This is a genomic window from Acinetobacter sp. 802_lipA (assembly GCF_058242885.1).
On sequence record NZ_JBZAYP010000001.1, the window covers coordinates 2,304,223 to 2,534,908 of the forward strand.

Sequence of the window (230,686 nt, forward strand, 5' to 3'; positions counted from 1 at the left end):
TGCTGGAATTTACTAGACAGTTGGCAATGCAACATCAGTCTCTGGCACAATCAAACCAGCAATTAGATGCCAAAGTTCAGCATCTTGAAGTATCCAATCTGCAATTAGATGCTCAAGTTCAACATCTTTCCATTCTCACGCAAAAATACGAGCATGAGCTCGCACTATTTAAACAGCACAAATTTGGCAGTAAAAACGAACATCTCACCGCAAAACAAATCCATCTGTGGGATGAAGCGGTCGAAGAAGATATTGCCGCTGTTGATCTGGAACTGGAACGGCTGAATGCAGATAAAACTGATGCAGCGACACACAAAGCCACAGTCAACAAACCTAAACGTCGACTGCTGCCCGATCATCTACACACCATCCGTATCGAGCATGAACCAACATCAACCCAATGTGCTTGTGGCTGCACCTTGCGTCGTATCGGCGAAGATATCAGTGAAAAACTACATTTCAGACCGGCACAGTTCTATAAGGAACAGCATGTGCGTGGCAAATGGGTCTGTGATCAGTGTGACACCCTGACTCAGCAAGCGATGCCCGCCTATGTGATTGATAAAGGCATTGCCAGTCCTGAACTGCTTAGCCATGTGTTGGTCTCGAAATACGCAGATCATTTACCGCTGTACCGTCAACGTCTGATCTATCAGCGGGCGGGAATCGAGCTTTCTAGATCAACTTTATCTGACTGGATAGGTCGCTGCGGTGTAGAACTGGAACCTCTGGCCAATGCTTTAAAAGAGGTGGTGCTGCAACAGCGGGTGATCCATGCCGATGAAACGCCGGTCACCATCATGCGGATGAGTGATGATGAGAAAAAACCGAAGAAAGGTTATGTCTGGGCCTATGCCACCACACAGTACAATCCAGTTCAAGCGGTGATCTATGACTTTCAGGATAGTCGTGCAGGCCAGCATGCTGAAGCGTTCCTGAAAGACTGGCAGGGCCATCTGGTCTGTGATGATTACAGTGGTTATAAAGCACGCTTTAAATCAGGCCAAGTCATTGAGGTGGGCTGCATGGCGCATGCTCGTCGTAAATTCCATGAACTGCATGTGACCAAGAAAAGTCAGGTCGCTGAACAGGCATTAGTGCTGATTCAGAAACTGTATGCCATAGAAGCAGAACTCAGGAGAAAGACCGATGGTACAGCAGAACAGCGCCGCGAATACCGACAACAGCATAGTCAACCGGTGATGCAACAACTGTATGAATGGCTCAACCAGCATCAACTGACGGTGCCATCGAGTTCTCCAACCGCCAAGGCCATCAATTACACTCTGAAGCGTTGGCCAGCTTTAAGCCGCTATCTGGATGATGGCAATCTACCGATTTGCAATAATTGGGTGGAAAACCAGGTGCGGCCTTGGGCGTTGGGACGTAAGAACTGGTTATTTGCAGGTTCGCTGCGTAGTGGTCAGCGAGCGGCAAACATCATGACTTTAATCCAGTCAGCAAAGCTGAATGGGCTGGATCCGTATGCCTATTTAAGTGATGTGCTGAAAAGATTGCCGACCCATAAAGTGACCCAAATAGAAGAATTGCTACCACACCGCTGGAAATCCAACTCAAATTAAAAAATAGACATGGGGTTCAGCGGACGCTTACAAAAATAAGAAGAAGTAACCAGATGAAAAGAGCAGAAAATAAGCTATCTATAAGGGCATAAATGGTAAAATGGTAAAAAAGCCAGCATTTGCTGGTTTTTTATGTCTTATTTACAAGAAGTTATAGAGCACCTTTTAAGTTTTCTTAATGTTCACTAAACTATTTGATTGGCATGCTTTCTATAGTGGCAATAAATTTATTCTCTAAACAAAAGTAAGAATATTGTGGAATTATTCAGTAATTAAGCAATTATTTGGAGAAAATAGCTATTCCTGAGATGAAAATAAATATATTACAACTCATAGTTTATTAGGGGCATTAATGTGTTTTAGATTAGTTAAGTTACGCACTAAAATAAGAACTTTACCGCAAATCTACCAAGCGTGTGTCTTGTAATTAAATCAACGTATGCAGCGAATGGTTTATAGCTTGCTGCCCAGCGTTGATGAAATCGTTTAATTGCACACAGAAAACCTTATTAAAAGAACATGAATCATGAATTTCGCAGTTTAGGTATCTAGCTGTCGACGTGCATGTTTTAATGCCGTTCGTAAACCCTCTTCAAGGGTTGGGTGATAAAATGGTTTTTCTAAAATTTCATCGACAGTGAGCTGTTCTGCAATCATCCATGCCAGTAAATGGGCCAAATGTTCAGTAGACTCTGTGAGTAATTCAGCACCCAGTAGTTTTCGGCTGCTTTTATCCACATAAATCTCAATGGCCCCATGGTTCTTACCCAGAACCAATGCACGTCCTTGTTTAGCATAAGATACTTCGCCTATGACAAAATCGATAGGTGCACTTTGTAGTTGCTTAAAGTTTTGTCCAACCATTGCCATTTCTGGGCTACTAAACACGATACCTAAAGGCGTTAGGGTCTTACATGATTCTATAGTGGGAAAGTTCAATGCATTTTTGACCGAAACTTTACCTTCGTGAGCGGCTTCATGTTGTAATGGAGTATCAGTATGTGCATCGCCAATGATAAAAATCGGATAGTCGGCGAGTTGTTTGGTCTCAGGATCAACAGGTAAATGTTTTAAGTCCGTGAATGAGGTATCGATATTTTCGAGTTTAAGGGTATTTAAAAGACTACTTCGTCCTGTGGCAACCAGTAAGTAATCAACGTTGAGTGTTTTAGGCTGACCATTTTCAATAAAACTAATTTCAACTTGATCGTTTATATACTTAATTTTAGTGGGTAAAACTTCGAACTTGATCTCAAGTTCAGTGCTAATTTCTGTTTGTGCCAACTGCTGCAATTTCGGGCTGGTCAGAACGCCGACTTTACGACTACGTGCAAAGACTGTGGTATTGACGCCAAGTCGTTGCATGGCTTGCGCAAGTTCAATCGCGATGACTCCGCTCCCAATCACCGCTAAAGATTTGGGTAAAGCATTGAGTTCAAAGATTTGATCGGAGGTGATGAGACGATCACCAAGTTCATCCTTCCATGCTGGGTCAAAGCTAGGTGTGGAGCCTACAGCTAAAATAAAGCTTTTGGCTTGGTAGTGTTGCCCATTAACTTCGACCGTTTTTGAATCGACAAAGCGAGCACGGCCCTGAATTTTATGAGACTCAGGCCAGCTCTCTACGGTTTTAAGGGTGTTGTGGGTAAAGCGATCACGGAGTTTTTGTACGTGTTGCATGACCTGACTATTGTCTATTTTTGACTCTACTTGCAATCCGACACGATCTGCATGTTGAATATCATGCATACGATTTGCTGTAGAAATCAGGACTTTTGAGGGCATACAGCCGACACGTGCACAAGTGGTGTCCCATGGCCCATCATTAATGATTAATAGATTTTGTGTGGACTTCACGGCTTGTTGGTAGGCTGCGATACCCGCAGTTCCAGCCCCAATAATAATCAGATCATACATAAGCAAACGTTTATCTAAGCGAGACATACTCTATAGTTAACATATTCAGGGCTGTAGATGATTATATTTTGTAAAAAAAAACGGCACTAGATGCCGTCTTTACTTTCATTTGACTTATAAGCCAGTACCAACGCTTACCCCAACGGTAGGACGTACATTCATTGAACTACATGCTGTCATTAAGGTACAGCAGAGTAAAAGCAGCAACAGTTTATTCATGGAGTAATCCTCGTTGTTTTGCCTGATTGAACAGCAGACTAGAGCGAGCACCACTCTTACAGACCATTAAAATAGGCTTGGGCAATTCATTATAATATTTAGCAAATTCGACCACGTCTGTTTCAGAAATTTTACTGCTGGTAACCGGTTGGTAAATTACGCTGACTTTGGACTGTTCCGCAATATTACGCAGTTGATCAACGCGAACGGTATTACCTTGTTCTTGATCTGGTCGATTGACTATGACCGACTTAAAACCTTGTTTTATCAACCGTTGAAACTTGTCTTGGGTCATTTCCCCTGAAATACTGAGCTGTGGGCTGAGTGCTTGACTCAGGTTATTCGTTGCCGCCCACAATACACTGTTCGTTAAAATCAGAGCAGTGCAGATGACACTTTTAAACAACCGTTTAGTCATCTAACAGGTCCATTTGCTTCGCTAGTTGGTATAAGTTGTTTGAGCGATTGCCTGTACGGCAGAACATTAAAACAGGTTTTGGTAGCTCATTGAAATGATTGGCAAAAGTTCGTACATCCACTTCTGTGATTTGCCCTGCAACCACAGGTTGATAGACATAATCTAGGCCTGCAACACGTGCTGCTTCTTCAATTTGAGCGCTGGTTGGTTGTTCTGAACCACCTTCCATATCTGGGCGGTTATTGATCACAGATTTAAACCCTTTTTCAACCACTTGAACCAAATGTTCTGGGCCAATTTGACCTGCAAAGCCTACATTTTCGCTCATGCTGTCACTCCAAAATTAAACTAATCGAGATATGCTTTATGATAGCATTAAGCTGAAAGCTCAGCCTATGCTGTTGAAATATTTATAAGCGATTACAACCATAAAATAACGCAATGGAGCAGGTATGCACGCCTATACCGTTGAACCGCTATATGTCAAAAGTGGCCAAGAGGTCATTGCTGCGGATTTTTATCGTCCGAAAACCGAAGAGAAACCAGCAGTGATTGTGATGGCCCATGGTTTGGCTGGGCTTCGCCAATTCAAACTGATCCAATTTGCACAACGTTTTGCACAAGCGGGTTATGCAGTCGTATTATTTGACTACCGTTATTGGGGCGGGAGTACTGGACGTCCACGAGAGTTGGTCTCGATTAAGAAGCAGCTTGAAGATTGGCGGACCATGATTAACCACCTCAAAGAACGTAAGTCGATCGATAGTCGACGGATCGTGCTGTGGGGGACGGCGCTCAGTGGCGGTTATGTGCTCGATATTGCAGCAGAATTCAAGAATGTACAGGCAGTGATGGCGCAAGTACCCTTTGTAGATGGGGCAGCAAGTGCTAAGTTATATCCTTTGCAACAGTTCCCTAAAGCCTTAAAACTATCGAGCCAAGATTATATGGGTGGAAAAGTGGGGATATCTCCGACCACTTTACCTGTGGTTGATCCACGAGAGTTATGTTTTTTACCGACGCAAGATGCGTATTTGGGTTATCGTTCGATTATTAATCCTGATTATTATTGGAGTGGTGAGATACCTGCCCGATTATTTTTTAATTTAATTCGTTATCGTCCGATTCAAAATGTCAGACAAATTAATATTCCTGTACTTTTCATTGCCGCCAAGCATGATAGTTTAATTCCGATTGAATCCAGTCGTGAAGCCGCGACCAATATTGCCCCTTTTGTTCAATATCATGAATGGGAGATGCAGCATTTTGATATTTATCATGCCAGTTGGTTTGAAAAAGCCATTTCGACCCAATTAGAATTCTTACATCAACATATTGGAGTCAACTAAATGATTATCGTCTGTCCTACTTGTTTGGCCAAAAATCGTGTGCCTGAAGAGAAATTGAGTGCCAATCCGAGCTGTGGCCAATGCCACGCAGCGCTGTTACCTGCGGCGCCGATTGAATTGAATGAGCAGAATTTTAGCCAGTACATTAGCCATAGCGATTTGCCAGTGTTTATTGATTTATGGGCAGAGTGGTGTGGTCCATGTAAAATGATGGCTCCGCACTTTGCTGAAGTGGCCAAGCAAAATCCGCAGGTTATTTTTGCTAAAATAAATACCGAAGAGTCTCCGCGATTGAGCAGTGCATTTAATGTACGCAGCATTCCGACCTTGGTTTTAATGAATAAAACCACGGAAATTGCTAGAATAAGCGGTGCGCTCCGTGCGCCACAATTGCAACAATGGTTAGATCAACAGTTGCAAGCCCAGTCATAACGAAAATTGGAGTCAACGTGTCAGAGATTCATGTGAAACCAGAAGGGATGTTGTCTCTTCAGACAATTGCAATGCCAGCCGATACCAACTGGAGTGGAGATGTTTTTGGTGGTTGGATTGTGTCACAAATGGATTTGGCGGGTGCAATTCACGCAGAGCGCTTTAGTAAGGGACGCTGTGCAACGATTTCAATTAATCAGATGACGTTCTTAGTTCCAGTGAAAGTTGGCGATGTCATCAGTTGTTATACCAAACTGTTAAAAGTGGGCAATACATCTATTCAGATGGAAATTGAAGTGTGGGATAGCCATGACAGTTCACGTCCGCCTGTACGTGTGACTGAAGGCGTGTTTACCTTTGTTGCGGTTGATGTCAAAGGCAATAAACGTCAAATTCCAGCGGATGTTAAAGAAAAATTCCTTGCAAGCCAATCCAACTAAAGCTTGAGTTGGTCTGCAAAAAAAGCCAGTGTAATCACTGGCTTTTTTTATTGCTATTCCATGCAGTCCGATGGATTAAAACATAGTATTGCGGTTGGCGGACTCCGCGGGAATGCTTTGTACCACATCCCAATGTTCTACAATTTTGCCTTGTTCGACGCGGAAAATATCAACAACGGCCTCACCACGATCTTGTGCATTTTGAGTGGAATGTACATGGAGCACCACCAAATCACCTTCGGCTACGACACGCTTGATGGTGTTTTTTGCATCAGGATGTTCTTTAAAGTACTGGGTGAAGTAGTTTACAAAAGGTGCTTTGCCGTCTGCAACATAGGGATTATGTTGAATGTATTGTATACCAATATAGCGGTCAGAATAGGTTTGAACCTGATGCTTGCTAAAAACGCCTTCATAAAAGTCCACCACAATTTTTTTATTCTGTTCGGTCAGGGCAGAGGTAGAATGGTGACTCGGCGTTGTTGAAACCGATGTGTTGGCGGGATTGTGCTGTTGGCAGGCCACCAGCCCTAAAGAAAATAAGGCAGTCGCTAAAATTAGTCTTTTTTCATCAAGTCAGCTCAAATATTCATGTTATGTAGCATGATTTTGAGCCGAGTCGAAGTAAAGATATAGTAAATTTTAGTCGCAGCTTTAGCGTATTGTTGTAAATTTTATACTTACCAAACAGTAAGTTATATTTACATTTTTACTTTTTTAATGATGCTTTGTCGAGCCACGCCCATAACATTTCACATTGAACGGGTGCTTCACCCGATTCATCCATTACTGTCACAGAAACTAAAGTTTCACCTTTAGCGGTGGTTTGCATCAGCTGCTGTTGTTCTGGTGTTAAGGTGGCTGTCGCTGTCATGGCACCTTTACTCGGACGTTTAAAGTCAACGTGCATGCTTTTAATCAGAACGATGCAATGATCAGGTACATTCATTCCTGTTACAAAACCCGTTGCCGTTTCAGCAATTAAGGCCATGGCACAGGCATGCAGTTGACCAATATGGTTTTGCATGGCACGGTGATTTTCGATTTTGACTACGACTTCGCTGTGACTGACTTGCAAATAACGAATATTGGCACTGCCGACCATGGGAACTATGCGACCAAAAGCTTGACTCCATAATCGCGTACGCAATGCTTTCGGCAAGCGTGACGTGGTTTTTACAAGTTTTGATAAGCGATTGGCCTTTGGCATAGTTACCTCAAATGATCAAACAAGAGTATTAGTCTTTAAAGTTATTGAATTGTAAAGGCAGACCAAATTGTTGTTCTTTTAAAAAGGTCATTACTTGCTGTAATGTATCGCGCTTTTTATCAGTCACACGAATTTTGTCGCCTTGAATTGAAGATTGCACTTTAATGCCGCTTTCTTTAATGGCCTTGTTAATTTTTTTTGCGGTATCTGAGTCAAGTCCGTCTTTTAATTTCACCACTTGAAGTACATTTTTACCTGAAGCAGTCATTTTTTGTGGATCAAGCGCTTGAATATCGACTTTACGCTTAAAGAAATGGTTCTCTAACATGGTATACACTTGTTCACACTGGAAATCACTTTCAGTTGAGATTTTGATTTCTTTGTTTTTTTCATTGAGTTCAATTGAAACGTCCTGACCACGGAAGTCGAAACGAGTTGCGATTTCCTTTTGGGTGTTCTGAACGGCATGATTTACTTCAAAAATTTCTAATTCTGAAACAATATCAAAAGATGGCATGGATTAAACCTTTACAAATGGAAAGAATATCTGAGATGCTAGGGATGTTTTCTTCATTTGCCAAGTGTTGTTTACATCAAAGGAGTGCGCAATGATCCGTAAACAAGAAATTACAACATTTGAGTTCCCAGAGGATGCGATCATCTGGGATGTACGCGATTCAAGTGCTTATGCTGAAGCACACGTGAAAGGGGCGATTAATCAGCCAATCACAGAACTTTCAGCACAAAGCCTTACTCAAGTGTCGACGGATCAACCGATTTACATTTTATGTGGTGGCGGTAGTAAAGCGCCACGTGCTGCAGAGTTACTCGAAGGTTTTGACAGTGCGCGTGAGTATGTGATTTTAATGGGTGGTACCCGTGCTGCTCGTGATGCTGGTTTAACCTTAGAACAAAGTAATTAAGCAGAAGCAAAAAAAGCGCCGTAAGGCGCTTTTTTAATGTCTTGGAAATGTGATTTTTTCTCTATAACGCCATTCGCTGCTCTTGAGTCATAAGCAGAACTAAGACTGCGCTTTAAAATAAGGCTTTTTGGTTTTGAGCTTTTTCTGGAATCGGGTCGGACTAAACTTTTGTAGCAGTGACTCAGGAACGGGGCAGGCTTCTTTCAGTATCTGCGCCACTAAAATTTCACTACATAAAGGTGCAAACAAAAAGCCTTTAGAACCCAAGCCAGCAAAGCTATAAATTTCAGTCTGTTCAGACATTTTTCCAAGGACTGGAAAATAGTCCAAACTTTGCGCGCGAACGGATGCACGGCCTTGCCAAGTCGCCACATCTGGAAGCGATTGTGCATAATGTGGAAAGACACTGTGGATAAGCTGGTAGTTATGCACATGGTCTTCAAGCAAAACATCGCTGTCATCTCGATTTGGATAGAAGGATGCACCTAAGATGAGTTGTTGAGCGTCCAGCTGCATACAATAGCCGCCATAGCTATAAGCTTGATTGAGGGTTAAAGGTTGTGCGGTGTTCTCCACCCAACTGACTTGTCCGCGAATGGGCTTCAGCACAGGGTACTGCTCAAAGAAAGCAGCCGTGTGGCGTGCACAACAGACAATCACGTGATCAAACTGACCTAAAGATTGGGCTTGTTCATTGAAAAGTTCATTGTGCTCTGGATGGATTTGAGTAATGTTGGCTTGTACGAACTGAATCAGCGGATGCGCTAAGATTTGATCTCTGAGTTGATGTGGTGAGACAGCGCCAGCTTCAGTTAGATTCAGACTGGGATATTCAGTGATTAACGCAGAATCAGTAGCGGTTTCGGCTATCAGAAGACCCGTAGGGTATTGTTGTTCGAGATCGAGTAAGTCTTCGGCTTTTTTCAGCGCCAGTTGATGTACTTGAATGGGGCGAAAAGCCTGAAACTTGGGATAGTGCTGTAAAGCATGTTGCCAAGCCAAGGTCATTAAATGTTCATGACTTTGTTCAATCGGACAAAGTTTGGGGTTGAGTAAGGCCAGTGGATTGCCTGAACCTCCTGCAAGTGGCTCAGATTGGTCGTAGAGCGTGACTTCATGCCCGCGCTCAGCAAAGGCCCATGCACTACTTAAACCTGCAATCCCTGCGCCAATGATAGCAATTTGGCGTTGTTTAAAAGCGTGTAGTACTTGATCAGGTTGATTTTGATTCAATACTGATTGGGTATCTACAGCGTCTGATGTGTTTTCAGGCTCAGCAGCTAACCAGATGGCTTTGAGCATTTCGCGTTTATGCTTATAGCCACGCGGACGTGAAATAGAAATACCATGCTGTGTTAAACCACGTTTGAGCACGCCTGCGACACTAAATGAAGAAAATGTAGTTCCAATACCAGATAGGCGAACGATGTGATTCAGTACTTGCTCTTCCCATATGTCTGGGTTACAGGCAGGCGCGAAACCATCGAGGAACCATGCGTTAACGCGACTGGTTTTTGCCATACTGGGGAAAACATCGTGAGCATCGCCTAACCAAAGGTCAAGGCTGAAACGTTCCTCAGGGAAGCTCAGGCGATGACAACCTGCAATCGGGTGCGGGTACTGTGCGATCAGTTGATCGGCGATCGGTTTGAGTTCAGGCCAGACATTGAGTGCACGTATCAGATCAGTTTTAGACAGCGGAAATTTTTCAACTGAAATGGCATGAAGGTGGCTGTGGTTATTTGGGCGAACCTGTTGCCAAAGTTGCCAAAGCGCCAAGATGTTGAGCCCTGTGCCAAAACCTGTTTCACCAACACTAAAATATTCAAAGGGCTGAAGATTGGACAGACGCTCAGATAAATCATTACCATTTAAAAACACATGGCGAGTTTCGAGTAGACCATTGTCCTTGGAAAAATAGACATCGCCAAATTGTTTTGAGACTGGCACATCTATGCCATCAATCTGTTGCCATTCTAAATCGGCAGTTTGAATTGCACGCGACACAACCACAGCACCCTATTGTTTTCAATAGGGCTTAGCTTACCACTGACGACGACGTTTGGTATAAACGTAACTGGCAATTAAGAAGCCCAGTAATACACCAACAGCGATGGTTGCTGCGCCGTAGAGGAACATTTGCGCACTGCGTTCGCTTTGTAAGACTTGAACTTGTACACCGAGGCTATCATTTTTAAGTTGTAGCTCTTGGTTTTGCGCCAAAGCATCGAGATTGGCTTTTTCCAATTGTGCAAGACGTGAAGCTTGGTCTTTGACTAATGCTTTGACCTTGGCATCTTGCAATGCTTTGTTCTTAGCCAGTTGTTCAGCGGTGAGTGGTTTGGCTTCTTGCGGTTGACCTGTTGGGCTAACTGTGGCCACCGCAGGAATGATTTTCGGTTGAGTTGTACTACCTTGCACTTGAACAGGTGCGGCAGTCGTTGCTGGTACAGCAGAGGCTACACTCGGGGCAGGAGCAGTTTCAACGGCCCACGCCATAGAAGAAAGAAGAGATAAGCCCAATAAGCTTGTGACAACAACGCGCATGACCTTATCCTTGAGGGAATGCTTTATTAAATGGTTTAACATCAATCTGACGATAAACCCCTGCTTTTAAGAATGGCTCTTCCTGTAACCAGACATCGAGTGCTTCACGTGATTCAAAGTCAACAATGATTGTACTACCGTAAAAACCTGCTTGCGGATTGCTTGGATCTTTCGGCATCGCTCCTGCAACAATTAAACGACCTTCATCATTGAGCTTTTGTAAACGAGCAAGATGTTCTGGACGTGTAGCAAGACGTTTTTCGACTGTACCTTCTTGATCGGTACATGTGACGACGAATAGCGGCATAAGAGTTCTCGATGTATGTTCTGGCTAAATTACTCTTCAGAAGATTTAAAGTATTTACGCAATACAATAAACTGAATAATGATAAAGGAAAACATCACGATCATGTCACCAAAAGCTGTGAATTCTCCCCAATATTTTCCGTCCATAAATAAAAATGCGAAAAATACGTGTAAAAAAGACATGAGGGCAAACATAGCAGCCCATGCAAAGTTTAAATTTATCCAACCTGCGTCGGTTAAATTGAAGATTGGGCCGAACAAGCGTTTGATCAGCGGTTTACGTTCTTTGCCAAAATAAGGAGAAAGTAAGAAAGCACCTGAGAAAATAATGTTCAGTAAGGCTGCTTTGAGTTTGATGTAAAAGTCATCCGACAGCATTAAGGTGACACCGCCGAAAATAACCGTCATAAACAACACAATCCATTGTTGTTTGTCTAAACGGAACTTTTGCATGAAGAACAGTGCGCCGTAAACCACCAGCATCGAAATAATCAAACCTGTGGTCGCTACAAGAATATTATTATTATCGACACCCCCAGCAGAACCAATCAATTGGAGCAATGGGTGATCAGTATTTTTAGGGTCTACAGTTTTATATAAATAAAAGAAAATTATCAGCGGCACAAAGTCTAAAAGTGCTTTCATGTTAGAGTATCTAAATCTGTTCAAATAAATAGCTAGTATAAGTGATGGAAGGCGTAGATTTACATACTCACAGCAATATTTCTGATGGTACTTTCACACCGAAGCAATTGGTTGATGCTGCCGCGGAAAAAGGCATCCACACCTTGGCTTTGACAGACCATGACACCATGGATGGTCTTGCGCTGGCAGAGTTGGCTGCAAAGTCGCATGCGATGCGTATTATTTCGGGTGTAGAAATTTCGAGCCAGTGGTCGAGACCCTCAACCCAGAAAAACTATGGTGTGCATGTGGTTGCATTGAATATGCAAGACTTAGAACCACTGCAAAAATGCCTTGAACAGCAAAAACAAATCCGTGCGCGACGTGCTAAGCAAATCTGTGATTTGTTGATTCCATTGATTGGTGAAGATATTTATCTCGATGTTTTAGCGAAAGTTGAACAGATGCCTGACCGTGTGACTCGAACGCATATTGCCAAGACTTTGGTTGAAAAAAAGTATGTGAGTCGTGCGCAACAAGCGTTTGATAAATATATTAAGGAAGGTAAGAAAGCCTACGTGAAATTTGATGGGCTGGGCTTAGAAGAAACCATTCAAGTGATTCATGCCAGTGGTGGTTTTGCCGTATTGGCGCATCCGACACGGTATGACTTATCTGCTACGAACATTCGTTATCTGATTGAAATATTTGCGCAGTTTGGTGGGGATGCGGTTGAATTGCCGCCCAATGTTGAACCAACATCTACCCGTCAAATGGTGGACCGGATGATTGCCGAGCATGGTTTAAAAGTATCGGTCGGGAGTGACTTTCATGGTGACAATATGCCGTGGATTAAGTTGGGCAATATTCCCAGAGTTAAAGACGGGCAAGTGGGAATTTGGGAAAGTTTTGTCTAAAGATTTTTGACCATTCCCACCTTCTCCAAGAGCTATCTAGCCTAAGAGAAGGTCAGCGTGAGTTCGATTAGAGTAGATTATTGTCTTGTGCTTGAATGGGTGGTGGGGTCGGTTTACCTAAAGTCCCAAGCAGTTCAATTTCGATGGTACGCACCATCGAGTCCAGCGGCAAGTCATTACTTTGCGTTCCGAAAGGCTCTTCAATTTCCGAACTCAAAGCATCGAGTCCTAAGAAAGTATAGGCCAATACACCAACCAATAGTGGGGTGAAAATACCCAAGGTTGAACCCAAGCTAAACGGTAAAATGAGACAGAAAAAATACACTGTACGATTGAGTAATACCGAGTAGGCAAAAGGTAGTGGTGTTGTCGCAATACGGTCACAACCGGTTTGCACTACACTCAAGTCAGCAACGTGCTGATTCAGCTGCGCATAGACAATATCACTAACCTGAGTTCGATATAAAAAAAGAGTAGAAAAAAAGCCCTGTTTTTGTAACATATTGGTTCTCAAGACAAAATGTTATAAAACAAGGCTTCTCAATGGATCATATTACCGAATTATTTTGTATTTTGGATGATTTCTGCAAAAAATTTAATGAATCTTTAGAGAAAGCTTTAATTTCTAATCAAAAAACCAGGTTGAAAAAGTCAGCTTTAAGCTTGTCTGAAGCAATGACCATTGTCATTTTATTTCATCAATCCGGTTTTAGATTCTTCAAATATTTTTATTGCCAAATGATCGTTCCATTCTGGAAATCTGCTTTTCCTAAACTGCTTAGCTACAACCGATTTATTGAAATCATGCCCCGTTGTTTGCAAGCTCTGAGTAGTTTCTTCCATCAGGTGAAAGGAAAAGATACGGGAATCAGTATCATTGACTCCACTAAATTGGTAGTTTGCCATAATCTTCGGATTAAAAGGCATCGTGTATTTAAAGGCTTGGCCGGTCGTGGAAAAAGTAGTACGGGTTGGTTTTATGGTTTTAAATTACATCTCGTTATCAATAATTTAGGTGAAATTATTAATCTCAAGCTGACATCGGGAAATGTTCATGATGTTGCTATATTAGAATCTTTAACTCAAGAATTAAAAGGGATCCTACTCGGAGACAAAGGCTATTTGAGCAAAGCAAAAGCCGAAGCTTTAGCAGCAAGAGGACTGAAAATATTGACCCCATCACGTCGGAATATGAAAAATAAACCCATCCAAACTGAAGAAGAAAAACAATTACTTTGCAGAAGAGGATTGATCGAAACAGTGAATGATCAATTAAAAAATTTACATCAACTTGAACATTCACGTCATCGTTCGGTAAATAACTTCATGGTGAATATCATGGCTGCTGTAGTGGCTTATTGTTTGAACCCCAATAAGCCAACTTTCCAAAATATGCTAAAAGGTTAAGTGGATTTCATCGAACTCAGGTTCACTAATTTCACCTTCTTTTAATGCCTGCATCAACTCCCACTGAATCAGACTGAGCGTATACTGCGGGGCATTGGCTTGTTGATACAGCTGAGTCAGTGCATTTTGACTTAAGCCACTGGTTTCTACCAGTTCTGTTGGATTGGCCGTTTGATGGCGTAAACGGTCGCGTAAGACATTGGCAAATACAATGACATGTTGAATTACACGTTCACGACGACCTTGGGTTAAGATACGACAGTCACGGTCAAAGTGACGCGAGTTGGCAATTAAAATGCCCCATAACTTCCGCGCTTCCCACCAACGGTCATAGCAGGCACTATTTTTAAAGCCGAGGAAAATAGAAAGTACCACCCCAATGAGGGTGAAGCCGACCAAGGGCAGTTCAGGGAAGTGGAAATAGCCGACATAGGACAAAATGCCAATAATGGCAGAGACCAACATGACCACACCCAAAGGGGGTAAAACTTTGGGAAGAATGGTGCCACGCCATGAAAAAAGCACCTTAAAAATACTGGGCTGATCACGCACAATCATGTGATTAGAATTCTTTTAAAATTTTGCTTGATCTTCATATTTGTCGCGGTATTTGTCAATCATTTGTCTGCATATTTAAACGGATTGGATCAGGCCGTGTTCAGCAAAAGAAAAAGCACCTTCGGGCGATAAGATGAAATGATCAATCAGTTGAATATCCACGAGCTGACTGGCTTGAAGAATACGCTCTGTCAGTTCGATGTCCGCCGCGGAGGGATGAGCTTTCCCAAGTGGATGGTTATGGGCAATCACCATGAAAGTGGCGTGTTGAGCAATACAGTAACGGAGCAATAGATTGATCGATATTTCACAAGAATTGACTGCACCAAAGAACAATTTTTTAAAGTTTATTTTTCTTAAATGTGCATCCAAGCAAAGCACTGCAAAGACCTCTTGGTTTTCGCCTGAAAACTCATACTGTAAAAAATTGAGCAGTTGAGCTGAATGATTGAGCTCCAACTTGTGTTGCTTGAGCTGCTGGCTACTGTAGCGTCGCCCCAGTTCTTTGACGGCCATTAATTGTGAATACTTGGTCGGGCCAATGCCGTGAAATTGGCTGAGCTCGGGCAGTTCAGCGTCGAAAACCGCATTCAGACTACCAAAATGTTGCAACAAAAGACGTGCCAATTCGACCGCAGAATGTTGCGTTGAACCCGAACGGATGAAAATGGCCAACAGTTCTGCATCGGAGAGGCTGGCTGGCCCTTGTTGTAATAAGCGTTCACGTGGCCGTTCTTGTTCAGGCCATTTTTTTATGGATAAGTGCATTATTTTATACTTTTTTCTTTGTACACGAAAAAAAATATAACTCATTAAAATAATGGCATAATACTTGTTTTCTGACGACGAATATGATGGCACATTTCAATGAGCTATATCTCATCTTAAACAAATATCTAAAGTGGAACAAGTCACATGTAAAATGTTTTACACTGATTATGCTTGCATTAATTGTAAAACAGACATGTAATCTTTCTTCTGCATCTAAAGCCTTACCCATCAAGTGCTTACCACAATCATTTTATCGACGTATACAACGCTTCTTTGCAGGTCAGTATTTCGATTATCGTCAAATTTCTCAGTTAATTTTCAATATATTTTCATTCGATAAAGTCCAATTAACTTTGGATAGAACTAATTGGAAATGGGGAAAACGAGATATCAATATCTTGATGTTAGCCATCGTCTATCGTGGAATAGCCATACCTATTGTTTGGACATTGCTCAATAAACGTGGAAATTCAGATACAAAAGAGCGTATTGCTTTGATTCAACGCTTTATCTCTATTTTTGGTAAAGACCGTATTGTGAATGTGTTCGCAGACAGAGAATTTATCGGTGAGAAATGGTTTACATGGTTAATTGAAAATGACATTAACTTCTGTATACGTGTTAAAAAAACTTTATTGTGACCAATCACTTAGCCAAGAATCATAAAATTAGTGATTTATTTCGTCATCTTCAAGTTGGTCAAACTGAATGTCGTAAACGACGTATTTGGGTTGGTCGAGTGAAACTGTATATTAGTGCGCTACGATTAGAAGATGGAGAACTTTTACTTGTTGTTTCTCCTATGTTTAATGCTTCTGCTATTCGTGATTATGCATTACGCTGGGAAATCGAAACGTTATTTAGTTGTCTCAAAGGACGTGGATTCAATCTTGAAAATACTCGTTTAACAGACCCTAGACGAGTCAAGAAATTGATAGCAGTGCTAGCTATCGGTTTCTGTTGGTGCTATTTAACAGGTGAATGGCAACATGATCGAAAAAAAGCAATAAAAATAAAGAAGCATGGACGACTTTCAGTAAGTTTATTTCGCTACGGTTTGGACTATGTTCAAATGGCTATTCTACGTTTGATTGGTTTTGGAAAAAAAGAGGAATTTAAGAAAGTGCTCGAAATTTTAAGAAAGAAAAAGCCTGATAGGACAAGGGCTATATGAAATTTGTCGTGTACAGAGTACTTTTTTATTCTTAATTTGAGAAACAGGGCTCAATCGATGATTGGGTACGGGACTATTTAATGCTATTGTGAGCGCCACTGCAACAGAAAGGTAGCCTGTTCGTGAGCTTTGATCTCAGTGTAATTCCAAATAAAAATATCCTTTTAGCTGTTACGGGTGGTATTGCTGCCTATAAAAGTGCCATTTTGGTTCGCCGTTTAAAAGATGCGGGTTTTCAAGTCCGTGTGGTGATGACCGAAGGTGCACAGGCTTTTATTACGCCGCTAACTTTTCAAGCTTTGTCGGGCAACCCCGTCCATACAGAACTTCTCGACCCTGAAGCTGAAGCGGGCATGGGCCATATTGAGCTGGCACGTTGGGCAGACTTACTCTTGGTTGCGCCTGCCAGTTGCAACACCATTGCAAAGTTTGCTGTGGGTTTAGCCGATGATCTGCTTTCTACTTTATATTTAGCCACCAAAGCCCCTGTATGGGTCGCACCAGCCATGAACCAACAAATGTGGGCAGCAAAAGCAACGCAGCGTAATTTAGCGACTTTGGTGGAAGATGGCGTGCATGTGATCATGCCAGATGCGGGTGCGCAAGCTTGTGGTGATGTCGGTTTAGGTCGTATGCCTGAGCCTGAGGATTTGGCACATCAAGTGACAGAATACTTCCATAAAGCGCAGCGTGCCATGGCTGAAAAATTTGGGATGTTGGCGGGTAAAAAAGTCACCATTACTGCTGGGCCAACGCGTGAAGCGATTGATCCTGTGCGTTATATTTCCAACCACAGTACCGGAAAAATGGGTTTTGCCATTGCTGCTGCATGTTATGCGGCAGGAGCCAAAGTGACTTTAATTGCAGGTCCTGTCAGCTTAGACACACCGAACGGTGTACGCCGAATCAATGTTTCATCTGCCATGAAAATGCTGGATACCAGCATGCAAATGTTAGATGAAGGCTGTGATGTGTTTATCGCGACAGCCGCTGTTGCTGATTATCGTGTCGCAGAAGTTGCAGAGCATAAGATTAAGAAAGCAGGGGACGAGCTCAATGTTTCCTTAATCAAAAACCCTGATATTGTGGCGACCATTGCACAGCAAGATAAACGCCCATTCATGGTGGGTTTTGCAGCAGAAACACGCAATGTCGAGGAATATGCCGCAGGTAAATTGGTGGCGAAAAAGCTCGATATGATTGCCTGTAATGATGTGTCACGTCCTGATATTGGTTTTGCTTCTGATGAAAATGCGATGACGGTCTTTTTTGCAGAAAGCTATAAAATGGAAAAGCGCGATTTGGAAAAAGCGTCGAAACAAGAAATTGCTTTGCAGTTGGTTGAAGCGATTCATGATGCTTTACATCGAGACCTTGAAAGTGATGATGATTTTTAATTTACATCGGTCTTAATTTTTGCGATATTCAATGCAGCCTTAGGCTGCATTTTTTTGCAAACTCATAGGAATAAGAATGAAAACATTATTAAAGGTTGTGCTGTTGAGCAGTGGTTTATGTTTGGCAGGACTTGCACAAGCGTCGGAAGTGCTAGAAGGTGCGATGAAATCTTTGGCGAAAAACTCAAAAGCTTTTACTCAAGCCAAGACTGCCACAGAGGCGAATACCGCATTAACTGAAATGCAAAAAGCCGCGGCAACTGCCAAGCAAAACAAGCCTGACAGTTTGGTGAAACAACCCAAAGACAGTGTTAAAGTGAAACAATATGAACAAAAGTTTGATGCATTAACCCAAGAAATTGAACATGCTCAACATTTGGTACAAGCAGGGAAACTTGCGGAAGCTAAACAAAGTTCAGCCAAGTTTGAGGCCATTAAGCAGCAAGGCCATAAAGCATTTAAATAATTCAGTACATTGACATCCTCCGCGACCTAAAGGCATAGGTATCTACACATCTTGATGTACCTAATGCAATTGTTGCGATTTCATTCAGTTCATCTATTGAATATTCTGAGAGCAGTTGAAGAGTGTTCAGTAAAATCGAAAGTCCTGCCAATATTGCAGGTGCACTTTCCAACTTACCTCTCTTCTGCTGTCGGCCTGAAAGACGGGCCAGAAATATACGAATTTTCTGATTTTGTTCATCTTCAGAACGCTGTATTCGCCAAGTCAGTACACACACCATACTGCTGATCAGGAGCCGTCTTAAAATCGCTGCAGGTGTGGTCTGAAGCCATGATTCAACGTCATGGCCTGCCTGCTTCAGAAGCTTGAAATAGCACTCAATTGTCCAGCGCCAGTAATACCAGGTGGTTAATTCTACCGCATCAATCTCTGAAGAAACATTGCTGATCAGCGACCATCTCGCGACTGTTTTACCTTGAGCATCTTTCACCACAGCAACAATTAATCTGGCTGTAACTGCCTTGCCTGGCTGGGGAGCAACCCGTTGGCCTAAATCATCTTTTCTCTTCGGTTTTGCTGCACGCGTTATCCGAATATCGGTTTCTCCAACATGCAGCATATGCCTGTTTCCTTTATAAGCAATCGGCTTAACTTGCTGAGTTACTACTTTTTCTGCGACTTCTGCAACTTTGTAGGTTTCCCCTTGATGCTCAATCCGATGGCTTTCTTTGGCCCGAATCAACCATTTGAAACCATGGCTGCTGATTTCCCTCAAGTGGGCAATCGAGTCTCCTTCACGGTCAATGATATGGACTTTTGTTTTCTCAATCGGATACTGTTCAATCGTTTTGATTTGTTCTGCGAGTGAGTCCAAATGGGACTTGCGCTCGCTGTATTGTTCACTGAATGTGGAATAACAGCCGGATGCATCTGTTAGCGTCTGAGCTAATGGCGCAATTGGGAGCCCTGATGACGCATCGACAAGTAAACTGCTTTGCAATTCATAGCCTGAATTCGCCTCTGTTCTTTGAAGACGCCGAACCTTATGACTGTGCTTCACATACTGCAGTTGAGACCAGTCATGAACGATTAATGCATACTGATGCGGTGATGTCTTGATCTGTTCGCATGCAAGAAGCTTAATCGGCTGGTTTAATTGACTAAAAGAGATTTTATTATTATTCAGGAATCGCCAAACAGCCTGTGTAGTTGAGAAACTCGACTTTTGGGTAGAGGCCAGGTCTTTGATTGCGGGAGCAAGTGAAGCAAGAGGATTCATATTGAGTTTTACAAGGCTGTTATAACGTTTGACAAGACGCTGATCCAGACCAGAGATGTTAAATTGAAGAGCATGCTCTTCAATTTAACGCAAAGCTCGGAAATTGTGTAGATACCTATGACCTAAAGGCCGGGGATTCCTACTGCTAGACGCTCATGTCCGAGCGCAAGAATATTCAGTGCGGAATTTATATCCCTATCATGGAATGTACCGCATTCCATGCACTGCCATTCTCTTATTCCAAGTCCCGTTCTACCTTTCGGACTACTACAGCGGGAGCCACAGCTCGAACAAGTTTGGGTGGTATAGGCTTCATTGACTTCTTTATACCATACACTTGCGTTCTCGCATTTATACTTGAGCATGGTTCTAAGTGTTGTCCAACTTGCATCTAATACAGACTTCGCTAGTTTAGTCCGTGCTAATGCCTTTGCATTCACATTACCAACGAAGATGGCTGCATGTTTATTCACCAATTTATGACTGAATTGATGTGTAAGCGTCCGCTGAACACATCTTATGAATTCGTCCTATAAGCCTTAATTTAGTCCTCACTTAAAAACAAGTGGGAACTTAAATTTATGACTACAAATAATCAGACATCCATCGCATCTCTTACGATAATACGAAGAACATATAGTGCTGAATTTAAACAGCAGATCGTTCAGGCGTGTAAAGCATCGGAGGTTTCAATTGCTTCGGTCGCTTTGCAACATGGATTGAATACAAATCTTGTATCCAAATGGATTCGCTTAATTGATGCTAAGCCAGGGAATGATCGCTCACCCCTACCGAATAAACCTGCATTTATTGCCTTATCTTGCTCCGCACCATTAGATCCTATTTCTACTGGCATGTTAACGGTTCAAATTACTTTACCCCACTCAAAAGCAGAAATTGGCTTGAAATGGCAAGTATCAGAAATATCTGCTTTAGCAGAATTACTCAAGGCACTTACAACATGATCCGTATCGATGAAATCTGGTTGTCTACTCAGCCCATGGACATGCGTGCAGGTATGGATACGGCCATGGCTCAGGTGGTGAGAGCCTTTGGCTACATTAAACCGCATTGTGCTTACCTGTTCTGTAATAAACGTGGCCATCGCATGAAAGTGCTGGTACATGATGGACTGGGGATCTGGCTGTGTTCTCGGCGGTTGGAACAGGGCAAATTTCACTGGGCTAAAGTTCATCAGGGTGAAACCCTGGCACTCAGTCCAGAACAGTTACAGGCACTGATCCAGGGTTTGCCTTGGCAGCGCATTGGACGACAGCAATTGGTCACAATGCTCTAAACTAGCTTGGTCCATTCTGCTATTCTCCAAACGTTCTATTTCATTCTTCTCATGACCTCAGGCATACTGCGGTCATGAATACACTGCCTGATTTAAGCCAACTGACCCATGAACAACTGCTGGAATTTACTAGACAGTTGGCAATGCAACATCAGTCTCTGGCACAATCAAATCAAGAATTAGAAAAATCAAACCAGCAATTGGATGCCAAAGTTCAACATCTTTCCATTCTCACGCAAAAATACGAGCATGAGCTCGCACTATTTAAACAGCACAAATTTGGCAGTAAAAACGAACATCTCACCGCAAAACAAATCCATCTGTGGGATGAAGCGGTCGAAGAAGATATTGCCGCTGTTGATCTGGAACTGGAACGGCTGAATGCAGATAAAACTGATGCAGCGACACACAAAGCCACAGTCAACAAACCTAAACGTCGACTGCTGCCCGATCATCTACACACCATCCGTATCGAGCATGAACCAACATCAACCCAATGTGCTTGTGGCTGCACCTTGCGTCGTATCGGCGAAGATATCAGTGAAAAACTACATTTCAGACCGGCACAGTTCTATAAGGAACAGCATGTGCGTGGCAAATGGGTCTGTGATCAGTGTGACACCCTGACTCAGCAAGCGATGCCCGCCTATGTGATTGATAAAGGTATTGCCAGTCCTGAACTGCTTAGCCATGTGTTGGTCTCGAAATACGCAGATCATTTACCGCTGTACCGTCAACGTCTGATCTATCAGCGGGCGGGAATCGAGCTTTCTAGATCAACTTTATCTGACTGGATAGGTCGCTGCGGTGTAGAACTGGAACCTCTGGCCAATGCTTTAAAAGAGGTGGTGCTGCAACAGCGGGTGATCCATGCTGATGAAACGCCGGTCACCATCATGCGGATGAGTGATGATGAGAAAAAACCGAAGAAAGGTTATGTCTGGGCCTATGCAACAACCCAATATAATCCAATTCAAGCCGTGATTTATGACTTTCAGGATAGTCGTTCAGGCCAGCATGCTGAAGCGTTCCTGAAAGACTGGCAGGGCCATCTGGTCTGTGATGATTACAGTGGTTATAAAGCACGCTTTAAATCAGGCCAAGTCATTGAGGTGGGCTGCATGGCGCATGCTCGTCGTAAATTCCATGAACTGCATGTGACCAAGAAAAGTCAGGTCGCTGAACAGGCCTTAGTGCTGATTCAGAAACTGTATGCCATAGAAGCAGAACTCAGGAGAAAGACCGATGGTACAGCAGAACAGCGCCGCGAATACCGACAACAGCATAGTCAACCGGTGATGCAACAACTGTATGAATGGCTCAACCAGCATCAACTGACGGTGCCATCGAGTTCTCCAACCGCCAAGGCCATCAATTACACTCTGAAGCGTTGGCCAGCTTTAAGCCGCTATCTGGATGATGGCAATCTACCGATTTGCAATAATTGGGTGGAAGTGCGACACGAAGTCGCTTAATGAAGTTGTTCCCCCCTGCGGGAACCACCCGTGTCACCGGGTGAATCTAGAAGGCTGAATAAAGAGCGCCTTCGACAATGTAACGAGGCACCGCAAGGTGCGGGGTATCAATCGTGAGAGGCGTACCCTTCTGGCAGCCATAGCCGGACAAGGGCTAGATAATCGGTATGGTGAACACATGTGAATCTGCGTAACGATCGTTAAGTTGAACGAGCGGAAATGGCTGATACGCTCGAACCAAAACGGTAATGGAGGTGGGAATTGCGTCTTTCGACTACGCATTCGTGACCCATACGCCTCCCGGTCGATAGCAGGCACCTAAGCCGATGTACTTCAGTAAGCGGAACGTGGAAATCCCGTATTACTCCCATTGGGAAAGCAGTTTGCAAAAACTGCCCATGGTGATGCGGGCGAAGGAACGAGGAAAAAGCGAATGCCAGTCTGTAATGGGTTGGATAGAGGTTGAAACATTACCCCACGCGAAAGCGGGCTGACGTCCTTATGGTCTCTCATCACAAGAGAGTGTGTAGAACCCTTTTAATGGAGGGAGAGCAAATGAATGCAGCAGTATCAGCGTGTGCACCTTCCAGCACATCGTGGGACAGCATCGATTGGATTGCTGTACAGCGTCATGTCAGAGGGCTGCAAGCGCGTATTGTGAAGGCGGTACAAGACGGCAGGCATAACAAGGCGAAAGCTTTGCAATGGCTGCTGACTCACTCGTTTAGTGGCAAAGCATTGGCCGTCAAACGAGTGTCTGAAAACAAAGGCAAAAACACGGCTGGGGTCGACAAGGTGACTTGGAATACACCCAAGGCCAAGACCGGTGCGATGATGTCGTTGAAGAGGCGAGGTTACACGCCCCTTCCGCTTCGGAGAGTCCTTATTCCGAAGAAAAATGGCAAGATGAGACCTCTCGGGATACCCACGATGAAATGCCGGGCCATGCAGGCGCTCCATCTGCTGGCTTTGGAACCCATCGCGGAGACCATCGCTGATCGGAACTCTTATGGGTTCAGACCGCAACGCTCAACCGCGGATGCTGCAGCACAGTGCTTTGGTGTGCTGTCAAGAAAAGTAAGTGCGGAGTGGGTGCTAGAGGGTGACATTCAAGGCTGTTTCGACAATATCAGCCATGACTGGATGATCGCCAACCTCCCAATGGACAAGGTGATTCTACGGAAATGGCTCAAAGCCGGTTACGTCTACCAAAGCAAGCTGTTTCCCAGTCTTTCCGGAACACCGCAAGGAGGTATTATCTCCCCGGTGCTGGCCAACATGACCTTGGACGGACTGGAAACGATGCTGGCGAAGAGGTTCTCTAACGCCAAATGGACAGGCAAAAAGCTGCAACTGGTACGGTATGCGGATGATTTCATCATCACGGGGTATTCTAAAGAGTGGCTCGAAAATGAAGTTCGTCCTGCCGTGGTTGAATTTCTGGCGCAGCGCGGTCTCGTGCTCTCTCAGGAAAAGACCAAAATCACGCACATAGGGAACGGGTTCGATTTTCTTGGCTGGAACGTACGTAAGTACAACGGCAAGCTACTGATCAAGCCGTCAAAGGCAAACATCAGCGCTCATCTTGACAAGCTGCGAGCATTAATCAATGCAAACAAAGCGACACGACAGGCCACTTTGATCGGTTTGCTCAACCCGATTCTAAGGGGTTGGGCCAACTATCATAGTCATGTCGTTGCCAAGAAGGTTTTCAACCAGGTAGACAACGCAGTGTGGGAAATGCTCTGGCGATGGGCTGTACGTCGCCACCCTCGCAAGACACTCCGATGGGTCAAAGATCGGTATTTCAAAGTACAAGGAGCGCGTCGATGGGTGTTCTCATGTGATGAACAGTCCGCCGATGGTCGGAAGCGACAATACACATTAGTGTCTGCCTCGGACACGCCAATTGTGCGACATATCAAGATCAAGGCTGCTGCTAACCCTCATGACCCCGCATGGGATGAGTACTTCGAATCCCGATGGGGTAAAAGAATGCTGGTCTCCGCAAAGGGGCGAGCCAAGCTGTATCGGGTGTGGCTAAAACAAGGTGGTCGCTGCTGCGCCTGTCTTAAACCAGTCACCAAAGATACACCATGGCACAGCCGTCATATTGTGAAGCTAAGTCATGGTGGAACGGATGCAGTTGCTAATCTTGAGATTTACCATCTGTATTGTCCGAGGAGTGTTCAGTTTGCCAATGTCAACGATGTATAACCGGGTGCCGAATGGCGCCTTAGCAGAGGCTTGAGCCGTGTGCTGGGAAACTCGCATGCACGGTTCTTAGGGGGTTGGACGTAGGTAACTGCGTCTGACTACCCGACAACCAGGTGCGGCCTTGGGCGTTGGGACGTAAGAACTGGTTATTTGCAGGTTCGCTGCGTAGTGGTCAGCGAGCGGCAAACATCATGACTTTAATCCAGTCAGCAAAGCTGAATGGGCTGGATCCGTATGCCTATTTAAGTGATGTGCTGAAAAGATTGCCGACCCATAAAGTGACCCAAATAGAAGAATTGCTACCACACCGCTGGAAATCCAACTCAAATTAAAAAATAGACATGGGGTTCAGCGGACGCTTACATTGATGTAGCGTATTTTGACGTATGTTTCTAATATTGGCATGAATCGCTTTAACACGCTTTTTATTTCTAGCACGTTGAGCAATGCCAAGTTTTTGTTCGTATTGCCGATAGATTTGAGGGGCTTTGAGCTTTACGCCATCTGAACAGGTTGCAAGGTCTTTTAAGCCCAAATCTATACCGATTGAGGTATTACCCTTTGATTTAACTTGTTTTGTCTTATCAACAACTAAACAAACATACCAACGTCCACGACTGTCTTCTACAAATGAGCCTGTTTTGACGTTGTATTTTGATAGTCCATAGCTATCCCATAGCTTGAATTGATGCTTGCCATACTGAACGTAGCCATCAGCATATTTGATTGCAACCTTTTTGAACGGTATCCAACCCAAAGAACGTCTTGCAGACTTCTTATTACTCACCCGCCATTTTAGCTTTGCTTTTTTAAACTGCTTTCTTCGAGTAACCAATTCTTCTGTTATCGCTTGAACAGTTTGACTATGCAGATTGCATTCTTTAGATGTGCCTTTCGTGTATTTAGCAATATCGTAAGCTGAAAGAAATTCACCTTTTCTTTTTAGATGTTTAAATCCTAAATCATTCACATAATTCCAAACAAAATTTACTTCCGATGCGAGTTGGTCTAGTACCTTGTAATGTTTGTCTTTTATGCGTAATTTAAGTGTTTTCATGATTAAAATATATTTGGTCTATGAGCAATAGTCAAGAGATTAGAACAGGTCGCCACTGTGTTTTTAATATGCATGTACATTTAGTCTTTGTGGCTAAATACCGTAGAGATGTTTTTACCAAAGCAATGCTTGAAACAATGCGTGAAGTGTTTGAGCGTGTTTGTTTAGACTTTGAAGCCGAGTTGGTAGAGTTTGATGGTGAACACGATCATGTTCATTTGCTTGTGAATTATCGACCTAAAATAGCAATTTCTAGCTTAGTGAATAGTTTAAAGGGTGCTTCAAGTCGCATTGTAAGAACCAAACACCCTGAAATTAAAAACAAGCTATGGGGCAGTGCTTTGTGGTCGCCTAGTTACTTCGCTGCTTCATGTGGCGGTGCGCCAATTGGAATTATTAAACAATACGCCAATCTCAACTTTGAATAAGGCTTTCCAGTTGTAAAGGTGGATTTCCTAATCGTGTATTTAAAATTACTGCAATGGTATGTGAAAGAATCTTACGCGTAATTCTATGCGTTAAATGCCATAAATCTTTAGCTCTTACTTTTTGAATGTGAAATCGTTCAGTTAATTGACCTATAACAGTCTCAATTTTTCTACGAGCATTCATGAGCCTCGCCATAGCTTCCTTAGACCTGCTATCAGTCATGTTCTTTCTATAAGGTGTTTGTAAATCAATATCTTGGTACTTAAAATAGTGTTTTAATTCAGGTCTTAAGTATCCTTTATCACCACCAAGTAATCCCTGAATATCTTGAGTAATTTCTGGTGCAACATCACGTTCATCACAATGAGCTGGAGCAAAAGTATAGCCTGTAATCATTCCTGAAAAGTTAATAACGATATGTCCTTTGAAACCATAATATTTTTCTTGTTTAGCCGCACAATAACTAAAACCTGCAGATTCTTTGAAGTTTTTATGTTTTTTTGCTCTAGCATAACGACAAACAGGTATAGGAAAGCCATCGATAAAATGAATATTATCTAAACCGAAAACAGATTTTAGTTGTGACATAATCTGTTGATTTACATGCCATAATTTTGCACAATGTTTGCAAAAATTAGGATAGGAACCTAATTTTGGAAACCATTCAAACCAATTGTGTTTAAAGTAGAACCAGATATTTTTATCAGAATCTAAGCCAAGAAACTCTCCCACAATTTGTATAGTAAGAATTTCAATATCACTTAAAGCGGGTGGAAATCCTCTACTTCTTAAAGGTTGAATGACAATCGCTGAGTAAAATTGCTCTATGATTAAAAATACAGAAATGATAAATTCGTAAATGGACATAACTTGCTTTGCTTTTCTTAGTCGAAAATTAAATTGGGTTATGTCCTTTTTATTTCAAAGACTTAAAAAGTTGAGATTCGCGTAAACAATATATTCAACAACAGCAAACACCGCATTAATGGCTTACGCCACTCGCTTATATCCTCGGGCTAAACCAATAGGTATCTACACAATTTCCGAGCTTTGCGTTAAATTGAAGAGCATGCTCTTCAATTTAACATCTCTGGTCTGGATCAGCGTCTTGTCAAACGTTATAACAGCCTTGTAAAACTCAATATGAATCCTCTTGCTTCACTTGCTCCCGCAATCAAAGACCTGGCCTCTACCCAAAAGTCGAGTTTCTCAACTACACAGGCTGTTTGGCGATTCCTGAATAATAATAAAATCTCTTTTAGTCAATTAAACCAGCCGATTAAGCTTCTTGCATGCGAACAGATCAAGACATCACCGCATCAGTATGCATTAATCGTTCATGACTGGTCTCAACTGCAGTATGTGAAGCACAGTCATAAGGTTCGGCGTCTTCAAAGAACAGAGGCGAATTCAGGCTATGAATTGCAAAGCAGTTTACTTGTCGATGCGTCATCAGGGCTCCCAATTGCGCCATTAGCTCAGACGCTAACAGATGCATCCGGCTGTTATTCCACATTCAGTGAACAATACAGCGAGCGCAAGTCCCATTTGGACTCACTCGCAGAACAAATCAAAACGATTGAACAGTATCCGATTGAGAAAACAAAAGTCCATATCATTGACCGTGAAGGAGACTCGATTGCCCACTTGAGGGAAATCAGCAGCCATGGTTTCAAATGGTTGATTCGGGCCAAAGAAAGCCATCGGATTGAGCATCAAGGGGAAACCTACAAAGTTGCAGAAGTCGCAGAAAAAGTAGTAACTCAGCAAGTTAAGCCGATTGCTTATAAAGGAAACAGGCATATGCTGCATGTTGGAGAAACCGATATTCGGATAACGCGTGCAGCAAAACCGAAGAGAAAAGATGATTTAGGCCAACGGGTTGCTCCCCAGCCAGGCAAGGCAGTTACAGCCAGATTAATTGTTGCTGTGGTGAAAGATGCTCAAGGTAAAACAGTCGCGAGATGGTCGCTGATCAGCAATGTTTCTTCAGAGATTGATGCGGTAGAATTAACCACCTGGTATTACTGGCGCTGGACAATTGAGTGCTATTTCAAGCTTCTGAAGCAGGCAGGCCATGACGTTGAATCATGGCTTCAGACCACACCTGCAGCGATTTTAAGACGGCTCCTGATCAGCAGTATGGTGTGTGTACTGACTTGGCGAATACAGCGTTCTGAAGATGAACAAAATCAGAAAATTCGTATATTTCTGGCCCGTCTTTCAGGCCGACAGCAGAAGAGAGGTAAGTTGGAAAGTGCACCTGCAATATTGGCAGGACTTTCGATTTTACTGAACACTCTTCAACTGCTCTCAGAATATTCAATAGATGAACTGAATGAAATCGCAACAATTGCATTAGGTACATCAAGATGTGTAGATACCTATGGGCTAAACCCCGAGGTTTTACGCTCCAATGGATAAAAAAGACCGCAAAAGCGGTCTTTTTTTGTTTGAAGGGCTTAAAGTTTTAAGCTTGACCTTCAACAGCTGCTGCTTGAGCACGCTGCATATTTGCTTCGAACTCAGCATCAAAGTTAATTGGTGTAAGTAACAATTGTGGGAAACTGCCTTTAGTCACCATATCATTCACCGCTTCACGAAGGAACGGGAACAAGATGTTCGGGCAATATGCACCTAAGATGTACGGAAGACGTTCTTCTTCAACACCATCTACAAGGAAAATACCTGCTTGAGTAACATCGACAATAAACGCCGTGTCACCTGCATTGTTTGCTTGTACAACCACTTTAAGTGAAACTTCGTAGTGAGTTGGATCAACTTTTTCAGCAGAAGATGACAAGTTAATGTTTAACTCTGGTTGCCATTCTTTGGTAAAAACTTGCGCCCCAGGAACTTCAAAAGAAATATCTTTTGTGTAAATACGTTCTAAAGCAAGTTGTGGTTGAGCTTCACTCATTTTCTAATCCTTAATATGCTGAGCTAATTATGCCAATAGTTGGTCGAGTTTGCCTTCACGCTCTAAAGCATAAAGCTGATCAAAACCACCAATAAATTGGTCATCAATAAAAATTTGTGGAACCGTACGGTGATTGGTGCGTTGCATCAATTCAATGCGGACTTCTGGCGCTTCTTTAGATAAATTAATTTCTTTATATTCAACGCCTTTACGCTCAAGGAGCTGCTTTGCGCGAACGCAATATGGACATACAGTCGTTGAGTAAATAGTGACTTGAGCCATGAGTTTCTCCTTGTGCGAATTATTTAGCTTTAACCAGTGGTAAGCCTTGAGCCTTCCAGTTGCTAATCCCGCCATCTAAACGATAGCTGTCAGTATGTGCAACTTGTTGTAAAGCAGTACCTGCCACTTGGCCTAAGTTACAGATGAACACGAGTGGACGATCTGCAGCTTTTAACTCTTCAGCATGTTTTGTAATTTGGCTGTAGGGAATGTTGCGACTTCCACTAATATGACCTTCACGGAAATCTTTGGCATCACGTAAGTCAATCAACATGGCATTTTTAGCTTTCACTAAAATACCTAAAGATTGTGGTGAAATTTTGCGACCATTGCGTTGTCCTTCAAGTACGAAAAACAAAACAACCAATACCGCAAGTGTTCCAAATAAGAAGGGGTGATTCCCCATAAACTCGAACCAACGTTCCACAAGTCACCTAAATTACAATTCAAAAATTGCTAGAGAGTATAGCTCATAAAATATGGTGATCAAAATCACCGCTTCAAGGGCTAAGGTTGAATAAAAATTAATTTTTTTGCTGAGCTTCAGCAATTTCATCAATCAGACGTAAATAGCTGTCTAAACGGCGCGTTAAAATTTCACCATTTGCCGCAGCTAAGCGTAAAGCGCATTGTTTTTCATGTTTATGGGTACAGTTACGGAACTGACAGTAGCCCAATAAGTTTTCAATTTCAGGAAAGCCACGTTGCACTTTGTCGGTATCTAAATGCCATAAACCAAACTCACGAATTCCCGGTGAGTCAATCAGCGAGGCGCCTTCGCCAAAACCAATCAAACGGGTAGAGGTCGTGGTGTGCTGCCCTAAGGCTGAGTTTTCAGAAATCACATTGGTTTTCTGTGCAGCGTCTGGCACGATGGCATTAATCAGTGTGCTTTTACCTACCCCAGACTGGCCAACTAAAGCCACGGTTTCATTTTTTAAACGCTGGGTCAGTGCGGTTAAATCACCATCGGCTTGGGTTTGCATCACTTCATAGCCTAAGGTTTGATATTCCGCAATCAACGCTAAAATCGGGTCATTGTCTTTGAGCAAATCGGTTTTGTTCAGTACCAAAAGTGCTGGAATGTTGGCATCGGCACAGGCCACCAAATAACGGTCAATCAGACCTGGTGCAGGCTCAGGCAGTGGCGCAAACACAATCACAATCAGGCTGATATTGGCAGCGACAGGTTTTACTTTATGGTAACGGTCTGGACGAGTCAGTAGCGACTGACGTGGCTGTATGGCATTGATGATCCCGAGCCCCGTATTTGGGTCGGCTTGCCATTTGACACGATCACCTGTGACCAGTAGTTCGAGGTTGGTGCGTGTATGACAGCGCCAAATGCTGCCGAGTTCAATTGGTTTCCAAAACGGTTCAGGTTCACCTGCTTGTACCGTCGGTTTGATGGGATGTGGATCTGGAGTCGTAAGGGCTTGCACTTCAAGCTGACGGCCGTAGTGTTGTACCACCAAGCCTTCTAAATCATTTGAAGTGTCGATATCTTCTTGACGTGTTTGCTGTTGTTTCTGAATGCGACGTTGTTGCTGTTCAGTTAAACGACGTTTACGAATTAAAGCCATTCATATCCTAAAAAACCATGAATTCAAGATGGCAAAAATAGCACGAAGCAGGGTATCAGTTACAGCATCGAAGCAATTAATTTGCTACTATCATCGTTTTTAAGCCGAATAAGATTGCACATTTATGAGCAGCACCGCTGATACGCGTTTGATTTGGATTGACCTTGAAATGACAGGTCTCGATACGGATAATGACCAAATTATTGAAGTTGCTACAATTGTGACGGATGATAACTTAAATATTTTAGCTGAAGGGCCTGTGCTTGCTGTTCATCAGCCAGACCGTGTGCTAAATGCAATGGATGAGTGGAACACCCGCCAACATGGTCAATCTGGCTTAATTGAACGTGTACGTCGTAGTAAATTGACTGCGCAAGATGCAGAGCAGCAAACTTTAGAATTTCTAAAGAAATGGGTCAATCCAAAAAGCTCACCAATGTGTGGCAATTCAATCTGCCAAGACCGCCGTTTTTTACACCGTTTAATGCCTGAAATGGAACAATATTTCCACTACCGTAATTTAGACGTGTCTTCGGTAAAAGAGTTGGCTAAACGCTGGCGTCCAGAAATTATGAGTGGCTTGAAAAAGAATGCTTCACACTTAGCGATGGATGACATTCGTGATTCGATTGCGGAACTGAAGTATTATCGTGAATACTTTTTTATTATGAATAAATAAGTAGTAAAGAAAGAGGCGCTAGCCTCTTTTTTATTGAAATCGAATAGAATAGAGCTGAGGGTGTTTGTGTGGAAAAAAGAAACACTTTTTTGCTATACAAGTTTAAAACAAGCTTTATGATAAAGTAAATTAATTAAATTATAACAAAGAGTTGAGTTATGCAAAGTAATAACCCTATTTTGAACCGCGTGGAAACACATGCGGACTATAGTCAACCAATGACTGTTCAAGGTGCTATTCAGAAGTCTGTATTACTTACAGTGATTGCAGCTGTGGTCGGTATGGCACTGTTTTTATACTGTTTCATGACCTTAAATATTTCGCTGGCCTATGCTGCAACCTTAGTCGGTGCGATTGGTGGTCTAATTTTAGGCCTGATTGCAACTTTTAAACCAAATACCGCACGTACCCTTGCCATTCCATATGCCTTGTTTGAAGGTGCTTTTTTAGGTGGGGTGTCGGTTATTTTTCAATCGAAATATCCGGGTGTACCTTTACAAGCGCTGTTGGCAACTTTTGTCACCACTTTAGTGATGTTTGGTTTGTATCGTTTTCAAATTATTCGTGCCACTGAAAAATTCAAATCGGTAGTGATGTCAGCATCGATTGCCATCGCGATTGTGTTTGTGGTGCAGATGGTTATGCGTTTGGCTTTTGGTTCAAGCATTCCATTTTTATTTGAAAACAACTTATTAGGTCTAGGTTTTTCCGCTTTTGTTGCAGTGATTGCATCACTGAACTTAATTCTAGATTTTGATTTGATTGAAAGTGCTGCGGCACAACACGCTCCGAAAGCGATGGAGTGGCTGTGTGGTATTGCGCTACTAGCAACTTTGGTGTGGATGTACTATTCATTCCTACGTCTACTCAATATGCTGCGTGGCGACGACTAATCTCGTTAGTTTTAACAAATACGCCCCTTCATTGGGGCGTATTTGTTATTGAATGTTGATGAATTGAAAAAAGGCGCATTATGCAATTTCGGTTTCAACTTAAACTTGGCATTATGCAGATAAATTATTTTGAGTGAGAGTCACATGGCACAAGGACTATTGGCTGGAAAGCGTTTTTTAGTAGCGGGTATTGCAAGTAAATTATCAATCGCATTTGGTATTGCTCAAGCACTTCACCGTGAAGGTGCGGAACTTGCGTTTACCTATCCAAATGAAAAACTGAAAAAACGTGTAGATGAATTTGCAGCACAATTTGGTTCAACGATTGTTCTACCATGTGATGTGGCTGTCGATGCTGAAATTGAACAGACTTTTGTTGAGTTGGCAAAACACTGGGATGGTTTAGACGGTGTAGTACATTCGATTGGTTTTGCGCCTGCGCATACTTTAGATGGTGACTTTACCGATGTTACGGATCGTGATGGCTTTAAAGTAGCACATGACATCAGTGCATATAGCTTTATTGCTATGGCGCGTGCTGCGAAGCCATTACTTTTAGTTCGTCAAGGTTGCTTGTTGACCTTGACTTACCAAGGTTCTGAGCGTGTGATGCCAAACTACAATGTAATGGGTATGGCAAAGGCATCATTAGAAGCAGGCGTACGTTATTTGGCGTCAAGTTTAGGTGCAGAAGGGATTCGTGTGAATGCGATTTCAGCAGGCCCAATCCGTACTTTGGCGGCATCAGGTATTAAATCGTTCCGTAAAATGCTAGACGTCAACGAAAAAATTTCCCCACTTAAACGTAATGTGACCATTGAAGATGTCGGTAATGCTGCATTATTTCTTTGCTCACCTTGGGCAAATGGTATTACGGGTGAAATCATGTATGTTGATGCAGGTTTCAATACTGTAGGCATGAGCCCAGACTTGATGCTCGATGACTAATCGCTTAGTTAAAATGTAAAAAAACGGCACATCATGTGCCGTTTTTTATTCTACTTTTTATTGAGGGAGCTGTTGAATCGGGCTACCGCCCAGTGCTTGCATCAAGGTCACGTAAGCGTTGTATTGGCTTTGTTTGGTATTGACCAAGGTTAAGCGCGCAGTGCGCGTGGTTTCTTGTTGATCCAACAAGGTTTTTAAAGCAACAGCACCATAGCGATAGCGGACTTGGGTCAAACGTTCCACTTTCTCCGCAAGTTCTAAATTCCGCTGTTGCAATTGCACTTGTTGACTCAACTCAGTTCGTGCAGACAGGGCATTTTCTACATCGGCAAAGGCTTGGTACAAAGTCTGACGATATTGCACGATGGCTTTTTCATAGTCCAATTGACTAACCTCAAGTTCCCGTTTCATGTCGTTATATTGCAAGAACGGCAGACTTAAACTCGCACCTAAGGTTAGGGCAGGGTTTTTGAGTAATTGCGTTAGCGAGGTACTGCTTGAACCAAGATTCCCAGTCAAACTGATCGAAGGATAATAGCTCGCCGTGGTGGCATCTTTGGTGGCTAAACTCTCTCGTAAACGTAGCTCAGCCGCTTTTAAGTCTGGACGGCGCGACAAAATGTCGGCTGGTAAGCCCGCTGCGATACTTGGTAAAGCTAAGCGTGGTAAACGCTTTGGTTCATCAATATTCAACTGCTGTACAGGCATATGCAGTAACACGGCAATTGCGGTACGGGTCTCGACCAGACTTTGCTGAATTTGACTCAGACTGGCTTTTTGACTTTGTACTGACTGTTCAGCTTGAGTTAAGTCCAGTCTTGATACAGCACCAGCTTGATACTGAACTTTAACCAAGTCATAGAGTTTTTGTGAGGTTGCAAGGCTTTGCTCGGCCGTTGTACGACTTTCATTATAATAGGCCAACTGCCAATATAGCTTCGCCGTGGTGCCAATTAAGCTTTGAGCAGTCGCTTGTAAATCTTGCTCAGTTGCCAGTGCTTCCCATCGCTTTGCTTCAGTTTGACGGGCCAATTTACCAAATAAATCGACTTCATAACTTAAGCCAGCACCCAAAGACAGACCACTTGAGCTGTCATTGCCTGAGTTCAAGTCAAACTGATGACCTGTAGACACCGTAGAGTTCACTCGTGGCTTTTGCTGATTTTCAGCCAGTTCTGCTTGTAAGCGTGCTTGTTTTAAGGTCATCCCTGCAACGGCCAAATCGGCATTTTTTGCGAGCACAGCATCGACCAGTTGATTGAGTTGTGCATCGCCAAATAGCGTCCACCATTGATCTGCATACAAGGCTTGTTGACGTTGTTGCGATGTTGCTTTGTCGTATTGAAACTGAGATGGCGTCTGTACCGCTGGCGCTTGATAAGGTGTTTTAACCACAGCTGCACAGCCAACCAACGTGCTACCAAGCAGCATCGCGGTACAAAGGCGCGTTAATAAAAAAGGCATATTTTTTTCCTTATTCTCTGGCAAGTGCTGCAACAGGGTCGAGTTTGGCTGCATTTTTTGCAGGCAAGAAACCAAACACCACACCAATTAAAGTCGAGCATACAAATGCGGCGATAATAGACGTGGTTGAGTAAGCAACCCCGAAATTGCCCCCAGCAAATTTTTGAATGATTTGTCCTAAGCCAAGTGAGAGCAACACGCCTAAAACCCCACCAATCAGGCAGACTAAAATGGCTTCAATCAGGAACTGCTGCAAAATATCACTTTGACGCGCACCCACTGCCATCCGAACCCCAATTTCTTGCGTCCGTTCGGTCACTGAAACCAACATAATATTCATTACACCGATACCACCTACCACCAAAGAAATCACGGCAATTGCGGAAACCAGCAGAGTCATGGTACTGGTGGTCTTTTCAATGGTTTGGCGAATACTGTCGCTGTTCATGGTGAACACATCTTGTTGACCATGACGCAAGGTGAGTAAGTTCACAATTGCGTTTTCAGCCGCGCTGGTGGAGTACTTATCGTTGATTTGCACCACGATATTACGCACATTACTTTGACCGAGCATACGACTCATGACCGTGGTGTAGGGCATATAGACATTCAAAGTATCATCGGAACCCATAGCACTGGTTTGTGGTTCGACGACACCAATAATGCGTGCAGGAACACTGCCCAAAAGTACAACTTGCCCAATTGGACTGCTACCATCACTAAAAAACTGTTTTTGTGTATTGGTGTCAATGACCACGTCTTGGGTGCGGTCACGGACGCTCCGCTGGTCAAAGGTTTGTCCATTTTTGAAGGTCAGGCCTTTCACTGTGAAATAATCACCGCCGACACCATTAATGGTGGCATTGGCTTCACTCTGTTGATAGCGAATGGTTTTGGATGAACTCACCATTGGACTAACCGCACTCACATACGGTTGGGTGGCGAGCGCTTCAGCATCGGCAGGAACAAGAGTTTTAAAGTTGGCCATTTTGGAGTTATCACCAAAACCGCGACCTTGGAACACCGTAATCGTGTTAGTTCCTAAACTACTGATGTTACTTAAAATCTGTTGTTGTGATCCATTTCCCAAAGCTACCACCGTCACGACGGAGGCAATCCCGATAATAATGCCGAGCATGGTCAAAAAGGTTCGCATGCGGTGTGCATTCATGGACAAAAGTGCCATACGGAAGGCTTCACCTAAACGGTCGAGCAGAGAACGCCATGCAGAGACACTTTTATTTTTTTCTTGCTGGGCAGAAATCGCAGTTTCTGCATCAGGGTCGCTGTGTAGTTCAGTGTCATGCTCAGGTTGATTGACACGGTCTGCAATGATTTGCCCATCGCTGATCTCGATAATCCGCGAGGCATTTTTCGCCACTTGCATATCGTGGGTGACCAAAATAATGGTATGGCCTGCGGCATTTAACTCACGCAAAATCCGCATCACTTCCACGCCACTATGCGAGTCTAGGGCACCTGTCGGTTCGTCAGCGAGAATGACATCACCGCCGTTCATCAACGCACGTGCAATCGAGACACGTTGTTGCTGTCCCCCAGAAAGTTGACTTGGTCGGTTTTGAGTTTTATTGCCCAGCCCTAATTCTGTCAGTAAAGCAGTGGCACGTTGTTTACGTGCATACGGTGTTGCCCCTGCATAAACCGCAGGGACTTCAACATTACCTTCTGCGGTTAAGTCGCCTAAAAGGTGGTAACGCTGGAAAATAAAACCAAAATACTCACGACGTAATTCGGCCAATTGATCCGGTTCGAGTTTACCCGTTTCGCGACCATTAACCTGATAACTTCCTGAGGTTGGGCGGTCGAGACAACCCAAAATATTCATCAGGGTGGATTTACCTGAACCCGACTGGCCGACAATGGCAACCAATTCACCTTCGTAAATGGTCAGGTCAATGCCTTTGAGAATTTGGACAGTACTTTCGCCAGCTGGAAACTCTCGCACCAAATTGCTGACTTCAAGTAAGGCTTTTTTGGTCATGCTTACATTCCCATTGGTGGACTGTTACGACGGCGGTTGCTGCTATTGGCAGAAGCGGCAGTATTCTCCGAACTGTCTGCAATCACCACTTGATCGCCTTCTTTTAAGCCTGCCAGCACTTGTGCATTGACGCGGTTATTGATACCCACCAAAATTTGTTTGGGTTGAGCTGAGCCATCCGCTTGTAAGACACGGACTACGCTCAGCGTAGCTTTACCTTCTTTGACCAATTGTTGTTGCGCTGCATTTAAATTCAGACGTTCAAGTCGCGGACCTTGAGGTCGGTCTGAGTCCGATTTGCTTTGTGTCGATGACGCTGCTTGCGTATTTGAACCGCTGTTCCGCTTTGCATTTGCAGGACGAGTTGAAATTGCAGAAGAAGGGACTAATAACGCATTTTTTGCAGAATCGAGCACGATGTAGACTTGTGCAGTCATATCAATACGTAGCTTGCCATCATGGTTGGGTACATCAAATAGAGCATTGTAGTAAATTGCGGTGCTGGTTGATGTGCTGGTGGTACTTTCATCGGTAATCGAGTCTGGCGCGGGCTCAACTTGACGTAGGTTAGCATAACGCTTGCTGTCATCACCTAAAGTGGTGAAATACACCTGTTGGCCTTTTTCAACTTTCATGATGTCCGCTTCACTGACCTGCGCCTTAATGGTCATATTTTGTAATTTTGCAATTTTAACAATAGTCGGCGCACTTTGATTGGCGTTTACAGTTTGACCTTCCTCAGTCACGATCGCCACCACGGTACCATCAGTCGGTGCCACAATGCGGGTATATCCGATATTGGTTTGCGCGGTCGACTTAGTCACCTTTGCAGATTCAATCTGTGCATCAATCGCTTTAATTTGTGCTTGTGCTGTTTTATAGCTGGCCTCAGCCGATTCTAATTCTGCTTTTGATGTGGCATCTTGCGCATACATTTGCTGTTGACGCTTATATGCCAGTTGCGCCTCATTAAGACTGGCTTCCTGTTGTAGACGCTGCGCTTGCAAATTTTTAATATTGGCTTCTGCTGTTTTAAAGCTGTTTTCTTGAGTGGTTGAATCAATCTGCGCAATCAATTGACCTTGTTTAACTTCATCGCCCAGTTGCACATACATTTTCTGTACTTGACCTGAGACCTGTGCGCCGACACTCACCAGTTTGGTTGCATCTAAAGTACCTGTCGCCAATACCGTATTTTCAAGATCACCACGAGTGACGGATTCGCTAATATACTGTGGTTGTTCTTGTTTTGGTTTGAAATATGTCCACGCGACATAAGCAAGTACGGCAACACAGAGTACCGCGATAACCATTTTGACAGCTTTTATTTTTTGCATTGGAATCAGGGAGTAAACAGAATTGCAGATAGTATAAAAGCGAAATACGGATAAATCGTGAATTTTTTGAACAAATAGAAATGATTATTATTTTTAAAAGACTCGTTGCGGTAATTTAAGCGGGAAAGAGTGACTTTCCACACAGCGTTGCAATGGCTTGCATCACGACATGTTCAGCATTTTCATGCCCCAAACCTTTAATCGAAGCATCAATGCGAAGCAGGAGACTGGGCCACGTTAAAAAGCACTGCGGGTTCAGTCGACGTAAGGCGTGTTGATAGACGCTGACTTTATTCTTCCAAATCCCCAGTTGTAGTGCATTTTGCGGTTGCTCAAACAGTTGCATGAGTAAACGCATTTCTTTACTGATACTCCACAAAATCAGACTAAGGGGTTCACCTGAGGCAATCAGGTATTGGTAAATTTTAATCGATTGCGCCAGATTGCCTTCGAGCAGAGCATCACTCAAATCGAAAGTACTATAGCGGGACTGGTCTTGTAAGCAGGCATGTAAATGATCAATCTGAATCAGCTCAACCTCGGCAAAGGTGTCGCTGACACGCATTAAGCTATTTTTAGCTGCGAGTAAGTTGTGTTCATGGTGTTGTTCTAACCATTGCCATGCATCCTGACTCAGTTTAACCCCAAGCTTATCTGCTTCAATGCTTAAAATCTGCTGACGGTCACGCGGATAATTTGCGGTCAGGGCAACATGCACGCCATTGGCTTCAACCGTTTGGAAAAAGCCCGTTTTTAGGCTGGCGCTGTCCTGTTTTGGCATCACCACCAAAAGCAAGTTCTGTTCATTGTTTTGGATATAGCTTTTTAGCAACTTTAAAGCGTTAGCATCGGGCTTAATATTGCCATGAACTTCAATGGCAAGCTGACTTGAAAATAAGGACAAACTATAGAGTGCATTAAAGACATTTTTCCAGTCATTGACATTGCTAATGTCATGCCGTTGTCGTTCAATTTCTTGCTTTTGCCAACTTGCTCGAAACGCATCCAGTAAATTTTGCTCAAGCAATGGTTCTTGACCTTGCATAATCCACACACCGCGAGCTTCATCGACACGTTTTAAGGCTTGCAAATAGTCAAGTTTCATTGTTAATAAACCTTACTGCTGTGCAGGTGGTAGACGGTTCGATGAAATCTGACGCACAATTTGCTGCGCGACATCATCCACGATGACTTGATTCAAATAGTTTTTCTCTTGGTCATCGGTGTTAACGGTTTCAACGTTGTATTGATAACTACGCGTTGCAACTACGGTCCGTGGTTCAGTGATTGGACGGCCTTGCGCATCTTCAATACGGAAGGTGACATTGAGGCGTAATAATACTTCAATCAGTTTACCGTTCAACTCTAAACGCTGCGGTTTATAATCTAGCACGCGAAGCACATAGGCATCTGAACCACTGCTCAGCTGTACACCCGACGCACCTAAATAAATGGCCAATTTTTCATGCAATTCATCGGTGTTCTTCGGAAGCACCAAATTCATTTTTGAATAAGCAATCGGTGTTGCGCTTGGATTGATGCCTTTCAAGTGAAAGCCACACCCGACCAAGCCCGCACTTAGGCCACAAGTTAAAACAATAGCTGCCAAACGTTTGCCTAAATGCATGTGTTGTCCTCTGTTTGCTCTTTTTTATAAAAGAAAAATAATATGCCGTGATTGTATGTGCAAAGCCCGTTGACTGGCAACGGGCTTTGTTTGGGTTTTGTTTATCATTTTCAGTTCCTTCTCCCTTAGGGAGAAGGTTAGGATGAGGGGAGTTTACCTCTCCCTAGCCCTCACTTGCAGAATTGTTTAAAGCAGTGCTTAAACAATTCTTCAGGAGAGGGAACCTAAGAAGGAGTTTTAAAGCTTTTTAAACCACCAAATTCACTAATTTATTTGGCACCACAATTTCTTTCTTGGTTGGACCTGTCAAGAATTGTTGAACTTCTGGCAAGGCTTTAGCCAATGCAAGCAATTCATCTTTCGATGTATCGACAGACACTTCTAATTTGCCACGCAGTTTACCATTCACTTGAACCACAATCGTTTGCGTATTACGTGTGAGTGCAGATTCGTCTACAGTCGGGAACAACACGCTGGTTAAGTCCAGTCCGAATTCAGCCAATAAAGTCTGGCTTAAATGTGGTGCAAATGGTGCAAGTAAAGTTAAAAGCGTTGTAATCGATTCACGAGCAACCGCAACATCATTATCATTTTTCGCTTCAAATTTATTGTTCGCATTTAATAGTTCCATCATCGCTGCAATAGCCGTGTTAAAGGCATGGCGGCGTTCGATGTCATCACCCACTTTTTGAATGGTTTCATGCGTTTTACGACGTAAGTCTTGTGCTTCTGTAGACAGTTGAGCAGTATCAATTGCAAAGGCTGCATTACCTTTTTCAAGGAAGCTGGCAACCAAACGCCATACACGTTTCAAGAAACGGTTTGCGCCTTCCACACCTGCATCAGACCATTCGAGTGATTGATCTGGTGGAGCTGCAAACATCATGAACACACGTGCCGTATCTGCACCGTACTGATTAATAATAGCTTGTGGGTCGATACCGTTATTTTTCGATTTCGACATTTTCTCTTGGCCACCAACAATTACGTCCTGACCATCACCTTGGTATTTCGCAGACAGAATACGCCCTTTTTCATCACGTTCGAGGTCGATATCTGCAGGGTTAAACCAAGTTTTCTTGCCTGATTCAGCTTCACGGTAATAAGTGTCTGCCAAAACCATACCTTGAGTTAATAGATTGGTAAATGGTTCATTACCTTGTACTACACCTTCATCACGCATCAATTTGTGGAAGAAGCGTGCATAAAGTAAGTGCAGAATCGCGTGTTCAACACCACCGATGTATTGATTTACTGGAAGCCATGTTTGAGCAGCTTCAGGTTTAACTAAACCATCAGTAAAATCAGGAGATGCATAACGTGCATAGTACCAAGATGACTCTACAAAGGTATCTAAAGTATCAGTTTCACGACGCGCATCACCACCACAGCTTGGGCAAGTGGTTTGATAAAACTCAGGCATCTTGTTCAATGGGTTCCCCGAGCCATCAGGTACGACATCAGTCGGTAAGACCACTGGAAGTTGCTCTTCAGGTACAGGAACCTGACCACATTTTTCACAGTTGATCATTGGAATTGGGCAACCCCAATAACGCTGACGCGATACACCCCAGTCACGTAAACGGAACTGAACTTTGGTGCTTGCAAGAGTTGTTGGTTCTAATTTCGCAAGGAACGCATCATAAGCTGCTTGAAAGTCTAAACCGTCGAATTCAGCAGAATTGACCAATTTACCCTCTTTAGAGCCGTACCATTCTTGCCATTGTGCAGCATCAAAGTCTGCATCGTCTGCACCTTGAGCATCAATCACTTGTTTAATGGTTAAGCCATATTTATTGGCAAATTCAAAATCACGTTCGTCGTGTGCAGGTACAGCCATCACTGCGCCAGAGCCATAAGACATCAACACGTAGTTGGCAATCCAAACAGGAACTGCTTCGCCAGTGACAGGATGCTTTACAGACAGACCTGTTGCCATGCCTTTCTTTTCAGCAGTGGCAAGGTCAGCTTCAGCCACAGAACCCATACGGCATTCTTCAATAAATGCTTTAAGTTCAGCATTATTTTCCGCAGCTTTCAGCGCCATTGGATGTTCTGCTGCAACAGCAACATAAGTCACACCCATTAAGGTGTCAGCACGTGTTGTAAATACTGTTAAGCCATCTGCATATACGTCAGGATTTGCAGAAGGGAAGGTAATATCCATCCCTTGTGAACGACCAATCCAGTTGCGTTGCATGGTCAAGACTTGCTGTGGCCAACCGTCTTTTAATGTGTCTAAATCGTCTAATAATTCTTGTGCATAGTCGGTGATGCGGAAGTAGTACATTGGAATATCACGTTTTTCAACCAATGCACCTGAACGCCAGCCACGACCATTTTCAACTTGTTCATTGGCCAGTACCGTCTGATCCACAGGATCCCAGTTTACTGTTGAAAGTTTGCGGTAAATAAGGCCTTTTTTATAAAGTTGCACGAACAACCACTGTTCCCAGCGGTAGTACTCAGGGGTACACGTTGCAAATTCACGATCCCAATCGACGGATAGACCTAATTTTTTTAATTGGTCACGCATATATGCGATGTTTTCAAAGGTCCATTTCGCAGGTGCAACTTGGTGTGCAATCGCAGCGTTTTCAGCAGGTAAACCAAAAGCATCCCAACCCATAGGTTGCAGGACAGTTTCCCCTTTGAGACGGTGGAAACGGCTGATGACATCACCAATAGTGTAGTTACGCACATGACCCATATGCAGTTTGCCACTTGGATAAGGGAACATCGAGAGAATATAACGACGTGGACCTTCTACAGAGTCGGCAACTTTAAAGGCTTTACGAGCTTCCCAGTCTTGTTGGACGGTAGGTTCAATCGCGCTCGCTTGATATTCAGGGTCAATGTGAGTAGTCATATACGTATGTAGAACAATGGTTAAAAAGTTTGTTGCACAGCATAGCGCAAAATGCACCTAAAAGTGAATTTTGCGCTATGTTTTGTGCAGGAAATTAAACAAGCTGAAAATAAATCTGGAACCGTACGGAATGATTAAACCGCAGGGCGGACTTGTTGGCCTTGTTGAAGTGCTTCATTCGCTTCACGTCGTTGATTTTCTAACTCAACCGCTGGTGCTGCTGGGGCAGTATTCGGTACAGCATTGAGCGGAGCTGGTACGGTATTCGGCATATTGGCAGCTGGCGGTGCTTCCGATGACGCAGCTTGTGGTGAATTTTTCCAACCATAGGTGTCGACTTTGCCTTTTTTCTTTGCTGTTTTGGGCGGAGGTGTCGTGGTGTAATGTGTCGAGCCATGGCTATCAACCCACTTATAATACGTCTTGGCAAAGCTTTGTGTACTGCCTATTGCAAGCCCCATCCCCACCAAACATGCTGCCATTTTTGCAAACTGAATACTCATCTACCATTGTCCTTTTTATATCCGGAGTCATTGGTTTCTATCGGGTTTATCGTTGTCGTTATTTTATGCCAATTTTAGAACAATAAGCATTGTTTGATGCATTTTTTCATCTGTGTTTTTGAAATATTTTGCAGGTCAAATCCTCAGTTTAATGCGTGAAATATGCGTTATGGCACAGTATGAAAATAAGAAGGTTATGCTAAAACCTGATGAACAAATGCTGAACTATAGTCAAACCGCTTAATTACCCATACACTCGTTAAAGAAACGACTAAAAAGCTTATCTATTGAGTTAACCAACCATTTTTTCCTTTTTGCTTTCACCCATGCCCACATTTTTTCAATAGGATTAAGGTCAGGACTATAAGGTGGTAACCAAAGTATTTGATGCCCATGTTGGGCTAATAGATCTTGTATATCTTGTCGTTTATGGAAGGCTGCATTGTCCATGACAATTACACTATTCGAGGGTAATTCTGGTAATAAAAACTTATCTACCCAAAAATGAAATACATCCGAATTTACTTTGCTATCAAATAAACCCACTGCAAATAATTTACCCTCATGGATTGCTCCTATTGCATTGGTTTGATTTTTTAATTGCCAATTATATGTTCCATAACAAGGAGTTCCCTGTTTTGAATAACCATGAGGTCTATGTTCATGAGATTTAAATCCACTTTCATCAAGATAGATAATCGGGTGTTGATACCTTAATCGGTTTAAATCTTTTAAATACTGTTCTCTGAGTTCTGTTTTTGCTTTCGGGTGCCGTAAGGTCTTTTTTTAACTGTGATATTTAGACGCTTGAGCGCATCACCAATTGTAGAAGTACCACAACCAAAACGAGCAGCGCGTTCATATTGATAATCATCAGGATATTGCTCAACATCTGCACGTAAGGCATCATCATCAACTTTAGATGGTTTTCTTGGTCGAGTTCTTTTTATTTCGATTCGCTTTTTCCATTCGACAATTGTATTTTTATTAATTTCGAAGTGCTGAGCAACCGCTCGGATAGATTGACCTTCTTCAAGCTTGGCTAATATTTTTTTTCTAAAATGTATTGGATAACTCATATCAGTATTGTATTGGTTTTTTGACGTGTTGACTATATATTTAAAACTGAAAAAATCTGAGATAGATGTTGGATTTAAATTTGGGTGAATATCTTATTAAACTTATTTATGGGTTTTATTATGTTTTTTTATTAATAAATTCAGTGAAATAGAAATCTATTTGTTTTTGCACTAAAAAACCAAGAAAAAGCAGCTCAGTTTTGTTTGTCCGTGATGAATAAAAAATAAACGCTCTGTAAATAAACAAAAAAAAGCTAATTTTTAAACTTGACTTTAGTCACGAAACTCCTAAAAATGCTGTCTTTAGTTTTATATGCCTTTACTCGATCACCCTTCGATAAAGTGTCATTTCATGCAATGGACACGCTTTCTAGCCGAGACCGTGAACAAAGTAAAAAAATGTGTTTATCCCAACACGTTTTAGATCTCATATTGCTCAAACAGCATACAGATCAGAATTTTTTCCTATTGCTATGAAAACTAAGAAATATGTGTGCTATAACAGTGCAGACAATCAATGAATGAAACACTGCTGGTGCCTTCCACCATTGCAGTGATAAAGATTAGGGTGAATCACGTTGGAACTTTTATCTGGTGGTGAAATGCTCGTTCGCGCATTGGCGGACGAAGGCGTTGAACATGTATTTGGATATCCAGGCGGCGCAGTTTTACATATCTACGACGCGTTCTTTCAACAAGACAAAATCAATCATTACCTCGTGCGCCATGAACAAGCTGCCGGTCATATGGCAGATGCTTATTCACGCGTAACAGGTAAGACGGGTGTGGTCCTCGTGACTTCAGGTCCGGGTGCAACCAATACTGTGACGCCAATTGCAACGGCTTATATGGACTCAATCCCAATGGTGATTTTGTCTGGTCAGGTTGCGTCACATTTAATTGGTGAAGATGCATTCCAAGAAACAGATATGGTCGGTATTTCTCGTCCGATCGTAAAACATAGTTTCCAAGTGCGCCATGCCAGCGAAATTCCTTCGATTATTAAGAAGGCATTTTATATTGCAGCCTCTGGTCGTCCAGGTCCAGTTGTGGTCGATATTCCAAAAGATGCAACCAATCCTGCTGAGAAATTTGCTTACGAATACCCAGAAAAAGTGAAGATGCGTTCGTATCAACCGCCGCATCGTGGTCACTCAGGTCAAATTCGTAAAGCGATTGAAGAGTTGATTCACGCTAAACGTCCTGTGATTTATACTGGCGGTGGCGTGGTACAAGGTAATGCTTCTGCACAGTTAACTGAATTGGCACATATTTTGGGCTTCCCAGTCACCAATACCTTGATGGGGCTTGGTGCCTTTCCTGGCAATGATCCGCAGTTTATTGGCATGTTGGGTATGCATGGTACTTATGAAGCCAATATGACCATGCACAATGCTGATGTGATTTTGTGTATCGGCGCGCGTTTCGATGACCGTGTAACCAATAACCCAGCAAAATTCTGTCCAAATGCCAAAGTGATTCATATTGATATCGACCCTGCGACGATTTCAAAAACCATCATGGCGCATATCCCGATCGTGGGTGCGGTAGAACCTGTCCTTCAAGAAATGTTGACACAGCTCAAGCAGATGAATGTGTCTAAACCAAATCCTGAAGATATCGCTGCTTGGTGGGCGCAAATCAATGAATGGCGTAAAGTTCATGGTATGCGTTATGAGTCTGGTGCAAACGGCGTAATGAAACCACAACAAGTGGTGGAAGCGTTGGATAAAATCACCAATGGTGATGCGATCATTACTTCTGACGTAGGTCAGCATCAAATGTTTGGTGCGAACTATTACAAGTATAAACGTCCACGCCAATGGATTAACTCAGGTGGCCTAGGCACCATGGGTGTTGGTTTACCCTATGCGATGGCGGCGAAATTGGCTTTCCCTGACCAACAAGTGGTGTGTATCACGGGTGAAGCATCGATTCAGATGTGTATCCAAGAGCTTTCGACCTGTAAGCAATATGGCCTAAACGTAAAAATCCTCTGCTTGAATAACCAAGCTTTAGGGATGGTGAAGCAGTGGCAAGATATGAACTATGAAGGACGTCACTCAAGTTCTTATATCGATTCATTACCTGACTTCCCTAAATTAATGGAAGCATATGGTCATGTTGGCATTCAAATTGACCATGCGGATGAGCTAGAGTCGAAGCTTGCTGAAGCAATGGCGATCAACGATAAATGCGTATTTATTAATGTGATGGTTGACCGTACAGAGCATGTTTATCCAATGCTTATTGCAGGTCAGTCAATGCAAGATATGTGGTTAGGTAAAGGGGAGCGCACGTCATGAGACACATTATCTCTGTACTTGTAGAAAACGAAGCTGGTGCGCTTTCTCGGTTGGTGGGTTTATTTTCTCAACGTGGTTATAACATTGAGACTTTAAATGTTGCACCAACCGAAGATCCGACCTTATCTCGTTTGACATTAACGACTTATGGCGATGACCATAAAATTGAACAAATCACCAAACAGCTCAACAAATTGGTTGAAGTGGTGAAAGTGGTTGACCTGTCTGAAGGTGCCCACATTGAGCGTGAGTTAATGTTGATTAAAGTCAAATCACTTGGCTCAGCACGTGCTGAAATTAAACGTACTGCGGACATTTTCCGTGCGCAAATTGTTGATGTTACCCCAACGACCTACACCATTCAAATCGCGGGTACGACTGAAAAAATTGATGGTTTTATTGATGCGTTAGCAGAAAACACCATCCTAGAAGTTGTACGCTCAGGTGTTTCAGGCATCGCGCGTGGCGAAAAAGTTTTAACCATTTAATTCATTAACACGATTCAACCTCCTTTTGAGAAAGAGGAGGATTTCATCAAACAATAAACCCCTTGATGGAATTACAGAATACCAAGCATTTTAGCGGAGACAGCAATGCAAATTTTTTACGATAAAGACTGCGACTTATCTATCATCCAATCTAAGAAAGTAGCGATCATTGGTTACGGTTCACAAGGTCACGCACACGCGCTTAACCTTAAAGATTCTGGTGTAGACGTAACTGTAGGTCTACGCGCTGGTTCTACTTCTTGGAAAAAAGCTGAAAATTCAGGTCTTAAAGTTGCTGAAGTTCCTGCTGCAGTTGCTCAAGCTGACGTAGTCATGATCTTGACTCCAGATGAGTTCCAATCACAACTTTATCGTGACGTGATTGAGCCAAACATCAAAGAAGGTGCAACGTTAGCATTTGCTCACGGTTTCTCTGTTCTTTATAACCAAGTGGTTCCACGTGCTGATCTTGACGTAATCATGGTTGCACCAAAAGCCCCAGGTCATACAGTACGTTCTGAATACCAGCGTGGTTCGGGTGTTCCTGATTTAATCGCGATTCATCAAGATGCGTCTGGTAATGCACGTAACCTAGCACTTTCTTATGCTTCTGGTGTAGGTGGTGGTCGTACAGGTATTATCGAGACTTCATTCCGTGAAGAAACTGAAACTGACTTATTTGGTGAGCAAGCAGTTCTTTGTGGTGGTGCAGTAGAACTTGTGAAAATGGGCTTCGAAACTTTGGTAGAAGCAGGATATGCACCTGAAATGGCTTACTTCGAATGCTTACACGAACTTAAGCTAATCGTTGATTTGATGTTTGAAGGCGGTATCGCGGACATGAACTACTCAGTGTCTAACAACGCTGAATATGGCGAATATGTAACTGGCGTTGAAGTAATCAATGAACAGTCTCGTGAAGCGATGCGCAATGCACTTAAACGTATCCAATCTGGTGAATACGCGAAGATGTTCATTAACGAAGGTGCGTTGAACTACCCATCAATGACTGCTCGTCGTCGTCAAAACGCAGCGCATGGCATTGAAGTAACAGGTGGTAAGTTGCGTGCGATGATGCCTTGGATTCAAGCAAACAAGATCGTAGATAAAGAGAAGAACTAAGGTTCTGTACCTTATAAAAAAAGGAAAGCATTGCTTTCCTTTTTTTATTCCTTATATTCAGAACGTAGACAAAGATAAGAACAATGATTTTATATAACTATGTCAGTGTTGGAGCTGGTTTGAAAAATTTAGAAACTGGTGCTTTAGGCTTCATTCATTTAGATAGAGGATTATAATGATCTATTTGAGCTAATCGCATTGGGCTATATGCAAAGTGTATGTCGTATCTTTCACGATATAGATTTCCATTGAAAGCAATGGGTCGGCCTCTGTTTCGTGCTTAATTTGAAAAATTTATTAAGAAATAGATATTGGGTTGATTAAAAATGAATAGGGTGATCTATTTGAAATAAAGGGTTGTAAAGTTAGTTTCATCATTCAATCATCAAACTGTCAAAAAGTTTAACTAAACTTGGAGGAAAATAAGAAAAGTTTGGAATAGCATGATCGGTTCAATGACAACAAAATTATTCAAACAGCACAACTTCCCAGAACCTCAGCGGTTTTATCTCAAGCAACAACATCAGCATAATATTCAGCAAGAACTCTCTATCCTTCAAGAAACACTCAAGCCCAAGTTAAAAATAACCATCGTGACAGAAACATGGTCACCAGAAATCAATGGTGTTGCGAACTCTTTATTACAACTGTGTAAAGGTTTGCAGAAACTGGGGCATCGTATTCAGCTCATCCGCCCAATACAAAAAACCATATGTACCGACTTTCAGGCAGAACAGGAGTGTTTGGTCTGGGCAAAGAGCATTCCTAAATATGCCAACATGCAATTTGGTATGCCACAGTATGTGAAAGTCAGCAAAGCGATTGAACGCTTCGCGCCAGATGTGGTCCATATTGTGACGGAAGGTCCTCTAGGGCTGACCGCACTGTATGCTGCTCAAGCGCATCAGATTCCAGTATCAAGTGGATTTCATTCAACTTTTCATGACTTTAGTCGCTTCTTTGATTTGGCTTTACTGGTTAAACCGATTGAAAGTTATCTTCGCTGGTTTCATAACCATACGGTACTCACCTGTGTGCCGAGTCAAACGACGTTAAATCAACTCCAGGCCTTTGGTGTGACTTGTCCTTTGGTTGAGGTTGGACGAGGAGTCGATACAACTCGCTTCCATCCAGAGTATCGCTCAGAACAATTGCGTCAGCGTTGGCAAGCAGATGCCAATACTTCTGTGTTGCTATATGTGGGACGTTTATCTCCGGAAAAAGAAGTAGATGTGCTCATTCAAAGTTACTTGAATATCAAGAAGCAGCAATCACGCAAGTTGAAAATGGTGATTGTGGGAGATGGGCCAGATCGCAAGCGCTTAACTGAGATGGCAAATGGCTCAGATGTTATTTTTACGGGAAGCTTAACAGGGCAGTCACTCGCTCAAGTCTACGCCAGTGCAGATGCTTTTGTTTTTGCTAGTCAAATAGAGACTTTTGGTAATGTGGTACTCGAAGCCATGGCTAGTTGCTTACCTGTGGTGGCCTATAACTATGCCAGTCCGCAGCGTTATATCAAGCAAGGTATAACAGGGTGGTTGAGTCCTTTTGGACAAGTGGCACACTTTATGCAAACTATTATTCAGTTGCCAGAGCAAAAGGTGCTTAGATGTATGGGAACTCAAGCGCGTCAAGACATTGAAAGTGTGGGCTGGCAATATCCTGTAAAACAGTTTGAGCAAGCCTTATATCACGCGGCAAATATTAAGGCAGCACCTTAACCAATAGCTGTTTTAAAAGTGTCAGTGATAAAGATGAGTTGGGTAATTTCGATGGATTTTAACTTAAATCATCAAACTGTCAAAAATACCCTTTAATATGAGCTTAACGAGAAGCGATTTTGATGAATTAAATCGTCATATAACAATGATTTTCCAGCTGAACTTTCAACATTGTTGTTAAGGAGAAGTGGTATGAATCTTAAAACTGCAAAAATAAGAATATTAGATTTAGATTTAAAAGGCTGTGTTTATCTCAATCATTTTTCCCATTCGCATACTGTAGCCAATTTTTTTAAGCGGATCAGTCGATTGGGAGATGGCATCTTTTGGTATACGATGTTGGCTTTAACTTGGTTGTTGCAAGGATTGGTCTACAGTTTACAAATCGTGTATTTGGTTCTTGGTTCATTGTGCGGGACCTTAATTTATAAAGTCCTAAAAATCAAAACTATTCGTCCAAGACCCTATCAAGTACATCAGGTGATTCGAATGGGTGAGCGACCGCTTGACCATTTTAGTTTTCCTTCAGGTCATACTTTACATGCGGTGATGGTCAGTACGTTATTGGGCTTTGTACAGCCAATTTTATTGGTGCTCATGTTGCCTTTTACTATTTTGGTTGCCGCGTCACGCATGATTTTAGGGCTGCATTATCCAAGTGATGTGTTGGTGGGAGCGGCTATAGGTGCGGTGGTAGCTGTTACTTTAATTTGTAGTGCACCATTTTTAAATATCGCGTTGTAAAAAAAGCCCAGTTTTATCTCAAACAAACTAGCGCTTAAATTTCAGAGTTTGCTACAGTACAGCATCTTCTACATTGTGATGAGACTCCACCATGGGCTTACGTTGGTCAGACACTATTGATATTGCTATTGAGTTGTATGAAGCTCATCCAGATGTCGATCCGCAGTGGATTCGCTTTACAGACTTACATGCTTGGGTGTGTGCCTTACCAGACTTTAGTGATGATCCGACCAAGTCGACTGAAGGTTTGCTTGAAGCAATTCAAATGGCATGGATTGACGAAGCACGATAATCCTTGCATCGAAAAAAGCAACTTTTTACAGAGTAAAAGCAGAAAATTGTGCATTATGTCGGTATAATGCGCCAAAATTTTCATGTCTACATTGACTTAAGGAGCCAATCATGGCTATTGAACGTACTTTATCTATCGTAAAACCAGATGCAGTTGCTAAAAACCACATCGGTGACATTTTTGCTCGTTTTGAAAAAGCTGGTCTTCAAATCGTTGCAACTAAAATGAAACACTTGACTCAAACTGAAGCTGAAGGTTTCTACGCAGAGCACAAAGAACGTGGTTTCTTTGCTGACCTAGTTGCGTTCATGACTTCTGGTCCAGTTGTTGTTTCAGTTCTTGAAGGCGAAAACGCAGTTCTTGCTCACCGCGAAATCCTTGGCGCAACTAACCCTAAAGAAGCTGCTCCAGGTACTATCCGCGCTGACTTCGCTGTAAGCATCGACGAAAATGCTGCTCACGGTTCTGACTCTGTAGCATCTGCTGATCGTGAAGTTAACTACTTCTTCGCTCAAACTGAGATTGCTCCACGTACTCGTTAATTCGAAGTATTCAAACCAGATAAGTGTTATTATACTTATCTGGTTTTTTTATTCCCTGAATAAATTTCTGCTCGTTTATTGAGCTTCTCCTTTCATCGTTAGACATGGTTTAGGTAATACACATGAGTACTGAAGTGGTCGCTGTCTCTACAGTTTCGGCTGAACAGCAACAATCTCCATCCGCTCCTGCACAGCAAAATTCTGTTGCGAAAGTGAACTTACTTGGCATGTCACGTCCGCAGCTTGAAAAATTCTTCGAAGATATGGGAGAAAAAAAGTTTCGCGCAGGACAGGTGATGAAATGGATTCACCAGTTTTTTGTGACTGATTTTGCAGAGATGACCAATATCTCAGGCAAGTTACGTGAAAAACTTGAAAAACTTTGTGAAATTAAAGCGCCAGAAGTGGTGCATAAAAATTATTCTAAAGATGGTACGCGTAAGTGGGTGTTTCGTGTTGGTGAGGGCGAAGGTTCTTTGGTTGAAACCGTATTGATTCCTGCTGAACATCGCAGTGGTTTGCGCCGTACTTTATGTATTTCATCTCAAGTAGGCTGTGCACTGGATTGTTCATTTTGTTCAACCGGTAAACAAGGCTTTCAGCGTGACTTAAACCCAGATGAAATTATTGGTCAGCTATGGGTTGCAAACTATTCTTATATGGAAGATGTGCCTGTGGCTGAGCGTGAGCGCTCGGTGACCAACGTCGTAATGATGGGGATGGGCGAGCCATTACTGAACTATGATGCCGTTTTGAGCTCAATGCGTATTATGCTAGATGATTTTGCTTATGGCATGTCTAAGCGCCGTGTGACCTTATCGACTTCAGGTGTGGTGCCGAAAATTGATCAATTGGCACAAGATATTGATGTTGCATTGGCAATCTCCCTACACGCGCCAAATGACGAACTACGGAATGAATTGGTTCCAATCAATAAAAAATATCCATTGGCACAGCTGATTGCAGCATGTCAGCGTTATATCGCTAAAGACGGTAATGAAAGTGCACGTAAGCATGTCACGATTGAATATGTGATGTTGGATGGGGTGAATGATCATCCTGAGCATGCGCAGCAGATGATTAAACTGTTGAAGAACTTACCAAGTAAAATTAATTTAATTCCGTTTAATCCATTTCCACATGCGCCTTATGGTCGTTCAAGTCGCAACCGCATTATTTCTTTCCAAAAAACTTTGTCTGATGCTGGATTTGTGTGTACGATTCGTCAAACGCGTGGTGATGATATTGATGCTGCCTGCGGACAATTGGTTGGACAAGTGGCTGATCGAACACGTCGTGCTGAGCAGTGGAAAAAGAAAGTAGCAGAGAAAAACGAGATTCTACGTTCACAAGGATAATATAAAGGGATGCCAATTGAAAAAACCCGTTTCTAAACTTTACCTTGCGCTGACACTGGGTGTGTCAGTGTGGTACTTGGTGGGTTGCCAAACCGTGAATACGAAAGGTGATCCAAGTAAAGCAGTACAAGTTAGAACGCAATTGGCGGCTGAATATATTAAGTCGAATGATTACGATGCTGCGAAACGCACATTGGATCAGGCATTAGACATCGACTCTCGTGATGCATCTGCAAATATGATGATGGGCGTATTGTTACAGCGTGAAGGCAGTCCGCAAAATGTGGAAAAGGCAGAGCGTTATTTTAAGCATGCAATTGCGGCTGAGCCAAAAAATGCACAGGCTCGTAACAACTACGGTACGTATTTATATCAAATTGGGCGTTATAATGACGCGATTGATCAACTTCAAGTTGCAGGTTCAACTTTAGGGTATGATCAACGTTATCGAGCATTGGAAAATTTAGGTCGTGCGTATATACAAGTAGGTCGAGTGGCGGAAGCAGAAGCTGCTTTTAAACAAGCCCTACAGGTAAACTCAGGTGCCTATCTTGCCATGATCGAAATGGCGGAAATTTCATATTTACGTCAGCAAAATGCTGAAGCTACGCAGTACTATGAACAGTTTGTGCGAGCGGTTGGCGAGAAAAACTTAGATGCACGTGCGCTTTGGATTGGGATCCGAATTGCGCGAGCAAATCATGACACGATGGGTTCGCAAGTACTGGTCAACCAGCTACGTGCATTGTATCCAGACAGTCAAGAATACAAACGTTATTTGCAATTACAGTACACTACTGAGGCCGTATGGAAGTAAATCCTAATTCACCACAATCGAATGGTTCTAGCAATGCTTTAGGAAATATCCAACGTCCGGGTGATTATCTTCGTCAAATTCGTATTACACAAAAACGTGAATTAAGCGATGTTGCCAAAGAGTTGAATATTCCACTCAAGACTTTAACTGCGCTTGAGCAGGACGAATATACGGTGCTTCCAGAAGCGACCTTCATTAAGGGTTACTATCGTACTTATGCGAAGTTCCTAAAAGTGGATGCTACTACGATTATTCAGCGTTTTGATGACATCTATGCCAATGATACGGGGCTCTTGCCAAATCACGCATTGAATAATTCACCGATTAAAATCATGGGTAAATTACCCGGTTCTAACCGTGACCGTAACCGTAAATGGTTAAAACGTGGACTGATTGCGATTGTTGTAATTGCGATTTTAGCAGCGTTGTTCGGCATGATTCAGAATTGGTCAGGCAGTACAGATGAGACTGCGACTCCGCAGACAGAATCTGATGTACAAATCATCAATATGAATGGGGCTGCTGCAACCACAGGGGATCAGTTGAAACTTGAGTTCAATCGTCCTACGTCTGTACATATTGTCGATTCAACTGGGAAAGTACTGGCAACAGGACGTCAAGCCTCTACACTTGAGCTTGCTGGCGAGACACCTTTTCAGATTCGTATCGATGATGCTGCTGCTGTGTCACTCAGCTTAAATAATGAAAGTATTTCATTGTCACCATATACCGTCGGTGGAAAAGCAGATTTCCGCTTGTCACGTTAATGGGATCAAGGAAAAGCAATGATTGTAAATCCAATTAAACGCAAGCCTACTCGTAAGATTCGTGTAGGTTCAGTCTATGTCGGTGGCGATGCACCCATCAGCATTCAAAGTATGACCAATACTGAAACTTGTGATGTGGAAGCAACGCTAGCGCAAATTCAGCGCTGTGCAGATGTAGGTGCGGACATCATGCGTGTTTCTGTACCGACGATGGAAGCAGCAGAGGCTTTTGGTGAAATTCGTAAGCGTTCATCGGTGCCGTTGGTTGCAGATATTCATTTTGATTACAAGATTGCACTGCGTGTTGCGGACTTGGGTGCGGACTGTTTACGGATTAACCCCGGGAACATTGGCTCTGAAGCAAAAATTCGTGAAGTGGTGGCCGCAGCGCGCCATAACGATATTTCTATGCGTATTGGAGTGAATGCAGGTTCACTGGAAAAAGATATTCAAAAGAAATATGGTGAGCCAACAGGTCAGGCTTTGCTTGAGTCGGCGATGCGCCATATTGATATTCTAGATCGTTTAGATTTTCACGAATTCAAAGTTTCAGTGAAAGCATCCAATGTGTTTTTAACCATGGATGCTTATCGCCTACTTTCACAGCAAATTGATAATCCGTTACACCTGGGTGTGACGGAAGCTGGAATTTACCGTACGGGTTCAGTGAAGTCTGCGATTGCATTGGGCGGTTTGTTGTTGGATGGCATTGGTGACACCATGCGTATTTCCTTGGCAGCGGAACCTGAAGAAGAGATTAAGATTGGTTTTGATATTTTAAAATCACTCAGTCTTCGCTCAAATGGCATTAACTTCATTGCTTGTCCAAGCTGTTCACGTCAAGAGTTTAACGTGATTTCAGTGATGCAAGCCTTAGAAGAGCGTTTAGAAGATATTCGTACCCCAATGGATGTGTCGGTGATTGGGTGTAAAGTGAATGGTCCGGGTGAAGCCAAAGAAGCCGATATTGGTGTAGTTGGTGCAAGTCCACGCTCACTGGTGTATCGTAATGGTGAAAAGAGCCATTTAATTGACACAAATCAGTTGGTTGACGAAATCGAAACGATGGTTCGTCAGCGTGTTTCAGAGCTTGAAGAAGCTAAATCTAAAGAGATCATCCGTAGTTCATCATGAGTTCAATTGTCGCAATCAAAGGTTTTAATGACATTCTTCCTACACAAACACCAGCGTGGAGACGTCTTGAACAGCATCTCGCATCATTGATGGATGCGTATGGCTACCAGCAAATTCGTTTGCCTATTGTTGAACAAACCAATTTGTTCAAACGTTCAATTGGTGATGCAACGGATATCGTTGAAAAAGAAATGTACACCTTCTTGGACAAAGGTAATCCGCCTGAGTCTTTGACTTTACGTCCTGAAGGGACAGCAGGCTGTGTACGTGCCATGCTGGAGCATAACTTGCTTCGCGGTGCAACGCCTCGTGTCTGGTATATCGGGCCGATGTTCCGTTATGAAAAGCCGCAAAAGGGTCGTTACCGTCAGTTCCACCAATTTGGCGTGGAAACCTTTGGTGTGGCAACCCCAGATATGGATGCTGAGCTGATTTTGATGACGGCACGTCTGTGGAAACGCATGGGTGTAGCAGATAAAGTTCAACTTGAGTTGAATACTCTCGGTGAGTCTGATGAGCGTGCAGCTTACCGTGCGGCATTGGTGGAGTTCTTAGAATCACATAAAAATGATTTGGATGAAGATTCACAGCGTCGTTTAACCACCAACCCACTACGTATCCTTGACTCTAAAGATGCAAAAACCCAAGCCATTTTAGAAAATGCGCCGAAGTTGCATGACTTTATGGAGGAAGAGACGCTACAGCACTTTGCAACCTTGCAGCAGTATTTAACCGATGCAGGTGTGAGCTTCGTGATTAATCAAAAACTGGTGCGTGGCTTAGATTATTACAACAAAACAGTTTTTGAATGGACCACCACGCATTTGGGTTCACAAGGCACAGTCTGTGCGGGCGGTCGTTACGATGGCTTAGTGGGTCAGCTTAAAGGCAAGGCAGATCAGTCTGTACCTGCAGTTGGTTTTGCGATGGGCATGGAACGTCTATTGTTATTGCTTGAACAAGTCGAAGACGCCACACCAGTGCGTGACTGCGAAATGTTTTTGTTGGCAGATCCTGTTTCTCAAGGCAAAGCTTTGGTACTTGCAGAACAGATTCGTAACCAGTTAGATGCTGCATCAAGCACGCTTCGTTTGAAAGTTGGTTCACATGGTTCAATGAAGTCGCAAATGAAAAAAGCGGATCAGTCTGGTGCATTGTTTGCCCTCATTTTGGGTGAGCGTGAGGTAGAAGCTGCGCAGTTTGCCGTAAAAGAGTTGGCAACAGCTGAACAAACTTTGGTTGCGGTGGATGACATCGTGCCATTTATGATTGAAAAATTTTCTTCAAAATAAGCCAAAATATAAGGAAAGGGTAGTCACATGAGCGCATTAAGTGATGATGAGCAACTTGATAGTTTAAAGTCTTTCACTAAGAAATATGGTTCAGCCATTATTAGTGGGATTTTAATTGCGCTGATTGCCTTTTTTGGATGGCAATACTGGCAGAAGAAAACTTTGGCCGAGAACCAAATGAACACGGCTAAAGTTCAGCAATTGATGGATGAAGCACGTGCAACGCAAGGTGATGCATTTACAGCCTTGTCTGCAACTGCGGACAAAATTGTGAAAGAAGCACCAGATTCGGCGCAAGCCATTCAAACGCAATTGTTAATGGCAAAATTGGCCTATGACAAAGCGGATTATGCCAGTGCTGAAAAAGCGTTGAAGAAAGTTGAAAACTCGAAAGTGGATGACGACGGCTTAGTGCAAATTGTGAAATTGCGTTTAGCGTATGCACAATTGGCGCAAAAGAAGTTTGATGATGCGATTAAAAACCTCGCATTGGTAAAAGATCCTGCTTTTAAAGCGACAGCCGATGAAGCTTTGGGCGATGTCTATGTGGCTAAAAATGACATCGAAAATGCGAAAAAAGCCTACCAAAGTGCATGGGATCAGTTGGTTGAACGTAAACAAGAACGCCAAATTTTACAAATTAAACTCGAAAGTGTTGGTATTTTAGTTGATGATCCTGAAATCGAACGTCCACTTATAGAAACAGCAGCGGAAGAAACTGAATGAATAGAAAATACAAAATTTCGTGCGCATTAACAGTATTAACTTTAGCACTTGCGGGTTGTGCAAGTAGCGGAAAAGTAGAAGAAGTTAAGCCGAATCCACTTCCAAAACTGACGCAGGCGAAAACTCTGACTCCTGTATTTTCTCAAAGTGTGTCTTCAACTTCGACTGCTGATCCTTTACGTTTACGCTTAGATGCAGACAACGGTGTAGTTTTTGCACTTGACCCTAAAGGTCTAGTGACGGCATATCAAGGTAAACAAAAACTATGGCAGAAAGAAGTATCTAAAGCAGGCTTGAGTTCAGGTGTTGAGGCTGCCGATGGTCATGTCATTGTAGGTAACGCCAAAGGTCAGTTGTTTGCTTTAGATCAAGCAACTGGTGAGCAAAAATGGACAGCACAATTAACGGGTGCACTTCTTGCGCCATCGTTGATTCAAGCTGGTCGTGTTATTTCTGTAAGTAATGATGGCACTGTTTTTGCGCATGATTTGGTAACAGGTCAGCAAGTGTGGACCTATAACTTACCGAATGTACAACTTAGCTTACGTGGTAATGCAGCGCCTGTTCCTGTCGATGCGCGTACAGTGCTGATTTCTTCAGCTAATGCCTATGTTTATGCTTTAGATGTGCTCACAGGTGTGCCACGTATGCAGCGCCGTGTGGCTGTGTCGGATGGTCGTTCCGATATTCAACGTTTGAATGATGTTGATGGTGATCCTGTAGTAGCAGGCCAGTACTTGATTACGACCAGCTATCAAGGTCAAGTGACCATGACAGATTTGGCTTCACAGCAGGTGGTGTGGAGTGAAGACTCAAGCAGTACGCAGCGCCCTGAAGTGGTGGGTAATGGTGTATTTGTGGCGCAAACTGACGGCAAGTTAGTGGCTTATGAAATTAGCACGGGTCAAAAGCTTTGGGAAAATGACAGCCTGCTGAACCGCCAATTGAGTAATCCTGTGATGTTGGGCCAAGACTTGATTGTCGGTGATCTAGATGGCGTATTGCACATGCTGAACCCTGCGACAGGTGAATTGATCGGTCGTGCGAAGACGTCTGGTGAAGTACGTACTTTACGTGTGATTGATGATCAACTCTATGTTGCAACACGAAAGGGTGCATTAAGCATTTGGCAGAATCGTTAATTCTGTTCGACTTATGTTAAACTAGTCGAAATTCGTATTTTTTAAAATTCCTCGGGGTGTTTGCTTAGTCAAAACCCCGAGTTTTTATTCAGGTTTTTCACCTAATTTTTCTTCCAGTTTCTGATGTTCAGACCAGTCTCACTGGCTGATCTTGAATAAAGGTTAATCTATGAAACCCGTAATTGCGCTCATTGGTCGTCCGAACGTCGGAAAATCAACGCTATTTAACCAGATCACCAAAAGCCGAGACGCGCTTGTTGCTGACTTTGCCGGTCTGACTCGTGACCGTAAATATGGTGATGCTGTATTTCAAAATAAGTCTTTCATTGTGGTTGATACTGGTGGTATTGGCGAAAATGAAGGCGGTATCGACTCTTACATGGCAGAACAGTCTAAAACTGCCATCAATGAAGCCGATATTATTGTATTTGTCGTCGATGCACGCGCAGGCCTACTCGCATCGGATGAGCAAATTGCGCGTGAGCTGCGTACACTCGGTAAGAAAGTTTACCTTGTGGCGAACAAAGTTGATGGTGTACATGCCGAAGCTGCACTTGTTGAATTCTACAAGTTGGGTATGGGCGAACCCATGCAAGTGGCTGCGAGCCATGGTCGCGGTGTACAGCAAATGCTTGAAGATGTGCTTTCAAGTGTGCCTGAAGATGAAGATGCAGATGAGCACGACAAGAACACAGGCTTACGTTTAGCGATTATTGGTCGTCCAAACGTCGGTAAATCGACGCTAGTGAACCGTTTGTTGGGTGAAGAGCGTGTAGTTGCATTTGACCAACCGGGGACAACCCGCGACTCGATCTATATCCCGTATGAACGTGATGGCCGTCATTACACCTTAATCGATACTGCAGGTGTGCGTCGTAAAGGTAAAGTCGATGAAATGATTGAGAAGTTCTCAATTGTGAAAACGCTACAGGCCATTAAAGATGCCCATGTCATTGTGGTTGTTCTTGATGCACGTGAAGGTGTGGTTGAGCAAGATCTACATTTGATTGGTTACGCGCTTGAAGCGGGCCGTGCGATGGTGATCGCGATTAACAAATGGGACAATATGTCTGAGTATGATCGCAAACAATGTAAGTTGGATGTTGATCGTCGCTTTGACTTTATTCCTTGGGCGAAAGTGCATTTGATTTCTGCATTGCATGGTACGGGTGTGGGGGATCTATATCCATCGATTCACCGTGCTTATGATTCGTCACATTTGAAAGTTTCACCTGCAAAAATCACACAAATTTTAAGTGATGCTACGGATGCGCACCAACCGCCAATGGTCGGTGGTCGCCGTATTAAAATGCGTTATGCCCATATGGGTGGACAAAATCCACCTACGATTGTGGTGCATGGTAACAAAGTTGATAAAACGCCTGCGGATTATCGTCGTTATTTAGAAAACGTATTCCGTAAAGTGTACAAACTTGAAGGTACGCCAGTACGTATTGAGTTTAAAACCTCTGAAAACCCATTTGAAGGACGTAAATCACAGGTGGATGAACGTACAGCAGCGCGTAAGCGTCGTTATGTTCAGAAATTTAAGAAAGCTGAGAAGAAATTCAAACGCTAATCAGGCATTAAGGTTTTGATGCTGAAAAGCCCAAAGTGATCTTTGGGCTTTTTTATTTTATGATGAATGAAACTATGATAGGAAGGCAAAGTGGCAAGGACAATACGTGTTGAGCTGAAAAAGATTGAGGACATTGTGCTGGTGGATCACAACCTGTCACGTGTTGAGCAAATTGCACAGCGAAAACAAGCCATTTATCAATATCGCAATCAATGCTTATCCGAACAACGGCATATGATTGTGGATGATCACTCCATTGCGTTGAGTGAGACAGGTAAACCTTATTTGCTTGATCAGCCTTCCTTTCATTTTAATCATAGTCACAGCCAAGATTACTATGCTTTAGCTACCACTGAGTGGATGCAAGATTTAGGCGTGGACGTGGAAGAATTAAGCCGAAAAGTACGCTTTGAGGCTTTGGCTAAACATGCTTTTCACGTAGAGGAACTTCGCGTGTGGCACGAGTTTGATCAGGACAAAGCATACTGGTTTAAGGTCTGGACCACCAAAGAAGCGGTGCTTAAAGCCTCGGGTTTAGGCATTCGTTTAAACTTAAATGAACTGAACACTCAAGCACATCCAACGCATAATGGCGGCATGTGTAGTCATCCGCTGATTGGGAGTTTTGCCTATCAAAATTTTGAGTTGGGAGATGTGATGTTGACCGTGGCTTGGCGGGCAGAACAGTCCTGCCGTGGCTATGCGTTGCCTCAGATTGAGCTGGTACAACACCTTCTCACCGACATAAAAAAGCCTCTCGATTGAGAGGCTTTCTTTTTCACACTATGGTGTGCATTTATGGAATTTCATTTTCTTCTTCAAACTCAGGCTTCACTTGAACAATGAAGTCTTGACGGTTTAAGCCACGCCATAAAGCAAAAGCTGTACCGATGTAGATTGAAGAGTAGGTACCCACAAAGACGCCCACAAACATTGCAACGGAGAACCATTTAAGGCCATCACCACCGAGGATCATCATCGAGATCACCACCAACAATAAAGTCATTGAGGTGTGAATGGTACGACGTAGGGTCTCAGTTAAAGCGATGTTGACGATCTCTAAAGGCGAAGCGCCACGAATCTTACGGAAGTTTTCACGAATACGATCCGAAACGACAATGTTGTCATTCAATGAGAAACCAATCAGAGCCAGAATTGCAGCCAATACAGTTAAGTCAAATGGCCACTGCATCATGGCAAAAATACCGATGGTGACCACCACGTCATGGAACAAAGACAGTACAGCACCCATCGCCAGTTTGAATTCAAAGCGAATCGTTACGTAGACCAACATCAGCAGTAACGCTAAAGCCACAGCACCCGCTGAGCGAATGTAGAGTTCATTCCCGACTTGTCCACCCACCACATCAACTTTGTTAACTGAAGCAGAGTTACCCGGTAGCTGTACAGCTTGGGTAATGGTTTTGGTTAAGTCTTCTGCGGCTGTGTCTTCTTGTACAGGCATACGCACAATCAAATCACGATCTGAACCAATGGTTTGTACCACAGGGTCATGAAAGCCAGCTTTGGTCAGTGCAGCAGAGACATCGGCCGACTTCACGGGTTTGCTATAGTTCAATTCGGCAGAAATACCACCAGTAAAGTCCAAACCTAAGTTAAGACCCTTGGTGAAAATAAAGAATAGGCTGCCAATGGTTAAGACAATAGAAAGAATGGCTGCAGGCAGCGCAATCTTCATAAAATCAATTACACGTTCATCATCTGGACGGCCGTATTTTTTTGAATCTTGTTGAGTCACATCAGTCATCATCGATCTCCTTATATGCTCAACTTTTTCAAGTTACGTTTTTTGCCATAAATGAGCTGTACAATCGCACGTGTTACTGTAATAGCAGTAAACATAGAGCAGATAATACCGATCATTAAGGTCACAGCGAAGCCTTTAATTGGACCTGTACCGATAGCAAATAGGATAAACGCAACCAAGAATGTGGTTAAGTTTGAGTCGAAAATGGTGTTATAAGCACGGTCATAACCCGCCACAATGGCTTGTTTGGGTGATGCTCCCCACTTCATTTCTTCACGTATTCGCTCACAGATCAAGACGTTGGCATCGACCGCCATACCAATGGTAATCACGATACCCGCAATACCCGGCAGGGTGAGGGAAGCACCAATCCATGACATGACGGTTAGAATCATGGCTAAGTTGAAGACCAAGGCAAAGTTAGCAATTAAGCCAAAGAGACGGAAGAAGACTACCATCCAAATTGCGACTAGTAAGAAGCCGATTTGAGTTGATAGCACACCTTTATCAATGTTTTCTTGACCGAGGCTTGGACCCACTACACGTTCTTCAACAAAGTACATTGGCGCAGCAAGTGCACCAGCACGTAGCATTAGTGCAAGTTCAGACGCTTCTTGAGGTGAATCTAGACCCGTGATACGGAATTGAGAGCCGAGGACTGCTTGAATGGTTGCAGCGTTAATCACGACAGACTCTGCATAGGGTGTACGGACTTCAGTTTGCGCACCAGTGGTAGGATCGGTGATATAGCTAATACGTTGTTTATTTTCAATGAACAACACAGCCATACGCTTACCCACCGCATTCCGGGTTGCATCGGCCATCAGTTTGCCACCTGCTGTGTCTAATGTAATGTTTACCTCAGCACCGCCAGTGTCTTGGCTAAAGCCACTTGATGCGTTTTGAACACGTTCACCCGTTAAAATACGGTTACGGTTTAAAAGTAATTCACGTCCGCTGTCTAAAGACTGATAGGCAAAAAGTTCGGTTCCTGGTGGAAGCGGTTGACCATTGCTCTTGCCCGTATAAGGGTCAATCACTTGGTCATTTTGGTCAGAGACCAAACGGAACTCTAGGTTTGCTGTACGACCCAAGACACGTTTTGCTTCAGCAGTGTCCTGAACACCTGGGAGCTCAACCACGATGCGGTTACTACCTTGTGTTTGTACCAAGGCTTCTGCCACACCTAACTCGTTAATACGGTTACGTAAAGTGGTTAAGTTTTGGTTCACGGCATAAGATTGAATTTCTTGGCGGCGAACATCGGTATAGGTTAAGCGTAAGGTTGAACCTGTCGCAGTTGCGACCGCTTGCTGATTAAACTCATTACCATTGCTACGTAAGTAGTCTTGAGCCGCAGTACGATCATCATTGTTGGCGAACTGAACGGTAATGGTGTTGTTGTTTAATGCAAGGCTGTTAAATTTAATTTTGTTGTCACGGAACTGACGACGTAAATCTGTCGCAGAGGTTTCCATGCGCTGAGCAATCGCTTTATCCATATCCACTTCTAATAAGAAGTGAACACCACCACGTAAGTCCAGACCGAGCTTCATTGGTTTTGCACCAATTTTTTGTAGCCACTCTGGCGTGGTTGGTGCCAAGTTCAACGCGACAACATAGTCATCACCAAGGCCACGACGTAACGCTTCTTTGGCTTTTAATTGTGCTTCGCTAGAGTCAAGACGTAACAGTGCAGCATTATTGCTAAAACTGTTGTCATGGCTTGAAATGCTTTCAGATTTTAAAATCTGCTCTGCTTTTTGTACGATGCTTTGGTCAATTTGGGTACCAGCTTTGGCACCAGAAATTTGAACCGCAGGCTCATCCGGATACAAACTAGGCAGGGCATATAATGTACTGATCGTCAAAACCACGAGAATCAGTAGATATTTCCATGCTGGGTAACGCATTTGTTTTCTTCTTAAAATGAAAAAAGTCGTGCGGATGCACGACTAATTTTTTTGATTAAAGGTTATTTAATGTGCCTTCAGGAAGAACTGAAATCACACTTGCGCGTTGGATTTTTACGTCTACACCACGGCTCAGTTCAACCACTGCAAAGTCACCTTCGAGTTTAGTGATTTTACCCATGAGGCCACCAGCAAAAACAACTTCACTGCCTACACCAAGACTTTCAACCAAAGAGCGGTGCTCTTTGGCACGTTTAGCTTGAGGGCGCCAAATTAAGAAGTAGAAGATTGCAATAAAAACAGCAATCATCAATAAGTTTGCGACCATACTTGGTTGTTGTGCAGCTTCACCCGCTGCGTGAGCTGTAGAAATAAAAAGGCTCATTTCAAATTCCTAAACTAAAAAAACGGTGACCAACGAATTGATCATAAATAGACTTGTTCTGCAATTTACCTTGTCTTTTTACCAAGCGCAAATGCTCACAACAATTAATCTTGGGGGCAAGGTGGAACTTCTAAACCACGACGTGCATAAAAATCTTCAACAAAGGCATCAAAGCGATCATTATCCAATGCATCACGAATGTCTTGAGTGAAGCGTTGGTAGTAACGTAAGTTGTGAATAGTACCGAGCATTGAACCCAGCATTTCACCACATTTTTCCAAATGGAATAAATAAGCGCGAGTAAAGTTGGTACAGGTATAACAGTCGCAGTGTGGATCAAGCGGACTTTGATCATGACGGTATTTGCTGTTACGGATACGTACTAAACCATCGGTCACAAAATAATGTCCATTTCGGGCATTACGTGTAGGCATGACACAGTCAAACATGTCGACGCCACGGCGGATGCCTTCTACGATGTCCTCAGGTTTACCCACGCCCATCAGGTAGCGCGGTTTGTCTGCTGGCATTTTTTCTGGAAGATAATCCAGCACTTTAATCATTTCTTCTTTCGGTTCGCCGACGGACAGACCACCAATGGCATAACCGTCAAAACCAACTTCAAGCAAGCCTTTTAAAGACTCATCACGTAAGTCTTCATACATACCACCTTGAATAATGCCGAATAGCGCATTTTTATTTTCAAGCACATCATGATGCTGAGTCTTACAACGCTTTGCCCAACGCAATGACAATTGTAGAGACTTTTGCGCTTCTTCATGCGTTGCAGGATAAGGCGTACATTCGTCAAAAATCATCACGATGTCAGAGTTCAATGTATGTTGGATGTCCATTGAGATTTCAGGAGACAAAAATACTTTAGAACCGTCAATTGGAGAGCGGAACGTTACGCCATCTTCTTTAATTTTACGCATCGCGCCCAAACTGAAGACTTGGAAGCCGCCTGAATCGGTTAGAATGGGTTTATCCCACTTCATGAATTTATGCAGACCGCCGTGCTCTTTAATCACTTCAAGGCCAGGGCGTAGGTAAAGATGGAAGGTGTTGCCTAAAATAATTTGCGCTTTGATGTCTTCAATATCACGCGGGAGCATGCCTTTCACCGTACCATAAGTACCGACAGGCATGAACACAGGGGTTTCAACCACACCATGCTCTAAAGTTAAACGACCACGACGGGCGCGACCCGACTGACCTAATTTTTCAAACTTCATAAAATATCCTGAACAAGAGCAAAGCACTGCTCTGCTTGCAGTGCAAGAGCGAAAAAACAGTTCGCCGCTAAAAGGAGGCTATTTTCCTTGATTATGCAAATAAACACCAGTGTTGTAACACTTTTAACGCAAAGCTTTTCTGTACGAAATTGTGTGCGGTGACAACGGTTTTGATTTGAGTATGTTGGGGAGAGTGGGAGATGAATTGCCGTGGCATAGCAAGCGATAGCTGCCAGAAGTGAAGTAAATGTAGATATTAAAAAAGGCAATCAAAATGAGTGCCTTGGATGTGTTCTTTGTGTTAGCGCGATCTTTTTAGTTGAAATTGGGACGGTAATCAAAATTTTGCAGCGCAGCAGCGTCACGGAATGGACGCACAGCTTTTTTACCGACAGTCATGGTGTTTACAATGTTGTTGGGAAAGATTTGAATGTGGTTGTTAAACAGTTCGACATTGCGGTTAAAGATGCTGATCGCAGCACCGACATTTTCGTTTTGCTCATGAACTACTCGCAGCTAAAGCAACGAGTTTCTGAAAGCAACTTAAGCTGCAATCATCTCTTTTGACGTTTCATCGGCAATGCGAGAAAGAGTTTTAACACTCTTTTTCGTCTTACGACTACCTCCACGCCCACTAGAGGAAGACATTAAGCCTTTCTCCAACACCGTTCCAGTGTCTAAAATTAATTTTATTGCTCGGCTTTTTATCACTTTGGATGCGTTTTTATCCGCATTATCAGTGTGACCACAACTCACGCATTTAAACTTTTCTTGAGTTTTGCGATTGTCGGGATGAGTGTGACCGCATGAAGCACACTCCTGACTTGTGTAAGCTGCCTGAACCTTAAATACAGCTTTTCCTAAACGAATGGCTTTGTATTTAACATATGCCTCAAGCATATACCAACCAACATTTAGAATTGCTTTATTTAAACCTGCTTTTGCCTTTGCCTTGTTGGGGATAAATCGACCTAATTCATCCTTTTTAGGGTTTGGCTTTTTCGTCATTTTTTGAGTATTTAACTTCTCAAAAATGAATACTTTATTTCGCTCATTGCTTACTAGGCTATGGCTAGTCTTGTGATTGAAATCCTTTCGGATATTGGCTTTCTTAGCGTGATGGATCGCAATACGGTGCTTGGTTTTAGCTCTACGGTTTGACCCTTTTTGCTGTTTGGCTAACTTGCGCTGTAATCGTTTAATGTAGCGCTCAGCTTTGGTTAGATGGTTCTTTTGTTCCCTGGTAAAATCAAATTCTTGCGCTGGTGTACAAACAGGGATTGCCACGCCACGATCAATACCAACAACGTGCTTATTTAGTTCATTGGCATCAGTATCACTTAATAATGCTAATTGCTTTTCCAGGTACTTATCTTCATTGAATTTTTTGCCATCAAAATCCTCCATCTCAATTCCATCTTCATAGCAGAATGAAACAAAGTATTGACCACGCTCTTTACGGATATAAAGAGATTTTGGCTCATTAAAATCGGCATGTTTATTGAAGCTCAGATAGCCAATATTGTATTTACGACCACCAATTTGAAGTCGTGTTTTACCAAATTGATCTTTCTCGAAAGAGAACAGGTCACGAGTCAGGTAGATGCTACCTTTATCGGTTTTGGCTTTGCGCTTTGGTCGGCCACAAATCCCCTTGGTTGATTTTTTGAGGGTGTTGTACCAATTCACAGTCGAGTTCTTGAGAATGGTACTTGGACATTTATCAAGCCATGGGGTCAGTTCTTCTGACTTAAACTGAGCGTATTTCTGATCTTGAGTATCAAAATACTGCTTAAACGGTGTGAACTTACGAGCAAAACCTCGGAAATACTTATCCTCATCACATTTAGCATTCCAAGCAAATCTCGCACAGCCCATCCATTGGCTCAGAATTAACTTCTGTTCCTCCGTTGGGTATGCTCGAAATTTAATGCCTGAAATCATTACTAAGTGAAGTGTTCTTGCTATTTATATGCTGGAATTTTATACTATCTTTTATCTTAAGTAAATCTAGTATGTGATAAAAATGTATGAGTGGAGAACAGGTAGAAGCTGTATTTTTAAGAATTATGTTCATCTAGTATTTGTAACTAAATACCGTAGAGATGTGCTAACCCAAGAAATGTTAGATTCATTAAAAGAAATAATGAAGGAAACCTGCGAACAAATGGATTGTGAGTTGATGGAGTTTAATGGCGAGGATGACCATGTTCACATGATGGTTAATGTTCACCCTAAAATTGCTATCTCTAATCTAGCTGGAAAACTAAAAGGGAAAAGTTCTTATTTGCTACGAAAAAGCTTTTGGGACTCAATTAAAACAAAGCTATGGGGTAATCATTTTTGGTCGCCTAGTTACTGTGTAGTTTCGTGTGGTGGTGCAAGCCTTGAAACGGTTAAACAGTACATTGAAAACCAAAGACAACCACCATCTGAAATAGCAGTTAAACGCTCAAAAAACCTGAGTGCTAAAAGTGGCTTGACTCGCCCCTAAAGAAGCGAGAATGCGCCACTAAACTTGTTCAAATTTAAGGGTAATCGGTGCTTTCCATGGATGCAACCGATCCAAGATTTCTTGGGCAGTGTCCGCACTCCGAGCAATGCCCCAAAGCTTGTCGATATTATCAAACACGACCTGATTCTTTTTACGTCGAATATGAATAGAATGTTTGATCGTATCGAGAGGCATGTGAGGTTCTTATTTGGGTTGAAGTTGGTCAACTAACATGGCATCGCCATAACTAAAGAAGCGGTACTGGTTTGCAACTGCATGTTGATAAGCCATCAAAATATTATCACGATTTGATAGCGCTGAAACCAACATCAAGAGAGTCGATTCAGGCAGATGGAAGTTGGTGATAAGACGATCCACCACTTTGAACTCATAACCTGGGTAGATAAAAATTTGGGTATCTCCAGTCCAAGCTTTGAGTTCACCATCATGTGCCTGCGCTGCACTTTCAACCGCACGTGTCGCTGTCGTTCCGACAGAAATGACTTTATTACCACGCGCTTTGGTTTGACGAATAAGCTCAACTGAATGCTCAGGAACATCACACCATTCACTGTGCATAATGTGATTGGCAATGTCATCGGTACGTACAGGCAGAAAGGTACCAGCACCCACGTGTAAAGTGACAAAGGTTTTCTGAATACCTTTGGCTTCAAGTTGATCCAACAGCTTTTGGTCGAAGTGTAAGCTTGCGGTAGGTGCAGCGACACTGGCTAACTTGGTTGGATCATTAAATACTGTTTGATAACGCTCGGTATCAATGGCTTCAGCTTCACGGTTGAAGTAGGGAGGGATCGGAAGTTGTCCGTATAATTCCAGCACCGTTAAAATTGGCTGGGAAAACTCCACAATAAATAAATTTTCATGACGACCTAGTATAGTGATTTTAACGGCATCTGGGCCAATAAAGAGCTCAGCGCCTGCTTTGGGTGTGTTACTAGCTTTGATGTGGCAGTGTGCAATAAATACATCTTGCATGCGTTCTACCAGAACCTCGACAGCTCCACCGCTGGCACGTTTGCCTTTGAGGCGTGCTTTCATCACTTTGGTGTCATTTAAGACCAGTAAATCACCTGCATTGAGCAAATCTAAAATGTCGGTGAATTGAAAGTCATGATGCTGACCTTGAGCATCGAGGTGTAACAGTCGAGAAGCACTACGCGTGTCTAAAGGGTAACGGGCAATGAGTTCATCAGGGAGGTCGAAATTAAAATCAGAAAGTTGCATGATCGGAAAGCAGCGTCAAAATAAGGGAGGTCAAAATTGCGCTTAGTATATGCGTTTTTGCAGAAAAACGCTGAAATTGCACAAATATAAAGCTAAAAAATCAAATATGACTTAAAAATAGCCAATCACTATCAACTTGCGTTGACAAGTTTTTCAAAAAGTTTAATATACGCATCAACACCTTCCCGAGGTGGTGAAATTGGTAGACGCGGCGGACTCAAAATCCGCTGTCAGAGATGACGTGTCGGTTCGAGTCCGACCCTCGGGACCAAGATATTAAAAAACCCAAGCATATTCAGTCTTGGGTTTTTTATTGCCTGAAATTTAAGATTTGAATCAAATCGCCATAAAACATTACAGATGACTTAAAGCAATTGAATGTTTGTTGCGGGTTTGCTTAATTATGTCCTCATATGATGGACTCACAATTTTGTTTTAATCCTTCTGATAAATAACGAGTTTTCTAAAAAGAGAAAGTAGTCACAATATAAAATTCTGAAATAATTAATTTTTTTTTAAATGCCACGCTTGTATTGTTGTATTTTTATATTGTTTTAATGTTGAAAATTTGCTAATAAATACAAGTAAATAATAGGTTTGTGCCGAAAATCACAAAAGATGAGGCAGAAATGGGTATTCAATTGCTAGATATCGGGTCTGATACAGAACAGTTAAGTGCTTGTCACTTATCTTTATTGTTGGGCGTGAACAGTAATGACAATAAAATTAAGAGCTTTCTCAAATTTGCGCGAAAAATTTTAGGTGCAGATGCCGCAATTTTAACGTTTAGCAATGAACCTTATAGTTGGTATGCGGGCAAACACGCATTCAATGCTTTTCAGTTACCCGCTGCAGCCAATTTTGCTACTCATTTTGAAGGGGAGATTGCGATTGATAGCCTGCATTCCCATTATCATCATCTTTCTCAGCAGGTGAGTGCTTTAGGGTTTAAACATCAGCGGATCATCGCATTGGATTTAAAGGTATCGGATAAATCTGTAGGGCAAGTGATTTTCTTTGATGAACAGTTGGACGCTTTTACGCAAGATGCTGTAGAAAATGTCTATGAACTGGCCTCTGGGTTTCTTAATCTGCTGCATTTACGCATGGAAAATGCGGAGCTCAAAGAGTTATATGAACAACAGGTGGCTATGAATGTCAGTAAAACCAAATTTTTCCAAATTATTGCACATGACTTAAGGGCGCCTTTTCATGGCTTAATTGGTTTCTCAGAAGTGTTGGCTGAAGAGCGCGAAAGTTTGGATGAGTCTGGTGTGCAAAGCATTGCAGATTATTTGCATGATACCGCGCAATCGACTTATAGCTTGTTAGAGAGCCTACTGAATTGGGCGATGGCAGAGGGCGGACGTTTTGTTTATCACCCCATCCATTACAAACTTAAGCACTCCTCTCAAATTGTTTTTGATGTGTTGCATGCGTTGGCTATCAATAAAAATATTCAACTGATTGACCGTGTCCCCGATGATTTAAAAATTTTTGCAGATATCAATATGGTGACCTCAGTGATCCAAAACTTGGTCTCAAATGCACTGAAATTTACCCATATGCATGGCGAAGGTGTTGTGACGATTGATGCCAAACAGCGTGATGATTTTATCGATATCTACATTCAAGATACAGGTTTAGGTATGACCTTAGGGCAAATTGAATCTTTGTTTGAACCGAAACTAACCGTTAGTTTTAAGGGGACAGCTGGGGAGAAAGGTACGGGGCTAGGTCTGGTGTTGTGTAAGCGTTTTGTTGATTTGAATAAAGGTGAAATTTCAGTCACATCGAAAGAAGGTGTAGGTTCAACTTTTATCGTCAGCCTGCCCCGTTCGAACAGCGCACATTAAGCATTGTCACTCGAGACATCCCAGCAAGAATTTAGTGAATAATCATACTTTTCTTATAAAATAATTCACCTAATCTCATGATCTGCTGTTATAAATAACCAAAACAATGCGAAAGAGTCGATCATGAATGCTGAGCAATTGCAAAAGACATTGCGCGCAAGTCAATATGCGGAACAAGTCCTATCTATACATCAGGTTTATCTTGAACAAGATTATGCAATTGATCAATTTTCTCAGCCATTGACCACCGAACAAATTTTCGATGTCGTTCAAAACACCTTAAAAGACATCAGTGATGAAATCACGTGGATGCGCACCATCCGAATTTTACGTGCGCGTTTAATGTTTCGCTGGATTTGGCAGGATGCCAATCAATTGATCGATGTGATGACGCTAACGCGTGAGTTATCTGATTTTGCCGATGCAGCCATTTGTGTGGCAAAAGCGTTTGCCTTAGCACCATTGGTGGCTAAACATGGTCAGCCTGTGGGTTATAACCATAAAATTCAAGATTTAATTGTGGTCGCGATGGGGAAGCTCGGTGCACAAGAGCTGAATCTGTCCAGTGATATTGACTTGATTTTTGCTTTTGATGAACAAGGTGAAACTGATGGTCGTAAATGCATAGATGTACAACAGTTTTGCATTTTGTGGGGTCAGAAACTCATTTACTTGTTGGACCATATCACGGCTGATGGTTTTGTCTTCCGTGTGGATATGCGCTTACGTCCTTGGGGTGATGGTTCTGCACTGGCGATTAGTCATGCGGCGCTGGAGAAGTATTTAAGCCAGCATGGTCGCGAGTGGGAGCGCTATGCGTGGATCAAGGCGCGGATTGTAACAGGGGGCAAAGAGGGGGATGAGTTGTTGGACATGACTCGTCCTTTCGTGTTCCGTAAGTATGTCGATTACACCGCTTTTGAAGCCATGCGCGAAATGAAAGCCATGATTGAGCGTGAAGTATTACGCCGCAATATCGAAGATGATATTAAGCTGGGTGCGGGCGGTATTCGTGAAGTCGAATTTATTGTGCAGGTTTTTCAGCTAATTTATGGTGGGGCAAAATTAGAATTACAAGACCGTCAATGTTTAGTGAGCTTACATCATTTGGGCGAAGTGGGTTTGCTGGATGGGCAAGCGGTCAGTGAGCTGGAAGATGCCTACTTATTTCTGCGCCGTGTAGAGCATGCCATTCAAGCTCTGAATGATCAACAAACCCAGTCTTTGCCAACGGAACCAGAACTTAGACAAAGGATGATTGACACCTTGGGTTTTGTAAGCTGGGATGCATTTATTGAACATTTAAATCAAAAGCGCGCCAAAGTCATTTACCAGTTTGAGCATTTAATTAAAGAAAAAGAGCATGACCCTTTCGTAGAAAGTTTTAGTCAGTTAGAAGCGCGGTTAAATGAAGTCTTAGATGCGAATGCAAAAAATCTCATTCATGAATTTTGGAATGGTCATGCGCTAAAAAAGCTGCCTGCAAAAGCGGTGCAGCGTTTAAAAATGTTTTGGCCGCATTTGATTGAAGCGATTTTACAGTCAGATAAGCCGGAAGCCGCGCTGCTACGCCTCATGCCTTTGGTCGAGTCTGTGATGCGACGCACCGTATATTTGGTGATGTTGATTGAGAGTAAAGGGGCTTTACAGCGCTTGGTGAAAATGGCAACCGTAAGTCCATGGATTTGTGAAGAATTGACCCATTATCCAGTACTCTTGGATGAATTTTTGTCCATGGACTTTGAGCTGCCGCGCCGTCAAGATTTGGAAGATTCACTGCGTCAACAGTTGCTTCGCATTGAGCTTGATGACGTTGAGGATTTGATGCGTGTGCTGCGCCTATTTAAAAAATCCAATGTTTTGGCAGTTGCGGCTAGTGATGTCTTGGCTGAAAGTCCGTTGATGAAAGTATCCGATGCCTTGACCGATATTGCAGAAGTTTCGGTCAGTACGACTTTAAATTTAGCCTATCAAATGACGGCAAAGAAACATGGTTATCCGCTCGATGTAGAAGGGCAGCGTTGTTCGATTGATCATTTGGCATTTGCTGTGGTGGGCTATGGAAAAGTTGGTGGGATTGAGTTGGGTTATGGCTCGGACTTAGATCTGGTCTTTATTCATTATATGGATGAGCAAGCCGATACCGATGGGCTGAAGTCGATCAGTGGATTTGAGTTTGCAATGCGTGTTGCGCAGAAATTTATGTCGTTGATGACCACGCAGACCCTCGATGGTCGGGTTTATGAAATCGATACGCGCTTACGCCCATCGGGTGAAGCTGGGGTCTTGGTCACCAGTTTAAAAGCCTTTGAGCAATATCAGTTGAAAAATGCATGGGTCTGGGAGCATCAAGCATTGGTGCGTGCTCGTTCGATTGCGGGTGAGCCAAGTTTGCGTGATAAGTTTGAAGCATTGCGCTGTCGGATTTTGACGCAGCCACGAGATGAAGAAAATGTACGCGCAGAAGTGCTGAAGATGCGTCAAAAAATGAAAGACCATTTGGGTTCTTCTAAAGAGCAACAAAAAGATGGAATTTTTCATTTAAAACAAGACGCAGGTGGTATCGTCGATATCGAATTTATGGCACAGTATGCTGTGTTGGCATGGAGCGGATCTCATCCAGATCTTGCCCATTATTCCGACAATGTACGAATCCTTGAAGACGCCGCAAAAGCCAGTTGCTTATCCAGTGACGATGCGACTGCATTGATTCAAGCTTATCTCAGTGAACGAGCCGAGAGCCACCGTTTAGCCCTTGCGAATCAATCCATGCAAGTAAATGCTGCGGACTGGCGCGATACCCGAGTGATCGTTTGCAAATTATGGCAAAGATTAATTGATCCAAGCTCAATCGTGAGCATTGGGTAACATGACTGTGTATATAAATTTGGAGTGTGTGTCATGAATTTGGCTGATCGTGATGGTTTTATTTGGCAAGATGGACAATTGGTTGACTGGCGTGAGGCAAAAACTCACGTATTAACACATACCTTGCACTACAGCATGGGTGTGTTTGAAGGTGTCCGTGCCTATGAAACACCGAATGGCACGGCTATTTTCCGTTTAAAAGAACACACTAAGCGTTTATTGAACTCTGCAAAAATTTATCAAATGAAAGTCCCATTTGATCAAGCAACACTAGAGCAAGCTCAAATTGATGTGGTTCGTGAAAATAAATTAGCGTCTTGCTACTTGCGTCCAATTATTTTTATTGGTTCTGAAAAATTAGGTATTGCTGCAACAGACAATACCATTCATGCGGTGGTTGCTGCGTGGAGCTGGGGTGCGTACCTTGGTGACGAAGCAATGGCGAAAGGTATTCGTGTGAAGACCTCATCATTTACTCACCATCATCCAAACGTGACGATGTGTAAAGCAAAAGCGTCAGGTAACTATACCTTGTCGATTTTGGCTCACCAAGAGGTGGCACATTCAGGCTATGACGAAGCAATGTTGCTCGACCCTCAAGGTTATGTATGCCAAGGTTCTGGCGAAAACGTATTTTTGGTGAAAGATGGTGTTTTACATACACCTGACATCGCAGGTGGTGCACTTGATGGCATTACGCGTCAAACCATTATTACCATCGCAAAAGACTTGGGCTATGACGTGGTTGAGCGCCGTATTACACGTGATGAATTCTACATTGCAGATGAAGCATTCTTTACAGGTACAGCTGCTGAAGTGACGCCTATTCGTGAGTATGATGACCGTGAAATTGGTTCAGGTACGCGTGGTCCTATTACTGAACAAATTCAAACCACATTCTTTAATGCGGTTAAGGGTAAAGACCCGAAATATGCACACTGGTTAACTTATGTAAAATAAGTAATTAGGTGGAAAAGGGCTCTTCGGAGCCCTTTTTTGTTGGTCTTCAGTTTAGTCATCGATACCGAAAATATCTCGAGTGTAGAGTTTATTTTGGACGTCATTTAGTTCTGATGTTTGACGATTGCTAATAATTAAGTCAGCTACTTGCTTAAATTTTTTTAGATCGCGAATAACTTTACTATTATAGTCAAACTACTTTATTATTCATACAAGATTCGAAAAAAACTCGAAATAACTCATCGACTGAGTCGATCAACCATTCTTTACGCTTACGTTTAACCCATGCCCACATGTGTTCTATAGGATTTAAATCAGGGCTGTATGCAGGAAGCCAAAGAATTTTATGCCCTTGTTGTTCCAATAACTCCTGAATATCTGCTCTTTTATGAAATGCTGCATTATCCATAACCACTACACTATTTTCTGGTAATGCCGGTATGAGGAATTGCTCAATCCAAAAATGAAAAACATCTGAATTGATTTTGCAGTCAAATAAACCGACTGAAAATAACTTACCCTCATGGATTGCTCCAATGGCATTGGTCTGATTCTTTAATTGCCAATTATATTGTCCTAAACAGGGTACTCCTTTTCGTGAGTAGCCATGAGGTCTGTAATCATGTGACTTAAAACCACTTTCATCCAGATAAATAATCGGATGGTTTTTTTCTAATTCATTCACTTGCAGAATAAATTTATCCCTAAGCTTTGTATCTGCTTTAGGATGGCTTAACGTCTTTTTTTAACTGTAATATTTAAGCGCTTTAATGCAGCACCAATAGATGAAACACCACAATTAAAACGTGCAGCACGTTCATATTGATAAGCATCAGGATACTTTTCAACATCTTCACGTAAAGCATCATCGTTAATTTTAGAAGGTTTACGTACACGAGTTTTTTTAATCTCTATACGTTTCTTCCATTCAACAATGGTATTTTTATTAATTTCAAATTGTGCAGCTACCGCTCGAATAGAATAACCTTCCTCAAGCTTAGCTAAAATTTTACGTCTAAAATGTTCTGAATAACTCATTGCACCATTGTATTGGTTTTATAATGATTTGACTATAGCAAATTTTTTTTCTGAAATATTTGGCTCGTAAATAATCACCTTGATGCCTTGCGCCTTAATTCGGCGCATAATCCCTAAAATTGCGGATGAGCGAAAATTATCAGATCCTGATTTCATGACCAAACGGTAGATACCAACCACTTTGGGATTTTTATGAATAATCGTTTCAGCAATGAAATCCTTACGGGTTCTATTTGCATCTACAACCGCTTGAATTAAGTTACTTGGGACTTGCTCATAATTTGCTAAAAGTTGTTTAGTGTCTTTAGGGAGGCAATATCCACCATAGCCAAAAGAGGGATTGTTGTAAAACTTTCCAATACGTGGATCAAGACACACGCCATCAATAATTTGACGAGTATCTAAATCAAAAACTTGAGCATAGGTGTCAAGTTCATTGAAATAAGCAACACGCATGGCGAGATAAGTATTGGCAAATAATTTGATAGCCTCTGCTTCAGTCGAATGAGTAAATAGTACAGGGCAGTCTTTTTTAATAGCACTATTAAGAAAGAGTTGTGCTAATGTTTCAGCACGTTCCGATTGCTCTCCTATAATAATTCGAGAAGGATAAAGATTATCCTGAAGTGCTTTGCCTTCACGTAAGAATTCAGGTGAAAAAATAATATTGTTTGTGTTAAATCGCTGTCGCATTCTTTGTGTAAAGCCGACAGGCACTGTTGATTTAATTATGATGGTCGCAAGCGGGTTAGTGAGTTGGATGTCGTGAATGACTTGCTCCACACTTGAAGTGTCAAATTGGTTGGTAATGGGGTCGTAATTGGTGGGTGTTGCAATGAGAATAACCTCAGCATTGATGTAACTGTCTATTTTATTTGATGTTGCTTTAAAATGAATGTTGTCATTTTCTAGGAATAATGAGATGTCTTTATCTTGAATTGGGGAGATTTTTTGATTTAACTGATGAATACGATTTTCATCGATATCAAATGCAGTGACACAGTGCTGTTGCGCTAAGATCAAAGCATTAGAGAGTCCAACATAGCCTAAACCGACCACTGTAATTTTCATTCTGTTGATTCTGAATTATTTTATAATACGGTGCAGGAGCAAGATGTCACGTAAATGAACAATACATTTCAGTTTAATTACCGTGTAATTACTTCGGATTTTATGGCTCTAATCTTCAATCAAACCTAGACTATGTTATGATGCAAAATACTATGTAGATCGGTAGTTTCAAGCATGTCTGTACATGAAAATGATGACGTTTTAAATACGACAGAGCAACAAAATCAGAATATTGTGCTGTGTATGAAGTGGGGGACCAAATATGGTTCGGACTACGTTAATCGCTTGTATAACATGGTAAAACGCCACACTACTGTTGACTTTAAAATGGTGTGTTTAACGGACCGTACCGATGGCATTGATCCTGCTGTACAGTGTTTTCCTATTCCTCCATTAGCACTTCCAGAGGGGAGCCCTGAACGTGGCTGGAATAAATTGTCTACGTTTGAGCCAGATCTTTATGGTTTAAAAGGCAATGCGCTCTTTTTAGACTTAGATGTAGTGATTGTTGATAACATCGATAGTTTCTTTACCCATTCTGGGGATTTTCTGATTATTCATGACTGGAAGCGCCCTTGGCGTATTACGGGAAATAGTTCAGTTTACCGTTTTAAGTTGGGTGCTTTTCCTGGATTGATGCCCTATTTCCGTGAGCATTTTGATGAAATTCGTCAAAAGTTCCGCAATGAGCAAGCTTATTTGTCTTGGTATGTCGATCAAGAGAAAAAGCTCTCTTACTGGCCTGACAGTTGGTGTAAAAGTTATAAGTATCATTGCTTGCAAAAAATACCTTTGGCGTACTTTAAAGCACCCGTAAAACCCGAAGGTGCAAAAATTATTGTTTTCCATGGGGAAATTAATCCACCTGATGCAGTAAATGGTGGTGGTGGCAAGTGGTATCGTTACGTCTTGCCATCAGATTGGATTAAAGAGGCTTGGCATTAAAAACCCAATGTTGGTTTACTTTTGATTAGAAAATTATGAAAAAACTAGATTTTGTTATTGCTTGGGTTGATGGAAGTGATGAAAATCATCGATTGAAACGTCAACAATTTCAACCTGAAAATGTTGTAAAAGGTGCAGCGGAAGACACTCGATTTGCCCATAATGATGAAATCTATTTTTCGATTGCTTCAATTCTGAAATATGTTCCGTATTGTGGAACGATTTACATTATAACTGATCACCAACAGCCGAGTTTTGTTGGGGAGTTTGAAGCGCAGGGGCTATGTCGCTCTGGTCAAATTCAAGTGGTTGATCATCAAGAAATATTTAGAAATTACCAACAGTATTTACCTACTTTCAATTCATTAAGTATTGAAAGTATGTTGTGGAATATTAAAGGGATTTCAAATCATTTTATTTATCTGAATGATGATTTCTTTTTCAATCAACAGTCTGATTTAAGTGATTTTCTTATTGATGGTCAGATGGTGATATATGGACATTGGCAAGCAACACTCATCAAGAAAATGAAATATATTTTCCGAAAATTCTTACAGCAGAATTTTGGAATGGTAGCTGAAGCGAAATATTCAACGGCTCAAATGCTGAGTGCAGATCGTGTGGGAATGACTAGATATTACGAAATTCATCATCGCCCTCATATTCTCAGTCGTGATTTGCTCAGTACTTACTTTAAGAATAATAAAGAGCTTTTAGAGCAGCAAATTCAGTTCAAATTTAGGAACATTGATCAACTGTTACCAGTGGGATTGTCTAATCATTTAGCAATTCAATCTGATCAAGCCATTTTAAAAGATGATATTGATATTGCTTATTTAAAAGATGGTCGTGATTTGGAAAAATTTATATTAGCTTTATCTAATTCTGAGATTAAATTTGGCTGTATACAAAGTCTAGATCAATTGGAATCATTAGCTGAAGGACGCATCCGAGCCGCACTGATTCAAAAATTTACAGGGTTTTTACCCAGCCAAATTCAACCGACTACTGTGGTCTAAACGAAGGAAAGCAAATGAAAGTTGTGACTTATCTTATTAATTTAGACGGCAGTGATCAACGTTTAGCAAGTGCGACAGCTCAGCTCAATCAAGCGGGATGGGATTTTAGCCGATTCTCTGCTTATGATGGGCGAGGTAAAGCCTTATCTGAATTTGAAAACTACGATGATCTTGCTGCTCAGAAAATATTAGGGCGTAGTTTAATGAATTCTGAGTTGGGTTGTTATCTAAGTCACTACGGTTGTGCTGAAAAATTTCTAGAAACGGATGCCGATTATTTAGTTGTCTTAGAAGATGACATTGAAGTGTTGCCTAACTTTAAACAGAAGCTTGAATCTTTATTAAGTTATTTAGATCAACATAAAGAGTTGGATTGGTATACCGTCAATATTGCTGCTAAAAAGAAAAAATTAGCAAAAGACATTGTTGAGTTTGATCATTATACCTTGTGGCATGCATATTATTTCCCAATACGTGGTGTAGGCTTGGTTTGGTCTCGAAAAGGAGCTGAACAGTTTGTACAACTGGGTAAAATCATGACCGTTCCAGTCGATATTTTCTTCCAAAGTTGGTTAAGTAAAACAGGAAAAGGGCTTGGCGTTTGGCAGCCATTTGTGCAGCCAGCAGGTCTGGATAGTGATATTTTAGGTACTGTTGCTGCTCAAGGTATCAAACGGAAGCAACTTGAGAATCGAAGTGCTTCTCATGGATTTAAGAAACAGAAGCGTATGTGGCGTGATCGCTTTTATGCAATTAAACATTTAATGTCTTGAGTCCTAGTTATAGACTGTAATAAATAATTTTCTTTATTTTGTTGAGTACATTTTATGAAGTTTTTTAAGAAGCTCTTCTATCTTTTGAAATTTTATACAATGTATTCAAACCAAAAAAGAGAAATCAATGAGTCAATAGATAACTACGCGGACCTGATCGTTCTCAATCCTGGTCAGAAAAATGCAGTTATTCCCAAAATTATCTGGATGTATTGGGAAGGCTCACTCCCTGAGTTTGTGCAGAAGTGCGTTGATAATATAAAAAAGAACAATCCAAACTATGTTGTAAACTTTCTAACACCTAATAATGTCAAAGAGTTTTGTGATATTGATTATGGTCGTTTAAAGCATGCGACACCACAACAGAAAGCTGATCTCATTCGATTTGAATTAATTTATCAACACGGTGGGATATGGTTAGATGCCAGTACAATTGTTTATGAAAATCTAGATTGGATTGAAAGGTTAGTTACTCAACATCAAACTAACAGTTTTGCCTATTATCGAAAGAAAAATACGACTTGCCCAGACTTTCCTGTTTTAGAGAATTGGTTATTGGCAAGTTCTGCCAAAAATATGTTTTTTAAGTCTTGGTTTGAGGAGTTATTAAAAGCTATAGAATTAACACCAAAGGTTTATATTCAGCAGATTAAAGAAAATAACGAAAATTATCAGGACTATTTTCAAGAGATAGGCCGTTTAGAATATTTGGTTGCTTATGTTGCCTGCCAAAAAATTATGCGTACAACTTTACCGAGTATGACCTTGATTAACTGTGATCGGAATGCTTTTTTCTATCAAGTAAAAAATAAATGGATGAAAGAAAAAGTGTTGATTGATCTTGCCCTCAATTATCCGCCAGTTGAAAAGCCTAAGCTGATCAAACTGGCAGGAAAAGAAAGGGGAATATTAAGTCGTTATTACAGTAAAAAAATGTATTTTAACGACTCGTTTATTGATATCTAATCACTACTTTTTAGCAATAAAGTTTTCTAATACTTTAAATTTTGGTCGTGTTTCAAAGTATTGTTCAGATGCTAATGACCCAACAATTGAGATATGACGTCCATCAAATGAATACGGTGTGTTTTTGGTTGCCATATGATCTGATTTAAATAGATCTGCTTGGCTTAACAAGAGTGTATTCGGATGTTCTGAAACGATTTTATTAATCACACTCGTTGCATATTTTTGCTTTGTAGCGAGTGGATTGTTCATATACTCATTTAGATTAAAGTCTCGCTCTAACCATATTGCACGTTTGAAAATTGAGCTGATGTTTTGATCAAAAGTATATGGTTCAGACATTACAATCACTTTCTTATTATTCATTTGTGCAACTTTGAGTAGCTCACTAAATGAATTCTGCTGATTTTGACGAACAATATCAGTCCAACGACCAGCAAAAATAAGAACGTCATACTGAGCTATATGATTCTTCAGATAGTTTCGGTTGATTAAGCACTGCTGATAAGCGGTAGATGACTTGTCACCTGTAAATTCTTTATCAAGACTTGGATAGCACCAATTCGTACTGATCGTATGGATGTTCAAGTTTAGCTTTTTGCCTAGATGATCCCAAAATGGAATATTGTGACCTGCAAATGAATCTCCAAACAAAAGAGCTGATTTAGCATTTGTTGAGTTAGATGCTATATGACATTTTAATCCATTTTCTCCAACAGTCAGACTATGATCATCTTTAATGTTATAGAAACACCAACCATTCGAGACCATAGGCATCTGTATTTTCTCAATACGCTTTAGGTATTCTGCATCGGCTCGATTTTCTAACCCATCCTTACCTAGAAACTTATAAAATGGATAGAGAATCGCAATACTTAAGATAAAAAGTAGATAAACATACTTTTTATTGATTTTATTCAGATGAATACGACAGGGTTCAATATGTTTGTAACTCAACCATCCTAAAATAAAAGATAATAAAAGAGCAAAACTGATATTGATAATATTTTTTTGAATTAGGAAATAGCTCAATAAAAATGAGATCGGCCAATGCCACAAATAAATAGAATATGAAGCACTGCCTAAACTCTGTATAAACTTGGGTTTCGTTAGTATAGAGTTTTGACGGTTGGCGATTAGAATTAAAACTGTACCCAAAACAGGAAGGGATGCAGCATAACCAGGCCAAGGCGTATCTTTGGTTAAAAAAATCAAGCTTAGCGCTAAAAGTCCAAAACCTGTATATTCAATAATTTTTTGCTTAATCGATGATAAAGAATATTGGTTAAAATAAAAGTACACCAGTCCACCTGCAATTAACTCCCATGCACGTGTTGAGAGTTTAAAGAAAGCATATATCGGATTTTCTGGTGTAAGTTTTACAGACAACAAAAATGAGCAAGAAAATAATATTAGAAGTAATATGCCTATATATTTAGTTTGTTTTGTAAGCTTTTTAAATGTGTACAAAATGATGGGAAAAAGGATGTAGAACTGCCATTCAACAGCTAAAGACCAGGTATGCAGTAATGCTTTATCATGTGAACTAGTTGCAAAATAGTCTCCTGATTGTTCATAGAAGAGATTATTTGATAAGAAAGTGAGACTGTATCTCGCATCTTTAGCAAAGTTTTTTAGATCTTCTGGGATAAACACAAATAGCCCCAAAGCCGTTAAAACTAAGACTAAGAATAATAGTGCGGGATAAATACGAATAATTCGAGATAAGTAAAAATCAACAAAAGAAAAATTATTGTGTTCAAGCTTTTCCACAATGATTTTTGTCATCAGATAGCCTGATATCACGAAGAAAACATCAACGCCCAAGTACCCAGCAGAGAAACCGAATACATTGAAATGGAAAAGAACAACAAAAACTACAGCATATGCTCGAAGTCCATTAATATCAGTTCTAAATTGATGATTATTCATATATTTGGGATGACTACAGAAAGACTTGAGCGTTCACATAAGGATGGAAGGAAATTACAGGTGAATTGTAAGTTCTACTCACCACTTTGTGTCAATAGAGTATTTTGTAATTGTTCAGGAGGTATTTTTTCAAAAGCTTTTACTGCACTGTTCTGAGATAAATTATAGACATTTATTTGCTGAGATTTTAGAAAGCGGGCAGCGGCATCGAATGCAGGCAATGTTACATCTAAATACTGATTCAACATAGTGGGTTGTTTATTTTCTTTATTTTCATAGAATCTGGGTTGGGAAAAATTATTCATATCCAAACCTGCAATATAAATGTCTTTATATTTCAAATGATAAGTGATTTGAAGTGCAACATAAGCCACTGTAAAATAGTCAAAAACAGCATTAAAAATGTGACTAGAAAACCCTAAGCGGTCATAGATATGAAAATAATTTGGAGTTTCAGTCACGCGTATCCGCTCACCTAAAAATCGCTCAATTTCACCTTCAGTTATAGGCTCAACAACTTTAATGTCGCAAAGAATATTTTCTAATTTTATTTTTCTTAAAATCAGGTCTAAACAACGTGGTGTTGTAAATAGTGTACAAAAGGAAGTTTTAAGTACATTTTCAATTAGATCAAAACGATTGTTGGTGAAATTGTGATCAATGATCACATAATATTTAAATTTGACACCACTTAAGGCAATTGCACCATTTACACCAATATAATCAATATCCGATCGCTGTAAATATGACGTTTCTAGTTGATGCACAGATGGACCTGTTGCAATTAGCATACATTTTCGATTGGGACTAAAATTTAATTGGGAATTATCGACAATAAGTTGTTTTTTAAAATAAATTTTTTGCAAATCACCATCGGGACTACGTTCTACTTGATAGTATGGCCAATAGCGACGATTGTGTTTATATGATTTTGGATGACTATACTTGTAAATAAATTTATACAGATTTCTAAGGATATAATTTGAAAAAAAACGTTGGGCTGAGATTATTGGTTGAGACATAAAGATCAAATTCTATGTAAGAAAATATGAAACAGGATACAACGTAGCCTGCTACCAATTTTAGTCATCTAAAGTAAAATTAGGTTTTTTACTAAACTTTGATTTTATGGCTTTGATGCTAGCTGTAAGCCAAGTTGTCCCTTTGACAGGGCGTGTAACTTTATTGCCTTGATAATTGATTTGAGTCGCTTTTTGAAATGGACCATAAGCTTTTACTAAATAGTCTTCAGGTTTATAACCATTATCCAATGCTTCTTGATAATATTGATCAAATAACTCAACTAAGTCTTGTCTTGGATGAGGCATGATTTTTCCATCAAACCAATGTTTTTGATTGTTTTTTTCTAGGCGCGGTAACGAGTATTTATGGCTAAACTGAGTACCCATGTCGGAGTAATGTAGAATTTTGATGTCTTCTATTTTTAAGCCTTCACCATCAATACAGTTATATGAATTATTGTAGTTTTGGACTAAATGAGGTTGGTCTTTGATTAGTTGCATTAACTTCTTGTGACCATCTGGATCCGATTGCAACGTTTTAAGTGAAGGTAAATATTGTTTAGCTTTTTTACAATCCCAAACACAAGTACATAAACGAGCTGAACTTTTGCCACCTTTGGCGATGACGATTGCATCATCTTTCATCGGATGCGACCATAACTCTGCGATATCACATAAAACGATGACATCAGCATCCATATAGATCGAACGCCCTTCAAAGTTGGATGATTCAGGAATTGCCCAACGGAAACCAGAAAATGGGGTTGCCCATTTCTCAGTATGCCATCCTTCATGCGTTTCTTGATTGCTATACCACGGACTAGTAGGATCATGGCTCAACTGCATCCATGTAATTTCAATTGGGTGCTGTGTATTTTTACGGATGCTATAATCAAGCACCATCATTTGTTCTAAATCACAGTTATTTGGATCACAGCCAACAAAAATTTTAATTGTTTCTTTGGGCATTCTGATTCTCGTCACGCAGAAGATAGCAAGCAGTTTGATAAGTATAATCTGAAAGCAAATAATACAAAACCCTTTGTTAAAATGAATTCAAATAATGTCTAGTTTAATTTTATAGAAAATTGTTATTATTGAATTTAAGAATAAATTTAGCCTTAGTTTATGAGAAATTTTGTTATTAGTTTGTCTGGCGCGACTCTTCGACGAGCGCATATAAGTTCGGAGTTTGCTAAAGAAAAGGTCGATTTCGAGTTTTTTGATGCAATTACCCCTGTGACATTACAAGCAACTTCATCTGCAATAGGCTTAGTAACTAAGCAAACTGATTTACATCAGAATGAAGTTGCTTGTCTATTGAGTCATGTGGTGTTGTGGAAAAAAGCAGTAGATGAACAGTTAGACTATATTGCTATTTTTGAAGATGATATTTATTTGGGTAAACAGGCTGTTTCGTTTCTTACCAATGTTGCGTGGATACCATCTTTCTGCGGCATCATTAAATTAGAAACCTTAAATAAAAAGATTCAACTTCCTAAGATGCAATCAATTATTCCTTTGCATTTGAATAGAAAACTCATGTTATTGGGCGAGCCACATATGGGTGCAGGTGGTTATATACTTTCATTAAATGTCGCGAAGGAATTATTGGAGTATGTATTGCGAAGTCCAAAACTAATACCAATTGATCATATTCTTTTTAGAGAATTCCCTGAGTCCTCAGGCGAAAAGATTTTTCAATTGTCCCCAGCAATATGTATTCAAGATGTGATTTTAACCAAAGGCAAGACAAACTTTCCAAGTTCACTTGAAAACGTGAGAAATGCGCGAAAGGGTGAGGATAAAAGTAAGAAGAAATTAACTTTATTGGGCAAAATGAAACGTGAAATGAGTCGTTTAATCTTGCAAGTTCATGTATTTTTCCAAGAAAGAATTCAATCTATCAAGGGTAAGGCTTTGATTAAAATAAAATTTAAGTAATACGGCGGCGGTTATGAGTGATGAACAGACTTCTGAGTCGATTATTTGCTTAGTTAAATTTAGGAAGGAATGATTATTATTGAGATGATGGTTGGTAGTAATTTTCAAAATTAGGATTTCCCTTAAACCGCTTATATCCCCACATATATGCAGCAGGAAAGCGGTTGATCATTTGCTCTACCGCTTTATTTAATGCAGTTGTCGCAACTTCTATATCTCGATCATAAAGTTCAGGATCATTGAGATCATCACAGTAGACCTCAAAACCTTCACCATCCTCTCTACGGAAACAACTTAATCCCACTAAGCGGCATTGAGTTTTTTGTGCCATTTTGCTGGCTAAAGTACTGGTTAAGCAAGGAATTCAAAAAAAAGGAACCACGACACCACCAGAGGGTTGAGGGACATGATCTGGCAGAATTACACTGAAACCACCTTGTTTGAGGTTTTTGAATAATGCTTTAACACCGTTGGCATCAGTTGGAACTAATGTCGCGTTTAACCGTTGGCGAGCATGTAAAGCAAAAGCATTAAATCCTGAGTCTTTCATGGGTTTATACATAATGGTAGGAATACCATATTGGTGTACCCACGCATTCATCATTTCCCATGTACCGAGGTGAGGGGTAATAATTAAAGCACCGCGGTGATCATTTAATGCATTTGTTAGTACATCTAAGTGATGAACCGTCTTTATTTGCTGGATACTCCATTCGGGAGGCATTGCCCAGCATTTCCCAGATTCGATATAACTTAGACATTGCTTCGTTACGCTTTCTTTAGCAAGCTTTTCACGCTCACTCTCAGGAATATCTGGATAAGTAAGACTTAGATTTACCCGTGTTTTCCAAAGCATACTTTTATCTGAGTTTTGATGAATAAAGTAAGCCGCCACTTTTGCAATACTGCGCAAAAATGCTAAAGGTAGGATACGGAGTAAAGTGGTATAAAACGACATTGCGATTAATCTTGTTTATTCGCGTTGCCTTTCAGCACCATATAAATCAAACCGACAAAAATGACAAAAGCACCTGCCAAGCTACTTACACAGAAAAAGACAATACGGTCATAGGTGGTTAAATTAAATAATTGATTGTCTAAAATATAGCGCATGAAAAACCATTGTACGATTGCAAACACAATTAGCACAATACCGCGACGACGGACTTCAGGACGCATAGCCATTTGGTTGCTCACAACTTATCTAAAACAGTGCGCTATTATGCCACTGCTGAGAATTGATCTCAAATGAATAAAAGTATTCTATTCAGGCCTTTAGCAAATAGCATAAATTATTGCTTTCGAACTGCTTGAGATCATGTGCGAGTTTGTGGAGCCTACATTGGTGGCTGTATCTGATAAGCATTGATATTGCCATAACAATTTCTAAAACGTTTATAGGACCAAATATACTGTTCAGGTGCTTGGTTAATTATGTCTTGCATGGCAAGATTTAAACTGTCCACCGATAGCTGTAGATCTTTCGATAAAATATCTTGAGATAACTCAGTACAGTACACATCAAAACCCGCTGCGTCGGCATTACGAATACAACTTAATCCAATCACATTGCATTGTGTTTTAGCCGCCATTTTAGAGACCAGTGTTGTGGACAAAGTATTCTGCTGGAAAAAATATGAATAAATACCCCCGCTAGGTTTTGGTAGATGATCCGGTAAAATCACCGTCAGCCCACCCTGTTTCAAGTGTTTGAAGATACTGCGGATACCTGTTTCATCGGTGGGAACTAGTGTGGCATTAAACTTCTGACGCGCATCTAAAATATAGCGGTTAATCCCCTTCATTTTATAGGGTTTATACATAATCATGGGTTGCGTATAGACATTTAACCATGCATTTAACAGCTCCCAACAGCCAAAATGCGGAATAACCACAATCACGCCTTTTTTATTGGCTAAAGCCTCTGTTAGAACAGATTCCCCATGAATATTTTTCAATAAATCTAAGTTGTATTGTGGCGGCATTCCCCAACATTTTAAAAATTCAATATAGGTCTGGCATTGGCTTTGAATGCTGAGGTGAACGCGTTTCTGGAGTGTGATTGGGTCGAGTTCAGGGTAGGCCAACTGTAGATTAATGGTGGTGATACGCTTAACTGAAGAGTTACTATAGTAAAGCAGGTGCGCAATTCCGCGTGCGATGTATTGTAAAAAGGACAATGGAAAAAGTGAGATGATTTTAAGTAGATAATAAATAGCCATATTTTGACTCAGAAATCTTTTTAAAAGATGAGATGAGAGAAAATTTTGCAAAGAGACTTAAAAATCTAAGATAGATAAAATCAAAAAAAGATGAGCGTCTTAAGAACAAAATAAATGAATAAATCAATAGAGTGATTCAGTGCAAGAACGGCTGCAATAAAATATAGACTATCGTGACCCACTGTAAGTGTGATAGATCAAAAGTTCAAAGGAAATTTTGGAAAATTTGAAGCGAAAATAATATCTATGGAATGGATGGTCTTGCCGTGAATGAAAAAACCCTGCACATGGCAGGGTTTCTTTAATTAAAATCTAAAGATTATTTAGTTTCTTCAGCTTTTGGTTTTTCACGTAAGCGAATACCCAAATCACGTAGTTGATTTGATTCAACTGGTGCAGGCGCTTGCGTTAATGGACATTCAGCAGTTTTGGTTTTCGGGAATGCAATCACGTCACGAATAGACGCGCCACCCGTCATGAGCATGACTAAACGGTCTAGACCGAATGCTAAACCACCATGCGGAGGAGCACCGTAACGTAATGCGTTGAGTAAGAAGCTGAATTTCTCTTCTGCTTCTTCTTCACCAATACCTAAAGCTTCAAAAATTGCTTTTTGCATTTCTAGGTTATGAATACGCAGTGAACCACCACCAATTTCGGTACCGTTTAACACCATGTCATAAGCCACAGAAAGCGCAGCACCTGGGTTATTTTTCACATCTTCAACGCTTGATTTAGGCAGTGTGAATGGGTGGTGAACAGAAGTCCATTTGCCATCATCTGTTTCTTCAAACATTGGGAAGTCAACCACCCAAAGCGGTGCCCATTCGCAAGTCGACATTTTCAAGTCATGACCGACTTTAATACGTAAAGCACCCATGGCATCGTTCACAACTTTAGCTTTGTCTGCACCAAAGAACACGATATCGCCATTTTCTGCACCAACACGTTTCAATAGATCAAGCACGATTGGCTCGATGAATTTTACGATTGGAGATTGTAAGCCTTCGATGCCTTTTTCAAGCTCGTTTACTTTAATGTACGCTAAACCTTTCGCACCGTAGATGCCGACAAATTTCGTGTATTCATCAATTTGGCTACGTGGTAGTGAACCTGCACCTGGAACACGTAATGCAACGATACGGCCTTTAGGATCTTTTGCAGGACCTGCGAATACTTTGAATTCAACTTCTTGCATTAGGTCTGCAACGTCAACCAATTTCAAAGGAATACGTAAGTCTGGTTTGTCCGATGCATAGTCACGCATAGCATCTGTATAAGTCATGCGTGGGAATTTATCGAATTGAACGTCAAGAAGTTCTTTGAACATCTTAACCGTCAACGTTTCCATTAAATCCATGATGTCATCGTCACTCATAAACGATGTTTCAACGTCGATCTGGGTGAATTCTGGCTGACGGTCGGCACGTAAGTCTTCATCACGGAAACATTTTGCGATTTGGTAGTAACGATCGATACCACCCACCATCAACAATTGTTTGAATAATTGTGGTGATTGTGGAAGTGCGTAGAAGCTACCATTTGAAACACGGCTTGGCACTAAGTAGTCACGCGCACCTTCAGGCGTTGCACGGGTTAAAATCGGAGTTTCAACGTCTAAGAAACCATTGTCTTCGAAATAGTTACGAATTAGGTTGGTTAGTTTAGAACGGAAACGTAAACGATCTAACATTTCAGGACGACGGATGTCCAAGAAACGGTATTTCAAACGAATTTCTTCAGAAATATTAGTGTTGTCGTCATTCAATGGGAACGGCGGAGTTTCTGATGCAGCAAGAACTTCGATTTCTTTACCTAAAACTTCGATTTGACCGCTCACCATATTGGCATTTTCTGTGCCTGCATAGCGACGACGTACACGACCTGTAATTTTTAATACGAATTCTGAACGTACTTTGTCTGCAGTTGCAAATGCTTCAGGAGTATCTGGGTCAATAACCACTTGCACAAGACCATCACGGTCACGCATATCAAGGAAGATGACACCACCGTGGTCACGGCGACGGTGTACCCAACCGCAGAGGGTTACTGTTTCATCAATTTGAGCTTCGGTTAAAGAACCGCAGTAATGAGTTCGCATCATGGCGTTAAAAATCCAACTATATGGCTAAAGGTAGCGAATACGTAAACAGCGTACCGCCAGAAATAAAGGTAGGATTATGCCTCTTTGGGCATTGACTCTCAAGGCATAGCTTAAAAAAGGCATGAAATAGCATTTAAGCGTTGGTCTAAATTCAGCCTAAACGATAGTCTCGATCTAAAAATAAAAACAGAATGCAGCCAAAGATTAGAATTAGCAAAGCGACTTGGCTAAATTCATTAATACTTCGCCCCGTAAAATAATACAGGTCTGACTGCCACACTTGAGTGGGGATATAACGTGCATAGTCCCAAACACTGACTAAACCGCCCAACAGGCTCAGTATGAACAGCCCCATCGCGAAGCGTTTGATTTTTAGACTGACAGGAAAATGTTGCTGATAGGTTTGGTAATAACGCCAACCCATCCACGCCAACAAGGGGAGGGCCAGTGCCGATGTGCCAATTTGTAAAATGCGGTGTAGCGGATAGTCGTGCCCTAACAAAGAGACCTTCTGGTTTAAAAACTCATGTCCGAACAAAGTTCGGTGATCAACATGGGTGAGTCCATCCCAGAACAGATGCGTTGCTGTGCCGAGCAGTATTGCGAGAATAACGGCCACAGAAAATTTAAAAAAACGCAGCATACTGCTGAGCCTTAACTCATGCTGAATACCTAAAAAACGATAAAAACAGGGTCGCAATAGCGCGTACCACAAAATACAAAAACTGAGTCCAATCCAAAGATCGGGGTGAATCAGTGAAGTCCAGTAGTGGGTAGTATTTGAATTGGCTTGTGTAAACAGTCGATAAAGATCGGGGGTCATACTACCAATAGCAATGGCAGCAATGGGTAAACGGTCACCACTGAGTTTGGCTAAAGGGGGCGCGAGAACGGCATGTGAAAGGGTAAAGGGCATTGATCTGTTGGCGTTGGCATCGACTTAGATGGATAGGGCAGTTTATCTTTTTTCTGCGATTGGAATGTTTTTTATTGCAATGAATTTGAAATGTTATATTATAACAATATTCAAAACTTGTAACTTGAGTCAGTTCCATGTCTTTTCATAAAAATTTGATTACGCTTTCTATTTTTACTGTCGTCGCACCAGGGGTTTTTGCAGAGGAAGCAACAACACAACTCGAAACGTTGACCAGTCAAGCCCATCCTTTGGTACAAACAGCGGCAGACTTTGCAGTCGCCGATCAGGTCATCGAGCAAAAAAGCTTAAAAGAACGTGCACTGACCATCGGGGATGCTTTGGCCGATGAGCTAGGCGTATATTCAAATCAATATGGTTCAGGTTCAAGTCGACCCGTGATTCGTGGTCAAGATGGCCCTCGCGTGAAAGTCTTACAACATGCTTCAGAAACTGCCGATGTCTCCAGTTTATCGCCAGACCATGCCGTGACGGTCGATCCGATTTTGGCCAAGCAAATTGAAATCATCCGTGGCCCTTCAACCCTGTTATACAGTGCAGGCACCGTGGGTGGTTTGGTCAATGTCACCGATCAAAAAATTCCAACCAGCATGCCTGAAAAAGGTTTAGAAGGTACGGCGGGATTACGCTACAACTCTGGCAGTGATGAAAAGTTGGCCAGTGCTGGGGCGACGGTTGCTTTGGGCCGTCAGTTTGCTCTACGGGTTGAAGGTTCAAAGCGTGAAGCGAATGACTATATTGCGCCGAACTATTTCCACGAGCATGAGGGTGAACTCGAAAAAGAACGTCGTGTCGGAAATACCTTTGCCAAAGGCGAAACTGTCAGCGTTGGTGGTTCATGGATTGGTGAGCGTGGTTTTGCGGGTATCGCCTATACCAACCGTCAAGATCAATACGGTTTACCTGGGCACAGCCATGAATATGAAAGTTGCACTGTATCAGGTAATTTATTAATTGGATGTGGTGAGGAAGATTATGGCGACGAACATGAGACAGGGCCTTGGGTTGACTTGAAGTCGGAACGTTATGATTTCCGTACAGAAATCTTAAATCCGCTTGCAGGGTTTGAGAAGTTACGAGCCCATGCCAGTTATACCGACTACCAACATGATGAAATTGAAGGCGATAGTGTTGCAACTACCTTTAAAAGTAAGAGTTATGATGCGCGTCTAGAAATGGTGCATCAGCCGATTGCGGATTGGGAAGGTGTGGTTGGCGTACAGTACAATCAACAAAAATTAGATATCACGGGTGAAGAGTCTATTTTAGAACCGACCAAGACGCAAAAGTGGAGCGTATTTGGTTTAGAACATAAGCAATGGAATGACTTCCATTTTGAGTTAGGGGCACGTGTCGATCAGCAGATGATTGATATTGAATCTGATCGAAAAGACTATGATGATTATGCCGTGTCCTATTCGGGTGCTGTGAATTGGATGTTTGCACCGAACTATAAACTGTCTTTGGTCGGGTCACATCAAGAGCGTTTACCTTTGGCGCAAGAGCTTTATGCCGATGGTAAGCATCTTGCAACCAATACCTACGAGCGTGGCAATGAAAATCTCGATGTCGAAAAGTCTAATAACCTAGAGTTAGGTTTCCATTACGATACGGATAAAATTGATTATCACGTTCATGTTTACCACAACTGGTATGACAACTACATTTATGCTCAAACCGCAGACCGTTACGAAAACTTCCGCCTAGTAGACTACACTCAAGACAAAGCGCGTTTTTATGGGACTGAAGCAGAAGCCTCTTATACCATCAATGATGTTTATAAAATGAGTGTCTTTGGTGACTATGTACGTGGCAAAATTGACAATGAAAATGCTCCACGGGTGCCTGCTGGCCGTTTAGGAACAAAAGTGAATGCGAACTTTAGTGGCACGTGGTCAGGAACAGCAGAGTACTACCATGTGTTTGAGCAAGATCGAATTGCAAGCTATGAGACCGAAACCGAGGGCTATAACATGGTGAATCTGGGCTTGGCGTATAATGGTCAGTATATGCAGGGCAATGATTATCGCGTGTATTTCAAAGCCAATAACCTCTTAGATGAGACGGTTTATTCGCATACCTCTTTCTTATCGACCATTCCGCAAGTGGGGCGTAACTTCACAGTTGGACTGGACTTTAGTTTCTAAGACGCTGTTTAAAGTGATTTAAGCAAAGCGTTCGACAACAGAAATCCTCTTGAAAAATCAAACAATAAAACCTAGTCTGAGTATATTGGATTAGGTTTTTTGTTATGCGTATCTTTCGAAAATTACATCAAAAACTCAACTGGACATCGACCCGTTATGTCGGTGTCGTGGTGGGTTTATTGGCTCTGACTTATTTAACCTCCGCAGTTTACCATAGCGTTAAACCACTGCCTGATGGGCTGGACTATACGGGCAAGTTACGTCATGCCGATGTCAAATTTATTGCAGATCAAACCTATATCGATGCACAAGGCAAGCAGCAACAAGATCATCATATTTTCGACGCAGTGTTTCAACTGATTGAAGATGCACAAACCACGATTGTGTTGGATATGTTCTTGTTTAACGATGAAGTGGGAACATCTCAAGCATCACAACGTGCTTTGACTCGTCAGCTGACCGATGCGTTGATTGTCAAGCGAAGCTTGCATCCGAATATTGAAATCAAAGTCATTACCGACCCGATTAACTCAGTGTATGGTGGGCTCTTACCTGAGCATTACCGTAAACTGCGTCAGGCGGGTGTAGATGTGATTGAAACCGATTTACGTCCGCTCCGTGCCTCTAACCCTGTTTGGTCAGGTTTTTGGTATCTCTGTTGTCAAAATGCAGGCAATAATCCCGACGGTGGTTGGTTAAGAAACCCATTTGGGGATGAAAAAATCACCCTACGTAGCTACTTAAACTTATTTAATTTCAAAGCTAATCACCGCAAAACTTTGGTGGTCGATACCGCCGAAGGTTGGAAAACCTTGGTCACATCAGCGAATCCGCATGATGGTAGTTCACGACATTCCAATGTGGCGCTGTTGGTGACAGGCAATACCGCAATAGATGTGTTGAAAACAGAGCAAACTGTGGCTCACATGTCTCAGGGCGATGTACCAATGGTGATTCTGGGCGAAATTGCAGGAAATCCATCGCAGCCTCAAGTACAGGTGCTGACTGAAGAAGCAATCCTAGATGCAACACTCAACTTGTTAAATAGCGCAAAAGCCAATGACCAGATTGATTTGGCGATGTTCTATTTGTCTGAGCGTCAAATTATCAATGCTTTAAAAGATGCGCAGAACCGCGGCGTTAAACTTCGGATTTTACTCGACCCAAATAAAGATGCATTTGGTCGTAAAAAGAATGGAATTCCTAATCGTCAAGTTGCGTCTGAGCTTAATGATGCAGGTATTACAGTACGTTGGTGTAATACTCAAGGAGAGCAGTGCCATAGCAAAATGATTTTAAAACGCCATGCACAAGAAGCAGAGCTCATTTTAGGTTCAGCGAATTTTACCGCACGGAATTTGAAGAATTATAACTTGGAGACCAATTTACGTGTGATCGGCCAGTCTAATGCAGCGGTGTTTACAGACGCACAGCAATATTTTGATGGGGCATGGTCGAACTTAAATGGTCGTCAAATAAGTGTAGGCTATGAGCAATATAAAGATGAGTCAAAACTCAAATATGGGCTATACCGCTTTATGGAATGGAGTGGTTTATCGACGTTTTAGAGATTTTTTCTTCCTTGTTAGAAAAGGCGTAGCACAGCTAGGTAAGAGAAAAACTAAAATAAAAAAAGCGCATATTGCGCTTTTTTTATTTGGACTTACTGTTCAGGATTTGGCGGGATGATTTGATCCAAATCTTTATCGGTCATGTTATCGAGTTCATGTAGATCGGTTTTGATTTTCCATTTTTCGGCATCTTCCACTGGGCTCGGTAGACGTGCTTCTAACCAGTCGCAAATGACATCGGGTGGAAAGTCAGGATGGTTACACTGAATGACCCATGCCAAGAATTGCTTGGCTTCACCATTCATATACGGCGGCGGTGACACAGGTAAAAACTGCGTCGGTAGGCGCTCATTTTTAGAAATATAGTTCAGTACATGTCCCAACTCTTGTACCGTTTGCCATGCCAAAGGATGATCTACATCAATTTGAAACTTAAACCACCATGCACTTTTTCCATCTGTGCCATAAGCATCAATCAGATTTTTTTGAATACTGGGCACTTTTGCAAAATATTCATAGAGTCGATCAAAACTTAATTCAGCCACGATTGTTCATCCAATACATTTATAAACAAAGATTAAGTATAAACTGAAAACATATACGATTTTTTGCTTTTCAAAGAAATCCTGCTTCAAACCTTATAGTGGTGATAACGGCCAGTGATCTAAAATTGATAACTTGTACATTTTTTATCCATAAAATAGGTTTAAAATAATAATATTCACCTCAGTGGAGGAAGATGATGAAATATTTAAAAATAATCTATGGAATAAGTTTACTCAGCTTATGTCCTGCACTGAGTTTTGCTCAACCAGCGACGCGTTATTATGGAAAACCGCTGACTTCGCAAACCCAGCGTTTCCCAACCTATGCTGGGCCGTATCAAGGAGCAATGCCCAGACCTACATCACCGCCTCAAATTGAGCCCCCTCATCACAGACCACCTCCACACCATCCACCACATGGCGGATATCCGATGCGACCGGGTGTGAGTATTATTTACCGAGCACCCAGCTATTCAACCTATAGTCAGGAAACCAATAGCTATGTGTATGGGGATGGCGACTCCAGTATTGAAAGCCGTGATTATGTGCTGATTACCGATTGGCGACGTTTGGGACTGCCAGACCCACCTGAAGGCATGCACTGGATCTATGAAAATGGACGCTACGCTTTAGAAGCGGATTCAAAATAAATGAATCTTTGATCGATAAAGAAAACCCTCCGTTGCTTAGACTGAGGGTTTTTTAGTGGTCAATAAAGAATTAAGCGAGTTCATCATCTTGTGGGCGTGGTGTTTTCCCTTCAGCTAAAGGCTTGTCGGCATGTTTATCCCGAATTACTGAAGGATAATTCCACGATGCATAACGCACCACCAAAATTGCAATCGCCATAATTAAAATTGAACCCGTAATAATCACCAAATCCATATCCGCTTTGTGGTCATGCTGGATATCGGAAATTAAAAGACGGGTGAGGGCGGTGATGGCGATATAAATTAAAAAGCGGACAGGCATGTGGTTGGTTTTAAAGTAGATACCGACCATTGCACCCAGCTCTAAGTAGATGAATAACAGTAAAATATCATCAATCGAGGCGTACTGTTTAACGGTTAGGATCTCATAAACAGTATGACCAGCCGACCAAATCACCATACAGCCAATAATAAATAAAGCCACATAGTGAAAACTTTCTACTGCAGTATTGCCTAATTTATCGAGGAGGGTTTCAATTTTCTCTATTTTAGGATCACGGTTGGTCATGCTAACCTCCTCATACTTTGCGGATATTATATTGAATCATATGCAAATTTCATGCAAATGACGAGAAGTTGATTATAAAAAGCTGACGTTAAAAAAAACGCCTGACTGGTCAGGCGTTTTTTATCGTGTTTAAACTAATTAAGCTTGGTTGGTGAAGTAGTCTTCAGAGAAGTTCATGATAACTTCTGCACCCGCTTTTACTTTTGCAATACGTAAGTCGATTTCAGGCAAAATACGCTGTGTAAAGTAAGCCGCAAGCGCCAATTTGTTTTGATAGAAATCACCATCTTTGGCTTTGGCCGCATTGGCAATTTTTGCAAACATATAAGCAAAGCTAAGTAAGCCGACTGCATGTAAGTAATCCACTGCTGCAGCATTTGGAAACTCTGCACTTTCAGCAGCACGTTCAAGAACATACTTGGTTACTTCTTCCACTTCAGTTGCTGCATCGAGTGTTGCATCTTTAATGAAGTTTAGGTCCGCATCTAAGCTGTTAGCAAAGTCACGGATTTCAGAAATGTAGTCTGCGATAAATGCACCACCACATTTAATGGTTTTACGACCAATTAAATCTTGAGACTGAACGCCATTCGTACCTTCGTAGATTTGTGCAATACGTAAGTCACGTACACATTGCTCCATGCCCCATTCACGAATATAACCATGACCACCGAAGACCATTTGTGAATCAATCACTGCATTAAAAGCAGTATCGGTTAAATAGGCTTTTGCAATTGGAGTTAGCAGTGCCACACGGTCATTGGCTGCTTTCACAGCTTCAGGGTTTGTTGAGAACTTGGTGATATCAAGTTGTTGACCGACATATACAGCAAAGGCACGCGATGCTTCGTTGTTCGCACGTGCATTCAGCAACATACGACGAACGTCACCATGCACAAGAATGCTGTCTGCAGGCTTAGCAGGTGATTGAACACCTGATGCACTACGACCTTGTAGGCGGTCTGTTGCGTACTGTGCAGCATTTTGGTAAGCAAATTCAGATGCACCTAAACCTTGGATACCCATCGACAAACGTTCGTAGTTCATCATCACGAACATAGCCGCAAGGCCTTCATTTTCTTTACCGACCAAGTAACCTTTGGCACCATCAAAGTTCATTACACAAGTCGCAGACGCTTTGATCCCCATTTTATGTTCAATCGAACCTGGACCTGCCGCATTACGCTCGCCTACAGAACCATCTGCATTCACTAGGAATTTAGGCACGATGAATAATGAAATACCACGTGAACCCGCAGGTGCATCAGGAGTTTTTGCCAAAACTAAGTGAATGATGTTTTCAGCTAAGTCGTGGTCACCGCCAGTAATAAAGATTTTGGTTCCTGTAATGTTATAGGTACCGTCTTCGTTACGTTCAGCTTTAGTTTTGATAATACCTAAATCTGTACCTGCATGTGGCTCAGTTAAACACATGGTCCCAGACCATTCGCCTGAGTAAATTTTAGGTAAATAGGTTTCTTTTTGTTCTTGCGATGCGTAGCTGTTCAGCGCCATGCCAGCACCGACAGAAAGAAGCGGGTAGAGCATGAATGATGGGTTGGTTGCGAACAGCATTTCATCTGCAAGAACCGTCAGCATTTTTGGCATGCCTTGACCGCCCCATTCTTCATCAGCCGCTAAGCCAATCCATCCGCCTTCAGCATATTGCTTAAACGCTTCTTTAAAACCAGCAGGTGTAGTCACTGCGCCGTTGCTAAAAGTTGCGCCTTCTTCATCACCTGTACGGTTTAAAGGCAGGGTTACGTTTTGCGCAAATTTAGCCATTTCTTCGAGGATCGCTTCAGCCGTCGCACTGTCTACATGAGTTAGATTTTCATTAGACTGCCAGAACTGATCTGCATTGAAAACTTCATTGAGGATAAATTTCATATCCGCAAGTGGGGCATTATAAATTGGCATGTTCGTTCACCTGTTTATTGTTTGAATCTCTGTAGACTTAGGACAGCTTAATTAACAACGGAGAGTGTTGTTAAATGACCCAAGCGAAATAACGCTCTATTTATAAAGAAAAAGGACCGCCAAAGCTATGACTGTCCTTTTTCATTTCTGTACTCAAGAGTACAACTATTTCGAATATCGAATTAGTTATTAATTATTTAGAATGCAAAGTGCTCTGCATCTAATGCGAGTAATGGTTCTACGCCACCAGCAATCACATCAACGTGTGAGCGAATACGTGGCAAGATCTTCTTGAAGTAGAAGCGAGCAGTCGTTACTTTTGCATTGTAGAAGCCAACGTCAGTGGTGCCTTCAGCTAGTTTCTCCTGAGCAACCAATGCCATACGAGCCCATAGGTAAGCAAGCGTTACATAGCCAGAGAAATACATGTAATCAACTGCAGCTGCACCCACTTCATCAGGGTTTTGCATTGCGCGCATACCGATTTGCATGGTTAAGTCGCCCCACTCTTTGTTTAGAGCAGCAAGAGGTTCAACAAACTCTTTCATTGCCGCATTGTCTTTGTTTGCTTCAACAAATTTGTGAATAATCTTAGTGAAGTCTTTCAACATTGCACCTTGAGTACCCAAAACTTTACGACCTAACAAGTCAAGCGCTTGGATTTCAGTTGTCCCTTCGTATAGACACGCAATACGTGTATCACGAACGATTTGTTCCATACCATGCTCTGAAATAAAGCCGTGACCACCAAACACTTGAACGCCGTGTTTTGCAGATTCAGAACCTGTTTCAGTCAAGAATGCTTTTGCAATTGGGGTAAGGAGTGACAAGATGTTGTCAGAAGATTTACGCTCTTCTTCCGTTGCACCTTGCTCAACCACGTCCGCATGTAGAGACAATAAGTAAACCAGTGCACGACCACCTTCAGCAAATGCTTTTTGAGTTAACAGCATGTTACGAACAGCAGGGTGAACAATAATTGGATCGGCTTCTTTTTCTGGTGCTTTAGGACCAGAAAGTGAACGCATTGCTAAACGATCTTTCGCATATGCTAAAGCACCTTGGAAAGAACCTTCAGATGCAGCAAGACCTTGAACGGCTGTACCAATACGTGCAGTGTTCATGAATGTGAACATGCAGTTTAAGCCACGGTTTTCTGGTCCGATCAAGTAACCTTTTGCTTTATCAAAGTTGATCACACAAGTTGCGTTACCATGGATCCCCATTTTGTGTTCGATCGAACCACAACGCACCGCGTTACGCTCACCCACAGTACCGTCTGCGTTTAAGTTAAACTTCGGCACGATGAATAAAGAAATACCTTTGGTGCCTTTAGGTGCGCCAGGAAGACGAGCAAGTACGATGTGAACAATGTTCTCAGCCATGTCATGTTCACCCGCTGAGATAAAGATTTTCTCACCAGTGATTGCATAGCTACCGTCAGCTTGTGGCTCAGCTTTAGTACGGATAATACCCAAGTCAGAACCTGCATGAGATTCTGTTAAGCACATCGTACCTGTCCAAACACCTGAAACAAGGTTTGGTAAGTAAGCATTTTTTTGTTCAGCTGAACCGTGATGTTCTAAAGTACGAACTGCACCGTGAGAAAGACCTGGGTACATACCCCATGCCCAGTTCGCAGTACCCACCATTTCTGAAATCACGTTACCCAAAGAAACAGGTAATGCTTGACCACCGTATTGCTCTTCAGCAGAAAGAGACGGGAAGCCTAGTTCGATATATTTTTGATACGCTTCTTTAAAGCCTGTTGGAGTTGTAACAACGCCATCATTCCAAGTACAACCTTCGCGGTCGCCACTTTGGTTGATTGGAGACAATTCGTTTTCACAGAAATCTGCAGCAGCTTCTAAATATTGGTCAACCAATTCACGGCTTACGGTTTCCTGAAATGCAGGCAATTTAGAATAGTGTTCTTCTGCATTCAATAGCTCATGCAGTACGAATTGCATATCACGTAAGGGCGCTTTGTATTGTGGCATATCGGTTTCCTCAATACTGGTTTAACCAGCTTATAATCCTAATAAACATAAAAACGTGTCTTCTTTGACACGGATTGGAATAACTTAATCGTGCAACATCTTCTAATTTGGTACAAGCGGTTCAGGTGCTTTTCTTGGTGACTGTAAAGTCAAATAAATATTATTCAAAATCGCTAAGTGCACTGAGTGTAAACAGTTTTGCTGCTTTTGGCATGACATAAATAGTCAAAAAGCGTAAAAAGTTATGTCCAATAAAAAAGGCGCAATTTGCGCCTTTTTTATCTATTTATGCTTTTTAGAGTGGCTTAAGCGGCCTTATTCGGTGCTGAAACAGGGGGGTTAGGCTGGAAGTGAACCATACATTTGCCATCTACTGTTTGTGTGCCGACTTTTAGCTGCACGGCTTTACCATCGGTTTGACCTTGGCAGGCTTTGGTTGCGGCTTGTTGGCGTGCTTGACGTTCAGCTAAACGTTGATCGTATTGCTGGGTTAACTCAGCACGTTTCGCATCGGTTAGTGGTTCGCCGCGTTGCATATGCATGCCACGGAATTCACCACGACCGGCTTGATCACCACGCATTGGGCGATGTTCACCACGTTTCATTTCATCACGGTTCGGTTTAAACGAAATCGCACATGTGCCTTCTAGTGTTTGCTCACCTGCTTTGACTTGGACTGCTGAACCCACCGCTTTGCCATCGCAGGCTTTTTTAATGTCTTGCATGACTTGTTTACGTTCAGTACGCATTTTTTCAAACTGTTCGCGTTGTTCAGGTGTCATGTGACGGTCTTTTTGATAATGACCATGCATATGTTGCGACTGCTCCATATCTTTCGGTGCTTGGGTGGATTGACAGGCAGTCAACGCACCTACAGATAAAACGCTGGCAGTGGCTAAAGCAATTTTTGTCATCTTATTCATTCTACAACTCCCCCATACAAGAGCATGTGATTTTGGATGATTAAAGATTAAATAATAAAGATGTAGAAACAATGGAGAGTTTTTTGATGCAGTGTTCTATACAATAACAAGGCAAAAGAATGACCGAGAGACTGCTTTTGAAGATTCGCCGCGTACCGATTGCTTTACGCTTATTCCTCACTGTATTGCTGACCACTTTGGTGATTACCACGGTGAGTTTAGGTGTGCTGCATTGGACGATGCAAAAGAATTTTGCCAAATATGTGGCGGACGTGGAAATGCAAAAGCTCGATCATCTGATTGATAACTTGGCTGGCGTTTATAGTACCTATCATGACTGGGGCAATGCCATTCAAGCGCAAATTTTGCAGATTGAAGGACATGCCGCGCCAGATGATTATGACCGTCTCTCTCGTTGGTGGTTGCGCCGCCAGTACGATATTGCTCTGCAACAGCGTTATTTTAAAGAAAATACCAAAACCTTACTCAGTGATGTCTCTACCACTGAAGTCAAACATGAAAAACAGATTTTAACCGAACAAGAATTGCAAGCTTTGGAGGAAAACTTACCTTCGGAGTTTCAACCCTTCGAAGGTTTAAAGTTTCCACTCAGCGCCAATCAAAATGTGTTCCGCCCAGATCGTAAAAAAGAAGAGATTGAACAAGAGAGCAAACAAAACACAGGCAAAAAACAGTTTATTTCCACGCCTGACCGTTTGGGTCTGAGCTCGCGTTTGTCTTTATACGATACGCAGCGTCAGTTTGTGGTCGGTGAACCCTCGGATGATCAAGTTTCTTTCCGTCCTATTGTGGTGAATAACCAAGTGGTGGGGTATTTGGGGCTGAAACCAGTCCTTGATCAAGATGATGCATTGAGTATCAACTTCTTTAGTAACCAAAAACGTTATTTATTGCTGGTCTATGGTTTAACCGTTTTTGCTAGTTTAATTGCTGCGTTGTTGCTTGCGACTTATTTTAAGACACCGATTCAACGCTTGTTGAATGGTACGCGTGAATTAACAAAGGGTAATTTTCAGCATCAAGTTAAAGTGAATCGAAACGATGAGCTGGGTGATTTATCCAATGAACTGAACCAACTGGCTGTGATTTTAGATCAGCATGAAATTTCGCGTCGTCAGTGGGTGTCAGATACTTCGCACGAGTTGAAAACACCGCTGGCAGTGTTACAAGCGCAGATCGAAGCGATGCAAGACGGAATTCGAAAACCAACGCCTGAGCATTTTGAATCGATGTTACGCCAAGTCACCAGCTTGAAAAAACTCACACATGACTTGGCTGATTTGGCACAAGCGGAAGCACAGCAATTAAACTGTTACTTTGCAACCGTGAACCCGTGGGCGGTGATTGAGCAAGAAGTGGAAAACTTTAAGCCTAAATTTGAACAGGCCCATTTAAGCATTAGTGTCGAAGGTGAGGGCGCTGAGTTACAACTTGATATTGACCGCTTTAAGCAAATCATGGTCAATTTGTTGGGCAATAGCATTCGTTATACCGAAGCGGGTGGTCAGGTTCGAGTCCATACGGAACAGTCCGCAACAGATTGGACGGTCTATGTCGATGACAGTCCTTATGGTTTAAGTGATGAGCAACTAGCAAGACTCGGTGAGCGTTTCTACCGAGTCGATGACTCGCGTACGCGTAGCACAGGTGGTACAGGTTTAGGTTTGGCTTTATCGGCTAAACTGGCACAGGCTTTAGGAGGTGAATTGAGTTTTGATCATTCGCCTTTGGGTGGTTTACGTTGCAAGTTAACGTTCCCAAAAAAATGAAACACAAAAGGAAGTATGTATGAAACATATTATGCTGGTTGAAGATGAAGTAGAACTTGCACAATTGGTCCGCGATTATCTTGAAGCAGCGGGCTTTGAAGTCAGTATGTTTCACGATGGTCAGGACGCATTTGATAGCTTTACGCAGCGTAAACCGAGTCTGATGATTTTAGATTTGATGGTGCCGCGTATGGATGGCTTGACCATTTGCCGTAAAGTCCGTGAACAGTCGGATTTGCCGATTATTATGGTTACCGCACGCACCGAAGAAATTGACCGTGTGCTTGGCTTGAACATGGGAGCAGACGACTATGTGTGTAAACCATTTAGCCCGAAAGAATTAGTGGCGCGTGTCCAAGCCGTGTTACGCCGTTTAGAGCGTAAAGCTGAGCCTGAAGATCAGTCTTTGTTCCGCATGGATAAAGCGCAACAACGCATTTGGTATCAACAAAAGCCTTTAAACTTAACACCGACTGAGTTTCGTTTACTGGAGTTGTTTTTAGAGCATGTGGGGCAAGTCTATTCACGTGCGCAGTTACTAGATCATATCAACCCTGACAGTTTTGAAGTGGCTGACCGTGTGATTGATAGCCATATTAAGAACTTACGTCGTAAGATCTCTGATGCGGCTGAAACAGGTAACCGTCATGAATGGGTTCAGGCGGTATATGGTGTAGGTTACCGGTTTGAATATCCTGAAGATTAATTCATTTTTTAATTAAAAGTAGAAGCGGATAAGCCTTGGGTTATCCGCTTTTTTTATGGGATGGACTCAAGGCAGCAATCAAAATCTACAGTCCGTTTAAACCTTCAACTGGTGAAATGAAACTGAGCAATCGGCAATTTTGAAGAGCAAGACTGGTTGATCGCTTGTGCAAGCGGTACAATTCATTTTTTTATCAGGTGAGCATGTGTTTTGAGCAGCGAGACGCCTAAACTTCAGCGCCGTTTAAAGAACCGCCATATTCAATTGATCGCCATGGGCGGTGCAATTGGTACAGGTCTGTTTTTAGGTTCAGCACATATTATTGAGTCTGCTGGCCCATCGATTATTTTGGGTTATATGATGGGCGGTTTGATTGCATTTTTAATTATGCGTCAGCTCGGTGAAATGATTGTGCATGAGCCAGTGACGGGTTCATTCAGCTACTTTGCCTTTAAATATTGGGGGCGGTTTTCAGGCTTTTTAACGGGCTGGAACTACTGGGTACTGTATATCTTGGTGGTGATGACTGAACTGACCGCGATTGGCAAGTATGTGAATTACTGGTGGCCACATATTCCTGCGTGGGTCTCGGTGCTGGTGTTTTTTGTGGTGATCACACTGGCCAATCTTGCCAATGTCAAACTGTATGCGGAGTCTGAGTTTTGGTTGTCGATGATTAAAGTTGTGGCGATTATCGCCATGATCATCTTCGGGGTTTATCTGTTGTTGACGGCTGATGTTGGTTCAACTGCATCTGTCACGAACTTATGGGTACATGGCGGGTTTTTCCCACATGGCTTTGAAGGCTTGTTTTATATGCTGGCCTTTATGATGTTTGCCTTTGGCGGCATTGAGCTGATCAGTATGGCGGCTGCGGAAACCGAAGATCCTGAAAAGAATATTCCAAAAGCCGTCAATCAAACTGTGATTCGGGTTTTCCTGTTCTATATTTGCTCGTTGGCGATCCTTTTGTCTTTGGTGCCTTGGAATCAATTGGATTTGGGTGGTTTAGATAAAAGTCCATTCGTGCTTATTTTTAAGCAAATGGGCATTGATTGGGCAGCGCATTTACTGAATTTTATTATTCTGACTGCATCGGTTTCTGTTTGTAATAGTGGGATGTATGCCAATAGCCGCATGCTGTTAGGTCTGGCAGAACAAGGTAATGCCCCGCAAGTTTTTAAGCAGGTTAATCGACAGGGGACACCGATTGCGGCGGTTTTATTTTCAGCATTACTGATTTTTGGGTGTGTGCTGTTGAATTACTTTTTGCCTGAAAAAGCGCTCAGTTATCTGATTTATATTGTGGTCAGTGCGGCTGTGCTGAATTGGATGATGATCAGTTTGATCCATCTTAAATTTAGACAGAGTATGAAAAAACAGGGCATTCAAACCAAGTTTCCAGCGTTATTTGCACCGTTTAGCAATTATTTTGTTTTAGTGTTTATGCTGATGATTTTATATATCATGTGGAATCAGGGTTTTATGCTTTCCGTGTTGATGCTTCCTGTGTGGATCCTCGTGTTATTTGTTTTATTTAAAACATTGAAGCCGAAGAAAAGCTAAAGCTTAGGTGATGATGTTGAAAAGGACTTAATATGAGTCCTTTTTTATTGGGCTTTTGATCGGTATATAAATTATAGATATTTCAAATCATGTGTCAGTTTGTCTTTTTACTTTTACGTTTGTTTTAGACAAAGTCGATGAGTCGATATTCAAATCAGCGAAGCATTCTGCTAGCCATGTGCATACCACTTAGGGTTGGACTGTGAGATGGCATTCTAACTTTTCAACAATGCAATCAAATAAGCAACTGAATATGAAAATGACCAAACTTTTACTCATTCTCAGCCTAGCTTTGTATGAGTTCAGTATGGCTTTTGATTAATTTGGATGGAGAGTGAGCGATTTGCATACTCGATCTGTTCGGATTGATATGTATAGATAATTAAATAGGCAAAATCGAGAAAGAGTGAGTGTATTTCCAACAGATTGAAGTACTGAGCTATAAAGTTGCTTTTAAATCACGCAAAAATTCATTTTAAGGAGTCAGGCTCAGTTTTAGTCATCCTGAAAACTATCCACAATTTCTGCGGATAATTTTGGGGGTAAGTCTAATTAAGCTTATTTTTCTATGTACGTTTTGGCTTACACTAATTCAAGCGGATTGCGTCTAGGTCAGCTCTGAAATATTTTATATGATGCAGTCATAGAAAACAGGAAGTTCCAAAACATAAAACAAAAATGATAAGTTCAACACTAGGATGTGAGGTACGACAGGAGTTATACCTAGCTAACCAATACGAAAAAGCCCGACAGGATGTCGGGCTTTTTTTTATCATCTATAAATGTCTCATTTCACTTTTCGTTTCGAATTTTGGGTTCCAAAGTGGGCAATACGTAGAAAACGTTGAAAAACTGTTTAGCCGAGACAATATACCTTCAAATCCATGACCTGCGTGATGCAGTGATAGGGTTGCGCTTTAGGACATGTAATTGGAATAATTAACAATCTTTTTCATTCAATACATATTTAGGTGATGGCTTTAAGCGCAGCGATTCGCTGTCTTTGTCGTTTATTCAGCTTGGATACCACGAGCTCATAAGAGCTATGTACCAGATCAATGACTAAATCAGGATCTAAGTGTTCATCTTCATATATCGAAATCCAATACTTTTTATTCATATGCCAACCTGCATGAATATACGGATAAATATCACGTAGCATCGCGACGTGGTCAGGCGTAACTTTTAAGTTACTTAAAGCCGCGCCACTTAAAGATGAATTGAGCAAAAACATTTTTATCCATGACTTTATAGACATCACAGCCTTCACCAAAGGGCTGACTACACGTCACTTCTGGCAGGGCAAGTGCAGCTTTTGCAGCAATAAGATGTAAGGACATGTTGATCATCACTCAGTGGGCGAAGCCCTGTGGATATTGTTTAATTTATCCACAGTTTAAGCCAAATGCTTAAGAGGAACAACTCACCATCACTTCAGGCACATCCGTTGGTAAAGGTGCTAAATCCTCAGCTTTCTCTAGTGCTACATTCCGCTCAAATGGATGGCTAAGCAGGTCAAATAAGCGTTCGACTTCTGAGAAATCGTTCCGTTCAGCCAGCTCAATCGCTTTTTGTGCCATGTGATTGCGTAGGATATAAACAGGATTGGCTTGCTGCATAGCTGCATTGAGTTCTGTTGTGTTTTGATTTGCACGAATCTGTTCATATTGCGCGAGGAAACTTTCAAATTGACGACGGTCAAGGCAGTCATCTTTAATCATTTCATATTGCTGCTCTTGCAAACGCGTAAAGCTTTGTGTGTAGTCGAGCTGTTCAGTTTGTAGAATCCGTAAGAAGGTCATGGCACAGTCAAAACTGTCAGTATGAAAATGAGGTAAGCCCATTTTCTGACTTAAACCCAGTTTGTAGTGCTCCAAGAATGTGGGTTCATAGTGCTCTAGGCAATCGGCAAGGTCTTGCTTCCATTGTTCTTTGTCATAGTCTTGCGGACAAAGCGGAATGAGGTTATTCAACCATGTCCATAAATTCCAGTGACCAATGCTCGGCTGCTGCTGATAGGTATAGCGGCCTTGATAGTCGGAGTGATTGTTAATCCAATTCGGACGGAAGCGCTCCATAAAGCCATAAGGGCCAAAATCAAGGGTTGAACCCGTAATGTTTAAATTATCGGTATTCATCACCCCATGTGCGAAACCGACCAGTTGCCATTTGGCAATCATTACCGCAGTCCGTTGAATCACTTGGGTTGCAAATGCCAAAACAGGTTGTTCCGCATCTAAACACTCGGGGTAATGCCATTCGATGCATTTTTGGGTAAATTCGTCGAGTAAATCAGGTTGGTACTGGTTGATCCACTCAAAATGTCCCAAGCGAATATGACAGTCTGATGTACGCAACATCATCGCACCGAGTTCCAATTTTTCCCGCTGCACGCCTTGAGCCGATGAGGTAAAGCCCACCGCGTTGCTTGAAGCCACGCCTAAACTATTCAGCGCATGTCCAGCCAAGTACTCACGAATGACGGAGCGAAGTACCGCACGACCATCTCCCATACGCGAGTAAGGAGTAGAGCCTGCACCCTTTAAATGCAGGTCAATGGTTTGCCCATGTTGATCGAGGATTTGTGCGATCAATAAACCCCGACCATCACCGAGCTGTCCTGCCCACTGACCAAATTGATGTCCTGCATAGACCATTGCCAATGGTTCAAATTCACTAAAGGTTTTTTGTCCGCTACAAATCTCTACCCAAGACTGTTTGTCGGCTTCAGACCATTGCAACTGTTCTGCTAAAGCTGCATTGAAATGACCTGCTTTTGCCCCTTTTAGTGCCAAGGGCTGTTGATGGTGATAAAGCTTTGACGGAAGGAGAGAATAGCGTGAATTGAACTGCATAGTGAAGGATCACAAGGGATAAGCCATGACCCTATCAATATAGCAAAGTTTTAGTGTTAAGACATATATCCAACTGTTTTAGTCAACTATAAACAGTTTGGCACCTTTTGAGGTGGACGAGCGATGGGCTTCGGCTTGATCTGCAACTTGGTAACTCATGCCAGCCGTGAGGGTAAAGCTACGACCATCATCTAGTTCAGTGTGTAGTTCACCTTCTAAGCACAACAGGATATGTCCTTTAGAACACCAATGGTCGGCCAGATAGTTCTCAGAATACTCCACCATACGCACGCGAATCGCGTCAAATTGCTGAGTACGCCATAGGGCATAACCCTGATCACCTGTATGGCGGGTGGTGGGTATCTCAGCCCAGTTGGTGATACCGAAAGGAATGTTGTTAATATCCATGTTGTTATCCTTTATGAACTGCTAAAAAAAGCCCCTTGCGGAGCTTTCTTTTGAAATGCTGAATCAGAGATTAATTACTGAGAAACAGGGGCTTTTTTAATGCTGCGCATCAGTGTGGTCAAGGTTTGACGGTGATGACCTAGACGCTGTTCGACTAACTGAAACTCAATTTTGAGCTTTTCATCCATTTGATGGATTTTTTCAGCCACTGCTGTTTTCTTGGCTTGAATTTCTTGTTCTTTCAATTTTGCCCAGTCATTCAAGGTCTGGGTGAATGCATCATACTCTTGTGCAATACGAGCTTTCGCAGAGCTGATGTCATCACTGACATTGAGACCATGAACTTCTAAGTCTTGTTCAGCGTATTTAAACTTCATCGCAAGTTCAGCTTTTTTAATATTGAAGCTCGGAATACGACGTAAGTTTTTAGCTAAACCCAGTTTTGAGCATGACCAAATCAACCATTTGGTTGGGTCATATTGCCACCATTTCACCCCGTTACGATAGTCGTATTGGAAAATGTGGTGGTAGTTATGATAACCCTCACCCCAAGTGGCAATGGCTAACCAGAAGTTGTCACGTGCGGTATTTTCGTCTGTATATGGGCGTTTGCCCCACATGTGGCATAAAGAGTTAATGAAGAACGTGACGTGGTGGCTGAGGATTAAACGCATTAATCCGCCCAACAATAACACGCCCCATAAGTCGCCTACAGCCCAACCAATTGGTAATAAAATACCCATGTGGACGCTGATCACTAAAGGGACATAGTATTTGTGTTGGAACATCACCAATTTGTCATTGAGCAAATCGGGTGCATTTTTAAAGTCAGGTTCTGCTGATGGATAGTCACGAAGCATCCAACCCATGTGCGCATACCAAAAGCCATTGTTAATCGAGTACGGATCTTTCTCGATATCATCGACATGGCGGTGGTGGGTACGGTGACCTGAACTCCAAAATAAAATACTGTTTTGCACGGCAAAGGTACCCATAATCATTAAAATGATTTTTAAAGGTAAGCTTGCTTCATAAGCACGGTGTGCCCATAAGCGGTGATAGCCAGCAGTAATACCTAAGCTACTAACACCCAGTAATACAAACATACTGATCCAAGCGGCTAAGCTGAAATCATGCTGAAAGGCATATAAGGGAATTGCAATCACAGCCACAATCGGAAGAAAAACCAATGCAAAAATTGCAACCCAGTTAAATGGGGCTTTGGGTAGGGGAGCATTCATCTCCAACAGCACTCCTGAAACCTTGGGAGGTATAAATGGAAGGTCAATCCATTACTTTTTGCATGGATTAAGCCACAGCATATTAGCATGAGCGAACCTTGGTTCACTAGCATTATTGTACAGATGTATTGTACTAAACAGTAACAGAATACGAATGTTTAGATATCGAAATTACCGAAGCTTTTCTAGGCTTTATCGTAGCAGAGCGATCAATATGAAAAATAACCATTTTCACTGCTACTACTCATGTAAAACTCAAATCAATCTGTGGCCTGTTCAATGCACATCTGCCAAATGTTGTAGCATCATTTTAGGAAAATCGGTAATTAATCCATCAATGCCACAGTCACGTAAATGTTTGGCGCGCTCGATGTCATTCACTGTCCAAACACTAATGGCTAAATTCGCTTGTTGTGTGGCTTTTAACAAGTCATCGCTTGCCAGTTGGTTCATCCAGCCGATTTGGCAACAGTCGTATTTGAGTGCTTGTTCAATCGCAAGATGTTGAATATCGTCTTCAACTAATAAGCCGCGTTTAAATGGAGAGTGTTGATCTTGGAGTGCTTGTAGGATTTTAAGATCAAAACTAGTGATGACCACAGTGCGTTCAAAGCCTCTGAGTTGCTGTGTGAGATGTTGTGTCAGTCGCTCAGCTTCGGCTTGTGTTTGCACGGCTTTGACTTCAACTTCAAGATGTTCAAAGTCCTGCATAATCTGAAGGGCTTGTCGCAATGTTGGTGTACTTTGCTTTTCCCAGTCTAGCCAAATATGTGCTTGGTTATAGGTGTCGAGTTGTGTGCTGCTTAATGGGTAGAGCGCTTGGTCGATACCGGTGGTTCGGAGCATGTTGTCATCATGCATAATGATCAGCTCATGGTCGTTGAGCTGACGAACATCAAATTCGACCGCACGGATGCCCAGATCATGAATATATTGAAAACCGCCGAGTGTATTTTCTGGGGCTTCACCACGTGCACCACGATGTCCGATGATTCTCATGTTAAACCTGATCTATATACGTCTTTTGCGTGATTGTAGCGCTAAAACATTGGATTGGGGGATAGATTCTAAGGTGGAAATATCAGATATGCGTAAATGCGATTCGTAATGGTTTGAGGTAGGACTGAATTTGAATAAAATGTTTATATTCACGATAAGTGATGGTATTTGACGAGTTTTACGATTGGAAAAATGGTTTTGATTGCTTTGCCCAAAAGAAAATTAACATCAAAAAGTCTTGCAGTGAATTGATCACTGCAAGACTCCGAAAAGATCTATTTCGTTCTAAAACTTAGAAACGTTTAAATAGTTTCATTGATATTTTTTTGCCAAAGTACTTCCGAGCCACCTTCAGCACGCTGTAAAGCACGCGATGCAACAAAAAGCCAATCAGATAAGCGGTTGAGTAACTGTAGTGCGGTGCTTTGAATATTTTGATCACGAGTGTGCACCGACATTAAGCTACGTTCAGCTCGGCGACATACCGCGCGTGCTTGGTGTGCATAGCTACATGCTAAAGAACCCGAAGGTAAGATAAATTCTTTCAGCATGGGTAAGTCTTCATTCATACGGTCAATTTCTTGTTCAAGAAACTCAATACAAACTGGTTGGAGCAAATGATAGTTTGGAATACAGACTTCACCGCCTAAGTCGAAAAGCCAGTGCTGAATCAGGCTTAAGCTTTTATCCCATGTGGCTTTGTCCGTGATTTGACTTGCAGTAATTTGAGCACGAAGTACACCAATGGTTGAATTGAGTTCATCCACATCACCAAGTGCGGTAATTCTTAGATCATCTTTAGTGACACGTGATCCATCACCCAGACCTGTGGTGCCTGAGTCGCCAGTACGGGTATAAATTTTACTTAAACGGTGGCCCATAATTTGTCCTGCCTAAAGAATGAAAAAAAGGATAATGCCGGTCAAAACATTATCCATAAACTGCGCTGTTTTAAATTGTTTTTTGAGTCTTTACATTAAATTAATAACGGAAAGTGACTCCGGCAGAAGCAAGGCGACCGCCATTCATATAGTAACTACCACTGCCATAAGCTGTACGATAGTTGCTATCGCCTACATTCTGGATATTGGCAAATACTTTGATAGCGTTACTAAGATTATAATAGCCATTCATATCAACTCTTAAGTGTCCAGGAACAGTAATATCATCATAGGCACTATTATCGTATGAACTACTCGCCATCAAGGTGGTTGAGAAGCCAAATTTACTGTCTTGCCATCCTGTGGTCAGGGTCGCATTTTGACGTGGGCGACGACTTAAATCTTCATCAGTTTTATCATTTTTGGCACGGACATAGTTATAACCTACATTCACATACAGATTCTCACCTTGCCATTTTAGATAAATTTCGCTGCCTTCAAATGTCGCTTGGTCAATATTTTGGAAGATATACCCTGTAACGCTAGTTGCATCAATTAAGTTTTCAACTTCGGTGCGATACAAAGAAATACCTGTGCTAAAACCATGGTTGAGGTTCTGATCTAAACCAATTTCATAAGATGTGCTTTCCTCGGGTTTTAAATCAGGATTTCCGTAAGCACTATATAGTTCGTTCAATGTTGGTGAGCGGAAAGCTGTGCCAATATTGGTGTAAATGCTGGTTAAAGGAAATAGCTGATAACGAGCAGCAATTTGTCCAATGGTGTGCGTGCCATATTTCTCATTATCTTCTACACGAATGCCAGCTTGAGTATTTAAACCATTAGCATTGTATTGATGTTGTAGATAATAACCTTGCGAATCTACATCTGCAGCATATGGACTACCCCAAGAAATCACATCGCCATCAATATTTTGATAAGTAGTACCCAATAAAATATTTTGTGAAGGTGTGAACTGCCATTTGCCATAAAGTTCAGCTTCTTGTGTAGTGCTACGGACGAAGTCATATGTCCCGAGATAATTTAGATCATTTTGATCAATATCATCTTTAAATTGTGATACGCGGGCATTCACTTCAACACTAGGAGCAAGATTCACACGACCTTTGATGTTTACAATTTCATTTTTGAAATCTTGATTAGCAACTGCACCATAATTGTCGTATTGGGAATTACCTTCGTTCTCACTGTAGTCGAGTGAGAGCGCATATTTTTCTTTTTCTACACCAAATTTTGCCGAATAACCAGTTTGATCAAAAGCTGCATCAGGTGCATTTTTACTGTCTTTTACAGGTGTACCATCGGTTTCCAAATGTTGACCACGGATTTGTGCGTAGAAACCATTTTCAGCGAGATCAGCACCAACAAGTGTTTTATAAGTTGAATTTTCACCAATCTCACCTGTCACGAATGCGCTATTCTTTTCTGGCGTTTTTGAGACGAGTTGGACTACGCCACCAATTGCATCAGTGCCATAAAGCACAGATGCAGGACCTTTGAGGACTTCAATTTGTTGAATATCGGTAGTGTCGATAAATGGTAGTGAAGCCGTGCCTGTAGTGGCAGAGTTTAGTCTTACACCATCACGTAGAATCAATGTTTGATTTGAGTTAGTACCACGTAGAAAAATTGATGCAGTTTGACCATAACCACCGCTTTGTACCATATTAATGGCTGCATCAGTCATCAATAGATCGGGTAAAGCGGCAATTGGAGATTGTTCAATAATTTGCGGTTCAATAATGGATATACGCGCAGGTACATCTTTAATTTTTTCTTCAGAACGTGTCGCGGTAACGACTAAAGTGTCTAAAGATGCATTTACAACATTGGAACTGTCTTGTGCAGATACAGACGTAGAGAAACCCATCGCAATTGCAATTGCACCCACTAAAGCAGTAGGCTGAAATAAATTTGGCATGCTGGCTCCATACATTCACCCCCCGTGAATGATTGAGTTAAATGGCGCAATAAGCAGGTCTCCGGACTTAAATATAAATATTGCGAACAATATTGGTATACCCATCTTCCCACACGAGTGCAGTGATGTAAGTGCAAGCACTTATAAAGATATACGTTTCGTTTTACCGTTGCGGGGGCAGTGTTGGATTTGCACCAACTTCCCTAAAGCATAAATGCTCAGACTTATTGCATTTGGGCGCAGTATACGGTTTGTATGCGAATTAAACAATCGATGTAAAGATTTTTCAGGATGAACTTTACGCAAGGTGAAAAAATTGCATTACAATGATTCGCCCAGATATTTATAGATCAGCTATAAATAGGGCTGAGCCAGAGTCATAAATATGCGAACCCGTGCCAAAATTTGTGGAATTATCCGTAGCCAAGATATTGATGCTGTGGTCAAAGCAGGGGCAGATGCAATTGGTTTTGTATTTTTCCCACCTAGTCCACGTTATGTTAGTGTGGATCAAGCCAAAGAACTCATTCAACATGTTCCTGCTTATGTTCAAACGGTGGGATTGTTTGTAAATGCGACTGCGGATGAGATTGCGGATGTGCTAAAACAAGTTGCACTGGATATCATTCAGTTTCATGGTGATGAAACACCAGCGGACTGTCAGATGATTGCTACACAAGTCGGGCGTCGTTGGTATAAAGCCATTCAAGTGAAACCTGAACTGGATGTGGTCACAGAAGTGAAACGCTATCAACAGGCAGGGGCAAGTGCAGTACTCTTAGATGCATGGCATCCTGAATTAAAAGGGGGAACAGGACATAGTTTTGACTGGTCACAATTCCCTAAGCTCGATATTCCTTTAATTTTAGCGGGTGGTTTAACCCCAACTAATGTGGAAGACGCTATAAAGACGACTGGGGCTTATGCTGTAGATGTCAGCGGAGGCGTCGAATCCGCTAAAGGTATAAAAGACCAACAACTTATAGAAAACTTCATGCAAGGAGTCCATCGTGGATCAGCAAAGTAATGTGATTGACTATACCCAATACCCAGATGAACGTGGGCATTTTGGTATCCATGGCGGACGTTTTGTGTCAGAAACTCTAATGGCAGCATTAGAAGACTTAGAAAAGCTCTATTTCCGTATGAAAGATGATGAGCAGTTTCTGGCAGAATTCGACCGTGACCTCGCCTACTATGTAGGTCGTCCTAGTCCTTTATATTATGCTGAGCGATGGTCGAAAGAGTTGGGTGGTGCACAAATTTACTTAAAACGTGAAGACCTGAATCATACAGGTTCACATAAAGTGAATAACACGATTGGTCAGGCTTTACTGGCAAAACTGTCGGGTAAAAAACGAATTATTGCTGAAACTGGCGCAGGTCAGCACGGTGTTGCAACGGCTACGATTGCAGCGCGTTTAGGGCTTGAATGTGTGGTATTCATGGGTGCAGAAGACGTGAAACGTCAAGCCATGAATGTCTATCGTATGCGTTTACTTGGTGCGACCGTTGTGCCTGTGGAAAGTGGCTCTAAAACATTGAAAGATGCCATGAACGAAGCGATGCGTGATTGGGTCACCAATGTTGATTCAACTTACTATGTGATTGGTACGGTTGCAGGCCCACATCCTTATCCACAATTGGTTCGTGATTTCCAATCGATTATTGGTCGTGAAGCACGTAAACAAATTCAAGAGCAAGCAGGGCGTTTACCTGATGCCTTGGTGGCATGTGTCGGTGGTGGTTCAAATGCAATGGGCTTGTTCTACCCATTCTTAAACGATGCTGATGTGAAAATGTACGGTGTTGAAGCTGCAGGTTATGGCATTGAAACAGGTAAACACTCTGCACCATTGAATGCTGGTCATGTCGGAGTTTTACACGGTAACCGTACTTATTTAATGTCGGATGAACAAGGCCAAATCATTGAAACTCATTCAATTTCAGCAGGTTTGGATTATCCAGGTGTAGGCCCTGAACATAGTTTCTTAAAAGATATGCACCGTGTTGAATATGTGCCGATCAATGACAATGAAGCTTTACAAGGTTTCCGTGATTTAACCCAGATTGAAGGGATTATTCCTGCACTGGAAAGCTCTCATGCGATGGCTTATGTGACTAAACTTGCGCCAACCATGTCTAAAGATCAAATTATTATTGCGACGGTTTCTGGTCGTGGTGATAAGGACTTAATGACTGTGGCACGTATTGATGGCGTGGAAATGGTTGAGATGTAAGAATCCTCGACTAACCACTTTTGAAAAAGAGAGAAAAGCCTCCCCCTTTTAATAGATGAGGGTTGGGTGGATTACAAAAATCGTGCTGAAGTGATTCAGCACGATTTTTTCTTATGTAGATAATTTTGGTTTAAAAATGAGCATTTAAGAATTTGAAAATTAATATAATTGTTTGATTCGAGGAAAGGCCGTTTGCAATTGTTCGAGGCAGACTATTAGTTGAACTATACAGTTTCTGCGATATAGTGAGCGGATTGATGATATGTGCCGAGTTTTGCAAAAGGAAATGCCTTTGGTTACTTTGGGCAAAACCAAAGTAACATGACGAGCTCTGCAAATAAGAAGTACAAACTGTAAGACTCCGTCATGTACATTTTAATTTGAAAAGGAGCAAAACATGCCCAGCCTATTTATGGCCATGCTTGGTGGTCGCCATGCCCGCGCCAATACTGAAGTCCATGATGTTGTATTTGCAGTCGCTGACAGTTTAGAGGAGAGTTACCCGCAACTTAAAAATGCATGGTTTGGTGAACAAAAAGGCTTACATATTGATGCTTGGATGCAAGTGGAGGGTGTCGAAAGTGCAGGAAAAAAATACCAAATACAGTTTAGTGATGCCCAACCCCAAGCAGAGGATGAAAAACTGTGGCTCATAAATTTAGGTGGCTATGACACACGTGAATTTGGGGAGTTACATCGTTATGTACTCGTCGTTGCGCCGCATGCCGCGGAGGCCAAACAACTTGGCAAACAATATTTTGATCAAAAGTGGCAAAAGCAACATACTGACCGTGTTTTAGACGTTGATGGCTGTATTGCGATTGATTGTGTACATGGTCGTTATGTGGCTTTGGTTGAAGCTGAGTTTGATGTAAACACGTGGGAAAATACATATCTCATGTTGAATTAAGTTTGAACTATTCCTAATTCTTTTAAGTGATGTATTCAAACGAAAGAGAGTAGGTTTAGCGAACAATTTGATGAAAAAACAAACTAAATACTTTTCACCTTTAAAATTATAGGCATAATAGGCTTATGGATATTAATTAACTTTTGCTTAAGGATAAAGCATCAATGGATTTGATTCAGTCCAACGGACAACCACATTATGGTCGGTTTAGCGAACTTCCAAAAACCATTGATTTAAATAAGTATCAGTATAAAACCCCATATGGTGAAGTACTTACGGGATGGCGGAAAAAGCTGAAATATAAGAAATTTAAGTTTTGTAGCATTCAACATGAACACTACACCATTGGCTTAGCGATTGCTGATATTGCTTGGGCTGGCCATGGTTTCGTTTATATTTACGATCATCTCAAAAATGAAGTGCTTGAATGGAACGCCGTGAATTTTCTGGCGCGTAAAACCGTTTTAGATGAACAGCCTTTGTATAACCAGAGTGTGTTTGCAAATTCACCGTTTCAAATTGAAATTCAGCATGCCAATGGGGTGCGCTATGTTCAAGTCACCAAGTATGGTGAGATTAAGCTGAGTGCCCGAATTTTCTGCGCAGGCACTGATCCATTGAGTATGTGTAGTCCAACAGGGATTAATGGTTGGACTTATACCCATAAACTGACCACCTTAGCGTGTGAGGGTTTTTTTACCAATAAAGCGGGGCAGATCATTCAGTTTAATGAGCGGACCTTGGCTGCGCTAGATGACACCTGTGGCTTCCTCCGACCGGAAACAGCTTGGTTTTGGCTCTCTTGTAGTTTTTGGGATGCACAGGGTAAGCGTATTGGTCTGAACTTAGCCTCTGGTGTGAATGAAAGTTTTGGCAATGAAAACTGTCTGTGGATGAATGGAAAGCTCTATACCGTGAGTGATGTTCTATTCCAAATGGAAGAAGAAGGGCGTTGGAGCATTCGCTCGTTAGATGAACGCTTAAATTTAACTGTGACCACGGGTTGGCGCCGTTTTGAAAACCTAAATTTGCGTCTTGTGGGCAGTCAGTTTAGTCAATGGCAAGCCAAGATTAGCGGTACGATTCAGCAGGGTGATCAAGAGATTGTATTGCTAAATGAATATGGATTGCTCGAACAGCACTATGCAAAGTGGTAAAAGACCTGTGATAAAAAACCGGCATCATGCCGGTTTTTCTTTTGCCTTTATTTATTAAAACGACTAATTTGCTCCAATGCTGCTTGAACATGAGCATAGTTTGGCTCTTGATCTGACATTGGCTGATTCTTTTTATCTAAGATTTCGAACTGCCCAACAGCCCCCACTTCTAAGATGTTTTTAGGGGTAACAATGCCATATTTACTATAGCTTGAGGTTAAAATCCAATCACGTTGAATTTGTGGTCCCAACAAATCTTCACCCACTGAATAGTCGTGAATTTTTGTGGTTACACCCAAATAGTTTTTCATGAGTGTAGGAACAATATCTTGATGGCTAGTTAAAACGTGGTTATTCCATAGCGCATCAGTTTGTATCTTCGGACCAATGATTGCAAAGGGAACTTTGACTTGAGGGTCGGTAAAGTTACCATTATGTCCCCAGAAGTTTTGAAGATTATCATTCACTTCTTGCCCGTGGTCGCCAGTAATGATGACCAACGTGTTCTCTGCATCACCTGTTTCTTTGAGTTTATCTAAAACTCGTTTCACAATGCTGTCGACGTAGTGCACACTAGTTTTATAACGATTCATCATTAATGAACGATCAGAATCATTACTTAACTTGAGATAATTGACTTCATCCAGCATTGGTTTGTACTGGTGTGGATAGTCTTTAGGAAAGCTGTATCCGTGTGGAGAGTCATAAAATAAAAATGAAAAGGTTGGTTTGTTTCGATCTCTTTTTTCATACCATTTTAACCAATCTTGCGTTAATTCTTCATCAAGACCACCTGCCACTTTGCCAGAAGAACCAATACGTAAATTTGGCACTTTTGAAAACGCGGTTTCATGGAATTCAGGGTTGGTTAATTTGGCAGCAGCAAATAAACCCAGTTGATAATTCAGTGCTTGCAAACGGTCAATAAATACTGGACTTTGGCGGTTCACAATCATGCCATGCCAGTAAGTACCAGGAATACCATAGAACATCCCAAAAATACCTGTGCGTGTGGCATTTCCTGTTGAATAGTGTTGATTAAAAATCTTTCCGTTCTGCGCATAATTCCACAAGTTTGCTGAGTTGTCTGCATTAAATGTGTCTGCACGCCAAGAATCAATCACGATAAACATAATATTGGTGGGTTGCTTTGGAGCTTCTCCAACAATCGGCGTCAGCGGATAATTCAGGTCACTTTTACGTTCTAAAGACATAGCCTTTTGTTTTTCTAAGGCTTCTTCATCAATCCAGCCGTACTTTTTCATGGTTTTATTCGAGGTCATCGGATAAAACATCGGTAAATAGCGTTGTGTCATGGTTACAGGTTGATACACATGTGCTGCAGCCCAAACGTGAATACCATTACTTAAAAGTAAAGCAACAAACACTAAGCCTGTAAACTTTTTACCAATGCTCCATGAAAAAGTGGGTAATTTTTTCTCTAAGAATCGGATCAAGTAAAATTGTGCTGCAAAAATACAGGCAATCGCAGCAATGACCATCAGCCATGTTGAGATTGAGAAACTCACAACCTGACCTGACATCACCAGTTCCAGCATGACGGTATTGATATGGAAACGGTACTGTGCGTAAACAAAGGTATCTATGATCAGTGCAATGAGTGCCAAGCTAGCAATACTTGCTTGCGTAATATGACGTAGCGTATTGGGTAGAAATAAGCTCGGAATCAAGATCAAGCCAATCAATGAAGCAAGCACAGTCATGTGCGAGAATGTTCCAGTAAATAAGAAACTGAATCCCAATAAATCTGTTGGAAACTCAGATAAATACAGGAAATATCTGCAAGCAATAAGCATCGAGATCACTGCATTGACCATGATCAAATAACCAAGAACGCGGAGTTTGAATTTAAACGACATTTTTAACTTCGGATGTAATCGGACATACAAATTCAACTTCATATACCCATGTTTTAAGATGGCGTATGATACCTAAACTCATCCAAAGTGTATATTTGTTGCGCTTACTGAATTATTTCCCAGCTTGCCAAAAAGCTTCACCCGCTAAAATCGGATCATGACTTTCTGCTAGGGTGTCGATCCAAACTTTATACTGAGCAATCACAGGATGTTGATTGGGATGAAAGTCTTTCTTAAACCAATCGAGTTATTGACCACGCATCCGAGACAGTATCCCTTTTTCCCCAAAGAACCATGGCAGCCCTTTACGCATCATTTGCAAGCGCTGAATACGGTTAAAGCCATCATGTTTGAGCATGACATCTGCACGATAGGTGGTGAAACCAAACATCATCACCGTGGTAAAGGCCAATGCAAATAGACGCGTCGCTTCAGGCACATGTCCGACTTGTTTCATCACATCAAACGCGACATCGCGGTGTTCCATTTCTTCAATTGCATGCCATGCAAATAAAGCACGTACATAGGGGTGGGCCTCAGCCAACGTGGCTTTATGGCTATAAAAAGTTTCGGCCATCAGTGCGGTTAAATGTTCTGCCGCAGCCGTCATGGCAATGTTGTATTGCGGCGAGCGTTTGCTTAATTCGAACTTGAAGATTTTATTTAAACGCTGAATAAACTGATCGACAGGCATGCCTTGTTCTCGCATGACCTGATTCATTTTGTCATGGGCAATGCCATGCTGTGCTTCCTGCTTAATAAAATCGCTTACACGAGCCGCTAAGCTTGGGTCTGTAATTTGGTCCCGAAACAAACGCACGCTTTGAATAAAATAGCGTTCTCCATCGGGGAAAGTGAGGCTGAGTGCATCGAACATGCGCGTAAGGAATGGGTCGCCGCCAAACCAAAAACGGGGCACTTCATCGAGCTTAAAATTAAGTTGAGTTCGCACAATCGGTTCAACAGGGGGTGTAACAATGGCATTCATTTTGTTTTACTTCATTTGCCTTGGATGATTGCAGTATGTCGGAGAAAATGCAGTTTGTTTTGACAGATATTGCCATTTTTTATACATTTTACGCCAATGTGAAAATATCGCATGTCAAATAGTGGGTGGGCTATCATGCAAGAGTTACAAATCCCCAATGGTTATTTTCAGCTCTGGAATATGTATCTCATAGAGCAAGGAATTGATTTTCATCAACTCGGTTTTTTAGCGCAATATCAGTATGAATTAGAGCATGTATTACAACTGCCAATCGATACCCAATCACCATTTTCGTTCTTTCAAACGATTTTACAACTGACGCGAGAGCAATTGGATTGTCCTCAGTTGATTATGGAGATGGCAAAATTTATTCAACCTGAGCATTTTGGTGTTTTGGGCTATATGGCCACACGCAGTAATAGCGTGGCTGAAGCACTGAGTTATGTGATGCGTTTTAGTCGTTTGGTGATTGATGGTGCAGAAGTTAGTCCCATGCAGATGCAGCAAAGGGGCAATGAAATTTGGCTGACTTGGCCTTTTCTCAATGAGAAATATGCTTCACTGAATGAAATGACCATGGCATCTATTGTGCATTTGGCCAAGAAAATTTTCCCCGATCAATTACAAATCTTAAAAATCCAAATGGCGCATCCAGCCCAGATGGCACAGTATCATTATCTAAAATTTTATGGTTGTGAAGTGAGCTTTAATCAAGCCTGCTATGCCTATGTGATGAGTGTGGACAGTTTGACTTTAAAATCGGGTTTTGCTGATCCTTCCTTAACGCAGCTTTTACTGAAACAAGCAGAGGTAGCAATTGCCCTCAAGCCTCGTTATGAGAGCGTATTACAACAGATTCATAGCGCCGTGGCTGATTATCTTAAAGCACATGCGGAAGCTCCTAAAATTGAACAGATTGCTAATGAATTACACCTGTCAACGCGGACCTTACAACGCCAGTTGCAAGACTGGGATAGTTCATTTAAGCGAATACTTGAGTCAGAGCGCATGAAACGATGTGAATATTTATTACAACAAGGTTTGAGTTTGACTGAAATCGCTTTACAACTCGGCTATTCGGGACAGTCTGCTTTAGCGCGTGCTTATAAACAGCATAGTGGTCAGACCTTATTGCAGTTGAAACGACAACTGAAATAACAGCAGGCATAAAAAAAGCGCCTTCGGGGAGGCGCTGAAATGTATGAAATGACTAGACTGATTTCAGTCGTGGAAAACGGAATGCAATTGCAAGGATGGCAAAGATCGCCAGTATCCAACAGTAGTAAATGCTGCCGATGAGTTCAACTGGCGAAAGCTTTGCAATCGAGCAGGCCAAGAGAAGCTGTGCACCATAGGGAATAAGCCCTTGTACAACACATGAAAAGATGTCGAGCAAAGCTGCTGCACGTTTGGGGTCTACACCATATTCTTTAGCGACTTCACGTGCCATATCGCCCGATAAAATAATCGCTACAGTGTTGTTGGCCACAAAAATGTTGGAGAAAACCACCAAAAAGCTCAATCCGATTTCACCTGCGCGCTCACGACCAACTTTAAATAAACGGGTTAGGCTGTAAATGCGTTGAATAAGCCAGTCGAGACCACCTTCTTTTTGCATAATGGTCGAAAGACCGCCCAAGAACATCGACAGTAAAGCGACTTCAAACATACCGACAAAACCATCATAGATGGCTGTGTTGAGTTGAATGACGGTAAATTCTGGCTGTGTAATCAGTCCCATCACCCCAGAGAGCACCACACCGACTGTAAGTACCGCAAGCACGTGTAAACGACTGAAGGCGAGAAAAAATACCACGACATAGGGCAACACTAGCCAAGGGTTAAAGTCTTTGGATTGAATGGTTTCGGTTTGATGGATACTAAAGACATAAATAGCGATCGTGATTAAAGCCGCAGGTACTGCAATCCAGACATTAACGCGAAACTTGTCTCGAAGCTGAACGTTTTGACTGGTGGTGGCTGCAATGGTGGTATCCGAAATCATTGAAAGATTGTCACCAAACATCGCACCGCCTACGACTGCACCTATGGCATAGACTGCGGCAATATCAGTGGCTTGAGAGAAACCAAAGGCAATCGGTGCGCAGGCTGCAATGGTGCCCATCGAGGTGCCCATTGCTGTTGCAATGAACGCTGAAATAATAAATAGCATCGGTAACACAAAGGCTGGTGGAATCGCAGACAAGCCCATTTGCACTGTAGCATCTACACTACCAATGGCACTGGTGGTACTGGCAAATGCGCCTGCCAGCATGAACACCATGAACATTAAGATGAGGTTCGGGTGACTTGCACCGCGCAGAAAGGTTTCGATGCCTTGATTCAGCTCACCGCGGTAAATCAACACCGCCAAAATAATGGCAGGAATGGCCGCAACAGGCGCTTTCATTTGATAGAACGCAAACTCGGTTCCAATCACAGAATGGTAAATACCACTGCCTAAGAAAATGGCTAAAAAAACAATAAGCGGTAACAGCGCAAGCGCACGTGCTTGCACTAAACCTGAGTTATCGGTGGTCATAGGAGATAGGGAAATGAAAGAATGTGCGTAGTATAATGCAGGTTTTGCTATTTCATAAAACTTTAAATGTAAAAGCTAAGCCGCCTATTTTTATCATTTTTTTGCAAATAAAAATAAGTTTATCTAAAACTTAGACATTTTGGTATTTCCTAAAATTAGGCATCTTTGATCATTGAGAAAAAAACCGAAATATCAGTAAATGGTGCTTTACGGTTGTTCTGAAAATATTTGACGAAAAATGAATTGGAACGCGAACGCGATGTGCTCTATTCAATGAGTAAAAAATAGCGTTACAATGCAGCGTCTTGTATTTTTACAAAGCCAACTCCTCAGTAGTTTTAATTTTAAACAAGTTAAGGAAAGCACAACCCTATGTCACGTTTAGCCACTCGTTTTGGACAGCTTAAATCTCAACAGCGTAAAGCTTTGGTTTCTTATGTTATGGCTGGTGACCCTCATCCACAGGTAACAGTTCCTTTGTTACATCAGATGGTCGAGGCGGGTGTAGATGTGATTGAACTTGGTCTTCCATTTTCAGACCCTATGGCAGATGGTCCTGTGATTGCCCTTGCTGCAGAACGCGCATTGGCAGGTGGTACCAATACCTTAGATGCTTTGAATATGGTCAAAGAGTTCCGTCAAAAGGATCAAGAGACCCCAGTCGTATTGATGGGTTATCTGAATCCAGTTGAAGTCATTGGTTATGAAAAGTTTGTATCGACTGCGCATGCATGTGGTGTCGATGGCATTCTACTGGTGGATTTACCACCAGAAGAAGCAGCAGAGCTTGATGTTGTATTGAAGCAATTTGATATGGATCAAATCTTTTTACTAGCGCCAACCTCAACGGACGAACGCATTAAACATGTGGTGAAACAGGCGAGTGGTTTCATCTATTACGTGTCTTTAAAAGGGGTCACAGGTGCAGCAACTTTAGACGTTGCTGAAGCTGCAAACCGAATTGCTAAAATTAAAGCAGAAACAGATATTCCTGTCGGTGTTGGTTTTGGGATCAGTGATGCGACATCTGCCAAAGCAATGGGCGGAGTGGCTGATGCTGTGATTGTTGGTAGTGCTTTTGTTAAGCAATTTGCAAGCTTAGCACCAGAACAAGCCGTGGTTGAAACGGTTAATAAAGTCAAGGAGCTTCGAGCAGCGCTCGATGAGTTAGTATGAGTCAAGATGTTAAATCAGGGAAAATCCTAAGCCCATCGACGCCATGGACTGAACGTGGTGTACCCGGTATTCAAGTACCTGATGAGCAAACCTCACTCAAGGCGACGTTTACAGAACCAACGATTGAATGCCCTGAGTGCCATGCACTTGTTACACGTACTGCAATGTCATTTAACGCGTATGTTTGCCCTCAGTGTGATGAACATTTGCGTATGAAAGCCCGTGATCGTTTGAATTGGTTCTTCGACCAAGTGCAAACAGAGTTGGGACAAGAATTTAAAGCCAAAGATCCGTTGAAATTTGTCGACTCAAAGCCATATCCAGCGCGTATGAGTGAAGCACAGACCAAAACAGGTGAAACTGAAGCCTTGGTGGTGATGCAAGGTTTACTCAAAGGTATTCCTTTGATTGCCTGTGCCTTTGAATTTGATTTTATGGGTGGTTCAATGGGTACGGTTGTTGGTGACCGTTTTGTGCAAGCGGCTGAAAAAGCCATTGCGGACAAGCAACCTTTGATTTGCTTTGCTGCTTCAGGCGGTGCGCGTATGCAAGAAGGCATGTTGTCTTTGATGCAAATGGCGCGTACTTCAGCGGCCATTCAAAAAATGAAAGATGCAGGTCTGCCTTATTTGGTGGTGTTGACCCATCCTGTTTACGGCGGTGTAACGGCATCTTTAGCGATGCTCGGTGATGTACATATTGCTGAGCCGAAAGCGATGATTGGCTTTGCAGGTAAACGCGTGATCGAACAAACGGTACGTGAAAAGCTAGAAGAGCCGTTCCAGCGCGCTGAATACTTGCTTGATCATGGTGTAATCGATCAAATTGTTCACCGTCACGCATTACGTGATACAGTTTATCGTATTGTCGCGAAACTGATGAATTTGTCTTGAACACAGCACCACTTGCAACAGACTCTTTAGAAACATGGCTCGATTATTGGGGCCATGTTCACGTTACGGGGATTGATTTAGGATTGGAACGGGTCATTCCTGTAGCTGAAAAGCTCGGTGTAACGCGTCCCGATGCCAAAGTTTTAACCGTAGCGGGAACCAATGGAAAAGGTTCGACCACCACCACACTGGCTGCCATTTTAAATGCGCAAGGCTATAAGGTGGGACTGTATCAGTCACCACATATTTACCGTTTTAATGAACGGGTCAAATTGCGTGGTGTAGAGGTCGATGACCAAAGCTTGGTCGATGCTTTTGTACAAGTGGATCAAGCGCGCCGTGATTGTGATTTAAGCCTCTCGTTCTTTGAGGCGACCACACTCGCGGCTTTTGTCATTTTTAAAGACCAAGCATGTGATGTTTGGGTGCTTGAAGTCGGTCTGGGCGGTCGCTTAGATGTGGTCAACGTGATTGAACCCGATGTTGCGGTGATCACCAATATTGGTTTAGACCATACTGACTGGCTGGGCGATACCATCGAAAAGATTGCCTTTGAAAAGGCTGGCATTATCCGTCCCAATATTCCTGTGGTGTTTGGCGGCTTACAACAAATCCCTCAAGCGATTATCGATAAAGCGGATGCTTGTGCTGCAAAACTTTATGCAGTGAATCGTGACTATTTTTATCAACTTAGTGAGCATGGTCAGTCGTGGATGTTTGCATCTAGCGGCACCACTTTAAATTTACCTCTCGGCACATTGGCGGTTGAGAATATTTCAACAGCTGTTGCTGCTGTTTTATTGAGTGGTTTAACTGTCACTCAAGCGGCTATTTCTGAAGGAATTCAAAACGCAAAATTGCAAGGTCGCTTTGAAATTCGCCAAATACAGAACAAAACGGTGATTTTTGATGCAGGGCATAACCCGCATGGTGTTGCTTTTTTATTAAATCAATTGCGAAATTTCCTAAAATACAATAAACAGTACACTGAAGTAGTCAGTGTTTTCTCGATGTTGGCAGATAAAGATGTGAAATCTGTCACAGAGTTATTGAAAGACTCCATACAAATGTGGAAAATTGCGGCATTAACTGTCCCGCGTGCAGCTCCAATTGAACAATTGGATCAAGCGCTGCAAGGGCAACATGTGCAGCACTTTGATAGTGTGAAATTGGCTTTTAAATCAGCGCTCGACGAAACAAAGAATAATCAGCTGATTTTGGTATGTGGTTCATTTCATACCTTAGAAGCGGTATGGGAGTATTTGGAAGAATGTCAATGAATAGCAAACAACGTTGGATGGGTGGCGTTGTTTTATTAGGTGGTGGTGTCCTTTTGGCGGCATTACTGCTTAAAGGCAAAGAAGAAATACATCAAAATAATATTAAAACACCAGAGCTAGTCACACAAAATGTGCAACGCAATGCCGAAGGTGAGTTGGTTCAACTTCAGCCGTTAACGGTTGATGTTGAAACAGAAAAGCGTTTACTGGAACAACAACGTGTAGCACGTGAAAAATCGGTTGCTGAACAAGAAGCTCGTGCGGCCGAATTTTTAGCAATGCAACAGCAAGCCGAAGCAGATGCTGCGCGTAAAGCAGCGGAAGAATATGCAGCGTTGAATGCGCACCGTAATGCTGCACAGCAAAGCTCGGACAACATTCCACCAGAATTGGTTGAAGATGAAAAAGCCAAGCAACAGCGAATTGCTGCGGACAAAGCGGCTGAAGTAAAGAAGTTGGAACAGCAAAAGCTGCAAGCGCGTACTGAAGCTGAAAAAGCAGTAGCTGCAAAAAAACTGGCTGAGCAAAAAGCCTTAGCAGAAAAGCAAGCACTTGAAGATAAAGCTAAGCGAGAAGCGGAGGCTAAACGTAAAGCAGAAGACGAGCGTAAGGCTGAAGCGAAAAAAGAAGCCGAACGTAAAGTAGAAGCTGAGAAAAAAGCGGAAGAAAAACGTAAGGCAGATGAAAAGCGTAAAGCTGATGAAGCCAAGAAAAAGGCGGAAGCTGAAAAAGCACGTGATTTGCTTGAACATGGCGATAAGCAATGGATGGTACAGGTGGCATTGGCTGCCAATGAAGCCAATGCGGATGCACTGGCTGCTAAGCTTCGTGCCAAGGGTTATAAGGTCACTAAAAGTCCAACCTCTAAAGGTGTACGGATTATGGTGGGGCCATCCAAAGACCGTGATACTGCCGATGCAGCCCGCAAGAAGATTACCTCAGATGCGAGCCTCGGCATGAAGTCCGCATGGGTGATTGACTGGGTGCCACTCGATAAACGCTAAAATTGGGTTCAACCCAGTTGCCTTCACTAAGATGGATTCAACAGTTGCTGTTGAATCCATTTTATATTTTCAGGGCTGAATAATGGCTCAATATTTTGCCAAATTGGATGAAAACCATAACCCCCATGTTTCATCTCAGCCAAGGCATCAGTGGTAGACCAGTTTTGAAAAATAATGCGGTACATGGCCACACTGGCGCCTGTACGGTCTGAACCATGGTAGCAATGCAGTAAAACTTTTTGCTGGTTTTGCTGCGCATGTTGAATTTGTTGCATGACTTTTAACAAATCGTCTCGGTCAATCGCCCATGTATGAATCGGGATATGTACCAGTTTAAACCCATGGTTAGACAGTTTTTTCAGGTCTTGATTGTGCGAGCGTAAATTAATGATCACATCAATTTCTTGTGCTTTTAAACTCGGAACTAAATCTTGATCGGGTTGCTCACTACGAAAAACAGTTTCACTGATTTGATAGAAATTATGCTCAGGCTGCATCGACTGTCCCCAGTGTTGTGGACGCTCTGTCTCTGGCAGCCCAGGTGTAGTCATACAGCCAGAAACACTGATACACAGAGAAAGCATAACAAGATATTTGGTCATAGGATCAGGCTCTGATGGTGTGAAAGTTCAACAGGGTCATGTGCGCAAAAGATTTCGATACTTGGTTCAGACTGTGCCAAGTGTTGAATTTTATGCAAGTTACTTAAACGCTGTGCATTATCTTCGGCAAAAAATACTTCCAAGGCATTTAAGCTGCGAAGTCTGTTTTGGGGGGTAAGTTCTAGGTGGGAGTAGTAAGCATCCCCGCAGAAGAGTTTCCAACCTTGTTGGGTTTTAATGGCAATGCCACAGTGGCCTTCAGTATGCCCAAACAGTGGAATCAAAAGAATCTCATTATGAAATAAGTCAAACCCTTGCACTTGAGTCAAATTAAACCATGCGTCACCGTGAATCGGCTCAATAAAGTGCCAATGGCGATGCTGCTGAAATTGTTGTGTTTTATAACGGGCTTTATTTTTAAATGACTTCAGGTTTTGTGCAGCATTATATTCGTTAGACAGGATATGTACTGTTGCATTGGGAAAGTCGGAAATACCCCCCGCATGGTCAAAATCCAGATGTGAAACCAAAATGTGTTTGACATCCTTTGGGCTAAAGCCAAGTTTTTGGATTTGTGCAATGGCTGTTAATTCTAAGTTTTGTTCAATTTTTCCAATTCGAGCCACCAACTGCCCCAAACGCTGTTTGGTGTGTAGATAGTCCTGTATGCCTAAGCCCGTATCAATCAGCACCAGCCCTTGATCTGTTTCAACCAAAAGACAATGACACACGACATTAGCTTGAAAACCTTTTTGACCAAAGAGAGGGGCACACACTGGACACATGGTGCCGCAATGTAAATGGTGAATGTTATAAATCATAAAGTCGTTTTTATCGTATTGTTTGGACTGTTATAGCGGAAGATGTGAGTTTTAACAGTTTGATTTTGTTAAAGAGTCATGTGTATCTGCTTTAAGCGGAAAAAAGCCTGTCGATTGACAGGCTTTCAAAAGTTCAAACTCGGCTCGTCATTGGAGTTTGAAACGATCATACAAGGTGTCTTTGACATATTTTTATGGGTTAGTTTCCTCTTTTGGATTGTTTGGAGTTCAGTGCCCCATTTTTTTATTTTCAATCGGTCCGCTCGGTCAAAACTTCGGGCTTCACTTGTCTGTTGCAACAGCAGAATATTTTATCCTTGCTCAGGCTGTGGAGTCAGGCGTAAATACGGGGTAACTGCTTTATAGCCTTTCGGAAAGCGCTGTGCGATTTCAGCTTCATCTTTGAGTGATGGCACAATCACTACATCTTCACCTTGTTGCCAGTTCGCAGGAGTTGCAACTTTGTGATGATCGGTCAGCTGTAGTGAGTCAATTACGCGTAAGATTTCATGAAAATTACGACCTGTTGATGCAGGATAAGTGATAATCAAACGGACTTTTTTGTTTGGGTCGATAATCACTAAAGAGCGAACCGTTAATGTTTCACTGGCATTGGGATGGATAAAACCATATAACTCAGACACTTTACGGTCTTGGTCGGCAATGATCGGGAAGTTCACCGTGGTGTTTTGGGTTGCATTGATGTCTTTGATCCAACCCTGATGCGATTCGACATCATCGACTGAGAGGGCAATGGCTTTTACTCCACGTTTTTCAAATTCATCTTTGAGTTTTGCGGTAAAGCCAAGCTCGGTGGTACATACTGGCGTGTAGTCAGCAGGATGTGAAAACAGTACCCCCCAGCTATCGCCTAAAAATTGATAAAAATCGATTTCTCCTTCGCTCGAAGCCTGTTGAAAGTTGGGTGCGATGTCGCCTAAACGTAAACTCATGTTGAACCTCAAATTATCTTTATGTCTATGGAATGAACATCACTATGGCGCAATTTCTTTTGCATGAAAAATAGTGTTTTATTATTTGTTTATACAAAATATTCATAATTGGTCGGATAGGTGTTCTGTATTTGGGTATGCCAAAGATGACCTCATTGTTGCTCTAGAGACCGCTTATTTGCGTATTTGGTAACAGTGTTTAGACGAGATTATTTCTGCTTCTGAAGAATACCACTCTATAGAATTGATCGCGCATAGGATCGGTTTATGATTGGCTATAATTCTTTTCATGATTGATTTGTAGTTATTTTTTAAAGTAATTCCACAAAGTATAAAAAACTTGAGTATTAGAACAATGAAAACAATAGGGATAGCCCTGACTTTAGTGTTATGGGGACTGGAAGTAACCCATGCGCAGAATGGTGGGCAATTGAAACAGGCCCAAGTCAGTACTGCTCATCAAACGCCACAACAAATTACAGATCAATATTTAGCGTCTCAAAAAAGCCTTATACAGCGGAAAGTGGCACTGTCTCAGGCTATCGAGCGTGAGTTGGCTCAAGGTCAGAATACGAATGCGAGTAATGTCTATAATATTACCTGTATACAGCTTGTTCCGATTCTTACCGCAATGCGGGTCAATGATGAACAACTCTTGGGTTTCCTACAGAGCATGAATCCAAGTCAGTCCAATAATGGGGTGAAAGCCTCGCTGCGGAAAAATCAAGCGCTTGAAAGCAAAACCTTGAATAACTGCAAACAATTAAAGTCGCTACTTTAAAAAGACTGTTGAATCCTGATGAGTTCGGATGAAATCTCTATGTCGGCTGTTTAAAATTTGTTACATTAGTTTGCCTTAGATTCGACGGGCTAGAAACAATGAATAGATTTTTTAAATGGTTTTGTGTAAAGCCCTTGTACTTCAAATTTCTAGCACCATAATAACGACTAAGAAAACATATTCATTTGACAAGCAAGATTTAGAGAGTCTATTCATGTTGGCAAGTCTGATCGGAGGAATCTTCGGTACCAAAAATGAGCGCGAACTCAAACGCATGCGTAAAATCGTAGACAAGATTAATGCGCTCGAGCCGACGATATCCGCTCTTGGCGATGCAGACTTATCTGCAAAAACTGAAGAATTTAAACAACGATATAACAAGGGCGAAAGCCTCGATAAATTACTCCCAGAAGCATTTGCCGTCTGCCGTGAAGCAGCTAAGCGTGTCATGGGCATGCGTCATTATGATGTACAGTTGATTGGTGGTATTACCTTACACGAAGGTAAAATTGCAGAGATGCGTACAGGTGAAGGTAAAACCCTAATGGGTACCTTGGCGTGTTATTTAAACGCGATTAGTGCTCAAGGTGTTCACGTCATTACCGTGAATGACTATTTGGCACAGCGTGATGCTGAATTAAACCGTCCGCTCTTTGAATTTTTGGGTTTAAGCATCGGGATTATCTATTCCATGCAAGATCCAACAGAGAAAGCTGAAGCCTATCGTGCCGATATTACCTACGGTACCAACAACGAATTTGGCTTTGACTATCTACGTGACAACATGGTGTTCTCGCTTGCTGAGAAAAAACAACGTGGTTTGATCTATGCCATCATAGATGAAGTCGATTCGATCTTAATTGATGAAGCACGTACGCCGTTGATTATTTCAGGTCAAAGTGATGACTCTTCACAGTTGTATGCTGCAATCAATAGCATTCCACCCAAACTGCATGCGCAGAAAGAAGAAAAAGTCGCGGATGGCGGGCATTTCTGGATTGATGAAAAACAACGTTCTGTTGAAATGACAGAAATTGGTTTTGAAACGGTTGAAAATGAACTGATTGAGATGGGCTTGTTGGCTGAAGGTGAAAGTCTATATTCATCGACCAACCTGAACTTGGTTCACCATGTGACTGCTGCCATTCGTGCGCATTACTTATATCAACGCAATGTGCACTACATCATCAATGATGGTGAAGTGATCATTGTCGATGAAAACACAGGACGTACCATGCCAGGTCGTCGCTGGTCAGAAGGTTTACACCAAGCAGTTGAAGCAAAAGAAGGCTTAGAAATCCAGCCTGAAAACCAAACGCTTGCAACCACAACCTTCCAAAACTATTTCCGTCTATACAAAAAGCTTTCGGGTATGACCGGTACTGCCGATACTGAAGCTGCGGAAATGAAAGAAATTTATGGTCTAGACGTGGTGATCATTCCGACGCATCGTCCAATGATTCGTCTCGACCAAAACGATTTAATCTATTTAAATCGTAATGGTAAATACAACGCGATTATTCAAGAAATTCAACGCGTGCATGAGTCTGGTGTAGCCCCAATTTTGATTGGTACTGCAACGATTGAAGCGTCTGAGATTCTTTCTGATAAATTGCGTGATGCAGGCATTCAGCATGAAGTGTTGAACGCAAAACAACACGAACGTGAAGCGGATATTATTGCGCAAGCGGGTGCACCGCGAGCAGTAACCATTGCAACCAACATGGCAGGTCGTGGTACAGACATTCTGCTCGGTGGTAACTGGAAAGCTTTACTGGCAAAAATTGAAAACCCAACTGCTGAAGACGAAGCGCGCTTAAAAGCCGAATGGGAACAAAACCATGAAATGGTATTGAGTTCGGGTGGCTTACACATCATTGGTTCTGAGCGTCATGAATCACGTCGTATTGATAACCAGCTTCGTGGTCGTGCAGGTCGTCAGGGTGACCCAGGTGTGTCACGTTTCTACTTGTCACTTGAAGATGACTTAATGCGTATCTTTGCGGGTGATCGTGTTGTGGGCATGATGCGTGCGATGGGCTTACAAGAAGACGAAGCCATTGAGCATAAAATGGTGTCACGTTCGATTGAAAATGCGCAGCGTAAAGTTGAAGCACGTAACTTCGATATTCGTAAGAACTTATTGAAATACGATGACGTCAACAACGAACAGCGTAAAATTATTTACTCTCAACGTGATGAGGTTTTGGCCGAAAGCACATTGCAAGATTATATCGAAGAGATGCAACGTGATGTGATGCAAGGCGTGATTTCTAACTATATTCCACCTGAGTCAATTCATGATCAATGGGATATTGACGGGCTTGAAAAAGCGTTACGTGAAGACCTCGCGATTGATTTGCCAATCAATCAATGGTTGGAAGATGACCGTCGTTTAGATGAAGAATCTTTGGTTGAACGTATTACTGATGAAGTGGTACAGCGCTACCGTAGCCGCCGTGAGCAAATGGGCGATGAAACAGCAGTTATGCTGGAGCGTCACTTCATGTTGAACTCGCTGGATCGTCACTGGAAAGATCACTTGGCAGCGATGGATTATTTACGTCAAGGCATTCACTTACGTGGTTATGCACAGAAAAATCCTGAGCAAGAATACAAAAAAGAAGCGTATAACTTATTTGTAAATATGTTGGCGATTATCAAATCGGATGTTGTAACTGACTTATCTCGCGTACATGTACCAACGGCTGAAGAGCTGGCTGAAATGGAAGCTCAAAAGCAAGCTCAAGCTGAAGCGATGCAATTGAACTTGTCGCATGCCGACTTTGATGGTTTGTTGACCGATGATCAAAGCCAATTCGCAGAAGTAGATGCACAGTACGAGCCAGTCGAAGAGTTTGCGGCACCTGCGAGTCGTAACGCGCCTTGCCCATGTGGTTCAGGTCTAAAATATAAACAGTGCCACGGTAAAATCTAAACTGTGAACGAGTGAAAAAGCAGAACTTCGGTTCTGCTTTTTATTGATATGACTAAAAAATTGAGGTTAAGATCAGTCCAAATACGATTCTGATTACAGTTAAAGCGTTGCATAATGTGAATAGCATTTGCAGTGTTAGGCATTAAATGCTATTTAGTTGCTCATCATCTAAACCTCTAAAGTGGAAAGACAATGAAAAAAGTATTAAAACCAATCATGATTGCAGCTTTAGCGCTTCCAACTTTTGCATTTGCAGATACCACTACCGCAGCTAAAGTTCAACAAGCACGCGGTGCAACCACAGCACCTGCGGCACAAGCCAATGGTAATATTACGGTACAAAGTCCGCGTACAGGTATTCGCTATACCTTTGCCAATCCAAATCAACGCCCAGTGGTTCTGCAAACGGCTGCTATTGCTCCTGTAAATGCAGCAACGGTGAACCGTATTGTGGCTTCAAACCCAGCGCTTTCTCCTGTAAGTCAAGAAAATGCTAAACAAGCGCTTTTGTCTAGCTCAGCACAGCTTGCTTCAAATTAATCAAATGCTGCTGCATAAAACCAATCTTCGGATTGGTTTTTTTATCCATTGGAGCGTAAAACCTCGGGGTTTAGCCCATAGGTATCTACACAATTTCCGAGCTTTGCGTTAAATTGAAGAGCATGCTCTTCAATTTAACATCTCTGGTCTGGATCAGCGTCTTGTCAAACGTTATAACAGCCTTGTAAAACTCAATATGAATCCTCTTGCTTCACTTGCTCCCGCAATCAAAGACCTGGCCTCTACCCAAAAGTCGAGTTTCTCAACTACACAGGCTGTTTGGCGATTCCTGAATAATAATAAAATCTCTTTTAGTCAATTAAACCAGCCGATTAAGCTTCTTGCATGCGAACAGATCAAGACATCACCGCATCAGTATGCATTAATCGTTCATGACTGGTCTCAACTGCAGTATGTGAAGCACAGTCATAAGGTTCAGCGTCTTCAAAGAACAGAGGCGGATTCAGGCTATGAATTGCAAAGCAGTTTACTTGTCGATGCGTCATCAGGGCTCCCAATTGCGCCATTAGCTCAGACGCTAACAGATGCATCCGGCTGTTATTCCACATTCAGTGAACAATACAGCGAGCGCAAGTCCCATTTGGACTCACTCGCAGAACAAATCAAAACGATTGAACAGTATCCGATTGAGAAAACAAAAGTCCATATCATTGACCGTGAAGGAGACTCGATTGCCCACTTGAGGGAAATCAGCAGCCATGGTTTCAAATGGTTGATTCGGGCCAAAGAAAGCCATCGGATTGAGCATCAAGGGGAAACCTACAAAGTTGCAGAAGTCGCAGAAAAAGTAGTAACTCAGCAAGTTAAGCCGATTGCTTATAAAGGAAACAGGCATATGCTGCATGTTGGAGAAACCGATATTCGGATAACGCGTGCAGCAAAACCGAAGAGAAAAGATGATTTAGGCCAACGGGTTGCTCCCCAGCCAGGCAAGGCAGTTACAGCCAGATTAATTGTTGCTGTGGTGAAAGATGCTCAAGGTAAAGCAGTCGCGAGATGGTCGCTGATCAGCAATGTTTCTTCAGAGATTGATGCGGTAGAATTAATCACCTGGTATTACTGGCGCTGGACAATTGAGTGCTATTTCAAGCTTCTGAAGCAGGCAGGCCATGACGTTGAATCATGGCTTCAGACCACACCTGCAGCGATTTTAAGACGGCTCCTCTTTCAGGCCGACAGCAGAAGAGAGGTAAGTTGGAAAGTGCACCTGCAATATTGGCAGGACTTTCGATTTTACTGAACACTCTTCAACTGCTCTCAGAATATTCAATAGATGAACTGAATGAAATCGCAACAATTGCATTAGGTACATCAAGATGTGTAGATACCTATGGGTTTAGCCCGAGGATATAAGCGAGTGGCGTAAGCCATTAATGCGGTGTTTGCTGTTGTTGAATATATTGTTTAATAATTCCAATTGGCGCACCGCCACATGAAGCAGCGAAGTAACTAGGCGACCACAAAGCACTGCCCCATAGCTTGTTTTTAATTTCAGGGTGTTTGGTTCTTACAATGCGACTTGAAGCACCCTTTAAACTATTCACTAAGCTAGAAATTGCTATTTTAGGTGGATAATTCACAAGCAAATGAACATGATCGTGTTCACCATCAAACTCTACCAACTCGGCTTCAAAGTCTAAGCAGATACGCTCAAACACTTCACGCATTGTTTCAAGCATTGCTTTGGTAAAAACATCTCTACGGTATTTAGCCACAAAGACTAAATGTACATGCATATTAAAAACACAGTGGCGACCTGTTCTAATCTCTTGACTATTGCTCATAGACCAAATATATTTTAATCATGAAAACACTTAAATTACGCATAAAAGACAAACATTACAAGGTACTAGACCAACTCGCATCGGAAGTAAATTTTGTTTGGAATTATGTGAATGATTTAGGATTTAAACATCTAAAAAGAAAAGGTGAATTTCTTTCAGCTTACGATATTGCTAAATACACGAAAGGCACATCTAAAGAATGCAATCTGCATAGTCAAACTGTTCAAGCGATAACAGAAGAATTGGTTACTCGAAGAAAGCAGTTTAAAAAAGCAAAGCTAAAATGGCGGGTGAGTAATAAGAAGTCTGCAAGACGTTCTTTGGGTTGGATACCCTTCAAAAAGGTTGCAATCAAATATGCTGATGGCTACGTGCAGTATGGCAAGCATCAATTCAAGCTATGGGATAGCTATGGACTATCAAAATACAACGTCAAAACAGGCTCATTTGTAGAAGACAGTCGTGGACGTTGGTATGTTTGTTTAGTTGTTGATAAGACAAAACAAGTTAAATCAAAGGGTAATACCTCAATCGGTATAGATTTGGGCTTAAAAGACCTTGCAACCTGTTCAGATGGCGTAAAGCTCAAAGCCCCTCAAATCTATCGGCAATACGAACAAAAACTTGGCATTGCTCAACGTGCTAGAAATAAAAAGCGTGTTAAAGCGATTCATGCCAAGATTAGAAACATACGTCAAAATACGCTACATCAATTCAGTCATAAATTGGTGAATAAACATGCAGCCATCTTCGTTGGTAATGTGAATGCAAAGGCATTAGCACGGACTAAACTAGCGAAGTCTGTATTAGATGCAAGTTGGACAACACTTAGAACCATGCTCAAGTATAAATGCGAGAACGCAAGTGTATGGTATAAAGAAGTCAATGAAGCCTATACCACCCAAACTTGTTCGAGCTGTGGCTCACGCTGTAGTAGTCCGAAAGGTAGAACGGGACTTGGAATAAGAGAATGGCAGTGCATGGAATGCGGTACATTCCATGATAGGGATATAAATTCCGCACTGAATATTCTTGCGCTCGGACATGAGCGTCTAGCAGTAGGAATCCCCGTCCTTTAGGTCGCGGAGGATGTCAAGTCAAAAATGAGTGTGCATTGAAAAGTTAAAGCAAACAAAGTCTTCTGCTCGATTTTTTCTGAAAATTCTAATAAGCTGTGTTTTTTCTAACAAATGAATTGGACGTTTAAAATGCCAGTAGGTGACGTATCAATGCCACAAATGCACGTGGTGAAAGGGGTAAGAATCGGAACGGCTGAAGCTTATGTGCGCTATCAGAACCGACGTGATCTTGTCATTTTCGAATTTGCTGAAGGAACGAATGTTGCGGGTGTTTTCACTCAAAATGCGTTCTGTGCAGCGCCCGTGCATGTGTCTAAAGCGCACTTACAAGTGGCGAATCCGCGCTACCTCATTATTAACACTGGCAATGCCAATGCAGGTACAGGCAAGACAGGCATGCTGAATGCTGAGCGTACTTGTGCAAAATTGGCTGAGCTTGCCGGTGTGCAAGCAACGGAAGTGTTACCGTTTTCAACAGGGGTGATTGGTGAACAATTGCCGTTGGAGCGTTTGTTAAATGGTTTACAGCCTGCATTAAATAGTTTGCGTGCTGATGCTTGGGGTGCTGCTGCTACTGGGATTATGACCACAGACACCACACCAAAAGGTGCATCTGAGCAATTCGAATTGGATGGCATCACGTATACCATGACGGGTATTTCTAAGGGTGCAGGCATGATTCGTCCCAATATGGCAACGATGTTGGGCTATGTAGCAACCGATGCACCTATCAGCCACGAGTTGGTTCAGCAACTGTTGAGCGAAACGGTCAATGTTTCTTTCAACCGAATTACCATTGATGGTGATACTTCAACCAATGACTCCTGTATCTTTGCAGCTACGGGTCAAGCGGGTGGTGTTGAAATTAGCTCAACCCAAGATCCACGCTATACCGTAGTGCTAGATGTACTCACGCGTATGATGAAACGTCTTGCACAACTGATTGTACGTGATGGTGAAGGTGCAACTAAGTTTATTACGGTTGCTGTTGAAGGTGGGTATGACACGCAAGAATGCTGTGATATTGCTTATAGTATTGCACATTCACCTTTGGTTAAAACTGCGATTTTTGCGTCAGATCCGAACTGGGGACGTATCTTGGCTGCGATTGGTTATGCTGGGGTTAAGAATTTAGATGTTGAAAAAATTCAAGTTTGGTTAGATGATGTGCAAATCTGTAAGGATGGTGGTGCGGCTGCCGATTACACGGAAGCGGAAGGTGCTCGTGTAATGTCACAAGCTGAAATGACCATTCGTGTAGATCTAGGACGCGGGGCAGCGAAAGACACAGTGTATACCTGTGACTTATCTTATGACTATGTGAAGATTAATGCGGATTATCGCTCTTAATCTTAACGAGTTTAAAAAAAGCCTCCTTTGGAGGCTTTTTTAGCATAAGAACTTTTGAATGATTGGTCAAAAGCCGAGAAGCCATTTGACCAATAAATTAAGTGCGGGACTTGCTTGCCGACAAGCATGAAGGGATGAATGAATGATGAACAATGCGACCAATTTAATTGCCAATGACGCAAAATCAATTGTACAGGCGCATTTGGACCGTTTGGGTGAAACCAAAGACTCCAAGCTCAGTGAAGAAGTGAAGCAAGAAAAATTTGCTTTAATTTTAGCCGAGTTGAAAAAGCGTGATGCAGTATTGGTAGCGCACTACTATTGCGATCCTGAAGTGCAGGAATTGGCCGAGTTAAGTGGTGGCTGTGTTTCTGATTCATTGGAAATGGCCCGTTTTGGTCGTGATCATCCAGCATCGACCTTGGTGGTGGCGGGCGTTAAATTTATGGGGGAAACCTCAAAAATTTTATCACCGAATAAAACCATTCTGATGCCCACTTTAGAGGCTACATGTTCTTTAGATTTGGGTTGCCCTGTTGAAGAATTTAGTCAGTTTTGTGATGCCCATCCAGACCATACAGTAGTGGTCTATGCCAACACTTCAGCAGCCGTTAAAGCCCGTGCCGATTGGGTGGTGACCTCAAGCTGTGCAGTCGAAATTATTGAGCATTTAGACAGTTTGGGTGAAAAAATTATTTGGGCACCTGATCAGCATTTAGGCCGTTATATCCAAAAGAAAACAGGCGCTGACATGTTGCTTTGGGATGGTGCATGTATTGTGCATGAAGAATTCCGTGCACGTGGCATCGCGCAAATGAAGGCGCTGTATCCTGATGCTGCGGTACTGGTACATCCTGAGTCGCCTGAGTCAGTGGTGGATGTTGCTGATGCTGTTGGAAGTACTTCACAGCTGATTAAAGCTGCACAAGCCTTACCCAATGAGCGACTGATTGTGGCAACCGATCGGGGTATTTTCTACAAAATGCAACAAGCGGTGCCCAACAAAATTTTGGTTGAAGCACCAACAGCCGGAGAGGGTGCAACCTGTCGTTCTTGTGCACACTGCCCGTGGATGGCAATGAATGAGCTGGATGGTATTTTAGAGGTATTACAGCGTGGCGATCAGGAAATATTCGTAGATCCTGCACTTGCTGAGCGTGCGAAATTACCTTTAGATCGCATGTTGGATTTTAGTGCATCGCTAAAACGTTAAAATTTGTATAAAAAATGCCTGAAACGCTTGATTAATATACATTTGACGTGATTTTTTTATTTTTTTTAAATATAGGTGTTGACGTTATCAAGCGTCACGCCTAGAATGCACACCGTACCGAACGAGATGTTCGATACAAAAGCTGAGATGAATCGGAGCATAGCACAGCCTGGTAGTGCACCTGGTTTGGGACCAGGGGGTCGTAGGTTCGAATCCTACTGCTCCGACCAATTCTTCAAGGCAAGGTTATCCATAATACCTCGTATTATTGGTCATGCGCCTGTAGCTCAGTTGGATAGAGCATCCGCCTTCTAAGCGGATGGTCACAGGTTCGAATCCTGTCAGGCGCGCCATTAGGTAGCTTGGTATTAAGAACCGACACGTTATGGTGGATGTAGCTCAGTTGGTAGAGCCCTGGATTGTGATTCCAGTTGTCGCGGGTTCGAATCCCGTCATTCACCCCAACTTTAAAAAGTTGAAATCGGAGCATAGCACAGCCTGGTAGTGCACCTGGTTTGGGACCAGGGGGTCGTAGGTTCGAATCCTACTGCTCCGACCATTTCTTGAAATGGTCAAGATAAAGATGCCGCGTTGAGCGGTTTTTTTATGCCTGAAATTTAGTAAAGTGCATAAAAAAGCCTTCGTGACGAAGGCTAAAGGTAAGCGTCCGCTGAACACACCTTATGAATTCGTCCTATAAGCCTTAATTTAGTCCTCACTTAAAAACAAGTGGGAACTTAAATTTATGACTACAAATAACCAGACATCCATCGCATCTCTTACGATAAAACGAAGAACATATAGTGCTGAATTTAAACAGCAGATCGTTCAGGCGTGTAAAGCATCGGAGGTTTCAATTGCTTCGGTCGCTTTGCAACATGGATTGAATACAAATCTTGTATCCAAATGGATTCGCTTAATTGATGCTAAGCCAGGGAATGATCGCTCACTACTACCGAATAAACCTGCATTTATTGCCTTATCTTGCTCCGCACCATTAGATCCTATCCCTACTGGCATGTTAACGGTTCAAATTACTTTACCCCACTCAAAAGCAGAAATTGGCTTGAAATGGCAAGTATCAGAAATATCTGCTTTAGCAGAATTACTCAAGGCACTTACAACATGATCCGTATCGATGAAATCTGGTTGTCTACTCAGCCCATGGACATGCGTGCAGGTATGGATACGGCCATGGCTCAGGTGGTGAGAGCCTTTGGCTACATTAAACCGCATTGTGCTTACCTGTTCTGTAATAAACGTGGCCATCGCATGAAAGTGCTGGTACATGATGGACTGGGGATCTGGCTGTGTTCTCGGCGGTTGGAACAGGGCAAATTTCACTGGGCTAAAGTTCATCAGGGTGAAACCCTGGCACTCAGTCCAGAACAGTTACAGGCACTGATCCAGGGTTTGCCTTGGCAGCGCATTGGACGACAGCAATTGGTCACAATGCTCTAAACTAGCTTGGTCCATTCTGCTATTCTCCAAACGTTCTATTTCATTCTTCTCATGACCTCAGGCATACTGCGGTCATGAATACACTGCCTGATTTAAGCCAACTGACCCATGAACAACTGCTGGAATTTACTAGACAGTTGGCAATGCAACATCAGTCTCTGGCACAATCAAATCAAGAATTAGAAAAATCAAACCAGCAATTGGATGCCAAAGTTCAACATCTTTCCATTCTCACGCAAAAATACGAGCATGAGCTCGCACTATTTAAACAGCACAAATTTGGCAGTAAAAACGAACATCTCACCGCAAAACAAATCCATCTGTGGGATGAAGCGGTCGAAGAAGATATTGCCGCTGTTGATCTGGAACTGGAACGGCTGAATGCAGATAAAACTGATGCAGCGACACACAAAGCCACAGTCAACAAACCTAAACGTCGACTGCTGCCCGATCATCTACACACCATCCGTATCGAGCATGAACCAACATCAACCCAATGTGCTTGTGGCTGCACCTTGCGTCGTATCGGCGAAGATATCAGTGAAAAACTACATTTCAGACCGGCACAGTTCTATAAGGAACAGCATGTGCGTGGCAAATGGGTCTGTGATCAGTGTGACACCCTGACTCAGCAAGCGATGCCCGCCTATGTGATTGATAAAGGTATTGCCAGTCCTGAACTGCTCAGCCATGTGCTGGTATCGAAGTATGCCGATCATTTGCCGCTGTACCGTCAGCGCCTGATCTATCAGCGGGCGGGCATTGATCTGTCCAGATCCACGTTATCTGACTGGATTGGTCGCTGCGGTGTGGAACTGGAACCTCTGGCCAATGCCTTAAAACAGGTGGTGCTGCAACAGCGGGTGATCCATGCCGATGAAACGCCGGTCACCATTATGCGGATGGGTGATAATGAGAAAAAACCAAAGAAAGGTTATGTCTGGGCCTATGCCACCACACAGTACAATCCAGTTCAAGCGGTGATCTATGACTTTCAGGATAGCCGTTCAGGTCAGCATGCAGAAGAGTTCCTGAATGGCTGGCAGGGCCATCTGGTCTGTGATGATTACAGTGGTTATAAAGCACGCTTTAAATCAGGCCAGGTCATTGAGGTGGGCTGCATGGCACATGCACGTCGTAAATTTCATGAACTGCATGTGACCGGGAAAAGTCAGATCGCTGAACAGGCATTAGTGCTGATTCAGAAACTGTATGCCATAGAAGCAGAACTCAGGAGAAAGACCGATGGTACAGCAGAACAGCGCCGCGAATACCGACAACAGCATAGTCAACCGGTGATGCAACAACTGTATGAATGGCTCAACCAGCATCAACTGACGGTGCCATCGAGTTCTCCAACCGCCAAGGCCATCAATTACACTCTGAAGCGTTGGCCAGCTTTAAGCCGCTATCTGGATGATGGCAATCTACCGATTTGCAATAATTGGGTGGAAGTGCGACACGAAGTCGCTTAATGAAGTTGTTCCCCCCTGCGGGAACCACCCGTGTCACCGGGTGAATCTAGAAGGCTGAATAAAGAGCGCCTTCGACAATGTAACGAGGCACCGCAAGGTGCGGGGTATCAATCGTGAGAGGCGTACCCTTCTGGCAGCCATAGCCGGACAAGGGCTAGATAATCGGTATGGTGAACACATGTGAATCTGCGTAACGATCGTTAAGTTGAACGAGCGGAAATGGCTGATACGCTCGAACCAAAACGGTAATGGAGGTGGGAATTGCGTCTTTCGACTACGCATTCGTGACCCATACGCCTCCCGGTCGATAGCAGGCACCTAAGCCGATGTACTTCAGTAAGCGGAACGTGGAAATCCCGTATTACTCCCATTGGGAAAGCAGTTTGCAAAAACTGCCCATGGTGATGCGGGCGAAGGAACGAGGAAAAAGCGAATGCCAGTCTGTAATGGGTTGGATAGAGGTTGAAACATTACCCCACGCGAAAGCGGGCTGACGTCCTTATGGTCTCTCATCACAAGAGAGTGTGTAGAACCCTTTTAATGGAGGGAGAGCAAATGAATGCAGCAGTATCAGCGTGTGCACCTTCCAGCACATCGTGGGACAGCATCGATTGGATTGCTGTACAGCGTCATGTCAGAGGGCTGCAAGCGCGTATTGTGAAGGCGGTACAAGACGGCAGGCATAACAAGGCGAAAGCTTTGCAATGGCTGCTGACTCACTCGTTTAGTGGCAAAGCATTGGCCGTCAAACGAGTGTCTGAAAACAAAGGCAAAAACACGGCTGGGGTCGACAAGGTGACTTGGAATACACCCAAGGCCAAGACCGGTGCGATGATGTCGTTGAAGAGGCGAGGTTACACGCCCCTTCCGCTTCGGAGAGTCCTTATTCCGAAGAAAAATGGCAAGATGAGACCTCTCGGGATACCCACGATGAAATGCCGGGCCATGCAGGCGCTCCATCTGCTGGCTTTGGAACCCATCGCGGAGACCATCGCTGATCGGAACTCTTATGGGTTCAGACCGCAACGCTCAACCGCGGATGCTGCAGCACAGTGCTTTGGTGTGCTGTCAAGAAAAGTAAGTGCGGAGTGGGTGCTAGAGGGTGACATTCAAGGCTGTTTCGACAATATCAGCCATGACTGGATGATCGCCAACCTCCCAATGGACAAGGTGATTCTACGGAAATGGCTCAAAGCCGGTTACGTCTACCAAAGCAAGCTGTTTCCCAGTCTTTCCGGAACACCGCAAGGAGGTATTATCTCCCCGGTGCTGGCCAACATGACCTTGGACGGACTGGAAACGATGCTGGCGAAGAGGTTCTCTAACGCCAAATGGACAGGCAAAAAGCTGCAACTGGTACGGTATGCGGATGATTTCATCATCACGGGGTATTCTAAAGAGTGGCTCGAAAATGAAGTTCGTCCTGCCGTGGTTGAATTTCTGGCGCAGCGCGGTCTCGTGCTCTCTCAGGAAAAGACCAAAATCACGCACATAGGGAACGGGTTCGATTTTCTTGGCTGGAACGTACGTAAGTACAACGGCAAGCTACTGATCAAGCCGTCAAAGGCAAACATCAGCGCTCATCTTGACAAGCTGCGAGCATTAATCAATGCAAACAAAGCGACACGACAGGCCACTTTGATCGGTTTGCTCAACCCGATTCTAAGGGGTTGGGCCAACTATCATAGTCATGTCGTTGCCAAGAAGGTTTTCAACCAGGTAGACAACGCAGTGTGGGAAATGCTCTGGCGATGGGCTGTACGTCGCCACCCTCGCAAGACACTCCGATGGGTCAAAGATCGGTATTTCAAAGTACAAGGAGCGCGTCGATGGGTGTTCTCATGTGATGAACAGTCCGCCGATGGTCGGAAGCGACAATACACATTAGTGTCTGCCTCGGACACGCCAATTGTGCGACATATCAAGATCAAGGCTGCTGCTAACCCTCATGACCCCGCATGGGATGAGTACTTCGAATCCCGATGGGGTAAAAGAATGCTGGTCTCCGCAAAGGGGCGAGCCAAGCTGTATCGGGTGTGGCTAAAACAAGGTGGTCGCTGCTGCGCCTGTCTTAAACCAGTCACCAAAGATACACCATGGCACAGCCGTCATATTGTGAAGCTAAGTCATGGTGGAACGGATGCAGTTGCTAATCTTGAGATTTACCATCTGTATTGTCCGAGGAGTGTTCAGTTTGCCAATGTCAACGATGTATAACCGGGTGCCGAATGGCGCCTTAGCAGAGGCTTGAGCCGTGTGCTGGGAAACTCGCATGCACGGTTCTTAGGGGGTTGGACGTAGGTAACTGCGTCTGACTACCCGACAACCAGGTGCGGCCTTGGGCGTTGGGACGTAAGAACTGGTTATTTGCAGGTTCGCTGCGTAGTGGTCAGCGAGCGGCAAACATCATGACTTTAATCCAGTCAGCAAAGCTGAATGGGCTGGATCCGTATGCCTATTTAAGTGATGTGCTGAAAAGATTGCCGACCCATAAAGTGACCCAAATAGAAGAATTGCTACCACACCGCTGGAAATCCAACTCAAATTAAAAAATAGACATGAGGTTCAGCGGACGCTTACGGCTAAAGATAAAACATAAATGCTTAAGGAATAATAATAATATTCACACGACGATTCAGCGCTCGATTTTCCTTGCTGCTATTTTCTACCAGAGGTTGTGATGCACCGCGACCCATGCTCTGAATATTTTGAGTTTTAAACCCTGTTTCGATAAAAATCTGGCTAACTGTTGATGCGCGTTTCTTCGAGAGTATTTGGTTGTAGCTTGGGTCACCAATATTGTCTGTATGTCCAACCACTTTAATTTTATTTAAATTGTATTGCTGTAGCTGTTTAGAAAGCGCTTCGAGTGCGGATTTTTGAGAGGCTTGAATATAGTCAAACCGCTTATTTACCCATACACTCGTTAAAGAAACGACTAAAAAGCTTATCTATTGAGTTAACCAACCATTTTTTCCTTTTTGCTTTCACCCATGCCCACATTTTTTCAATAGGATTAAGGTCAGGACTATAAGGTGGTAACCAAAGTATTTGATGCCCATGTTGGCTTAATAGATCTTGTATATCTTGTCGTTTATGGAAGGCTGCATTGTCCATGGCAATTACACTATTCGAGGGTAATTCTGGTAATAAAAACTTATCTACCCAAAAATGAAATACATCCGAATTTACTTTGCTATCAAATAAACCCACTGCAAATAATTTACCCTCATGGATTGCTCCTATTGCATTGGTTTGATTTTTTAATTGCCAATTATATGTTCCATAACAAGGAGTTCCCTGTTTTGAATAACCATGAGGTCTATGTTCATGAGATTTAAATCCACTTTCATCAAGATAGATGATCGGGTGTTGATACCTTAATCGGTTTAAATCTTTTAAATACTGCTCTCTGAGTTCTGTTTTTGCTTTCGGGTGCCGTAAGGTCTTTTTTTAACTGTGATATTTAGACGCTTGAGCGCATCACCAATTGTAGAAGTACCACAACCAAAACGAGCAGCGCGTTCATATTGATAATCATCAGGATATTGCTCAACATCTGCACGTAAGGCATCATCATCAACTTTAGATGGTTTTCTTGGTCGAGTTCTTTTTATTTCGATTCGCTTTTTCCATTCGACAATTGTATTTTTATTAAGGCTCTAGACTAACATATCTATTCTGCTAGTCTAGAGCCTTATTAATTTCGAAGTGCTGAGCAACCGCTCGGATAGATTGACCTTCTTCAAGCTTGGCTAATATTTTCTTTCTAAAATGTATTGGATAACTCATATCAGTATTGTATTGGTTTTTTGGCGTGCGGACTATATCGGATTGCTCAAATCCAAACAATAATTTTCAGGCAGTCTCAGCGTCCAGCCTTCTTCGTTCAGGGTAAAGCCTTGTTTCTTCAGCATGCGTGTTTGCTTATAGTTGAGGTACCCTAAACTCAGGCAGTCAGATAAAGCAGTGATAAGCATAAATTTGCAAACATGTTTTAACATGAGGGTTCCTGATCAGGATTTATGCAAGGTGTGATATACCACCCTTGAGCTAAGTTTTTGGCTTTATACATGGCATTGTCTGCTTCAGCAATCAAATCTTCAGGCGTTGTTGCACATTTTGAGAAAGCAACGCCAATACTGAAACTAAAATGAATCTGTTGTTGATCAAAAGACAACGGGGCTTTACTGCATTCGATTAAATGCTTGCAAATTAGTTCTAAATGATCATAGTGTTTGATATTACGAAGCAGAATTGCAAACTCATCACCACCTAATCGTGCTATCACATCGTGGCTTCTGACATTCTTTTTTAAGCGTTGAGCCATTTCTTTGAGCACGGCATCACCTGCTAAGTGCCCATAAACATCATTAATGTTTTTAAAGTTATTGTTGTCGATAAAAAAGAGAGCTGTCTGGTTTTTCTCGGGGTGCTCAAATTGATTGAACAAAATATTGTAAAAATAATGACGATTCGGGAGTTTAGTTAACTGATCATGCAACGCTTGATGTGATAACTGAGAGTTTTCGCTTTGTAGTTTTTCATTGGTACGCTGCACTTTATCTAATAAATTAGGACTTACGCACTATTATTTATAGATTCTCTGTGGTAGCAGATGATTTTTATCGAGAATAAAGTCATCAATGAAGTTTTTGATAACTGGTCTAAATAATTTCTTCTGCCAACGATATACATTTTCAAAGATCCGCTCAAACTGGTTCTTTTGTATCTCAACGTAGGCCATCAAGGCTGAAAAAATATGATTCGAAATCAGTTTAGATCGTCTTACTTGAAACTTTTCAATATGACAAACCTGTTTAATCACTCGGTGATATTGTTCTATTTTCCAATGACTTGAATGTAATTCATGAAAACCCTCAAAGGACAATAAATCATCTTCATCTTGATGCACAATATAAAACCTCTGCTGTTCTTTTAACTGAGTCTTAAATAATTGTACAAAGCCAAAATCTTTGAGCCAGACCACTTGACCCTGATGGAAATTCGGCAATAAACGCAGTTGAAACCATTGTCCTTTTTCTGGGGAAACCTTACGGTTACAGTCGATACCAAACATAAATCGAATACCATATTTTCTTATGGTTTTTAGATTTCCAGTCGATGAATACCAACTATCACCTGTAATAAATTGAATCTTTGCACCCCAACTGAGTACTTCACTTAACATATCCATAAAGTAATCATTCTTGGTTTTACTTTCAGATTTGTCATAAATTCGGAAATTAATTGGAATATTTTGACCATTCTGATCTGTCGCATACAAGGTAATGAGATTAATACCCTTGACGGATCGGTGGTGTTTGCCTGACCAAAAATAGCTAACCAAGTCCATATGTTGACTATAGGGTTTATCTAAAACAGTATCATCAATACTGACTATAAGTTTATTATTATCAATATGTTGAATTGCTTCTTGATATAGGTCGTGAGGTGTGTAGTCTTCACGTTCTAGAAAGCGATTTACACTATCATGCGAGATGTTATAAGTCTCGGCAAGTTGTGTGCAGCTAATAGAGTTCGGTTCTGTCATGAGAAAGCCCATATAAATGGGTAATGTACAAGTTGCTGTAGAAGCATGTTTAATTCGTCTGATCACAGATACTTTATAAAGTATTTTAATACTTTTTTGAATCCGTCAATGCGTAAGTCCTATAAATTATTAAATGCACCACTGATGACGCGAAATTCATAAATGGGAGATGATGGAAGACGTGCTTGATATTGAGTATCAAGATTAAGGCTTTCAACGGTATTGACCATGGGTTGAATCGAGTGCATCAGTTTTTGATAGGTTGAATGTACCAACCACAACATAATCAACAGGATGACAAAAATTCCAACGGAGAGACAAATCAAAAGCTGAAAGAAAAAGCTCATGAGTTGGGTAGCACTTCCGTAAATGATCAATGTCCCGTACTGGTTGTTTTGATGTTTAATGGTGCGTGTCACAGGGTTTGTAACTGCTAATTGAAATCTACTTATTTCTATACTATTATATACAACATGAGTAAATATGTAAGCATTAGCGTTGCAGCTAAAACATTAGGTGTTTCCATTCAAACATTAAGGCGTTGGGATGAAGAAGGCACTTTGGTTGCAGATCGAACCCCTAAAAATCATAGACGATATGATCTGAGTAAGATCACGCCTGAGCAAATACACAAGCCCGATAGTCAACTTCAAAGGAAAACCATTGCATACGCAAGGGTATCGAGTCATGACCAAAAAGAAGATTTAATTCGACAGCAACAAGTTCTTGAAATGTACTGTGCAAATCAAGGTTGGACGTTTGAATTAATCTCCGATCTTGGTTCGGGTATGAACTATAGAAAAAAAGGCTTAAATAAGCTGCTAGAAGCAATCATGAATGATGAAATCGGACGTTTGGTTTTAACGCATAAAGATCGCTTATTGCGGTTTGGTGCTGAGTTGGTTTTTGCCTTATGTGAAGCTAAAAGCGTGGAGATCGTCATTCTTAATAAGGGTGAAAATTTGTCTTTTGAGGAAGAACTTGCTCAAGATGTTTTGGAAATCATTACAGTGTTTTCGGCAAGATTATATGGTAGTCGTAGTAAGAAAAACCAAAAGTTAATACAGGCAGTCAAAGACGCACTATGAGCCGATTCATACGAGGGCATGTAATCCAATTACTGCCAAATAATAAGCAAGCAAGTCATTTCGCTCAAGCGAGTGGTGTTGCTCGTTTGTCGTATAATTGGGCTTTAAAAGAATGGCAACGTCAATATAAAGCAGATAAGGAATATAGAGATCAGTGTGACTATTATGGCGTTCAGGTGGATAAAAAACTTCTAAATAAACCATCCGAAGCTAAAATAAGAAAGCACTTAAACTCGTTCAAGCGTGAGAAATACCCTTTCATGCTTAAAGTGACCAAATGTGCGCCACAACTTGCGATTAAGCAATTGGGTAGTTCATTTGATCGTTTTTTTAATGGTCAATCCAAATATCCAAAGCCTAGAAAAAAAGGCGTAGATGATCGCTTCTCATTATCAAATGACCAATTCAGCATTAAAGATAGAAAAATTAGTATCCCAAACTTGGGTTGGGTAAAAATGACTGAGGATTTGCGTTATCAAGGAAAAATATTATCAGCGAAAATATTTAAACAGGGTGGTAAGTGGTTTGCTTCGATTGCTGTTGAATTAAATCAGCCTGAGAAACTTCACCCCAAAACAGGTTTATCTGTTGGTATTGATTTAGGTGTTTCCAGTCTTGCCACTTTATCTAATGGCGAGGTTGTTCCATCAAGTGCGCCACTAAAGAAACAGCTTGCCAAGTTAAGACGACTTGCTAAGTCTTTTAGCCGTAAAAAGAAAGGTAGTCAAAACAGAGAAAAAGCGAAAACCAAGCTCTCTCGTTTGCACTACAAAATATCATGCTTGAGAAAAAACAATCTTCATCAAGTCACATCTGATTTAGTTAAGCGATTCGATCTGATTGCGATTGAGGATTTAAATGTGAAAGGTATGGTACAAAACCGTAAGCTCTCAAGAGCCATATCGGATATGGGCTTTTATGAGTTCAAGCGACAGTTGATTTACAAGGCTAAACAGCATGGCAAATCAATACTTTCTGTTGGACGATTCTTTCCAAGCAGCAAGATGTGTTCGAATTGTGGTGAATTAAACCAAAACCTGACACTTGCAATGCGTGAGTGGCGATGTTCATGTAACACCCTGCATCACAGGGATATTAATGCTGCCATCAATATTCTAAAACATGCAGATAAAGAATTGGTGGCTACATAAGCCACCAATGGCGGTGAGTTACACCGTGACAGCCTATGGAATTGAGGTAATCCCAAGCGCAATAGCAATTGGTTCTTGATGATGAAGTAGGAATTAAACATTAAACCCACGTAAGTAGGTTTAAGTAGGTTTTAAATAACGGTTAAATAAATTTTGTATTTAAAAGCTGTCATTATTCATTTTGCTTGGCAGCGAAAGTGAGCTTATTTTAACGAAAAATAAACAGTGATGGTTAAAATTGCTTTAATAATCGACAAAAATCACATTTTTGACCAAAAAATATGCGCTTGAAATAAAATAATAGAAAAAGTTGTTGCAAGGGATTAGAAATGCTGTAGAATGCACATCCATCGGTGGTGATGTTGATTAAAACTTGTTGAGAAACAAGGATTTAGCCCAAGCGGTAGAATCTGAAAGTCTTGAATAAGTTTGAAAATAATTAACAAAACCAGTTGACTTCTTCTTGAAAGAGAGTAGTATAGCCGACCTAGCTTGCTGATGACGAATCAGTAAGAAGATCATTAAGAGATTATGAAGAACAACTTGTGTGGATTTTTACTGATTGATCGATCGAAAATATTTCATTGATTGAATGGTAAAAATTACTCGAAGTTTATTTGAGAAATATTTGTCAGAAAATTGATGAGCCAAGATTTGTAGCCATAAGCTACTAATGATTTTTAACTGAAGAGTTTGATCATGGCTCAGATTGAACGCTGGCGGCAGGCTTAACACATGCAAGTCGAGCGGGGAGATGTAGCTTGCTACATTTCCTAGCGGCGGACGGGTGAGTAATGCTTAGGAATCTGCCTATTAGTGGGGGACAACATTCCGAAAGGAATGCTAATACCGCATACGCCCTACGGGGGAAAGCAGGGGATCTTCGGACCTTGCGCTAATAGATGAGCCTAAGTCAGATTAGCTAGTTGGTGGGGTAAAGGCCTACCAAGGCGACGATCTGTAGCGGGTCTGAGAGGATGATCCGCCACACTGGGACTGAGACACGGCCCAGACTCCTACGGGAGGCAGCAGTGGGGAATATTGGACAATGGGCGAAAGCCTGATCCAGCCATGCCGCGTGTGTGAAGAAGGCCTTTTGGTTGTAAAGCACTTTAAGCGAGGAGGAGGCTACTTAGATTAATACTCTAGGATAGTGGACGTTACTCGCAGAATAAGCACCGGCTAACTCTGTGCCAGCAGCCGCGGTAATACAGAGGGTGCGAGCGTTAATCGGATTTACTGGGCGTAAAGCGTGCGTAGGCGGCTTCTTAAGTCGGATGTGAAATCCCTGAGCTTAACTTAGGAATTGCATTCGATACTGGGAAGCTAGAGTATGGGAGAGGATGGTAGAATTCCAGGTGTAGCGGTGAAATGCGTAGAGATCTGGAGGAATACCGATGGCGAAGGCAGCCATCTGGCCTAATACTGACGCTGAGGTACGAAAGCATGGGGAGCAAACAGGATTAGATACCCTGGTAGTCCATGCCGTAAACGATGTCTACTAGCCGTTGGGGCCTTTGAGGCTTTAGTGGCGCAGCTAACGCGATAAGTAGACCGCCTGGGGAGTACGGTCGCAAGACTAAAACTCAAATGAATTGACGGGGGCCCGCACAAGCGGTGGAGCATGTGGTTTAATTCGATGCAACGCGAAGAACCTTACCTGGTCTTGACATAGTAAGAACTTTCCAGAGATGGATTGGTGCCTTCGGGAACTTACATACAGGTGCTGCATGGCTGTCGTCAGCTCGTGTCGTGAGATGTTGGGTTAAGTCCCGCAACGAGCGCAACCCTTTTCCTTATTTGCCAGCGGGTTAAGCCGGGAACTTTAAGGATACTGCCAGTGACAAACTGGAGGAAGGCGGGGACGACGTCAAGTCATCATGGCCCTTACGACCAGGGCTACACACGTGCTACAATGGTCGGTACAAAGGGTTGCTACCTAGCGATAGGATGCTAATCTCAAAAAGCCGATCGTAGTCCGGATTGGAGTCTGCAACTCGACTCCATGAAGTCGGAATCGCTAGTAATCGCGGATCAGAATGCCGCGGTGAATACGTTCCCGGGCCTTGTACACACCGCCCGTCACACCATGGGAATTTGTTGCACCAGAAGTAGGTAGTCTAACCGCAAGGAGGACGCTTACCACGGTGTGGCCGATGACTGGGGTGAAGTCGTAACAAGGTAGCCGTAGGGGAACCTGCGGCTGGATCACCTCCTTAACGAAAGATTGACGATTGGTAAGAATCCACAACAAGTTGTTCTTCATGACGATGTATCTGAGGGTCTGTAGCTCAGTTGGTTAGAGCACACGCTTGATAAGCGTGGGGTCACAAGTTCAAGTCTTGTCAGACCCACCAAATCTGACTAACAAGCATTATTAAATGCTGAATACAGAAAAACAGAAACATTGACTTATTGATAAGCTGGGGACTTAGCTTAGTTGGTAGAGCGCCTGCTTTGCACGCAGGAGGTCAGGAGTTCGACTCTCCTAGTCTCCACCAAATTTCAAGACAAGAAAACTTAAAGCACTGCTTTAAGGCTTTTCCTTGAAATTTAAGCAAGAAGCTATGCTTCGCGCAGATAGGTTGGATTATAGAATTTAGTAAGTTGAAGCTTATTAACTTCTGTGATTTATCACAGTTTCCTGACCTGACGAAGGCTGGAAAAATCATTAACAGAATATATTTGAGTTGAAATAATTTGTTCATACTCGTTTTTAAGATCGACATTAACAGTGATTTATTACTGATTGATGAAGATTGAAGAAATGAGTTACTAGCGAAATTAACTGAATCAAGCGTTTTGGTATGTGAATTGAATTGAAGCTGTACAGTGTTTAAGTACACAGAACAACAAACTGTAAGGAAGTGATGAGAAATCATCATAGACTGTCTTAATCCTACTTGTAGGGATTAACGACTGTTTGGGGTTGTATAGTCAAGTAATTAAGTGCATGTGGTGGATGCCTTGGCAGTCAGAGGCGATGAAAGACGTAATAGCCTGCGATAAGCTCCGGGGAGGCGGCAAATATCCTGTGATCCGGAGATTTCTGAATGGGGAAACCCACCTGTCATAAGGCAGGTATCGTATGATGAATACATAGTCATACGAGGCGAACGAGGGGAAGTGAAACATCTCAGTACCCTTAGGAAAAGAAATCAATTGAGATTCCCTCAGTAGCGGCGAGCGAACGGGGAAAAGCCCATTAAGTCATATCAGTTTTAGTGGAATGCTCTGGGAAGTGCAACCATAGTGGGTGATAGTCCTGTACACGAAAGGGCTGATATGATGATGTCGAGTAGGGCGGGGCACGTGAAACCTTGTCTGAATATGGGGGGACCATCCTCCAAGGCTAAATACTCCTGACTGACCGATAGTGAACCAGTACCGTGAGGGAAAGGCGAAAAGAACCCCTGTGAGGGGAGTGAAATAGATCCTGAAACCGCATGCATACAAGCAGTGGGAGCCGACTTGTTCGGTGACTGCGTACCTTTTGTATAATGGGTCAGCGACTTACATTCAGTAGCAAGGTTAACCGCATAGGGGAGCCGTAGAGAAATCGAGTCTTAATAGGGCGTTTAGTTGCTGGGTGTAGACCCGAAACCGGGTGATCTATCCATGAGCAGGTTGAAGGTTGGGTAACACTAACTGGAGGACCGAACCCACTGTCGTTGAAAAGCCAGGGGATGACTTGTGGATAGGGGTGAAAGGCTAATCAAACTCGGTGATAGCTGGTTCTCCCCGAAAGCTATTTAGGTAGCGCCTCGGACGAATACCATTGGGGGTAGAGCACTGTTTCGGCTAGGGGGTCATCCCGACTTACCAAACCGATGCAAACTCCGAATACCAATGAGTACTATCCGGGAGACAGACTGCGGGTGCTAACGTCCGTAGTCAAGAGGAAAACAATCCAGACCGCCAGCTAAGGCCCCAAAATTATAGTTAAGTGGGAAACGATGTGGGAAGGCATAGACAGCTAGGAGGTTGGCTTAGAAGCAGCCACCCTTTAAAGAAAGCGTAATAGCTCACTAGTCGAGTCGGCCTGCGCGGAAGATGTAACGGGGCTAAAACTATATGCCGAAGCTGCGGATTTGCAATTTATTGCAAGTGGTAGGGGAGCGTTCTGTAAGCCGATGAAGGTGTATTGAGAAGTATGCTGGAGGTATCAGAAGTGCGAATGCTGACGTGAGTAACGACAATGCGAGTGAAAAACTCGCACGCTGAAAGACCAAGGGTTCCAGTCCAACGTTAATCGGGGCTGGGTGAGTCGACCCCTAAGGCGAGGCCGAGAGGCGTAGTCGATGGGAAATTGGTTAATATTCCAATACTTCTATGTAATGCGATGAGAGGACGGAGAAGGTTAAGTCAGCCTGGCGTTGGTTGTCCAGGTGGAAGGTTGTAGGCATGTATCTTAGGCAAATCCGGGGTACTCTATGCTGAGAACTGATAGCAAGCTGTACTTGTACAGTGAAGTGGCTGATACCATGCTTCCAGGAAAAGTCTCTAAGCTTCAGTTACATAGGAATCGTACCCGAAACCGACACAGGTGGTCAGGTCGAGTAGACCAAAGCGCTTGAGAGAACTCTGCTGAAGGAACTAGGCAAAATGGTACCGTAACTTCGGGAGAAGGTACGCTGCCGACGGTGATAGGATTTACTCCTTGAGCTATTGGCAGCCACAGAAACCAGGCCCCTGCAACTGTTTATTAAAAACATAGCACTCTGCAAACACGAAAGTGGACGTATAGGGTGTGATGCCTGCCCGGTGCTGGAAGGTTAATTGATGGGGTTAGCGTAAGCGAAGCTCTTGATCGAAGCCCCAGTAAACGGCGGCCGTAACTATAACGGTCCTAAGGTAGCGAAATTCCTTGTCGGGTAAGTTCCGACCTGCACGAATGGCATAATGATGGGGGCGCTGTCTCCAGCAGAGACTCAGTGAAATCGAATTCGCCGTGAAGATGCGGTGTACCCGCGGCTAGACGGAAAGACCCCGTGAACCTTTACTGCAGCTTGACATTGAACTTTGATCTTACTTGTGTAGGATAGGTGGGAGGCTTTGAAACCGAGACGCTAGTTTCGGTGGAGCCAATCTTGAAATACCACCCTGGTAATATTGAGGTTCTAACTCTGTCCCGTTATCCGGGACGAGGACCATGTCTGGTGGGTAGTTTGACTGGGGCGGTCTCCTCCTAAAGAGTAACGGAGGAGTACGAAGGTGCGCTCAGCGTGGTCGGAAATCACGCGTAGAGTATAAAGGCAAAAGCGCGCTTAACTGCGAGACCCACAAGTCGAGCAGGTACGAAAGTAGGTCTTAGTGATCCGGTGGTTCTGTATGGAAGGGCCATCGCTCAACGGATAAAAGGTACTCTGGGGATAACAGGCTGATACCGCCCAAGAGTTCATATCGACGGCGGTGTTTGGCACCTCGATGTCGGCTCATCTCATCCTGGGGCTGAAGCAGGTCCCAAGGGTATGGCTGTTCGCCATTTAAAGAGGTACGCGAGCTGGGTTTAGAACGTCGTGAGACAGTTCGGTCCCTATCTACCGTGGGCGTTGGAAATTTGAGAGGATCTGCTCCTAGTACGAGAGGACCAGAGTGGACGAACCTCTGGTGTACCGGTTGTGACGCCAGTCGCATCGCCGGGTAGCTATGTTCGGAAGGGATAACCGCTGAAAGCATCTAAGCGGGAAGCCTACCTCAAGATAAGATTTCCCTAGGACTTTATGTCCTCTAAAGAGCCGTTGAAGACTACGACGTTGATAGGTTGGATGTGGAAGCATAGTGATATGTGAAGCTGACCAATACTAATTGCTCGTGAGGCTTGACTATACAACACCCAAACAGTTGGTGTTGTGGTTCAAATCACTGCAAACAACTTGATTTAGTTATAAAGCTAGATAAAATATCCAACTCAAATATACCTGTTAATAACTCATTTGATGAAAGTTAGGCATACACAATGTGTGAATAAGACCCAACGAATAGTCATAAACAGTTGTGCTGGCGACAATAGCAAGAGTGAACCACCTGATCCCTTCCCGAACTCAGAAGTGAAACCTCTTAGCGCTGATGGTAGTGTGGAGTTATCCATGTGAGAGTAAGTCATCGCCAGCTCATTAATTCAAATCCCCCTAACTCAAATGAGATAGGGGGATTTTTTTATGCAAGGAAGGTTGAAAATAGGGAAAAATAAGTAAGCGTCCGCTAAACACACCTTATGAATTCGTCCTATAAGCCTTAATTTAGTCCTCACTTAAAAACAAGTGGGAACTTAAATTTATGACTACAAATAATCAGACATCCATCGCATCTCTTACGATAATACGAAGAACATATAGTGCTGAATTTAAACAGCAGATCGTTCAGGCGTGTAAAGCATCGGAGGTTTCAATTGCTTCGGTCGCTTTGCAACATGGATTGAATACAAATCTTGTATCCAAATGGATTCGCTTAATTGATGCTAAGCCAGGGAATGATCGCTCACTACTACCGAATAAACCTGCATTTATTACCTTATCTTGCTCCGCACCATTAGATCCTATCCCTACTGGCATGTTAACGGTTCAAATTACTTTACCCCACTCAAAAGCAGAAATTGGCTTGAAATGGCAAGTATCAGAAATATCTGCTTTAGCAGAATTACTCAAGGCACTTACAACATGATCCGTATCGATGAAATCTGGTTGTCTACCCAGCCCATGGACATGCGTGCAGGTATGGATACGGCCATGGCTCAGGTGGTGAGAGCCTTTGGCTACATTAAACCGCATTGTGCTTACCTGTTCTGTAATAAACGTGGCCATCGCATGAAAGTGCTGGTACATGATGGACTGGGGATCTGGCTGTGTGCTCGGCGGTTGGAACAGGGCAAATTTCACTGGGCTAAAGTTCATCAGGGTGAAACCCTTGCACTCAGTCCAGAACAGTTACAGGCACTGATCCAGGGTTTGCCTTGGCAGCGCATTGGACGACAGCAAGTGGTCACAATGCTCTAAACTAGCTTGGTCCATTCTGCTATTCTCCAAACGTTCTATTTCATTCTTCTCATGACCTCAGGCATACTGCGGTCATGAATACACTGCCTGATTTAAGCCAACTGACCCATGAACAACTGCTGGAATTTACCCGGCAGTTGGCAATGCAGCATCAGTCTTTGGCACAATCAAATCAAGAATTAGAAAAATCAAACCAGCAATTGGATGCCAAAGTTCAACATCTTTCCATTCTCACGCAAAAATACGAGCATGAGCTCGCACTATTTAAACAGCACAAATTTGGCAGTAAAAACGAACATCTCACCGCAAAACAAATCCATCTGTGGGATGAAGCGGTCGAAGAAGATATTGCCGCTGTTGATCTGGAACTGGAACGGCTGAATGCAGATAAAACTGATGCAGCGACACACAAAGCCACAGTCAACAAACCTAAACGTCGACTGCTGCCCGATCATCTACACACCATCCGTATCGAGCATGAACCAACATCAACCCAATGTGCTTGTGGCTGCACCTTGCGTCGTATCGGCGAAGATATCAGTGAAAAACTACATTTCAGACCGGCACAGTTCTATAAGGAACAGCATGTGCGTGGCAAATGGGTCTGTGATCAGTGTGACACCCTGACTCAGCAAGCGATGCCCGCCTATGTGATTGATAAAGGCATTGCTTCACCTGAACTGCTCAGCCATGTGCTGGTATCGAAGTATGCCGATCATTTACCGCTGTACCGTCAACGTCTGATCTATCAGCGGGCGGGAATCGAGCTTTCTAGATCAACGTTATCTGACTGGATAGGTCGCTGCGGTGTGGAACTGGAACCTCTGGCCAATGCTTTAAAACAGGTGGTGCTGCAACAGCGGGTGATCCATGCCGATGAAACGCCGGTCACCATCATGCGGATGAGTGATGATGAGAAAAAACCGAAGAAAGGTTATGTCTGGGCCTATGCCACTACACAGTACAATCCAGTTCAAGCGGTGATCTATGACTTTCAGGATAGTCGTGCAGGCCAGCATGCTGAAGCGTTCCTGAAAGACTGGCAGGGCCATCTGGTCTGTGATGATTACAGTGGTTATAAAGCACGCTTTAAATCAGGCCAAGTCATTGAGGTGGGCTGCATGGCGCATGCTCGTCGTAAATTCCATGAACTGCATGTGACCAAGAAAAGTCAGGTCGCTGAACAGGCCTTAGTGCTGATTCAGAAACTGTATGCCATAGAAGCAGAACTCAGGAGAAAGACCGATGGTACAGCAGAACAGCGCCGCGAATACCGACAACAGCATAGTCAACCGGTGATGCAACAACTGTATGAATGGCTCAACCAGCATCAACTGACGGTGCCATCGAGTTCTCCAACCGCCAAGGCCATCAATTACACTCTGAAGCGTTGGCCAGCTTTAAGCCGCTATCTGGATGATGGCAATCTACCGATTTGCAATAATTGGGTGGAAGTGCGACACGAAGTCGCTTAATGAAGTTGTTCCCCCCTGCGGGAACCACCCGTGTCACCGGGTGAATCTAGAAGGCTGAATAAAGAGCGCCTTCGACAATGTAACGAGGCACCGCAAGGTGCGGGGTATCAATCGTGAGAGGCGTACCCTTCTGGCAGCCATAGCCGGACAAGGGCTAGATAATCGGTATGGTGAACACATGTGAATCTGCGTAACGATCGTTAAGTTGAACGAGCGGAAATGGCTGATACGCTCGAACCAAAACGGTAATGGAGGTGGGAATTGCGTCTTTCGACTACGCATTCGTGACCCATACGCCTCCCGGTCGATAGCAGGCACCTAAGCCGATGTACTTCAGTAAGCGGAACGTGGAAATCCCGTATTACTCCCATTGGGAAAGCAGTTTGCAAAAACTGCCCATGGTGATGCGGGCGAAGGAACGAGGAAAAAGCGAATGCCAGTCTGTAATGGGTTGGATAGAGGTTGAAACATTACCCCACGCGAAAGCGGGCTGACGTCCTTATGGTCTCTCATCACAAGAGAGTGTGTAGAACCCTTTTAATGGAGGGAGAGCAAATGAATGCAGCAGTATCAGCGTGTGCACCTTCCAGCACATCGTGGGACAGCATCGATTGGATTGCTGTACAGCGTCATGTCAGAGGGCTGCAAGCGCGTATTGTGAAGGCGGTACAAGACGGCAGGCATAACAAGGCGAAAGCTTTGCAATGGCTGCTGACTCACTCGTTTAGTGGCAAAGCATTGGCCGTCAAACGAGTGTCTGAAAACAAAGGCAAAAACACGGCTGGGGTCGACAAGGTGACTTGGAATACACCCAAGGCCAAGACCGGTGCGATGATGTCGTTGAAGAGGCGAGGTTACACGCCCCTTCCGCTTCGGAGAGTCCTTATTCCGAAGAAAAATGGCAAGATGAGACCTCTCGGGATACCCACGATGAAATGCCGGGCCATGCAGGCGCTCCATCTGCTGGCTTTGGAACCCATCGCGGAGACCATCGCTGATCGGAACTCTTATGGGTTCAGACCGCAACGCTCAACCGCGGATGCTGCAGCACAGTGCTTTGGTGTGCTGTCAAGAAAAGTAAGTGCGGAGTGGGTGCTAGAGGGTGACATTCAAGGCTGTTTCGACAATATCAGCCATGACTGGATGATCGCCAACCTCCCAATGGACAAGGTGATTCTACGGAAATGGCTCAAAGCCGGTTACGTCTACCAAAGCAAGCTGTTTCCCAGTCTTTCCGGAACACCGCAAGGAGGTATTATCTCCCCGGTGCTGGCCAACATGACCTTGGACGGACTGGAAACGATGCTGGCGAAGAGGTTCTCTAACGCCAAATGGACAGGCAAAAAGCTGCAACTGGTACGGTATGCGGATGATTTCATCATCACGGGGTATTCTAAAGAGTGGCTCGAAAATGAAGTTCGTCCTGCCGTGGTTGAATTTCTGGCGCAGCGCGGTCTCGTGCTCTCTCAGGAAAAGACCAAAATCACGCACATAGGGAACGGGTTCGATTTTCTTGGCTGGAACGTACGTAAGTACAACGGCAAGCTACTGATCAAGCCGTCAAAGGCAAACATCAGCGCTCATCTTGACAAGCTGCGAGCATTAATCAATGCAAACAAAGCGACACGACAGGCCACTTTGATCGGTTTGCTCAACCCGATTCTAAGGGGTTGGGCCAACTATCATAGTCATGTCGTTGCCAAGAAGGTTTTCAACCAGGTAGACAACGCAGTGTGGGAAATGCTCTGGCGATGGGCTGTACGTCGCCACCCTCGCAAGACACTCCGATGGGTCAAAGATCGGTATTTCAAAGTACAAGGAGCGCGTCGATGGGTGTTCTCATGTGATGAACAGTCCGCCGATGGTCGGAAGCGACAATACACATTAGTGTCTGCCTCGGACACGCCAATTGTGCGACATATCAAGATCAAGGCTGCTGCTAACCCTCATGACCCCGCATGGGATGAGTACTTCGAATCCCGATGGGGTAAAAGAATGCTGGTCTCCGCAAAGGGGCGAGCCAAGCTGTATCGGGTGTGGCTAAAACAAGGTGGTCGCTGCTGCGCCTGTCTTAAACCAGTCACCAAAGATACACCATGGCACAGCCGTCATATTGTGAAGCTAAGTCATGGTGGAACGGATGCAGTTGCTAATCTTGAGATTTACCATCTGTATTGTCCGAGGAGTGTTCAGTTTGCCAATGTCAACGATGTATAACCGGGTGCCGAATGGCGCCTTAGCAGAGGCTTGAGCCGTGTGCTGGGAAACTCGCATGCACGGTTCTTAGGGGGTTGGACGTAGGTAACTGCGTCTGACTACCCGACAACCAGGTGCGGCCTTGGGCGTTGGGACGTAAGAACTGGTTATTTGCAGGTTCGCTGCGTAGTGGTCAGCGAGCGGCAAACATCATGACTTTAATCCAGTCAGCAAAGCTGAATGGGCTGGATCCGTATGCCTATTTAAGTGATGTGCTGAAAAGATTGCCGACCCATAAAGTGACCCAAATAGAAGAATTGCTACCACACCGCTGGAAATCCAACTCAAATTAAAAAATAGACATGGGGTTCAGCGGACGCTTACAAATAAACGAATCAATCGTCTAATTGAGATATATAGTCAAATCATTATAAAACCAATACAATGGTGCAATGAGTTATTCAGAACATTTTAGACGTAAAATTTTAGCTAAGCTTGAGGAAGGTTATTCTATTCGAGCGGTAGCTGCACAATTTGAAATTAATAAAAATACCATTGTTGAATGGAAGAAACGTATAGAGATTAAAAAAACTCGTGTACGTAAACCTTCTAAAATTAACGATGATGCTTTACGTGAAGATGTTGAAAAGTATCCTGATGCTTATCAATATGAACGTGCTGCACGTTTTAATTGTGGTGTTTCATCTATTGGTGCTGCATTAAAGCGCTTAAATATTACAGTTAAAAAAAGACGTTAAGCCATCCTAAAGCAGATACAAAGCTTAGGGATAAATTTATTCTGCAAGTGAATGAATTAGAAAAAAACCATCCGATTATTTATCTGGATGAAAGTGGTTTTAAGTCACATGATTATAGACCTCATGGCTACTCACGAAAAGGAGTACCCTGTTTATGGCAATATAATTGGCAATTAAAGAATCAGACCAATGCCATTGGAGCAATCCATGAGGGTAAGTTATTTTCAGTCGGTTTATTTGACTGCAAAATCAATTCAGATGTTTTTCATTTTTGGATTGAGCAATTCCTCATACCGGCATTACCAGAAAATAGTGTAGTGGTTATGGATAATGCAGCATTTCATAAAAGAGCAGATATTCAGGAGTTATTGGAACAACAAGGGCATAAAATTCTTTGGCTTCCTGCATACAGCCCTGATTTAAATCCTATAGATGAGCGATATATCGTGCAAGGTGGGCATGGGTTAAACGTAAGCGTAAAGAATGGTTAATCGACTCAGTCGATGAGTTATTTCGATTTTTTTTCGAATCCTGTATGAATAATAAAGTAGTTTGACTATAACTTGTTGTTTAACAAGTGGGTTTAATTATATGGACGTCGTCAAAAAATTATCAATATAAATAAATGTAACAAAAAAAGATGAATAAATGTACGACTGAATCCGAGGCTTTTAGTCAGTTTTCGCTACAGATTATGTGATTAATTTTGTGTATTTTAAAAGGAGTGTGATAAAGTTCATTGTTATTTGAAAAAGTGTTTAATTTATTTACTATTGCAACAAAATGTAAATTTTATCATTTGGACAAATAAAAGCAAAAAATAAATCGATTTTTTTTGATTTACAACGATGAAATATATAATTATTTTTCATTAAAAAATAAAGGGATGCGCAAAATAAGTGCATCCCTTGGGAATTAGACAAACATTTGACTTGCTGCGCAATAAAGTCCCCATAAAATAACAATAGCCACAGCAGGCTCAATCAGTTTTGCCCATGTTGGTGTTGGATTTTGCTCTACTACCTGTGGGTGTAGATGATCTGAGTGGTCTGTTGCGTGTTGATTTACCATTTGATTAAACTCCTTCATCGTCTCTTCTAATGATAGCTCTTCTTTAGGCTTTGGTTTAGAGCCAATCAGCTCTGTTAGCTCACTTGTTGTCCAAACCCAGTCATCAGCCAGACCTGAGAGGTGCTCAATTTGACCGACAAGCAGCTCACGAATTCCATGTTCACCAAAGTTCCCTGTGACATCAAGTTGTTTGAGTTCAGCGAACTGAAGCCCCAACATTGTAGTCAAGCTATGTTCTAAGTCTGCCTTCGCTAACTGTGATTCATTTTGCGGAGACGTGGTGAGATGCCTTGCAAGTTCTTGAATATAGAGATGATCTTGGGTTTGAATCTCATGATAGAGCTTGGTGCCATCTTGACGCATCAAAGTGATGAGTTTTCCAAGGGAGAGGGTGTTGGCCTCAGAAAGATATTGAAGTCGTTCCTCATCTGAATATTGACTCAGAAGCTCAGGCTTTTGAATTTTAATCTGCTCTGCAAAATATTGTACTAAATCAAAAGCCATATAATTACTCCATTTTATTAATCTAATAACCTTAAACTTGGTTTTTTCTTAGCGGGTTCAGTTTTTTCTTCATTGTCTGATTTTAAAGCATTTTGCTCACTTTGGGTATGATTGTCATACTCACTTGGATCGAAGAACAAGCCCTGTCCATTTTCACGGGCATAAATGCCTATCACAGCATTAAATGGGACATAAATATCACGAGATACGCCACCAAAACGTGCAGAGAAGGTAATCGCATCGTTGCTCATATGTAGCGCATGTACGGCATGAGGGACGATGTTTAAGACAATTTGGCCATCTTGAATAAACTGTTCAGGAACGAGAGTATTGGGCTGGGTTGCATCGACCAATAAATGCGGTGTCAGTTGGTTATCACAAATCCATTCATAAATGGCGCGAGCTAAATATGGACGAGTCGGCGTAAGGTTTAATTCTTGATCAGACATAATGTTCTCTACGGCTGTTTAAATTCAGATTGATAATGGTTTTTCTCCTGCAAAGTTAAAGACTTTAAAAATGCAGGACGACTAAAAATACGTTGACAATATAAATAGATTGGGCGGCATTGCTGTTTCGGTAAATGCACGCCCATGCTGTTTAAGCGTAGAAAGATAGGCGCAAGCATGCAATCTAAAATGCTAAAGCTTTCCGACATGAAATAGGGGAAATGCTGAAACAATGGTGTTAAGGAAATGAGTGTGTCTTTCAGTTTTTTTTGTGCTTTCAGTTTTGCTTGTTCATCGAGTGTATCTGGATGGCGTAGCATCATATCGGCAAGCTTTAACCAATCTTGTTCAAAGCGCCAAATATACTGCCGCTGTTCTGCACGAGGCATAGGTGCGTCGGCATAGAGCTTGTTTTGACGATAACGATCGTCTAAATACTCAGAGATGATATTGGCATTAAATAGTTTTAAATCATTTTCAATCAACATCGGTAGCTGGTTATAAGGGTTTAAGCTGGCGAGATCTTCATCATCTGCATCACTTAAAACCAAATGGTATTTGATTTGCTTCTCTGCAAGTACATAACGAATCCAATGGGAGCGAAAATCATCTGCATGGCTATACAGCGTAATTCCTTGAAGCGGAGTAGTTTCGACAGACATATTTCAAGAAACTAGATGAAGTGAATCGGTTAGAATACTAAAAATAGCCAATAAAATCATCTTAACTTTAATATGCTTATACAATCGAACAACTTGGAATAAATGAAAAAGAAGGATAGAACCATGCAGCTTAGGCTCAGAATCACCCAATCGATTGCAGTTATTATACTAATGACTTCCATCTCAAGTAGTTATGCTCAAAATCAAGATGCAGCCGAACAGGTAGATGTAGCGCAGCAGACTGCTGAATATGCAGCTTGTATTGCCGATGAAGCCTGTGATGTTGCTACTTCTGTATCTGAGGATGAGATTTATGGCGGCATTCAGCAAGAATATACAGTAAAAGGCTGTAAGGTCACTGTTTATAATGATGGGCCTGTGAAAATGGTCGATGAGAAAACCGACGAGCTGTGTAATGCACCACTTCCCAAAGATCATCAATTTTCAAAATAAGCAGGAATATGTAACTAGAGGCATGTGGTACGAATAAAGCAGAAAGCATGGACTTAAAACTTGAAAATGACGCATAAAAAAAGCCTTGGATAAACCAAGGCTTTTTTGTCCGATTCGGTAAACGAATTAACGTTTAGAGAATTGAGGACGTTTACGAGCTTTACGTAAACCAAGTTTCTTACGTTCAACTTCACGAGCATCACGAGTAACGAAACCAGCTTGACGAAGAGCAGGTTTAAGTGTTTCGTCAGAAGCGATCAACGCACGAGTAATACCGTGACGGATAGCGCCAGCTTGACCACCGATACCACCACCAGCAACAGTGATGTAAAGGTCATACTTTTCAGTAACTTCAAGAAGCTCTAAAGGTTGACGAACAACCATACGAGCAGTTTCACGACCGAAGTATTGCTCAAGAGTACGGTTGTTAATTACGAGCTTGCCTGTACCAGCTGACAAGAAAACACGTGCAGTTGCGGTCTTACGGCGACCTGTACCATAATTAGTAGCCATGTGCTGTATCCCTTAGATGTCCAAAACTTGTGGCTGTTGAGCAGCGTGTGGATGCTCTGTACCTGCATACACTTTCATTTTCTTGATCATTGCATAACCAAGAGGACCTTTTGGTAACATACCTTTAACAGCTTTTTCTAAAACTGCTTCAGGTTTGTGAGCGATTAACTTTTCAAAGTTAGTCTCACGGATACCACCAGGGAAGCCAGTGTGGCGATAGTATTTTTTATCAAGTGCTTTTTTACCAGTCACTTGAATTTCTTCAGCATTGATTACAACGATATAATCGCCAGTGTCAACGTGAGGAGTATAAGAAGTCTTGTGCTTACCACGTAGACGACGAGCGATTTCAGTCGCAAGGCGACCTAAAGTTTTGCCAGAAGCATCAACAACGTACCAGTCGTGTTGAACTTCAGCAGGCTTAGCGCTGAGAGTTTTCATTAAACCACTACCTATTATAGTTGGTTTGGACTATGGAATCTGTCCAAACAAAAGGAGACGCGATTCTAAACGAAGTTGCTCAGAATCACAAATGAAAATATAAAATTTCAAGAGCCGTATTTTAAGATATTTCCCAGTATAAAGGAAGAGATCAAAGTTTATTCTTTTTAAAAACCACAAAAGAGTTCAAACTTTAAAAAAATGAGGAAACAGCGATATTGAACTTTATGACTTCACTGAATGAAATGCGGGATCATCACCATACAACCATTTTAAAATAACGGATAATACAGGAGTTACGACTCGCAATTTCTTTGTCATGTTTTATATGTTTGAGGCTTTATTTTTTCTTTGAAAGTCGGTGGAATGTGAAAACAGGATAAGTGAGGATTTAAATATAAAAGAATAGGTTCAAGTTGAGTACGGTGAATGCGGAGATACTGGGTGAGACGTTGTATAATAGTCCAAACGCATTTTACTTGAGTTGATCATGCTGCCTTTATATGTCACCAGTGGTGAACCTGCTGGGATTGGTCCAGATATTTGTTTAAGCCTTGCTGCTCGTATAGATGAGCGTCCGATCGTGGTCCTTGGTGATATGAACTTGCTACGTACAAGTGCAGCATGTTTGGGGTTGGACATTGAACTGATTGAATATTCAGGACAAGAAGCATCATCAACTCAGGGACAACTTTATGTTGAGCATGTACCGTTAAGCGAAGCTGTTGTAATGGGTGAACTCAATCCTGAAAATGCGCCTTATGTCTTAGAGCAGCTACGACGTTCGGCCGATTATGCTATGTCCGGTAAAAGTGTAGGTGTTGCAACTGCACCTGTACAAAAGTCAGTTATCAATGATGCTGGGATTCACTTTAGTGGACATACCGAATACTACCAAGAGTTTGCTGGGGTTGAACGTGTGGTGATGATGCTCGCAACCAAGACCTTGCGTGTCGCGCTGGCTACTACACATTTGCCATTAAGAGCTGTACCCGATGCGATTACCAAAGAACGACTGCATCAAGTGATTGGTATTTTAATTCAGGACTTAAAAAGCAAATTTAAAAAAGAGCATCCCCACATTTTAGTGTGTGGCTTAAACCCACATGCAGGGGAGGATGGTTATTTGGGTATGGAAGAAATTGAGGTGATTAACCCTGTGCTGGAAAGCTACCGTGCTCAAGGCATAAATATGAGTCTGAGCCTACCTGCCGATACCTTATTCACCCCAGAAAACTTAAAAGATGCCGATGCTGTTTTGGCGATGTATCACGATCAGGGCTTACCTGTGTTAAAATCGCAAGGGTTTGGTGAAGCCATTAATATTACTTTGGGCTTACCGTTTATTCGTACCTCAGTCGATCATGGCACAGCTCTCTCCCTCGCAGGCACAGGTCTTGCGAAAAGCTCAAGCTTACAGGTCGCTGTTGATTTAGCGTTAGAATTAGCTCGTCACTAATGTTCAGTGACTAACTCACGTTGGAAAATTTTATGTATCAAATTAATGCCTTAAACCCTAAAGATGAAGGGCACCATACGCGTAAGCGTTTTGGACAAAACTTCTTACATGACCAACGTGTAATTGCCAAGATTGTACGTTCAGTTGCACCACGTTCAGGTGATAACATTGTGGAAATCGGCCCAGGTTTGGCAGCCTTAACCTCTCCGTTGATTGGTGAGTGTGACGCACTTACGGTTGTCGAATTAGACCGTGATTTGGCGGCAGGTTTGCCGGGGCGTGTGCCACATCCTGAACGTTTAACCATTATTGAAACCGATGCACTCAAATACGACTTCACTAATTTATTTGAAGATGGTCGTCCTTTACGTGTTGTGGGTAATTTGCCGTATAACATTTCGACGCCACTTTTGTTTCACCTCTTGGAGTTTGGTGACAAAGTTAAAGACATGCACTTTATGCTACAAAAAGAAGTGGTTGACCGTATTACGGCTTCTCCAAATAGCAAAGAGTATGGTCGTTTGTCGGTGATGATTCAGTATTTCTGTAAACCTACGTTCTTGTTTGAAGTACCACCGGGTTCATTTAACCCGCCACCCAAAGTGACTTCTGCGGTGTTCCGTCTAGAGCCGTATGCGGTTAAGCCGATTGTGGCAAAAAATGAAAAAGCCTTAGCACGTTTGGTCTCGCACGTCTTTACTCAGCGTCGTAAAACTTTGCGTAATAGCTTAAAAGGCATGTTGGCTGAAGATGGTTTTGAACAAGCGGGTGTTGATCCGATGGCACGTCCAGAGACTTTAACACTGGCTCAATTTGTGGCATTAGCAGATCAAATGGTGGCTTAAGGTGACAGGTGCAGAGATTCGATACAATTATGTCATTGGTGATGTGCAGGGTTGTTTTGAAGCACTAAAAGCCTTGCTAAAGACTATTCAGTTTGATCCTGACCAAGATTTTATTTGGTTTGCTGGGGATTTGGTTGCCCGTGGTGAAAACTCATTGGGTGCTTTACGCTTTATTAAAAAATTAGTAGAGCGTAATGCGGCTGCAACAGTTTTAGGCAATCATGATTTAACTTTGATGGCGGCTGCACGTGGCATTAAAGCAATTAAAGACAAAGATAACATTCGTGATGTGATTGATGCGATTGATAGTGATGATTTGATTGATTGGCTACGTAAACAACCTTTGTGTGTGTTCCCAAACGCAACCACGGTTCTGACGCATGCAGGCATTCCAACCAATTGGACAGCGGAACAAACTGCTGCTTTAGCCGCAGAAGTTGAGGCGGTCATTGCAGCGGATGATTTTGATGTTGTCGATGCCTTTTTAAAAGAAATGTATGGCAAAGAGCCCACCTTATGGTCTGATGAACTGACGGGGCATGCGCGTTTACGTTGTATCGTAAATTATTTGACTCGTATGCGTTTAACCGATAGTGCTGGGCGTTTGGAGTTTAGTTTTAAAGACTCACTCAGTGACCCAATGCCAGAAGGGTTCAAACCATGGTTTGAATTCGCTTCACAAGCGGCACAAACCCATAAAGTTGTGTTTGGTCACTGGGCCGCTTTACAAGGTAAAACCATTTCAGACTCGATTCAAAATGTAGATGGCGGTTGTGTTTGGGGGCATCAATTAATGGCCTACCGTTTAGAAGATGAGACTTTATTTGCCGTTGATAATCCAGTTCAATAGCACATGCATTAAAAAGCCACGAAGTTCGTGGCTTTTTTATTCTTAGTCGATTCTTAACCAGGTTTGGTTACGACCTAAAGCAGAAACACCGATGTATGCACGTAGCGAAAGACGCTTTCCTGTGGCATTCAGTTTCATTTTCGCATCATAAAGTTTGCCAGACAAAGGATCAATCACACGACCTTTTTCATAGTTATTGGTGCCGTCGACATGCTTTAAGCCTTTAATAATGTCCATACCCAAAATTGGTTTGTTGGTATATGGCGTAGGGCAATTCACACAAGTTTCTTTTGGCGTATAACCTGGGCGTGGTGTAATTTTTACAATTTTTCCAGTGTAAGTATTATTCGATTCTTTACGAATTTCGATAATGGCTTTTGGTGAGCCAGACTTATCATCAATTTGTTGCCATGTCCCTGTTAAGTCCTGTGCAAATGCTCCCCCGCAAAGCATGGACAATGTTAATCCCGCGATAAAAAACTTACTTTTCATATAAGGTTCTCTATAGTTTCACAAAAAGATATCCAAGACACAGAAAAATAAACAGTTTGCACAAGGCAAACTGTTTTGTGTTTAGATATGAGTTAGGCAGTTGCCTTTAAAAATTGAAAAATCATACATGCTTAGCTGAAACTCTTTTATTCATTGAATTTGAAACCATCAGACTAAGTTTGATGCAATGTATGAGTGACTCAGTGGTGGTCTACAAAATCTAAAATGAATTGATCAAGTGATTGCGTAGACCAATCCTGTTCAGTAATAAGAACCTAGATTATTCTCGAATCCACGTTTGACTACGACCTAGAGCAGATATGCCCACGTATCCTCGCAAGGTTAAGCGTTTGCCATTCGAACTGAGTTTTGCTTTACAGCTATAAATATTACCAGACAGTGGATCAATGATTTTTCCACCCGTGTAATTGGTATCACCGCTGTGTTTCAAACCTTTCATCACATCCATGCCTAAAATAGGCTTATTGGTATACGGCGCAGGGCAATTAATACACGTTTCTTTTGGTGTATAACCCGGACGAGGCGTCACTTTAACGATCTTAGCGGTATATGTCCCATTTGATTCTTGGCGAATATCAAGGATGGCTTTTGACGACCCAGTTTTGTCATCAATATTTTTCCAAGTGCCGCTAATATCTTCAGCGAAAGCTGTACTACCTATAACGGTTGTAGCGAATGCGATTGCAAGTGTCAATTTGCTCATGAACAAAATCCTTTTATCATTTAATCAACGACAAACTCATCTTAAGTCGATTTTTTAAACAATACAATTGTTTATGTGAGGAACATATCACATTTTTTGCAAGTATAGAATAAACAACGGTAACCAGATTGCTGTAAATACCGCATTGACAGCCATTCCAAAGGCTGCGTAACGTCCAGCAATACTTCCCCGTTGCCATGCTTGAGCTGTACCGATGGCATGAGCTGCAAGACCTAGCGCTAAGCCCGATGCACGTTCATCATTAATGTGTTTGAGGATCAGTGGTGAAAATGCAGCACCGATCACACCGGATAAAATAACGATTAAAATTGCCAGACTCACAGGGGCTTGCAGCAGTGTTGCAATGTTAATCGCAATTGGCGTTGTGACTGCGCGCGTGGCAAATGCCATAATGGTAGGGTCAGACAAATGTAATAGATAAGCCAGTCCCATCGGCAGTCCGACCGCACTGATACTGGCAAAGACTAAGATGCCCACCACTGCTTTGAGGGGGAGGTCATCATAGCGCATAGCAGCCAATGGAATAGCTAATGCGACCGTCACATAACCGAGCAGATGGTTAAACACTGGATTTACCTGTGCCATATATTGCTCATACGGAATGTTTAACAACAACAGCAGGGCAATCACAAAGCACATGCCAAAAACAATCACGGGAATTTGTGGCAGTTTTTTGTTGAGTGGCTTTGCCAGTAAGTAGGCAACGAGGGTTAGGAAAAAACCGAAAATAATGGGAATCATGTGCACACTCCTAAAGCCATTTCTTAGACATTTTTGCGTAAACCCACAGTGGAATTAGTGTGCTGACAAACAGCACCACCAAGAACATTGGGATTTCACTGCCTAAATGCGTCATCATCAGCAGGGAGCCTGCACTGATAGGTAGAAAAGCAAAGGCACTTTCTTTCATGATTTTATTGTTGGTATCGACCAAACGTGCTGGAATTTTATGAAATTTTCTCCAACCCAAAAGGACGATTAATAAACTAATCAGTCCAATTAAATTGCCCAGTTCAGGATGTCCAAAACGTCCAGTGATCCACACAGCCGCTTCACGAAAGATGATGATCAGTGCAACCGTGCCGATCCATGCTTTCCAATCAACAGTTTTTATCCATTCCATTTTGTTCTGTCATTAACATTTTACTTATCACGTTTTAACCGATTTAGCTTTTGATTTCAAATTCTTCGAGTTCACGATGAAATTGTTTTGCTTTCAAACCTAAAATTTCATCAATCGGTAAATGTGCTTGTTTGATCAATTGTTCAAGTTTATGTGGCGCAATATACACTTGTAGGTGTAGGTTGCCCTCATCATCATAATTTTCAGATTGAATCACATTTAGGGCGTACAGTTGATTACGCAATTTGCCATAGGCTGGTTTGAGTAGGACGTCAAAATTTTGAATTTGGCCCATCAAGCACTCTTGGACCGCTTGGCGTAGTAGATTAAATCCTTCGCCTGTATGTGCTGAGACATAGACACGCTCAGGTACATTGGGTTCAGCGTAAATGATTTTGGCTTGTTCGCCACTTTGATCGATCTTGTTATACACCCGTAGGATTGGAATATCTGCGCCAATTTCTTTGAGCACTTTTTCAACGGCTTCAATTTGTTCCATATGGTCTGGACTGCTCGAGTCAATCACATGCAACAGCAAACTGGCTTCTAATGTTTCCTCTAGCGTCGCTTTAAACGATTCCACTAAAGCATGCGCGAGATTCCGCACAAAACCAACCGTATCGGCTAGGACCAGTGGGCCAATACCATCCCATTCCAAACGTCTTAAGGTTGGATCTAAGGTTGCAAATAACTGATCTGCGGCATAAACATCAGATTTGGCTAGGGTGTTAAACAGGGTCGATTTCCCCGCATTGGTATAACCAACCAAAGAAACGGTTGGAATCGCGGCTTTTTGACGTGCAGCACGGCCTTGGATACGGGTCTGACGGACTTTTTCTAATTTATCTTTAAGTTGTCCAACACGGACACGGAGTAAACGACGGTCAGTTTCGAGTTGCGTTTCACCTGGACCACGGAGTCCAATCCCGCCTTTTTGGCTATCGAGGCTAATGCCTGTACCGACCAGTCGAGAAGACAAGTGATCCAATTGAGCCAATTCGACTTGAAGTTTACCTTCATGGGTACGGGCACGTTGTGCAAAGATATCCAAAATAAGGCGTGTACGGTCAATGACGCGGCACTTAATAATACGACTCAGGTTACGTTCCTGACTGGGTGTTAGGGCATGGTCAATAATCACCAGCGTGGCTTCAAGCTCCTCAACGCGAGCAGCAATTTCCTCTGCTTTGCCTGAACCAATGAAATATTTAGCATCGGGTTTGAATCTTTGAGCGTGAACATGCTCCAGAATTTCTGCACCTGCCGACTTAGCAAGCAAACGAAATTCTTCTGCATCAAGGTCTTCCAGAATATGGATGGCAACACTGACTAAAATGGTTTTTTCGCCACCTTGCTTCTGCTCAAAATATTCCACTAAATTCGATCTCACATTGAAAACTCTAGTGTAGATGAATTTGCTGAGATTGAGCGAAATAAGTGAACCAAAAGCAGTAAGGTGCCAAAGTATAAAATACTGAGCCCTATAATAAATTTCAGTGCCTGAACAGGATTTAACGGCGGAGCTGGAGGATTTACGTGGTCGTTCATATACACACCATGTTTTAGTATTTCGATTGATTTATTTTAATTAATTTGTTTAAGCGATTAAAATTGAAAATAATCATCTGGGCCTTCGGTTTTTATGATCAATGCAAGTTGCTCAAGATCAGTATAGAATGAGCCGAAATCAATGATTAAATGTTGAATGAAGCTGTGCCAAGTGAACCGTCTATGCAATCGAATACTGAAATAAAAACAACATCAATAAAAGGTGTCTCTAAGCTTTTTCTGTATGGTAAAAAGCTGGCTTCAGGGCTTGGCGCCGTGTCCGAAGGGTTTTATTTGGTCTATCGACATGGCTTGTATAAAGACATTAACAATCCACAAAATACCCGTTACGTGCAGTATTTCTGTCGTCGACTGTGCAAGGTTTTTAACATTGATGTTCATGTCCACGGGGATATTCCACGTAAGCCTGCACTTTGGGTCAGCAATCATATTTCGTGGTTAGATGTCGCGGTTTTAGGTTCAGGCGCACGAGTTTTCTTTTTGGCCAAGGCTGAAATTGAAAAATGGCCTGTGTTTGGCAAGCTGGCAAAAAGTGGTGGAACTTTGTTTATTCAACGTGGTTCAGGCGATTCCATCAAAATTCGAGAGCAAATTACAGCGTTTTTAAAACAAGATATTCCTGTGTTGTTTTTCCCGGAAGCGACCACGACCGATGGTTCTAAAGTGAAAAAGGTGCATGGACGTATATTAGGCGCAGCAATTGAGGCCCAGCGTGATGTGCAAATTTGTTTGATTTGCTATGTGAATCAACAGGGTGGGCTTGACCAAGTCTCTCCGTTTATCGGTAACATTAGTTTTGCCGAGCATGTTAAAAAAGTACTAGAAATGCCACAAGTCACGGCACATTTAGTTGCGCTCCCAGCCATTTGTACCGCAGGACATACGGTTGAGAGTTTAACGGCACTGGTCCAACAAAAAATGGTGCAAGGTTTGGCTGATTTACATCACAAAGTTTTGAAGTCCCAACCCAACATGCAACAAGCTTGAAGGCTTACATAAAGCCTTCAATCGGTAGCCAAGAAACGACTTTGAGACCAGCGCGTTTAAACCAATTCATTTTTGGTTCAGTGGTATAGGTTTTGGTAGAGCCATCAGCTTGTTTGATTTGCCAGTTAATGTTTTTGTTTGCATCTAGGACCAGCTTATAGGCATATTTACTGAGGTTTTGGTCCATGGTGTAGTGTACCGCTTTGGCCAGCGGCGGACTGTTCAGTAAAACCCCAATTTCTGTATTTAAGTTGGCAGAGCGGGGATCAAAATTAAATGAACCAATAAAAACCTGTTTCTCATCAATGGCCATGAGTTTGGCATGCAGACTCGAGCGGCTTAATCCTTTGATGCTGACTTTGGCTTTTTTGGAAATTTCTTCATTGTTTTCGTTTAGGGCTTCGGCCGCAGGTGTGGCTAAAAACTCATAGAGTTGAACACCGCTTTCCAGCAAGTCTTCACGATATTTTCCATAGAAAGCATGTACCAACGGCACATCATTGGCTTTAAATGAGTTGGTCAGTACGCGAACTTGAATGTCACTTTGAGCTAGGTTTGCCAGATGTTTTTTGCCTTTACGTTCAGGCACAAAATAGGCCGAAATAATGTCGATGCTTTCCATTGGCTTTTCTAAATGGGTTTGCAACTGGAAGTTTAAATGTTCTTCTTTTTTCGCACGAGACTTGGTTTTGCTTGGTGAGTCTTTCACCACTTCGGCTTTGACCCAATCGAACTGGATACTATCATTTAACCAGTGTTCAAAGGCCTGTGAACGATTGGCCAGATCCAAATAATTTTGTACGGTCACTTCCTGATAGTGCTGCTCTAACTGGGTTTTTAAACCTTCATAACGCAAGCTGTAATGGTTGGCGTTGACAATTTGACGCACTGGAAAGGCATAGTCGTCATTCCAGTATTCATCGAAGGAATGCACAATTTCATCTGAGGCAGAGCCGACCAACATCACATCAACATCTGAAAACTGATAACTGTCGCTGACGTTATAATATTGATTGCTCATGTTACGCCCACCAATCAACGAAATTTGATTATCGGCAATGAAGCTTTTGTTGTGCATCCGGCGGTTGATGCGTTTTAGATTTAAGACCATATCCATCGCACGATAGTGACGGAAGCGGTAGGGGTTATACAGTTTGATGTCAATATTGGCGTGCTGATCGAGCGCCAAATAAATGCCTTCCATTTTCTTGGCATTGTTATCATCGATTAGTAATCGAACCTTCACCCCGCGATCAGCGGCTTTCAAAATAGAATAAAGCGCTAAAGAACCAATACGATCGTTGTCCCAAATATAGTATTGTAGATCTAAGGTTTTTTCTGCCTTATCAATAAGATGGATACGCGCGGCCAATGCTTCTAGTGGATTATAGAGAATATGGAAACCTGTAAGGCCTGGATTTTGTTCACGTAAAGGCAGTACGATTTTGCCTAAACTGGTTTGATCGGTTGGCAAATCAAAGGCATAGACGGGCGTCTGTGGGATTTGTTTGGGTAAGGTGTTACACGCTGGGACAGTCAAAACCATACAGCTCAGCAACAACAGTTTGGCACCTTGCTGAGTCGAAGATGAGCGGAATAAAGTTTGTTTCGCTAAGCCGTGAGGTTTTTCCATCGTCATAAGGTCTATAAATTTGGTTTGAGTATAATTCTGAGCTGTGAAAAGATAAACAGAAGATTATGTGTTCTTGATGAACAGTTTGTGAGTAAAAGTCTATGATGAATATACACTCCGTCGTGTTCTATTTTTATATTGCGATGGCCTTGCTTGCGGGGTGGGCGGTGTATCAGGCATGGATCAGTCAAACCAATACGGAGACTATTCATCCGTTTAAAGCCTTTGTGCATTTGTTGGCTTTTTATCTCTCTTATTTACTCATTCCTTTGTTTTTCTTTAGCTTATATGCCGGCTTTCAGGGCTATTATTCATGGCATGAAGCTATTTTTGTGTTTTTGGTTAGTGGTGTGCTGTGTTATGCACGTTTCATCGAACCGCATTTTGTACATGTCAAAACCACTCAATATCAAATCCAAGAAGATTATAAATTACTCAAACCTGTTCGTATTGCCTTAATTGCCGATCTACATATTGGTCTATTTTCAGGGCATGAGCGACAACTGAAAACAATCGTCAAACGACTGAATGAACAAAAACCTGATTTGGTGGTGGTTGCAGGGGATTGGACATATGAACCTGAAAATACACTGGCAGAAGAATTAGAAGTATTGCAAGAAATTAATGCGCCAGTCTATTCGGTCAATGGCAATCATGATGAACAATATCCAGGCCCGCCGATTCAAAATTTGTTAAGACATGCTTTGAAGGTGAATAATGTGATTGATATTGAAGGTCAGATTGTTGAATTTGAAGAGTTTCGTTTGATTGGAGTCGGAGATTTGTGGGCAGGTAAGGCGGATATGCGTTTTATGCCGCATTTACCGCAGGACAAACCATGGGTCATCTTATCGCACAATCCAGACACGGTCGATATGATACCCGCTTTACCCAGCCGTCCTTTAATGCTTTCGGGTCATACCCATGGTGGTCAAGTTGAACTGCCATGGCTCACAGACTATGTAATGAAAAAAGTATCTATATTAGGACACAAAAAAGGCTTGTACCGACATGAACATGCGGATGTGTTTGTCACGGTTGGAACAGGTATGGTGGGTGTGCCGTTTCGTTTTCGCGTACCACCGACGATCGATATTATTGAACTGATTTAAGTTGGGTTTAGAACCAATAAAAAATAAAGCTTAAAACCAAAATGACCACAGCCAAGACGATCCAAAGGTTGTGATTTTTTGTATGAAGCGCTTGTAGGTCTTGTATTGCATCGAGGTTATTCACTGCTGTGCTATGCGGGCTTTGTGGCTGTTGTTGTGTAAAGCTCTGTCCTTCAGACACAAGGGAGCTGCGGTGTCTTAATTCAGCGGTTGATATGCGTTGTTGTTGATGTCGTTTATGGCGATACATGCTTTTTAGTGCAGCATCATGCCGCTTCGTGAGTTCAGTCACGATCTCTTGTGCATCATCGTATTGAAAAGCGGTATGTGTGGCGATGTATTGAATGGCTTGAATAATTTTATTTTCTTCAACTAATACGATGACATCAAGGAGTTGTTCATTGGTGAGTTGTTGTATTTTTTCATCCATTTTTCGGTCCTATTCATCTGTATCTCTCTCTATTTTTGAAGTAAAACGACAGATTTTAAATATGGTTTTTGTAGCGTTTGTTAAAGCATTGGTATAAAAAAACCAGCATCACTGTGCTGGTTTTTAGACATCAAATTCAGGGTCAAATTTGATTATTTACATCATCATTTTTGGTTTCACGGATCATTAAGAACGCACATAAAGACAGTAGTGATGCCGCCGTGAGGTAGTAACCTACTGCGTGTAAACCGTAGGTGGTTGCAAGCTTGGTGGCAATGAGAGGTGCAAATGATGCCCCAAAGATCCCCGCAAGGTTAAAGGTTAGTGCTGAACCTGTATAACGAACGGATATTGGAAAAATTTCAGAGAGCACAGTACCAATTGGTCCATAGGTTAAACCCATGATGGATAAACCAATACACAGGAACAAGAACACAACAAGGGTACTGCCTGATTCCAACATGCTTGAGAACACTAAACCAAATAACGCCGCAGCAACACAGACAGCAATAGATGTGGTTTTACGACCAAATTTTTCCGCTAAAACTGCTGACAAGGGGATGAATGCAGCAAAGCACAGGGTTGCGACCAGTTGAAGTTGTAAGAACTGTTCGCGGGTGTAACCCAGCTGTTTGGTACCCCATTGCAAAGCAAATACCGTCGTGAGGTAGAACACCACAAAGGTACAAATGGCTGCAATGGTACCTAAAATCAACATGCCCCAGTGTTTGGTGATCACTTCTTTAAACGGAATGTTAACTTCTTTTTGCTTGTCTAAAACTTTCTGGAATGCAGGAGTTTCATGTAGTTGTAAACGAATCCATAGGCCTACAATCACCAGTAATGCACTCGAGATAAAGGGAATACGCCAGCCCCATGTCATAAACGCTTCTTCAGTCATAAAATGACCCAGCGTCAAGAATGAACCCGTTGCTAAAATAAAGCCAATCGGTGCGCCCAGTTGGGGGAACATGCCATACCAAGCACGTTTACCTTCAGGTGCATTTTCTGTGGCAAGCAATACCGCACCCGACCATTCACCACCTAAGCCGAGTCCTTGACCTAAACGACACAGTGCAAGTAGTAATGGCGCGGCAATTCCAATTTGTGCATAGGTGGGTAATAAGCCGATACACACGGTTGAAAGTCCCATGGTCAGCAAAGCTGCAACCAAGGTCGCCTTTCGGCCGATACGATCACCTAAATGTCCAAACAGTGCAGCACCAATCGGGCGTGCAATAAAGGCAATCGCAAAGGTTGCTAATGACTGAATTGTAGCGGTCATCGGGTCGGTACTTGCTGGAAAGAACAAATACGGAAAAATGATGACTGCAGCAGTCGCATAAATATAAAAATCGAAGAATTCGATTGTGGTACCTACGAGACTGGCTGTAAGTACGCGAAATTTTGAGTTTACAGGCTGCTGTTTTTCAGCAACAGCAGTATTTAATGACGCCATGGTAGACCTTACACTTAAAAAATAGTCGAACTGAGTTTTAAAAGCGTCATCTTTTTAAAAAAGGCGTAATTTTTTAAAAAAATACGAATGTTCCTCGGGCAGACTGCGGAATTAGGGTTACTAAAAAATGTAGTGTGCGCGGGTTATATCACGTAAAGATAGATGGACAGGAAATGTGATCCTGCACCAATCAATACAAAAATATGCCAGATAGCGTGCGTATATCTTACCTTTTTTAGCGCATAAAACAATGCACCGATGGTATAGGAAAGTCCACCAATGATTAAAAAAGTCAAAGCAGGTTTAGATAAAAAGCGTTGCATATCATCCATTACCAGCACAGCCAGCCATCCCATGAGCAGATAAGCAATCAGTGAAATTTTTTCAAAGCGATGAATGAAAACTAACTTGAATAGTGTACCAATGATTGCAATCACCCAAAGTGCAATGAGTAGGTAATGGGCTTTTTGTGTGGGCATTGCAATAGACAAAAATGGAGTGTAGGTGCCCGCAATCAGATAATAAATGGCAGTGTGATCTAATTTTTTATACCAGCCGCGACGCTCTGGAGATTCGGCAAAATGATACAAGCTTGATGCGGCAAATAATAAAAATAGGCTCAAAGCATAGACCCACAGCCCGATCCACTGCGCTGTTTCTAAGTAAGATCCTTTGATAATCAATAAAATACCCGCTATGAGTGCAAGACCTGCACCAATAGCATGGCTAATAAAGTTGATTTTTTCTTCAACTGGATCGTAGTTTACAACAGGGCGAGCGCTCATAAGTCATGTGCATTTTTATAAAATATACAACTGTATCGTAATTCAAATTTGCATTTAGCGTAAGACGCTTTAAAATTTAATCGCAATTCTTTTTTTGGTTTCTATTATGACCGTTTCGGTATCGTCCTTTGCACAAGAGCAGCAATTCCTTCAGGCCTTTCAGCAAGCGCTTGAATCTCAAAGTTTTGATCGGATGATTCTGAGTCAATATCAGGGTGAACTAGAGCAACTCGAGAAGATGACTTTTCGAGTCGTCATGTTGCAAGGACAGCCTGTATTGAGCTGTTTATATCGCCATAAAACCCAAGATGTCACCAAAAATTATTCATTAGACATAGCACTTGAAACGGTAGCTGCACTGTTGGCGCGGTGTAAACAAGCCAATTTGATGACGACTGAACAAGAGTGGCAACTGAAGAAGAACAAGAAGAAAGCCATGCTGACGCAAAGTAAAAATAAAACGGCAGCCAAAGCTTTTGAGCAGCAAGGTCATGACCGTGTCAAACAGCGTTTTGTCGATCAAGACAGTTATTTCTTACAGCCTCTAGGCATTACCGATGCAAAATCGCACATCATTCCCAGTATGGCGCGTAAGTGGAAGCAGATTAATAAGTTTGTCGAAATTTTCTCAGGGGCATTAAGTCATATTCAGCTGCCTGAACAACTGCGCGTGGTCGATTTTGGCTCAGGAAAGGGCTACTTAACCTTTGCTTTGTATGATTATTTGCTAAAGCAAGATCTGAATCCTTTTGTGACTGGGGTTGAGCTAAACAGCAAGATGGTAGAATTCTGTCAGGAGGTTGCGAACAAGTCGGAGTTTCAGCAACTTGATTTTTTTCAGGGCGATGTTCGGACGTACCAACCTGAACGCCTCGATGTGATGATTGCGCTGCATGCGTGCGATGTCGCGACTGACTTTGCGATCCATACGGGTATTCGTTTAAATGCTGAAATGATCATGTGCGCGCCGTGTTGTCATAAAGAATTACGCCCACAGCTGAAAGCTCCGCTCGTGTTACAACCGATGTTGCAGTTTGGCATTCATGCGGGACAGCAAGCTGAAATGCTGACGGATACTATTCGTGCCTTATTACTCAAAGCCTATGGCTATGAAACCAAAGTGTTTGAGTTTGTAGCACTTGAGCATACCAGCAAGAACAAAATGATTTTGGCAACCAAGCGTAAGGACTATCAAGCGCCCGATGTTGCTGTCTTGGCACAAATTCAAGCCTTGAAAGAGATGTATGGTATTCAAAAGCACTCACTGGAATTGCTGTTGAATGATCAATGGGATCAGCAAGATGTAGGCTATAAATGCTGATTTGAACATCACCTTTTAGTGCAATGACTAATACAGAGATGATTTATAGGGAAATGAAAATGCCGAGCTTGAGAATTACACACGGAACATGGGAAGAGTTGCAACATGCTGCGAAAATGATTCGTGAGCAGGTCTTTATTCAAGAGCAAAACATTGCTGCTGAAGATGAATGGGATGAGCAAGATGAAATCGCAGTTCATTTTGTGGTCTATGAACAAGATCAAGCCATCGCCACCGCACGACTTTTGCAAAATCATAGTATTGGTCGTGTTGCAGTTTTGAAGTCACATCGTGGTTTGGGCGTAGGCAAAGTTCTGATGCAGGCGGTGATTGCATATGCTCAACAGCAACAGCGTCCATTTTTAGTCTTATCCTCTCAAGTACATGCGCAAGCGTTTTATCAGGCTTTGGGCTTTATGCAAGAGGGTGAGGAGTATTTGGATTGTGGTATTCCGCATATCCATATGCGTTTATCATCCATAAAAAAGCCCTGATCTTTCAGGGCTTTTTTATTAGTCACAGCATATTAGTGACCATGTTCAGACGACATTTTCGCGTGTTCATCGGCATTCATACTGTGCTCATCAGCGGTTGCATGTTCTGTGGTATCTTCAGAAGCTGCTTGAGCTTTTGCTTCACGCGCTTCTTTATCCGCTTGTGCTTTGGCCATGGCTTCTTCAGACATCGCAGGCGCATTTTTAAAGGCATGTTGCTGAGAGTTTTGCTGCGTTTGCTGACTTGGCATATAGTCAGGCTCATTGGTAATCGCAAGGTAGAAGATACCTAAGAAAATCCCACTTAAAATGAAAGCAATAATCAGTGCTTTCCAACCCCATGGTGATTTTTCAGGAGAAGTATTGTCAGTCATGTGCAACAGCCCAATTGAATAAAAATAAATCTAAAACTATGTAACTTTATAACACAAAAAACTACGTCGAGCTTGAAAAGAATGCACTAAAATAAGTCAAAATTAGATGCTGAATCAGCAGGTTAATTTTGTTGTGTGCTGAGAACATAAAAAAGGGATCTGCCGATCCCTTTTTTAAGGTGGAAGTTTTAGCGAATCTGATCCGATGATACCGACTCAACCAGACGTTGCGGTGCTTTGAAACGCTCACCGTATTTCGCTTCAAGTTCATTGGCACGTTGTACAGCTTGGTCTAAACCATATTGATTTAAAAACTGAATTGCACCACCTGTCCACGGCGCAAAACCAATCCCAAAGATCGAACCGATATTGGCGTCAATCACAGATTCAAGAACATTTTCTTCATAACAACGTAAAGTATCTAGTGATTGTACAAACAGGAAGCGGTCTATCATTTCTTGTTCAGAAATATCTACGTCTTGCTTCCAATGGTTCAAACCCTCCCAAAGATGCTTTTTCCCACCTTCCGGGTAATCATAGAAACCTGCACCAGCAGCTTTACCTTTACGGTCAAAAGTATGAATCATGGTTTGAATCACATCATCTGCACCTGAACTAGGTAAATCTTTACCTTCAGCTTGAAGCGCCTTACGGGTTTCATTGGCAACATGTTCAGAAAGTGTCAATGCAACTTCATCTTGAATGGCTAATGGGCCAACTGGCATGCCTGCTTTGAGTGCTGCCATTTCAATACGAGCTGGATGTACACCTTCATGCAGTAAACGCAGACCTTCCTGAACAAAAGTACCAAATACACGACTGGTGAAGAAACCACGGCTATCATTCACAACAATCGGAATTTTGCCAATTTGCTGTACATAGTCATATGCTTTTGCCAAAGTTTCAGCAGAAGTGTTTTTACCTTTAATAATTTCAACCAATTGCATTTTATCGACTGGACTAAAGAAATGCAGACCAATGAAATTTGCTTGATCTTTCGATGCATTTGCCAAACCAGTAATCGGTAATGTCGAAGTATTTGAAGCCATCACACCACCTTCTACAAGGAATACTTCGGCTTCTTGAGTGACTTTCGCTTTGAGTTCTTGATTTTCAAATACAGCTTCGATAATTAAATCACAGCCTTTTAAATCTTCCGCAGATGCTGTTGCTGTAATTAAACTTAAAACCTGATCACGTTTTTCAGCCGTCATACGACCTTGAGAGACCTTTTTATCCAGTAGCTTTTGGCTATAGGCTTTACCTTTTTCTGCATTTTCTACAGAAACATCTTTCAGTACAACGGGAACCCCTTTGATTGCTGTAGAGTAAGCAATACCTGCCCCCATCATACCTGCACCAAGTACACCGACTTTGCTTGCTTGCCATTTTGCAACGTCTTTAGGACGACTCGCACCTGCCTTAATTGCATTCATTCCATGCCAAAAAGTACCGATCATGTTTTTTGAAACTTGACCTGTGGCAAGATAAGTAAAGTAACGTGATTCAATAGTCAGCGCTGTATCAACATCGACTTGCGCACCTTCAACCGCTGCCGCCATGATCGCTTCAGGTGCAGGATAGCAACCTTTAGTTTTATCACGGAGCATCGCTGGAGCAATCGCCAGCATTTGCGCAACCGCAGGTGTTTTAGGATCACCACCCGGAATTTTATAACCTTTTACATCAAACGGTTGTTGTGATTTTGGATGTTCTTTTACCCAAGCGATGGCTTTATCCATCAACTCTTCAGGTGTTTCTGCAATGTCTTGAATTAAACCGAGAGATTTTGCTTTATCCACACCAAACTGCTTACCTTCCATTAAGAATGGAAAAGCATTTTGTAGACCTAAAAGGCGTACCATACGCACGATACCACCACCCCCTGGCAGTAGACCTAAAGTCACTTCAGGCAAACCAAACTTCGTTTTAGGATCATTCAATGCAATACGTGCATGACACCCTAAAGCGATTTCCCAACCACCACCTAAAGCTGTACCATTCAATGCTGCAACGACAGGAACACCTAGAGTTTCGATATAGCGAAACTCTGCTTTCATTTTCTGAATCATTTCAAAAAATGGAGTGGCATCTTCCAAACGTGCTTGAATTAACTCATCTAAATCGCCGCCTGCAAAGAAAGTTTTTTTCGCTGAACGAAAAATAATCCCTGTAATAGAAGTTTCAGATTTCAGTTTAGAAACAATATTTTCCAAAGCTACACGGAAATCTGCATTCATAGTATTTGCAGATTGGTTTGGAGAATCTAAAGTTAGAATAATAATGCCATCGTCATTTTTTAAATATTGAATTGCGCTCATAAAGTTTTTATCCAAATGATTTTTTGAACTTGAAATGTATACTTCTGCATAGTTGTATGAATTTTCAGCATCGCAGAGTCATTCCAAATTTATTTTAATTTCGGGTTTAACCTTCGGTTCGACCTACTTTTGTTTCGGCAAAAGTAGGCAAAACCATTGTCATACGCAAAACCTGTTTTAATTACTATTCCTATCGAAAGGATTGCAAAAACATTAGATTCAAAAAATGGGTAGGTTGCGTATGACTGATTTGTGTATCAAATGCTCAATAAAATTTAGGTGGTTATACCAACTCAATAATGGTCGCAATACCCATGCCACCACCCACACATAATGTTGCCAAACCACGCTTTTTGCCTTGACGCTCTAATTCATCCAGTAATGTTCCAAGAATCATTGCACCCGTCGCACCCAATGGATGTCCCATCGCAATTGCACCACCATTTACATTAACTTTCTCAGCAGGTACTTTTAATTCCGTCATAAAACGCATCACCACTGATGCAAATGCTTCATTGACTTCAAATAGATCAATATCGTCAATCGTTAAACCAGCTTTTGCCAATGCTTTACGAGCAGCAGGTGCAGGTCCTGTCAGCATAATGGTTGGATCTGAACCCACCAATGCGGTCGCCAATACTTTGGCACGTGGTTTTAAACCTTGTTCTTTGACCGCTTTCTCGGAAGCAAGTAATACAAGTGCCGCACCATCAACAATACCCGATGAGTTTCCTGCGTGATGTACATGGTTAATTTTTTGCGCTTCGGGATATTGTTGTAATGCAATCGCATCAAAACCCATTGCCCCCATCATTTCAAAACTTGGATTGAGTTTTGCTAAACCTTCTGCTGTTGTTGACGGTTTGATAAATTCATCTTGATCTAAAATGGTCACACCGGCTTTGTCTTTAATAGCAACCACTGATTGATTGAAATAACCCGCAGCTTGCGCAGCTGCTGCTTTGCGTTGCGAATTTGCAGCAAATGCGTCGACATCTGAACGTGTATAACCATCCAATGTTGCAATTAAATCTGCACCAATCCCTTGCGGAACAAAGTGTGATTTTAAATTTGTTTCAGGGTCTAATGCCCATGGCCCACCATCTGAACCCATTGCAATACGTGACATCGACTCAACACCACCTGCAACAACCACATCTTCCCAGCCTGAACGTACTTTTTGCGCAGCCATATTGACCGCTTCTAAACCTGATGCACAAAAACGGTTGATTTGCACACCTGCAACATCATTGTCCCAACCCGCAGCAATTGCCGCAGTTTTAGCAATATCACCACCTTGGTCTGCAATTGGAGTAACACACCCCAAGACAATATCGTCTACTTTAGAGGTATCTAAGTGATGGCGATCTTTAAGTTCATTCAATAATGTTGTCAGTAAAGTAATCGGCTTTACTTCATGCAATGAACCATCTTTCTTTCCTTTTCCGCGTGGTGTGCGAATGGCGTCAATGATATAAGCCTCGCTCATAGCTGTTCCTTGTTATGACTTTTAAGTTGTTATGCATTTGAGTGTACAAATTAATGGCTGTGATGCAATGACTAGAACGGGTCAGGTCAGATGAGTCTTTTTGCCAATAGACTGAAGAGTTGAGCATAAAAAAACCCAAGATCGAAATCTTGGGTTTAGCAATGTGCCGAACCGTCGTTAAACTAGAAAATTAGTGATAGCCGTGTAGTTGGCGATATAAACCGGGTGTGACCCCAGTCCACTTTTTAAATGCACGGTGGAAGGTACTGGTTTCACTAAAGCCCACTTGTTGTGCCACATCTTCTAAAGTCAAACCTGGGTTCAATAGTAGGTGGATCGCGGCATCACGACGTAATGCATCTTTCACGCCTTGGTAACTTTTACCTTCAGCAGCTAAGCGGCGACGCAACGTTTGTGGAGATAAATACAGCATAGAAGCCACATCATTCAGAGTTGGCATTTCCTCACCAATTTGGCTCTTCAATACATCACGAATACGTGAAGTGAGTGAGTTGGTGTTTTTAAATTTCACCAACAACTGTGCAGGCGCGGCTTTTAAAAACTCTTCTAACGTTTCTTCATTTTGACGAATTGGTAAGTCCAAATAATCTGCCGCAAAAGTGATTTCGGTACGCGGCATGTCGAACTGCATCACAGGTGCGAAGAACAGGGCATCATACTCATCTGCATGAGTCGGACGTTCATAACCAAAGTGCACACGTTCCAGCGGTAAACGACGTTCAATCAACCAAGACGCGAGACCGTGCCAAATCATCAGCATACTTTCGGTAATGAAGTGATCTGGATCCATCGATTTTGGAATCTGAGGAACAAGACGAGCTTCGTGCTTGTCGCGTTCTAAGGTCACCGACCACTCATCACCAAACAATTTATAAAACTGTGAAGACAGTTCTAAAGCATCACCTAAGGTTTTGGCATGAATAATCAACTGACACATGATGGCAAACGTACCTAAACGACGTGGTTGCTTATCGAAGCCAACATGTTCGTCTTGGGTCACCATCCATAACATTTTAACGAAGCGAGTATATTGTTCTGGAGAAATACGGGCTTTAGGTTGACGCAGCAGTTCTGCCTCAATCCCTACGTGAGAAAGTAATGTTTCGACATCCATGCCGAGACGTTTTACGCCAGTTAAAGCCGCATTGACGAAATGGATACTAATGGTATCGCGGCTCATATTTAATCCTTCAGTCTCTTTTATATTCACTTGCGTTTGACCTAAATGACGCTAAAAAAAGTATTTTAGGCAATTTACACTAAAGTTTTTTGCCTTTTTACATGTTAAATTGCCGAAATGATCAAGGTAAATGGCTGAACATGACATTGTTTTGTTGCTTTTATATTTCTAAAATAGCTAAAAAATCAACATAAAAAGAGAAAATAAACATGGATATGGCATTGAAAGGATTGAAAGTTCTCGATTTTTCTACACTTTTACCTGGACCTTTTGCAACAATGTACTTAGCAGACCTAGGTGCAGAAGTGATCCATATCGAGTCTCCAACCCGCCCAGATCTGATCCGTTTAATGCCACCTTATGCCAATGGACAGGCCACTGCACATAGTTATCTCAACCGAAATAAGCATGCTGTCGCTCTGGATTTGAAAGATCCTGCCAATATTGAACTGATCAAATCGAAAATTTCAGACTATGACATTGTGATTGAACAATTCCGTCCAGGTGTGATGCAAAGATTAGGGCTCGATTATCAGACCTTATCTGAAATTAATCCGCGCTTGATCTATTGTTCCATTACGGGTTATGGGCAAACAGGAGGGTATCAAAATAAAGCAGGACACGATATCAACTATGTGGCTTTGTCAGGTATCGCGGGACATAGTGGCCGACAGCACAGTGGACCACCACCAATGGGGATTCAAATTGCGGATATTGCAGGCGGCTCTTTGCATAGTGTGATTGGAATTTTAGCCGCAGTAATTGAAAGACAGCGGAGTGGTTTGGGACAGTATATTGATATTTCCATGACCGACTGTGTGGTGGGACTCAGTAGTATGGCCGCAGCTGCGAGCTTAGCAGGGCAGGAAAAACAAGGGCCCGAGCAAAGCTATCTCAATGGTGCGACTTTTTATGACTATTATGAAACGCAAGATGGGCGTTATTTATCGATTGGGAGTTTGGAGCCACAGTTTTTAAATGGACTGGCCCAGATTTTAGAATTGCCGATTGTGGCTGAAAAAGGAGCCTCACTGGCAACCGAAGACCGTCAGGTGGTGAAACAAGCAATAAAAGACAAAATTAAAACTCAAGATTTTGCCACGTGGAACGCAATTTTTCAGCAGCAAGATGTCTGCGTTGAGCCTGTATTAAAGTTGGATGAAGCACTCGATTCGCAGTTGGCTAAAGATCGTGCGTGGGTGGTTTCTGTACCTTTACAAGAGGGGAGTACAAAAAGCGAACAACAATTAGCTTGTCCAATTAAGTTTTCACGTTCAAAAATAAGATATGAATTTATAGGCAAACCACTTGGTTTTGATTTCTTGTAAATATCATATAACGATAATTTGGATGGATTTAAAACAACAAAACGTCATAAAATGGGTTTTTATACAAATAAAGCGTATCATATCGATTAGTTGTAATTTTGTAAGAAAGGTCACCAATTATGAATAAATGTAAAAGAAGTTGGTGTTTTAACCTCAGTCTCTTAGCGCTCAGTTGCTGCTTTCAAAGTGTGTATGCTGCAAATGCCTTTGAGGCAGAAAGTCCTTGGATGCTGGGTGACTGGAATGGTCAGCGCAGCGCATTGCAACAAAAAGGCTACGACTTTAGCTTTGGCTATACGGGTGAAATGGCAACGTTGCTCGATGCCTCACATTCTTCAAGTCATGGTACCGAATATGCAGACCAGTTTGCATTTGGTACGCACTTCGATTTAGACAAGATTTTGGGCTGGCAGGATACTGAGGCCCAAATCACCATTACCCAGCGCAATGGGCGTTCACTTTCTCAAACATCCGATGCTTTAGATGGGCATTTAAGTTCCACTCAAGAAGTGTGGGGACGTGGTCAAACGTGGCGTTTAACCGATTTGTGGATTAAGAAAAAGTTCATGGATCAAAAGTTAGACATCAAAGTCGGTCGTTTTGGTGAAGGTGAAGACTTCAACAGTTTCGACTGTGATTTCCAAAACCTTGCGCTCTGTGGCTCTCAAGTTGGTAACTGGGTCGGTGATCAGTGGTACAACTGGCCTGTCAGCCAGTGGGCTGCGCGAGTCAAATATAACCTTCGGCCAGACCTATATGCACAAGTCGGGGTATATGAATATAACCCTGAAAACTTAGAACGTGGCAAAGGCTGGAACTTAAGTACCGATGGTTCGCAGGGTGCCATTATTCCTGCTGAAGTGGTGTGGTCTCCTCAGTTCGGGGCTGAAAAATTACCCGGCGAATATCGTGCGGGTTATTACTACAGTTCGGCAGATGCCACAGACATTCAAAACCCACAGCAAACCTCACATAAACAAGGCGGCTGGGTTGTTGCCAAGCAGCAACTCACAGCACATCACGGTGATGCTGCGCGCGGTTTGACAGGTTTTGTGAATCTCACACTACATGATTCAGATACCAATACGGTTCGTGACATGCAGAACATTGGTTTGGTCTATAAAGGCGCTTTTGATGCTCGCCCTCAAGACGAAATCGCGATTGGCCTAGCCCGTATTAATATCAATGATGATGTCAATGACGCGAATATTGCCAATAACAGCGTCGATGCCCGTGGCTTACAAAGTGAAGAATATGATGCCGAGATTTACTACGGTATACATGCAGCTAACTGGTTAACCATTCGTCCCAATATCCAATATATCCACCATGTAGGCGCGTATAAAAATGGTGAAAATGCATGGGTCGGCGGAATTAAATTCCAGACCGCATTTTAGTTTCTAGATCGATAAGTATTTGTCCAGCAAGGTTGATAAATACTTTTAACGGTTGTTCAAAGCATAAAACTGTTCGAAATAAGTCGTTTGGACAGATACTTAAAATCTAAAAACTGTCTAGGTGCTCATATCGATATTAAAACGATATGAGCTTTTAACAGAATCTAAGAAAAAGGTGGTCAATATGAGTACTCCGTCTTCAGGTTCAGGGCTTAAAACTTTTACAGCTGTGATTGCTGTGATCTTTGGTTTAGTCCTGCTGATAGGAGGGATTTATCTTGCAGTGCTTGGTGGGTCTTGGTACTACATCATTGCAGGTTTACTCTTCATCGCGACTGCAGTTCTACTGCAAAAATTAAAAAGTACGGCATTAATCGTTTATGCGTTGCTGGTCTTGGGTACGGTGATTTGGGGCTTATGGGAAGTGGGTTCAGACTTCTTTGCCTTGGCACCACGTTTAGATATCCTTGGTTTATTTGGCTTATGGCTACTCATTCCAGCGGTTACACGCGGTTTTGACAACGCTAAAAGTGCAAAACTGGTTTTAACAGGTTCACTGGCAATTACTATTGCAGTGATGATCTATGCTGTATTTAATGACCCTCAAGAAATTCGAGGTGAACTAAGCAGCAAGCAGCCTGCAACCGCGCAGTCCATTCCAGGTGTTGCTGATGGCGACTGGCCTGCATATGGCCGTACTCAATCGGGCTTGCGCTATTCTCCTTTAACGCAAATTAATTCTGAGAATGTTAAAGATTTAAAAGTCGCTTGGACCTATAACACAGGCGACTTTAAAACAGAAAATGACTCTGGTGAAACCACCAATCAGGTCACCCCAATTAAAGTTGGGGACAATATGTATATCTGTACCACGCACCAAAAACTTGTTGCACTTGACCCTGCTACAGGTAAGGCGAAATGGACTTTTGATCCGAAACTCAAAGCGGACAATACTTTCCAACATTTAACCTGTCGTGGCGTGTCTTATTATGATGCGAACAATACGGCTGGTTTTGAAGCCAGCTTGCAGAATAAAAAGTCATCGTCTGCGCTATGTCCACGTAAAGTAATCTTACCTGTGAATGATGGCCGTTTGGTTGCTATCAACGCTGATACTGGTGAGCGTTGTACTGACTTTGGTAAAAATGGTGAAGTTGACTTACAAAAAGATATGCCATTCCCTTATCCGGGTGGTTATATCCCAACTTCTCCACCTGTGGTCACAGGCACGACGATTATTATTGCAGGTTCAACCACAGATAACTATTCAACTGAAGAACCTTCAGGTGTAATCCGTGGTTATGATGTGAATACGGGTGCATTGTTGTGGGTCTTTGACACAGGTGCAGAAGATCCGAACGCGATTCCAGCTCCGGGTCAAAAGTATGTTCAAAACTCACCGAATGCATGGGCACCATTAGCCTATGATGCAGCTCTGGATATGGTTTACATTCCAACGGGTGTGGGTACGCCAGATATTTGGGGCGGTAATCGTACTGAGTTGCATGAGCGTTATGCCAACTCAATGCTGGCACTGAATGCTTCAACAGGTAAGTTGGTGTGGAATTTCCAAACCACGCATCATGATTTGTGGGATATGGATGTACCATCACAACCGACATTGACGGACATTAAAGATAAGTCAGGCAAAATGGTTCCTGCCATTTACGTATTAACGAAAACAGGGAATGCCTTTGTTCTAGACCGTCGTACTGGTGCAGCCATTGTTCCAATTACAGAAAAACCTGTACCACAAACAGTGAAACGTGGGCCACAAACCAAAGGTGAGCGTTACTCTGCGACACAACCTTTCTCAGACTTTGACCTTGCGCCAAAAGAGAAACTGACGGATAAGCAAATGTGGGGCGCAACCATGTTTGACCAGTTAATGTGCCGTGTGTCTTTCCACAAACTGAATTATGACGGTATTTATACCCCACCTTCAGAAAATGGAACTTTGGTTTTCCCAGGCAACTTGGGTGTATTTGAATGGGGCGGTATGTCCGTTAACCCTGATCGTCAAATTGCGGTGATGAATCCAATCGGTTTACCGTTTGTATCTCGACTCATTCCAGCCGATCCAAACCGTCCGAAAACAGCCAAAGGTGCAGGCACCGAAGCGGGTGTACAACCGATGTATGGTGTGCCTTACGGTGTAGAGATCAGTGCGTTCTTGTCTCCATTTGGTTTGCCATGTAAACAGCCAGCTTGGGGCTTTGTGGCGGGTGTAGATTTAAATACCCACGAAGTTGCATGGAAACGTCGTATTGGTACGATCCGTGACAGCTTACCAGGAATTCAATTACCACCATTTAAAATGGGGGTGCCTATGCTTGGTGGTTCAATCTCAACTGCGGGGAATGTAATGTTTGTCGGTGGTACGCAGGATAATTATATCCGTGCCATCAACGTGACCAATGGTGATGAGCTTTGGAAAGGTCGTCTACCAGCAGGTGGTCAAGCAACACCAATGACTTATGAAAGTAATGGCAAACAGTATGTGGTCATTATGGCGGGTGGTCATGGTTCATTTGGCACCAAGATGGGAGATGCTTTGGTGGCGTATGCCTTACCAGATACAAAATAATCCTCTGTAGTCATTTAAACTTTCAAATAGTCTGATTCGTCAGGCTATTTTTATGTGCAGTCGGTTTAAAAGAGCAAAGTAAGGACGAGGAAAGAATATAAAAATTGAGATTTATCCAGAAAGCCGGGTTTAAAATTTGCGCAGTAGCAATGGATGGGCTAGTGTGTCTGTGATAGGCTGAACGGGGTTAGCTGAATAATGTATAAGTATCTAATAAAAAATACTTTAATCAGAAAAAACCTTTAGGATTAGGGACAAACTGTACATCTACTTATCCTTATCAATAAAACAGCTATGAAATATGTAAAAAACGCATTTTGTTGATAGTTTAAATCTCGTTATGCTGTCAGCCGTTATAATGAAACTACTAGCTGTACGCCATGTATTTATATACTGATTTCGATCAGCAACTGATCAATGAACGTGTTGCACAGTTCCGTGACCAAACGGAACGTTATTTAGCTGGAAAACTCACTGAAGATGAGTACCGCCCATTACGTCTTCAAAACGGTCTCTATGTACAACGCTATGCGCCAATGTTACGTATTGCTGTGCCTTATGGCTTAATGAACTCAACGCAATTGCGCAAAGTTGCACAACTTGCAACTGAGTTTGACCGTGGTTATGCACACGTTTCAACGCGTCAGAATATTCAGTTTAACTGGCCTGCGCTAGAAAATGTTCCAGACATGCTTCAAGAGCTAGCTTCTGTACAAATGCATGCAATCCAAACTTCGGGTAACTGTATTCGTAACACCACCACAGACCAATATGCAGGTGTGGTTGCTGGTGAAGTGGCTGACCCACGTCCCACGTGTGAATTGATCCGTCAATGGTCAACCTTCCACCCAGAATTTGCTTTCTTGCCACGTAAGTTCAAGATTGCGGTATCAGCACTTGAAGAAACCGATCGTGCAGCGACCTCATTCCATGATATTGGGGTGTATATCGTTAAAAATGAAGCGGGCGAAATTGGTTATAAAATTAAAGTCGGTGGAGGCTTAGGTCGTACCCCGGTGATTGGTAGTTTCATTCGTGACTTCTTGCCGCGTGAAGACCTGATTGCTTACTTAGAAGCCGTACTGCGTGTTTATAACTTACATGGTCGCCGTGATAACAAATACAAAGCACGTATTAAGATTTTGGTGAAAGCGTTGACGCCTCAAGTTTTTGCTGAAAAAGTCGAAGCTGAGTTTGCGCACACCATTAAAACTTTAAAAATTCAGCCTGAAATTTTGCAGAAATTAGACGAAGAATTTATACCGTTTGATTATCAAGATTATGCAGATGAAGACTTTTCTGAGCAGTTTGCTGCGCATCCCAAATTCAAACAGTGGTTCAATATCAATACCAATGCGCATAAAGTGAAGGGCTACCGTATTGTAACGATTTCGTTGAAACGTACGGGTATTGCACCGGGTGACATGACCACGCAAGAGATGAATTTGATTGCAGACCTTGCAGACAAATACACCTTTGGTGAACTGCGGACCACGCATGAGCAAAATATTTCTTTGGTAGATGTGCCACAGAAGGATTTATTTGAACTGTGGACTATTCTTGAGAAAAACAATCTAGCGCGTGCACACATCGGTTTCTTAACCGACATTATCTGCTGCCCAGGCGGTGACTTCTGTTCACTGGCAAATGCGAAATCGATTCCTATTTCAGAAGCGATTTCACGTCGTTTTGATGACTTAGATACCATTTATAACCTTGGCAAACTGGATCTGAATATTTCAGGTTGTATGAATGCATGTGGTCATCACCATGTGGGCAACATTGGTATTTTAGGTGTAGACAAAAAAGGCGCTGAATTCTACCAAATCACTTTGGGTGGTAATGCCGATCATGATGCTTCAATTGGTGACATTTTAGGCCCTTCATTTGCAGCTGAAGTTGTGCCAGACATCGTTGAAGAAATTTTAAATACTTATCTTGACCTTCGTGCTGAGGGTGAAGAATTCATTGATACTTATCGCCGTGTAGGCATTCAACCCTTTAAGGAGCGTGCATATGCTTAATACAGCACTACAAGTCCTCTCTAAAGATGGCTCGATTGCAGACAATACTTATCAAGTGATTGGTGAAGATGGTGTTTTACCGCAAGGTGATGTGGTTTTAACGGTTGAGCAGTTAGATCAATTAGCTGAAGTTTCGGGTAAAAAAGCACTACTGGTTACAGTCGATGCTTCTCCTGAAACGCATGAGTTCCCTTTAGATCAGCTAGATGCCATCTTTATTGATTTTGCCGGTTTTAACGATGGTCGTGGCTATTCATTTGCAGCGCTATTACGTCGCCAAGGTTTCCAAGGTGAACTACGTGCAACAGGTGATGTGTTTAAAGATGTCTTGAACTACATGAAACGTTCAGGCTTTGATACCTTTGTCATTAAAGAAGGTAAAGACATTCTTGAGGCTGCAGCGGGTTTAAATGATTTTAGAAATCCATATCAAGCATCAACAGCCGTTGCACACGCCAGTTATCAAACGGGCGCTTAAATTTTCAAGTGAATAAAAAGCTGGACTTCGGTTCAGCTTTTTTGTATTTATATGCAGCATTTTTGATGAACAAATTGAAGCAAAAGAAGCAGGTAAATTGGACATGATGGCACTTTTTGCAAAAATTAATCCCGGTGTCATTTGGTTACTTATTGCTATTGCTACAGATGTGCTTTCGACTTTTTATTCCGCCAAAGGTAATGGCTTGGTCAATAAGTTGGATCAAGGCATTGCACTAGTACTTTATATGATTTCTTTTGCGTGTGCAGCCTATGCCTTGAAATTTATGCAAGCGGGAATTTTATATGTGCTGTGGTCTGGCATTGGTGTCATCGCTACAGCACTCCTTGCTAAAGCATTTTTAGGGCAGAACATCGATTTGGCTGGATGGCTCGGTATTGGTTTTATTACCGTGGGGCTCACTATTATTGCGCAATTTTCAAATATTGATGTTTAAAAAGAAGATGCATTTTATCCTTCTTCTAATTGGCAATTCACCATCCATTTCACTCCAAATTGATCGGTAAATGCACCATAGAGTGCGCCCCAAAAGGTTTTTTCTAGAGGCATCTCTATTTTTCCATTGACTGAAAGTGCATCAAATAAGCGTTTTGCATCGGCTTGTTCATGGGCATCCAAGTTAATCGAAATATAATGGTTGTTGCCTACAGTAAAGACAGTATTGCTTTGGGCACAAAACTGATCGTTGGTATCCGAAGCCATCAAAATCGTGCTGGCATTGATGGGAAGTGAAACATGCATGATTTTTTGTTGATCAGCGTCAGAAAGGGCGACTGAACTTTCATCTGAAGGTAAGTCTCCATAACGCATGAACGTTGCAAACTCTCCACCAAAGACAGATTTGTAAAAATTAAAAGCGGCTTCAGTTTGACCATCAAAGTTGAGGTAGTGATTCAGTTGCATTATCTTATCCTTGTTGTTTTTTTCGACGTTATTTTAACAAGTCGTTGAGATCGCCCCTAATACAATCTTGTAATAAAAAATCCCTCGCAGTCGAGGGATTTTCATAAATGCCGCTTTTATATCAGCTAATCATCCAATCTTTTATTGTATAAAATATGTCAATAAAAGAAAGTTGCTTGAATCTTAAAGTAATTCAATCGCTACAGCAGTCGCTTCACCACCGCCGATGCAGAGTGCCGCAATCCCTTTTTTACCACCTGTACGTTTAAGCGCATGAATTAAAGTCAGGATAATACGTGAACCAGTTGAGCCGACAGGGTGACCCAATGCGCAAGCTCCACCATTGATGTTCACTTTTGCTGGATCAAGTTTGAAGTCGTCGATTGGACACATAGTTACCATCGCAAAAGCTTCATTGATTTCCCAAAGGTCTACGTCCTGCGCATTCCAACCTGTTTTCTTAAGCACTTTTTCAATTGCACCGACTGGTGCAATGGTGAACTCTGATGGATGTTGTGAATTCGATGCATAAGCCACAATTTTGGCTAATGGTGCTAAACCTTTGTTCGATGCATTTTCTGCTGAAGTTAAAACTAGTGCGGATGCGCCATCCGAGATTGAACTTGCATTTGCTGCAGTGATGGTGCCGTCTTTAGCAAAAGCAGGACGAAGGCTTGGAATTTTTGCAATGTTGGCATTGAACGGTTGTTCATCTTTATCAACGACAACATCACCTTTGCGAGATGAAACTGTCACAGGCACGATTTCATCGGCAAAGTAACCTTCGTTGACCGCTGTTTGTGCGCGCTCTAAAGAGCGAATCGCGAAAGCATCCATTTGCTCACGCGTATAGCCACGGGTATTGGCCATATCTTGTGCAAAAGAACCCATCAATCGACCTGTTTCAGCATCCTCTAAACCGTCAAGGAACATGTGGTCTTTAACATCGCCATGCCCCATACGGTAGCCGGCGCGTGCTTTGGTTAAAATATAAGGTGCATTGGTCATCGACTCCATGCCACCTGCAACCACGATATTTGCCGAACCTGCTTTGATCATATCCGCACCTTGCATTACCGCTTTCATGCCAGAACCACATAATTTATTGATGGTCACGGCACCTGTTGAATCAGGTAAACCTGCTTGGCGCATAGCTTGACGTGCTGGACCTTGCTTTAATCCTGCAGGTAGAACACAGCCCATGATTACTTCTTCTACATCGTTTGCGTGTAGGCCAGCACGAGCAATCGCTTCTTTAATCGTCACAGCACCGAGTTCTGGAGCGGTCACACTTGCTAAACTGCCTTGAAAACCGCCCATTGCCGTACGTGCACCATTTACAATCACGATGTCTGTCATTTTCTTCTCCGAATCACTTATACGTTTTGTTGGAAACTTAAGCAGTATATGTAAATTTACTCGAGAGAAAAGCTGAAAACGTGATTATGGACTCATGGGTCTAGTTACAGGTATTGATGAGTTCAGTTCGGATCTGCCCCATTTTGCTCATGACCAGTTTAAAGTGATCCTGACTTTGTATAGAGCAGTAATAGAAGGTTCCATTTGAGCCAAGGGGGAGGCCATTTTCAGCTTTGAAGCTTAAAGATGGAAGAGTGAGTGCGCCACGCCAATCAAGATTGCCATATTTGAGCTGCTGTTGTTCTGTCCGAATAATCGTTTCGCTGGTATCTACTCGTCGGTTTTTATTATTATCGATAAATACAATAAAGCCTGTGTTCCATTGATGATTCTGACATTGAACGAGGTCTTGACTTGGACAAATGGTGATATTTTGACGTTGCAGGTTGGCCATGTTTTTGGCTGCCTGAATACTATTTCGTAATGTATTCAGTGTTTTGCTGCGCTCTTGTGAGGCCATATACTGATGAAAGTGAGGAAGCGCGATTGTACAAATGATCATAATAATGCTAATAGTGATCATGAGTTCAAATAAGGTGAACCCTTTTTTATTGATAAAAAACATATGGTTATCCAGTTTTATTGTTGTGGGCTATTTTTTATTTATTAAAGCTTTGTTTATCAAACAAATTTTATACATAATTAGTAGTACTCAACTTGTTTAAAAAGCTGTTAAAATGTAAGACAAGTGAAAATAAGCTATTCGCAAGTAAAAATTGAGTAAAAAATTACCGAATTACAACGGAAATTGTAAGTAATTTTGTCAATAATTTACTTGATTAAAGTTATCAAGCACTTGGAAAAAAAATAAAGTGTTTGTATGATTCATTGCGAATAGCTTAAAAATAAAACTGGGGTATAAAAAAGCCTATCTCAGAATGGTTAAATAATTTTAAGCTTAAGCTTGAAAAACAATTGTTATCTCTGGAGGATAAATCCATGAAAATGAGTCGTATTGCATTAGCAATGCTCGTAGCTGCTCCTTTAGCTGCTGCAAACGCGGGCGTAACTGTTACTCCATTAATGCTTGGTTACACTTTCCAAGACACTCAACATAATAATGGTGGTGATCATTTGACTGATTCAGCTCAAATGGATGATGACCTATTTGTTGGTGCTGCACTTGGTGTAGAGCTTACTCCTTGGTTAGGTTTTGAAGCGGAATACAACCAAGTTAAAGGTGACATGGTTGACCAAGCGAATGCTGAATACAAGCAAACGCAAATCAACGGTAATTTCTATGCTACTTCTGACTTGATTACTAAAAACTACGACAGCAAAATCAAGCCATATGTACTTTTAGGTGCTGGTCACTACAAATACGAGTTTGATAACGATCTAGGTCGTGCTGGTCGTGGCCTTAAAGAAGAAGGTACTTTAGGTAATGCTGGTTTCGGTGCTTTCTGGCGCTTGAACGATGCTTTGTCTTTACGTACTGAAGCTCGTGCTACTTACAATATCGATGAAGATTTCTGGAACTACACAGCACTTGCTGGTCTTAACGTAGTTCTTGGTGGTCACTTGAAACCTGCTGCTCCAGTAGTAGAAGTTGCTCCAGTTGAGCCAGTTGCTCCAGTTCAACCACAAGAGTTAACTGAAGACCTTAACATGGAACTTCGTGTGTTCTTTGATACAAACAAATCAAACATCAAAGACCAATACAAGCCAGAAATCGCTAAAGTTGCTGAGAAGTTAGTGGAATATCCAAATGCTACTGCTCGCATCGAAGGTCACACAGACAATACTGGTCCACGTGCATTGAACGAACGTTTATCTTTAGCTCGTGCTAACTCTGTTAAATCGTCTCTAGTAAACGAATACAACGTTGACCCAGCTCGTTTGTCTACTCAAGGTTTCGCTTGGGACCAACCGATTGCTGACAACAACACTAAAGAAGGCCGTGCTATGAACCGTCGTGTATTCGCGACAATTTCTGGCAGCCGTACAGTTCAAGCTCAATAATCTGAGTTTTAACTAAAAAACGACTCTTCGGAGTCGTTTTTTTATGTCTAAAATAATGAAATTTATGTTAACTCAAATCGTTGAAAATAAACTCAAGCTCAATACAAGAGCCTTTAAGGCTTACGGTGGTCATGGTTAGTTACGTATAGGATATTAAATACAGTTAGAAGTATTTAATTTTAGAGGATGAATATAAGAAGAATGAAAAGTGGATTTTCGTCACTCATGCTTCACGACATCGATAATAATTTTGCCTTTAGAATGAATGGATATTTCTAATGATTTAGTTTTATAAAGATTTGTTTGCCAGCGAGATAATATTTCTGGCTTGATATTTAGGGGGCTAGGAATTTGATAGAGATCAGTACTCAATGAACCGTAACATTTAGTTATTGCTGTGCGAATTGAGAGGCTAAATTTTTACAACCTAGATATGTAAATTGTTAATCGTATAAGTGAGCGGATGCTGGTTGCAGAATATTAACTAAGTTTAGGCTAGATCCGAGTCATAACTATCGATTCTATGTAACTTCAATAATTAAACTGTCTTATTGAAAATTGCGTTATTAATTTATGCTTTACGGCTTTAGCAAATGGATAAATGATAATAAAAAAACAGCCCGAAGGCTGTCTTTTATGATGAAAGGATTTTATTCGCGATCAGGATTCATTGGACTGACATCCATTTCTTGGTAAGAAACCAGTTTGGTTTTGTATTTCCATTTATAACCAAGCCAAATTGTCAAGAATAAGAAAATACCAATATAGGTCGATAAAACAGAGAGCCATTCGCCATCAAGTACTGCTTGGTAGTTTTGACCTAAAACAACAATGGCACATAGAATAAAGGCAAACCACGGTGCAAATGGGAAGAATTTTGCACGATAAGCTAAGTCTTCAACCTTATGACCTTGGGCAACATAGCCTTTACGGAAACGATAATGTGAAACAGCAATTCCTAACCAAACAATAAAGCCACACATACCTGACATGTTGAGCAGCCAATTAAAGACCTGTTCTTCTCCAATGAAAGTAGTTAAGAAGCAAAGTGCAGCAATTGCTGTTGTCGCATAAAGCGCATTCATAGGTACGCCGCGAGGGTCTAATTTGGCAAACACTTTAGGTGCACTGCCATTTTGAGCCATATTGAACAGCATGCGCGTCGATGAATACATCCCCGAGTTACCTGCCGATAGAATCGCGGTTAAAATCACGGCATTCATCACGCTGGCTGCAAAGGCAAACCCCGCTTTTTCATAGAGTAAGGTAAATGGAGAGAGTGCAATATTCTCTGATGAAGCTGCTTGTAGCAGAAGTGGATCATCATATGAAATGAGCGTGCCGATAATGAAAATACACACCACATAAAACAGTAGAATACGCCAAAAAATCTGTTTGATGGCAATCGGAATCGTCTTTTGCGGATCTTTCGATTCACCTGCAGCAACACCGACCATTTCGGTACCTTGAAACGAGAACCCTGCAATCATCGCCACACCAATCAGTGCCGATAAGCCACCAACGAAGGGCGCTTCACCTTTGGTCCAGTTGGCAAAAGTTGCAACACCAGGCGTCATCATGATTTTACCAATCATGAAAATACCAATGATGATAAACACAATGATGGCAAGGACTTTAACCAAGGAGAAGAAGAATTCACTTTCACCAAAGCCTTTGACTGTCAGTGCATTGATCCCAAAGACAACAGCTAAGAAGAGAGCACTCCAGTAGAAACCGGGCAGGTCGGGAAACCAGAATTTCATGATGAATTGAACTGCAACCAATTCAAATGCAACCGTAATGGCCCAGTTATACCAATAGTTCCAGCCAAGGGCGAAACCAAAACCGCCTTCAACATACTTGGTGCCATAGGTGAAAAATGCACCGGATGTTGGGTTGTGTGTTGCCAACTCACCCAGACTGGTCATGAGAAAGTAAATCATCACACCAATTAAGCAGTAGGCCAATAACGCCCCGCCAGGGCCAGCATTTGCAATGGTTGCACCTGAGGCAAGGAATAAACCTGTACCAATTGAACCACCAATGGCGATCATATTCAGATGGCGAGCTCCAAGCTTCCGCTTGAGTTGAGCTGGTTGAGTCGTTTCGCTCATCATTGTTCCTTAAGATTTCTTTTGTGTGCTGGCAAACAGCACTTTAAAGCCTTGTTGATCGGCTTTGGTTGTACATTGGCCAAAACTTTGCTCAATGAGTAATGGATAATTCAGAAAGCGGTTGGCAACAATCCACAACTCGCCATCCGATTTAAGATGGCGACGGGATGTTTTGCATAAATTTTCGCTGGCATTGTAATCTGTATGAATGCCTTGATGGAATGGGGGATTACTGACGATTGCGTGTAAAAACAGAGGAGCATCCTCAATTCCGTGTACCGCCTTAATCTCAAGTTGTTCTGGTAAAAGGTTATTTTTCTCAAAAGTCATTTTTGTTGAAGCGAGTGCAAAGGCATCGACATCCAGTGCAAAAATGCGATTTTTCGGATTTAACTTGGCCAAATAAGCACTGATTACACCTGCACCACAGCCAAAGTCTGCAATTTTTCCAGAAGTGACCTGTGAAAGATGAGGCAATAAAACCGCTGTGCCCACGTCTAGACGATTTTGACTAAACACACCCGGTAATGCGCAAATCTGTAATTCACCTTTCGGGGTTGGCACTGTATAGAGTTGTGCCCAATCAGCCAAAGGTTTTGCCGTTACGGTTTTTTCGGTGACTAACTGCCACATTTGACAATGTCGAGCGCTGTCTAATTTGAGGGTTTTGCCAAAAGGTTGCAGCTGTTTAGAAGCGCGTTCTACACCGCCTTTCTTTTCACCGACTAAAAATATCGATGCGCCTACGGCCAAACGGCTGACCAGTTGGTGTAGGACATAATTGAGTAGTTCTTTTGACTTTGGAACAAACACGATAGCTTGATCAAAAGCGACATCAGGCAAATCTGTACCAAAATGCACATCACTTTGTTGGTTTTGGAAATATTGTAATTCGTTAAAATTCCATGTCCAAAAATGTGGCTCTACAGCATCAATCAGCTGTGTATTTAATTCGTCACACGGTGCATTGACCAGTAAAACTGAACCAGAGAGAAATTCTTGCTGGCGAAGAACAACTTCACTTCGTGGATCCATTTTATATACTCCATTGTAAAAACGATGCCCAGACAGTGCTGGGCAAAGTGCATACTGAAATGAACAATTATTTCTTCGTTTCAGGAAGAATAATATTTAATAACAATGCTGCAATACCACCTGTCGCAACACCTGAACTGAAGATGTTACGGAATAATTCAGGTAAGTGTTCCAAAATTTGTGGAACTTGTGCAACACCTAAACCGAGTGCCAATGAAATGGCAATAATCAGTAGTGCGCGGCGGTCAAGATGAATACCTGACAGAATGTTAATTCCAGAAGCTGCTACAGCTCCAAACATCACCATCACAGCGCCGCCTAAAACAGCTTGAGGCACTGCCTGAATCACACCTGCAACAGCAGGGAGTAAACCTAGAATCACCAATAATGCGGCAATCCAGATGCCGACATAACGGCTCGCAACGCCAGTGAGTTGAATTACGCCATTGTTTTGTGCAAAGACCGAGCTAGGGAAGGTGTTGAAAATACCCGCAAGGAAAGAGTTTGCACCATTCACCAAGACACCACCTTTAATACGCTCCATCCATGTTGCACCATCGACAGGTTGGTTCGAGAGTTTAGAGGTTGCCGTAATATCACCAATCGCCTCTAAAGAGGTCACAAGGTAAATAAAGGCCATTGGAATAAACAAACTCCAAGAGAAGTCTAAACCAAAGTGCATTGGGGTTGGAATTTGAACCAGAGGTGCATCCTGAAGACCTGAAAAGTCGAGATGCCCCATAAAGCCTGCCAACACATAACCGACAATCAGTGCGATTAAAATAGCCGAACTTTTTACCCAAGTAATGCGAATACGGTTCAATATAATGATCAGTGCCAGTACTGTACAGGACATGATTAAGTTGTCTGCATTGGCAAAGGTATTGTTTGACATGGCTTGATAGCCACCACCCATGCTGATCAGACCTTCTTTAATGAGAGTCAAACCAATCAATAACACCACAATGCCTGTTACCAATGGGGTAATGAGCATTTTCACCCACGGCAGAATACGTGACACGCCCATTTCAATAAATGAACCTGCGATTACCACACCAAAAATTGCAGCCATGACGGATTCTACAGGAGTACCTGCAGCAACCATGGCAGAGCCAATTCCAATAATCGGGCCGATAAAGTTAAAACTGGTGCCCTGAACAATTAATAAGCCTGCACCAAAAGGTCCAACTTTTTTACATTGTAAGAAGGTTGCAATCCCTGAGATGACCAAAGACATGGATAAAATCATGTTGGTGTCTTCTTTCGACACACCAAGCGCTAGACAGATGAGTAAGCCCGGAGTAACAATTGGGACAATAATTGCAAGGAGATGTTGAAAGGCAGCAAGAAAAGCAATGATTGGGCGAGGGCGGTCGTTTAAACCATAGACCAAATCGAGTTGATCTGTTTGATTGGGAGAGAGATTTTGATCAGACATATGTCAAAGGGTGTTAGCAAGGTGGCGCTATTCTAATCGCTTTACACAGCTTTACAAAATTAATTACACACTACTTATCAAAAAAAATGAGTCTGTCAATAAACTGTCACTACTAAATTCTATTATTTTTCTGTATAATTTGCCCTCAAACTTTAGGCGTATCGAATTTACATGTCAGATATCAAAACTCTCCGCAACATTGCCATCATTGCGCACGTTGACCACGGTAAAACCACTCTAGTAGACAAACTTTTACAGCAATCAGGTGCACTTGGCGATCGTGCAGGCGAGATTGAGCGTGTCATGGATTCAGGCGCGATTGAAAGTGAACGTGGTATTACCATTCTTGCAAAAAACACTGCAATCAAATGGTTAGATGCACGTACCAATACAGAATACCGTATTAACATCGTCGACACCCCAGGACACGCGGACTTCGGTGGTGAAGTTGAACGCGTAATGTCTATGGTTGACTGTGTACTTCTTCTTGTTGACTCTCAAGAAGGTCCAATGCCACAAACTCGTTTCGTAACGCAAAAAGCGTTCGCACGTGGTTTGAAGCCAATCGTAATTATCAACAAAGTCGACAAGCCAAGCGCGCGTCCAGATTGGGTTATTGACCAAGTATTTGATTTGTTTGATAACCTTGGTGGTTCTGACGAACAGTTAGACTTCCCAGTTGTTTACGCTTCAGGTCTTCGTGGTGTTGCTGGTCCATCTCCAGAAGAACTTGCTGAAGATATGACTCCATTGTTCCAAACAATTGTAGACATTGTTGAGCCACCAGCAGTTGATGTTGATGGTCCATTCCAAATGCAGATTTCTTCACTTGACTATAACAGCTTCGTAGGTGTTATCGGTGTTGGTCGTATTCAACGTGGTTCAGTTGGTTTGAACACTCAAGTTACTGTAATTGATAAAGAAGGTAAGACTCGTAACGGTCGTATCTTAAAAATCATGGGTTACCACGGTTTAGAACGTGTTGATGTTGATTCTGCTCAAGCAGGCGATATCGTATGTATCACAGGTATTGATGAACTTCATATCTCTGACACAATCTGTGATCCGAAAAATGTTGAAGCTTTACCACCATTGTCTGTAGATGAACCTACAGTAACGATGACTTTCCAAGTAAACAACTCTCCGTTTGCTGGTAAAGAAGGTAAATTCGTAACTTCACGTAACATCCGTGAGCGTTTAGACCGCGAATTAATTCATAACGTAGCGTTACGTGTTGAAGACACTGATAGTCCAGACCGTTTCAAAGTATCTGGTCGTGGTGAACTTCACCTTTCAGTTCTTATTGAAAACATGCGTCGTGAAGGCTTCGAGATGGGCGTATCTCGTCCACAAGTAATCTTGAAAGAAGTTGATGGCGAAAAGCAAGAGCCATACGAAAACGTAACATTTGACGTTGAAGAACAGCACCAAGGTTCTGTAATGGAACAAATGGGTCACCGTAAAGGCGAAATGACGAATATGGAAGTTGACGGTAAAGGCCGTATCCGTATTGAAGCAACTGTTCCTTCACGTGGCTTAATTGGTTTCCGTTCTGAATTCTTGACCATGACTTCTGGTACAGGAATCATGACTTCAAGCTTCTCGCATTACGGTCCAATGAAACAAGGTACTGTTGCGAAACGTCAAAACGGTGTGTTGATTTCTATGGTTCAGGGTACTTGCCTTGGCTATGCATTGTTCACATTGCAAGACCGTGGTCGTCTATTTGCTAAACCTCAGTTAGAAGTTTACGAAGGTATGATCATTGGTATTAACTCTCGTTCAGATGACATGACAGTTAACCCAACTAAAGCAAAACAGTTAACAAACGTACGTGCTTCTGGTACTGATGATGCGTTGACTCTTGTTCCTGCTGTTGAATATACGCTTGAACAAGCGCTTGAATTCATTGAAGATGATGAGTTAGTTGAAGTAACACCTAAGTCAATCCGTATCCGTAAGCGTTACTTGACTGAAAACGAACGTAAACGTAACCGTTCTGGTAAATAAGTTTTAAAAATGATGTTGCCCCATGCGGGGCCGCGACATTTAAAAATGCCATCAATTTATTGATGGCATTTTTTTGTTTAAAATTAGCAAACAAATATATAAAAGCAGATGATTTCCGAGTAAATTACGTGGAAATGAAGCTATAAAATTAATGTATACTTCGTCACATAAATTAAAGTCAAAAAATAACTGGAGATTTAGATGAGTATTGTTCAAGAATTCCGCGAATTTGCGGTAAAAGGCAACATGATTGATTTGGCTGTCGGTGTAATCATCGGTGGTGCATTTGGTAAAATTGTCGATTCATTGGTGAAAGACATCATCATGCCATTGATTACTGTGATCACTGGCGGTGGTGTGGATTTCACACAAAAGTTCTTTGTTTTGGGGGACAACCCAAATAATTTACAGTCTTTAGATGAGTTGACCAAAGCTGGGGTGAACGTCCTGACTTATGGTAACTTCCTTACGATTTTAATTAACTTCATCATTTTGGCATGGGTGGTGTTCTTAATGGTGAAAATGATTAATCGTATGCGCCGTAAACAAGAAGAAGCAGCGCCAGAACCAGCAGCAACGCCAGAAGATATCGAGTTACTACGTGAAATTCGTGATGAATTGAAAAAACGTCAGTAATCGAACGGTTAAAATAAAACGGCACATCAAGTGCCGTTTTTTATGTCTGAGACTTATCGAAAGACTGGTTTTTGTACAATTTTGACTTTATGATGCGCGCTGATTGAATAGCTGTGGTGATGCCGAATGAATCAATTATTTGTCTATGGGACGCTCCGTCCAAATCATGAAAATGCCCATCTTTTAGAGCGTATAGGTGGAACATGGCAAAAAGGCTATGTGCATGGCGTGGTGCATATTTTGGATTGGGGACCTGACAAAGGCTTATTCGCCATTGTTTTAAATCCGCAAGCAGCAGCAGTTGAAGGATATTTTTTTAGCAGTGAAAAATTAACCGAACATTGGGATGCGTTGGATGAGTTTGAAGGGATACAGTATCAACGGGTGAGGGTACAAGGGATGTTGGAGTCAGGCGAACACGTTGATGCTTGGACATATGAGATGAAAGAGGCTTAATCAAATACAGTGTTCGTGATGTGCTTAGGCTTAAACACATCACACAACGCGCATGCTTCTAAAAATCCATACGGAATTTAATTTCTAGTAAATGAAAACCAAATTGGCTCTTGATGGGGCCATGTAGTACTTTTTCAGCTGCACTAAAAACCAATTTATCAATTACAGGCACCAGTTGGCCTTTTTTGACTTCACCCAGTTCACCACCGCGCTTAGCTGAATTACAGGTGGAATATTGCTTGGCAATTTTGGCGAAATCGGCACCATCGTGGATTTTCTTTTTCAGTTGTTCAGCGAGGTCTTTGTCTTTGACCAAAATATGACGAACAATGGCAGTTTTCATTTGGTTTTTCCTCGAGCTGTGGCTTTGGGCTTAGGTTGCACTTTTTTCAGCGGTTGGCATTCGGGACAAAATACAGAAGCACGCTGTCCCAGTTTAATGTTTTCAAGCGTAGTCTCGCAGTTCACACACATTTCACCTGCTCGGCCATAAGCCAATAAGGTTTGTTGAAAGTAACCATTTTCACCCATTGCGTTGGAATAGTCCCGCAGGGTAGAACCACCTAAATCGATGGCCTGCTGCAAAATACGTTTAATCTCGACCACCAATTTTTCAATTTGGCTGGGTGTTAAACTAGATGCCACTTGCGCAGGGTGTATGCCCAAATTAAACAAACTCTCTGTGGCATAGATATTTCCAACACCAACCACCACATGGTTATCCATGATTGCAACTTTTATGCCGACCTGTTTGTTTTTTAACTTTTGGCTTAAATATTCAGCGTTAAAATCAGCACTCAGCGGTTCAGGCCCAAGGGTATCGATTAACTTGGTTTGCGAATATTCATCCAGCCATAAAATACAGCCGAAGCGGCGTGGGTCATGATAGCGTAGCTCGACATCTTCAAAACGAATAATCAAATGATCGTGTTTACGCAGGGTTTCACCCACCTCACAAATACGGAAACTCCCTGACATGCCCAAATGCCAAAGCATCGTATCTTGTTCAAAAACGGCCAAAATGTATTTAGAACGGCGTTTGAGTTGAATTAAACGCTGTCCCACCAGTTTGTTGAGATCGGCGGGAATCGGCCAGCGCAGGCTCGACTGGCGAACTTCAACACTGAGCACTTGTTGATCTAATAACGGAGCTAAACTGGCTTTGGTGGTTTCAACTTCGGGTAATTCTGGCATGGCAACATGAGCTGATAAAACTTGAGGCTAATATTGCGGTGTACACGCGAGATTGCAAGTGATTTCAGCGAGAGGCTTGGCTTTAGCACATTTTTAGAAAGCTAAAGTGCGGGATTGTCTGTTGTGATCAGGAATCATCCTCTTTAAATAGCATTCTTGAATTGAGTGAAAACTGCCATGAATCACTCAAATCAAATCTTCTATTTATAGCTGTGGGCGATATTGATAACTTTTTTTTGACTTAATGATAAAAATTTTGCTGAGATCTTTATTTAAAAATTATGTACTTTTCATTAAATTTTTCATTTAAATGAAATGGATTGTTCTTCATTTTAGTTTGGGGCTTGGGTTTTATGCGACAGTTTTCTTTCTCTTTATTTGCAACAGCAATGTGTGCCTGGGCGACAGTGAGTCATGCGGAGCAGATGTTAGATGTACAGGGTCAGTATTTGTTTGGTGACTGGCAGGGAAAACGAACTGAATTGGCGCAAAAAGGCATTAAGTTTGAAGCCAATGCTTTAACAGATACCAACTATTTGGCGGATGGCGGGCATAATGCAGGTGCAAGCCCAAGTACCGCTTCGCAGTTTTGGTTAGGCACACAATTTGATTTAGAAAAGCTAGCCGGCTGGGAAGGGGTCACCATTCGTTTTGTTGCGACTGCGCGTCAAGGACAAAGTACCTCAATTCGAGATTTGCAATATCCTTCTGCACCGCAATTAGCCAATGTGCAAGCCACCTATGGCCGTGGAAACCAAGACAGCCGTTTATCTGAGCTTTCGATTGAAAAGCGATTTAAAGAACAAGGGCTCAGTGTCAAAGTTGGGCGACTGGGTTTGGGTTCTGATTTTGATGTGATGGCGTGTGATTTTGTCAGTAATGCCTTTTGTGCCGCGCAAATGGGGAAATGGCAGGGTAATATCTGGATGAATACGCCGGTTTCACAATGGGGTGGTCGTATTAAGTACCAACTGACCCCTGAAGTGACAACTCAAGTGGGTGTTTATGAATTCAATCCAGATAATGGCAATGGAAAAGCCGAAGGACAAGGTTGGAGCCTAGACACAGAGCATGCCGATGGTGTGACTATTCCTGTGGAAGTGATTTGGACACCGAAAGCACTGTTCAATGGTTTGGCGGGGAGCTATCGGGTTGGTGGGATTTATAACACCGCAGATGATCCGAATAACCAATATGACGTGGCTTATAGCAAAGGTGTGGTTGGCGAAGACCGGACATTTGCAGGATGGATTGCCATCGAACAGCAACTGACTTCAACGGGTGCAGGGCGCCAAGGTTTGCATAGTTTTGCCAACTTTACATGGCATGACCGCATCACCAATAAAGTAGACAACTCGCAACAAGTGGGGCTGAAATACATTGGGGTATTTGAACAGCATCCGACGGATATTGTAGGTTTGGGGGTGAATCGTGTACATCTGAATGAGCGATTCACTGCGGGGAAAGCACAGTATGATGCGAGCGCGGAATACAATATTGAACTGAACTATAGCTATAACGCTACGCCGTGGTTAATGTTACGTCCCAACATTCAGTATGTGGTCAACTCAGGTTCAAGCCATGTGGTGGATAATGCATTGGTCTTGGGGCTCGGAAGCCGCATTATTTTCTAAATGGATAGCCATAAAAGTGCAAAGGTTTGACAGCAGATTTGCACTTTTAGCGTTGAATGCAAGGCACTTTATTTGTTATAGATCATAGTGAGTACAGGGAGAGCGGTGATGCCATTATTATTTCAACCCATTCAATTTGGGGATCTAAACTTAACAAATAAAATCGTGATTGCGCCGATGTGCCAATATTCAGCCAATGATGCGGGTGAGCTGAGCTATTGGCATGAGCAACAATGGGCCAATTATGCTTTGTCTGGTGCGGGCTTATGTATTATTGAAGCGACAGCCGTACAAGCTGTGGGACGAATCAGTTTTGCGGATTTAGGGCTGTGGAATGATTTGCAACGTGCACAAATGAAGGCCTTGCTTCAAAAAGTCAAAACACTTTCACCAATGCCTTTTGCCATTCAACTGGCACATGCGGGGCGTAAAGCATCGACCGATCGTCCTTGGTCGGGAAAAGGTCAAATCAAACCGAATGAACCGCATGGTTGGCAAACGGTGTCTGCCAGTGATGTCCCCTTTAAGCCCGAAGAGCACGCACCACATGCTTTGAGTGTGGCGGAGATGCAAGACATCATCGATGACTTTGCCAGTGCAGCAGTACGGGCAGTAGATGCGGGCTTTGAGCTGATTGAGCTACATGCAGCCCATGGCTATTTGTTGCATCAGTTCATGTCACCGCTGTCGAACCGACGGACTGATGAATATGGCGGAAGTTTTGAAAACCGCATTCGATTTACCTTAGAAGTATTCCAAGCCATTAAACAAGCTGTTCCTGAAAATTATCCCGTAGGTATACGTTTATCTGCAACTGATTGGATGGAGTCGACCGCAACAGAGTAAGCGTCCGCTGAACCCCATGCCTATTTTTTAATTTGAGTTGGATTTCCAGCGATGTGGTAGTAATTCTTCTATTTGGGTCGCTTTATGCGTCGGCAGCCTTTTCAGCACATCACTGAGATAGGCATACGGATCCAACCCATTCAGCTTTGCTGACTGGATTAAAGTCATGATATTTGCCGCTCGCTGTCCACTGCGCAGCGAACCTGCAAACAACCAGTTCTTACGGCCCAATGCCCAGGGACGCATTGAGTTCTCTGCCCAGTTATTGTCAATGGGTAGATTGCCATCATCCAGATAGCGGCTTAAGGCTGGCCAACGCTTCAGACTGTAATTGATGGCCTTGGCGGTGGGAGAACTCGATGGCACCGTCAGATAATGTTGGTTGAGCCATTCACACAGTTGTTGCATCACCGGTTGGCTGTGCTGTTGTCGGTATTCGCGGCGGTGTTCTGCTGTACCATCGGTCTTTTTCCTGAGTTCTGCTTCTATCGCATACAGTTTCTGAATCATCAGTAATGCCTGTTCAGCGATCTGACTTTTCCCGGTCACATGTAGCTCATGGAATTTACGACGTGCATGCGCCATGCAGCCCACCTCTATGACATCGCCTGATTTAAAGCGTGCTTTATAACCACTGTAATCATCACAGACCAGATGGCCCTGCCAGCCATTCAGGAACTCTTCTGCATGCTGACCTGAACGGCTATCCTGAAAGTCATAGATCACCGCTTGAACTGGATTGTACTGTGTAGTGGCATAGGCCCAGACATAACCTTTCTTCGGTTTTTTCTCATCATCACCCATCCGCATGATGGTGACCGGCGTTTCATCGGCATGGATCACCCGCTGTTGCAGCACCACCTGTTTTAAGGCATTGGCCAGAGGTTCCAGTTCCACACCGCAGCGACCTATCCAGTCAGATAACGTTGATCTAGAAAGCTCGATTCCCGCCCGCTGATAGATCAGACGTTGACGGTACAGCGGTAAATGATCGGCATACTTCGATACCAGCACATGGCTGAGCAGTTCAGGTGAAGCAATGCCTTTATCAATCACATAGGCAGGCATCGCTTGCTGAGTCAGGGTGTCACACTGATCACAGACCCATTTGCCACGCACATGCTGTTCCTTATAGAACTGTGCCGGTCTGAAATGTAGTTTTTCACTGATATCTTCGCCGATACGACGCAAGGTGCAGCCACAAGCACATTGGGTTGATGTTGGTTCATGCTCGATACGGATGGTGTGTAGATGATCGGGCAGCAGTCGACGTTTAGGTTTGTTGACTGTGGCTTTGTGTGTCGCTGCATCAGTTTTATCTGCATTCAGCCGTTCCAGTTCCAGATCAACAGCGGCAATATCTTCTTCGACCGCTTCATCCCACAGATGGATTTGTTTTGCGGTGAGATGTTCGTTTTTACTGCCAAATTTGTGCTGTTTAAATAGTGCGAGCTCATGCTCGTATTTTTGCGTGAGAATGGAAAGATGTTGAACTTTGGCATCCAATTGCTGGTTTGATTTTTCTAATTCTTGATTTGATTGTGCCAAAGACTGATGCTGCATTGCCAACTGCCGGGTAAATTCCAGCAGTTGTTCATGGGTCAGTTGGCTTAAATCAGGCAGTGTATTCATGACCGCAGTATGCCTGAGGTCATGAGAAGAATGAAATAGAACGTTTGGAGAATAGCAGAATGGACCAAGCTAGTTTAGAGCATTGTGACCACTTGCTGTCGTCCAATGCGCTGCCAAGGCAAACCCTGGATCAGTGCCTGTAACTGTTCTGGGCTGAGGGCTACGCTTTCACCCTGGTGAACTTTAGCCCAGTGAAATTTTCCCTGTTCCAACCGCCGGGCACACAGCCAGATGCCCAGTCCATCATGTACCAGCACTTTCATGCGATGGCCACGTTTATTACAGAACAGGTAAGCACAATGCGGTTTGATGTAGCCAAAGGCTCTCACCACCTGAGCCATGGCCGTATCCATACCTGCACGCATGTCCATGGGCTGAGTAGACAACCAGATTTCATCGATACGGATCATGTTGTAAGTGCCTTGAGTAATTCTGCTAAAGCAGATATTTCTGATACTTGCCATTTCAAGCCAATTTCTGCTTTTGAGTGGGGTAAAGTAATTTGAACCGTTAACATGCCAGTAGGGATAGGATCTAATGGTGCGGAGCAAGATAAGGTAATAAATGCAGGTTTATTCGGTAGTAGTGAGCGATCATTCCCTGGCTTAGCATCAATTAAGCGAATCCATTTGGATACAAGATTTGTATTCAATCCATGTTGCAAAGCGACCGAAGCAATTGAAACCTCCGATGCTTTACACGCCTGAACGATCTGCTGTTTAAATTCAGCACTATATGTTCTTCGTTTTATCGTAAGAGATGCGATGGATGTCTGGTTATTTGTAGTCATAAATTTAAGTTCCCACTTGTTTTTAAGTCAGGACTAAATTAAGGCTTATAGGACGAATTCATAAGGTGTGTTCAGCGGACGCTTACGCAACAGAAAGTTGGGATATTGATTCAACGGTTGGGTTATCGAAAGCGTTAGAGCAACTCGGTGCGGCTTATATTCATGTTTCAAGTGGTGGCTTGCATGTGGAACAAGACATTCAGATTAAGCCCAAGTATCAAGTGCCTTTTGCCCATGCAGTGAAACAAGCGGTGAAAATTCCAGTCATTGCGGTGGGCTTGATTACAGAAGCTAAGCAGGCTGAACATATTTTAGAAGCGCAAGAAGCAGATGCAATTGGTCTGGCGCGTGCCATGTTGTATGACCCACGATGGCCGTGGCATGCCGCTGCAGAACTGGGTGGGAAAGTCTCTATCGCACCGCAGTATTTACGGTGTCAGCCACATGGGATCAAAGATTTGTTTTCTGCGTTCTAATCTCATAAGTGTTTTGCTTCGCCATTGGTCTTATAAAATATTTCAACTGAGTAAAGGTGTATCCTAGGATAGGTCTTTACTTACATCATCTGGAAAAGGAACAACTTGAATGATTTTTTCGGTAATTTTTCCAGTATTTTTCCTGCTCTTCCTCGGTTTTGCTTCTGTCAAAATCCAGTTGCTCGCTAAAGAGCAAATGACTGCAATCAGTGCTTTTGTCATCAAAATTGCGTTACCTGCTTTATTGTTGCACGCCTTAGCTTCAAAAGATTTGCATGAAATTTGGTATCCGTCATATTTTTATGTTTATGCAGCTGTGACCTTTGGCTTATTTATTACGGCTTTTATTTTAGGTCAAAAGCTGTTTAATAATCACTTTACCCATGCTGCAGTCTTTTCACTGGGTGCATCCATGTCCAATACGGGGTTATTGGGAGCAGCAATTTTGACGCTGCTGATGGGAAGTGAAGCGATGATTTATATTTCATTGGTGGTGATCATTGAAAGTGTATTTCTTGTGCCGCTGATGCTCACTCTGGCGGAAATAGGGCGACAAAGACAAGCCAATTTAGCCTCCATTTTAAAAACCACATTTCTCACTTTACTTAAAAATCCACTGTTTTTGTCGGTGATGATTGGTATGAGTTGTGCGATTTTCGAACTTCAAATTCCACATTTAATCGACCAAGTATTTGCGATGCTAGGTCAGACTGCTGCACCTCTAGCGCTCTTTATTATTGGTGGGGGCATGGTGGGGCTAACCATTCAATCGTTTAACTTACAAACCATTTATCTGGTGGGGTCTAAAAATATTTGTATGCCCATCTTGGTCTATTTAGGCCTGACTTATTTGACTGAGTTAGACCAAAAGATGATTTATGCAGGGACCTTGATTGCAGCTTTACCGATGCCCTCTCTATTTGGAATTTTTGGGCAAGTGTATGGCTTGAATGAAAAAGCACTAACTCCATTGATGATCAGTACGCTATTGAGTTTTGTGGTGGTTAGTGTCTTGATTGGTCTTTGGTGGTGAAAAAAATACTCTCAATTGAGAGTATTTTTTTGAAGAAGAGATTTATTTTTTGACCGCAGCTGTTGCAGCAGGGGCTTTGGCTTGATCGGCAATCATTTTATCAACCATCGCCAAAGATTCTTTGGCTTGCGGTACATTTTCTTTAGCTAAAGCGGTGAAAATTTTCTTCGCTTCAGGCAAGTTCTGCGGAATGATATTGCCATTGGCAAACATATTGCCTACGGCCATCAGGGCAGGAATGTAACCTTTTTTGGCTAAGTCTTGAATGCTGTTGAGACCTTTTTGAATGGGTGCTTCTTGTTTGTTTTTAAAGCCTGTGCTGATGTCGTACAGGGCTTGTGCATGAATGGCTTGATAGTTGCCTTTTTTCACCAAAGGCTCAAGTTTCTTAAGGGCTAACTTTTCAGACTCTGGTTTATTTTCAGAAAATAACAGCACGGCATATTCAACGGTTGCATCATCAAAGCCTAGTTTAGATGCGGCTTCAAAGTGTTGTTTGGCTTTGTTAATGTCTTGAGGCAAGCCTAAAGTACCAGTGACATAGTTTTTCGCAAGCACATAATGCGCAACAGGGTAGCCTTTGTTTGCAGCATCTTGATAGAGCTGAATGGCTTTCTTCTCATTCTTCGCTGTGCCTTGGCCAGTCTGAGTCAAATAAGCCAAGTTATACATGGCTTGTGGGTTGCCAGACTTTGCCAGTTTTTCTAAAGCCTGATATGCCCCCGCCATATTGTTGGCTTTAACCATTTCCTCAATCTTGGCAAATTCGGGGTTAATGGTATCTTGAGTGGAGGCTGCAAGTGCAAGCTGGCTAGAGAGTGCAATTAAGCTTGCAAGTACGAGTTTCTTCATGTTTTATAAACCTTTTTCTTACACATAAGTCCATCTATGTGTGTATTTGTTTTGAGTCATTTCACATCATAAGTTGAATTGTGTGAATGTAAATATCTGAATTGTGTCTTGGTCTTACAAATTTTCGTTGATTGTGTTGATCGGTATATCTTTTTCCAATACAACCCGCGTGCTATGCAGTGGAAAAGTCTGAAACGTGTTATTGGTATTTGTAGCGGATGAGCTTTGGGATTTATTAGGATTCTGGCTTGGATTCTGTTTAAATAGCGCTGAAAATGAGTAGTGAGTTCAGCATGTTTATTAAGTCAATTAAGCGAAATTATTTAAAAGTTTTGGCCGATGAGTCGATTCCAGATAGTGAAAAAATTGATGCCTTATTGATGAAATTGGGTGGTGAGTTTTTAGTGAGCAAAGATGACCGTGTATATATCTTTGAAAAAGACGGTGTGACCGCAAAATTTGATGCTAAACATGCACGAGACTTTTCATTTAAAGACTATCTCTGCAAAGACATGAATAAGCTGTTTCATGATTTTTGATGTTTAATATTCATTGAAGATGAGTGAACTATTAAATAAGGCTCTAAAAAGGGTTTAAGTCCTTGGGTGAGCCTTTTATCCAAGGACTGATGGTTGCTATAGAGTTCTAAAGCAACAATTTTTTTATGTCCTGTTTATACCCGAAGAACGAGCGTGAATGTCTTTACCCACTGTAAAGACGCTTGCAGTGGTCAGGCTAAAAGATAATATAAAATAATATTTGTATTTGAAGAGCCTATACGCTTTTCTAGCAAAAGTGTTTGACTATGTACTCATCATTCAAGTTATATCATATAAAAAAGAAGGTTACTTTTCATAAGATGAATCGAGACGTATCTAAAATGATAAAAATATTCTCAATCTTATTCATATGCTTAATTAGTTCAATGGCAGTTTTAGCTGGGCAACCAAATCTTGTTCCTCATCAAATCAACTTGAAAAATGGGAAGCGTTTTTCTCTCAATCTGCCAGCAAATTACGACATCATTCCTGCGGCTGAGGGTTTAAAACGTGTTCGTTTTTTTAGCAAAGCACCTGACGGTAGAATGTTTGTCACAGATATGCACGATTTGACCGATAATAATAAAGGCATCGTTTATATTTTGGATGAATGGAATGCTGAAACTGGGAAATTCGGTAAAATAATTCCTTATATGACAGGTTTGAAAAATCCAAATTCAGTCCAATTTTATACCGATTCTTCAGGGCAAGATTGGTTATATTTAGCTGAAACGCATCAGCTCACCCGACGGAAATTTACCCAAGGCGAAATTAAACCCACGGCCAAAGCTGAAGTTTTAGCGACTTTTCCTGATTATGGTTTAAGTTATAAATATGGTGGCTGGCATCTAACACGAACCATTGCCGTGGGTGGAAACGGGAAAATTTATGTTTCAGTCGGCTCAAGTTGTAATGCTTGCGTTGAAAAAGAAAAAGTTCGAGCGACAGTTTTAGAAATGAATCCCGATGGTTCGGAACAAAAGATTTATGCCACAGGCTTACGCAATGCTGTCGGTTTGAAATGGGTGGGTAAATTCTTATTTGCCACCAATCAAGGTGCGGATCATTTGGGTAAACATAAACCTGATGAAACTTTTTATGCACTCAAACGTGATGCAGATTATGGTTGGCCATCTTGCTATTCGTCGAATGGTAAAATTTTTGCAGACCCAAAATTTAAACGTCCAGCAGGATGTAAAAATGTACCGCCTCCTTATGCCTATTTCCCATCGCATTCGTCTGCACTTGGCTTTGACTATTTTGATCATCCAAATACGGATGACACCATTAAAAATTCTTCTTTGTACACGACAAAAAAAGATAACTCATTGAAATAATGGCATAATACTTGTTTTCTGAAGACGAATATGATGACACATTTCAATGAGTTATATCTCATCTTAAACAAATATCTAAAGTGGAACAAGTCACATGCAAAATGTTTTACACTGATTATGCTTGCATTAATTGTAAAACAGACATGTAATCTTTCTTCTGCATCTAAAGCCTTACCCATCAAGTGCTTACCACAATCATTTTATCGACGTATACAACGCTTCTTTGCAGGTCAGTATTTCGATTATCGTCAAATTTCTCAGTTAATTTTCAATATATTTTCATTTGATAAAGTCCAATTAACTTTGGATAGAACTAATTGGAAATGGGGAAAACGAGATATCAATATCTTGATGTTAGCCATCGTCTATCGTGGAATAGCGATACCTATTGTTTGGACATTGCTCAATAAACGTGGAAATTCAGATACAAAAGAGCGTATTGCTTTGATTCAACGCTTTATCTCCATTTTTGGTAAAGATCGTATTGTGAATGTGTTTGCAGACAGAGAATTTATCGGTGAGAAATGGTTTACATGGTTAATTGAAAATGACATTAACTTCTGTATACGTGTTAAAAAAACTTTATTGTGACCAATCACTTAGCCAAGAATCATAAAATTAGTGATTTATTTCGTCATCTTCAAGTTGGTCAAACTGAATGTCGTAAACGACGTATTTGGGTTGGTCGAGTGAAACTGTATATTAGTGCGCTACGATTAGAAGATGGAGAACTTTTACTTGTTGTTTCTCCTATGTTTAATGCTTCTGCTATTCGTGATTATGCATTACGCTGGGAAATCGAAACGTTATTTAGTTGTCTCAAAGGACGTGGATTCAATCTTGAAAATACTCGTTTAACAGACCCTAGACGAGTCAAGAAATTGATAGCAGTGCTAGCTATGGGTTTCTGTTGGTGCTATTTAACAGGTGAATGGCAACATGATCGGAAAAAAGCGATAAAAATAAAGAAGCATGGACGACTTTCAGTAAGTTTATTTCGCTACGGTTTGGACTATGTTCAAATGGCTATTCTACGTTTGATTGGTTTTGGAAAAAAAGAAGAATTTAAGAAAGTGCTAGCAATTTTAAGAAAGAAAAAGCCTGATAGGACAAGGGTCCTATGAAATTTGTCGTGTACAGAGAAAATTCTTTTTTAGTGGCTTTACATGGTTCTACGGATGCCACGATTGGTCATGGTTATAAAATTGTGATTATGCGTAAAGGGAAAAAACTTGAAACCTTTATGGATGGTTTTTTAGTGGGTAAAAATGTATATGGTCGACCTGCGGATATTTACCGTATAGATGCAAATTCATTTTATTTTTCAGATGATAAGGGCGGTGTGGTTTATTATGTGAGGAAGAAAGAGCCCTCATCGCTCTAAGTTAAAAAAAGCCCCTAAAACCAAGAATAAGTTTTAGAGGCTAATTTATCATAATAATATAAAATTTAAAGACTTAAGCAGGTCGTGCCACATCACCATTTAAGCGTTCTGGTAAGTCTAAAACCGTCACATCCAGCTCGCTCAACGACTCAGGACGTGCCACCACTAACGCGACATAACCGCTATCAATCGCAGCACTATTCACCACTTGAATACCTTTGTTCAACTGTTCAGCTTGCGCAGGCGCACTGCCTGTACCCTGAATTAAATGCAACCACGCTTTTGGTTTGGCTTTAAACCATAAACGCGCAATTACTTCCTGGCCCAAGTAACATCCTTTGTCATAGTGCACGCCTTCACGTTGGTGTAAACGTAGCTCTTGAGGTTGAAACACATGCTCAATCGCTTGGTCGATAAACGCTTCACCATGAGTAATGGCTTGCACTTGCCATGCTGCAATATCGGTAGGCTCAGCAGAGAAAGTGGTACGGTCTTGCGTGAATGTTGGAAAAACTGAACCCACAGGTTCAAGTTTCATTTTAGAGAAAGCACCAAACTTTTTAATGTGCTTGGCAAACTCTTCCGACTGGTCTTGAGTGGTGACAATCTCAAAGTGCTCTGGATTACGTTTTGTCAGCCACAAACCAAAGTGGATACGACCTTTCAAGTCACAAATGGCGGTGTATTGCGTTGTATTTTCAGCCAAAGCTTCAACGTTGACCGTCACTTGACCTTGTAAAAATTTGAGTGCATCTACACCAATTAAAGTGAAAGAGGAGAAAGCTAGATCGCTCATGAATTGCTCGCCTACCTTAAAATCTAATACTAAAGAATTAGGGCTATTTTCCGCTATTTTTCAGAAAAAATCATATTTAGAGTAAATATTTAAAAGTTAATGTAACTAAATATTTCAAAAACCCCTGTTTTTATACCTAAGTTTATGAAATATAAACGATTTGGGAAATGGGTTTTCGACAGTGTAGTATGCCTAGCAGACAAAGATGAATTGTCTAGTAAAGACAGTGAAGAAAAATGAAACACCAAAGGCAGGAACGCTATGAACAATAATCACCGCAAACCACTGCAAGGCACCCAGCTAGAATACTTTGATGTGCGAGAAGCCGTTGAACAGATTCAGCCAGGCGCTTATGCAAAACTTCCATACACCTCAAAAGTATTGGCTGAACAGTTAGTGCGTCGTTGTGATCCTGCCATTTTGGAGCAGTCACTAAAAGAACTGATTTTCTCAAAACAAGATCACGATTTCCCTTGGTATCCTGCACGTGTCGTTTGCCATGACATTCTTGGACAAACGGCATTGGTTGACCTTGCAGGTTTACGTGATGCCATTGCAGACCAAGGTGGTGACCCATCGAAAGTGAATCCTGTTGTGCCGACTCAGTTGATTGTCGATCACTCTCTTGCTGTGGAATTCGGTGGTTTTGATCCAGATGCATTTGAGAAAAACCGTGCCATTGAAGACCGCCGTAACGAAGACCGTTTCCACTTCATCGAATGGACCAAGACCGCTTTTGAAAATGTCGACGTGATTCCTGCGGGGAATGGCATCATGCACCAAATCAACTTGGAGAAAATGTCTCCTGTGGTGCAAAGTCGTGAAGGCGTGGCATTCCCAGATACGTGTGTCGGTACAGACTCACACACACCACATACCGATGCGCTTGGTGTGATTTCGATTGGTGTCGGTGGTTTAGAAGCTGAAAATGTGATGCTCGGTCGTGCATCTTGGATGCGTCTTCCAGACATTATCGGGGTTGAGTTTGTTGGACAACGTCAAGCGGGGATCACAGCAACCGATATCGTTTTAGCATTGACTGAATTCTTACGTAAAGAACGTGTAGTCGGTGCGTACCTTGAGTTCTTTGGTGAAGGTGCGGACAGCATGTCAGTGGGTGATCGTGCCACGATTTCCAATATGACACCTGAATATGGCGCAACTGCGGCAATGTTCTATATCGACCAAAACACCATTGATTATTTAACCCTGACAGGTCGTGAAGCTGAGCAAGTTGCACTCGTTGAAAACTATGCCAAAGAAATTGGTCTTTGGGCATCGGATATGAAACAAGCGGAATATCCACGTGTACTGCGTTTCGATCTTTCAACGGTAACACGTAATATTGCAGGCCCATCAAACCCACATGCTCGTGTTTCTACGGCTGATTTAAAAGAAAAAGGCATAGCAGGTGTGGTTGAAAACCGTACCGATGGTTTAATGCCTGATGGTGCTGTGATTATTGCCGCAATTACGTCGTGTACCAATACATCAAACCCACGTAATACCGTTGCCGCAGGTTTATTGGCACGTAAAGCCAATGAATTGGGCTTAACCCGTAAACCTTGGGTGAAATCATCTTTTGCACCGGGTTCCAAAGCTGCTGCTTTATATCTTGAAGAAGCAGGCGTATTGGATGACTTAGAAAAACTCGGTTTTGGTATTGTGGCCTATGCATGTACCACCTGTAACGGGATGTCTGGTGCTTTAGACCCTAAACTACAACAAGAAATTATTGACCGTGACTTGTATGCAACTGCGGTACTTTCGGGTAACCGTAACTTCGATGGTCGTATCCATCCTTATGCAAAACAAGCATTCTTGGCATCACCTCCGCTCGTTGTAGCGTATGCGATTGCAGGAACGATCCGTTTTGACATCGAAAAAGATGCTTTGGGTCATGATAAAGAGGGTAATCCAATTTACTTGAAAGACATCTGGCCATCAGATGAAGAAATTGATGCTTTGGTCAAAGAAGCGGTGAAACCTGAACAGTTCCGTAAAGTGTATATTCCAATGTTTGACTTGGGGGTTACTGAAAAAGCAGCAAGTCCGCTATATGACTGGCGTCCACAAAGTACTTATATTCGCCGTCCGCCGTATTGGGAAGGGGCTTTGGCTGCGCCACGTACACTGGCAAATATGCGTCCGCTTGCCATCTTGCCTGATAACATCACTACGGATCATTTGTCACCATCGAATGCAATCATGATGGATTCGGCAGCAGGCGAATACCTACATAAAATGGGTGTACCTGAGGAAGACTTTAACTCCTATGCAACGCACCGTGGTGACCACTTGACTGCACAACGTGCAACCTTTGCTAACCCGAAACTGTTTAATGAAATGGTGGTTCGTGCGGACGGTACGATCAAGCAAGGTTCGAAAGCACGTGTTGAGCCTGAAGGCGAAGTAATGCGTATGTGGGAAGCGATTGAAACCTATATGAATCGTAAGCAACCGTTGATCATTATTGCAGGTAAGGACTATGGTCAAGGTTCTAGCCGAGACTGGGCTGCAAAAGGTGTACGCCTTGCTGGTGTTGAAGCGATTGTGGCGGAAGGTTTTGAGCGTATTCACCGTACTAACTTAGTGGGTATGGGCGTGTTACCGCTTGAGTTTAAAGCGGGTGTTGACCGTAAAACTTTAGGTTTGGATGGTACTGAACTTTATAGCGTGATTGGTAATATCGCACCGCGTTCGACGTTAACTTTAGTGATTGAACGTGCGACGGAAGATGGTAAGAGTGAAATCGTTGAAGTGCCTGTAACCTGTCGCCTAGATACTGAAGAAGAAGTGTCTGTATATGAAGCGGGTGGTGTATTGCAACGCTTTGCACAGGATTTTTTGGAAGGGAATGTAGCGTAATATTTACAGCTAAAAGTAATTGATATTATTGTAAAAAGACCCTACATTTATGTGGGGTTTTATTTTGATACTCACTATATGAAAAATATGTTTAAACAATACAACTACTTTTATACTCAAGAAGAATATAAAGATATTTGGGAAAATGCATTATTTGTTTTTGATACTAATACACTGTTAAATTTATATAGATATCAAGAAGATACTAGGGATGAGTTTTTAAAGGTTTTAGGGATAATCTCGGATAGGATTTGGATTCCTTATCATGTAGCTTTAGAGTTTCAGAGAAATAGACTAATAGTAATTTCTGAACAAAAAGAATTATTTGCAAAAACAAAAAAAGCTTTAGAAGGTACTGAAAAAGCTCTAAATGTAGAGTTTGAAAAGCTAAAATTGAAAAAAAGACATTCACAAATAAATATTAGACTTCCTTCATAAATCATTTTTCAATCAATTTAATTGTTTATATTTCACCCAATCTAAATTGTATATGCCAGCAAGTAAATTAAACCGCAGGTTTAATCGTTTACGACGATTTCTATATACACAAGATAAAATCTTAAAACATTTCATCCTTCCAAATACATGCTCTACTTGAATTCGTCTACGACCAATCTCTCTATTTAACTTTTTTAATTCAGAATCTAGTTTTTCAGTTTTCTTTGCTTTAGATGGCATGAGGCGTAAGCGTCCGCTGAACCCCATGTCTATTTTTTAATTTGAGTTGGATTTCCAGCGGTGTGGTAGCAATTCTTCTATTTGGGTCACTTTATGGGTCGGCAATCTTTTCAGCACATCACTTAAATAGGCATACGGATCCAGCCCATTCAGCTTTGCTGACTGGATTAAAGTCATGATGTTTGCCGCTCGCTGACCACTACGCAGCGAACCTGCAAATAACCAGTTCTTACGTCCCAACGCCCAAGGCCGCACCTGGTTGTCGGGTAGTCAGACGCAGTTACCTACGTCCAACCCCCTAAGAACCGTGCATGCGAGTTTCCCAGCACACGGCTCAAGCCTCTGCTAAGGCGCCATTCGGCACCCGGTTATACATCGTTGACATTGGCAAACTGAACACTCCTCGGACAATACAGATGGTAAATCTCAAGATTAGCAACTGCATCCGTTCCACCATGACTTAGCTTCACAATATGACGGCTGTGCCATGGTGTATCTTTGGTGACTGGTTTAAGACAGGCGCAGCAGCGACCACCTTGTTTTAGCCACACCCGATACAGCTTGGCTCGCCCCTTTGCGGAGACCAGCATTCTTTTACCCCATCGGGATTCGAAGTACTCATCCCATGCGGGGTCATGAGGGTTAGCAGCAGCCTTGATCTTGATATGTCGCACAATTGGCGTGTCCGAGGCAGACACTAATGTGTATTGTCGCTTCCGACCATCGGCGGACTGTTCATCACATGAGAACACCCATCGACGCGCTCCTTGTACTTTGAAATACCGATCTTTGACCCATCGGAGTGTCTTGCGAGGGTGGCGACGTACAGCCCATCGCCAGAGCATTTCCCACACTGCGTTGTCTACCTGGTTGAAAACCTTCTTGGCAACGACATGACTATGATAGTTGGCCCAACCCCTTAGAATCGGGTTGAGCAAACCGATCAAAGTGGCCTGTCGTGTCGCTTTGTTTGCATTGATTAATGCTCGCAGCTTGTCAAGATGAGCGCTGATGTTTGCCTTTGACGGCTTGATCAGTAGCTTGCCGTTGTACTTACGTACGTTCCAGCCAAGAAAATCGAACCCGTTCCCTATGTGCGTGATTTTGGTCTTTTCCTGAGAGAGCACGAGACCGCGCTGCGCCAGAAATTCAACCACGGCAGGACGAACTTCATTTTCGAGCCACTCTTTAGAATACCCCGTGATGATGAAATCATCCGCATACCGTACCAGTTGCAGCTTTTTGCCTGTCCATTTGGCGTTAGAGAACCTCTTCGCCAGCATCGTTTCCAGTCCGTCCAAGGTCATGTTGGCCAGCACCGGGGAGATAATACCTCCTTGCGGTGTTCCGGAAAGACTGGGAAACAGCTTGCTTTGGTAGACGTAACCGGCTTTGAGCCATTTCCGTAGAATCACCTTGTCCATTGGGAGGTTGGCGATCATCCAGTCATGGCTGATATTGTCGAAACAGCCTTGAATGTCACCCTCTAGCACCCACTCCGCACTTACTTTTCTTGACAGCACACCAAAGCACTGTGCTGCAGCATCCGCGGTTGAGCGTTGCGGTCTGAACCCATAAGAGTTCCGATCAGCGATGGTCTCCGCGATGGGTTCCAAAGCCAGCAGATGGAGCGCCTGCATGGCCCGGCATTTCATCGTGGGTATCCCGAGAGGTCTCATCTTGCCATTTTTCTTCGGAATAAGGACTCTCCGAAGCGGAAGGGGCGTGTAACCTCGCCTCTTCAACGACATCATCGCACCGGTCTTGGCCTTGGGTGTATTCCAAGTCACCTTGTCGACCCCAGCCGTGTTTTTGCCTTTGTTTTCAGACACTCGTTTGACGGCCAATGCTTTGCCACTAAACGAGTGAGTCAGCAGCCATTGCAAAGCTTTCGCCTTGTTATGCCTGCCGTCTTGTACCGCCTTCACAATACGCGCTTGCAGCCCTCTGACATGACGCTGTACAGCAATCCAATCGATGCTGTCCCACGATGTGCTGGAAGGTGCACACGCTGATACTGCTGCATTCATTTGCTCTCCCTCCATTAAAAGGGTTCTACACACTCTCTTGTGATGAGAGACCATAAGGACGTCAGCCCGCTTTCGCGTGGGGTAATGTTTCAACCTCTATCCAACCCATTACAGACTGGCATTCGCTTTTTCCTCGTTCCTTCGCCCGCATCACCATGGGCAGTTTTTGCAAACTGCTTTCCCAATGGGAGTAATACGGGATTTCCACGTTCCGCTTACTGAAGTACATCGGCTTAGGTGCCTGCTATCGACCGGGAGGCGTATGGGTCACGAATGCGTAGTCGAAAGACGCAATTCCCACCTCCATTACCGTTTTGGTTCGAGCGTATCAGCCATTTCCGCTCGTTCAACTTAACGATCGTTACGCAGATTCACATGTGTTCACCATACCGATTATCTAGCCCTTGTCCGGCTATGGCTGCCAGAAGGGTACGCCTCTCACGATTGATACCCCGCACCTTGCGGTGCCTCGTTACATTGTCGAAGGCGCTCTTTATTCAGCCTTCTAGATTCACCCGGTGACACGGGTGGTTCCCGCAGGGGGGAACAACTTCATTAAGCGACTTCGTGTCGCACTTCCACCCAATTATTGCAAATCGGTAGATTGCCATCATCCAGATAGCGGCTTAAAGCTGGCCAACGCTTCAGAGTGTAATTGATGGCCTTGGCGGTTGGAGAACTCGATGGCACCGTCAGTTGATGCTGGTTGAGCCATTCATACAGTTGTTGCATCACCGGTTGACTATGCTGTTGTCGGTATTCGCGGCGCTGTTCTGCTGTACCATCGGTCTTTCTCCTGAGTTCTGCTTCTATGGCATACAGTTTCTGAATCAGCACTAAGGCCTGTTCAGCGACCTGACTTTTCTTGGTCACATGCAGTTCATGGAATTTACGACGAGCATGCGCCATGCAGCCCACCTCAATGACTTGGCCTGATTTAAAGCGTGCTTTATAACCACTGTAATCATCACAGACCAGATGGCCCTGCCAGTCTTTCAGGAACGCTTCAGCATGCTGGCCTGAACGACTATCCTGAAAGTCATAAATCACGGCTTGAATTGGATTATATTGGGTTGTTGCATAGGCCCAGACATAACCTTTCTTCGGTTTTTTCTCATCATCACTCATCCGCATGATGGTGACCGGCGTTTCATCAGCATGGATCACCCGCTGTTGCAGCACCACCTCTTTTAAAGCATTGGCCAGAGGTTCCAGTTCTACACCGCAGCGACCTATCCAGTCAGATAAAGTTGATCTAGAAAGCTCGATTCCCGCCCGCTGATAGATCAGACGTTGACGGTACAGCGGTAAATGATCTGCGTATTTCGAGACCAACACATGGCTAAGCAGTTCAGGACTGGCAATACCTTTATCAATCACATAGGCGGGCATCGCTTGCTGAGTCAGGGTGTCACACTGATCACAGACCCATTTGCCACGCACATGCTGTTCCTTATAGAACTGTGCCGGTCTGAAATGTAGTTTTTCACTGATATCTTCGCCGATACGACGCAAGGTGCAGCCACAAGCACATTGGGTTGATGTTGGTTCATGCTCGATACGGATGGTGTGTAGATGATCGGGCAGCAGTCGACGTTTAGGTTTGTTGACTGTGGCTTTGTGTGTCGCTGCATCAGTTTTATCTGCATTCAGCCGTTCCAGTTCCAGATCAACAGCGGCAATATCTTCTTCGACCGCTTCATCCCACAGATGGATTTGTTTTGCGGTGAGATGTTCGTTTTTACTGCCAAATTTGTGCTGTTTAAATAGTGCGAGCTCATGCTCGTATTTTTGCGTGAGAATGGAAAGATGTTGAACTTTGGCATCCAATTGCTGGTTTGATTTTTCTAATTCTTGATTTGATTGTGCCAGAGACTGATGTTGCATTGCCAACTGTCTAGTAAATTCCAGCAGTTGTTCATGGGTCAGTTGGCTTAAATCAGGCAGTGTATTCATGACCGCAGTATGCCTGAGGTCATGAGAAGAATGAAATAGAACGTTTGGAGAATAGCAGAATGGACCAAGCTAGTTTAGAGCATTGTGACCAATTGCTGTCGTCCAATGCGCTGCCAAGGCAAACCCTGGATCAGTGCCTGTAACTGTTCTGGACTGAGTGCCAGGGTTTCACCCTGATGAACTTTAGCCCAGTGAAATTTGCCCTGTTCCAACCGCCGAGAACACAGCCAGATCCCCAGTCCATCATGTACCAGCACTTTCATGCGATGGCCACGTTTATTACAGAACAGGTAAGCACAATGCGGTTTAATGTAGCCAAAGGCTCTCACCACCTGAGCCATGGCCGTATCCATACCTGCACGCATGTCCATGGGCTGAGTAGACAACCAGATTTCATCGATACGGATCATGTTGTAAGTGCCTTGAGTAATTCTGCTAAAGCAGATATTTCTGATACTTGCCATTTCAAGCCAATTTCTGCTTTTGAGTGGGGTAAAGTAATTTGAACCGTTAACATGCCAGTAGAAATAGGATCTAATGGTGCGGAGCAAGATAAGGCAATAAATGCAGGTTTATTCGGTAGGGGTGAGCGATCATTCCCTGGCTTAGCATCAATTAAGCGAATCCATTTGGATACAAGATTTGTATTCAATCCATGTTGCAAAGCGACCGAAGCAATTGAAACCTCCGATGCTTTACACGCCTGAACGATCTGCTGTTTAAATTCAGCACTATATGTTCTTCGTATTATCGTAAGAGATGCGATGGATGTCTGATTATTTGTAGTCATAAATTTAAGTTCCCACTTGTTTTTAAGTGAGGACTAAATTAAGGCTTATAGGACGAATTCATAAGATGTGTTCAGCGGACGCTTACCATGAGGCATCCAAAACCCAATTTCTTTATCCCTAAATACCCCTTATCAACGATAAAAAAGGGCTTAAATTTTAATTTCCTCATGCTTTTTTTAAATATTTTAAAATCATGCATGCTTCCATGACTTCCACATACACTCAGTATTTCACCTGTTGTATAGTGCATAGATAGCTGAAATTTAAAGGTATGTCGCTTTTTTTTACCGCTATACCATTTCTTCTGTTTTTTTTGGACGTTGAACTAATATTTCAGTTGCATCAATCAGAACAACTTCCCAATCCACTTCATCTCGATTAGGAAGTTGTTTTGGCAAGTTAAATTTTCCAGAACGGATTAAGGTATCTTCAATAACACGTGTGATACGAATTGCACTCGTTTCAGATACACCGTAACTCATACCAAGATGGAAAAATGTTCGATATTCTCTCCAATATTCTATACATAAGAGCAAACGATCTTCCAACGGTAATTTATGCGGTCGTCCTTTACCAATATGACCAGGTAAATGCTTATTTAGCTCGGCCAACATGAGGTTAAATGTAGCCCAACTAACACCGGTAAGCCTACGAAAATTAACGTCTGATAATTTTTGAATATCTTTGAATTTCATCCAAGGATTATCCATTGAATTAAATAATTTTACTGATTAATTTAAGATCAAACAAATTGTACATTTTTTGATTTATGACGGAAGTCTATTATAAAAAGCTCTATCCGTTGATGGAGCTTTTGAGTTTGGTTAAATAGGTTGAAAAACACCCAACAAATACCTATCATAAGGTATATACCAAAACTGATGGAGTCGCTTCATGACTACCGCAAAAGTTTTTATGAGTGGTCGAAGTCAAGCTGTTCGCTTACCCAAAGAATTTCGCTTTGAAGGTACAGAAGTCGAAATTTTCCGTCGTGGCGATGAAGTGATTCTGCGTGAAAAACCAGTTACCGTAGATCGGTTATTTAAAGTATTAGCGCAAATGCCGAATGACTTTTATGCAGAAGAAAGAGTGGATGAACCACCACAGGAACGAGAAGAGTTCTAATGCAGACACAATATTTATTGGATACGAATATTTGTATCTACATCATCAAACATCAACCTGAAATTGTCCGTCAGCATTTTGAAAAACATCTCCCACATCGAAATATTTTAATTTCAGTCATTACTTTGGGGGAGTTGCGTTTTGGTGCAGAGAAAAGTCAGCAAAAAGAAAAAGCCCTCAAAGTGATAGATGAATTAACCTCAATGATTCAAGTGGTTGAGTTAGATGAATATGTCGCTGACCACTATGCACAAATACGTCACGATCTTTCATCCAAGGGACAAATTATTGGTGCGAATGATTTGTGGCTTGCCGCGCATGCACGTGCGAATAATTGGGTGATGGTGACCAATAATGAAAAAGAATTTTTGCGTGTCGATGGATTGCAGATCGAAAATTGGGTGTCTAACATCTTGTAAGACGTTTAGATTTTCTATGGAAATTATTTCTTGCCCAAATGCCATCATCATTTGTCGAAATGATCAATAGACATTCATCATAAAATGCATATACTAGTAAGACCATTTTCTAAACATATGGAGAACAAAAATGGTTACTGCTGGCGAAAAACCTGGAACAGGCTTCTATTTTTGTGTTCAATGCGGACACCGCGTCTACTTAGAAATTGGTACAGATCGTTTACCCCCGTGTACCAAATGCCAAGGCAATCAATTTAACAATAAGAATGCCTAAGCCAAAGATTTAACAGTTACCCACTGTTTAAAAGAAAAGCCCTATCACCCGATAGGGCTTTTTGCTAAGTTATAAAAAAGATAAAAACATCCCGACTTAGGCGATATAGGAAAAGTACATGGAAACCATATTAGGACTTTGTATCGGCATTGGCTTAAGTGCTGCCTGTGGCTTTCGTGTCTTTGTCCCACTCTTGGTCATGAGCCTTGCATCTATTATGGGATGGTTCGAACCCATGCAAGGTTTTGAATGGTTAAGTATGCCATCGGTATGTATCGCCTTAGCGATTGCAACTGTCTGTGAAATCGCAGCCTATTACATACCATGGGTCGACAACGCTTTAGACACCATTGCAACGCCAGCCGCAATGGTCGCAGGCACCCTCACCACTATGGCGGTCAGTAGCGGAGAAATGTCGCAGTTTGCCAGTTGGGCTGCCGCAATCATTGTCGGTGGCGGTACAGCAGGCGCCGTGCAAATGAGTACCGTTGCCGTTCGAGGGGTGTCAACCGCGACGACAGGCGGGGTCACCAACCCACTGGTGTCTACAGTGGAGTGGGTGGGTGCCGTTTTATTGTCCGTGCTTTCACTACTGGTTCCAGTCTTGGTGGTGATTGTGGGCATTATTTTGGCGATCTGGGCCGTGCGTTGGTTTAAACGCAAAAAACAAGAAAGTATCAGCACACCTTTATAGTTTCAGTCGTTTTCTTATGGTGTTGCTGGGCCTCTAAATTTAAAGATAGAGTGGCTAATTTTTCGCTTATGTGGACATCAATTCTTTTAGGTTGATATGACTTAGAGGTCAGTTTCACTTTTAAAATAATGATTGATTTTTATACGGAATCCGTTTAATTTTATAAATACATACTTTTTGTATGGGTTTGTTTGTAGTTGAACTTTATAAAAATTATTCGGGGAACTGTAAATGATAAAATTTATTGTAAATGAACAGCCTAGTGAAAAAGGCATCCATCATATTCATAATGCATCCTTAGGCTGTACAGATTTACCCAGCTCGGAGGATCAAATTTTGATTGGTTATTTTGCCAATTATGAGCTGGCTTATAAACGGGCAAGAATGAACTGGCCCAGAGAAA

At 42.4% G+C, this 230,686-nt stretch carries 200 protein-coding genes, 7 tRNA genes, 3 rRNA genes, 27 pseudogenes and 1 riboswitch (2 of these 238 running past the window's edge); of the genes and pseudogenes, 124 read left to right on the top strand and 113 right to left on the bottom strand.

Translation table 11 applies throughout. The features are described 5' to 3' along the window. Positions 1 to 1,583, top strand: partial view of an IS66 family transposase gene (tnpC, locus tag AC4CU3_RS11395; RefSeq protein WP_490738208.1) — the 3' portion only. The gene continues 43 nt to the left of window position 1, outside the view; only the last 1,583 of its 1,626 coding nucleotides appear in the window; its start codon lies off the left edge, out of view; its stop codon occupies positions 1,581 to 1,583. Between the two features lie 540 nt (positions 1,584 to 2,123). Here the strand turns inward: tnpC (AC4CU3_RS11395) and AC4CU3_RS11400 are convergent. From AC4CU3_RS11400 to AC4CU3_RS11410, 3 genes are all read right to left on the bottom strand, one after another. Then, entirely contained in the window at positions 2,124 to 3,500 is a 1,377-nt protein-coding gene (locus AC4CU3_RS11400; protein WP_279045058.1) for a dihydrolipoyl dehydrogenase, read from the bottom strand. Between the two features lie 211 nt (positions 3,501 to 3,711). Then, complete coding sequence (locus tag AC4CU3_RS11405; RefSeq protein WP_279045049.1) at positions 3,712 to 4,137, bottom strand: protein tyrosine phosphatase family protein; 426 nt, start codon at positions 4,135 to 4,137, stop codon at positions 3,712 to 3,714. After that, entirely contained in the window at positions 4,130 to 4,465 is a 336-nt protein-coding gene (locus AC4CU3_RS11410) for a protein tyrosine phosphatase family protein (RefSeq protein ID WP_176538309.1), read from the bottom strand. Before AC4CU3_RS11410 ends, AC4CU3_RS11405 begins: the two co-directional genes overlap by 8 nt. Positions 4,466 to 4,589: 124 nt before the next feature. Between AC4CU3_RS11410 and AC4CU3_RS11415 the strand changes: the two genes are divergently transcribed. The 3 genes from AC4CU3_RS11415 to AC4CU3_RS11425 are packed head-to-tail and all read left to right on the top strand — an operon-like array spanning position 4,590 to position 6,358. Continuing rightward, complete coding sequence (locus AC4CU3_RS11415) at positions 4,590 to 5,486, top strand: alpha/beta fold hydrolase (RefSeq protein WP_279045051.1); 897 nt, start codon at positions 4,590 to 4,592, stop codon at positions 5,484 to 5,486. Beyond that, positions 5,487 to 5,918 carry a thioredoxin TrxC gene (gene trxC / locus AC4CU3_RS11420; RefSeq protein WP_279045053.1) on the top strand — a complete coding sequence of 144 codons (432 nt, stop codon included), beginning with the start codon at positions 5,487 to 5,489 and terminating at the stop codon, positions 5,916 to 5,918. It abuts the gene before it with no gap. A 17-nt stretch (positions 5,919 to 5,935) separates the two neighbouring features. Continuing rightward, entirely contained in the window at positions 5,936 to 6,358 is a 423-nt protein-coding gene (locus AC4CU3_RS11425; protein WP_004697616.1) for an acyl-CoA thioesterase, read from the top strand. Between the two features lie 75 nt (positions 6,359 to 6,433). Here the strand turns inward: AC4CU3_RS11425 and AC4CU3_RS11430 are convergent, their stop codons facing one another. The 3 genes from AC4CU3_RS11430 to AC4CU3_RS11440 all read right to left on the bottom strand — a co-directional run bounded on the left by AC4CU3_RS11430 (position 6,434) and on the right by AC4CU3_RS11440 (position 8,085). Further along, on the bottom strand, positions 6,434 to 6,883 hold the full coding sequence (locus tag AC4CU3_RS11430) for an ester cyclase (protein WP_279045054.1): 450 nt from the start codon (positions 6,881 to 6,883) through the stop codon (positions 6,434 to 6,436). 184 nt (positions 6,884 to 7,067) lie between these two features. Beyond that, positions 7,068 to 7,568 (bottom strand): DUF4442 domain-containing protein, encoded by a 501-nt coding sequence (locus tag AC4CU3_RS11435; RefSeq protein ID WP_010327555.1) that lies wholly within the window; start codon positions 7,566 to 7,568, stop codon positions 7,068 to 7,070. A gap of 28 nt (positions 7,569 to 7,596) precedes the next feature. Then, positions 7,597 to 8,085 carry a YajQ family cyclic di-GMP-binding protein gene (locus tag AC4CU3_RS11440; protein WP_004697619.1) on the bottom strand — a complete coding sequence of 163 codons (489 nt, stop codon included), beginning with the start codon at positions 8,083 to 8,085 and terminating at the stop codon, positions 7,597 to 7,599. A gap of 91 nt (positions 8,086 to 8,176) precedes the next feature. Between AC4CU3_RS11440 and AC4CU3_RS11445 the strand changes: the two genes are divergently transcribed. Continuing rightward, positions 8,177 to 8,491, top strand: a complete 315-nt coding sequence (locus tag AC4CU3_RS11445; protein ID WP_279045055.1) for a rhodanese-like domain-containing protein — start codon at positions 8,177 to 8,179, stop codon at positions 8,489 to 8,491. A gap of 99 nt (positions 8,492 to 8,590) precedes the next feature. Here AC4CU3_RS11445 and mnmC read toward each other — a convergent pair whose 3' ends face one another. The 4 genes from mnmC to AC4CU3_RS11465 are packed head-to-tail and all read right to left on the bottom strand — an operon-like array spanning position 8,591 to position 11,989. Then, entirely contained in the window at positions 8,591 to 10,504 is a 1,914-nt protein-coding gene (mnmC, locus tag AC4CU3_RS11450) for a bifunctional tRNA (5-methylaminomethyl-2-thiouridine)(34)-methyltransferase MnmC2/FAD-dependent 5-carboxymethylaminomethyl-2-thiouridine(34) oxidoreductase MnmC1 (RefSeq protein ID WP_490738210.1), read from the bottom strand. Positions 10,505 to 10,534: 30 nt separating this feature from the next. Then, complete coding sequence (locus AC4CU3_RS11455) at positions 10,535 to 11,038, bottom strand: SH3 domain-containing protein (protein WP_148825464.1); 504 nt, start codon at positions 11,036 to 11,038, stop codon at positions 10,535 to 10,537. 4 nt (positions 11,039 to 11,042) lie between these two features. Next, positions 11,043 to 11,345 carry a YciI family protein gene (locus tag AC4CU3_RS11460; RefSeq protein WP_094148281.1) on the bottom strand — a complete coding sequence of 101 codons (303 nt, stop codon included), beginning with the start codon at positions 11,343 to 11,345 and terminating at the stop codon, positions 11,043 to 11,045. 29 nt (positions 11,346 to 11,374) lie between these two features. After that, complete coding sequence (locus tag AC4CU3_RS11465) at positions 11,375 to 11,989, bottom strand: septation protein IspZ (RefSeq protein ID WP_058870322.1); 615 nt, start codon at positions 11,987 to 11,989, stop codon at positions 11,375 to 11,377. 44 nt (positions 11,990 to 12,033) lie between these two features. On the opposite strand from AC4CU3_RS11465, the gene AC4CU3_RS11470 reads away from it, so the two are divergent. Continuing rightward, the gene (locus AC4CU3_RS11470) at positions 12,034 to 12,885 is read left to right on the top strand and encodes a PHP domain-containing protein (RefSeq protein ID WP_114837575.1); all 852 of its coding nucleotides are present in this window, start codon (positions 12,034 to 12,036) and stop codon (positions 12,883 to 12,885) included. A 67-nt stretch (positions 12,886 to 12,952) separates the two neighbouring features. Here the strand turns inward: AC4CU3_RS11470 and AC4CU3_RS11475 are convergent. After that, positions 12,953 to 13,339: pseudogene (locus AC4CU3_RS11475) on the bottom strand (bestrophin family protein); the annotation flags it as partial. An 89-nt stretch (positions 13,340 to 13,428) separates the two neighbouring features. On the opposite strand from AC4CU3_RS11475, the gene AC4CU3_RS11480 reads away from it, so the two are divergent. Beyond that, positions 13,429 to 14,292: an IS982 family transposase gene (locus AC4CU3_RS11480; protein ID WP_004679438.1), complete on the top strand. Its 864-nt coding sequence runs from the start codon at positions 13,429 to 13,431 to the stop codon at positions 14,290 to 14,292. On the opposite strand, the pseudogene AC4CU3_RS11485 reads toward AC4CU3_RS11480, so the two are convergent. Together AC4CU3_RS11485 and radC are read right to left on the bottom strand one after the other, a co-directional pair. After that, positions 14,293 to 14,850 (bottom strand): annotated as a pseudogene (locus AC4CU3_RS11485) (bestrophin family protein); the annotation flags it as partial. Positions 14,851 to 14,925: 75 nt separating this feature from the next. Next, complete coding sequence (radC, locus tag AC4CU3_RS11490) at positions 14,926 to 15,618, bottom strand: RadC family protein (protein ID WP_279045057.1); 693 nt, start codon at positions 15,616 to 15,618, stop codon at positions 14,926 to 14,928. An 86-nt stretch (positions 15,619 to 15,704) separates the two neighbouring features. Here radC and AC4CU3_RS11495 point away from each other — a divergent pair. The 3 genes from AC4CU3_RS11495 to AC4CU3_RS11505 all read left to right on the top strand — a co-directional run bounded on the left by AC4CU3_RS11495 (position 15,705) and on the right by AC4CU3_RS11505 (position 18,658). After that, positions 15,705 to 16,795, top strand: a protein-coding gene (locus AC4CU3_RS11495; RefSeq protein ID WP_490738468.1) for an IS4-like element ISAba33 family transposase whose coding sequence is annotated in 2 segments (ribosomal slippage) — positions 15,705 to 16,245 and positions 16,245 to 16,795 — 1,092 coding nt in all. Because the reading frame shifts where the segments join, the coding sequence is not laid out codon by codon here. A gap of 122 nt (positions 16,796 to 16,917) precedes the next feature. Further along, the gene (gene coaBC / locus AC4CU3_RS11500) at positions 16,918 to 18,192 is read left to right on the top strand and encodes a bifunctional phosphopantothenoylcysteine decarboxylase/phosphopantothenate--cysteine ligase CoaBC (protein WP_178929040.1); all 1,275 of its coding nucleotides are present in this window, start codon (positions 16,918 to 16,920) and stop codon (positions 18,190 to 18,192) included. Positions 18,193 to 18,268: 76 nt separating this feature from the next. Next, a complete protein-coding gene (locus AC4CU3_RS11505; protein WP_178929041.1) occupies positions 18,269 to 18,658 on the top strand; it encodes a cytochrome b562 in 390 nt (129 codons plus the stop codon). 1 nt (position 18,659) lies between these two features. Here the strand turns inward: AC4CU3_RS11505 and AC4CU3_RS11510 are convergent, their stop codons facing one another. Both AC4CU3_RS11510 and AC4CU3_RS11515 read right to left on the bottom strand, forming a co-directional pair. Next, a complete protein-coding gene (locus tag AC4CU3_RS11510; RefSeq protein ID WP_490738212.1) occupies positions 18,660 to 19,937 on the bottom strand; it encodes a transposase in 1,278 nt (425 codons plus the stop codon). Positions 19,938 to 20,059: 122 nt separating this feature from the next. Beyond that, positions 20,060 to 20,434: pseudogene (locus AC4CU3_RS11515) on the bottom strand (RNA-guided endonuclease InsQ/TnpB family protein); the annotation flags it as partial. A gap of 84 nt (positions 20,435 to 20,518) precedes the next feature. On the opposite strand from AC4CU3_RS11515, the gene AC4CU3_RS11520 reads away from it, so the two are divergent. The 5 genes and pseudogenes from AC4CU3_RS11520 to AC4CU3_RS11540 all read left to right on the top strand — a co-directional run. Further along, positions 20,519 to 20,902, top strand: a complete 384-nt coding sequence (locus AC4CU3_RS11520; RefSeq protein ID WP_058951668.1) for a transposase — start codon at positions 20,519 to 20,521, stop codon at positions 20,900 to 20,902. After that, positions 20,899 to 21,234 carry an IS66 family insertion sequence element accessory protein TnpB gene (gene tnpB, locus AC4CU3_RS11525; protein ID WP_205667427.1) on the top strand — a complete coding sequence of 112 codons (336 nt, stop codon included), beginning with the start codon at positions 20,899 to 20,901 and terminating at the stop codon, positions 21,232 to 21,234. Before AC4CU3_RS11520 ends, tnpB (AC4CU3_RS11525) begins: the two co-directional genes overlap by 4 nt. Positions 21,235 to 21,308: 74 nt before the next feature. Next, positions 21,309 to 22,688: pseudogene (gene tnpC, locus AC4CU3_RS11530) on the top strand (IS66 family transposase); the annotation flags it as partial. 576 nt (positions 22,689 to 23,264) lie between these two features. Beyond that, positions 23,265 to 24,926 carry a group II intron reverse transcriptase/maturase gene (gene ltrA, locus AC4CU3_RS11535; RefSeq protein WP_005167203.1) on the top strand — a complete coding sequence of 554 codons (1,662 nt, stop codon included), beginning with the start codon at positions 23,265 to 23,267 and terminating at the stop codon, positions 24,924 to 24,926. 104 nt (positions 24,927 to 25,030) lie between these two features. Continuing rightward, positions 25,031 to 25,258 (top strand): annotated as a pseudogene (locus AC4CU3_RS11540) (transposase domain-containing protein); the annotation flags it as partial. 17 nt (positions 25,259 to 25,275) lie between these two features. Here AC4CU3_RS11540 and AC4CU3_RS11545 read toward each other — a convergent pair. After that, positions 25,276 to 25,983: pseudogene (locus AC4CU3_RS11545) on the bottom strand (RNA-guided endonuclease InsQ/TnpB family protein); the annotation flags it as partial. Between the two features lie 20 nt (positions 25,984 to 26,003). On the opposite strand from AC4CU3_RS11545, the gene tnpA (AC4CU3_RS11550) reads away from it, so the two are divergent. Beyond that, positions 26,004 to 26,411, top strand: coding sequence for an IS200/IS605 family transposase (gene tnpA, locus AC4CU3_RS11550; protein WP_490738213.1), 408 nt, complete (start codon positions 26,004 to 26,006; stop codon positions 26,409 to 26,411). Here the strand turns inward: tnpA (AC4CU3_RS11550) and AC4CU3_RS11555 are convergent. After that, complete coding sequence (locus AC4CU3_RS11555) at positions 26,398 to 27,279, bottom strand: IS982 family transposase (RefSeq protein WP_019767920.1); 882 nt, start codon at positions 27,277 to 27,279, stop codon at positions 26,398 to 26,400. The two genes, tnpA (AC4CU3_RS11550) and AC4CU3_RS11555, sit on opposite strands and share 14 nt — an antisense overlap. Positions 27,280 to 27,555: 276 nt before the next feature. On the opposite strand from AC4CU3_RS11555, the gene AC4CU3_RS11560 reads away from it, so the two are divergent. Beyond that, on the top strand, positions 27,556 to 28,836 hold the full coding sequence (locus AC4CU3_RS11560; RefSeq protein ID WP_490738215.1) for a transposase: 1,281 nt from the start codon (positions 27,556 to 27,558) through the stop codon (positions 28,834 to 28,836). A 46-nt stretch (positions 28,837 to 28,882) separates the two neighbouring features. On the opposite strand, the gene secB is transcribed toward AC4CU3_RS11560, so the two are convergent. From secB to rsgA, 4 genes are all read right to left on the bottom strand, one after another. Continuing rightward, positions 28,883 to 29,332, bottom strand: a complete 450-nt coding sequence (secB, locus tag AC4CU3_RS11565) for a protein-export chaperone SecB (RefSeq protein WP_004697631.1) — start codon at positions 29,330 to 29,332, stop codon at positions 28,883 to 28,885. Positions 29,333 to 29,359: 27 nt separating this feature from the next. Then, positions 29,360 to 29,614, bottom strand: coding sequence for a glutaredoxin 3 (grxC, locus tag AC4CU3_RS11570; RefSeq protein WP_004697632.1), 255 nt, complete (start codon positions 29,612 to 29,614; stop codon positions 29,360 to 29,362). 19 nt (positions 29,615 to 29,633) lie between these two features. After that, on the bottom strand, positions 29,634 to 30,041 hold the full coding sequence (locus AC4CU3_RS11575; protein WP_004697633.1) for a rhodanese-like domain-containing protein: 408 nt from the start codon (positions 30,039 to 30,041) through the stop codon (positions 29,634 to 29,636). Between the two features lie 97 nt (positions 30,042 to 30,138). After that, positions 30,139 to 31,197, bottom strand: a complete 1,059-nt coding sequence (gene rsgA, locus AC4CU3_RS11580; protein ID WP_178928290.1) for a ribosome small subunit-dependent GTPase A — start codon at positions 31,195 to 31,197, stop codon at positions 30,139 to 30,141. Positions 31,198 to 31,321: 124 nt separating this feature from the next. Here rsgA and orn point away from each other — a divergent pair, with 124 nt between their 5' ends. The 3 genes from orn to AC4CU3_RS11595 all read left to right on the top strand — a co-directional run bounded on the left by orn (position 31,322) and on the right by AC4CU3_RS11595 (position 33,717). Continuing rightward, complete coding sequence (gene orn / locus AC4CU3_RS11585; protein WP_004697635.1) at positions 31,322 to 31,876, top strand: oligoribonuclease; 555 nt, start codon at positions 31,322 to 31,324, stop codon at positions 31,874 to 31,876. A 158-nt stretch (positions 31,877 to 32,034) separates the two neighbouring features. Next, complete coding sequence (locus tag AC4CU3_RS11590; protein ID WP_490738217.1) at positions 32,035 to 32,769, top strand: Bax inhibitor-1/YccA family protein; 735 nt, start codon at positions 32,035 to 32,037, stop codon at positions 32,767 to 32,769. A gap of 144 nt (positions 32,770 to 32,913) precedes the next feature. Then, entirely contained in the window at positions 32,914 to 33,717 is an 804-nt protein-coding gene (locus tag AC4CU3_RS11595) for an enoyl-ACP reductase FabI (RefSeq protein WP_004697637.1), read from the top strand. Positions 33,718 to 33,774: 57 nt separating this feature from the next. Here the strand turns inward: AC4CU3_RS11595 and AC4CU3_RS11600 are convergent, their stop codons facing one another. The 9 genes and pseudogenes from AC4CU3_RS11600 to AC4CU3_RS11640 all read right to left on the bottom strand — a co-directional run bounded on the left by AC4CU3_RS11600 (position 33,775) and on the right by AC4CU3_RS11640 (position 44,598). After that, entirely contained in the window at positions 33,775 to 35,181 is a 1,407-nt protein-coding gene (locus AC4CU3_RS11600; RefSeq protein ID WP_279045219.1) for an efflux transporter outer membrane subunit, read from the bottom strand. A 10-nt stretch (positions 35,182 to 35,191) separates the two neighbouring features. Further along, the gene (locus tag AC4CU3_RS11605) at positions 35,192 to 37,183 is read right to left on the bottom strand and encodes a MacB family efflux pump subunit (RefSeq protein WP_178928287.1); all 1,992 of its coding nucleotides are present in this window, start codon (positions 37,181 to 37,183) and stop codon (positions 35,192 to 35,194) included. Positions 37,184 to 37,185: 2 nt separating this feature from the next. After that, the gene (locus tag AC4CU3_RS11610; protein WP_178928286.1) at positions 37,186 to 38,520 is read right to left on the bottom strand and encodes a MacA family efflux pump subunit; all 1,335 of its coding nucleotides are present in this window, start codon (positions 38,518 to 38,520) and stop codon (positions 37,186 to 37,188) included. Between the two features lie 115 nt (positions 38,521 to 38,635). Continuing rightward, complete coding sequence (gene holA / locus AC4CU3_RS11615; RefSeq protein ID WP_178928285.1) at positions 38,636 to 39,625, bottom strand: DNA polymerase III subunit delta; 990 nt, start codon at positions 39,623 to 39,625, stop codon at positions 38,636 to 38,638. A gap of 12 nt (positions 39,626 to 39,637) precedes the next feature. Next, positions 39,638 to 40,147 (bottom strand): LPS-assembly lipoprotein LptE, encoded by a 510-nt coding sequence (locus tag AC4CU3_RS11620; protein WP_062031226.1) that lies wholly within the window; start codon positions 40,145 to 40,147, stop codon positions 39,638 to 39,640. A gap of 247 nt (positions 40,148 to 40,394) precedes the next feature. Further along, complete coding sequence (gene leuS / locus AC4CU3_RS11625; RefSeq protein WP_178928284.1) at positions 40,395 to 43,016, bottom strand: leucine--tRNA ligase; 2,622 nt, start codon at positions 43,014 to 43,016, stop codon at positions 40,395 to 40,397. Positions 43,017 to 43,150: 134 nt separating this feature from the next. Further along, positions 43,151 to 43,519, bottom strand: a complete 369-nt coding sequence (locus AC4CU3_RS11630) for a DUF4124 domain-containing protein (RefSeq protein ID WP_159151791.1) — start codon at positions 43,517 to 43,519, stop codon at positions 43,151 to 43,153. A gap of 240 nt (positions 43,520 to 43,759) precedes the next feature. Continuing rightward, positions 43,760 to 44,233 (bottom strand): annotated as a pseudogene (locus tag AC4CU3_RS11635) (IS630 family transposase); the annotation flags it as partial. Between the two features lie 17 nt (positions 44,234 to 44,250). Further along, positions 44,251 to 44,598 (bottom strand): IS630 transposase-related protein, encoded by a 348-nt coding sequence (locus tag AC4CU3_RS11640; RefSeq protein ID WP_005156618.1) that lies wholly within the window; start codon positions 44,596 to 44,598, stop codon positions 44,251 to 44,253. Between the two features lie 578 nt (positions 44,599 to 45,176). Here AC4CU3_RS11640 and AC4CU3_RS11645 point away from each other — a divergent pair. The 16 genes from AC4CU3_RS11645 (at position 45,177) to AC4CU3_RS11720 (ending at position 61,396) form a co-directional block, all read left to right on the top strand. Beyond that, positions 45,177 to 46,904 (top strand): acetolactate synthase 3 large subunit, encoded by a 1,728-nt coding sequence (locus AC4CU3_RS11645; protein WP_035327125.1) that lies wholly within the window; start codon positions 45,177 to 45,179, stop codon positions 46,902 to 46,904. Further along, positions 46,901 to 47,392 (top strand): acetolactate synthase small subunit, encoded by a 492-nt coding sequence (gene ilvN / locus AC4CU3_RS11650; RefSeq protein WP_004697653.1) that lies wholly within the window; start codon positions 46,901 to 46,903, stop codon positions 47,390 to 47,392. Before AC4CU3_RS11645 ends, ilvN begins: the two co-directional genes overlap by 4 nt. Positions 47,393 to 47,497: 105 nt before the next feature. Next, on the top strand, positions 47,498 to 48,514 hold the full coding sequence (gene ilvC, locus AC4CU3_RS11655; RefSeq protein ID WP_004983494.1) for a ketol-acid reductoisomerase: 1,017 nt from the start codon (positions 47,498 to 47,500) through the stop codon (positions 48,512 to 48,514). A 443-nt stretch (positions 48,515 to 48,957) separates the two neighbouring features. Further along, the gene (locus AC4CU3_RS11660) at positions 48,958 to 50,238 is read left to right on the top strand and encodes a glycosyltransferase family 4 protein (RefSeq protein ID WP_178928283.1); all 1,281 of its coding nucleotides are present in this window, start codon (positions 48,958 to 48,960) and stop codon (positions 50,236 to 50,238) included. 192 nt (positions 50,239 to 50,430) lie between these two features. Beyond that, complete coding sequence (locus tag AC4CU3_RS11665; protein WP_178928282.1) at positions 50,431 to 50,982, top strand: phosphatase PAP2 family protein; 552 nt, start codon at positions 50,431 to 50,433, stop codon at positions 50,980 to 50,982. A 91-nt stretch (positions 50,983 to 51,073) separates the two neighbouring features. After that, complete coding sequence (gene iscX / locus AC4CU3_RS11670) at positions 51,074 to 51,274, top strand: Fe-S cluster assembly protein IscX (protein ID WP_004697668.1); 201 nt, start codon at positions 51,074 to 51,076, stop codon at positions 51,272 to 51,274. 110 nt (positions 51,275 to 51,384) lie between these two features. Beyond that, entirely contained in the window at positions 51,385 to 51,816 is a 432-nt protein-coding gene (ndk, locus tag AC4CU3_RS11675) for a nucleoside-diphosphate kinase (RefSeq protein WP_004983508.1), read from the top strand. Between the two features lie 122 nt (positions 51,817 to 51,938). Beyond that, on the top strand, positions 51,939 to 53,174 hold the full coding sequence (gene rlmN / locus AC4CU3_RS11680) for a dual-specificity RNA methyltransferase RlmN (protein WP_004697671.1): 1,236 nt from the start codon (positions 51,939 to 51,941) through the stop codon (positions 53,172 to 53,174). A gap of 16 nt (positions 53,175 to 53,190) precedes the next feature. Then, positions 53,191 to 53,991, top strand: a complete 801-nt coding sequence (gene pilW / locus AC4CU3_RS11685) for a type IV pilus biogenesis/stability protein PilW (RefSeq protein ID WP_062031315.1) — start codon at positions 53,191 to 53,193, stop codon at positions 53,989 to 53,991. Continuing rightward, the gene (locus AC4CU3_RS11690; RefSeq protein WP_062031311.1) at positions 53,982 to 54,758 is read left to right on the top strand and encodes a helix-turn-helix domain-containing protein; all 777 of its coding nucleotides are present in this window, start codon (positions 53,982 to 53,984) and stop codon (positions 54,756 to 54,758) included. The genes pilW and AC4CU3_RS11690 overlap by 10 nt, the downstream gene beginning before the upstream one ends. Positions 54,759 to 54,776: 18 nt before the next feature. After that, complete coding sequence (ispG, locus tag AC4CU3_RS11695; protein ID WP_004697677.1) at positions 54,777 to 55,892, top strand: flavodoxin-dependent (E)-4-hydroxy-3-methylbut-2-enyl-diphosphate synthase; 1,116 nt, start codon at positions 54,777 to 54,779, stop codon at positions 55,890 to 55,892. Beyond that, positions 55,889 to 57,184, top strand: coding sequence for a histidine--tRNA ligase (gene hisS / locus AC4CU3_RS11700; RefSeq protein ID WP_178928280.1), 1,296 nt, complete (start codon positions 55,889 to 55,891; stop codon positions 57,182 to 57,184). Before ispG ends, hisS begins: the two co-directional genes overlap by 4 nt. Before the next feature lie 27 nt (positions 57,185 to 57,211). Beyond that, positions 57,212 to 57,910 (top strand): YfgM family protein, encoded by a 699-nt coding sequence (locus AC4CU3_RS11705; protein ID WP_178928279.1) that lies wholly within the window; start codon positions 57,212 to 57,214, stop codon positions 57,908 to 57,910. Beyond that, the gene (gene bamB, locus AC4CU3_RS11710) at positions 57,907 to 59,052 is read left to right on the top strand and encodes an outer membrane protein assembly factor BamB (RefSeq protein ID WP_058951638.1); all 1,146 of its coding nucleotides are present in this window, start codon (positions 57,907 to 57,909) and stop codon (positions 59,050 to 59,052) included. The genes AC4CU3_RS11705 and bamB overlap by 4 nt, the downstream gene beginning before the upstream one ends. A 169-nt stretch (positions 59,053 to 59,221) precedes the next feature. Continuing rightward, on the top strand, positions 59,222 to 60,631 hold the full coding sequence (gene der, locus AC4CU3_RS11715) for a ribosome biogenesis GTPase Der (protein WP_010327527.1): 1,410 nt from the start codon (positions 59,222 to 59,224) through the stop codon (positions 60,629 to 60,631). Between the two features lie 90 nt (positions 60,632 to 60,721). After that, positions 60,722 to 61,396, top strand: a complete 675-nt coding sequence (locus AC4CU3_RS11720) for a 4'-phosphopantetheinyl transferase family protein (protein ID WP_178928278.1) — start codon at positions 60,722 to 60,724, stop codon at positions 61,394 to 61,396. 31 nt (positions 61,397 to 61,427) lie between these two features. Here the strand turns inward: AC4CU3_RS11720 and secF are convergent, their stop codons facing one another. From secF to AC4CU3_RS11750, 6 genes and pseudogenes are all read right to left on the bottom strand, one after another. Further along, positions 61,428 to 62,402 carry a protein translocase subunit SecF gene (gene secF / locus AC4CU3_RS11725; protein WP_005401700.1) on the bottom strand — a complete coding sequence of 325 codons (975 nt, stop codon included), beginning with the start codon at positions 62,400 to 62,402 and terminating at the stop codon, positions 61,428 to 61,430. Between the two features lie 8 nt (positions 62,403 to 62,410). Continuing rightward, positions 62,411 to 64,312: a protein translocase subunit SecD gene (secD, locus tag AC4CU3_RS11730; RefSeq protein ID WP_178928277.1), complete on the bottom strand. Its 1,902-nt coding sequence runs from the start codon at positions 64,310 to 64,312 to the stop codon at positions 62,411 to 62,413. Between the two features lie 55 nt (positions 64,313 to 64,367). Then, positions 64,368 to 64,697 (bottom strand): preprotein translocase subunit YajC, encoded by a 330-nt coding sequence (gene yajC, locus AC4CU3_RS11735; RefSeq protein WP_004697692.1) that lies wholly within the window; start codon positions 64,695 to 64,697, stop codon positions 64,368 to 64,370. A 104-nt stretch (positions 64,698 to 64,801) separates the two neighbouring features. Continuing rightward, positions 64,802 to 65,932, bottom strand: coding sequence for a tRNA guanosine(34) transglycosylase Tgt (gene tgt, locus AC4CU3_RS11740; protein WP_004697695.1), 1,131 nt, complete (start codon positions 65,930 to 65,932; stop codon positions 64,802 to 64,804). Between the two features lie 315 nt (positions 65,933 to 66,247). Further along, a pseudogene (locus tag AC4CU3_RS11745) lies at positions 66,248 to 66,439 on the bottom strand (LemA family protein); the annotation flags it as partial. A 36-nt stretch (positions 66,440 to 66,475) separates the two neighbouring features. Next, positions 66,476 to 67,876, bottom strand: a complete 1,401-nt coding sequence (locus AC4CU3_RS11750; RefSeq protein WP_058951639.1) for an RNA-guided endonuclease InsQ/TnpB family protein — start codon at positions 67,874 to 67,876, stop codon at positions 66,476 to 66,478. An 82-nt stretch (positions 67,877 to 67,958) separates the two neighbouring features. Between AC4CU3_RS11750 and tnpA (AC4CU3_RS11755) the strand changes: the two genes are divergently transcribed. Then, positions 67,959 to 68,426 carry an IS200/IS605 family transposase gene (gene tnpA, locus AC4CU3_RS11755; RefSeq protein WP_010327522.1) on the top strand — a complete coding sequence of 156 codons (468 nt, stop codon included), beginning with the start codon at positions 67,959 to 67,961 and terminating at the stop codon, positions 68,424 to 68,426. Between the two features lie 18 nt (positions 68,427 to 68,444). Here tnpA (AC4CU3_RS11755) and AC4CU3_RS11760 read toward each other — a convergent pair whose 3' ends face one another. Next, positions 68,445 to 68,621, bottom strand: coding sequence for a hypothetical protein (locus AC4CU3_RS11760; protein ID WP_010327521.1), 177 nt, complete (start codon positions 68,619 to 68,621; stop codon positions 68,445 to 68,447). A gap of 9 nt (positions 68,622 to 68,630) precedes the next feature. After that, positions 68,631 to 69,671: a tRNA preQ1(34) S-adenosylmethionine ribosyltransferase-isomerase QueA gene (queA, locus tag AC4CU3_RS11765; protein WP_490738220.1), complete on the bottom strand. Its 1,041-nt coding sequence runs from the start codon at positions 69,669 to 69,671 to the stop codon at positions 68,631 to 68,633. A gap of 184 nt (positions 69,672 to 69,855) precedes the next feature. Between queA and AC4CU3_RS11770 the strand changes: the two genes are divergently transcribed. The 4 genes from AC4CU3_RS11770 (at position 69,856) to AC4CU3_RS11785 (ending at position 75,355) form a co-directional block, all read left to right on the top strand. Further along, a tRNA-Leu gene (locus AC4CU3_RS11770) sits at positions 69,856 to 69,942 on the top strand. Positions 69,943 to 70,300: 358 nt separating this feature from the next. Next, a complete protein-coding gene (locus tag AC4CU3_RS11775) occupies positions 70,301 to 71,527 on the top strand; it encodes a sensor histidine kinase (RefSeq protein WP_201953721.1) in 1,227 nt (408 codons plus the stop codon). Between the two features lie 123 nt (positions 71,528 to 71,650). Beyond that, entirely contained in the window at positions 71,651 to 74,395 is a 2,745-nt protein-coding gene (gene glnE, locus AC4CU3_RS11780) for a bifunctional [glutamate--ammonia ligase]-adenylyl-L-tyrosine phosphorylase/[glutamate--ammonia-ligase] adenylyltransferase (protein ID WP_490738221.1), read from the top strand. 33 nt (positions 74,396 to 74,428) lie between these two features. Further along, positions 74,429 to 75,355 (top strand): branched-chain amino acid transaminase, encoded by a 927-nt coding sequence (locus AC4CU3_RS11785; protein ID WP_004983545.1) that lies wholly within the window; start codon positions 74,429 to 74,431, stop codon positions 75,353 to 75,355. Between the two features lie 190 nt (positions 75,356 to 75,545). Here the strand turns inward: AC4CU3_RS11785 and AC4CU3_RS11790 are convergent, their stop codons facing one another. The 3 genes and pseudogenes from AC4CU3_RS11790 to AC4CU3_RS11800 form a co-directional block, all read right to left on the bottom strand. Continuing rightward, complete coding sequence (locus tag AC4CU3_RS11790; protein ID WP_004781677.1) at positions 75,546 to 76,040, bottom strand: IS630 family transposase; 495 nt, start codon at positions 76,038 to 76,040, stop codon at positions 75,546 to 75,548. A gap of 47 nt (positions 76,041 to 76,087) precedes the next feature. Next, on the bottom strand, positions 76,088 to 76,393 hold the full coding sequence (locus AC4CU3_RS11795) for an IS630 transposase-related protein (RefSeq protein WP_000122230.1): 306 nt from the start codon (positions 76,391 to 76,393) through the stop codon (positions 76,088 to 76,090). Between the two features lie 39 nt (positions 76,394 to 76,432). Next, positions 76,433 to 77,464: pseudogene (locus AC4CU3_RS11800) on the bottom strand (nucleotide sugar dehydrogenase); the annotation flags it as partial. 174 nt (positions 77,465 to 77,638) lie between these two features. Here AC4CU3_RS11800 and AC4CU3_RS11805 point away from each other — a divergent pair. The 4 genes from AC4CU3_RS11805 to AC4CU3_RS11820 are packed head-to-tail and all read left to right on the top strand — an operon-like array spanning position 77,639 to position 81,167. Beyond that, positions 77,639 to 78,409, top strand: a complete 771-nt coding sequence (locus AC4CU3_RS11805) for a hypothetical protein (RefSeq protein ID WP_058870289.1) — start codon at positions 77,639 to 77,641, stop codon at positions 78,407 to 78,409. 35 nt (positions 78,410 to 78,444) lie between these two features. Continuing rightward, positions 78,445 to 79,428: a Stealth CR1 domain-containing protein gene (locus tag AC4CU3_RS11810; protein ID WP_004697711.1), complete on the top strand. Its 984-nt coding sequence runs from the start codon at positions 78,445 to 78,447 to the stop codon at positions 79,426 to 79,428. Positions 79,429 to 79,442: 14 nt separating this feature from the next. Next, positions 79,443 to 80,201 carry a glycosyltransferase family 25 protein gene (locus tag AC4CU3_RS11815; RefSeq protein ID WP_004697713.1) on the top strand — a complete coding sequence of 253 codons (759 nt, stop codon included), beginning with the start codon at positions 79,443 to 79,445 and terminating at the stop codon, positions 80,199 to 80,201. A gap of 54 nt (positions 80,202 to 80,255) precedes the next feature. Beyond that, positions 80,256 to 81,167: a glycosyltransferase family 32 protein gene (locus tag AC4CU3_RS11820; protein WP_004697714.1), complete on the top strand. Its 912-nt coding sequence runs from the start codon at positions 80,256 to 80,258 to the stop codon at positions 81,165 to 81,167. 3 nt (positions 81,168 to 81,170) lie between these two features. Here the strand turns inward: AC4CU3_RS11820 and AC4CU3_RS11825 are convergent, their stop codons facing one another. The 3 genes from AC4CU3_RS11825 to AC4CU3_RS11835 form a co-directional block, all read right to left on the bottom strand. After that, positions 81,171 to 83,099 carry an acyltransferase family protein gene (locus AC4CU3_RS11825; protein ID WP_131230600.1) on the bottom strand — a complete coding sequence of 643 codons (1,929 nt, stop codon included), beginning with the start codon at positions 83,097 to 83,099 and terminating at the stop codon, positions 81,171 to 81,173. Positions 83,100 to 83,173: 74 nt separating this feature from the next. Then, a complete protein-coding gene (locus tag AC4CU3_RS11830) occupies positions 83,174 to 84,121 on the bottom strand; it encodes a hypothetical protein (protein ID WP_004697717.1) in 948 nt (315 codons plus the stop codon). A 60-nt stretch (positions 84,122 to 84,181) separates the two neighbouring features. Then, positions 84,182 to 85,090 carry a glycosyltransferase family protein gene (locus tag AC4CU3_RS11835; RefSeq protein WP_004697719.1) on the bottom strand — a complete coding sequence of 303 codons (909 nt, stop codon included), beginning with the start codon at positions 85,088 to 85,090 and terminating at the stop codon, positions 84,182 to 84,184. A gap of 159 nt (positions 85,091 to 85,249) precedes the next feature. Between AC4CU3_RS11835 and AC4CU3_RS11840 the strand changes: the two genes are divergently transcribed. Next, complete coding sequence (locus tag AC4CU3_RS11840) at positions 85,250 to 86,065, top strand: glycosyltransferase family 25 protein (RefSeq protein ID WP_490738222.1); 816 nt, start codon at positions 85,250 to 85,252, stop codon at positions 86,063 to 86,065. Positions 86,066 to 86,141: 76 nt separating this feature from the next. Here AC4CU3_RS11840 and AC4CU3_RS11845 read toward each other — a convergent pair. The 5 genes and pseudogenes from AC4CU3_RS11845 to AC4CU3_RS11865 form a co-directional block, all read right to left on the bottom strand. Beyond that, positions 86,142 to 87,023: pseudogene (locus AC4CU3_RS11845) on the bottom strand (lysophospholipid acyltransferase family protein). 5 nt (positions 87,024 to 87,028) lie between these two features. Further along, on the bottom strand, positions 87,029 to 87,250 hold the full coding sequence (locus AC4CU3_RS11850; protein ID WP_125281242.1) for a hypothetical protein: 222 nt from the start codon (positions 87,248 to 87,250) through the stop codon (positions 87,029 to 87,031). A gap of 152 nt (positions 87,251 to 87,402) precedes the next feature. After that, positions 87,403 to 88,287: a lysophospholipid acyltransferase family protein gene (locus AC4CU3_RS11855; protein ID WP_348959774.1), complete on the bottom strand. Its 885-nt coding sequence runs from the start codon at positions 88,285 to 88,287 to the stop codon at positions 87,403 to 87,405. A 319-nt stretch (positions 88,288 to 88,606) separates the two neighbouring features. Next, entirely contained in the window at positions 88,607 to 90,391 is a 1,785-nt protein-coding gene (gene aspS, locus AC4CU3_RS11860; RefSeq protein ID WP_005401682.1) for an aspartate--tRNA ligase, read from the bottom strand. Between the two features lie 151 nt (positions 90,392 to 90,542). Further along, on the bottom strand, positions 90,543 to 91,307 hold the full coding sequence (locus tag AC4CU3_RS11865; protein WP_490738224.1) for a DUF4184 family protein: 765 nt from the start codon (positions 91,305 to 91,307) through the stop codon (positions 90,543 to 90,545). Positions 91,308 to 91,444: 137 nt separating this feature from the next. On the opposite strand from AC4CU3_RS11865, the gene znuD reads away from it, so the two are divergent. Together znuD and AC4CU3_RS11875 are read left to right on the top strand one after the other, a co-directional pair. Continuing rightward, on the top strand, positions 91,445 to 93,475 hold the full coding sequence (znuD, locus tag AC4CU3_RS11870) for a zinc piracy TonB-dependent receptor ZnuD (RefSeq protein ID WP_490738225.1): 2,031 nt from the start codon (positions 91,445 to 91,447) through the stop codon (positions 93,473 to 93,475). A 104-nt stretch (positions 93,476 to 93,579) separates the two neighbouring features. Beyond that, positions 93,580 to 95,043 (top strand): phospholipase D family protein, encoded by a 1,464-nt coding sequence (locus AC4CU3_RS11875; RefSeq protein WP_490738226.1) that lies wholly within the window; start codon positions 93,580 to 93,582, stop codon positions 95,041 to 95,043. A 95-nt stretch (positions 95,044 to 95,138) separates the two neighbouring features. On the opposite strand, the gene AC4CU3_RS11880 is transcribed toward AC4CU3_RS11875, so the two are convergent. After that, positions 95,139 to 95,591 (bottom strand): hypothetical protein, encoded by a 453-nt coding sequence (locus tag AC4CU3_RS11880; protein WP_058870278.1) that lies wholly within the window; start codon positions 95,589 to 95,591, stop codon positions 95,139 to 95,141. 194 nt (positions 95,592 to 95,785) lie between these two features. Here AC4CU3_RS11880 and AC4CU3_RS11885 point away from each other — a divergent pair, with 194 nt between their 5' ends. Further along, positions 95,786 to 96,241 (top strand): RcnB family protein, encoded by a 456-nt coding sequence (locus AC4CU3_RS11885; RefSeq protein ID WP_228260969.1) that lies wholly within the window; start codon positions 95,786 to 95,788, stop codon positions 96,239 to 96,241. Positions 96,242 to 96,311: 70 nt separating this feature from the next. Here AC4CU3_RS11885 and AC4CU3_RS11890 read toward each other — a convergent pair whose 3' ends face one another. From AC4CU3_RS11890 to AC4CU3_RS11905, 4 genes are all read right to left on the bottom strand, one after another. After that, the gene (locus tag AC4CU3_RS11890) at positions 96,312 to 96,809 is read right to left on the bottom strand and encodes a phosphate-starvation-inducible protein PsiE (RefSeq protein ID WP_490738227.1); all 498 of its coding nucleotides are present in this window, start codon (positions 96,807 to 96,809) and stop codon (positions 96,312 to 96,314) included. A gap of 138 nt (positions 96,810 to 96,947) precedes the next feature. Beyond that, the gene (locus AC4CU3_RS11895; RefSeq protein WP_490738228.1) at positions 96,948 to 98,729 is read right to left on the bottom strand and encodes an acyl-CoA dehydrogenase C-terminal domain-containing protein; all 1,782 of its coding nucleotides are present in this window, start codon (positions 98,727 to 98,729) and stop codon (positions 96,948 to 96,950) included. 197 nt (positions 98,730 to 98,926) lie between these two features. Continuing rightward, complete coding sequence (locus tag AC4CU3_RS11900) at positions 98,927 to 100,729, bottom strand: acyl-CoA dehydrogenase C-terminal domain-containing protein (protein ID WP_490738229.1); 1,803 nt, start codon at positions 100,727 to 100,729, stop codon at positions 98,927 to 98,929. A gap of 305 nt (positions 100,730 to 101,034) precedes the next feature. Beyond that, positions 101,035 to 101,652: a hypothetical protein gene (locus AC4CU3_RS11905; RefSeq protein WP_114837712.1), complete on the bottom strand. Its 618-nt coding sequence runs from the start codon at positions 101,650 to 101,652 to the stop codon at positions 101,035 to 101,037. A 137-nt stretch (positions 101,653 to 101,789) separates the two neighbouring features. Between AC4CU3_RS11905 and baeS the strand changes: the two genes are divergently transcribed. The 3 genes from baeS (at position 101,790) to AC4CU3_RS11920 (ending at position 105,714) form a co-directional block, all read left to right on the top strand. Next, entirely contained in the window at positions 101,790 to 103,442 is a 1,653-nt protein-coding gene (gene baeS / locus AC4CU3_RS11910; RefSeq protein WP_078425720.1) for a sensor histidine kinase efflux regulator BaeS, read from the top strand. Between the two features lie 19 nt (positions 103,443 to 103,461). Beyond that, a complete protein-coding gene (locus AC4CU3_RS11915; protein WP_004983596.1) occupies positions 103,462 to 104,148 on the top strand; it encodes a response regulator in 687 nt (228 codons plus the stop codon). 210 nt (positions 104,149 to 104,358) lie between these two features. Next, the gene (locus AC4CU3_RS11920; protein ID WP_490738230.1) at positions 104,359 to 105,714 is read left to right on the top strand and encodes an amino acid permease; all 1,356 of its coding nucleotides are present in this window, start codon (positions 104,359 to 104,361) and stop codon (positions 105,712 to 105,714) included. Positions 105,715 to 106,681: 967 nt separating this feature from the next. Here the strand turns inward: AC4CU3_RS11920 and AC4CU3_RS11925 are convergent. The 7 genes and pseudogenes from AC4CU3_RS11925 to AC4CU3_RS11955 all read right to left on the bottom strand — a co-directional run bounded on the left by AC4CU3_RS11925 (position 106,682) and on the right by AC4CU3_RS11955 (position 114,040). Further along, positions 106,682 to 107,054: pseudogene (locus AC4CU3_RS11925) on the bottom strand (MmcQ/YjbR family DNA-binding protein). A gap of 69 nt (positions 107,055 to 107,123) precedes the next feature. Further along, positions 107,124 to 108,569 (bottom strand): protein adenylyltransferase SelO, encoded by a 1,446-nt coding sequence (locus AC4CU3_RS11930; RefSeq protein WP_490738231.1) that lies wholly within the window; start codon positions 108,567 to 108,569, stop codon positions 107,124 to 107,126. A gap of 78 nt (positions 108,570 to 108,647) precedes the next feature. Further along, the gene (locus tag AC4CU3_RS11935; RefSeq protein ID WP_086210413.1) at positions 108,648 to 108,977 is read right to left on the bottom strand and encodes a DHCW motif cupin fold protein; all 330 of its coding nucleotides are present in this window, start codon (positions 108,975 to 108,977) and stop codon (positions 108,648 to 108,650) included. A 74-nt stretch (positions 108,978 to 109,051) separates the two neighbouring features. Continuing rightward, positions 109,052 to 110,218 carry an acyl-CoA desaturase gene (locus AC4CU3_RS11940; protein ID WP_004697764.1) on the bottom strand — a complete coding sequence of 389 codons (1,167 nt, stop codon included), beginning with the start codon at positions 110,216 to 110,218 and terminating at the stop codon, positions 109,052 to 109,054. A 276-nt stretch (positions 110,219 to 110,494) separates the two neighbouring features. Beyond that, positions 110,495 to 111,217 (bottom strand): glycerophosphodiester phosphodiesterase, encoded by a 723-nt coding sequence (locus tag AC4CU3_RS11945; protein ID WP_490738232.1) that lies wholly within the window; start codon positions 111,215 to 111,217, stop codon positions 110,495 to 110,497. A 302-nt stretch (positions 111,218 to 111,519) separates the two neighbouring features. Next, on the bottom strand, positions 111,520 to 112,098 hold the full coding sequence (locus AC4CU3_RS11950; RefSeq protein WP_078388464.1) for a cob(I)yrinic acid a,c-diamide adenosyltransferase: 579 nt from the start codon (positions 112,096 to 112,098) through the stop codon (positions 111,520 to 111,522). Between the two features lie 100 nt (positions 112,099 to 112,198). Continuing rightward, complete coding sequence (locus AC4CU3_RS11955; RefSeq protein ID WP_490738233.1) at positions 112,199 to 114,040, bottom strand: TonB-dependent receptor plug domain-containing protein; 1,842 nt, start codon at positions 114,038 to 114,040, stop codon at positions 112,199 to 112,201. 35 nt (positions 114,041 to 114,075) lie between these two features. Beyond that, positions 114,076 to 114,283, bottom strand: a riboswitch (cobalamin riboswitch). 142 nt (positions 114,284 to 114,425) lie between these two features. Here AC4CU3_RS11955 and AC4CU3_RS11960 point away from each other — a divergent pair. From AC4CU3_RS11960 to AC4CU3_RS11975, 4 genes are all read left to right on the top strand, one after another. After that, positions 114,426 to 115,067: a phosphoribosylanthranilate isomerase gene (locus tag AC4CU3_RS11960; RefSeq protein ID WP_490738234.1), complete on the top strand. Its 642-nt coding sequence runs from the start codon at positions 114,426 to 114,428 to the stop codon at positions 115,065 to 115,067. Further along, positions 115,051 to 116,280: a tryptophan synthase subunit beta gene (gene trpB / locus AC4CU3_RS11965; protein ID WP_004697773.1), complete on the top strand. Its 1,230-nt coding sequence runs from the start codon at positions 115,051 to 115,053 to the stop codon at positions 116,278 to 116,280. Before AC4CU3_RS11960 ends, trpB begins: the two co-directional genes overlap by 17 nt. A 397-nt stretch (positions 116,281 to 116,677) precedes the next feature. Continuing rightward, entirely contained in the window at positions 116,678 to 117,190 is a 513-nt protein-coding gene (locus AC4CU3_RS11970) for a DUF1543 domain-containing protein (protein ID WP_490738235.1), read from the top strand. A gap of 164 nt (positions 117,191 to 117,354) precedes the next feature. Continuing rightward, on the top strand, positions 117,355 to 118,347 hold the full coding sequence (locus AC4CU3_RS11975) for a DUF2804 domain-containing protein (RefSeq protein WP_078388458.1): 993 nt from the start codon (positions 117,355 to 117,357) through the stop codon (positions 118,345 to 118,347). Positions 118,348 to 118,394: 47 nt separating this feature from the next. On the opposite strand, the gene AC4CU3_RS11980 is transcribed toward AC4CU3_RS11975, so the two are convergent. After that, positions 118,395 to 120,269 (bottom strand): DUF3413 domain-containing protein, encoded by a 1,875-nt coding sequence (locus AC4CU3_RS11980; RefSeq protein WP_490738236.1) that lies wholly within the window; start codon positions 120,267 to 120,269, stop codon positions 118,395 to 118,397. A gap of 70 nt (positions 120,270 to 120,339) precedes the next feature. Then, positions 120,340 to 121,215, bottom strand: a pseudogene (locus tag AC4CU3_RS11985) (metal-dependent hydrolase). 135 nt (positions 121,216 to 121,350) lie between these two features. Here AC4CU3_RS11985 and AC4CU3_RS11990 point away from each other — a divergent pair. Next, entirely contained in the window at positions 121,351 to 122,373 is a 1,023-nt protein-coding gene (locus tag AC4CU3_RS11990) for an AraC family transcriptional regulator (RefSeq protein ID WP_490738238.1), read from the top strand. Between the two features lie 52 nt (positions 122,374 to 122,425). Here the strand turns inward: AC4CU3_RS11990 and AC4CU3_RS11995 are convergent, their stop codons facing one another. Then, positions 122,426 to 123,757: a Na+/H+ antiporter NhaC family protein gene (locus AC4CU3_RS11995; protein ID WP_201704252.1), complete on the bottom strand. Its 1,332-nt coding sequence runs from the start codon at positions 123,755 to 123,757 to the stop codon at positions 122,426 to 122,428. A gap of 372 nt (positions 123,758 to 124,129) precedes the next feature. Between AC4CU3_RS11995 and trpA the strand changes: the two genes are divergently transcribed. The 4 genes from trpA to AC4CU3_RS12015 are packed head-to-tail and all read left to right on the top strand — an operon-like array spanning position 124,130 to position 128,110. Further along, positions 124,130 to 124,933, top strand: a complete 804-nt coding sequence (trpA, locus tag AC4CU3_RS12000) for a tryptophan synthase subunit alpha (protein WP_004983629.1) — start codon at positions 124,130 to 124,132, stop codon at positions 124,931 to 124,933. Then, positions 124,930 to 125,826, top strand: coding sequence for an acetyl-CoA carboxylase, carboxyltransferase subunit beta (accD, locus tag AC4CU3_RS12005; RefSeq protein ID WP_005401957.1), 897 nt, complete (start codon positions 124,930 to 124,932; stop codon positions 125,824 to 125,826). Before trpA ends, accD begins: the two co-directional genes overlap by 4 nt. Next, positions 125,823 to 127,106 carry a bifunctional tetrahydrofolate synthase/dihydrofolate synthase gene (gene folC / locus AC4CU3_RS12010; protein ID WP_490450705.1) on the top strand — a complete coding sequence of 428 codons (1,284 nt, stop codon included), beginning with the start codon at positions 125,823 to 125,825 and terminating at the stop codon, positions 127,104 to 127,106. Before accD ends, folC begins: the two co-directional genes overlap by 4 nt. Beyond that, positions 127,103 to 128,110 carry an SPOR domain-containing protein gene (locus AC4CU3_RS12015; RefSeq protein WP_325087087.1) on the top strand — a complete coding sequence of 336 codons (1,008 nt, stop codon included), beginning with the start codon at positions 127,103 to 127,105 and terminating at the stop codon, positions 128,108 to 128,110. The genes folC and AC4CU3_RS12015 overlap by 4 nt, the downstream gene beginning before the upstream one ends. A gap of 26 nt (positions 128,111 to 128,136) precedes the next feature. On the opposite strand, the gene AC4CU3_RS12020 is transcribed toward AC4CU3_RS12015, so the two are convergent. From AC4CU3_RS12020 to AC4CU3_RS12030, 3 genes are all read right to left on the bottom strand, one after another. Beyond that, entirely contained in the window at positions 128,137 to 128,712 is a 576-nt protein-coding gene (locus tag AC4CU3_RS12020) for a dual specificity protein phosphatase family protein (RefSeq protein ID WP_490738239.1), read from the bottom strand. Then, positions 128,709 to 129,533 (bottom strand): MBL fold metallo-hydrolase, encoded by an 825-nt coding sequence (locus AC4CU3_RS12025; protein WP_490738240.1) that lies wholly within the window; start codon positions 129,531 to 129,533, stop codon positions 128,709 to 128,711. The genes AC4CU3_RS12020 and AC4CU3_RS12025 overlap by 4 nt, the downstream gene beginning before the upstream one ends. A 311-nt stretch (positions 129,534 to 129,844) precedes the next feature. Further along, positions 129,845 to 130,486: a peroxiredoxin gene (locus AC4CU3_RS12030; RefSeq protein WP_178928712.1), complete on the bottom strand. Its 642-nt coding sequence runs from the start codon at positions 130,484 to 130,486 to the stop codon at positions 129,845 to 129,847. A gap of 355 nt (positions 130,487 to 130,841) precedes the next feature. Here AC4CU3_RS12030 and AC4CU3_RS12035 point away from each other — a divergent pair, with 355 nt between their 5' ends. The 4 genes from AC4CU3_RS12035 to AC4CU3_RS12050 all read left to right on the top strand — a co-directional run bounded on the left by AC4CU3_RS12035 (position 130,842) and on the right by AC4CU3_RS12050 (position 136,006). Then, complete coding sequence (locus tag AC4CU3_RS12035; RefSeq protein ID WP_125281742.1) at positions 130,842 to 131,267, top strand: hypothetical protein; 426 nt, start codon at positions 130,842 to 130,844, stop codon at positions 131,265 to 131,267. A 214-nt stretch (positions 131,268 to 131,481) separates the two neighbouring features. Then, positions 131,482 to 134,205, top strand: coding sequence for a preprotein translocase subunit SecA (gene secA / locus AC4CU3_RS12040; protein ID WP_114837870.1), 2,724 nt, complete (start codon positions 131,482 to 131,484; stop codon positions 134,203 to 134,205). Between the two features lie 192 nt (positions 134,206 to 134,397). Beyond that, on the top strand, positions 134,398 to 134,745 hold the full coding sequence (locus tag AC4CU3_RS12045) for a hypothetical protein (RefSeq protein WP_114837871.1): 348 nt from the start codon (positions 134,398 to 134,400) through the stop codon (positions 134,743 to 134,745). A 196-nt stretch (positions 134,746 to 134,941) separates the two neighbouring features. Further along, positions 134,942 to 136,006: a transposase gene (locus AC4CU3_RS12050; RefSeq protein ID WP_490738241.1), complete on the top strand. Its 1,065-nt coding sequence runs from the start codon at positions 134,942 to 134,944 to the stop codon at positions 136,004 to 136,006. A gap of 130 nt (positions 136,007 to 136,136) precedes the next feature. Here the strand turns inward: AC4CU3_RS12050 and tnpA (AC4CU3_RS12055) are convergent, their stop codons facing one another. Continuing rightward, a complete protein-coding gene (gene tnpA, locus AC4CU3_RS12055; RefSeq protein ID WP_490738243.1) occupies positions 136,137 to 136,550 on the bottom strand; it encodes an IS200/IS605 family transposase in 414 nt (137 codons plus the stop codon). 20 nt (positions 136,551 to 136,570) lie between these two features. On the opposite strand from tnpA (AC4CU3_RS12055), the gene AC4CU3_RS12060 reads away from it, so the two are divergent. From AC4CU3_RS12060 to AC4CU3_RS12115, 12 genes and pseudogenes are all read left to right on the top strand, one after another. Then, positions 136,571 to 137,629: an RNA-guided endonuclease InsQ/TnpB family protein gene (locus AC4CU3_RS12060; protein WP_005402022.1), complete on the top strand. Its 1,059-nt coding sequence runs from the start codon at positions 136,571 to 136,573 to the stop codon at positions 137,627 to 137,629. Positions 137,630 to 137,758: 129 nt separating this feature from the next. Beyond that, a complete protein-coding gene (argJ, locus tag AC4CU3_RS12065; RefSeq protein WP_114837919.1) occupies positions 137,759 to 138,979 on the top strand; it encodes a bifunctional glutamate N-acetyltransferase/amino-acid acetyltransferase ArgJ in 1,221 nt (406 codons plus the stop codon). A gap of 145 nt (positions 138,980 to 139,124) precedes the next feature. Next, positions 139,125 to 140,192, top strand: a complete 1,068-nt coding sequence (nadA, locus tag AC4CU3_RS12070) for a quinolinate synthase NadA (protein ID WP_114837920.1) — start codon at positions 139,125 to 139,127, stop codon at positions 140,190 to 140,192. Between the two features lie 153 nt (positions 140,193 to 140,345). Continuing rightward, positions 140,346 to 140,422: transfer RNA gene (locus AC4CU3_RS12075), tRNA-Pro, on the top strand. 46 nt (positions 140,423 to 140,468) lie between these two features. Next, a tRNA-Arg gene (locus AC4CU3_RS12080) sits at positions 140,469 to 140,545 on the top strand. Positions 140,546 to 140,580: 35 nt separating this feature from the next. After that, positions 140,581 to 140,656, top strand: a tRNA-His gene (locus AC4CU3_RS12085). Between the two features lie 18 nt (positions 140,657 to 140,674). After that, positions 140,675 to 140,751, top strand: a tRNA-Pro gene (locus tag AC4CU3_RS12090). A 186-nt stretch (positions 140,752 to 140,937) separates the two neighbouring features. Then, positions 140,938 to 141,321 carry an IS66-like element accessory protein TnpA gene (tnpA, locus tag AC4CU3_RS12095; RefSeq protein WP_043974824.1) on the top strand — a complete coding sequence of 128 codons (384 nt, stop codon included), beginning with the start codon at positions 140,938 to 140,940 and terminating at the stop codon, positions 141,319 to 141,321. Continuing rightward, complete coding sequence (gene tnpB / locus AC4CU3_RS12100) at positions 141,318 to 141,653, top strand: IS66 family insertion sequence element accessory protein TnpB (protein WP_205667427.1); 336 nt, start codon at positions 141,318 to 141,320, stop codon at positions 141,651 to 141,653. Before tnpA (AC4CU3_RS12095) ends, tnpB (AC4CU3_RS12100) begins: the two co-directional genes overlap by 4 nt. Positions 141,654 to 141,727: 74 nt before the next feature. Continuing rightward, positions 141,728 to 143,107, top strand: a pseudogene (gene tnpC / locus AC4CU3_RS12105) (IS66 family transposase); the annotation flags it as partial. A 576-nt stretch (positions 143,108 to 143,683) separates the two neighbouring features. Then, a complete protein-coding gene (ltrA, locus tag AC4CU3_RS12110) occupies positions 143,684 to 145,345 on the top strand; it encodes a group II intron reverse transcriptase/maturase (RefSeq protein ID WP_005167203.1) in 1,662 nt (553 codons plus the stop codon). 104 nt (positions 145,346 to 145,449) lie between these two features. After that, a pseudogene (locus tag AC4CU3_RS12115) lies at positions 145,450 to 145,677 on the top strand (transposase domain-containing protein); the annotation flags it as partial. 54 nt (positions 145,678 to 145,731) lie between these two features. On the opposite strand, the pseudogene AC4CU3_RS12120 reads toward AC4CU3_RS12115, so the two are convergent. The 6 genes and pseudogenes from AC4CU3_RS12120 to AC4CU3_RS12145 form a co-directional block, all read right to left on the bottom strand. Continuing rightward, positions 145,732 to 146,022, bottom strand: a pseudogene (locus AC4CU3_RS12120) (OmpA family protein); the annotation flags it as partial. 13 nt (positions 146,023 to 146,035) lie between these two features. Further along, positions 146,036 to 146,509, bottom strand: a pseudogene (locus tag AC4CU3_RS12125) (IS630 family transposase); the annotation flags it as partial. A gap of 17 nt (positions 146,510 to 146,526) precedes the next feature. Beyond that, positions 146,527 to 146,920 (bottom strand): annotated as a pseudogene (locus AC4CU3_RS12130) (IS630 transposase-related protein). 205 nt (positions 146,921 to 147,125) lie between these two features. After that, a pseudogene (locus AC4CU3_RS12135) lies at positions 147,126 to 147,701 on the bottom strand (GGDEF domain-containing protein); the annotation flags it as partial. An 18-nt stretch (positions 147,702 to 147,719) separates the two neighbouring features. Continuing rightward, positions 147,720 to 148,748: an IS701 family transposase gene (locus AC4CU3_RS12140; protein ID WP_176537626.1), complete on the bottom strand. Its 1,029-nt coding sequence runs from the start codon at positions 148,746 to 148,748 to the stop codon at positions 147,720 to 147,722. A gap of 53 nt (positions 148,749 to 148,801) precedes the next feature. Further along, positions 148,802 to 149,029 (bottom strand): hypothetical protein, encoded by a 228-nt coding sequence (locus AC4CU3_RS12145; protein ID WP_490738244.1) that lies wholly within the window; start codon positions 149,027 to 149,029, stop codon positions 148,802 to 148,804. A gap of 126 nt (positions 149,030 to 149,155) precedes the next feature. On the opposite strand from AC4CU3_RS12145, the gene AC4CU3_RS12150 reads away from it, so the two are divergent. The 14 genes and pseudogenes from AC4CU3_RS12150 to AC4CU3_RS12215 all read left to right on the top strand — a co-directional run bounded on the left by AC4CU3_RS12150 (position 149,156) and on the right by AC4CU3_RS12215 (position 162,836). After that, the gene (locus AC4CU3_RS12150; protein ID WP_005402019.1) at positions 149,156 to 149,770 is read left to right on the top strand and encodes an IS607 family transposase; all 615 of its coding nucleotides are present in this window, start codon (positions 149,156 to 149,158) and stop codon (positions 149,768 to 149,770) included. Then, positions 149,767 to 150,921 (top strand): RNA-guided endonuclease InsQ/TnpB family protein, encoded by a 1,155-nt coding sequence (locus AC4CU3_RS12155; protein ID WP_005402020.1) that lies wholly within the window; start codon positions 149,767 to 149,769, stop codon positions 150,919 to 150,921. The genes AC4CU3_RS12150 and AC4CU3_RS12155 overlap by 4 nt, the downstream gene beginning before the upstream one ends. Positions 150,922 to 151,602: 681 nt before the next feature. Beyond that, positions 151,603 to 153,140 (top strand): 16S ribosomal RNA (locus AC4CU3_RS12160). Positions 153,141 to 153,201: 61 nt separating this feature from the next. Further along, positions 153,202 to 153,278 (top strand) — tRNA-Ile (locus tag AC4CU3_RS12165). Positions 153,279 to 153,346: 68 nt separating this feature from the next. Continuing rightward, positions 153,347 to 153,422: transfer RNA gene (locus tag AC4CU3_RS12170), tRNA-Ala, on the top strand. Positions 153,423 to 153,856: 434 nt separating this feature from the next. Next, a 23S ribosomal RNA gene (locus tag AC4CU3_RS12175) occupies positions 153,857 to 156,750 on the top strand. 170 nt (positions 156,751 to 156,920) lie between these two features. Beyond that, a 5S ribosomal RNA gene (gene rrf / locus AC4CU3_RS12180) occupies positions 156,921 to 157,035 on the top strand. Together the 16S, 23S and 5S rRNA genes with 2 tRNA genes alongside form the textbook arrangement of a ribosomal RNA operon. A 165-nt stretch (positions 157,036 to 157,200) precedes the next feature. Beyond that, positions 157,201 to 157,584 carry a transposase gene (locus AC4CU3_RS12185; protein ID WP_490738245.1) on the top strand — a complete coding sequence of 128 codons (384 nt, stop codon included), beginning with the start codon at positions 157,201 to 157,203 and terminating at the stop codon, positions 157,582 to 157,584. Then, positions 157,581 to 157,916 carry an IS66 family insertion sequence element accessory protein TnpB gene (gene tnpB / locus AC4CU3_RS12190; protein ID WP_058951667.1) on the top strand — a complete coding sequence of 112 codons (336 nt, stop codon included), beginning with the start codon at positions 157,581 to 157,583 and terminating at the stop codon, positions 157,914 to 157,916. Before AC4CU3_RS12185 ends, tnpB (AC4CU3_RS12190) begins: the two co-directional genes overlap by 4 nt. A 74-nt stretch (positions 157,917 to 157,990) precedes the next feature. After that, positions 157,991 to 159,370 (top strand): annotated as a pseudogene (gene tnpC / locus AC4CU3_RS12195) (IS66 family transposase); the annotation flags it as partial. 576 nt (positions 159,371 to 159,946) lie between these two features. Then, positions 159,947 to 161,608 (top strand): group II intron reverse transcriptase/maturase, encoded by a 1,662-nt coding sequence (gene ltrA, locus AC4CU3_RS12200; protein WP_005167203.1) that lies wholly within the window; start codon positions 159,947 to 159,949, stop codon positions 161,606 to 161,608. Between the two features lie 104 nt (positions 161,609 to 161,712). Then, a pseudogene (locus tag AC4CU3_RS12205) lies at positions 161,713 to 161,940 on the top strand (transposase domain-containing protein); the annotation flags it as partial. 99 nt (positions 161,941 to 162,039) lie between these two features. Next, on the top strand, positions 162,040 to 162,345 hold the full coding sequence (locus tag AC4CU3_RS12210) for an IS630 transposase-related protein (protein ID WP_000122230.1): 306 nt from the start codon (positions 162,040 to 162,042) through the stop codon (positions 162,343 to 162,345). 47 nt (positions 162,346 to 162,392) lie between these two features. Then, positions 162,393 to 162,836, top strand: a complete 444-nt coding sequence (locus AC4CU3_RS12215) for a transposase (RefSeq protein WP_178929031.1) — start codon at positions 162,393 to 162,395, stop codon at positions 162,834 to 162,836. Between the two features lie 424 nt (positions 162,837 to 163,260). Here the strand turns inward: AC4CU3_RS12215 and AC4CU3_RS12220 are convergent, their stop codons facing one another. From AC4CU3_RS12220 to AC4CU3_RS12230, 3 genes are read right to left on the bottom strand one after another with little or no spacing between them, the layout of a single operon-like run. Next, entirely contained in the window at positions 163,261 to 163,920 is a 660-nt protein-coding gene (locus AC4CU3_RS12220; RefSeq protein ID WP_178929032.1) for a hypothetical protein, read from the bottom strand. A gap of 17 nt (positions 163,921 to 163,937) precedes the next feature. Beyond that, entirely contained in the window at positions 163,938 to 164,369 is a 432-nt protein-coding gene (locus AC4CU3_RS12225; RefSeq protein WP_010327462.1) for a ClpXP protease specificity-enhancing factor, read from the bottom strand. 8 nt (positions 164,370 to 164,377) lie between these two features. Next, complete coding sequence (locus tag AC4CU3_RS12230) at positions 164,378 to 165,031, bottom strand: glutathione S-transferase N-terminal domain-containing protein (protein ID WP_004695093.1); 654 nt, start codon at positions 165,029 to 165,031, stop codon at positions 164,378 to 164,380. A gap of 123 nt (positions 165,032 to 165,154) precedes the next feature. Between AC4CU3_RS12230 and AC4CU3_RS12235 the strand changes: the two genes are divergently transcribed. Beyond that, positions 165,155 to 165,484, top strand: a complete 330-nt coding sequence (locus tag AC4CU3_RS12235; RefSeq protein WP_419283988.1) for a hypothetical protein — start codon at positions 165,155 to 165,157, stop codon at positions 165,482 to 165,484. 126 nt (positions 165,485 to 165,610) lie between these two features. Here the strand turns inward: AC4CU3_RS12235 and rpsI are convergent, their stop codons facing one another. After that, positions 165,611 to 165,997 (bottom strand): 30S ribosomal protein S9, encoded by a 387-nt coding sequence (rpsI, locus tag AC4CU3_RS12240; RefSeq protein WP_004695095.1) that lies wholly within the window; start codon positions 165,995 to 165,997, stop codon positions 165,611 to 165,613. Between the two features lie 12 nt (positions 165,998 to 166,009). After that, complete coding sequence (rplM, locus tag AC4CU3_RS12245; protein ID WP_004695096.1) at positions 166,010 to 166,438, bottom strand: 50S ribosomal protein L13; 429 nt, start codon at positions 166,436 to 166,438, stop codon at positions 166,010 to 166,012. Between the two features lie 490 nt (positions 166,439 to 166,928). On the opposite strand from rplM, the gene pdxA reads away from it, so the two are divergent. The 3 genes from pdxA to AC4CU3_RS12260 are packed head-to-tail and all read left to right on the top strand — an operon-like array spanning position 166,929 to position 169,592. Then, positions 166,929 to 167,897, top strand: a complete 969-nt coding sequence (gene pdxA, locus AC4CU3_RS12250; RefSeq protein WP_201706740.1) for a 4-hydroxythreonine-4-phosphate dehydrogenase PdxA — start codon at positions 166,929 to 166,931, stop codon at positions 167,895 to 167,897. A gap of 32 nt (positions 167,898 to 167,929) precedes the next feature. Next, positions 167,930 to 168,742 carry a 16S rRNA (adenine(1518)-N(6)/adenine(1519)-N(6))-dimethyltransferase RsmA gene (rsmA, locus tag AC4CU3_RS12255; protein WP_078389016.1) on the top strand — a complete coding sequence of 271 codons (813 nt, stop codon included), beginning with the start codon at positions 167,930 to 167,932 and terminating at the stop codon, positions 168,740 to 168,742. A 1-nt stretch (position 168,743) separates the two neighbouring features. Beyond that, positions 168,744 to 169,592 (top strand): symmetrical bis(5'-nucleosyl)-tetraphosphatase, encoded by an 849-nt coding sequence (locus AC4CU3_RS12260; protein ID WP_490738246.1) that lies wholly within the window; start codon positions 168,744 to 168,746, stop codon positions 169,590 to 169,592. Positions 169,593 to 169,634: 42 nt separating this feature from the next. Here the strand turns inward: AC4CU3_RS12260 and AC4CU3_RS12265 are convergent, their stop codons facing one another. From AC4CU3_RS12265 to hflX, 5 genes are all read right to left on the bottom strand, one after another. Next, positions 169,635 to 170,084, bottom strand: a complete 450-nt coding sequence (locus AC4CU3_RS12265; RefSeq protein WP_004695101.1) for a DUF2147 domain-containing protein — start codon at positions 170,082 to 170,084, stop codon at positions 169,635 to 169,637. A 280-nt stretch (positions 170,085 to 170,364) separates the two neighbouring features. Beyond that, the gene (locus AC4CU3_RS12270) at positions 170,365 to 170,808 is read right to left on the bottom strand and encodes a DUF2147 domain-containing protein (RefSeq protein ID WP_078389018.1); all 444 of its coding nucleotides are present in this window, start codon (positions 170,806 to 170,808) and stop codon (positions 170,365 to 170,367) included. Between the two features lie 87 nt (positions 170,809 to 170,895). After that, positions 170,896 to 171,570 (bottom strand): LrgB family protein, encoded by a 675-nt coding sequence (locus AC4CU3_RS12275; protein WP_004695104.1) that lies wholly within the window; start codon positions 171,568 to 171,570, stop codon positions 170,896 to 170,898. Between the two features lie 10 nt (positions 171,571 to 171,580). Beyond that, entirely contained in the window at positions 171,581 to 171,952 is a 372-nt protein-coding gene (locus tag AC4CU3_RS12280) for a hypothetical protein (RefSeq protein WP_004695106.1), read from the bottom strand. A 43-nt stretch (positions 171,953 to 171,995) separates the two neighbouring features. Then, positions 171,996 to 173,327, bottom strand: coding sequence for a ribosome rescue GTPase HflX (hflX, locus tag AC4CU3_RS12285; RefSeq protein ID WP_058951672.1), 1,332 nt, complete (start codon positions 173,325 to 173,327; stop codon positions 171,996 to 171,998). Between the two features lie 356 nt (positions 173,328 to 173,683). Between hflX and AC4CU3_RS12290 the strand changes: the two genes are divergently transcribed. Then, on the top strand, positions 173,684 to 174,508 hold the full coding sequence (locus tag AC4CU3_RS12290; RefSeq protein ID WP_029575103.1) for a lysophospholipid acyltransferase family protein: 825 nt from the start codon (positions 173,684 to 173,686) through the stop codon (positions 174,506 to 174,508). 4 nt (positions 174,509 to 174,512) lie between these two features. On the opposite strand, the gene AC4CU3_RS12295 is transcribed toward AC4CU3_RS12290, so the two are convergent. Then, positions 174,513 to 176,054 (bottom strand): phospholipase D family protein, encoded by a 1,542-nt coding sequence (locus AC4CU3_RS12295; protein WP_413772691.1) that lies wholly within the window; start codon positions 176,052 to 176,054, stop codon positions 174,513 to 174,515. 188 nt (positions 176,055 to 176,242) lie between these two features. Here AC4CU3_RS12295 and AC4CU3_RS12300 point away from each other — a divergent pair, with 188 nt between their 5' ends. After that, positions 176,243 to 177,253 carry a metallophosphoesterase gene (locus AC4CU3_RS12300; protein WP_010327455.1) on the top strand — a complete coding sequence of 337 codons (1,011 nt, stop codon included), beginning with the start codon at positions 176,243 to 176,245 and terminating at the stop codon, positions 177,251 to 177,253. 7 nt (positions 177,254 to 177,260) lie between these two features. Here the strand turns inward: AC4CU3_RS12300 and AC4CU3_RS12305 are convergent, their stop codons facing one another. The 3 genes from AC4CU3_RS12305 to trhA all read right to left on the bottom strand — a co-directional run bounded on the left by AC4CU3_RS12305 (position 177,261) and on the right by trhA (position 179,927). After that, positions 177,261 to 177,683, bottom strand: a complete 423-nt coding sequence (locus AC4CU3_RS12305) for a hypothetical protein (RefSeq protein ID WP_010327454.1) — start codon at positions 177,681 to 177,683, stop codon at positions 177,261 to 177,263. Between the two features lie 142 nt (positions 177,684 to 177,825). Then, positions 177,826 to 179,142 carry an MFS transporter gene (locus AC4CU3_RS12310; RefSeq protein ID WP_490738247.1) on the bottom strand — a complete coding sequence of 439 codons (1,317 nt, stop codon included), beginning with the start codon at positions 179,140 to 179,142 and terminating at the stop codon, positions 177,826 to 177,828. 143 nt (positions 179,143 to 179,285) lie between these two features. Continuing rightward, positions 179,286 to 179,927, bottom strand: coding sequence for a PAQR family membrane homeostasis protein TrhA (gene trhA / locus AC4CU3_RS12315; protein ID WP_490738248.1), 642 nt, complete (start codon positions 179,925 to 179,927; stop codon positions 179,286 to 179,288). 106 nt (positions 179,928 to 180,033) lie between these two features. Here trhA and AC4CU3_RS12320 point away from each other — a divergent pair, with 106 nt between their 5' ends. Together AC4CU3_RS12320 and AC4CU3_RS12325 are read left to right on the top strand one after the other, a co-directional pair. Beyond that, the gene (locus AC4CU3_RS12320; protein WP_490738249.1) at positions 180,034 to 181,248 is read left to right on the top strand and encodes a class I SAM-dependent methyltransferase; all 1,215 of its coding nucleotides are present in this window, start codon (positions 180,034 to 180,036) and stop codon (positions 181,246 to 181,248) included. Between the two features lie 59 nt (positions 181,249 to 181,307). After that, positions 181,308 to 181,742 carry a GNAT family N-acetyltransferase gene (locus AC4CU3_RS12325; protein ID WP_201952393.1) on the top strand — a complete coding sequence of 145 codons (435 nt, stop codon included), beginning with the start codon at positions 181,308 to 181,310 and terminating at the stop codon, positions 181,740 to 181,742. 32 nt (positions 181,743 to 181,774) lie between these two features. Here the strand turns inward: AC4CU3_RS12325 and AC4CU3_RS12330 are convergent, their stop codons facing one another. The 4 genes from AC4CU3_RS12330 to AC4CU3_RS12345 all read right to left on the bottom strand — a co-directional run bounded on the left by AC4CU3_RS12330 (position 181,775) and on the right by AC4CU3_RS12345 (position 187,127). After that, positions 181,775 to 182,116 carry a hypothetical protein gene (locus AC4CU3_RS12330; protein ID WP_490738250.1) on the bottom strand — a complete coding sequence of 114 codons (342 nt, stop codon included), beginning with the start codon at positions 182,114 to 182,116 and terminating at the stop codon, positions 181,775 to 181,777. A gap of 188 nt (positions 182,117 to 182,304) precedes the next feature. Continuing rightward, complete coding sequence (locus AC4CU3_RS12335; protein WP_490738251.1) at positions 182,305 to 184,437, bottom strand: 3-hydroxyacyl-CoA dehydrogenase NAD-binding domain-containing protein; 2,133 nt, start codon at positions 184,435 to 184,437, stop codon at positions 182,305 to 182,307. A gap of 283 nt (positions 184,438 to 184,720) precedes the next feature. Next, entirely contained in the window at positions 184,721 to 185,926 is a 1,206-nt protein-coding gene (locus AC4CU3_RS12340) for an acetyl-CoA C-acetyltransferase (protein WP_058870228.1), read from the bottom strand. A 190-nt stretch (positions 185,927 to 186,116) separates the two neighbouring features. Continuing rightward, positions 186,117 to 187,127, bottom strand: coding sequence for an AraC family transcriptional regulator (locus AC4CU3_RS12345; protein WP_004695134.1), 1,011 nt, complete (start codon positions 187,125 to 187,127; stop codon positions 186,117 to 186,119). Between the two features lie 209 nt (positions 187,128 to 187,336). On the opposite strand from AC4CU3_RS12345, the gene AC4CU3_RS12350 reads away from it, so the two are divergent. From AC4CU3_RS12350 to AC4CU3_RS12375, 6 genes are all read left to right on the top strand, one after another. Continuing rightward, complete coding sequence (locus AC4CU3_RS12350; protein ID WP_490738252.1) at positions 187,337 to 188,455, top strand: CaiB/BaiF CoA transferase family protein; 1,119 nt, start codon at positions 187,337 to 187,339, stop codon at positions 188,453 to 188,455. A 119-nt stretch (positions 188,456 to 188,574) separates the two neighbouring features. After that, positions 188,575 to 189,852, top strand: a complete 1,278-nt coding sequence (locus tag AC4CU3_RS12355) for a carbohydrate porin (RefSeq protein WP_490738253.1) — start codon at positions 188,575 to 188,577, stop codon at positions 189,850 to 189,852. 184 nt (positions 189,853 to 190,036) lie between these two features. Then, positions 190,037 to 192,439, top strand: a complete 2,403-nt coding sequence (locus AC4CU3_RS12360) for a glucose/quinate/shikimate family membrane-bound PQQ-dependent dehydrogenase (RefSeq protein ID WP_490738254.1) — start codon at positions 190,037 to 190,039, stop codon at positions 192,437 to 192,439. Between the two features lie 380 nt (positions 192,440 to 192,819). After that, entirely contained in the window at positions 192,820 to 194,463 is a 1,644-nt protein-coding gene (locus AC4CU3_RS12365; protein ID WP_490738255.1) for a nitrite/sulfite reductase, read from the top strand. After that, entirely contained in the window at positions 194,456 to 194,941 is a 486-nt protein-coding gene (locus AC4CU3_RS12370; RefSeq protein ID WP_279688374.1) for a DUF934 domain-containing protein, read from the top strand. The genes AC4CU3_RS12365 and AC4CU3_RS12370 overlap by 8 nt, the downstream gene beginning before the upstream one ends. 103 nt (positions 194,942 to 195,044) lie before the next feature. Beyond that, on the top strand, positions 195,045 to 195,398 hold the full coding sequence (locus AC4CU3_RS12375; protein WP_005400248.1) for a DMT family transporter: 354 nt from the start codon (positions 195,045 to 195,047) through the stop codon (positions 195,396 to 195,398). A gap of 14 nt (positions 195,399 to 195,412) precedes the next feature. Here the strand turns inward: AC4CU3_RS12375 and AC4CU3_RS12380 are convergent, their stop codons facing one another. The 3 genes from AC4CU3_RS12380 to AC4CU3_RS12390 form a co-directional block, all read right to left on the bottom strand. Then, a complete protein-coding gene (locus AC4CU3_RS12380; RefSeq protein WP_234304545.1) occupies positions 195,413 to 195,865 on the bottom strand; it encodes a VOC family protein in 453 nt (150 codons plus the stop codon). A 183-nt stretch (positions 195,866 to 196,048) separates the two neighbouring features. Then, the gene (locus AC4CU3_RS12385; RefSeq protein WP_490738256.1) at positions 196,049 to 197,224 is read right to left on the bottom strand and encodes a thiolase family protein; all 1,176 of its coding nucleotides are present in this window, start codon (positions 197,222 to 197,224) and stop codon (positions 196,049 to 196,051) included. A 100-nt stretch (positions 197,225 to 197,324) separates the two neighbouring features. Next, complete coding sequence (locus AC4CU3_RS12390) at positions 197,325 to 197,849, bottom strand: GspH/FimT family pseudopilin (protein ID WP_490738257.1); 525 nt, start codon at positions 197,847 to 197,849, stop codon at positions 197,325 to 197,327. 374 nt (positions 197,850 to 198,223) lie between these two features. On the opposite strand from AC4CU3_RS12390, the gene omp38 reads away from it, so the two are divergent. Next, the gene (omp38, locus tag AC4CU3_RS12395; RefSeq protein ID WP_125274308.1) at positions 198,224 to 199,246 is read left to right on the top strand and encodes an outer membrane protein Omp38; all 1,023 of its coding nucleotides are present in this window, start codon (positions 198,224 to 198,226) and stop codon (positions 199,244 to 199,246) included. A gap of 650 nt (positions 199,247 to 199,896) precedes the next feature. On the opposite strand, the gene AC4CU3_RS12400 is transcribed toward omp38, so the two are convergent. From AC4CU3_RS12400 to AC4CU3_RS12410, 3 genes are all read right to left on the bottom strand, one after another. Beyond that, positions 199,897 to 201,360, bottom strand: coding sequence for an amino acid permease (locus tag AC4CU3_RS12400; protein WP_279698032.1), 1,464 nt, complete (start codon positions 201,358 to 201,360; stop codon positions 199,897 to 199,899). Positions 201,361 to 201,369: 9 nt separating this feature from the next. After that, positions 201,370 to 202,395, bottom strand: coding sequence for a methyltransferase (locus AC4CU3_RS12405; RefSeq protein WP_419276892.1), 1,026 nt, complete (start codon positions 202,393 to 202,395; stop codon positions 201,370 to 201,372). A 67-nt stretch (positions 202,396 to 202,462) separates the two neighbouring features. Further along, a complete protein-coding gene (locus AC4CU3_RS12410) occupies positions 202,463 to 203,833 on the bottom strand; it encodes a uracil-xanthine permease family protein (RefSeq protein WP_195728246.1) in 1,371 nt (456 codons plus the stop codon). Positions 203,834 to 204,004: 171 nt separating this feature from the next. On the opposite strand from AC4CU3_RS12410, the gene typA reads away from it, so the two are divergent. The 3 genes from typA (at position 204,005) to AC4CU3_RS12425 (ending at position 206,935) form a co-directional block, all read left to right on the top strand. Beyond that, positions 204,005 to 205,843, top strand: a complete 1,839-nt coding sequence (gene typA / locus AC4CU3_RS12415) for a translational GTPase TypA (protein ID WP_004695169.1) — start codon at positions 204,005 to 204,007, stop codon at positions 205,841 to 205,843. Positions 205,844 to 206,044: 201 nt separating this feature from the next. After that, positions 206,045 to 206,479 (top strand): large conductance mechanosensitive channel protein MscL, encoded by a 435-nt coding sequence (gene mscL / locus AC4CU3_RS12420; protein ID WP_126037829.1) that lies wholly within the window; start codon positions 206,045 to 206,047, stop codon positions 206,477 to 206,479. A 126-nt stretch (positions 206,480 to 206,605) separates the two neighbouring features. Next, complete coding sequence (locus tag AC4CU3_RS12425; RefSeq protein WP_279043890.1) at positions 206,606 to 206,935, top strand: gamma-glutamylcyclotransferase family protein; 330 nt, start codon at positions 206,606 to 206,608, stop codon at positions 206,933 to 206,935. Between the two features lie 58 nt (positions 206,936 to 206,993). Here AC4CU3_RS12425 and AC4CU3_RS12430 read toward each other — a convergent pair whose 3' ends face one another. Together AC4CU3_RS12430 and mutM are read right to left on the bottom strand one after the other, a co-directional pair. Then, positions 206,994 to 207,278, bottom strand: coding sequence for a peptidylprolyl isomerase (locus tag AC4CU3_RS12430; protein WP_004695176.1), 285 nt, complete (start codon positions 207,276 to 207,278; stop codon positions 206,994 to 206,996). After that, positions 207,275 to 208,129 (bottom strand): bifunctional DNA-formamidopyrimidine glycosylase/DNA-(apurinic or apyrimidinic site) lyase, encoded by an 855-nt coding sequence (gene mutM / locus AC4CU3_RS12435; RefSeq protein WP_279043889.1) that lies wholly within the window; start codon positions 208,127 to 208,129, stop codon positions 207,275 to 207,277. The genes AC4CU3_RS12430 and mutM overlap by 4 nt, the downstream gene beginning before the upstream one ends. Before the next feature lie 353 nt (positions 208,130 to 208,482). Here mutM and AC4CU3_RS12440 point away from each other — a divergent pair, with 353 nt between their 5' ends. Next, positions 208,483 to 209,763, top strand: a complete 1,281-nt coding sequence (locus AC4CU3_RS12440; RefSeq protein WP_279043888.1) for a carbohydrate porin — start codon at positions 208,483 to 208,485, stop codon at positions 209,761 to 209,763. Positions 209,764 to 209,871: 108 nt separating this feature from the next. Beyond that, positions 209,872 to 210,591: pseudogene (locus AC4CU3_RS12445) on the top strand (oxidoreductase); the annotation flags it as partial. Between the two features lie 45 nt (positions 210,592 to 210,636). On the opposite strand, the gene tnpC (AC4CU3_RS12450) reads toward AC4CU3_RS12445, so the two are convergent. The 3 genes from tnpC (AC4CU3_RS12450) to tnpA (AC4CU3_RS12460) all read right to left on the bottom strand — a co-directional run bounded on the left by tnpC (AC4CU3_RS12450) (position 210,637) and on the right by tnpA (AC4CU3_RS12460) (position 213,031). Next, positions 210,637 to 212,241 (bottom strand): IS66 family transposase, encoded by a 1,605-nt coding sequence (gene tnpC / locus AC4CU3_RS12450; protein ID WP_004684361.1) that lies wholly within the window; start codon positions 212,239 to 212,241, stop codon positions 210,637 to 210,639. Positions 212,242 to 212,315: 74 nt separating this feature from the next. Next, on the bottom strand, positions 212,316 to 212,651 hold the full coding sequence (gene tnpB, locus AC4CU3_RS12455; RefSeq protein ID WP_004642106.1) for an IS66 family insertion sequence element accessory protein TnpB: 336 nt from the start codon (positions 212,649 to 212,651) through the stop codon (positions 212,316 to 212,318). Continuing rightward, positions 212,648 to 213,031, bottom strand: a complete 384-nt coding sequence (tnpA, locus tag AC4CU3_RS12460; RefSeq protein ID WP_004684363.1) for an IS66-like element accessory protein TnpA — start codon at positions 213,029 to 213,031, stop codon at positions 212,648 to 212,650. Before tnpA (AC4CU3_RS12460) ends, tnpB (AC4CU3_RS12455) begins: the two co-directional genes overlap by 4 nt. Positions 213,032 to 213,123: 92 nt before the next feature. Between tnpA (AC4CU3_RS12460) and AC4CU3_RS12465 the strand changes: the two are divergent. Beyond that, positions 213,124 to 213,507: pseudogene (locus AC4CU3_RS12465) on the top strand (oxidoreductase); the annotation flags it as partial. Between the two features lie 109 nt (positions 213,508 to 213,616). After that, positions 213,617 to 214,540 carry an AEC family transporter gene (locus tag AC4CU3_RS12470; RefSeq protein ID WP_279045347.1) on the top strand — a complete coding sequence of 308 codons (924 nt, stop codon included), beginning with the start codon at positions 213,617 to 213,619 and terminating at the stop codon, positions 214,538 to 214,540. A 42-nt stretch (positions 214,541 to 214,582) separates the two neighbouring features. On the opposite strand, the gene AC4CU3_RS12475 is transcribed toward AC4CU3_RS12470, so the two are convergent. Then, positions 214,583 to 215,392: a tetratricopeptide repeat protein gene (locus AC4CU3_RS12475; RefSeq protein WP_279045346.1), complete on the bottom strand. Its 810-nt coding sequence runs from the start codon at positions 215,390 to 215,392 to the stop codon at positions 214,583 to 214,585. Between the two features lie 293 nt (positions 215,393 to 215,685). Between AC4CU3_RS12475 and AC4CU3_RS12480 the strand changes: the two genes are divergently transcribed. The 4 genes and pseudogenes from AC4CU3_RS12480 to AC4CU3_RS12495 form a co-directional block, all read left to right on the top strand. After that, a complete protein-coding gene (locus tag AC4CU3_RS12480) occupies positions 215,686 to 215,931 on the top strand; it encodes a hypothetical protein (RefSeq protein ID WP_490738258.1) in 246 nt (81 codons plus the stop codon). A 341-nt stretch (positions 215,932 to 216,272) separates the two neighbouring features. Then, a pseudogene (locus AC4CU3_RS12485) lies at positions 216,273 to 217,235 on the top strand (PQQ-dependent sugar dehydrogenase); the annotation flags it as partial. A 66-nt stretch (positions 217,236 to 217,301) separates the two neighbouring features. Then, positions 217,302 to 218,392, top strand: a protein-coding gene (locus tag AC4CU3_RS12490) for an IS4-like element ISAba33 family transposase (RefSeq protein WP_155115347.1) whose coding sequence is annotated in 2 segments (ribosomal slippage) — positions 217,302 to 217,842 and positions 217,842 to 218,392 — 1,092 coding nt in all. Because the reading frame shifts where the segments join, the coding sequence is not laid out codon by codon here. 17 nt (positions 218,393 to 218,409) lie between these two features. Beyond that, positions 218,410 to 218,652: pseudogene (locus AC4CU3_RS12495) on the top strand (glucose/sorbosone dehydrogenase); the annotation flags it as partial. A 73-nt stretch (positions 218,653 to 218,725) separates the two neighbouring features. Here AC4CU3_RS12495 and ygfZ read toward each other — a convergent pair. Continuing rightward, positions 218,726 to 219,448, bottom strand: a complete 723-nt coding sequence (ygfZ, locus tag AC4CU3_RS12500) for a CAF17-like 4Fe-4S cluster assembly/insertion protein YgfZ (protein ID WP_279045340.1) — start codon at positions 219,446 to 219,448, stop codon at positions 218,726 to 218,728. Positions 219,449 to 219,709: 261 nt separating this feature from the next. Between ygfZ and acnD the strand changes: the two genes are divergently transcribed. Together acnD and AC4CU3_RS12510 are read left to right on the top strand one after the other, a co-directional pair. Beyond that, positions 219,710 to 222,316 (top strand): Fe/S-dependent 2-methylisocitrate dehydratase AcnD, encoded by a 2,607-nt coding sequence (acnD, locus tag AC4CU3_RS12505; protein ID WP_201952348.1) that lies wholly within the window; start codon positions 219,710 to 219,712, stop codon positions 222,314 to 222,316. A 78-nt stretch (positions 222,317 to 222,394) separates the two neighbouring features. After that, positions 222,395 to 222,754 carry a PIN-like domain-containing protein gene (locus tag AC4CU3_RS12510; RefSeq protein ID WP_490738259.1) on the top strand — a complete coding sequence of 120 codons (360 nt, stop codon included), beginning with the start codon at positions 222,395 to 222,397 and terminating at the stop codon, positions 222,752 to 222,754. Positions 222,755 to 222,766: 12 nt separating this feature from the next. On the opposite strand, the gene AC4CU3_RS12515 is transcribed toward AC4CU3_RS12510, so the two are convergent. The 8 genes and pseudogenes from AC4CU3_RS12515 to AC4CU3_RS12550 form a co-directional block, all read right to left on the bottom strand. Continuing rightward, positions 222,767 to 223,021 (bottom strand): transposase family protein, encoded by a 255-nt coding sequence (locus AC4CU3_RS12515; RefSeq protein ID WP_490738260.1) that lies wholly within the window; start codon positions 223,019 to 223,021, stop codon positions 222,767 to 222,769. A gap of 9 nt (positions 223,022 to 223,030) precedes the next feature. Next, positions 223,031 to 223,258, bottom strand: a pseudogene (locus AC4CU3_RS12520) (transposase domain-containing protein); the annotation flags it as partial. Between the two features lie 104 nt (positions 223,259 to 223,362). Beyond that, positions 223,363 to 225,024 carry a group II intron reverse transcriptase/maturase gene (gene ltrA / locus AC4CU3_RS12525; protein WP_005167203.1) on the bottom strand — a complete coding sequence of 554 codons (1,662 nt, stop codon included), beginning with the start codon at positions 225,022 to 225,024 and terminating at the stop codon, positions 223,363 to 223,365. Between the two features lie 576 nt (positions 225,025 to 225,600). Further along, positions 225,601 to 226,980, bottom strand: a pseudogene (gene tnpC / locus AC4CU3_RS12530) (IS66 family transposase); the annotation flags it as partial. 74 nt (positions 226,981 to 227,054) lie between these two features. Beyond that, the gene (tnpB, locus tag AC4CU3_RS12535; RefSeq protein WP_205667427.1) at positions 227,055 to 227,390 is read right to left on the bottom strand and encodes an IS66 family insertion sequence element accessory protein TnpB; all 336 of its coding nucleotides are present in this window, start codon (positions 227,388 to 227,390) and stop codon (positions 227,055 to 227,057) included. Continuing rightward, positions 227,387 to 227,770 (bottom strand): transposase, encoded by a 384-nt coding sequence (locus AC4CU3_RS12540; RefSeq protein WP_058951668.1) that lies wholly within the window; start codon positions 227,768 to 227,770, stop codon positions 227,387 to 227,389. The genes tnpB (AC4CU3_RS12535) and AC4CU3_RS12540 overlap by 4 nt, the downstream gene beginning before the upstream one ends. A gap of 71 nt (positions 227,771 to 227,841) precedes the next feature. Next, positions 227,842 to 228,024, bottom strand: a pseudogene (locus AC4CU3_RS12545) (hypothetical protein); the annotation flags it as partial. Positions 228,025 to 228,061: 37 nt separating this feature from the next. Then, positions 228,062 to 228,385, bottom strand: coding sequence for a helix-turn-helix domain-containing protein (locus tag AC4CU3_RS12550; RefSeq protein ID WP_490738261.1), 324 nt, complete (start codon positions 228,383 to 228,385; stop codon positions 228,062 to 228,064). Positions 228,386 to 228,665: 280 nt separating this feature from the next. On the opposite strand from AC4CU3_RS12550, the gene AC4CU3_RS12555 reads away from it, so the two are divergent. The 5 genes from AC4CU3_RS12555 to AC4CU3_RS12575 all read left to right on the top strand — a co-directional run. Next, a complete protein-coding gene (locus tag AC4CU3_RS12555; protein WP_201952338.1) occupies positions 228,666 to 228,896 on the top strand; it encodes an antitoxin in 231 nt (76 codons plus the stop codon). Then, positions 228,896 to 229,315 carry a type II toxin-antitoxin system tRNA(fMet)-specific endonuclease VapC gene (vapC, locus tag AC4CU3_RS12560; RefSeq protein WP_201952335.1) on the top strand — a complete coding sequence of 140 codons (420 nt, stop codon included), beginning with the start codon at positions 228,896 to 228,898 and terminating at the stop codon, positions 229,313 to 229,315. Before AC4CU3_RS12555 ends, vapC begins: the two co-directional genes overlap by 1 nt. Before the next feature lie 130 nt (positions 229,316 to 229,445). Beyond that, positions 229,446 to 229,589, top strand: coding sequence for a zinc ribbon-containing protein (locus AC4CU3_RS12565; RefSeq protein WP_004695201.1), 144 nt, complete (start codon positions 229,446 to 229,448; stop codon positions 229,587 to 229,589). A 118-nt stretch (positions 229,590 to 229,707) separates the two neighbouring features. After that, a complete protein-coding gene (locus tag AC4CU3_RS12570) occupies positions 229,708 to 230,283 on the top strand; it encodes a DUF4126 domain-containing protein (RefSeq protein WP_201952332.1) in 576 nt (191 codons plus the stop codon). A gap of 231 nt (positions 230,284 to 230,514) precedes the next feature. Next, positions 230,515 to 230,686: the 5' portion of a hypothetical protein gene (locus AC4CU3_RS12575; RefSeq protein ID WP_005400272.1), read on the top strand. 35 nt of this gene lie beyond the right edge of the window; 172 of the gene's 207 nt are visible here — the first part of the coding sequence; it begins with the start codon at positions 230,515 to 230,517; its stop codon lies beyond the right edge, outside the window.

Excerpts from the sequence above, each read along its gene's own strand:
- AC4CU3_RS11400 (WP_279045058.1), bottom strand. The coding sequence starts at position 3,500 with ATGTATGATCTGATTATTATTGGGGCTGGAACTGCGGGTATCGCAGCC.
- AC4CU3_RS11405 (WP_279045049.1), bottom strand. The coding sequence starts at position 4,137 with ATGACTAAACGGTTGTTTAAAAGTGTCATCTGCACTGCTCTGATTTTA.
- AC4CU3_RS11410 (WP_176538309.1), bottom strand. The coding sequence starts at position 4,465 with ATGAGCGAAAATGTAGGCTTTGCAGGTCAAATTGGCCCAGAACATTTG.
- AC4CU3_RS11415 (WP_279045051.1), top strand. The coding sequence starts at position 4,590 with ATGCACGCCTATACCGTTGAACCGCTATATGTCAAAAGTGGCCAAGAG.
- trxC (WP_279045053.1), top strand. The coding sequence starts at position 5,487 with ATGATTATCGTCTGTCCTACTTGTTTGGCCAAAAATCGTGTGCCTGAA.
- AC4CU3_RS11435 (WP_010327555.1), bottom strand. The coding sequence starts at position 7,568 with ATGCCAAAGGCCAATCGCTTATCAAAACTTGTAAAAACCACGTCACGC.
- AC4CU3_RS11440 (WP_004697619.1), bottom strand. The coding sequence starts at position 8,085 with ATGCCATCTTTTGATATTGTTTCAGAATTAGAAATTTTTGAAGTAAAT.
- AC4CU3_RS11445 (WP_279045055.1), top strand. The coding sequence starts at position 8,177 with ATGATCCGTAAACAAGAAATTACAACATTTGAGTTCCCAGAGGATGCG.
- AC4CU3_RS11455 (WP_148825464.1), bottom strand. The coding sequence starts at position 11,038 with ATGCGCGTTGTTGTCACAAGCTTATTGGGCTTATCTCTTCTTTCTTCT.
- AC4CU3_RS11460 (WP_094148281.1), bottom strand. The coding sequence starts at position 11,345 with ATGCCGCTATTCGTCGTCACATGTACCGATCAAGAAGGTACAGTCGAA.
- AC4CU3_RS11465 (WP_058870322.1), bottom strand. The coding sequence starts at position 11,989 with ATGAAAGCACTTTTAGACTTTGTGCCGCTGATAATTTTCTTTTATTTA.
- AC4CU3_RS11470 (WP_114837575.1), top strand. The coding sequence starts at position 12,034 with ATGGAAGGCGTAGATTTACATACTCACAGCAATATTTCTGATGGTACT.
- AC4CU3_RS11480 (WP_004679438.1), top strand. The coding sequence starts at position 13,429 with ATGGATCATATTACCGAATTATTTTGTATTTTGGATGATTTCTGCAAA.
- radC (WP_279045057.1), bottom strand. The coding sequence starts at position 15,618 with ATGCACTTATCCATAAAAAAATGGCCTGAACAAGAACGGCCACGTGAA.
- AC4CU3_RS11505 (WP_178929041.1), top strand. The coding sequence starts at position 18,269 with ATGAAAACATTATTAAAGGTTGTGCTGTTGAGCAGTGGTTTATGTTTG.
- AC4CU3_RS11510 (WP_490738212.1), bottom strand. The coding sequence starts at position 19,937 with ATGAATCCTCTTGCTTCACTTGCTCCCGCAATCAAAGACCTGGCCTCT.
- AC4CU3_RS11520 (WP_058951668.1), top strand. The coding sequence starts at position 20,519 with ATGACTACAAATAATCAGACATCCATCGCATCTCTTACGATAATACGA.
- tnpB (WP_205667427.1), top strand. The coding sequence starts at position 20,899 with ATGATCCGTATCGATGAAATCTGGTTGTCTACTCAGCCCATGGACATG.
- ltrA (WP_005167203.1), top strand. The coding sequence starts at position 23,265 with ATGAATGCAGCAGTATCAGCGTGTGCACCTTCCAGCACATCGTGGGAC.
- tnpA (WP_490738213.1), top strand. The coding sequence starts at position 26,004 with ATGAGCAATAGTCAAGAGATTAGAACAGGTCGCCACTGTGTTTTTAAT.
- AC4CU3_RS11555 (WP_019767920.1), bottom strand. The coding sequence starts at position 27,279 with ATGTCCATTTACGAATTTATCATTTCTGTATTTTTAATCATAGAGCAA.
- AC4CU3_RS11560 (WP_490738215.1), top strand. The coding sequence starts at position 27,556 with ATGAATCCTCTTGCTTCACTTGCTCCCGCAATCAAAGACCTGGCCTCT.
- secB (WP_004697631.1), bottom strand. The coding sequence starts at position 29,332 with ATGAGTGAAGCTCAACCACAACTTGCTTTAGAACGTATTTACACAAAA.
- grxC (WP_004697632.1), bottom strand. The coding sequence starts at position 29,614 with ATGGCTCAAGTCACTATTTACTCAACGACTGTATGTCCATATTGCGTT.
- rsgA (WP_178928290.1), bottom strand. The coding sequence starts at position 31,197 with ATGGCTTTAATTCGTAAACGTCGTTTAACTGAACAGCAACAACGTCGC.
- orn (WP_004697635.1), top strand. The coding sequence starts at position 31,322 with ATGAGCAGCACCGCTGATACGCGTTTGATTTGGATTGACCTTGAAATG.
- AC4CU3_RS11590 (WP_490738217.1), top strand. The coding sequence starts at position 32,035 with ATGCAAAGTAATAACCCTATTTTGAACCGCGTGGAAACACATGCGGAC.
- AC4CU3_RS11595 (WP_004697637.1), top strand. The coding sequence starts at position 32,914 with ATGGCACAAGGACTATTGGCTGGAAAGCGTTTTTTAGTAGCGGGTATT.
- AC4CU3_RS11600 (WP_279045219.1), bottom strand. The coding sequence starts at position 35,181 with ATGCCTTTTTTATTAACGCGCCTTTGTACCGCGATGCTGCTTGGTAGC.
- AC4CU3_RS11605 (WP_178928287.1), bottom strand. The coding sequence starts at position 37,183 with ATGACCAAAAAAGCCTTACTTGAAGTCAGCAATTTGGTGCGAGAGTTT.
- AC4CU3_RS11610 (WP_178928286.1), bottom strand. The coding sequence starts at position 38,520 with ATGCAAAAAATAAAAGCTGTCAAAATGGTTATCGCGGTACTCTGTGTT.
- holA (WP_178928285.1), bottom strand. The coding sequence starts at position 39,625 with ATGAAACTTGACTATTTGCAAGCCTTAAAACGTGTCGATGAAGCTCGC.
- AC4CU3_RS11620 (WP_062031226.1), bottom strand. The coding sequence starts at position 40,147 with ATGCATTTAGGCAAACGTTTGGCAGCTATTGTTTTAACTTGTGGCCTA.
- leuS (WP_178928284.1), bottom strand. The coding sequence starts at position 43,016 with ATGACTACTCACATTGACCCTGAATATCAAGCGAGCGCGATTGAACCT.
- AC4CU3_RS11630 (WP_159151791.1), bottom strand. The coding sequence starts at position 43,519 with ATGAGTATTCAGTTTGCAAAAATGGCAGCATGTTTGGTGGGGATGGGG.
- AC4CU3_RS11640 (WP_005156618.1), bottom strand. The coding sequence starts at position 44,598 with ATGAGTTATCCAATACATTTTAGAAAAAAAATATTAGCCAAGCTTGAA.
- ilvN (WP_004697653.1), top strand. The coding sequence starts at position 46,901 with ATGAGACACATTATCTCTGTACTTGTAGAAAACGAAGCTGGTGCGCTT.
- ilvC (WP_004983494.1), top strand. The coding sequence starts at position 47,498 with ATGCAAATTTTTTACGATAAAGACTGCGACTTATCTATCATCCAATCT.
- AC4CU3_RS11660 (WP_178928283.1), top strand. The coding sequence starts at position 48,958 with ATGATCGGTTCAATGACAACAAAATTATTCAAACAGCACAACTTCCCA.
- AC4CU3_RS11665 (WP_178928282.1), top strand. The coding sequence starts at position 50,431 with ATGAATCTTAAAACTGCAAAAATAAGAATATTAGATTTAGATTTAAAA.
- iscX (WP_004697668.1), top strand. The coding sequence starts at position 51,074 with ATGGGCTTACGTTGGTCAGACACTATTGATATTGCTATTGAGTTGTAT.
- ndk (WP_004983508.1), top strand. The coding sequence starts at position 51,385 with ATGGCTATTGAACGTACTTTATCTATCGTAAAACCAGATGCAGTTGCT.
- rlmN (WP_004697671.1), top strand. The coding sequence starts at position 51,939 with ATGAGTACTGAAGTGGTCGCTGTCTCTACAGTTTCGGCTGAACAGCAA.
- AC4CU3_RS11690 (WP_062031311.1), top strand. The coding sequence starts at position 53,982 with ATGGAAGTAAATCCTAATTCACCACAATCGAATGGTTCTAGCAATGCT.
- ispG (WP_004697677.1), top strand. The coding sequence starts at position 54,777 with ATGATTGTAAATCCAATTAAACGCAAGCCTACTCGTAAGATTCGTGTA.
- hisS (WP_178928280.1), top strand. The coding sequence starts at position 55,889 with ATGAGTTCAATTGTCGCAATCAAAGGTTTTAATGACATTCTTCCTACA.
- AC4CU3_RS11705 (WP_178928279.1), top strand. The coding sequence starts at position 57,212 with ATGAGCGCATTAAGTGATGATGAGCAACTTGATAGTTTAAAGTCTTTC.
- bamB (WP_058951638.1), top strand. The coding sequence starts at position 57,907 with ATGAATAGAAAATACAAAATTTCGTGCGCATTAACAGTATTAACTTTA.
- der (WP_010327527.1), top strand. The coding sequence starts at position 59,222 with ATGAAACCCGTAATTGCGCTCATTGGTCGTCCGAACGTCGGAAAATCA.
- secF (WP_005401700.1), bottom strand. The coding sequence starts at position 62,402 with ATGATGACTGATGTGACTCAACAAGATTCAAAAAAATACGGCCGTCCA.
- secD (WP_178928277.1), bottom strand. The coding sequence starts at position 64,312 with ATGCGTTACCCAGCATGGAAATATCTACTGATTCTCGTGGTTTTGACG.
- yajC (WP_004697692.1), bottom strand. The coding sequence starts at position 64,697 with ATGAGCCTTTTTATTTCTACAGCTCACGCAGCGGGTGAAGCTGCACAA.
- tgt (WP_004697695.1), bottom strand. The coding sequence starts at position 65,932 with ATGAAGTTTGAAAAATTAGGTCAGTCGGGTCGCGCCCGTCGTGGTCGT.
- AC4CU3_RS11750 (WP_058951639.1), bottom strand. The coding sequence starts at position 67,876 with ATGATTTCAGGCATTAAATTTCGAGCATACCCAACGGAGGAACAGAAG.
- tnpA (WP_010327522.1), top strand. The coding sequence starts at position 67,959 with ATGTATGAGTGGAGAACAGGTAGAAGCTGTATTTTTAAGAATTATGTT.
- AC4CU3_RS11760 (WP_010327521.1), bottom strand. The coding sequence starts at position 68,621 with ATGCCTCTCGATACGATCAAACATTCTATTCATATTCGACGTAAAAAG.
- queA (WP_490738220.1), bottom strand. The coding sequence starts at position 69,671 with ATGCAACTTTCTGATTTTAATTTCGACCTCCCTGATGAACTCATTGCC.
- AC4CU3_RS11775 (WP_201953721.1), top strand. The coding sequence starts at position 70,301 with ATGGGTATTCAATTGCTAGATATCGGGTCTGATACAGAACAGTTAAGT.
- glnE (WP_490738221.1), top strand. The coding sequence starts at position 71,651 with ATGAATGCTGAGCAATTGCAAAAGACATTGCGCGCAAGTCAATATGCG.
- AC4CU3_RS11785 (WP_004983545.1), top strand. The coding sequence starts at position 74,429 with ATGAATTTGGCTGATCGTGATGGTTTTATTTGGCAAGATGGACAATTG.
- AC4CU3_RS11795 (WP_000122230.1), bottom strand. The coding sequence starts at position 76,393 with ATGAGTTATTCAGAACATTTTAGACGTAAAATTTTAGCTAAGCTTGAG.
- AC4CU3_RS11805 (WP_058870289.1), top strand. The coding sequence starts at position 77,639 with ATGTCTGTACATGAAAATGATGACGTTTTAAATACGACAGAGCAACAA.
- AC4CU3_RS11810 (WP_004697711.1), top strand. The coding sequence starts at position 78,445 with ATGAAAAAACTAGATTTTGTTATTGCTTGGGTTGATGGAAGTGATGAA.
- AC4CU3_RS11815 (WP_004697713.1), top strand. The coding sequence starts at position 79,443 with ATGAAAGTTGTGACTTATCTTATTAATTTAGACGGCAGTGATCAACGT.
- AC4CU3_RS11820 (WP_004697714.1), top strand. The coding sequence starts at position 80,256 with ATGAAGTTTTTTAAGAAGCTCTTCTATCTTTTGAAATTTTATACAATG.
- AC4CU3_RS11825 (WP_131230600.1), bottom strand. The coding sequence starts at position 83,099 with ATGAATAATCATCAATTTAGAACTGATATTAATGGACTTCGAGCATAT.
- AC4CU3_RS11830 (WP_004697717.1), bottom strand. The coding sequence starts at position 84,121 with ATGTCTCAACCAATAATCTCAGCCCAACGTTTTTTTTCAAATTATATC.
- AC4CU3_RS11835 (WP_004697719.1), bottom strand. The coding sequence starts at position 85,090 with ATGCCCAAAGAAACAATTAAAATTTTTGTTGGCTGTGATCCAAATAAC.
- AC4CU3_RS11840 (WP_490738222.1), top strand. The coding sequence starts at position 85,250 with ATGAGAAATTTTGTTATTAGTTTGTCTGGCGCGACTCTTCGACGAGCG.
- AC4CU3_RS11850 (WP_125281242.1), bottom strand. The coding sequence starts at position 87,250 with ATGGCTATGCGTCCTGAAGTCCGTCGTCGCGGTATTGTGCTAATTGTG.
- AC4CU3_RS11855 (WP_348959774.1), bottom strand. The coding sequence starts at position 88,287 with ATGGCTATTTATTATCTACTTAAAATCATCTCACTTTTTCCATTGTCC.
- aspS (WP_005401682.1), bottom strand. The coding sequence starts at position 90,391 with ATGATGCGAACTCATTACTGCGGTTCTTTAACCGAAGCTCAAATTGAT.
- AC4CU3_RS11865 (WP_490738224.1), bottom strand. The coding sequence starts at position 91,307 with ATGCCCTTTACCCTTTCACATGCCGTTCTCGCGCCCCCTTTAGCCAAA.
- znuD (WP_490738225.1), top strand. The coding sequence starts at position 91,445 with ATGTCTTTTCATAAAAATTTGATTACGCTTTCTATTTTTACTGTCGTC.
- AC4CU3_RS11875 (WP_490738226.1), top strand. The coding sequence starts at position 93,580 with ATGCGTATCTTTCGAAAATTACATCAAAAACTCAACTGGACATCGACC.
- AC4CU3_RS11885 (WP_228260969.1), top strand. The coding sequence starts at position 95,786 with ATGATGAAATATTTAAAAATAATCTATGGAATAAGTTTACTCAGCTTA.
- AC4CU3_RS11890 (WP_490738227.1), bottom strand. The coding sequence starts at position 96,809 with ATGACCAACCGTGATCCTAAAATAGAGAAAATTGAAACCCTCCTCGAT.
- AC4CU3_RS11895 (WP_490738228.1), bottom strand. The coding sequence starts at position 98,729 with ATGCCAATTTATAATGCCCCACTTGCGGATATGAAATTTATCCTCAAT.
- AC4CU3_RS11900 (WP_490738229.1), bottom strand. The coding sequence starts at position 100,729 with ATGCCACAATACAAAGCGCCCTTACGTGATATGCAATTCGTACTGCAT.
- AC4CU3_RS11905 (WP_114837712.1), bottom strand. The coding sequence starts at position 101,652 with ATGAATAAGATGACAAAAATTGCTTTAGCCACTGCCAGCGTTTTATCT.
- AC4CU3_RS11915 (WP_004983596.1), top strand. The coding sequence starts at position 103,462 with ATGAAACATATTATGCTGGTTGAAGATGAAGTAGAACTTGCACAATTG.
- AC4CU3_RS11930 (WP_490738231.1), bottom strand. The coding sequence starts at position 108,569 with ATGCAGTTCAATTCACGCTATTCTCTCCTTCCGTCAAAGCTTTATCAC.
- AC4CU3_RS11935 (WP_086210413.1), bottom strand. The coding sequence starts at position 108,977 with ATGGATATTAACAACATTCCTTTCGGTATCACCAACTGGGCTGAGATA.
- AC4CU3_RS11940 (WP_004697764.1), bottom strand. The coding sequence starts at position 110,218 with ATGAATGCTCCCCTACCCAAAGCCCCATTTAACTGGGTTGCAATTTTT.
- AC4CU3_RS11945 (WP_490738232.1), bottom strand. The coding sequence starts at position 111,217 with ATGAGAATCATCGGACATCGTGGTGCACGTGGTGAAGCCCCAGAAAAT.
- AC4CU3_RS11950 (WP_078388464.1), bottom strand. The coding sequence starts at position 112,098 with ATGGGCCACCGTTTAAGTAAAATTTATACCCGTACTGGCGACTCAGGC.
- AC4CU3_RS11955 (WP_490738233.1), bottom strand. The coding sequence starts at position 114,040 with ATGCCAAATTTATTTCAGCCTACTGCTTTAGTGGGTGCAATTGCAATT.
- AC4CU3_RS11960 (WP_490738234.1), top strand. The coding sequence starts at position 114,426 with ATGCGAACCCGTGCCAAAATTTGTGGAATTATCCGTAGCCAAGATATT.
- AC4CU3_RS11970 (WP_490738235.1), top strand. The coding sequence starts at position 116,678 with ATGCCCAGCCTATTTATGGCCATGCTTGGTGGTCGCCATGCCCGCGCC.
- AC4CU3_RS11975 (WP_078388458.1), top strand. The coding sequence starts at position 117,355 with ATGGATTTGATTCAGTCCAACGGACAACCACATTATGGTCGGTTTAGC.
- AC4CU3_RS11980 (WP_490738236.1), bottom strand. The coding sequence starts at position 120,269 with ATGAAGTTGAATTTGTATGTCCGATTACATCCGAAGTTAAAAATGTCG.
- AC4CU3_RS11990 (WP_490738238.1), top strand. The coding sequence starts at position 121,351 with ATGCAAGAGTTACAAATCCCCAATGGTTATTTTCAGCTCTGGAATATG.
- AC4CU3_RS11995 (WP_201704252.1), bottom strand. The coding sequence starts at position 123,757 with ATGACCACCGATAACTCAGGTTTAGTGCAAGCACGTGCGCTTGCGCTG.
- trpA (WP_004983629.1), top strand. The coding sequence starts at position 124,130 with ATGTCACGTTTAGCCACTCGTTTTGGACAGCTTAAATCTCAACAGCGT.
- accD (WP_005401957.1), top strand. The coding sequence starts at position 124,930 with ATGAGTCAAGATGTTAAATCAGGGAAAATCCTAAGCCCATCGACGCCA.
- AC4CU3_RS12015 (WP_325087087.1), top strand. The coding sequence starts at position 127,103 with ATGAATAGCAAACAACGTTGGATGGGTGGCGTTGTTTTATTAGGTGGT.
- AC4CU3_RS12020 (WP_490738239.1), bottom strand. The coding sequence starts at position 128,712 with ATGACCAAATATCTTGTTATGCTTTCTCTGTGTATCAGTGTTTCTGGC.
- AC4CU3_RS12025 (WP_490738240.1), bottom strand. The coding sequence starts at position 129,533 with ATGATTTATAACATTCACCATTTACATTGCGGCACCATGTGTCCAGTG.
- AC4CU3_RS12030 (WP_178928712.1), bottom strand. The coding sequence starts at position 130,486 with ATGAGTTTACGTTTAGGCGACATCGCACCCAACTTTCAACAGGCTTCG.
- AC4CU3_RS12035 (WP_125281742.1), top strand. The coding sequence starts at position 130,842 with ATGAAAACAATAGGGATAGCCCTGACTTTAGTGTTATGGGGACTGGAA.
- secA (WP_114837870.1), top strand. The coding sequence starts at position 131,482 with ATGTTGGCAAGTCTGATCGGAGGAATCTTCGGTACCAAAAATGAGCGC.
- AC4CU3_RS12045 (WP_114837871.1), top strand. The coding sequence starts at position 134,398 with ATGAAAAAAGTATTAAAACCAATCATGATTGCAGCTTTAGCGCTTCCA.
- AC4CU3_RS12050 (WP_490738241.1), top strand. The coding sequence starts at position 134,942 with ATGAATCCTCTTGCTTCACTTGCTCCCGCAATCAAAGACCTGGCCTCT.
- tnpA (WP_490738243.1), bottom strand. The coding sequence starts at position 136,550 with ATGAGCAATAGTCAAGAGATTAGAACAGGTCGCCACTGTGTTTTTAAT.
- AC4CU3_RS12060 (WP_005402022.1), top strand. The coding sequence starts at position 136,571 with ATGAAAACACTTAAATTACGCATAAAAGACAAACATTACAAGGTACTA.
- argJ (WP_114837919.1), top strand. The coding sequence starts at position 137,759 with ATGCCAGTAGGTGACGTATCAATGCCACAAATGCACGTGGTGAAAGGG.
- nadA (WP_114837920.1), top strand. The coding sequence starts at position 139,125 with ATGAACAATGCGACCAATTTAATTGCCAATGACGCAAAATCAATTGTA.
- tnpA (WP_043974824.1), top strand. The coding sequence starts at position 140,938 with ATGACTACAAATAACCAGACATCCATCGCATCTCTTACGATAAAACGA.
- tnpB (WP_205667427.1), top strand. The coding sequence starts at position 141,318 with ATGATCCGTATCGATGAAATCTGGTTGTCTACTCAGCCCATGGACATG.
- ltrA (WP_005167203.1), top strand. The coding sequence starts at position 143,684 with ATGAATGCAGCAGTATCAGCGTGTGCACCTTCCAGCACATCGTGGGAC.
- AC4CU3_RS12145 (WP_490738244.1), bottom strand. The coding sequence starts at position 149,029 with ATGAGCTTTTTCTTTCAGCTTTTGATTTGTCTCTCCGTTGGAATTTTT.
- AC4CU3_RS12150 (WP_005402019.1), top strand. The coding sequence starts at position 149,156 with ATGAGTAAATATGTAAGCATTAGCGTTGCAGCTAAAACATTAGGTGTT.
- AC4CU3_RS12155 (WP_005402020.1), top strand. The coding sequence starts at position 149,767 with ATGAGCCGATTCATACGAGGGCATGTAATCCAATTACTGCCAAATAAT.
- AC4CU3_RS12185 (WP_490738245.1), top strand. The coding sequence starts at position 157,201 with ATGACTACAAATAATCAGACATCCATCGCATCTCTTACGATAATACGA.
- tnpB (WP_058951667.1), top strand. The coding sequence starts at position 157,581 with ATGATCCGTATCGATGAAATCTGGTTGTCTACCCAGCCCATGGACATG.
- ltrA (WP_005167203.1), top strand. The coding sequence starts at position 159,947 with ATGAATGCAGCAGTATCAGCGTGTGCACCTTCCAGCACATCGTGGGAC.
- AC4CU3_RS12210 (WP_000122230.1), top strand. The coding sequence starts at position 162,040 with ATGAGTTATTCAGAACATTTTAGACGTAAAATTTTAGCTAAGCTTGAG.
- AC4CU3_RS12220 (WP_178929032.1), bottom strand. The coding sequence starts at position 163,920 with ATGGCTTTTGATTTAGTACAATATTTTGCAGAGCAGATTAAAATTCAA.
- AC4CU3_RS12225 (WP_010327462.1), bottom strand. The coding sequence starts at position 164,369 with ATGTCTGATCAAGAATTAAACCTTACGCCGACTCGTCCATATTTAGCT.
- AC4CU3_RS12230 (WP_004695093.1), bottom strand. The coding sequence starts at position 165,031 with ATGTCTGTCGAAACTACTCCGCTTCAAGGAATTACGCTGTATAGCCAT.
- AC4CU3_RS12235 (WP_419283988.1), top strand. The coding sequence starts at position 165,155 with ATGCAGCTTAGGCTCAGAATCACCCAATCGATTGCAGTTATTATACTA.
- rpsI (WP_004695095.1), bottom strand. The coding sequence starts at position 165,997 with ATGGCTACTAATTATGGTACAGGTCGCCGTAAGACCGCAACTGCACGT.
- rplM (WP_004695096.1), bottom strand. The coding sequence starts at position 166,438 with ATGAAAACTCTCAGCGCTAAGCCTGCTGAAGTTCAACACGACTGGTAC.
- pdxA (WP_201706740.1), top strand. The coding sequence starts at position 166,929 with ATGCTGCCTTTATATGTCACCAGTGGTGAACCTGCTGGGATTGGTCCA.
- rsmA (WP_078389016.1), top strand. The coding sequence starts at position 167,930 with ATGTATCAAATTAATGCCTTAAACCCTAAAGATGAAGGGCACCATACG.
- AC4CU3_RS12265 (WP_004695101.1), bottom strand. The coding sequence starts at position 170,084 with ATGAAAAGTAAGTTTTTTATCGCGGGATTAACATTGTCCATGCTTTGC.
- AC4CU3_RS12270 (WP_078389018.1), bottom strand. The coding sequence starts at position 170,808 with ATGAGCAAATTGACACTTGCAATCGCATTCGCTACAACCGTTATAGGT.
- AC4CU3_RS12275 (WP_004695104.1), bottom strand. The coding sequence starts at position 171,570 with ATGATTCCCATTATTTTCGGTTTTTTCCTAACCCTCGTTGCCTACTTA.
- AC4CU3_RS12280 (WP_004695106.1), bottom strand. The coding sequence starts at position 171,952 with ATGGAATGGATAAAAACTGTTGATTGGAAAGCATGGATCGGCACGGTT.
- AC4CU3_RS12290 (WP_029575103.1), top strand. The coding sequence starts at position 173,684 with ATGCAATCGAATACTGAAATAAAAACAACATCAATAAAAGGTGTCTCT.
- AC4CU3_RS12295 (WP_413772691.1), bottom strand. The coding sequence starts at position 176,054 with ATGGTTTTGACTGTCCCAGCGTGTAACACCTTACCCAAACAAATCCCA.
- AC4CU3_RS12300 (WP_010327455.1), top strand. The coding sequence starts at position 176,243 with ATGATGAATATACACTCCGTCGTGTTCTATTTTTATATTGCGATGGCC.
- AC4CU3_RS12305 (WP_010327454.1), bottom strand. The coding sequence starts at position 177,683 with ATGGATGAAAAAATACAACAACTCACCAATGAACAACTCCTTGATGTC.
- AC4CU3_RS12310 (WP_490738247.1), bottom strand. The coding sequence starts at position 179,142 with ATGGCGTCATTAAATACTGCTGTTGCTGAAAAACAGCAGCCTGTAAAC.
- trhA (WP_490738248.1), bottom strand. The coding sequence starts at position 179,927 with ATGAGCGCTCGCCCTGTTGTAAACTACGATCCAGTTGAAGAAAAAATC.
- AC4CU3_RS12320 (WP_490738249.1), top strand. The coding sequence starts at position 180,034 with ATGACCGTTTCGGTATCGTCCTTTGCACAAGAGCAGCAATTCCTTCAG.
- AC4CU3_RS12325 (WP_201952393.1), top strand. The coding sequence starts at position 181,308 with ATGCCGAGCTTGAGAATTACACACGGAACATGGGAAGAGTTGCAACAT.
- AC4CU3_RS12330 (WP_490738250.1), bottom strand. The coding sequence starts at position 182,116 with ATGACTGACAATACTTCTCCTGAAAAATCACCATGGGGTTGGAAAGCA.
- AC4CU3_RS12335 (WP_490738251.1), bottom strand. The coding sequence starts at position 184,437 with ATGAGCGCAATTCAATATTTAAAAAATGACGATGGCATTATTATTCTA.
- AC4CU3_RS12340 (WP_058870228.1), bottom strand. The coding sequence starts at position 185,926 with ATGAGCGAGGCTTATATCATTGACGCCATTCGCACACCACGCGGAAAA.
- AC4CU3_RS12345 (WP_004695134.1), bottom strand. The coding sequence starts at position 187,127 with ATGAGCCGCGATACCATTAGTATCCATTTCGTCAATGCGGCTTTAACT.
- AC4CU3_RS12350 (WP_490738252.1), top strand. The coding sequence starts at position 187,337 with ATGGATATGGCATTGAAAGGATTGAAAGTTCTCGATTTTTCTACACTT.
- AC4CU3_RS12355 (WP_490738253.1), top strand. The coding sequence starts at position 188,575 with ATGAATAAATGTAAAAGAAGTTGGTGTTTTAACCTCAGTCTCTTAGCG.
- AC4CU3_RS12360 (WP_490738254.1), top strand. The coding sequence starts at position 190,037 with ATGAGTACTCCGTCTTCAGGTTCAGGGCTTAAAACTTTTACAGCTGTG.
- AC4CU3_RS12365 (WP_490738255.1), top strand. The coding sequence starts at position 192,820 with ATGTATTTATATACTGATTTCGATCAGCAACTGATCAATGAACGTGTT.
- AC4CU3_RS12370 (WP_279688374.1), top strand. The coding sequence starts at position 194,456 with ATGCTTAATACAGCACTACAAGTCCTCTCTAAAGATGGCTCGATTGCA.
- AC4CU3_RS12375 (WP_005400248.1), top strand. The coding sequence starts at position 195,045 with ATGATGGCACTTTTTGCAAAAATTAATCCCGGTGTCATTTGGTTACTT.
- AC4CU3_RS12380 (WP_234304545.1), bottom strand. The coding sequence starts at position 195,865 with ATGCAACTGAATCACTACCTCAACTTTGATGGTCAAACTGAAGCCGCT.
- AC4CU3_RS12385 (WP_490738256.1), bottom strand. The coding sequence starts at position 197,224 with ATGACAGACATCGTGATTGTAAATGGTGCACGTACGGCAATGGGCGGT.
- AC4CU3_RS12390 (WP_490738257.1), bottom strand. The coding sequence starts at position 197,849 with ATGTTTTTTATCAATAAAAAAGGGTTCACCTTATTTGAACTCATGATC.
- omp38 (WP_125274308.1), top strand. The coding sequence starts at position 198,224 with ATGAAAATGAGTCGTATTGCATTAGCAATGCTCGTAGCTGCTCCTTTA.
- AC4CU3_RS12400 (WP_279698032.1), bottom strand. The coding sequence starts at position 201,360 with ATGAGCGAAACGACTCAACCAGCTCAACTCAAGCGGAAGCTTGGAGCT.
- AC4CU3_RS12405 (WP_419276892.1), bottom strand. The coding sequence starts at position 202,395 with ATGGATCCACGAAGTGAAGTTGTTCTTCGCCAGCAAGAATTTCTCTCT.
- AC4CU3_RS12410 (WP_195728246.1), bottom strand. The coding sequence starts at position 203,833 with ATGTCTGATCAAAATCTCTCTCCCAATCAAACAGATCAACTCGATTTG.
- typA (WP_004695169.1), top strand. The coding sequence starts at position 204,005 with ATGTCAGATATCAAAACTCTCCGCAACATTGCCATCATTGCGCACGTT.
- mscL (WP_126037829.1), top strand. The coding sequence starts at position 206,045 with ATGAGTATTGTTCAAGAATTCCGCGAATTTGCGGTAAAAGGCAACATG.
- AC4CU3_RS12425 (WP_279043890.1), top strand. The coding sequence starts at position 206,606 with ATGAATCAATTATTTGTCTATGGGACGCTCCGTCCAAATCATGAAAAT.
- AC4CU3_RS12430 (WP_004695176.1), bottom strand. The coding sequence starts at position 207,278 with ATGAAAACTGCCATTGTTCGTCATATTTTGGTCAAAGACAAAGACCTC.
- mutM (WP_279043889.1), bottom strand. The coding sequence starts at position 208,129 with ATGCCAGAATTACCCGAAGTTGAAACCACCAAAGCCAGTTTAGCTCCG.
- AC4CU3_RS12440 (WP_279043888.1), top strand. The coding sequence starts at position 208,483 with ATGCGACAGTTTTCTTTCTCTTTATTTGCAACAGCAATGTGTGCCTGG.
- tnpC (WP_004684361.1), bottom strand. The coding sequence starts at position 212,241 with ATGAATACACTGCCTGATTTAAGCCAACTGACCCATGAACAACTGCTG.
- tnpB (WP_004642106.1), bottom strand. The coding sequence starts at position 212,651 with ATGATCCGTATCGATGAAATCTGGTTGTCTACTCAGCCCATGGACATG.
- tnpA (WP_004684363.1), bottom strand. The coding sequence starts at position 213,031 with ATGACTACAAATAACCAGACATCCATCGCATCTCTTACGATAAAACGA.
- AC4CU3_RS12470 (WP_279045347.1), top strand. The coding sequence starts at position 213,617 with ATGATTTTTTCGGTAATTTTTCCAGTATTTTTCCTGCTCTTCCTCGGT.
- AC4CU3_RS12475 (WP_279045346.1), bottom strand. The coding sequence starts at position 215,392 with ATGAAGAAACTCGTACTTGCAAGCTTAATTGCACTCTCTAGCCAGCTT.
- AC4CU3_RS12480 (WP_490738258.1), top strand. The coding sequence starts at position 215,686 with ATGTTTATTAAGTCAATTAAGCGAAATTATTTAAAAGTTTTGGCCGAT.
- ygfZ (WP_279045340.1), bottom strand. The coding sequence starts at position 219,448 with ATGAGCGATCTAGCTTTCTCCTCTTTCACTTTAATTGGTGTAGATGCA.
- acnD (WP_201952348.1), top strand. The coding sequence starts at position 219,710 with ATGAACAATAATCACCGCAAACCACTGCAAGGCACCCAGCTAGAATAC.
- AC4CU3_RS12510 (WP_490738259.1), top strand. The coding sequence starts at position 222,395 with ATGAAAAATATGTTTAAACAATACAACTACTTTTATACTCAAGAAGAA.
- AC4CU3_RS12515 (WP_490738260.1), bottom strand. The coding sequence starts at position 223,021 with ATGGGGTTCAGCGGACGCTTACGCCTCATGCCATCTAAAGCAAAGAAA.
- ltrA (WP_005167203.1), bottom strand. The coding sequence starts at position 225,024 with ATGAATGCAGCAGTATCAGCGTGTGCACCTTCCAGCACATCGTGGGAC.
- tnpB (WP_205667427.1), bottom strand. The coding sequence starts at position 227,390 with ATGATCCGTATCGATGAAATCTGGTTGTCTACTCAGCCCATGGACATG.
- AC4CU3_RS12540 (WP_058951668.1), bottom strand. The coding sequence starts at position 227,770 with ATGACTACAAATAATCAGACATCCATCGCATCTCTTACGATAATACGA.
- AC4CU3_RS12550 (WP_490738261.1), bottom strand. The coding sequence starts at position 228,385 with ATGTTGGCCGAGCTAAATAAGCATTTACCTGGTCATATTGGTAAAGGA.
- AC4CU3_RS12555 (WP_201952338.1), top strand. The coding sequence starts at position 228,666 with ATGACTACCGCAAAAGTTTTTATGAGTGGTCGAAGTCAAGCTGTTCGC.
- vapC (WP_201952335.1), top strand. The coding sequence starts at position 228,896 with ATGCAGACACAATATTTATTGGATACGAATATTTGTATCTACATCATC.
- AC4CU3_RS12565 (WP_004695201.1), top strand. The coding sequence starts at position 229,446 with ATGGTTACTGCTGGCGAAAAACCTGGAACAGGCTTCTATTTTTGTGTT.
- AC4CU3_RS12570 (WP_201952332.1), top strand. The coding sequence starts at position 229,708 with ATGGAAACCATATTAGGACTTTGTATCGGCATTGGCTTAAGTGCTGCC.